167 protein-coding genes, 4 tRNA genes, 1 other RNA gene and 1 pseudogene are annotated in these 168367 nt (G+C 69.4%); 98 read left to right on the top strand and 75 right to left on the bottom strand.

Annotated features, from left to right (window positions below):
- Positions 1 to 455: 455 nt before the first annotated feature.
- The 3 genes from AWC03_RS14060 to mtf2 all read right to left on the bottom strand — a co-directional run bounded on the left by AWC03_RS14060 (position 456) and on the right by mtf2 (position 4421).
- Positions 456 to 1034 carry a hypothetical protein gene (locus AWC03_RS14060; protein ID WP_085241212.1) on the bottom strand — a complete coding sequence of 193 codons (579 nt, stop codon included), beginning with the start codon at positions 1032 to 1034 and terminating at the stop codon, positions 456 to 458.
- Complete coding sequence (locus AWC03_RS14065) at positions 1015 to 2952, bottom strand: putative alpha/beta hydrolase (protein WP_085241214.1); 1938 nt, start codon at positions 2950 to 2952, stop codon at positions 1015 to 1017. The genes AWC03_RS14060 and AWC03_RS14065 overlap by 20 nt, the downstream gene beginning before the upstream one ends.
- Positions 2953 to 3578: 626 nt before the next feature.
- Positions 3579 to 4421 carry a fatty-acid O-methyltransferase Mtf2 gene (gene mtf2 / locus AWC03_RS14070; protein WP_085241216.1) on the bottom strand — a complete coding sequence of 281 codons (843 nt, stop codon included), beginning with the start codon at positions 4419 to 4421 and terminating at the stop codon, positions 3579 to 3581.
- A 327-nt stretch (positions 4422 to 4748) separates the two neighbouring features.
- On the opposite strand from mtf2, the gene AWC03_RS14075 reads away from it, so the two are divergent.
- The gene (locus tag AWC03_RS14075) at positions 4749 to 5228 is read left to right on the top strand and encodes a CAP domain-containing protein (RefSeq protein WP_208859304.1); all 480 of its coding nucleotides are present in this window, start codon (positions 4749 to 4751) and stop codon (positions 5226 to 5228) included.
- A gap of 57 nt (positions 5229 to 5285) precedes the next feature.
- A complete protein-coding gene (locus tag AWC03_RS27890) occupies positions 5286 to 6683 on the top strand; it encodes a hypothetical protein (RefSeq protein ID WP_244275096.1) in 1398 nt (465 codons plus the stop codon).
- A gap of 23 nt (positions 6684 to 6706) precedes the next feature.
- On the opposite strand, the gene AWC03_RS28325 is transcribed toward AWC03_RS27890, so the two are convergent.
- The 3 genes from AWC03_RS28325 to AWC03_RS14095 form a co-directional block, all read right to left on the bottom strand.
- Entirely contained in the window at positions 6707 to 7192 is a 486-nt protein-coding gene (locus AWC03_RS28325; RefSeq protein ID WP_085241217.1) for a hypothetical protein, read from the bottom strand.
- Positions 7193 to 7266: 74 nt separating this feature from the next.
- Positions 7267 to 8907 carry a putative alpha/beta hydrolase gene (locus AWC03_RS14090; RefSeq protein ID WP_085241219.1) on the bottom strand — a complete coding sequence of 547 codons (1641 nt, stop codon included), beginning with the start codon at positions 8905 to 8907 and terminating at the stop codon, positions 7267 to 7269.
- A gap of 81 nt (positions 8908 to 8988) precedes the next feature.
- Positions 8989 to 10122, bottom strand: coding sequence for a glycoside hydrolase 5 family protein (locus AWC03_RS14095; RefSeq protein ID WP_085241221.1), 1134 nt, complete (start codon positions 10120 to 10122; stop codon positions 8989 to 8991).
- Between the two features lie 190 nt (positions 10123 to 10312).
- Here AWC03_RS14095 and AWC03_RS14100 point away from each other — a divergent pair, with 190 nt between their 5' ends.
- The 8 genes from AWC03_RS14100 (at position 10313) to AWC03_RS14140 (ending at position 17524) form a co-directional block, all read left to right on the top strand.
- Positions 10313 to 10645: a PE domain-containing protein gene (locus AWC03_RS14100; protein WP_085241223.1), complete on the top strand. Its 333-nt coding sequence runs from the start codon at positions 10313 to 10315 to the stop codon at positions 10643 to 10645.
- A gap of 89 nt (positions 10646 to 10734) precedes the next feature.
- The gene (locus tag AWC03_RS14105; protein WP_085241225.1) at positions 10735 to 11121 is read left to right on the top strand and encodes a DUF2237 family protein; all 387 of its coding nucleotides are present in this window, start codon (positions 10735 to 10737) and stop codon (positions 11119 to 11121) included.
- Positions 11122 to 11192: 71 nt separating this feature from the next.
- Complete coding sequence (locus tag AWC03_RS14110; RefSeq protein WP_085241227.1) at positions 11193 to 12455, top strand: sulfotransferase family protein; 1263 nt, start codon at positions 11193 to 11195, stop codon at positions 12453 to 12455.
- An 18-nt stretch (positions 12456 to 12473) separates the two neighbouring features.
- Complete coding sequence (locus tag AWC03_RS14115) at positions 12474 to 13715, top strand: MBL fold metallo-hydrolase (protein ID WP_085241228.1); 1242 nt, start codon at positions 12474 to 12476, stop codon at positions 13713 to 13715.
- Entirely contained in the window at positions 13712 to 14461 is a 750-nt protein-coding gene (locus AWC03_RS14120; RefSeq protein WP_085241229.1) for an SDR family NAD(P)-dependent oxidoreductase, read from the top strand. The genes AWC03_RS14115 and AWC03_RS14120 overlap by 4 nt, the downstream gene beginning before the upstream one ends.
- Positions 14462 to 14475: 14 nt before the next feature.
- Complete coding sequence (locus AWC03_RS14125; RefSeq protein ID WP_085241231.1) at positions 14476 to 14952, top strand: VOC family protein; 477 nt, start codon at positions 14476 to 14478, stop codon at positions 14950 to 14952.
- A 1-nt stretch (position 14953) separates the two neighbouring features.
- On the top strand, positions 14954 to 15919 hold the full coding sequence (locus AWC03_RS14130) for an LLM class flavin-dependent oxidoreductase (protein WP_085241233.1): 966 nt from the start codon (positions 14954 to 14956) through the stop codon (positions 15917 to 15919).
- A 606-nt stretch (positions 15920 to 16525) separates the two neighbouring features.
- Positions 16526 to 17524, top strand: coding sequence for a D-2-hydroxyacid dehydrogenase family protein (locus AWC03_RS14140; protein ID WP_085241234.1), 999 nt, complete (start codon positions 16526 to 16528; stop codon positions 17522 to 17524).
- Here AWC03_RS14140 and AWC03_RS14145 read toward each other — a convergent pair whose 3' ends face one another.
- The 4 genes from AWC03_RS14145 to AWC03_RS14160 are packed head-to-tail and all read right to left on the bottom strand — an operon-like array spanning position 17525 to position 20476.
- Positions 17525 to 18139, bottom strand: a complete 615-nt coding sequence (locus tag AWC03_RS14145; protein WP_085241236.1) for a TetR/AcrR family transcriptional regulator — start codon at positions 18137 to 18139, stop codon at positions 17525 to 17527. It abuts the gene before it with no gap.
- Positions 18136 to 18909, bottom strand: a complete 774-nt coding sequence (locus AWC03_RS14150) for an SDR family NAD(P)-dependent oxidoreductase (protein ID WP_085241238.1) — start codon at positions 18907 to 18909, stop codon at positions 18136 to 18138. The genes AWC03_RS14145 and AWC03_RS14150 overlap by 4 nt, the downstream gene beginning before the upstream one ends.
- Positions 18906 to 19400 (bottom strand): VOC family protein, encoded by a 495-nt coding sequence (locus tag AWC03_RS14155; RefSeq protein WP_085241240.1) that lies wholly within the window; start codon positions 19398 to 19400, stop codon positions 18906 to 18908. The genes AWC03_RS14150 and AWC03_RS14155 overlap by 4 nt, the downstream gene beginning before the upstream one ends.
- Positions 19397 to 20476 (bottom strand): NAD(P)H-dependent amine dehydrogenase family protein, encoded by a 1080-nt coding sequence (locus tag AWC03_RS14160; protein WP_085241241.1) that lies wholly within the window; start codon positions 20474 to 20476, stop codon positions 19397 to 19399. The genes AWC03_RS14155 and AWC03_RS14160 overlap by 4 nt, the downstream gene beginning before the upstream one ends.
- Before the next feature lie 103 nt (positions 20477 to 20579).
- Here AWC03_RS14160 and AWC03_RS14165 point away from each other — a divergent pair, with 103 nt between their 5' ends.
- The 5 genes from AWC03_RS14165 to AWC03_RS14185 are packed head-to-tail and all read left to right on the top strand — an operon-like array spanning position 20580 to position 24993.
- On the top strand, positions 20580 to 21437 hold the full coding sequence (locus tag AWC03_RS14165; protein WP_085241243.1) for an SDR family NAD(P)-dependent oxidoreductase: 858 nt from the start codon (positions 20580 to 20582) through the stop codon (positions 21435 to 21437).
- Between the two features lie 9 nt (positions 21438 to 21446).
- Entirely contained in the window at positions 21447 to 21833 is a 387-nt protein-coding gene (locus tag AWC03_RS14170) for a DUF1330 domain-containing protein (RefSeq protein WP_085241245.1), read from the top strand.
- 42 nt (positions 21834 to 21875) lie between these two features.
- The gene (locus AWC03_RS14175) at positions 21876 to 23231 is read left to right on the top strand and encodes a WS/DGAT/MGAT family O-acyltransferase (RefSeq protein ID WP_085241246.1); all 1356 of its coding nucleotides are present in this window, start codon (positions 21876 to 21878) and stop codon (positions 23229 to 23231) included.
- A 4-nt stretch (positions 23232 to 23235) separates the two neighbouring features.
- Positions 23236 to 23721, top strand: a complete 486-nt coding sequence (locus tag AWC03_RS14180) for an NUDIX hydrolase (protein ID WP_085241247.1) — start codon at positions 23236 to 23238, stop codon at positions 23719 to 23721.
- Positions 23722 to 23766: 45 nt separating this feature from the next.
- Positions 23767 to 24993, top strand: coding sequence for a cytochrome P450 (locus tag AWC03_RS14185; protein WP_085241249.1), 1227 nt, complete (start codon positions 23767 to 23769; stop codon positions 24991 to 24993).
- 1 nt (position 24994) lies between these two features.
- Here AWC03_RS14185 and AWC03_RS14190 read toward each other — a convergent pair whose 3' ends face one another.
- Positions 24995 to 25363 carry a hypothetical protein gene (locus AWC03_RS14190; protein ID WP_085241251.1) on the bottom strand — a complete coding sequence of 123 codons (369 nt, stop codon included), beginning with the start codon at positions 25361 to 25363 and terminating at the stop codon, positions 24995 to 24997.
- A gap of 131 nt (positions 25364 to 25494) precedes the next feature.
- On the opposite strand from AWC03_RS14190, the gene AWC03_RS14195 reads away from it, so the two are divergent.
- A complete protein-coding gene (locus tag AWC03_RS14195) occupies positions 25495 to 27030 on the top strand; it encodes an HNH endonuclease signature motif containing protein (protein ID WP_085241253.1) in 1536 nt (511 codons plus the stop codon).
- Here the strand turns inward: AWC03_RS14195 and AWC03_RS14200 are convergent.
- Positions 27027 to 28097, bottom strand: coding sequence for an ATP-dependent DNA ligase (locus AWC03_RS14200; RefSeq protein ID WP_085241255.1), 1071 nt, complete (start codon positions 28095 to 28097; stop codon positions 27027 to 27029). The genes AWC03_RS14195 and AWC03_RS14200 overlap by 4 nt on opposite strands.
- 26 nt (positions 28098 to 28123) lie before the next feature.
- Between AWC03_RS14200 and ligD the strand changes: the two genes are divergently transcribed.
- A complete protein-coding gene (ligD, locus tag AWC03_RS14205) occupies positions 28124 to 29167 on the top strand; it encodes a non-homologous end-joining DNA ligase (RefSeq protein WP_085241256.1) in 1044 nt (347 codons plus the stop codon).
- A 985-nt stretch (positions 29168 to 30152) separates the two neighbouring features.
- Here the strand turns inward: ligD and AWC03_RS28125 are convergent.
- Positions 30153 to 30284, bottom strand: coding sequence for a hypothetical protein (locus AWC03_RS28125; protein WP_276327146.1), 132 nt, complete (start codon positions 30282 to 30284; stop codon positions 30153 to 30155).
- A 627-nt stretch (positions 30285 to 30911) separates the two neighbouring features.
- Between AWC03_RS28125 and AWC03_RS14210 the strand changes: the two genes are divergently transcribed.
- On the top strand, positions 30912 to 32879 hold the full coding sequence (locus AWC03_RS14210) for a glycoside hydrolase family 172 protein (RefSeq protein WP_244275239.1): 1968 nt from the start codon (positions 30912 to 30914) through the stop codon (positions 32877 to 32879).
- On the opposite strand, the gene AWC03_RS14215 is transcribed toward AWC03_RS14210, so the two are convergent.
- A complete protein-coding gene (locus tag AWC03_RS14215) occupies positions 32876 to 33634 on the bottom strand; it encodes a rhomboid-like protein (RefSeq protein ID WP_085241260.1) in 759 nt (252 codons plus the stop codon). The two genes, AWC03_RS14210 and AWC03_RS14215, sit on opposite strands and share 4 nt — an antisense overlap.
- Positions 33631 to 34947, bottom strand: coding sequence for a diaminopimelate decarboxylase family protein (locus tag AWC03_RS14220; RefSeq protein ID WP_085241262.1), 1317 nt, complete (start codon positions 34945 to 34947; stop codon positions 33631 to 33633). Before AWC03_RS14220 ends, AWC03_RS14215 begins: the two co-directional genes overlap by 4 nt.
- 205 nt (positions 34948 to 35152) lie before the next feature.
- Here AWC03_RS14220 and AWC03_RS14225 point away from each other — a divergent pair, with 205 nt between their 5' ends.
- The gene (locus AWC03_RS14225; RefSeq protein ID WP_085241264.1) at positions 35153 to 36355 is read left to right on the top strand and encodes a cytochrome P450; all 1203 of its coding nucleotides are present in this window, start codon (positions 35153 to 35155) and stop codon (positions 36353 to 36355) included.
- Between the two features lies 1 nt (position 36356).
- Here AWC03_RS14225 and AWC03_RS14230 read toward each other — a convergent pair whose 3' ends face one another.
- Positions 36357 to 36920, bottom strand: coding sequence for a TetR/AcrR family transcriptional regulator (locus tag AWC03_RS14230; RefSeq protein WP_085241266.1), 564 nt, complete (start codon positions 36918 to 36920; stop codon positions 36357 to 36359).
- A 106-nt stretch (positions 36921 to 37026) separates the two neighbouring features.
- On the opposite strand from AWC03_RS14230, the gene AWC03_RS14235 reads away from it, so the two are divergent.
- Complete coding sequence (locus tag AWC03_RS14235; RefSeq protein ID WP_085241267.1) at positions 37027 to 37413, top strand: PPOX class F420-dependent oxidoreductase; 387 nt, start codon at positions 37027 to 37029, stop codon at positions 37411 to 37413.
- On the opposite strand, the gene AWC03_RS14240 is transcribed toward AWC03_RS14235, so the two are convergent.
- From AWC03_RS14240 to AWC03_RS14255, 4 genes are all read right to left on the bottom strand, one after another.
- Positions 37397 to 38560, bottom strand: a complete 1164-nt coding sequence (locus AWC03_RS14240; protein ID WP_085241269.1) for a zinc-binding dehydrogenase — start codon at positions 38558 to 38560, stop codon at positions 37397 to 37399. The two genes, AWC03_RS14235 and AWC03_RS14240, sit on opposite strands and share 17 nt — an antisense overlap.
- Before the next feature lie 64 nt (positions 38561 to 38624).
- Entirely contained in the window at positions 38625 to 39608 is a 984-nt protein-coding gene (locus AWC03_RS14245) for an SDR family NAD(P)-dependent oxidoreductase (protein ID WP_085241270.1), read from the bottom strand.
- Positions 39609 to 39635: 27 nt separating this feature from the next.
- Positions 39636 to 40316: a cutinase family protein gene (locus AWC03_RS14250; protein ID WP_085241444.1), complete on the bottom strand. Its 681-nt coding sequence runs from the start codon at positions 40314 to 40316 to the stop codon at positions 39636 to 39638.
- A 23-nt stretch (positions 40317 to 40339) separates the two neighbouring features.
- Positions 40340 to 40513, bottom strand: coding sequence for a CsbD family protein (locus tag AWC03_RS14255; protein WP_055403166.1), 174 nt, complete (start codon positions 40511 to 40513; stop codon positions 40340 to 40342).
- A 60-nt stretch (positions 40514 to 40573) separates the two neighbouring features.
- On the opposite strand from AWC03_RS14255, the gene AWC03_RS26955 reads away from it, so the two are divergent.
- Complete coding sequence (locus tag AWC03_RS26955; RefSeq protein ID WP_167542613.1) at positions 40574 to 40726, top strand: hypothetical protein; 153 nt, start codon at positions 40574 to 40576, stop codon at positions 40724 to 40726.
- 13 nt (positions 40727 to 40739) lie between these two features.
- Here the strand turns inward: AWC03_RS26955 and AWC03_RS27475 are convergent, their stop codons facing one another.
- Entirely contained in the window at positions 40740 to 41384 is a 645-nt protein-coding gene (locus AWC03_RS27475) for a cutinase family protein (protein WP_169716525.1), read from the bottom strand.
- Positions 41381 to 42448, bottom strand: a complete 1068-nt coding sequence (locus AWC03_RS27480) for an NAD(P)H-dependent amine dehydrogenase family protein (protein ID WP_167542638.1) — start codon at positions 42446 to 42448, stop codon at positions 41381 to 41383. Before AWC03_RS27480 ends, AWC03_RS27475 begins: the two co-directional genes overlap by 4 nt.
- 333 nt (positions 42449 to 42781) lie before the next feature.
- On the opposite strand from AWC03_RS27480, the gene AWC03_RS14265 reads away from it, so the two are divergent.
- Both AWC03_RS14265 and AWC03_RS14270 read left to right on the top strand, forming a co-directional pair.
- Positions 42782 to 43162, top strand: coding sequence for a hypothetical protein (locus AWC03_RS14265; protein ID WP_085241272.1), 381 nt, complete (start codon positions 42782 to 42784; stop codon positions 43160 to 43162).
- A gap of 15 nt (positions 43163 to 43177) precedes the next feature.
- Positions 43178 to 43921, top strand: coding sequence for an enoyl-CoA hydratase/isomerase family protein (locus tag AWC03_RS14270; protein WP_085241273.1), 744 nt, complete (start codon positions 43178 to 43180; stop codon positions 43919 to 43921).
- Here the strand turns inward: AWC03_RS14270 and lucA are convergent, their stop codons facing one another.
- Together lucA and AWC03_RS14280 are read right to left on the bottom strand one after the other, a co-directional pair.
- Positions 43922 to 44710 carry a lipid uptake coordinator LucA gene (gene lucA / locus AWC03_RS14275; protein ID WP_085241275.1) on the bottom strand — a complete coding sequence of 263 codons (789 nt, stop codon included), beginning with the start codon at positions 44708 to 44710 and terminating at the stop codon, positions 43922 to 43924.
- 92 nt (positions 44711 to 44802) lie between these two features.
- Positions 44803 to 44888, bottom strand: a tRNA-Ser gene (locus AWC03_RS14280).
- Between the two features lie 75 nt (positions 44889 to 44963).
- Between AWC03_RS14280 and ffs the strand changes: the two genes are divergently transcribed.
- The 3 genes from ffs to AWC03_RS14295 all read left to right on the top strand — a co-directional run bounded on the left by ffs (position 44964) and on the right by AWC03_RS14295 (position 48362).
- Positions 44964 to 45060: signal recognition particle sRNA small type (gene ffs / locus AWC03_RS14285), an RNA gene on the top strand.
- A 75-nt stretch (positions 45061 to 45135) separates the two neighbouring features.
- Entirely contained in the window at positions 45136 to 46428 is a 1293-nt protein-coding gene (locus AWC03_RS14290; RefSeq protein ID WP_142278391.1) for an aspartate aminotransferase type Ic, read from the top strand.
- Positions 46429 to 46535: 107 nt separating this feature from the next.
- A complete protein-coding gene (locus tag AWC03_RS14295; RefSeq protein ID WP_085241277.1) occupies positions 46536 to 48362 on the top strand; it encodes a DNA polymerase III subunits gamma/tau in 1827 nt (608 codons plus the stop codon).
- Between the two features lie 23 nt (positions 48363 to 48385).
- On the opposite strand, the gene AWC03_RS14300 is transcribed toward AWC03_RS14295, so the two are convergent.
- Positions 48386 to 49696 carry a class I SAM-dependent methyltransferase gene (locus AWC03_RS14300; RefSeq protein WP_208859303.1) on the bottom strand — a complete coding sequence of 437 codons (1311 nt, stop codon included), beginning with the start codon at positions 49694 to 49696 and terminating at the stop codon, positions 48386 to 48388.
- Positions 49693 to 51084: an FAD-binding oxidoreductase gene (locus AWC03_RS14305; protein ID WP_085241279.1), complete on the bottom strand. Its 1392-nt coding sequence runs from the start codon at positions 51082 to 51084 to the stop codon at positions 49693 to 49695. The genes AWC03_RS14300 and AWC03_RS14305 overlap by 4 nt, the downstream gene beginning before the upstream one ends.
- A gap of 67 nt (positions 51085 to 51151) precedes the next feature.
- On the opposite strand from AWC03_RS14305, the gene AWC03_RS14310 reads away from it, so the two are divergent.
- Positions 51152 to 51595, top strand: a complete 444-nt coding sequence (locus tag AWC03_RS14310; RefSeq protein ID WP_085241280.1) for an SRPBCC family protein — start codon at positions 51152 to 51154, stop codon at positions 51593 to 51595.
- Here the strand turns inward: AWC03_RS14310 and AWC03_RS14315 are convergent, their stop codons facing one another.
- A complete protein-coding gene (locus tag AWC03_RS14315; protein ID WP_085241282.1) occupies positions 51596 to 52357 on the bottom strand; it encodes an Rv3717 family N-acetylmuramoyl-L-alanine amidase in 762 nt (253 codons plus the stop codon).
- A gap of 98 nt (positions 52358 to 52455) precedes the next feature.
- Here AWC03_RS14315 and AWC03_RS14320 point away from each other — a divergent pair, with 98 nt between their 5' ends.
- Both AWC03_RS14320 and recR read left to right on the top strand, forming a co-directional pair.
- Positions 52456 to 52803: a YbaB/EbfC family nucleoid-associated protein gene (locus AWC03_RS14320; RefSeq protein WP_085241284.1), complete on the top strand. Its 348-nt coding sequence runs from the start codon at positions 52456 to 52458 to the stop codon at positions 52801 to 52803.
- A gap of 13 nt (positions 52804 to 52816) precedes the next feature.
- A complete protein-coding gene (gene recR, locus AWC03_RS14325; protein WP_085241286.1) occupies positions 52817 to 53428 on the top strand; it encodes a recombination mediator RecR in 612 nt (203 codons plus the stop codon).
- 6 nt (positions 53429 to 53434) lie between these two features.
- Here the strand turns inward: recR and AWC03_RS14330 are convergent, their stop codons facing one another.
- The 3 genes from AWC03_RS14330 to AWC03_RS14340 are packed head-to-tail and all read right to left on the bottom strand — an operon-like array spanning position 53435 to position 55866.
- Positions 53435 to 53872: a hypothetical protein gene (locus tag AWC03_RS14330; RefSeq protein WP_085241287.1), complete on the bottom strand. Its 438-nt coding sequence runs from the start codon at positions 53870 to 53872 to the stop codon at positions 53435 to 53437.
- Position 53873: 1 nt separating this feature from the next.
- A complete protein-coding gene (locus AWC03_RS14335) occupies positions 53874 to 54581 on the bottom strand; it encodes a type 1 glutamine amidotransferase (protein ID WP_085241288.1) in 708 nt (235 codons plus the stop codon).
- Entirely contained in the window at positions 54574 to 55866 is a 1293-nt protein-coding gene (locus AWC03_RS14340) for a Mur ligase family protein (RefSeq protein WP_085241289.1), read from the bottom strand. The genes AWC03_RS14335 and AWC03_RS14340 overlap by 8 nt, the downstream gene beginning before the upstream one ends.
- A gap of 71 nt (positions 55867 to 55937) precedes the next feature.
- On the opposite strand from AWC03_RS14340, the gene AWC03_RS14345 reads away from it, so the two are divergent.
- On the top strand, positions 55938 to 56930 hold the full coding sequence (locus tag AWC03_RS14345; protein WP_085241291.1) for a DEDDh family exonuclease: 993 nt from the start codon (positions 55938 to 55940) through the stop codon (positions 56928 to 56930).
- Positions 56931 to 56986: 56 nt separating this feature from the next.
- Here the strand turns inward: AWC03_RS14345 and leuA are convergent, their stop codons facing one another.
- Entirely contained in the window at positions 56987 to 58828 is a 1842-nt protein-coding gene (leuA, locus tag AWC03_RS14350) for a 2-isopropylmalate synthase (RefSeq protein WP_167542637.1), read from the bottom strand.
- 350 nt (positions 58829 to 59178) lie between these two features.
- Here leuA and AWC03_RS14355 point away from each other — a divergent pair, with 350 nt between their 5' ends.
- From AWC03_RS14355 to AWC03_RS14365, 3 genes are read left to right on the top strand one after another with little or no spacing between them, the layout of a single operon-like run.
- Positions 59179 to 60444, top strand: a complete 1266-nt coding sequence (locus AWC03_RS14355) for an aspartate kinase (RefSeq protein ID WP_085241294.1) — start codon at positions 59179 to 59181, stop codon at positions 60442 to 60444.
- Positions 60445 to 61479 (top strand): aspartate-semialdehyde dehydrogenase, encoded by a 1035-nt coding sequence (locus AWC03_RS14360; RefSeq protein ID WP_085241296.1) that lies wholly within the window; start codon positions 60445 to 60447, stop codon positions 61477 to 61479.
- A gap of 7 nt (positions 61480 to 61486) precedes the next feature.
- Entirely contained in the window at positions 61487 to 62626 is a 1140-nt protein-coding gene (locus tag AWC03_RS14365; protein WP_085241298.1) for a DUF4185 domain-containing protein, read from the top strand.
- A gap of 43 nt (positions 62627 to 62669) precedes the next feature.
- Here the strand turns inward: AWC03_RS14365 and AWC03_RS14370 are convergent, their stop codons facing one another.
- Positions 62670 to 64079 carry a PPE domain-containing protein gene (locus AWC03_RS14370; RefSeq protein WP_085241300.1) on the bottom strand — a complete coding sequence of 470 codons (1410 nt, stop codon included), beginning with the start codon at positions 64077 to 64079 and terminating at the stop codon, positions 62670 to 62672.
- Between the two features lie 373 nt (positions 64080 to 64452).
- Between AWC03_RS14370 and AWC03_RS14375 the strand changes: the two genes are divergently transcribed.
- The 9 genes from AWC03_RS14375 to egtE all read left to right on the top strand — a co-directional run bounded on the left by AWC03_RS14375 (position 64453) and on the right by egtE (position 73276).
- Positions 64453 to 64824, top strand: coding sequence for a hypothetical protein (locus AWC03_RS14375; RefSeq protein WP_085241301.1), 372 nt, complete (start codon positions 64453 to 64455; stop codon positions 64822 to 64824).
- A gap of 147 nt (positions 64825 to 64971) precedes the next feature.
- Positions 64972 to 65472, top strand: a complete 501-nt coding sequence (locus tag AWC03_RS14380; RefSeq protein ID WP_085241303.1) for a hypothetical protein — start codon at positions 64972 to 64974, stop codon at positions 65470 to 65472.
- A gap of 43 nt (positions 65473 to 65515) precedes the next feature.
- Complete coding sequence (locus tag AWC03_RS14385) at positions 65516 to 66964, top strand: catalase (RefSeq protein WP_085241305.1); 1449 nt, start codon at positions 65516 to 65518, stop codon at positions 66962 to 66964.
- 39 nt (positions 66965 to 67003) lie between these two features.
- A complete protein-coding gene (locus tag AWC03_RS14390) occupies positions 67004 to 67651 on the top strand; it encodes a sensor domain-containing protein (protein ID WP_090421349.1) in 648 nt (215 codons plus the stop codon).
- Positions 67652 to 67817: 166 nt separating this feature from the next.
- Positions 67818 to 69077 (top strand): ergothioneine biosynthesis glutamate--cysteine ligase EgtA, encoded by a 1260-nt coding sequence (gene egtA / locus AWC03_RS14395; protein ID WP_085241309.1) that lies wholly within the window; start codon positions 67818 to 67820, stop codon positions 69075 to 69077.
- 89 nt (positions 69078 to 69166) lie between these two features.
- On the top strand, positions 69167 to 70462 hold the full coding sequence (gene egtB, locus AWC03_RS14400; protein WP_085241311.1) for an ergothioneine biosynthesis protein EgtB: 1296 nt from the start codon (positions 69167 to 69169) through the stop codon (positions 70460 to 70462).
- Positions 70462 to 71169, top strand: coding sequence for an ergothioneine biosynthesis protein EgtC (gene egtC / locus AWC03_RS14405; RefSeq protein ID WP_085241313.1), 708 nt, complete (start codon positions 70462 to 70464; stop codon positions 71167 to 71169). The genes egtB and egtC overlap by 1 nt, the downstream gene beginning before the upstream one ends.
- On the top strand, positions 71166 to 72131 hold the full coding sequence (gene egtD, locus AWC03_RS14410) for an L-histidine N(alpha)-methyltransferase (protein ID WP_085241314.1): 966 nt from the start codon (positions 71166 to 71168) through the stop codon (positions 72129 to 72131). Before egtC ends, egtD begins: the two co-directional genes overlap by 4 nt.
- A gap of 47 nt (positions 72132 to 72178) precedes the next feature.
- Entirely contained in the window at positions 72179 to 73276 is a 1098-nt protein-coding gene (egtE, locus tag AWC03_RS14415) for an ergothioneine biosynthesis PLP-dependent enzyme EgtE (protein WP_249025887.1), read from the top strand.
- Between the two features lie 75 nt (positions 73277 to 73351).
- On the opposite strand, the gene AWC03_RS14420 is transcribed toward egtE, so the two are convergent.
- Positions 73352 to 74032 carry a class I SAM-dependent methyltransferase gene (locus AWC03_RS14420; protein ID WP_085241317.1) on the bottom strand — a complete coding sequence of 227 codons (681 nt, stop codon included), beginning with the start codon at positions 74030 to 74032 and terminating at the stop codon, positions 73352 to 73354.
- 21 nt (positions 74033 to 74053) lie between these two features.
- Complete coding sequence (locus AWC03_RS14425) at positions 74054 to 75526, bottom strand: glutamate-cysteine ligase family protein (RefSeq protein ID WP_085241319.1); 1473 nt, start codon at positions 75524 to 75526, stop codon at positions 74054 to 74056.
- A gap of 84 nt (positions 75527 to 75610) precedes the next feature.
- On the opposite strand from AWC03_RS14425, the gene glpK reads away from it, so the two are divergent.
- Entirely contained in the window at positions 75611 to 77131 is a 1521-nt protein-coding gene (gene glpK, locus AWC03_RS14430; RefSeq protein ID WP_085241321.1) for a glycerol kinase GlpK, read from the top strand.
- An 83-nt stretch (positions 77132 to 77214) separates the two neighbouring features.
- Here the strand turns inward: glpK and AWC03_RS14435 are convergent, their stop codons facing one another.
- Positions 77215 to 77931 carry a PadR family transcriptional regulator gene (locus tag AWC03_RS14435; RefSeq protein ID WP_085241323.1) on the bottom strand — a complete coding sequence of 239 codons (717 nt, stop codon included), beginning with the start codon at positions 77929 to 77931 and terminating at the stop codon, positions 77215 to 77217.
- 220 nt (positions 77932 to 78151) lie between these two features.
- Between AWC03_RS14435 and AWC03_RS14440 the strand changes: the two genes are divergently transcribed.
- The gene (locus tag AWC03_RS14440) at positions 78152 to 78544 is read left to right on the top strand and encodes a hypothetical protein (RefSeq protein ID WP_085241325.1); all 393 of its coding nucleotides are present in this window, start codon (positions 78152 to 78154) and stop codon (positions 78542 to 78544) included.
- Between the two features lie 9 nt (positions 78545 to 78553).
- Here the strand turns inward: AWC03_RS14440 and AWC03_RS14445 are convergent, their stop codons facing one another.
- Positions 78554 to 79423 carry an RDD family protein gene (locus AWC03_RS14445; RefSeq protein WP_085241327.1) on the bottom strand — a complete coding sequence of 290 codons (870 nt, stop codon included), beginning with the start codon at positions 79421 to 79423 and terminating at the stop codon, positions 78554 to 78556.
- Positions 79424 to 79459: 36 nt separating this feature from the next.
- Between AWC03_RS14445 and AWC03_RS14450 the strand changes: the two genes are divergently transcribed.
- Positions 79460 to 80452 carry a stage II sporulation protein M gene (locus AWC03_RS14450; RefSeq protein ID WP_085241328.1) on the top strand — a complete coding sequence of 331 codons (993 nt, stop codon included), beginning with the start codon at positions 79460 to 79462 and terminating at the stop codon, positions 80450 to 80452.
- 4 nt (positions 80453 to 80456) lie between these two features.
- Here AWC03_RS14450 and AWC03_RS14455 read toward each other — a convergent pair whose 3' ends face one another.
- The 5 genes from AWC03_RS14455 to AWC03_RS14475 are packed head-to-tail and all read right to left on the bottom strand — an operon-like array spanning position 80457 to position 85869.
- The gene (locus AWC03_RS14455; RefSeq protein ID WP_085241330.1) at positions 80457 to 81779 is read right to left on the bottom strand and encodes a DUF58 domain-containing protein; all 1323 of its coding nucleotides are present in this window, start codon (positions 81777 to 81779) and stop codon (positions 80457 to 80459) included.
- Positions 81779 to 82759, bottom strand: a complete 981-nt coding sequence (locus tag AWC03_RS14460; RefSeq protein WP_085241332.1) for an AAA family ATPase — start codon at positions 82757 to 82759, stop codon at positions 81779 to 81781. Before AWC03_RS14460 ends, AWC03_RS14455 begins: the two co-directional genes overlap by 1 nt.
- Positions 82756 to 83898 carry a DUF4350 domain-containing protein gene (locus tag AWC03_RS14465; RefSeq protein WP_085241449.1) on the bottom strand — a complete coding sequence of 381 codons (1143 nt, stop codon included), beginning with the start codon at positions 83896 to 83898 and terminating at the stop codon, positions 82756 to 82758. Before AWC03_RS14465 ends, AWC03_RS14460 begins: the two co-directional genes overlap by 4 nt.
- Positions 83898 to 84551 (bottom strand): DUF4129 domain-containing protein, encoded by a 654-nt coding sequence (locus AWC03_RS14470; protein ID WP_085241334.1) that lies wholly within the window; start codon positions 84549 to 84551, stop codon positions 83898 to 83900. Before AWC03_RS14470 ends, AWC03_RS14465 begins: the two co-directional genes overlap by 1 nt.
- Before the next feature lie 13 nt (positions 84552 to 84564).
- Positions 84565 to 85869, bottom strand: a complete 1305-nt coding sequence (locus AWC03_RS14475; RefSeq protein WP_338067421.1) for a DUF7847 domain-containing protein — start codon at positions 85867 to 85869, stop codon at positions 84565 to 84567.
- On the opposite strand from AWC03_RS14475, the gene AWC03_RS14480 reads away from it, so the two are divergent.
- The gene (locus tag AWC03_RS14480; RefSeq protein WP_085241337.1) at positions 85868 to 86332 is read left to right on the top strand and encodes a GatB/YqeY domain-containing protein; all 465 of its coding nucleotides are present in this window, start codon (positions 85868 to 85870) and stop codon (positions 86330 to 86332) included. The two genes, AWC03_RS14475 and AWC03_RS14480, sit on opposite strands and share 2 nt — an antisense overlap.
- Here the strand turns inward: AWC03_RS14480 and AWC03_RS14485 are convergent.
- From AWC03_RS14485 to AWC03_RS14495, 3 genes are all read right to left on the bottom strand, one after another.
- Complete coding sequence (locus tag AWC03_RS14485; RefSeq protein WP_085241338.1) at positions 86316 to 88028, bottom strand: selenocysteine-specific translation elongation factor; 1713 nt, start codon at positions 88026 to 88028, stop codon at positions 86316 to 86318. The two genes, AWC03_RS14480 and AWC03_RS14485, sit on opposite strands and share 17 nt — an antisense overlap.
- Positions 88016 to 89296 carry an L-seryl-tRNA(Sec) selenium transferase gene (selA, locus tag AWC03_RS14490; RefSeq protein WP_085241340.1) on the bottom strand — a complete coding sequence of 427 codons (1281 nt, stop codon included), beginning with the start codon at positions 89294 to 89296 and terminating at the stop codon, positions 88016 to 88018. Before selA ends, AWC03_RS14485 begins: the two co-directional genes overlap by 13 nt.
- Positions 89297 to 89314: 18 nt before the next feature.
- A tRNA-Sec gene (locus tag AWC03_RS14495) sits at positions 89315 to 89409 on the bottom strand.
- 19 nt (positions 89410 to 89428) lie between these two features.
- Between AWC03_RS14495 and selD the strand changes: the two genes are divergently transcribed.
- From selD to AWC03_RS26960, 9 genes are all read left to right on the top strand, one after another.
- A complete protein-coding gene (gene selD, locus AWC03_RS14500) occupies positions 89429 to 90439 on the top strand; it encodes a selenide, water dikinase SelD (protein ID WP_085241342.1) in 1011 nt (336 codons plus the stop codon).
- Between the two features lie 40 nt (positions 90440 to 90479).
- Positions 90480 to 93815 carry a formate dehydrogenase gene (gene fdh, locus AWC03_RS14510; protein WP_090418868.1) on the top strand — a complete coding sequence of 1112 codons (3336 nt, stop codon included), beginning with the start codon at positions 90480 to 90482 and terminating at the stop codon, positions 93813 to 93815.
- Positions 93778 to 94788, top strand: a complete 1011-nt coding sequence (locus AWC03_RS14515; protein ID WP_085241346.1) for a 4Fe-4S dicluster domain-containing protein — start codon at positions 93778 to 93780, stop codon at positions 94786 to 94788. Before fdh ends, AWC03_RS14515 begins: the two co-directional genes overlap by 38 nt.
- 7 nt (positions 94789 to 94795) lie before the next feature.
- A complete protein-coding gene (gene nrfD / locus AWC03_RS14520) occupies positions 94796 to 95878 on the top strand; it encodes an NrfD/PsrC family molybdoenzyme membrane anchor subunit (protein WP_085241348.1) in 1083 nt (360 codons plus the stop codon).
- A 122-nt stretch (positions 95879 to 96000) separates the two neighbouring features.
- Entirely contained in the window at positions 96001 to 96987 is a 987-nt protein-coding gene (locus tag AWC03_RS14525; protein ID WP_085241349.1) for an LLM class F420-dependent oxidoreductase, read from the top strand.
- Between the two features lie 180 nt (positions 96988 to 97167).
- Positions 97168 to 97734 carry an MDR/zinc-dependent alcohol dehydrogenase-like family protein gene (locus AWC03_RS27895; protein WP_249025883.1) on the top strand — a complete coding sequence of 189 codons (567 nt, stop codon included), beginning with the start codon at positions 97168 to 97170 and terminating at the stop codon, positions 97732 to 97734.
- Complete coding sequence (locus AWC03_RS14535) at positions 97724 to 98278, top strand: type 1 glutamine amidotransferase domain-containing protein (protein ID WP_085241351.1); 555 nt, start codon at positions 97724 to 97726, stop codon at positions 98276 to 98278. Before AWC03_RS27895 ends, AWC03_RS14535 begins: the two co-directional genes overlap by 11 nt.
- A 99-nt stretch (positions 98279 to 98377) precedes the next feature.
- Complete coding sequence (locus AWC03_RS14540) at positions 98378 to 99067, top strand: HemK2/MTQ2 family protein methyltransferase (RefSeq protein WP_085241352.1); 690 nt, start codon at positions 98378 to 98380, stop codon at positions 99065 to 99067.
- Positions 99064 to 99312: a CDGSH iron-sulfur domain-containing protein gene (locus AWC03_RS26960; protein ID WP_090418863.1), complete on the top strand. Its 249-nt coding sequence runs from the start codon at positions 99064 to 99066 to the stop codon at positions 99310 to 99312. The genes AWC03_RS14540 and AWC03_RS26960 overlap by 4 nt, the downstream gene beginning before the upstream one ends.
- Here the strand turns inward: AWC03_RS26960 and AWC03_RS14550 are convergent.
- The 6 genes from AWC03_RS14550 to AWC03_RS14575 are packed head-to-tail and all read right to left on the bottom strand — an operon-like array spanning position 99260 to position 104871.
- A complete protein-coding gene (locus AWC03_RS14550; RefSeq protein WP_085241450.1) occupies positions 99260 to 100279 on the bottom strand; it encodes an iron-containing redox enzyme family protein in 1020 nt (339 codons plus the stop codon). The genes AWC03_RS26960 and AWC03_RS14550 overlap by 53 nt on opposite strands.
- 49 nt (positions 100280 to 100328) lie before the next feature.
- Positions 100329 to 102542 (bottom strand): SpoIIE family protein phosphatase, encoded by a 2214-nt coding sequence (locus AWC03_RS14555; protein WP_085241353.1) that lies wholly within the window; start codon positions 102540 to 102542, stop codon positions 100329 to 100331.
- The gene (locus tag AWC03_RS14560) at positions 102539 to 103165 is read right to left on the bottom strand and encodes a SpoIIE family protein phosphatase (protein WP_085241355.1); all 627 of its coding nucleotides are present in this window, start codon (positions 103163 to 103165) and stop codon (positions 102539 to 102541) included. The genes AWC03_RS14555 and AWC03_RS14560 overlap by 4 nt, the downstream gene beginning before the upstream one ends.
- Positions 103158 to 103568: an anti-sigma regulatory factor gene (locus tag AWC03_RS14565; protein WP_090421343.1), complete on the bottom strand. Its 411-nt coding sequence runs from the start codon at positions 103566 to 103568 to the stop codon at positions 103158 to 103160. Before AWC03_RS14565 ends, AWC03_RS14560 begins: the two co-directional genes overlap by 8 nt.
- Positions 103558 to 103947, bottom strand: a complete 390-nt coding sequence (locus tag AWC03_RS14570) for an STAS domain-containing protein (RefSeq protein WP_085241358.1) — start codon at positions 103945 to 103947, stop codon at positions 103558 to 103560. Before AWC03_RS14570 ends, AWC03_RS14565 begins: the two co-directional genes overlap by 11 nt.
- Before the next feature lie 21 nt (positions 103948 to 103968).
- Positions 103969 to 104871 (bottom strand): STAS domain-containing protein, encoded by a 903-nt coding sequence (locus AWC03_RS14575; protein ID WP_085241359.1) that lies wholly within the window; start codon positions 104869 to 104871, stop codon positions 103969 to 103971.
- A gap of 162 nt (positions 104872 to 105033) precedes the next feature.
- On the opposite strand from AWC03_RS14575, the gene AWC03_RS14580 reads away from it, so the two are divergent.
- Both AWC03_RS14580 and AWC03_RS14585 read left to right on the top strand, forming a co-directional pair.
- The gene (locus AWC03_RS14580) at positions 105034 to 105402 is read left to right on the top strand and encodes an STAS domain-containing protein (RefSeq protein WP_244275090.1); all 369 of its coding nucleotides are present in this window, start codon (positions 105034 to 105036) and stop codon (positions 105400 to 105402) included.
- Positions 105403 to 105591: 189 nt separating this feature from the next.
- Complete coding sequence (locus AWC03_RS14585; RefSeq protein ID WP_085241363.1) at positions 105592 to 106092, top strand: DUF6328 family protein; 501 nt, start codon at positions 105592 to 105594, stop codon at positions 106090 to 106092.
- Here the strand turns inward: AWC03_RS14585 and AWC03_RS14590 are convergent.
- Complete coding sequence (locus AWC03_RS14590; protein WP_085241364.1) at positions 106057 to 106752, bottom strand: HAD family hydrolase; 696 nt, start codon at positions 106750 to 106752, stop codon at positions 106057 to 106059. The two genes, AWC03_RS14585 and AWC03_RS14590, sit on opposite strands and share 36 nt — an antisense overlap.
- 190 nt (positions 106753 to 106942) lie before the next feature.
- On the opposite strand from AWC03_RS14590, the gene AWC03_RS14595 reads away from it, so the two are divergent.
- The 3 genes from AWC03_RS14595 (at position 106943) to AWC03_RS14605 (ending at position 108013) form a co-directional block, all read left to right on the top strand.
- Positions 106943 to 107260: a hypothetical protein gene (locus AWC03_RS14595; RefSeq protein ID WP_085241366.1), complete on the top strand. Its 318-nt coding sequence runs from the start codon at positions 106943 to 106945 to the stop codon at positions 107258 to 107260.
- An 84-nt stretch (positions 107261 to 107344) separates the two neighbouring features.
- Entirely contained in the window at positions 107345 to 107635 is a 291-nt protein-coding gene (locus AWC03_RS14600) for a hypothetical protein (protein ID WP_085241367.1), read from the top strand.
- 75 nt (positions 107636 to 107710) lie between these two features.
- Positions 107711 to 108013: a DUF4193 domain-containing protein gene (locus tag AWC03_RS14605; RefSeq protein WP_085241369.1), complete on the top strand. Its 303-nt coding sequence runs from the start codon at positions 107711 to 107713 to the stop codon at positions 108011 to 108013.
- A 38-nt stretch (positions 108014 to 108051) separates the two neighbouring features.
- Here AWC03_RS14605 and AWC03_RS14610 read toward each other — a convergent pair whose 3' ends face one another.
- The 5 genes from AWC03_RS14610 to ponA2 form a co-directional block, all read right to left on the bottom strand.
- Entirely contained in the window at positions 108052 to 108627 is a 576-nt protein-coding gene (locus tag AWC03_RS14610; protein WP_142278395.1) for a hypothetical protein, read from the bottom strand.
- A gap of 81 nt (positions 108628 to 108708) precedes the next feature.
- Positions 108709 to 108782, bottom strand: a tRNA-Pro gene (locus AWC03_RS14615).
- A 61-nt stretch (positions 108783 to 108843) separates the two neighbouring features.
- On the bottom strand, positions 108844 to 109959 hold the full coding sequence (gene cds1 / locus AWC03_RS14620; protein WP_085241373.1) for an L-cysteine desulfhydrase Cds1: 1116 nt from the start codon (positions 109957 to 109959) through the stop codon (positions 108844 to 108846).
- Positions 109956 to 110987, bottom strand: coding sequence for a metallophosphoesterase (locus AWC03_RS14625; protein WP_244275236.1), 1032 nt, complete (start codon positions 110985 to 110987; stop codon positions 109956 to 109958). The genes cds1 and AWC03_RS14625 overlap by 4 nt, the downstream gene beginning before the upstream one ends.
- A 98-nt stretch (positions 110988 to 111085) precedes the next feature.
- Positions 111086 to 113509, bottom strand: a complete 2424-nt coding sequence (gene ponA2, locus AWC03_RS14630) for a transglycosylase/D,D-transpeptidase PonA2 (protein ID WP_085241375.1) — start codon at positions 113507 to 113509, stop codon at positions 111086 to 111088.
- Between the two features lie 357 nt (positions 113510 to 113866).
- Between ponA2 and AWC03_RS14635 the strand changes: the two genes are divergently transcribed.
- Positions 113867 to 114217 (top strand): WhiB family transcriptional regulator, encoded by a 351-nt coding sequence (locus AWC03_RS14635; RefSeq protein ID WP_065443482.1) that lies wholly within the window; start codon positions 113867 to 113869, stop codon positions 114215 to 114217.
- Positions 114218 to 114239: 22 nt separating this feature from the next.
- Here AWC03_RS14635 and bagB read toward each other — a convergent pair whose 3' ends face one another.
- Entirely contained in the window at positions 114240 to 115385 is a 1146-nt protein-coding gene (gene bagB, locus AWC03_RS14640) for an ATPase BagB (RefSeq protein WP_085241376.1), read from the bottom strand.
- Positions 115382 to 116401 (bottom strand): ATPase BagA, encoded by a 1020-nt coding sequence (bagA, locus tag AWC03_RS14645; protein ID WP_085241378.1) that lies wholly within the window; start codon positions 116399 to 116401, stop codon positions 115382 to 115384. The genes bagB and bagA overlap by 4 nt, the downstream gene beginning before the upstream one ends.
- Positions 116402 to 116478: 77 nt before the next feature.
- Here bagA and AWC03_RS26965 point away from each other — a divergent pair, with 77 nt between their 5' ends.
- Genes AWC03_RS26965 through AWC03_RS14655 form a run of 3 tightly spaced genes read left to right on the top strand, consistent with a single transcriptional unit; the run spans position 116479 to position 117893 of the window.
- Positions 116479 to 116640, top strand: coding sequence for a Sp36 family protein (locus AWC03_RS26965; RefSeq protein ID WP_007166633.1), 162 nt, complete (start codon positions 116479 to 116481; stop codon positions 116638 to 116640).
- Positions 116641 to 117105 carry a RidA family protein gene (locus AWC03_RS14650; RefSeq protein WP_085241379.1) on the top strand — a complete coding sequence of 155 codons (465 nt, stop codon included), beginning with the start codon at positions 116641 to 116643 and terminating at the stop codon, positions 117103 to 117105.
- Positions 117102 to 117893, top strand: coding sequence for an MBL fold metallo-hydrolase (locus AWC03_RS14655; protein WP_085241381.1), 792 nt, complete (start codon positions 117102 to 117104; stop codon positions 117891 to 117893). The genes AWC03_RS14650 and AWC03_RS14655 overlap by 4 nt, the downstream gene beginning before the upstream one ends.
- Positions 117894 to 117986: 93 nt before the next feature.
- Here AWC03_RS14655 and crp read toward each other — a convergent pair whose 3' ends face one another.
- Entirely contained in the window at positions 117987 to 118661 is a 675-nt protein-coding gene (gene crp / locus AWC03_RS14660; protein ID WP_044508824.1) for a cAMP-activated global transcriptional regulator CRP, read from the bottom strand.
- A 99-nt stretch (positions 118662 to 118760) separates the two neighbouring features.
- Positions 118761 to 119156, bottom strand: coding sequence for a hypothetical protein (locus tag AWC03_RS14665; protein WP_249025885.1), 396 nt, complete (start codon positions 119154 to 119156; stop codon positions 118761 to 118763).
- Positions 119157 to 119329: 173 nt separating this feature from the next.
- On the opposite strand from AWC03_RS14665, the gene nth reads away from it, so the two are divergent.
- From nth to marP, 4 genes are read left to right on the top strand one after another with little or no spacing between them, the layout of a single operon-like run.
- Positions 119330 to 120010 (top strand): endonuclease III, encoded by a 681-nt coding sequence (gene nth / locus AWC03_RS14670; protein WP_085241384.1) that lies wholly within the window; start codon positions 119330 to 119332, stop codon positions 120008 to 120010.
- A gap of 9 nt (positions 120011 to 120019) precedes the next feature.
- The gene (locus AWC03_RS14675; protein WP_085241386.1) at positions 120020 to 120667 is read left to right on the top strand and encodes a TlpA disulfide reductase family protein; all 648 of its coding nucleotides are present in this window, start codon (positions 120020 to 120022) and stop codon (positions 120665 to 120667) included.
- A 29-nt stretch (positions 120668 to 120696) separates the two neighbouring features.
- Entirely contained in the window at positions 120697 to 121512 is an 816-nt protein-coding gene (locus tag AWC03_RS14680) for an NUDIX hydrolase (protein ID WP_085241387.1), read from the top strand.
- Positions 121513 to 121523: 11 nt separating this feature from the next.
- Complete coding sequence (gene marP, locus AWC03_RS14685; protein WP_090421339.1) at positions 121524 to 122717, top strand: acid resistance serine protease MarP; 1194 nt, start codon at positions 121524 to 121526, stop codon at positions 122715 to 122717.
- Here the strand turns inward: marP and AWC03_RS14690 are convergent.
- Together AWC03_RS14690 and AWC03_RS14695 are read right to left on the bottom strand one after the other, a co-directional pair.
- Positions 122710 to 123663 carry an alpha/beta fold hydrolase gene (locus AWC03_RS14690; protein ID WP_085241389.1) on the bottom strand — a complete coding sequence of 318 codons (954 nt, stop codon included), beginning with the start codon at positions 123661 to 123663 and terminating at the stop codon, positions 122710 to 122712. The two genes, marP and AWC03_RS14690, sit on opposite strands and share 8 nt — an antisense overlap.
- Positions 123664 to 124191: a phage holin family protein gene (locus AWC03_RS14695; protein ID WP_085241391.1), complete on the bottom strand. Its 528-nt coding sequence runs from the start codon at positions 124189 to 124191 to the stop codon at positions 123664 to 123666. It abuts the gene before it with no gap.
- Between the two features lie 235 nt (positions 124192 to 124426).
- Here AWC03_RS14695 and AWC03_RS14700 point away from each other — a divergent pair, with 235 nt between their 5' ends.
- Positions 124427 to 125125: a chymotrypsin family serine protease gene (locus AWC03_RS14700; RefSeq protein ID WP_090418838.1), complete on the top strand. Its 699-nt coding sequence runs from the start codon at positions 124427 to 124429 to the stop codon at positions 125123 to 125125.
- A 5-nt stretch (positions 125126 to 125130) separates the two neighbouring features.
- On the opposite strand, the gene acs is transcribed toward AWC03_RS14700, so the two are convergent.
- Positions 125131 to 127089, bottom strand: a complete 1959-nt coding sequence (gene acs, locus AWC03_RS14705) for an acetate--CoA ligase (protein ID WP_085241392.1) — start codon at positions 127087 to 127089, stop codon at positions 125131 to 125133.
- A 115-nt stretch (positions 127090 to 127204) separates the two neighbouring features.
- Between acs and AWC03_RS14710 the strand changes: the two genes are divergently transcribed.
- A complete protein-coding gene (locus tag AWC03_RS14710) occupies positions 127205 to 127747 on the top strand; it encodes a DUF4232 domain-containing protein (protein WP_085241394.1) in 543 nt (180 codons plus the stop codon).
- A gap of 7 nt (positions 127748 to 127754) precedes the next feature.
- On the opposite strand, the gene AWC03_RS14715 is transcribed toward AWC03_RS14710, so the two are convergent.
- A complete protein-coding gene (locus tag AWC03_RS14715; protein WP_249025886.1) occupies positions 127755 to 128546 on the bottom strand; it encodes an LppU/SCO3897 family protein in 792 nt (263 codons plus the stop codon).
- Between the two features lie 86 nt (positions 128547 to 128632).
- Between AWC03_RS14715 and AWC03_RS14720 the strand changes: the two genes are divergently transcribed.
- Genes AWC03_RS14720 through AWC03_RS14740 form a run of 5 tightly spaced genes read left to right on the top strand, consistent with a single transcriptional unit; the run spans position 128633 to position 134427 of the window.
- Positions 128633 to 130252, top strand: coding sequence for a peptide ABC transporter substrate-binding protein (locus AWC03_RS14720; RefSeq protein ID WP_085241397.1), 1620 nt, complete (start codon positions 128633 to 128635; stop codon positions 130250 to 130252).
- A gap of 3 nt (positions 130253 to 130255) precedes the next feature.
- Positions 130256 to 131182: an ABC transporter permease gene (locus AWC03_RS14725; RefSeq protein ID WP_085241399.1), complete on the top strand. Its 927-nt coding sequence runs from the start codon at positions 130256 to 130258 to the stop codon at positions 131180 to 131182.
- Positions 131175 to 132050 carry an ABC transporter permease gene (locus AWC03_RS14730; protein WP_085241401.1) on the top strand — a complete coding sequence of 292 codons (876 nt, stop codon included), beginning with the start codon at positions 131175 to 131177 and terminating at the stop codon, positions 132048 to 132050. Before AWC03_RS14725 ends, AWC03_RS14730 begins: the two co-directional genes overlap by 8 nt.
- On the top strand, positions 132047 to 133657 hold the full coding sequence (locus tag AWC03_RS14735) for a dipeptide ABC transporter ATP-binding protein (RefSeq protein ID WP_085241459.1): 1611 nt from the start codon (positions 132047 to 132049) through the stop codon (positions 133655 to 133657). The genes AWC03_RS14730 and AWC03_RS14735 overlap by 4 nt, the downstream gene beginning before the upstream one ends.
- An 11-nt stretch (positions 133658 to 133668) precedes the next feature.
- Positions 133669 to 134427: an oxidoreductase gene (locus AWC03_RS14740; RefSeq protein ID WP_085241403.1), complete on the top strand. Its 759-nt coding sequence runs from the start codon at positions 133669 to 133671 to the stop codon at positions 134425 to 134427.
- Positions 134428 to 134871: 444 nt separating this feature from the next.
- On the opposite strand, the gene AWC03_RS14750 is transcribed toward AWC03_RS14740, so the two are convergent.
- Positions 134872 to 135705, bottom strand: a complete 834-nt coding sequence (locus tag AWC03_RS14750; RefSeq protein WP_068061442.1) for an HAD-IB family hydrolase — start codon at positions 135703 to 135705, stop codon at positions 134872 to 134874.
- A 479-nt stretch (positions 135706 to 136184) separates the two neighbouring features.
- Here AWC03_RS14750 and ssd point away from each other — a divergent pair, with 479 nt between their 5' ends.
- The 7 genes from ssd to AWC03_RS14785 are packed head-to-tail and all read left to right on the top strand — an operon-like array spanning position 136185 to position 140648.
- Positions 136185 to 137237 carry a septum site-determining protein Ssd gene (ssd, locus tag AWC03_RS14755; RefSeq protein ID WP_244275235.1) on the top strand — a complete coding sequence of 351 codons (1053 nt, stop codon included), beginning with the start codon at positions 136185 to 136187 and terminating at the stop codon, positions 137235 to 137237.
- Complete coding sequence (locus AWC03_RS14760) at positions 137234 to 138394, top strand: TadA family conjugal transfer-associated ATPase (protein WP_085241406.1); 1161 nt, start codon at positions 137234 to 137236, stop codon at positions 138392 to 138394. Before ssd ends, AWC03_RS14760 begins: the two co-directional genes overlap by 4 nt.
- Positions 138391 to 139191 carry a type II secretion system F family protein gene (locus AWC03_RS14765; protein ID WP_085241408.1) on the top strand — a complete coding sequence of 267 codons (801 nt, stop codon included), beginning with the start codon at positions 138391 to 138393 and terminating at the stop codon, positions 139189 to 139191. Before AWC03_RS14760 ends, AWC03_RS14765 begins: the two co-directional genes overlap by 4 nt.
- On the top strand, positions 139188 to 139784 hold the full coding sequence (locus tag AWC03_RS14770) for a type II secretion system F family protein (RefSeq protein ID WP_208859300.1): 597 nt from the start codon (positions 139188 to 139190) through the stop codon (positions 139782 to 139784). Before AWC03_RS14765 ends, AWC03_RS14770 begins: the two co-directional genes overlap by 4 nt.
- A 42-nt stretch (positions 139785 to 139826) precedes the next feature.
- Positions 139827 to 140003 (top strand): DUF4244 domain-containing protein, encoded by a 177-nt coding sequence (locus tag AWC03_RS14775; protein WP_090418817.1) that lies wholly within the window; start codon positions 139827 to 139829, stop codon positions 140001 to 140003.
- Between the two features lie 23 nt (positions 140004 to 140026).
- Positions 140027 to 140329: a TadE family type IV pilus minor pilin gene (locus AWC03_RS14780; RefSeq protein WP_085241410.1), complete on the top strand. Its 303-nt coding sequence runs from the start codon at positions 140027 to 140029 to the stop codon at positions 140327 to 140329.
- Between the two features lie 31 nt (positions 140330 to 140360).
- On the top strand, positions 140361 to 140648 hold the full coding sequence (locus AWC03_RS14785) for an Rv3654c family TadE-like protein (protein ID WP_322860753.1): 288 nt from the start codon (positions 140361 to 140363) through the stop codon (positions 140646 to 140648).
- Here the strand turns inward: AWC03_RS14785 and AWC03_RS14790 are convergent.
- Both AWC03_RS14790 and AWC03_RS14795 read right to left on the bottom strand, forming a co-directional pair.
- A complete protein-coding gene (locus AWC03_RS14790) occupies positions 140645 to 141682 on the bottom strand; it encodes a PAS domain-containing protein (RefSeq protein WP_085241412.1) in 1038 nt (345 codons plus the stop codon). The two genes, AWC03_RS14785 and AWC03_RS14790, sit on opposite strands and share 4 nt — an antisense overlap.
- Before the next feature lie 81 nt (positions 141683 to 141763).
- Positions 141764 to 144106, bottom strand: a complete 2343-nt coding sequence (locus AWC03_RS14795) for a DEAD/DEAH box helicase (RefSeq protein WP_085241465.1) — start codon at positions 144104 to 144106, stop codon at positions 141764 to 141766.
- Between the two features lie 261 nt (positions 144107 to 144367).
- Between AWC03_RS14795 and cspA the strand changes: the two genes are divergently transcribed.
- The 3 genes from cspA to topA all read left to right on the top strand — a co-directional run bounded on the left by cspA (position 144368) and on the right by topA (position 148302).
- Positions 144368 to 144571 (top strand): cold shock protein CspA, encoded by a 204-nt coding sequence (gene cspA / locus AWC03_RS14800; RefSeq protein WP_007166602.1) that lies wholly within the window; start codon positions 144368 to 144370, stop codon positions 144569 to 144571.
- Between the two features lie 138 nt (positions 144572 to 144709).
- Positions 144710 to 145300, top strand: a complete 591-nt coding sequence (locus AWC03_RS14805) for a hypothetical protein (RefSeq protein WP_085241414.1) — start codon at positions 144710 to 144712, stop codon at positions 145298 to 145300.
- Between the two features lie 194 nt (positions 145301 to 145494).
- On the top strand, positions 145495 to 148302 hold the full coding sequence (gene topA, locus AWC03_RS14810; protein WP_085241416.1) for a type I DNA topoisomerase: 2808 nt from the start codon (positions 145495 to 145497) through the stop codon (positions 148300 to 148302).
- A 6-nt stretch (positions 148303 to 148308) separates the two neighbouring features.
- On the opposite strand, the gene AWC03_RS14815 is transcribed toward topA, so the two are convergent.
- Positions 148309 to 149982, bottom strand: coding sequence for an adenylate/guanylate cyclase domain-containing protein (locus tag AWC03_RS14815; protein WP_244275085.1), 1674 nt, complete (start codon positions 149980 to 149982; stop codon positions 148309 to 148311).
- A gap of 106 nt (positions 149983 to 150088) precedes the next feature.
- On the opposite strand from AWC03_RS14815, the gene AWC03_RS14820 reads away from it, so the two are divergent.
- A complete protein-coding gene (locus tag AWC03_RS14820; RefSeq protein WP_085241419.1) occupies positions 150089 to 151297 on the top strand; it encodes a DNA polymerase III subunit delta' in 1209 nt (402 codons plus the stop codon).
- A gap of 54 nt (positions 151298 to 151351) precedes the next feature.
- Positions 151352 to 151427: transfer RNA gene (locus tag AWC03_RS14825), tRNA-Thr, on the top strand.
- 27 nt (positions 151428 to 151454) lie between these two features.
- Here the strand turns inward: AWC03_RS14825 and AWC03_RS14830 are convergent.
- Entirely contained in the window at positions 151455 to 153263 is a 1809-nt protein-coding gene (locus AWC03_RS14830; RefSeq protein ID WP_244275083.1) for a hypothetical protein, read from the bottom strand.
- Between AWC03_RS14830 and AWC03_RS14835 the strand changes: the two genes are divergently transcribed.
- Positions 153229 to 154173: an NAD-dependent epimerase/dehydratase family protein gene (locus AWC03_RS14835; protein ID WP_090421334.1), complete on the top strand. Its 945-nt coding sequence runs from the start codon at positions 153229 to 153231 to the stop codon at positions 154171 to 154173. The two genes, AWC03_RS14830 and AWC03_RS14835, sit on opposite strands and share 35 nt — an antisense overlap.
- Positions 154174 to 154217: 44 nt before the next feature.
- Here the strand turns inward: AWC03_RS14835 and AWC03_RS14840 are convergent, their stop codons facing one another.
- The 3 genes from AWC03_RS14840 to AWC03_RS14850 are packed head-to-tail and all read right to left on the bottom strand — an operon-like array spanning position 154218 to position 156566.
- Positions 154218 to 154568 (bottom strand): DUF2304 domain-containing protein, encoded by a 351-nt coding sequence (locus AWC03_RS14840; RefSeq protein WP_085241421.1) that lies wholly within the window; start codon positions 154566 to 154568, stop codon positions 154218 to 154220.
- On the bottom strand, positions 154565 to 155266 hold the full coding sequence (locus AWC03_RS14845; protein ID WP_085241423.1) for a glycosyltransferase family 2 protein: 702 nt from the start codon (positions 155264 to 155266) through the stop codon (positions 154565 to 154567). The genes AWC03_RS14840 and AWC03_RS14845 overlap by 4 nt, the downstream gene beginning before the upstream one ends.
- 22 nt (positions 155267 to 155288) lie before the next feature.
- Entirely contained in the window at positions 155289 to 156566 is a 1278-nt protein-coding gene (locus AWC03_RS14850) for a hypothetical protein (protein ID WP_085241470.1), read from the bottom strand.
- Between the two features lie 75 nt (positions 156567 to 156641).
- On the opposite strand from AWC03_RS14850, the gene AWC03_RS14855 reads away from it, so the two are divergent.
- On the top strand, positions 156642 to 157730 hold the full coding sequence (locus AWC03_RS14855; protein ID WP_420845672.1) for a DUF475 domain-containing protein: 1089 nt from the start codon (positions 156642 to 156644) through the stop codon (positions 157728 to 157730).
- Positions 157731 to 157743: 13 nt separating this feature from the next.
- On the opposite strand, the gene AWC03_RS14860 is transcribed toward AWC03_RS14855, so the two are convergent.
- A complete protein-coding gene (locus tag AWC03_RS14860) occupies positions 157744 to 158232 on the bottom strand; it encodes an inorganic diphosphatase (RefSeq protein WP_085241426.1) in 489 nt (162 codons plus the stop codon).
- A 107-nt stretch (positions 158233 to 158339) separates the two neighbouring features.
- Between AWC03_RS14860 and dacB the strand changes: the two genes are divergently transcribed.
- The 4 genes from dacB to hpt are packed head-to-tail and all read left to right on the top strand — an operon-like array spanning position 158340 to position 162383.
- Positions 158340 to 159725, top strand: a complete 1386-nt coding sequence (dacB, locus tag AWC03_RS14865; protein ID WP_085241428.1) for a D-alanyl-D-alanine carboxypeptidase/D-alanyl-D-alanine endopeptidase — start codon at positions 158340 to 158342, stop codon at positions 159723 to 159725.
- Positions 159722 to 160768 carry a zinc-dependent metalloprotease gene (locus AWC03_RS14870; RefSeq protein ID WP_085241430.1) on the top strand — a complete coding sequence of 349 codons (1047 nt, stop codon included), beginning with the start codon at positions 159722 to 159724 and terminating at the stop codon, positions 160766 to 160768. The genes dacB and AWC03_RS14870 overlap by 4 nt, the downstream gene beginning before the upstream one ends.
- Complete coding sequence (gene tilS / locus AWC03_RS14875) at positions 160747 to 161721, top strand: tRNA lysidine(34) synthetase TilS (RefSeq protein WP_085241431.1); 975 nt, start codon at positions 160747 to 160749, stop codon at positions 161719 to 161721. The genes AWC03_RS14870 and tilS overlap by 22 nt, the downstream gene beginning before the upstream one ends.
- Before the next feature lie 50 nt (positions 161722 to 161771).
- On the top strand, positions 161772 to 162383 hold the full coding sequence (gene hpt / locus AWC03_RS14880; RefSeq protein ID WP_085241433.1) for a hypoxanthine phosphoribosyltransferase: 612 nt from the start codon (positions 161772 to 161774) through the stop codon (positions 162381 to 162383).
- A 24-nt stretch (positions 162384 to 162407) separates the two neighbouring features.
- On the opposite strand, the gene AWC03_RS14885 is transcribed toward hpt, so the two are convergent.
- On the bottom strand, positions 162408 to 163151 hold the full coding sequence (locus AWC03_RS14885; RefSeq protein ID WP_085241435.1) for an SIMPL domain-containing protein: 744 nt from the start codon (positions 163149 to 163151) through the stop codon (positions 162408 to 162410).
- A gap of 654 nt (positions 163152 to 163805) precedes the next feature.
- Between AWC03_RS14885 and AWC03_RS14890 the strand changes: the two genes are divergently transcribed.
- Positions 163806 to 164105, top strand: coding sequence for a PE family protein (locus AWC03_RS14890; RefSeq protein WP_085241436.1), 300 nt, complete (start codon positions 163806 to 163808; stop codon positions 164103 to 164105).
- 11 nt (positions 164106 to 164116) lie between these two features.
- Positions 164117 to 165334: a PPE family protein gene (locus AWC03_RS14895; RefSeq protein WP_085241437.1), complete on the top strand. Its 1218-nt coding sequence runs from the start codon at positions 164117 to 164119 to the stop codon at positions 165332 to 165334.
- A 262-nt stretch (positions 165335 to 165596) separates the two neighbouring features.
- Here the strand turns inward: AWC03_RS14895 and AWC03_RS14900 are convergent, their stop codons facing one another.
- The gene (locus AWC03_RS14900; RefSeq protein WP_085241438.1) at positions 165597 to 165947 is read right to left on the bottom strand and encodes a hypothetical protein; all 351 of its coding nucleotides are present in this window, start codon (positions 165945 to 165947) and stop codon (positions 165597 to 165599) included.
- Positions 165948 to 166119: 172 nt separating this feature from the next.
- Between AWC03_RS14900 and AWC03_RS28235 the strand changes: the two are divergent.
- The 3 genes and pseudogenes from AWC03_RS28235 to AWC03_RS14925 form a co-directional block, all read left to right on the top strand.
- Positions 166120 to 166413, top strand: a pseudogene (locus tag AWC03_RS28235) (PE family protein); the annotation flags it as partial.
- A gap of 618 nt (positions 166414 to 167031) precedes the next feature.
- A complete protein-coding gene (locus AWC03_RS26975; protein ID WP_142278396.1) occupies positions 167032 to 168126 on the top strand; it encodes a PPE family protein in 1095 nt (364 codons plus the stop codon).
- Positions 168127 to 168200: 74 nt separating this feature from the next.
- On the top strand, positions 168201 to 168367 hold a 167-nt coding region (locus AWC03_RS14925), incomplete at its 3' end, for a WXG100 family type VII secretion target (RefSeq protein ID WP_211279238.1).

Consider the following 168367-nt stretch of genomic DNA (forward strand, 5'->3'; position numbering starts at 1 on the left):
CGCGACTCATCGGGCATCGACACAGGTGTAACCCATGACGCGACTCATGTGTCACCTATGTCGTGAACTCACACACCTCCGCCACCGCCAAAGCTGTCAGCGGGTTCGCTTAGCTAGACAGCCTGTTTTTCTGTTTGCTGGGCGCCACCGCGGCCGCCTCATGAGCACACTTTGACCGCATCCTTGCATGAATGTCTGGCACAGAGCGTCGCAGCGACGGTCGCTTCCCCGGAGCATTCGGTCAGCGCTGCCTAGCCGGGCCCAGCCTCGCCGTCCGGCGGCCAGTACCCCGTGTAGCCCCAGCTGCAGGCATTCTCGCCCACGCCGCCGACGAAGCCACCGGGCGGCGGTCCCGCATGGAGTCGAGCCACTGCGGACGCGCGGTCAGCTGACTCATTCGCGTGCTGCAAGACTTCGAGCGCCGATTCTGCCGTGGCGGAGCACGACCCGAAGCGTCATCGCCCGGTTAACTGGCTGGTGATATCAACGCCGGCCCCGGGGTCGTGGTGGTGGTCGTTCGGATCGCGACATTCCCCATACAGGAGAATCTGCCCTCGGCTGTGGTCCGAAGGTATGTACCCCAAGTTGGCGGTGACACCGTCTTTATTGAGGGTGGTGCCGTGGAGGTGCTGTCCTGGCGGGGCGCCATCGTGCCAGCCGTTTGCGCGCATTGCATCGCGGACGTGCTGGAAGTAGCTGTCGGGGTCTCCCTGCAGCAAAAACCCGATGGTGACCCTGCCTTGATAAGGGGGATCGCCCTGATCGTTGCACGAGGCGAAGGAGAATCCGCCGTCCACGCCTTGAAGATTGGCGATGGCCACGATTTGTTTGGCTGGTTCGATTACTTGTGCCATGGTCTGGTCATCGGTGAGCGGGTGGGCTGAATCATCGAATGGATTCGTCGATGGACCCGAAGAATGCGGTTTGTTCATCACCAGTGCACACCCTCCCAACAGCATGACGATGAGTGCGAGGGCAGCAAGCCCCGCTTTCTGCGGCCCCCTGCCTGGGGACTCAGTGGTGGTGTTCAGCATCGAAGTAATGATCGCTGGTAACGGATCCAGGTGAGCGGTCCCACTCCGGGTCGACAAATGCCGGCGTCTGGGGGCCTACATTGACCGGCCCGAGCCCGGGAATATTGATCTGCACGCCCGGCTGATGACGATGCCCCGCCGTCATCCCGTCGGCTTGCAGTGCATCGCCATGACCCGAGGCGATGTCGGCCATACTGTGTAGCGCCTCGCCTCCGAGGTTGTAGTACTGCGAATGGTCGTGCCGGGCGTTGATGCCGTCAGAACCGGGTACTTCCGCGCGGAACCGAACCGATCCGAAGCCGTCGGCGGCCGGATCGACCCCCAGGCCCGGGTCCGTGCCGAGCCACTGGCCACCGATGTCTCCTCCAAATATGGACTTGCTCAGACCATTTGATTCGCCGATCAGACTGATCGGGTCGGTGGACGCCGCTCCCACATAAACGTGGCCGCCATCGAGGTGGAAGTCGGCAGCGCTGTGGGCCATGTCGGTTCCGGGGCAGCCGATGAGCACCGCGTCGTTCGCGTGCATATTGTGCATGGCGAAGGCATCCGCGACCGTCGTCGAGCCGTAAGAGTGGCCCAGCACCGTGACGTGTTGGCCGCCGCCTAGGTGCGTAGCCCACAGGCCGTTCACATCTTGCGCCAGCGCCTCGCTGCCGGTGCGGGCGAGCATGGGTGTCGAGATGCGTTGGAGGTCTTTGAACTCGTTAGGAGCGTCATAGCCCATCCACGCAATCACCGCGGTGGGGTTGTTCGGGTCGGCGGCGTTAGCTTGTCCGTAGAGGTTCAGTGCGTCGTTGTGGCCCTCGTGCAGCCAGCCGCCTTTGACGCTGCTGCTGGTGCCGGGGACGATCACGGCGGTGTTCTTGGCCGTGTCGGGGTTGCCGATGCAGACCGCAGCGCGTCCCTTGCCTCCGAACGCCGTGGGATCGTATGCGAAGAGGTAGACAGGGTTATGGCCGTGATCAGAGTCGTGGTCGAGGCCCTGCTTGGTCTCGTCGGCGTTGTGGTAGCGGGTGATGTCGGTGTCGGACAGTCCGTATTTCCCGGGGTCACGGAGGACATCGTCGACTGAGACCCCGCTGCGGTTGGCGATGCCGCGCACGCGGCTGAGGTCTTGGTTCATCACTGAAATGTTGGCGTCACTGCGGGCGAGGACTGGGACGCCGTTGAGGTTGCCGATCTTGTCGGGGTGCTCAGCGATGAACCTCTGGCGTTGTTCGGGTGTCAGGGATGTCCACCACCGGTTCACGTCCTCTGGCTTCGTATTCGGCGGCGGGATTTGAGGATCTGCGTCCGCTTGCTCGAGATCCTCCGGGGCAAAGCCATCGGTGCGTAGATTCCCCAGTGCCGACTCCAGCGTTGCCGAGTATCCGTTGCGGATGGAATTCACCTGGTTGAGAGCATCTCGTGTTTCATCGACGGCATCGGCCTTGGCGTCGTTGATCAACGATTGCAGTTGAGACCGGCTGTGTGCGTCAAGTGTGGGATCGTCCAAATCCTTCTTCGCTGCGCCGATTAGTTTGTCGAGCAATTGCAGCTGACGCTCCAGCGCAGCGATGACCTGGCTTCCGGCTTTTTGCGCCTCGGCCAACGCAGCTGCGATGTTTTCCAGATCAGCCCCGATCTTGGGCAGCTGAAGGGACTGCGCGCCAAGCGATTTGACCACCCGCTGAACCTCGGCCGAGTCGTTGATCGGGTGGTCGCCATTCTGGTGGTTCCACGCGGCGTCGAATCGGCTGCGGGCGAACTGGAAAGCGTGTTCCGCCTCCTCCGTGCACCGGCCAGCGTCATGAAAGGCCCCAGCCAGACGAGAGATCTCATACGGGCTGCCAGCCTGCAGGCTGTCATTGACTGCCCACGGATCACCGCCGGCCCCCGCGATTAATTCTGCTTCGCTCAGGTTTGCAAGCTGCATCGCGTCGGCTGCGGCCGGCCAGCACTGACGAACACGGTCGCCCCCTTCTGGGTCGATGTAACCGTACTGCTGTGGTTCCAGCGGTCAAGTCACTGATGCCGTCCCGACCTGTTCGATTCCCGTTCCGCGAACCATCATCGCGAGGAGCATTAGATCACGGTTGGGGCTAATGTCACGCAGTCTGCGCTACGTTGACGATTTCGGATTTTGACTTTGATCGAATGATGTAGGTCGTCCTGCTCTCGCCCATCGGCACCCATTCGTCGTGCAGCCAAACTGCGGCAACGTAGACACGCGGCGCTCGACGAGGCTGACGAAGAGCTGCGCCAGCTCATCCGCGAGGGATTCGAGCACGGAATCTCGCGCGAGAAGACGGCCGAGGCGGCGGGCGTGTCATTGCCGCACGTCCCACCAACTCCGCGACGGCCGCTAGATCACCGGCCGATCAAGGCCAAGCCATGGTCTTTGAGTCCGAAGCGGATTGAAGCACCGGCTCGACAGTCGCCGGCCCATCGACGGGAGCAACCGTCAGAGTTGTGGGCCGCATTCGCTAGCGGGTCCCGTCCGTCGGGTTGATTACGTCGAAGCCGCCAGAGGAATGCACTGCCTCTGACCGGGAGGCGGCCTCACGCCTTGGCGAAGCAGTACATCCGGTATTCCATAGGTCCGCCGCTTTGCAGGCCCTGGTACGTATTCCATACAAATTGGTACCCACGGGTGACGGCGAAGCTGCGCGCGAAGGCCGGCACAAGTGCGTTGACCACCGCCATCCACCACTGTGAGTTCTTCTCCATCCCGCGCATGACCTCTGAATTGATCATCCGCTGCGAAAGAATCCGCATCGGCGCCTCGGCTAATTCTGCTTCCCAGGTGGCAGTGCCCGCGGTGAGGCGGAAATCGGCGTAGAGGAAATGCCCGCCGGGGCGCAGCACACGTACAACTTCGGAGAGGAATCGGGGAAACTGCGCGTAGAGGTGTGAGGATTCGATGTTGATCACCGCGTCGAACGATTCGTCCGGGAAAGGCAGGTTCTCGGCGTCACCTTCCACGAACTTCAGGCCGGCAAGATTGTGCCTTTCCCGGCAAAAGGCCACACCGGCCGGATTCAAATCCAGTCCCGTGTATGACGCTGGGTGCAGGGTGCGGGTGAGGTAGGAGGCTCCGCCGCCGTGACCGCAACCGACCTCCAGCACGTCCTTACCGCGGAGGTCGACCTGAGTTGCCGTGCGGTGATAAAGCTGGATGAAATACCGGTTCGGTTCGTCGGAGGGCGCCAGCGGAACGCCCATTGGTGGATCTTCTTCATAACCGTAATTGAGGAACACAACGTCATTGACGGACAGCTTGCGTGTTAAGTAGCGGTAGAAAAACTTCTGATAAAAGTACTCGTGAATATACTGCGCGTACTTCGCGCTGGCCTTATCCCACAGGAGGCGGCGAAAGCCGCGCTGTTGACCCTGCAGCGCCATGGCCGGAGCATAGCAAAAGCCAGCTTGATCCTGATCGGATTCAGCGCGATCGACTTAACCCGGCTTCCGCCAGACCGGCGGCCGTTCTTGAGTGCGGTGCCAACGTTTTCTGGATGGGTTCAAAAGTGCACCAAAGGTGTTCGGCCCTGAGTGGGCCGCCGCCCGTCACGAGCGAGTCCGACCCCGTACCAGAGGGGCCGGTGGATGCGCTCGGCCGCCCGATGGGGACCTTCCCTGCAGCGAATGGGTTGTGATTCCCGGCAGTCCCGGCCGAAGGTGGATAGCATGGCCTCACGGACAACTGCACGGCGCGCAGTAAGAGGCCACATGACGAACAAAGTCGCGATCGCCGCCATCTTCTCGTCTTGCTGTGTCCTCATGGTGGCTGTGGGCACGGCCGCTGAATTCGTGGCGCACGCAGACGATTCGGTCGCTGTCCTGTACAGCGGCGTCAACGGGCTTCGCCAACCTTGCGGGCCGCTCACAGACGACCCGCGTTTGAGGCTGGCGGCGCAGTGGCACGCCGACGATATGTTGCGCACCGGTTTAAGCGGCCATATCGGTTCCGACGGCTCTTCGCCGCGGACGCGCATCGCAGAAGCCGGCTACAGCAGGCCCCCCGCCACGGGTGAGATTGTCTTCTGGGGCACCGGATCAGCCGCGAATGCCACCCAGGCCCTCGACTCGTGGATGCAAAGCCCTCCGCACCGAGGGATCATCATGAATTGCGCTTTCACCGCGGCCGGCTTCGCCACCGCCTGGGATGGCAACAAGATGACCGTGGTGGGTGATTTCGCGGCTTCCTAAGTCATTGCTCTGCAAGACATTCGTTGCTCGACCAGACCAGTGACATAGAGTCGGCACGTGGCGTCGGTTGATCGGGGTCTCGTTCGCGCGGTCGCGAGGCTTGGCTTGGTTGCTGTGCTCGTGACGACCGCAGATGCCTGCACGTCTCACAAGCACGAATCGGCCTCGAGTCCGGCGACGCTCACGGCCGCGCCGATCGAAGGTGGGGATTGTGCGCCGGATCGGTTGGCGCGCTGCATACCCGGGCTGGCTGACGTACAAGACAATCTCTTCAACGGCGTGAGCGTCTACCAGCCCCGTCCGGGCTTCGGGGCAGAGCCGCCCTTCCAGGGTCGGGAGTCCACTCCTGAAGGCTGCCAGCGTCTACCGAGGTTCGGAGCGACGGATAAGCCGGAATTGGACGTGGAGTACAGCCCCGCCACAGACGCCACCGGCCGTTCCTTGAGCAATCGATTCGCCGCAAACGGCGGTGATTCCGTCCGGATCCGGTTCACTGTTGCCGACGATCGCGACGACGTTGCGGGTGAGATGGCCGCGTGGGCTCGTCGGTGTCCCATGTGGACCACTGCCCACTCCATGGACAGCGACGGCATCCAAGGCTGGCTGATCGGTGAATCCAGCGAACAGCTGACGCAGTATCAGTCGGGCGACACCGGCCTGCAATGGCCCTCCATCGTCAACATCGCGGCGGCCACCGTGCTTCCCAGCAGAGTGACCGTGCAGGCGTGGTATCGCACGCCCGATCCGTCGGCGGCCTCGCGTAATCAACTTCTGTCGCAATTGATCAGCGCGGCAGGGCGACCGCGACCACGTTCGGCGCTGCCGCCACCGCTCGCCGACTGGAGCCGGGCTCAGATTTCGACCTTGCTTCCGGCACTCCGGGTGGACACCGGCATTGAGACCGATTCTGGTGACAACGAGACCTCCACCGGCGAGCCGGGCAGTCGGTTCTGGTCACTCTGCGCCTCCGGTGGCCGGGCCCCCGCCCAGCGATACGAACCCCTGGCAGGCTGGCAGGACTTCGACGGGTCGAAGTGGGACCAGCCGGGGAAGCCGCCGAGGCCCAAAGTAAAGATCAGCCGGGCGCTCGCGGGCGACAACTTCCTGGCCGATCTCCGGGCTGAGATCGCCAGTTGCACCGCGCACTTGGCCGAGAAGCCGACAGTGTGCGGGGACCGCCAGAACCGCCAGTTCCTCCAAACCGACTCGGCTGTCGCCGAAGGCGAGGACACGGTTCGGTTAACGCATCGGTGGATGCGGGAGGTTGATGTCCGTGGCCACGGCGTCTGTGGTGAAGGCGTCGAGGCGCTGCGAGTTGCCCAAGTGCGGGGGCTGATCGTCATCAGCAGCTCAAGCGACGGTGGTTGGCTATTCAAGGGGGACACGCCGCCCCTGCCGCTGAGTAGCCTCGACGAGCTTCTCGCGGAGACCGTACGCAAGATCAAAGCCGCGTGAGAACTGCTTGGCCCAAGCAACGTTCACACGTGTGGGAGCCAACCGGAGCCGTGCGGTGATAGCACGAAGCCACGCCCTTGCGGGTCTTTACATGCGGTCGTGCCGGAATTATCAACTCCGCATACAAACCCATTCACCGTGAGAGAGTGTTCCGGAGGAAGGGTCTTGATCGGCTGTCCGAGGATTACATGCGACGGTTCGCCTCCACTCGTCTGTTTAAGCCCACTGGTGGTTCCTATCGAATTGACGCCGTTAATCCCAGCGTCAGGATTTGATGCCGCCGGAGGTATGGCCGGCAAGTTATTTCCACTGCACGATGCCTGATCGAGGGTGAATTTGCAGACGATGCCGTCCGGCGTGAGGAAGTACACTGTCTGTTCGGGCTGCCGTCCAGGGTTGGGCACTGAAATCTGATAATCCTTCGTATTGGCGGGAGCGTATGTGCTCAGGTCGGGGAAGCTGAGCGCGTCGGCGTGCGCCGTGGATACACCCATTAAACCGGCGCACATAAGTGCGTAACAGCAGGTGAGCGTCTTTGCGGTCATTTCGTTCCTATCGACTCCGGGCTCGACGTGTCAGGGTCTCAATGGAAAGGGTTGACTTGAAATTCTCGAGTTTGATAGGGCGTGCCGATAGCCAGACCATTCGCATCCTTCGCTGTATTCCATTGACTGACCAATATCTTCATGTCATCCAATGTTGAGCCAGGCATGATGTATCCACCGTACGGCTGGGGCAGAAACTTAGGCGCTCCTGGATCTCCATTCTGCGCGACAATTGTTGTCGGCACGTTGCCGAATATACCGGTCGGATCAGGTCCGACCCGTACTTCCATGCGTCCGCCTTGAGCGTCGACATTGAATCCGGACAAGACAGGCTTACCGCCGATCTCCCGAAAGCTGAGCTCCCCGTAGCGGTCGGTAGTCACCGGCGCGGCATGTTGCCCTGCCTGGCCCCAGGCGTTGCCGGTCCACGGTTGCCAACTGTTGCGATCGAACACTTTGTCCGGGTCTGCCCGGTACACGGTGACGCCTCGGCTGCGATCGAAGGAGTCGGCGGCGATGTAGACCTTGCCGTCCGAGCCCTTGTAGCCGCTGACCTGAGTGGGTGCGTCTGCCGCGGGGCGGAAGGAGCCAGGCACCATCGTCCAGCCTTTGCCGGGATCGCCATTGACTTCGACCAGCCACGAACCCACGGGCTGAAGATCTCCCTTGGTGCCCGTCACCATCATGTATGTCTTGTTCCCGAGCGTGATTGTTCCGGCGGGTAGCGTGTCGTCGATTCCCGCCTTGACCGCCTCGTCGGGCATGGTGAATAGCTCATGGCCACTGTCCTTGGCTCCGGTCAACGGCGCTCCGAAGTGCGGGCGTCCGTCGGCGTCGAAGGTCACCGGTACGGCCACGGATCGGTAATGCAGACCCTCGCCGACCTTGTTGCCAGCGAATGAATCCCCAAAGATGGCGAGAAATTTTCCTGGTTGTCCCGGCACCTCGACGATCTCGCCAAGATCTGCCGCGCCGATCCCCGGTATGCCGGGCACGCCGCCGGTACCGGCGATTGGCCCGAGGTCTCGCACCTCACCCCGCAACGGACGCTCCATGGTGTCGTCGACGGCGGCGGGTGGGTCGTAGCCCTCGCTGTGCAACGAGCCCAGCGCTTTGTGCAAGGTATCCGAGTAGCCGTTGCGGATGGAGTTCATCTGCTTCACCGCGTCGCGGACGTCGTCCACGGCGTCGGCGTGGGCGGCTTCCATGATCATGCGCAGCTTTGCTACCTCCTTCGGCGGAAGGCTGGGATCCCGCAGATCCGCTTGCGCGGCGCCATAAAGCTCGTCGAGCCAATGCAACTGATGCTCCAAGGTGGCGATCTCGGCGGCACCCTGCTTCTGCGCATCGGCCAAGGCGCCGGCGATGTTCTCCAAGTCTGCGCCGATCTTGGGCAGTTGCTCCGATTGGGCGCCAAGGGATTTCGTCAACCGCTGCACTTCCGCGGAGTCGTTGATCGGGTTGTCGCCGTTCTGGTGGTTCCACGACTCGCGGAAGCGCTGCTGGGCAATCTGGAAGGCATGGTCGGCTTCGGCGGTGTGTCGGCCCGCGGCATAGAACGTCTCAGCCAGGCGTGAGATTTGAAAAGGGCTACCCGCTTGCAGGCTCCGGTTGATCGCCCAGGGGTCGCCCCCGGCCGAGGCGATCAGCTCCGGCTCGCTCAGATGAGTCAGAGTCATCGCCGCCCCCTTCCCGCGGGTCAACCCTACTACCGCAAAAAGGGCGTTCAACGGCGAATTCGGCTAACCGAACGGCCCCGCTCAAGCCTGGGTGCCGGCCAGCTTTCGGGTCGTCAGCGCCTCGCTGTCCCTGAAGGGTCGGCCGTCGGGCGCGAGCAGGTCGTGGAACCAGACTTTCGGGATCGTGGTGTACGGGTGGTCCCACGATTCCCAGGGAAAGTAGGTCTGCGTCTTGCCGGCGACCAGGCCCCAGTTGATGGCTCCGACGTTGTGGCGCTTGGCCACCGGCAGAATGGCCTCGACGGTGCTGCCCCGTGGCCGCGCCATGTACTCCGTGCACAGGATCGGTCTGCCGAGCGGGGCGAGCTCGCCGATCCGGGACTCGAAGCCCGCGGGGTCGGCGTAGGAATGGAACGTGATCACGTCGGCGTTGGCCAGCTGAATATCGCTGATTGCGCTGCGGCCCTGGGGTTGTCCCCAGTCGCCGCGCCACACGCCGCTGGTGAGCGGTTGGCTGGGGTCCACCGCGCGCGCCCAGCGGAATACCTGCGGCAGCAGATTGCCGACGAGCTGTTCCTTGTCGCTGCGCTCGGTGTTGCGGTATTGGCGTGCCGGGTTGTCGGGCTCGTTCCACAGATCCCAGCCCAGGATGCGGTCGTCGTTGCGAAACTGCGTCAACACGGCCGTGACGTAGTCGCGGATGACGCCGGTGTAGCGGGGGTCGCCCAAGCGTTCGGCGCCCGGGCTCTGCACCCAGCCGGAGTTGTGCACCCCGGGCGTCGGCGGGCGCTGGCGGCCCGCCCGGGGCGCCGGGTCCCAGCATGAGTCGAAGAACACGAACAGCGGTTTGATGCGGTGGCGCGCGGCGATGTCGACGAACTGCGCGAGCCGGGTCTGAAAGCCGCGCTGGTCCTGGGCCCACAGCTGATCGTGCAGGAACACCCGGGCGGTGTTGTGTCCGTAGAACCTGGCCCAGCCGAGCTCGGTGTCGATGCGCCGCGGGTCGTAGGTGTCTGGCTGGAACATCTCGAGCTGGTTGATGGCGTTTGAGGTGATGTAGTTCGACCCGACGAGGAAGCCCTGCGCCTGGTACCAGCGGTTCGCCCGGTCGGCGGGCCACCGGCCGCGTTCCTCCGCGGAGGCGCGGGGGGCTCGCGCCAGCGCGGTGCCTGCTGCCAGCAAAAGTGGCAGCTTGAGGGCCGTTCTTCGGTGCACGATGTGACGATAAATTTTCCCGGCCATTTCCCCGGGATTTGCTCAGCGCGTCGCGCCGGCTTGACGTGGGAATTGTTATCGCTCCGTCATCCGCGCCGCTTAACTATTTCTCAGGAAAAGTTTTGCATACCCAAACAGTTGCCTAGTGCTATTATTCCTCCACGACATATCGACGTGGAGGAGTAGGCCCGTGCAGGCACTGTCATTCGATCCGGCCGCCGCCAACGTCGGGTCCGACGTCGTCCGGGGCGCCATGCAGGGGCTGCAGGCCGGTGTGACCGCATCGCCTCCCACCACGGCGCTGCTTCCTGCCGGTGCCGACGAGGTGTCAGCGCAGGCGGCCCTCGCGTTCGCCGCGGAGGCCACCGCCTTCCTGGCACTGCACGCGACGGCGCAAGGAGAGCTGGTCCGGACGGGCACGGCGATCGTCGACATCGCCCGCATCTACACGGAGGTCGACGCGGCCGCGGCGCGAAGCGTCCTCGGCGCCCGCCCGCTGGCCGGCTACCCGATGGCGGGATGACCCCGCTCTTTGCCGCCGGGAGAAATTCGCCGGGCAGCGGACGGCAAAGTCACTTCAAACTTCACCCCACCGAGCGCGATACTGAATACGTGCGCGAGCGAAATGTGTTAGGCGGTCCGCTGGAACCGTGCGGCACAGAGCCACTTACCGGGTACTACCGCGACGGCTGCTGCTCGACGGGGCCCGAGGACCTCGGCCGGCACACGATCTGTGCGGTCATGACGGCCGAATTCCTGGAGCACCAGCGGTCCATCGGCAACGACCTGCTGACGCCGGTTCCCGAATACCGGTTCCCCGGACTGCTGCCCGGTGATCGTTGGTGCGTCACCGCGCTGAATTGGCTTCGGGCGCATCACGATGGCTGCGCCGCGCCGGTGGTGCTGGCCTGCACGCACGAGCGCACCCTCGAGGTCGTGCCGCTGGAGGTGCTGCAGGAACACAAGGTCGACGTGCCCGACGACTTGGCGAACCTGTAGGGGCCACGCCGGCTCGACGTCTAGCGTCTGTGTCATATTTTCCGTCGGCGACACGTCGAAAAGAGGATCCGGTGGGCTCTGCCGTTGACGACATCGACTTCGACGACCTGACCGCGCCCAAGCTGACCGACGTCCAACGCCAGATCCTGGAATTCACCGAGGCCAGAGTCGTCGAGTTCGGCATCGACCGGATGCTCGCCGAGGCGGTCGAGCAGGCCGGGGTCGACGATATCGACGACGTCGACGGATTCGGCGATCGTCTCGCCGCCCACGTCGCCGCGATCGAAGGCGACGTGGGCCTGCGGCAGCTCACCCGCTCGTCGCTGCGGCAACGCGTCGTGCGGTTGCTGCGCAACCGGTTGTCGCTGACCGATCTCCTCCGTCGTTATCCCGAAATCGAAGCCATCCCGATCGAGAACCCGTTCATCGTCGTCGGAATGCCGCGGTCGGGTACCACCCATCTGGTGAATCTCGTTGCCGCCGACCCTCGTCGGCGGGCGCTGCCGTACTGGGAGAGCCAGGAACCGATTCCCGCGCGTGGCCAGGGCCCCGACATCTTCGGGATCGACCCGCGCTACGCGCGGGCCAGCTCCGAGCACGACGCGCTGATGGCCAGCGCGCCGGCGGTCGCCGCCATGCACGACCGGTTCCCCGAGGCGATCGAGGAGGAGGTCGAACTCCTCGACCTCGATATGGCCGCCTATGTCCTGGAATGGCATGCGCGCGTGCCGGACTGGCGCGACTACTACCTGAACCTGGACCAGACCCGGCATTACGCATACCTGAGGAAGGTTCTCCAGGCGCTGACCTTCCTGCGCGGCCCGCGGACCTGGATTCTGAAAAGCCCTCAGCACTGCGAGCAACTGGGCCCGCTCCTGGCGACGTTTCCCGACGCGACAGTGGCTTTCACACACCGCGATCCCGTTGCGGTGATCCAGTCGGCGGTCACGATGATGGCCTACTCCGATCGACTACGACGAACGAGCATCGATCCGGACTGGCTACTCGACTACTGGACCGACCGGGTGCACCGGCTGCTGAGCGCATGCGTGCGCGACCGCGATCTCGTGCCGGACGAACGCAGCATCGACATCGGCTTCCATCAGCTCAACGGCAACGAAATGCCGGTGCTCGAACGGCTTTACCAATGCGGCGGCGTCGAATTGACACCGAAGGTGCGCGCGCAGTTCGACAAATACCTGGCGGGCAATCCGCGCGGCAAACACGGTCGCATCCACTACGACCTGCAACGGCACTTCGGCGTCACCCCGGCCGAGCTCCGCGGTCGCTTCGACTTCTACTTCGACAGGTTCGACGTCCATGCCGAGAGCTAGTGAGAGGCGACGAGAGCGATGAGTTTCGAACCGGTCTACCGCACCAGGCCCGGGGCCGACGCCATGCGGCCCGCGGCCGCCGACCGGGCCGAGGAGATCGCGCCCGGGCTGTGGTGTTCACCGGGGCTCTCAAACGCCTACCTGCTCACCACAGATGAAGGCCGGGTGATCGTCAATACCGGTATGGGGTTCGAGGGCCCGGTGCATCGCGCCAACTTCGACGCCGTCGACGCCTCCCCGGTGCGCTACGTCATCTTCACCCAGGGGCACGTCGACCACGTCGGCGGCTTGGACAGCGTGCGCGACCCGGAGACCACCGTGGTGGCCCAGGCGAACTGGACGTTGTGGCGCGACGACAACGAGCGCCTCATGCCCTACCGTGCCGGCCGCAGCGCCTTCGCGTTCAAGGACACCCTGGCGGCCGGGATCCAAGCGATTCAGCGACGCCTCGATAGCACGCGGCTGGCCGGTCAGAGTGTTCCCGTCGTCGACCTCGACTTCGAAGACACCCTGACCCTGCAGCTCGGTGGTCGGCGGATGGAACTGATCTCCGTGCCGGGCGGCGAAACCACCGACTCGCTGGTGGTGTGGCTGCCGGACGAACAAATCTGCCTGTGCGGCAACGTCTTCGGCCCGCTGTTTGGGCACATCCCCAACCTGGTGACCATGCGCGGTGACCGCTACCGCGACGCCCTGGCGGCCGTCGCGTCGGTGGAGCGGGTGCGCGACCTGCGCCCCGAGCTCCTGGTGACCGGCCATTTCGAGCCGATCGCGGGCGCCGAACGCATCCATGCCGAACTGACCCGGCTGCGGGACGCGATCGCCTATGTCCACGATCGCACCGTGGAGGGGATGAACGCCGGCAAGGACGTGCGGACGCTGATGCGGGAGATCACGTTGCCCCCGGAATGCGAAGTGGGGCAGGGCTACGGGAAGGTGACCTGGGACGTGCGGGCCGTCTGGGAGAACTACTCCGGATGGTTTCACCACGAGTCGACCACCGAACTCTATCCGGTCGGGTTCGACACCGTCGCCGCCGACGTGGTCGAGCTTGCCGGGGCCGACGCTGTGGTGGGCAGGGCTCGGGAACACCTGGCGGCCGGCCGCCCGCTGCAGGCCATCCACCTCGCCGAGCTCCTGCCGTCGGACCACACCGGGGCGCGGGCCGTGTTGCGGGACGCCCACGAAAAGCTTCTGGCCGGCAGCTCCAACTTCTGGGAAAGCGCCTGGCTCAGACACCAGATCGCGAGGAACTCATGACGGCACGCGCCAGCTTCGACTTCAGCGGCACCACGGCCCTGATCACCGGCGGCACCAGCGGAATCGGGCACGCGACCGCGGTCTTGTTCCGCGACGCCGGGGCCCGCGTCGCCGTCACCGGAACCAAGCCGGGGCCGGCCGACTATCAGGCCGACCTGTCCGGCATGGATTACCATCAGCTGCAGATCAGCGATCCGGAGTCGGTCGACGCGCTGGCGCAGAAATTCACCGCCCTCGACGTGCTGGTCAACAACGCCGGCGCCAATTTCCCCGGCGGCCTTGATGAATCGAAGCCGGAAGGGTTCGAGGCGTCGGTCGCGCTCAACCTCACCGGACCCTATCGGCTGACGGTCGGGCTCTATCGCGCCCTGCGGACGTCGACGGCGGCCGGCGGCGCGAGCGTGGTGAACCTGGCGTCGATGTCCGCACTGCGTGCGGTCCCGTTGGTGCCCGGCTACGGCGCGGCGAAGGCCGGGATCGTCTGTATCACGAGGAATCTCGCCGTCAAGTGGGCGCCAAAGGGCATTCGGGTGAACGCGGTGGCGCCGGGTGCCGTCGATACCCCGATGACCGCGCCCATGCACGGCTCGGCCGAATTGGTGGAGGCCGAGCTGGCGCATATCCCGTTGCGCCGCTTCGGTTCCGTGGGGGAGATCGCCCCCACCATCGCCTTCTTGTGCACCGAGCAAAGCAGCTACACCAGCGGCGCGGTGTTCGTCGTCGACGCCGCGTCGGACTGCGTCTGAGACACGAGGAAAACATGGCACTTGCGCTGCGACCCGAGGACCTCTACCACACCGGCATCGTCGTGCCCGACCTCGAGGCGGCCATGGCCCGGCTGAGTGCACTGGCCGGCTACCGGTGGATCACGCCGATGAGCTACACCTTGCCGTTCCGCACCACGGCCGGCGTCCGCGAGCTGACATCGACGATCGTCTACTCGTTGCAGAGCCCGCACGTCGAACTCGTGCAGGAGGTGCCCGGTACGCCGTGGACCGCCCCGCCGGGCAACGCGGTCCACCACCTCGGCTACTTCAGCGACGACCTGGCCGCGAGCGCACGAGCGCTGCGGGACAACGGCTTCACCCTCGAGATGACCGCCGAGGTGCCCGGCTCCGACCTCGGGATGTTCGCCTACTTCACCGACGCGTTCGGCGCGCGGATCGAAATCGTCGATCGCGCGCTGTTTCCCGACTTCCCGGCGTTCCTGCAGTCGATGGCCCCGCGGGAGGCGTGACGTGTTGCTGACGGTGTTGCGCTTCAATTTTGCGTCGCCGCAGGGTGAACCGCGCACGCAGAGCGCGCTGTTGTCGGCCGCCCTCGAATTGGCGCAGTGGGGCGAGTCGCGCGACATCACCTCCGTCAGCGTCGACGAACACCACGCGACGGGACACGGCTGGAGCTGTAACCCCATCATGGCGGCGGCCATGTTCCTGGCGCGGACCTCGAGGCTGATCGCCAGCGTGGACTGTGCCCTGGGCCCGCTCTGGAATCCGGTGCGCCTCGCCGAGGACATCGCCCTGGTCGACAACATGAGCCGGGGCCGGCTGCACACCACGGTCGGCCTCGGCTACCGCACGGTCGAATACGACACGCTGGGAGCCGATTTCGCACGGCGCGGTGCGCTGATGGACAGCCTGCTGGAGCGGATGCTGTCGGTGTGGTCCGGTGCCGAGCCGGGACTCTGCACCGGCACCTGGACGCGGCCGCATCCACCGCTGTACGTCGGGGGCGGCGCGCGGGTCACGGCGCGACGGGCGGCACGGTTCCGGCTGCCGCTCAGTCTGGCCGACCACCTGCCCGAGGTGGCCGCCTACTACCGGGAGTTGTGTGTCGAGGCCGGCATGACGCCGTTCATCCTCATGCCGGGGCCGGTCAACCGCGGCATGATCTTCCTGCACGAGGACCCCGACCGGGCCTGGGCCGAGCTCGGTGACCACATCCTTTGGGAGGCCGTCACTTACGGCGGATGGTCGACCGACCAGCGGTCCCTGATGCATCTGCCCGGCGTGCAGACGCTGGACGAGGTCAGGGCGTCGGGCCGCTACCGGTTCCTGACCCCCGACGAGCTGATCGCCGAGGTCCGCGGCGCCGACAACTACGGACCGCTCGTGATGCACCCACTGGTCGGCGGCATGCCCGTCGACGAGGCGTGGAAGTCGGTCCAGCTCCTCACCGACAAGGTACTGCCCGCGCTCAGCTAACTACGCGAAAGTTCAGATTGCGCATGCGAATAAGGGGTATGCGGCCAACATGAAACCTGACACGAGAAAGACCCTGGCCGTCCTCGGCGGCGCCGCCACACTCGGACTGGCCGTTACCTTCGGCGGCGGGGCCGCCGCAAACACGCTGGCAAGTAACACGCCGGCGGCGCCGCCCGTGCCGACGTCGTCCAGCCCGGCGCCCCCGCCGCCCCCACCGCCCGTTTACGGCGGGACGTACGGTAACGGCGGTAGCGGTGAAAGCGGTGCCGGTGGTGGGGGCGCCGCCGGAGGTGCCGGCGGTGGCGGCGGCGGAGGTGGGGGCTGAGCCGCGCCCGGTCCGCGCGTGATGGAGCACCGATGAAGAGATCGCAGGCGAATAACGCAATTGCGGCCTTGGGTGGCGCCGCCGCGCTGACGGTCCTGGTCGGGTACGGTGTCGACACGCCGGTGGGGCTCGCGCCCGCGGCGCCGGCAACGCCCACGTCGTCCAGTCCGTCCACGCCGCAGACGAGCCCCGCTCGCGTCCCCGACAGCGGCTGCGTCTCCGGTGCTAATTGCTAGCCCGAAAGGCCGAGTGCGCGACCTGACCTAGGGTTCAATGGGGCGATGGCGAACCCCGCGCCCCAGGTGGCGATCCTCGACGACTACGCGGGCGTGGCACTGCGGCTCGCCGACTGGTCGCCGGTGCAAAGCCGTTCCCATGTGACGGTTTTCGACCGGCACCTGTCCGAGGAGGACGCGGCGGAGGCGCTGCGGCCGTTCGACGTGATCTGCACCCTGCGCGAGCGGATGGCGCTGCCGCGGACGCTGCTCGAGCGGCTGCCCAACCTCAAGCTCATCACCATCGTCGGCAAAAGCCTACCCAACCTGGACATGGCCGCGGCCACGGAGCGGGGGATCCTCGTCGCCCACACCGACTTCACCCATCCGCGATTCCGCTCCGTGCAGGACGCCACGCCGGAATTCGCGTGGGGACTGCTGATCGCCACGGTACGCAACCTGGCCGAGGAACACCGACGCATGCGGGACGGCGGCTGGCAGGTGACGACGGGTCTCACGCTGTCCGGTAAGACGCTCGGCCTGCTTGGCCTCGGACGGGTGGGCCAGCGGATGGCCGGATACGCCAAAGCCTTTGGCATGGAGGTCATCGCGTGGAGTCAGAACCTCACCGCGGACGCCGCCGCGGCGGTCGGCGCGCGCCGGGTCGACAAGGCGGCGCTGTTCGAGGAGTCCGACGTGGTCTCCGTCCATCTGGTGCTCTCGGAGCGCACGCGCGGGCTGGTCGGCGAATCCGAACTCGCCCTGATGAAGCCGCACGCATTCCTGATCAACACGTCGCGCGGGCCGATCGTCGACGAGGCCGCCATGATCGCCGCCCTAACCGCGGGGCGTATCGCCGGCGCTGGGCTTGATGTCTACGACGTCGAACCGCTGCCGCTCGACCACCCGCTTCGATTGCTCCCGAATGTCACCCTGGCACCCCACCTGGGGTATGTCACCCGTGAAATGCTCGGCGCCTTCTACTCCGACACCGTGGAGGCGGTGGTCGCCTGGCTGGACGGCGACCCGATCCGGATCGCCAACCCCGAGGCCTCGCGGGCTTGATCAGCCGCGCTTCCCTCTCCAGTGCGGACTCCTCACCGCTTCCAGCGCCTCGGTGACGTAGCGATGCAGCGGCCACGCCCGACCGGGCCGGCGGACCCATTGCTGGAAGCCGAAATCGGCCGCGGCGAAGGCGAGTTGCACCAGCAGGCCGGGACGCATGTCGGCGTCCGGGTTGACCCCCATGCGCGCGGCGATCAGCTTGGCCGCCCGCTCCTTGTCGGCGGGCGTGTGGACCGTCACCTTGCCGAGCAGATCGGGCGCCACCAGCAGCGCTTCTCGCCACTCGTCGGTGTCGGCCTCCTCGAACGCCCGGGTCCGCGTGACGATGGCGTTGATCAACGCGACATCCGGGGCCTCGTTCGCGGGCCGCTGCTCGAGCAGGTTGACGATCGCGGCCCCGCCATGGCGAACGGGCGCGAGCAGCAGGTCTTCTTTCGTCGGCACATGCCGGAAGAAAGTGCGCGCCGAAACGCCCGCGGCGGCGGCGATCTCCTCCGTGGTGACGGCGTCGTACCCCCGCTCGACGAACAGCCGGAACGCCGCGCGCCGGAGGTCGGCCCGGATCTGTGCGCGCTGCCGATCGCGCAGCGACTCCGGCCTGCCGGGCGCGCTCACCGGAAACAGCCGATCCCGCCGTCGACGTGAATGGTCTGCCCGGTGACGAACGTCGAGTCGGTGCCCAGCAGGAACGCCACCAGCGCGCCCACGTCCGTGCGGACATCGCCGATGCGCTTCATCGGCACGCGTCCCACGGCCTTTTCGTACTCCTTGGGGGCGAACGACTTCCAGAACTTGACGCCGTCTGATTCGGCGAACGGGCAGATGACGTTGACGCGAATGTTGTCGCGCCCCCACTCCAGGGCGGCGACCTTCGACAGGCCCCGGATGGCCTCCTTGGCGGCGGCGTAGCCGCCCCACTTCGGCTCGCCGCCGGTGCCCGTCCCCGAGCCCAGGTTGACGATCGACCCGCCGCCCGCGTCGACCATGACGGGGTATACGGCCTGCATAAGCAGGAAGGTCGCGCGCGGGCCGACCTCGTGGCCGAGCGCGAAGTCTTCGGTGGTGATGTCGACGAACGCCTTGGGTTCGTTGGTGGCGATCGCGTTGTTCACCAGGCCGTGGACCGTACCGAAGGCGTCGACAGCGGCCGTCACGATCCGTTGAGCGCTGTCCGGCTCACGCAGGTCGGCGGTGAGCTTCTCGACGCGACCGATCGCCGAGAGTTCCTCGGCGGTCTTGCCCAGCAACTCGTCCTGGATGTCGACCAGCAGCACCGATGCGCCGCGCTCCAGCAGTGCGGCGGCGGTGCCCTTGCCCACACCCTGGGCGGCGCCGGTGACGACCGCCACGTGGCCGCGCATCGAATCGGGATGCGAGTAGCTCATGTCGCGGGCCCCATCCGGACGGGTACGCCGCGGTGCATCTCGTACGTGCTGCGGGCGCCGCCGGGAAGTTCGATGAACTCGACGGCGGTCCCGTCCGGATCCTTGACGAAAAACATTCGGACGCCGCCGATTTCGAAGGGATCCTGGTCGGGGGCGTAACCGGCCGCGGTGACACGGCGGTGGGTTTCGTCGAGGTCGGTCACCGACAGGGCGACGTTGTGGATTCCGGTGATGCCACGACGTGCCGGCCGGTGATCCGATTTACCCAGCGACAGCAACTCGACCATCAACCCGCCGAGCAGTCCGCCCACCACCCGGCCCTCCTGCTTGCGGGTGGCGTGCAGCACAGCGTCGAAAGGTTCACCGGAGACCAGGGTTTCGAAGACGACCTCCATGCCCAGCAGGTCGCGGTAGAACTCCAGGGCGCGGTCCATGTCGGTCACCCCGACGACGAGGTGGCAGAACGAGACGTCGCCGAGGACGCCGGTCATGACGCGGCGAGGCCGGGAGCGGGGCGACCGGCGAACAGGGGCAGGTCGAGGTAGGTCTTGATGCCGGGTTCGGCGGCGCAGACGTCGGGGATCGCGTTGACGCAATGGTTGGCCGTGGCCACCACGCCGGGATTCTTCACCAGCCCTTCGGCGATCGTCTCGGGTTGCAGGCCCTTGAAGGTGAGGCACACCGTGGGATCGCCGGTGATCTCGACCTCGAACCGTTCGCCGCGCCCACCGAAATCCCAGGCCGGGTCCAGGTTTTCCTCGCCCATCAACCAGTTGACCGCCGCCGTGATCACGGGTTCGCCGTCCACCATGGCCTGCCAGCGGAACCGGCGCGCGGCCACGGCTCCCGTCGTGATCGGGAACGGGGCGTAGTCGATGTCGGCGGTCGCGACCGCGACGTCCTGGATGGTCCTGATGTTGGGGTCGATGCGAAATCCCATGTGGTCGGCGATCATTCGAACCGACTGTTTGAAGCCCCCGTCCAGCAGGCCGGCCATGGGGCCCTGCATGGCCTCCTCGGGGGTGCCGCCGAAGCCCATGATGTGGCGCACGACGTCCGGGGCGTTGTAGGTGCGGATGTCGGAGAACTCCTCGGCGCGGATATGGGTGACGCCCGACGAGAGCGAGGACAGCATCAGCGGGAACCGCTCCGTGATGCCGCCGGGGTGGATCCCCGAACCGTGCAGGGTCACCCCGCCCTGGAGCGCGGCGTCCGCGACGGCCCGGTGCCGCGAGTTGGCGGGGTCGGGGTAGACCCAGCCGACCGGGGTGACGACGTTCTTGCCGGATCGCAGGATCGCGATGACCTCGTCGTCGTTGGGCACCAACGGGCTGTACACGACGCAGTCGGCGTCCAGCGCCAGGATCTCCTCAGCGCTGGAGGTGGCGGTGACCCCGAGGTCCGCGGTTCCCAGGATCCGGCCGACGTCGAGGCCGTCCTTGTCCGCCGAGTGCACCCAGCAACCGGCCAGCTCCAGCTGCGGATGATTGAGCACACACGCGATGGCCGCCTTGCCGACGCCCCCGGTCGCCCATTGGATGACGCGGATCTTGGACGGACTGCTCATCTGGGTGACCTCCGAATCGCATGGCTTTACACGCCGATGACCGGAATGGCACAGTATGACCCGCTGACAGTGACTGTCAACATCGGCGTTAGGAAGGCCTGTCATGAGTGTCCTGGACGGCAAAGTCGCGATCGTGACGGGAACCAGCCGCGGTGTGGGCGTCGGCATCGCCCATGAACTGCTCCGCGCCGGCGCCACCGTCATCGGCTGTTCCCGTTCGCCCCTCGACGCCCTTCCCGGCGTCGAACCCGATTGGGCGCAGCGCGCCTCGCAGAAGGTCTGCGACCAAGGGGACTGCCGTGCGATCGACTCCTTCGTCGCCGATGTCGTCGCCGAGCACGGCCGCATCGACATCCTGGTGAACAATGCCGGCGGCACCGTTCCGGCCCCGCACGCGGAGAGCATTCCTCAACTGGTGCAACGCATTCAGGGGGCGCCGGCGAGCGACGACGAGTATGAGCGCACGGCGCTGTTTCACGCGTTCGCGGTACAGATGAACCTGATCAGCCCGCTGTGGTTCGCGATCCGCGCGTACCGGCAGATGCGCACCCAGGACGGCGTCGGTTGCATCATCAACATCTCCAGCGGGGCCGGGCATCCGGCGGGGTCACCGACGTTGGTCTCCTACGGCGCCGCCAAGAGCGGGCTCAACCATCTCACCCGGTCGCTGGCGCAGGAGTGGGGGCCCGAGGTCCGGGTCAACTGCATCGCACTGGGACCGACCATGACCGAGAACTTCCGGTCGTTCGTGCTGCCCAAAGACGACCCCACCGGCGCAAAGTATTTCGCGGCCGTCCCGCTGCGCCGGGCGGGCGAACCGGCGGAGGTGGGCAGGGTCTGCGTCTTCCTCGCCAGCGGCGAGGCCGACTTCGTCAACGGCACCACCATCGAGCACGACGGTGGCATGTTGCCCGGCGTCCTGTACGAAGCGGGCCTGAAGACCATCACCGATCTGCTGTAATCGTCTTTCATGAGCCATTCTCTGGAGCCCACTCCCGAACAGTTCGCGGCCCTGGCCACCCGGCCCGCCGGCGAGCCGGTGGTGATGGTCAACCTGCTGAAGTTCAAGAGCCCGGGCGGACGGGAGTCCTACCAGCGCTACGCCCTGGAGGTCGCGCCGCACCTGCGGCGCGTGGGTGCCACCGTCCGTTATGTGGGGACCGCGCCGACCTTCGTGATAGGGGATGGCGAAAAGCCTTGGTGGGACGCGATTCTGGTCGTCGAATACCCGACGCCGCAGGCATTCATGGACATGGTGAGCACGCCGGAGTACGCGAAAGTGCACGAACATCGCGCCGCCGGGCTCGACCGCGGCGACCTGATCGCGACATCGGTGTGGTCGCTGGCGCCCGAATAAAGGGTGCTAGCGGGTTCGCGCACCGTCGCGTGTAATTGGTGGATGGAACTGATGATGCCCACCGACGCGATATTTCTGCTCGGAGAGTCGCGCGAACATCCCATGCACGTCGGTGGCTTGCAGTTGTTCGAGATGCCGGACGGCGCCGGTAGCGGCTTCGTCCGGGATCTCTATGACCGGTTGATCGCGCAGGACGATTTCCAGCCCACCTTCCGCAAGCATCCGGCGACATTCGTAGGCGGAATCGCCAGCCTGGGCTGGTCCTACGACAAAGACGTCGACGTCGACTACCACGTCCGGCGATCGGCGGTGCCGTCGCCGGGGCGTATCCGTGAGTTGCTCGAGCTGACTTCCCGGTGGCACAGCAGCCTGTTGGATCGTCACCGTCCCCTGTGGGAGACGCACATCGTCGAGGGCTTCAAGGATGGCCGGTTCGCGATCTACACCAAGGTTCACCATGCACTGATCGACGGCGTCTCCGCGCAGAAGCTGATGCAGCGGGCGTTGTCGACTGACCCCGGCGACACCGAGATTCGCGCGCCGTGGAGCCTGCCCAAAGGCAAGCGCAAGAGCAGCCCGGTGAGCCCCTTGCGCTCGGTGCTGCATGCGGCGGGATCCGTTGCGGCACTCGCCCCGTCGACGATCTCGCTGGCCCGCGCGGCGCTGCTCGAGCAGCGGCTGACCCTGCCCTTCGGGGCCCCGCGCACCATGCTCAACGTCAAGATCGGCGGGGCGCGTCGGTGCGCCGCGCAGTCATGGTCGCTGGACCGCATCAAAGGCGTCAAGAAGGCCGCCGGGGTGACCGTCAACGATGTCGTGCTGGCGATGTGTTCGGGCGCCCTGCGCACCTACCTGCTCGAGCAGAACGCCCTGCCGGACACCCCGCTGATCGCGATGGTTCCGGTGAGCCTGCGCACCGAGGACGAGGCCGACGCCGGGGGCAACCTCGTCGGCGCCATCCTGTGCAATCTCGCCACCGACACCGACGACCCCGCGCAGCGACTGCAGACCATCAGCGATTCGATGCGCCGTAACAAGACGGTGTTCTCGCAGCTGCCCCGCTTCCAGGCGCTGGCGCTGTCCGCGGCCAACACGTCGGCGTTGGCCCTGGCCGCCGTACCGGGCTGGGTGGCGTCCACGTCGCCGCCGTTCAACATCATCATCTCGAACGTGCCGGGACCCACGCAGCCGATCTACTACGGCGGCGCCCGCCTCGACGGCAACTACCCGCTGTCCATCGCGCTGGACGGCCAGGCGCTGAACATCACCCTGGCCAACAACGCCGGCAACCTGGACTTCGGCCTGGTGGGCTGCCGGCGCAGCGTGCCGCACCTGCAGCGCCTGCTCGCGCACCTGGAGTCGTCGCTCAAGGACCTGGAACGTTCGGTCGGGTCCTGAGCGGATGCCGAAGCTCAGTGCGGGGGTGCTGCTGTACCGGACCCGCGACGGCGTCGTGGAGGTCCTGATCGCGCATCCGGGCGGCCCGTTCTGGGCGCGAAAAGACGACGGGGCCTGGTCGATTCCCAAAGGCGAGTACGCCGACGGAGAGGATCCGTGGGTCGCCGCGCAACGCGAGTTCTCCGAAGAGCTCGGGCTTTCGGTACCGGCGGGGCCCCGGCTGGACCTCGGACAGCTCAAACAGTCCGGCGGCAAGGTGGTCACCGCTTTCGCCGTGCGCGGCGACCTCGACGTGACCGACGCGCGCAGCAACACCTTCGAATTGGAATGGCCGAAGGGCTCGGGCACGGTGCGGGAGTTCCCGGAGGTCGATCGGGTGGGCTGGTTTACGGTGGCGCAGGCGCGCGCCAAGCTGCTGAAGGGCCAGTTGGGTTTTCTGGATCGATTGACGGCACATCCGGACGTGACGGCATCGCACGAAGGGACCTGACATGCGGACATCCCGGCCGGCCGCCGCCGCGGGCACAATGGCCGCATGACAACCGCGCCGACCGACTCCCAGGAGTTGCTGCTGCAGCTGCTGGACCCGGCCAACCGGCCCGACCCGTATCGGCTCTGTGCGCAGTTTCGCGACGGCGGGGCGTTGTCGCTGCCCGACGCCAACCTTGCGGTGTTCTTGCGTTACCGAGACTGCGACGAAGTGTTGCGGCACCCGTCGTCGAGCAGCGACAACGTCAACTCGACGGTCGCCAAGCGCCAGGCCGAGGCCGGAACGGCACCGCGCCGACAGGGACCGCCGGGCTTCCTCTTTCTCGATCCGCCGGACCACACCCGCCTGCGCAGGCTGGTCAGCAAGGCCTTCGCGCCCAAGGTGGTGAGCGCGCTCGAGCCCGACATTCGTTCGCTGGTCGACGGAATGCTCGATCGGGTCGCCGACGAGGGCCATTTCGAGGTCGTCGACGATTTCGCCTACCCACTGCCGGTGGCGGTGATCTGCCGGCTGCTCGGTGTGCCGCTCGACGACGAGCCACAGTTCGGCCGTGCGTCGGCGTTGTTGGCTCAGGCGCTGGACCCGTTTTCCACGATCACCGGCGTGCCGCCGGACATCGCGAAGGAACGACAACAGGCCGGGGCGTGGCTGCGCGAATACTTCCACGGGCTGATCGAGCGCCGCCGTTCACAACCCGGCGACGACCTGCTGTCGGGCCTGATCGCCGTGGAGGAGTCCGGCGATCAACTCACCGAGGAGGAGATCGTCTCCACCTGCAACCTGCTCCTGATCGCCGGACACGAGACCACGGTTAATCTCATCGGGAACGCGGTGCTGGCAATGCTGCGCAATCCCGGGCAGTGGGGCGCCCTGGGCGCCGACCCCGGCCGGGCGCCGGCGATCGTCGAAGAGACGTTGCGCTACGACCCGCCCGTGCAGCTGGTGGGCCGAATCGCGCTCGCGGACATGACGATTGGTGGCGTGGACGTGCCGGCGGGCGACGTCATGATGCTCCTGCTCGCCGCGGCTAATCGTGATCCCGCGGAATTCGATCGGCCCGATGTGTTCGACCCGGACCGGACGGGGTTGCGACACTTAGGCTTTGGCCGGGGCGCGCACTACTGCCTGGGCGCCCCGCTGGCCCGGCTGGAGACCGCCGTGGCGCTGTCGGCGGTAACGGCACGCTTCCCGGGCGCGCGACTGAGCGGAGAGCCGCAATATAAGGCCAACGTCACGCTGCGTGGGCTGTCGCACCTGCCCGTCGCGATTTAGCTCAGCCGCGTTCCCATGGCGGGTCTTCGCCCATTTTCTCGTAGTACTTGGCCAAGTGGCTCTTGACTCGATCGACGTCCGTCTTCGGCAGGTCGATGCCGCCGCGCGCGCCGTCCATGATGGCCCCCGCGGCCATCACCCCGCGGGGCACGGCCTTGAGGTCGCCGTCGACGACATCGGCGATCAACAGCTTGTACGCCGTGAAGTTGCCCTTCTTGCCGTTGTCGTACCAGACGTGCGCGTCGCGGTACTTCTCGTTGGGCTCGTCTTCGGCGTCCGCCCAATTGCGGACCCGCTTCTCGGCGGCTGCACCGTCCCACTTGCGGTCGCGATCCGCCAGGGGAAGGTCCTGAAACGCTGTCACTGACATGTCGTTCGCGTGCCCACGCCCCGCGGGTATTAAACGTGCCCGTGCCGCGGGTTATGCACAGTTCGAAGTTTGTCCACAGGCGAGTGGTTGGGCGGTGCCCGGCGTCCCGACTACCGCCTACTATCGAAAATATGTTCGATCTCAGGCTGCCGTCAGTCGAGGAGCTGGCGCGCGCCGAGGACGCCGAAGTGGCCGCCGCCATCTCCGCGTGCGCGCGGGCGGAGGCGGCGGCCGCGGCGTGCCGGCTGGCGGCCATCGCGGAACTAGTGGAGCGCCATGCCGACGGGCCAACCAGCTCCGCGCATTGGTCCTGTGACAACTGGGATGCCATGGCCGCGGAAGTCGCAGCGGCGCAAAACATCAGCCACGCGATGGCTTCGGGGCAGATGTATCTGGCTGCCGCGTTGCGCAACCGGCTGCCCCGGGTGGCGGCGCTCTTCGCCGAGGGCGCGATCAGTGCCCGGCTGGCGGCGACCATGGTCTGGCACACCGATCTCGTCAAAGACGCCGACACACTGCACTTGATCGACACCGCCCTGGCGGAAGACGCTGCGCGGTTCGGGCCGATGTCGACAAGCAAGACCGCGCAAGCCATCGACGTCGTGGTGGACCGCCACGATCCCGGGGCTTTGCGGCGCACTCGCGCCGCGGCCCGCAGCCGCGACGTCGTCATCGATCAATCCGATGGCGAGTCGGGCACCGCCGCCATGTGGGGGCGGCTCTATGCGCACGATGCGGCCATGTTGGACCGGCGCCTGCTGCAAATGGCCGGGGAAGTGTGCGGAGAGGATCCGCGCACCGTCGCTCAGCGCCGCGCCGACGCGTTGGGAGCCCTGGCCGTGGGCGCTCGCCGGCTCGCGTGTGGTTGTGGCAACACGGACTGCCCCGCCCGCGTCGAGAAGGACGAGCGGGCCGCCGGCGTGGTGATCCACGTCGTCGCCGACGCTTCGGCGCTGGAGGCCGACACGGATCCGCACATGTCGGGGGAGCGGCGGTCCCGTCCCATCACAGACCAGACGACCCTGGCGGAGGCGCTGGCCCCCGACCCCGAGCCCGACGTCCCCGATCCCCGGCCGCCCGCGCTGATCCCTGGCGGCGGCGTGATACTGCCGGCGCAGGTCGCCGAGCTGATCCGTGGCGGGGCCAAAGTGCAGCCGGTGCGCCATCCATCCGACGCAGCGGCCGAGCCGGGCTACCGGCCGTCGGCCGAGCTGGAGCGGTTCATCCGGTGCCGGGACATGACGTGCCGGTTCCCCGGTTGTGATCGACCCGCCGAATTCACCGACATCGATCACACGGTGCCCTACCCGCTGGGCCCCACCCACGCGTCCAACCTCAAGTGCCTGTGCAGGAAGCATCACCTTCTGAAGACTTTCTGGACGGGTTGGCGCGATGAGCAACGGCCGGACGGCACCGTGGTCTGGGTGTCTCCGACCGGGCAGACGTACACCACCCGTCCGGGCAGCCGGCTGTTGTTTCCTGTGCTGTGTTTGCCGACGGGCGAATTACCCAGTGCGCCAGCGAATTACCGCGGCCCCGGCGATCGCGGGGTCATGATGCCCGTGCGCCGGCGGACCCGACAACAAGACCGGGCCCGCCGCATCGATGCCGAACGCGCGCTCAACGCCGCCCGCATCGCCGAACGCAACCAGCCGCCGCCCTTCTAGCCCGGTCCCAGCCCGGGCACGATGTCACCGAGGCTGAAGGTGACCGGCTGCTCGAGTTGTTCGTACGTGCACGAACGCGGGTCACGGTCCGGCCGCCACCGGTTGAACTGCGCGGTGTGCCGAAACCGCCGGCCCTCCATATGGTCGTAGCGGACCTCGACCACGCGCTCGGGTCGCAACGGCACGAACGAAAGATCCTTGCCCGCGTTCCAGCGGGAGAATTCGTTCTTGCGCGGCGTGCGTTCGCCCGCCTCGTGGGCGGCCCAGTTCCACGGGTGATCCTCGAAATCGGTGACGAGCGGCTGCAGCTCGGCAAACAGGCGCCGCCGCTCGGCCATCGGAAAGGCGCCGATGACCCCGACGGACGCCAGCTGGCCGTCATCCTGGTACAGCCCGAGCAGCAGCGAGCCGATCGAGTCACCGCCCGACTTGTGTACGCGATAGCCGGCGACCACGCAGTCCGCGGTCCGCTCGTGCTTGATCTTGAACATGACCCGCTTGTCGGGCTGATAGGTGACGGTCAGCGGCTTGGCGATGACACCGTCGAGGCCGGCTCCCTCGAATTCGTCGAACCAGCGCCGCGCGACGTCGATGTCGGTGGTGGCCGGGGTGACGTGGATCGACGGGCCGGAGTTTCCCACCGCCTCGACGAGCGCGGCGCGTCGCTCGCTGAACGGTCGCCGCGTGTAGTCGTCGTCGCCCAGCGCGAGCAAGTCGAACGCGACGAAGGACGCTGGCGTGGTTTCGGCGAGCAGCCGCACCCGCGAATCCGCCGGGTGGATGCGTTGTTGTAAAGCCTCGAAATCCAGGCCGTGGGCGGTCGCGATGACGATCTCCCCGTCGATCACGCAACGCTCGGGCAACTCCGCCCGGGCGGCGGCCACCAGCTCGGGAAAATAGCGCGTCATGGGCCGCTCGTTGCGACTGCCGAGCTCCACCTCCTCCCGGTCACGGAAGCAGATCGACCTGAACCCGTCCCATTTGGGCTCGTACGACGCGTCTGGTGGGATCGACCGCACCGATTTGGCGAGCATCGGCGACACCGGGGGCATGACAGGGAGGTCCATAGGCCGATTGTGCTGGAATCGTCGGTATGGCTGCTGCAGAAGAGCTCGACGTCGACGGTATTGCGGTGCGCCTGACCAACCCGGACAAGGTCTATTTCCCCGAGTTGGGCTCCAAAGGCACCAAGCGGCGACTCGTGGAGTACTACCGAACCGTGGCCGTTGCAGCCGGAAGCCCGATGCTCGCCGCGCTCCGCGACCGGCCGACCCATCTGCAGCGGTTCCCGGATGGCATCGACGGCGAGGAGATCTACCAGAAACGCATCCCCCGGCACCATCCCGACTACCTGCAGACCTGCCGCGTGACGTTTCCCTCGGGACGCACTGCGGACGCGCTCAAGGTCACGCACCCCTCGGCGATCGTGTGGGCGGCGCAGATGGGCACCATCACCTTGCATCCCTGGCAGGTGCGTTGCCCGGACACCGACCATCCCGACGAGTTGCGCATCGACCTGGATCCTCAGCCCGGTGTCGCCTTCGCGCAGGCGCGTACGGTTGCCGTCGACGTGCTGCGGCCGTTACTCGACGAGCTCGGTCTGGTGGGCTACCCCAAAACCTCCGGCGGCCGGGGAATCCATGTCTTCCTGCGGATCGCCACCGAGTGGGACTTCACCGAGGTGCGGCGCGCCGGCATCGCGCTGGCCCGCGAAATCGAGCGCCGCGCGCCCGAGGAGGTCACCACGTCGTGGTGGAAAGAGCAGCGCGGCGAGCGCATCTTCATCGACTTCAATCAGAACGCGCGGGATCGCACCATGGCGTCGGCCTACTCGGTGCGGCCAACCCCGACGGCGACGGTGTCGACGCCGCTCAGCTGGGACGAGCTGGCGAGCGCCGAACCCGACGACTACACCATCGCGTCCGTTCCCGACCTGATGAAGGGGCGCGAAGACCCCTGGGCGGCAATGAACGACGCGACGCAGTCGATCGCGCCCCTGCTGGAAATGGCCGAGCACGACGAGGAGCGCGGACTGGGGGACATGCCGTATCCGCCGAACTACCCGAAAATGCCCGGCGAGCCGAAACGCGTTCAGCCGAGCCGGGATACGGACCTGAAGGGGGATGGCGGCCGCTGACCGGCCGGACCCTATGGTAGTTGTGCCCCAGAAACGACCCCTCGAAGTCATCTGGCGGACCCGACGCTTCTGGGGCAACAACTTTCAGCACAACTCTACTGCTGACTTTCTGCCCTGGCGAGACAACAGCGCAGATTTCAGGAGATTCCTGCTGCCGACCGGCCGTGGCGCCGGACCTGCTCCGCAAGGACGCGCCCGAGAGCGGCGCGCCGAACCATCGGGAAGGCTTGAGGCACAAGTCACTTCAACGTAGCGAGGCGCGTCGTACGGGGGACGGTTGGCCGCCGCCACCCGACGGCGCGACGGCGGCCAACCGTGAACTGGTGATGCCTTGGGGGCAGCTCTACGGCGTGCAGCTGATCCCAGTAGTGCTGCTGGTGCACGAGATGGTAGGCAGCGTGCATCCGGAGCTTGTCAATGCGGTGAAGCCCAGGACCAGGCCGAGAACGACTTTGTACTTCAAACGAGACATGAACACTCCGTTCGCCAATGAACAAATGTTTCGCCCGAGGGAAGCTATTTTACGTGAGCCCAATGCGGAATGGTGTGGGATTCAACGAATTTGGGCCGATTTCCCACTAGCCGATGAACGCACGACAACCTGTCCGCGATAGGTGGTGGGCTCGATTCCCTTGTGCCACAACATGGAAGAGATTCGTCACAGTGACCGATGCGCTTGGTTCGGCTCGGCGAACGCTGCAACGAATCAACGGATTCCGGCACCTTGCGCACCCCAAAGATCGAGTATGCGGGAACCGGCACGGCTTCACTTCGCCTTTCCCGCAGGCAAGCCAGCAAGAAGTGAGCCAGGTGCCTACTGCTGCCAAAACGCTTGATAGCCAAGCACCTTCATCAATCCAGATAGCAGCAAGGCGAGGTGCGCTGACTGGCACGCTTAGGCAACGACGTGCCTCTCGGTGGGTCTATGAGCGGACCACGCCGAGTAGGGCGTGCCAGTAGCGCCACCCCCTCGAAGGCTTCCGGCCTATCCCGTGCAGGTTATTCCGGTCGTGGCCGTGCTGCAGTCGATGGTCAGCGGTACCGTGCAACCGGAGCTGGCCAATGCGGTGGCGGCCAGGATCAGGCCGAGAGCAATCTTGTACTTCATGCGTGACATGAACCACTCCATCCGTTAGAGGGAAGATGTACGCCCGAGGTGAGCAATATTACGTGAGTGCAATGCGGAACACGATGGGATTCACCAAATTTCCGGCGATCCACACGTCGATAGTCTGGAAGCGGGCCATCGGCTTCGGCTGAACCGCCGCGCGCCGCGGGTCAAATCCGCTGCCGGCGGGCGGCTTTCAACCTATTTGGCATTCATTTCTTCCGGCGAAGTCCACACGGGGTAGACGGGCCACGACATGAAGCGCATACCATCCGGCCTGTATCTAAAGCGATTCAACCGAGGCCAAACGCATTCGTGCGAGCCGAGATACGTACCGTAGGTCTTGAAATCCGCGCTTGCAGCGTCTCGTGGTATGGGTAATGTCGAGGCATATCGTGCCGGTCAACTCGGTTGGGCGCGTCGGCACCGAACGCACGGACCGCACCGCCAGCTTCGCTCTTGCCACCCTCTTCGTAGGTTGAATGCATTTCAGGCGCGGCACGCCGCAGCGGATCCGGACTTAGATTTCAAATTCGGCCAACCCGACCGGGAAAAGTAAACTTTGCCGCTATGCCCGTGGCAATTCGTGCGTGGTGCGTGGTCTCGGCCCTCGCGCTGTCGGCGGCAGGTGTCACCATGGCGGCGCAAGCGCCGGCTGAGCCGAGCGGCACCGGCGACCGGCTGATCGGCTGGGACACTTACCGCCGACTGGATCGGTTGCCGTATCTACGCTCCGACACCCAGGCCTTGCAGCTTTCCAGCTTCGATCGCAGCGGTGGCGATTTCGACCTTTCCACCGGAAATCGCAACGGCACCGGGGGGTGTTTGGCCGACGGCGGTGCCGGCTGCGTCATCGCGGAGGATCGTGGCGCCGGCGAGGTGGATTCGATCTGGCTCACCCGCGACGGTGGCAAGGTGACCCGGATCGGAAACATCCGCGTCGAACTGGACGGACGGACGGTCTTGGACGCTCCGCTGCAGTCGGTCGTCAACGGTGCGCTGGGCGCGCCATTCGAATGGCCACTGGTGGCCAACGCGACTCAGTCGCCGGGCGGGGTGTACGTCAAGGTGCCCATGCCCTACCGCCAGTCGATGCGCGTCAGCGTCGCATCGAACCTTGAGTACTACCACGTCGATTACCGTCAATTCCCGACGGCCGACGGCGTGACCACCTTCTCGCCCGCCGACCCGGCCCGCGACGTGCTCGCCACGCTGCGCAAGGCGGGCACGGCCGATCCCAAACCGGCCGGACCCGCCGGCGCTCATGACAAGCGGACAGTGGAACTGCCGGCCGGGGCGGAGGTGACGATCGCGGAAGCGACCGGTCCGGCCGGCGTTTCGGCGATACGCCTGCAACTCCCCGAACCCACGGACCAACTCCTGGGTGGCCTACGGCTGCAGATGGACTTCGACGGCCGGACCACGGTCGACTCCCCACTCGGGGAATTCTTCGGCGCCGGACTCGGCGTCGCCACCGTGCGGTCGCTGATGTTCGCCGCGGTCCCCGACCCGGGCGGATCGTTGTCCTTGTCCGCGTGGTGGCCGATGCCCTTCGCCCACGACGCTCGCATCACCCTCGTGAACACCACCGACGAACCGGTAGACGCAATCGCGACCGACGTGACGATCACGCCCGACGCCCGCTGGGCGCCTGCGCTGGCCACCGGTCGCGCCGGCTATTTCACCGCCCGGTCCCACGCCGCGCCGACGATGCCGGGCCAGGATTGGCTGTTCGCCGACGAACGGGGCCACGGGAAGTTCGTGGGTGTCAGCCACACCATTCGCGGCTTCCGGATCAAGACCGCGTTCAGCGACGCCGCTCCGTACTTTCTGGAAGGAGCCGAGCGCGTGTACACCGACGGCGCCGCGTCGCCGCAGTGGTATGGCACCGGCACCGAGGACCTCTACGAGGGCGGCTGGTATTTCAAGGACGGCACCCGCTTCACCGACCCGCTCACCGGACAACCCGATCGGCGCACCGCCACCGCCGGCTGCCCGGACTACTGCGTCGCCGTCTACCGGCTCATGCTCGCCGACGCCATCGACTACCACTCCGCGCTCCGCTTCGGCATCGAGCACGGCAAACGCAACATGGTCCAACCCGATTACAGCTCAACCGCTTTCCTCTACACACAACCGAATGACACGCTGGCGCCCGGCGACGAGCTCCGCCCCGCCGACCCCGTCAGCCGGCTCCTGCACGGCTACGCCGACGCCGACGCCTCGGACCGGTTGTTGGTCAGCGAATACGAGGGCGCCGAAGACACCCGTCCGGTCGTCGGGTCGGTCCGCGCCACCAACGCCGCGATCACCTTTCACGTCGACACCGACCCGGGCAACCGCGGCATCCTGTTGCGCCGCACGTCGGACCAAGCGGACGGCTTCCAATCCGCGGACGTCGCCATCGACGGCGTTCCGGTCGGGAACTGGCTGCAGCCGCGGGCCAACACTTTTCACCGCTGGCTCGACGACACCTACCTGTTGCCGCCGTCGGCAACCGCAGGCAAGGCGCAGCTGACGGTCACCCTCACGCCCGCGCCCGATTCCCCGCCCTGGACGGCGAGCCGCTATCAGGTGGAAACACTCTCGGGGCCAACCGACTAGACGGGCGCCGACCGCATCACCCGGGTGGCGAGGAGGGCCGCCACCACGCCCGCCAACCCACCGAGGGCCGCCACCGGCGACGACCACCCGGAGAGCACGAAATAGCCGAAGGTGGCGCCGACGGCGAGCAAGGCCGCGTGCGCGGGCGTCCAGCGCGCGATCGACGGCAACCGGAACGACAAGCCCATGCCCAGCAGCAGTGCCAGCACGTGACCGAACGCGGTGAAGTCCGCGTCGGCCGTCGCCACCAGCGCGACACCCAGCCACCACCCGACCCAGGCCGCACGCCAGCGCAACGGTATCGATGCGGTCAGGGCACCCAGCACGCATGCCGCGCCGTAGCTGATCCCCACGTCGGTGGCCCGCGCGACCGAGAACGGCAGCCATCCCGTTTCCACCGCCGCGACCAGACCGACCGCGACGATCACGGTGGCGCCGATGTGGCCGACGGCAAAGGTGACCAACAGACCCCTGCCGCGCCAGATGAGTTCGCCCAGCGCCAGCAAGCACACCAGCCCGGGCAACCAGAGATAGACGTCGCCGCCGTCGCTGACGAACGCGCTACCTACCAGGCTGCCCAGGTGGCCGTGCGCCAGGTTGTGCAGGTTGGTGCTCATTTCGCGGACGACGGCGGCCCGGGTGCGCGCACCCAGCGCCGTCAGGGTGACCGAGACCGCGAGCAGCAACAAGGCGTACGCCGCCGTGACGCGCAACCGGTCGGCACGCAGCCGAGCCTGATTGCCGGGCGCCGTCATTGGCCGTTCCAGCCGCGATCTCGGGCCAGCAGGTCGGCCACGGTCTCCCGGCGCACCAGTTCCCGGGACCGGCCGCCGGAGACCGCGACCAGCGGCGGGCGGCCCACCAGGCTGCGGCTCGACTCCGTCGAGTGCTGATAGGCGCCGGTGCAGGCCACCGCCAGCAGGTCCCCGGGCCGGACGTCCGCGGGCAACGCGACGTTGCGGGCGATCTCGTCGCCGTCGCCATGCCGGCCCACGACCGTGACGGGTGCGGTCGCGGTTGGCCGGTGCCGATTGGCCAGAGCCACCGTGTGTTTCGCGCCGGGCCGCTCGGTGCCGAGGATGTCGCCCGTGCCGCCGTCCACCGCGACGAAGGTGTGCCCGCCGGGCTGCCGTTTGACGGCGATCACCCGGCACAGCATCATCCCGGCGCGCGCGGCGATGGCCCGACCCGGCTCGATCACGATTTTCGGGCGCGGGAATTCGTAGTCCGCACAGGCGGATTCGAGTGCGGCGTCGATGGTGGCCCGAAGCGACCGCAGGTTGAGTTCCGGGTCGCCGGAAAGGTAGGGGACACCGTGTCCGCCGCCGAGGTTGAGTTCGGTGAGCACGACCTGATGGCGGTCGCGGACCTCGGCCATCACGCCGATCATCTGGCGGATCGCCTCACCGTAACGCGCGGCGTCGCTCAGCTGCGATCCCAGCCGGCAGTGCAGACCCACCAGATTCAGCCACGGCTGGCCCAGGACGCGTCTGATGGCGCCGGCGGCCAGGCCACCCGACAAGGCGAAGCCGAACTTCTGGTCGACGGCCCCGACGTCGGGGATGACGCCGAGCAGGACACGCTGGGGGTGACGCACCCGGCAGGCGAGCAGCGAGACCTCGCTCGGCGTGTCGATGACGATCCGTCCGACCCCGGCGGCGACCGCGTCGTACAGCTCGGCCGCCGTGATGACGCCGTCCAAGATGATTTGTGCCGGCGGGACGTCGGCGGCCAGGGCGGTGGCCAGCTCGCCGGCCGAGCACACGTTGACGCCGGCCCCTTCGTCCGCGGCCCAGCGCGCGACGTCGACGCTCAACAGCGCCCTGCCCGCGTAGATCAGCTCGGCGTCGGGCAGCGTCGCGCGATAGCAGCGGATGCGGGCCCGGAAATCCTCCTCGTCCACCACGTAGGTGGGGGTGCCGAACTCGGCGGCGACATCGTCGGCGGCCACGTCGCCCACGCACAGCCGGCCCCGGTCGTCGACGTAGGCGCTCAGCGGCCAGACCGCGCGATCGAGGTGCGGGTTCAGCCCGTGCCTCACCGAGGGAAGCAGCTCGAAGAGCGTCATACCTCCACGGTGCCGGTCGGATCGCACGCGTGCCGCGCTCTTAACGAAGCCTTCACACCCGGGCGGTAGATCTTCACAGATCCGGAACACCGGGCGCGAACGGGGCGATCACCGCGTGGGCGTCTTGACTGCCCCGGTCCCCGCTGCTAGACATGGGTTCGCCAGGAATTTGGGCGATCGCCCAAAGTGGAGGTGAAAAGCAGCGATGACGGTCACCAGCGGCACGGACGTCTACTACGACCCCTATGACACCGGCATCATCGCCGACCCGTACCCGACCTACGCGCGGCTGCGCGAAGAGGCGCCGATCTACTACAACGAGCGCTACGACTTCTGGGCGTTGTCAAGGCATTCCGACGTCGAGCGGGCGCTGGCCAACTGGGAGACGTTCTCCAACAAGCGCAGTGACATCCTCGAGCTCATCCAGTCCAAGTTCGACATGCCAGGCGGGGTGATGATGTTCCAGGATCCGCCGGAGCACACCAGGCTGCGCGGCCTGATGTCGCGCGTGTTCACCCCGCGCCGGATGGCGGCACTCGAGGACCAGATCCGCCGATACTGCGTGCGGTGTCTGGACCCGCTGGTCGGTTCCGGGGGCTTCGACATCATCGCCGAGCTGGCCTCGATGATGCCGATGCGGGTGATCGGGATGCTGTTGGGAATCCCGGAGTCCGAACAGGTTTCGGTGCGCGACGCCAACGACGCCAACCTTCGCACCAAGCCGGGCGCACCGCTGAAGGTCGCGGACGCCGACGCGATCGCCGACGGCCGGATCTACGCCGACTACGTGGAATGGCGGTCCAAGAACCCCTCCGACGACCTGATGACGACGCTGCTCAACGTCGAGTTCGACGACGAGCACGGTGTGCACCGGAAACTGACGCGCAAGGAGGTGCTGCACTACACGCAGGTGGTCGCCGGGGCGGGCAACGAGACGACGGGCCGGCTGATCGGCTGGCTGGCCAAGGTGCTCGCCGAGCATCCCGACCAGCGGCGCGCGGTCTACCAGGATCGGTCGCTGCTGACCCGCACCGTCGACGAGACGCTGCGATTCGAACCGACGGGACCGCACGTCGCCCGCTGGATGGCGAGGGATTTCGAGTGCTACGGCACCACGGTTCCAGCCGGCAGCGCCATGCTGCTGCTGTTCGGCGCCGCCAACCGTGACCACCGCCGGTACACCGATCCCGACATCTACGACATCCGCCGTGACAACATCTCGCACATCACGTTCGGAAAGGGCGTGCACTACTGCCTCGGCGCCAACCTGGCCCGCCTCGAGGGCCGCGTCGCGCTGGACGAGATCCTCAACAGATGGCCCGAGTGGGAAATCGACTACGACACCGCGAGATTGGCGCCGACGTCGACGGTGCGGGGCTGGGAGCGGCTACAGGTGGTCCTGCCCTGAGTCAGGTGGGCGCCTCGTATCGGTCGATGAGTCGGTTGACCAGCGCGATGGCGTCGGCGTGGCCGCGCGTGGCACCGAGGGAATCCTCCAGGATGACGGCGCGGCCGATCGCGGCGATGACCACCGCGAGACCCGCCGGCGGGAATTCGACTGCGTCGAGGCCATTCTCGCGAACGATCTCGTCCAGCGCGGCGATCTGCATGTCGCGCCACCGCTGGAACCAAGCCGCGATCTCGGCCCGGATCTCCTTGCGGTGGTTGGCAAGTCCCATGAATTCCTGCAGCAACCGGGCATCCTTGGGCGCGACGAGGGTGTCCCACAGGGCATGCAGGGGGCGATCGGACGCCAGCGCCTCCTGCTGGCGATCGAGGTAAGCGGCCGCCCCGCGCCTGAATACGTCGAGGTAGAGCTCGTCCATCGTGGGGAAGTAGTAGTGCACCAGCGCCGCTTTGACCCCGGCTTGGGCGGCCACCCGGCGCGAGGTCGCCGCGGCGTACCCCTCCTCGACCATGACCTGAACCGTCGCGTCGATCAGCAGGTCCCGAGTCGTCGAGTCCCTGGCCATCACCGGACCCTAATTTGGGCGGTCGCCAAGAATCAACAAGGCTCTTGATTAGAAGATCGAGGACCGGGGAATGGTTCACGGCAACCGTTCAGAAAGTGAAGGAACAATGGCTCCCAGTTTCTCCGACGTCATCCAATCCAAGTACCTGCTGCTGACGACGTTCACCAAGGACGGCCGCCCCAAGCCGACCCCGATCTGGGGTGTGCCGGAGGGCGACAAGCTGCTGGTGATCACCGACGACGGGTCGTGGAAGACCAAGCGGATCAACAACACGCCCCGGGTGACGATCGCCAAGAGCGCCGCGTTGGGCAAGCCCAAGAGCGAAGAGGTCGAGGGCGTGGCCCGGGTGCTGCCGAAGTCCGAGACGCGCCGCGTCTACAACGCCGTGCTCAAGCGGTACTGGTACCACGCCTGGTGGTTCTACGCGCACTCGATCGTCCGGGGCGGCATCGACAAGGTGCACGTGGGGCTCGAGATCAAGCCGGCCGGCTAGCGTCGCTGCGGGGATCGATCAAGATCTTCGCGTGCGCCTCGGGATCACCGAGTGCATCAAACGCGGCTTCGACGCCGGACAACCCGACCGTCCCGGTGATCAGCGGCGCGACGTCGACCTTGCCGTCGGCGAGCATGTGCAGGGTGTCGCGGAACTCGAGAGGCGTGTAGCCGAGCACGAAGCGCAGGTCGATCTCTTTGTTGATCGCCATCGCCGGCCGAATGTGGTCGGATCCCATGCAGACCCCCACGACGACGACACGCGAGAACAGCGGTGCGCCGGCGATGATGCCGTCGATGATTCCTGGGACACCCACGCATTCGAAGATGACCGGGTGCTTGGGGGTTGCCGCGCCGGCGGCCTCGGCGGCGCGCCACACGTGCCACCACGGCAGCCGCAGTCGTTGCAGTTTCTCGATCGTGCCGACCGCGAGGTCGAACGCCTCCAGAATGCCCTGCAGATGCTTGCCGCCGGCCTCGGTCGCGTAGGGCGAGTCCTGCGCGGGGTCGACGACGATATCGGCGCCGCAGGCCGTCGCCAGCGCGCGCCGGCCCGCAGAGAAGTCGCTGGCGATCACCGTGCGCACGCCGTGCGCCTTGAGCATGCAGATCACGGCGAGACCGATTGGCCCGCAGCCGATCACGATCGCCACGTCACCCTTCTTCACCTCGCCGCGCCGGACGGCGTGCCACCCGACGGCCATCGGCTCGGTCAACGCGGCGATCTGCGGGGACAACCCGTTCGGCACGGCGAACGTCAGCGACCGCTCGACGAGGAGTTGCTCGGCGTAGGCCCCGGGTGCCATGGTCGACAGCCCGATCCCGTGCACCTCCTTGCCGCGCCGCAGCAGCGGCAGGGCCACGACCGGGGTGCCGGGTCGCGGGGCTTTGCGCGTGCCCGGCCCGTAATCGAGTACCTCGCCGCAGAATTCGTGGCCGAAGACGACGTGCTGGTCTGATCGCATGAACGCGTCGTAGCCGGATTCGGCCATCACGTCGGCGAGCTCGTCGCAATGGTGGCGGGCGTGCAGGTCGGATCCGCAGATGCCACACCTGAGGACCTCGATCAGCAGCTGGCCCTTGGCCGGCGTGGGTGTCGGCAGGTCAACGACATCCAGCTTCCCGTTGGTGCACGTCACGCTTTTCATTGCGCTATCCCCGTTCGGCTTGTGTCCGCGAGTGTGGCGTACCAGTCCCTGCAGGCGGGAAGCCTCAGGTGGCCGCGCGGTAGGCGGCCAGCGTGTCCGCCACGGTTTCCCGGGGATCCCGGTAGGTGATGCCGAGTTCGCGTTCACTGGGTGAGTCGTCGGACGCCGGCATCTGCGTGTAGTACTGCATGCCCGCCCAGGTGAACGGCGTCTCGAACGGGAGGAAGCGGCCGGCCGCGTCCAGCACCGCCCCCGCCACGCGCAGCGCGGTGTCGGGGATCGGGACGGACACCATGGGCGTCCCGGCAACCTCGCCGAGCATGGCCGCCAGCTCGGCCGCCGGCACCCGGTGGCCACCGGCGGTGTAGCGGCGCGGGCCGCGCCTGGGCTCCAGGAGCGCCGCGTGCAGCGCGGCCAGATCGCGGACGTCGACGATCAGCCACGCCGCACTGCGGCCCGGGATCGCGTGCATCTGCACGGCGGCCCGCACGCCCTCACCGGCCTCGCCGAACTGGTCGCCGGCCGGCGGGCCGAGCACCATGCCGGGATAGGTGATGTTCACCGGCGCACCCGCGTCCTGCAGTCCGCGGGCATAGATCTCGACCTGCGCCTTGGACGTGCCGTACCCGTCGGCCCCGCCGACCACCGGCAGGTCCGCGCTCAGCGTCTCGAGGCTCGGGTGGAACAGCGCGGTGAAGCTGGAGACGTGAATGATGGGATCCAGGCCCAGCTCGACCGACTGACCGAGGACGTTCTGCGCGCCCTGCATGTTGGTGGTGAGCATCTCCGTCGTCTGGCGCGGATCGGTGGCAACCAGGGCGGCGCTGTGCACGACGGCCTCGCATCCCTCCAACGCCTTGCGCACCGCCATCCGGTCGGTGATGTCGGCGACGGCGAATTCGGACACGTCCACGCCCAGCTTGGCCACCGACCTCTCCAGCTTGTCGGGGTTGCGCACCAGAAACCGGATGGAGTGTCCCGCGTCGGCGATGGCCTTGGCCGTCCATCCGCCGACGAATCCCGTACCGCCTGTGATCAGAACGCGCATGCTGCGATCTTTGCAGGACCGTCGGGCCTACAGATGACTGGAGGCGAAGTTGGCGGCCTGTCCGGTCATGCCGTTGACGCCGTAGGACACGTGGGCGGCAAAGTCGTTGCCACTGCCGGTGCTGCAGACCGGATCGCCCTGGGCGCACAGCTCCAGGGTCTTGGGCTGATACAGCGGGCCGATGGCGAGCGGCGGTGCGTGGTACTTCTGCAGGAAGTCACCCGACGGTGTCCCGAACAGGGTCACCGCGGCGACGTGATTCGCGACGTCGGGCGGCATCGGAGGCGGCACGGCCGACGCCGGCACCCCCGGCGGTACGGCCGCCGAGGTGACGTACCCGGCCAGGGCCGCGCCCTGCGAATACCCGCCGAGCACCTCGCGGGTGTTGGGGCAGTTCTTGGCGGTGGCCTCGACGTGCGCACTGGCGTCACGGATGCCGTCGATGACCGTTTGCGGGAAATTGGGGTTCGAAAAGTCGGTGCTGGCGGGGTAGTTGACCGGGTACACGCCCAGCGATCGCGAGCCGATCTGCGGGCGCAGCGCTTCCACGAACGACCCGCCGATGCCGCCGATGCCGGGCGGCTCGCCCGACCCGCGGGCGAACACGACCTCCACATCGGGACACGGGTCCGCGGATGCCGACGGGCTCGGCGCGCTGGAGACCAGCCCGCCGGCCACCAACGCCGCCAGTCCGACGAGCGCCGGCAGCCGGCGCAGCGTGGCGATTCTGCTCACTTCTTGAAGGCGTCTTTCACCTTTTCGCCGGCGTCCTTCAGGCTGGACTTCGCCTGGTCCGCCCTGCCCTCGTCGCGGGTTTCGTGGTCCCCGGTGGCCTTGCCGATGGCCTCCTTGGCCCGCCCGCCCAGGTCCTCGATCTTGTTTTTCAGCTTGTCCTCGTTACTCATGCCGGTGTGGCTACCCAGCAACGGGAGCTGTTGAAACCCGGCCCTGTCATGATGGAGCTTGTGAGCGCCGCGATCGTGGTGGCAGTGGTGGTGGGGCTGATGCTGCTCGGCATCGGCATGGTGGTCAACCAGCTGCTCCGGCTGCGCCGGTATCTGAAGGAGTCGCCGCCGGGGCCACCGCCCCCGCCCGAGTCCCCGGACCCGCCCCGCTAGGGGCCGGCCACCCCTACAACCGGGCGGCAACGAAGTCGGCGGCTTGCGTCGTCATCCCGGACTGCACATACGAGGCGTGAGCGAAGATGTTGATGTTGGAGCCATCGGAGCACGCCGGGTCGCCGGCGGCGCACATGTCGACGGTCTTCGCGGCGTATGGCGGGCCGATCGGCGGGAACACGGCGCCCGACAAGCGATTCGCGAGTGCGCTCGTCGGATTGCCGAAGACGGCGATCGCCGCGACGTGGTCGGCCGCCTGGGCTGGCATGGCCGGTGTGGCCAAATCGATCACTCCGGCGCCCTGCGAAAACCCGCCGAGCACCATTCGGGTGTGGGGGCAGCGACCGATCATGTCCTGCACGTGGGCAACCAGGTTGTCGGCACCGCTCTGGGCGCTCGCGGCGAAGGCCTCGGTCGCGGGGTAGTCGACCGGGTAGACACCCATCGACCGCCCGGAGAGCTGGGAGCCGAGGGCGTCGATGAACGCCTGGCCCACATTGCCGACACCCGGGGGCTGGCCGGTGCCCCGGGCGAACGCCACCTCGACGGCGGGGCACGGATCGGCATGAGCGGCGGGGATGTCGAGCGGCCCGCCCAACCCGGCCGACGTCAGCGCGAGCGCGGCGCCAAGCACGCGAAAGATGTGGTGTGCACTCACCGCTTCATGCTGACATAGGCGTTCCCACGCGGCAGTGTCAACGGAAGATCGGCGTAGGTGACGATGCCCGGCGCCGCGGCGACCACGGCCGGAATCGCGTTGATCGCCGGCATCGCCGTCATGATGTGCCCGAGGTCCATGAACTCCTCGATCGTCGTGGCCTCGAAGTAGGGCGGTGGCAGGAAGCCGACCTTGGTGGTGACCGTCGGCTGTCCGTCGATCTGGATGACCCAGCCGTCCTGTTCGATCTTCCAGTCGGGTTCGAGCGTCTGGCCCTTGCGCCACCGGACATTCAGGTCGATCAGCGTGGTGTCGCCGACGATGCCCTGCCAGCTGATGTACACCCCGGCCACGCATCCCGCGGGGATGGTCCACGACGCCATCTCCAGATCGGCCGTGGTCTGGGCGAACTCGGCCACGCACCTGACCTCGTCGAGCTCGACGCCCAGCGCGTCGCCCACCAGGCGGACGGCCTCGCCGAAGATGGCCGTCCCCTTCGCCGCCATCGCCTGCAGCTCCGGGTGGTCGATCGGCTGTCCGAAGCCCACCGGCCTCTCGGTCTCCGGCGAGTCGTAGAACGTGGTGTCGGCGGCCTCGTTGACCGTGACCTTGTCGATGCGGTTGCACACCATCGCCGACACGATGGCCAGCAACTCGGCGAAACCCGGGCTCACCCCCGAGCCGAAGATGGTGGCGCCGCCCTGCTCGCAGGCCTGGGCGAGCTTTTCGCGCCCGGCGCCGAGATTCCCCCCGGTGATGAACGACGCGGTCGTCACCACGTTCACGCCCGCGGACAGGATGCGGACCAGCTCGTCGACGTCGATCCACATCGGGTTGTAGACCACGCAGTCGGGTTTCAACGCGAGCAGCGCGTCGACGTCATTGGTGGCCGCCACGCCCAGCGGCGCGATCCCGACGAGTTCGCCGGCGTCGCGGCCGACCTTCTCCGCCGACCACGCGAAGCAGCCCACCAGTTCCAGGGTGGGGTTGGCGACGATCGACTTCAGCGAGCTCTTGCCGACGTTGCCGGTGTTCCACTGAACCACTCGATAGGTGTTTGGCACTCGCTCAGCATAGGGAATCGTGGCGGTCGTTAGTAGGCGGATTCGGCGCCAGAATTTCGGCGAGGTAGGCGTCGCCGGCCGGCCGGCCGGTCCGGCCGCGCCCGCGCCCGGCGCCGCACGCGTTCGGGGGGCTTCGGCCGATTCCGTCGTCTCGGCCCCGACGGGCACCGACATCGCCGGCCAATCGTGGTTTCCGGGGTTCCTCGGCGTTTCCGCTGCGGATGCGCTGCCTGCGGCCTGGTGTTCGAGGACCTCGAACGCTGCCGATCCCAAATTCCGCGGCGCCGAGCCGGTAGGCTGCGTCGGGGTCGGCGCCGAGGAAGGGAGACCGCGATGCTGAGCGTGAAGTGGCTGGAAAGGCCTGAGGCGCATGACTTTCCGGCGGCGACCGACTACCTCACCATGCTCGCGGACGCGAACACCGTCAAGAAGGTGCTCAAGAAGCTGAAGGCCGGAACGGTCACACATCGAAAGGCCAAAGACATCCTGCGCGCGGCGCAGCTGGCACTGCTGCCCCCCGACAATCCCCACGTCGCAGCCGACCTGACCAAAATCGAGAAGGGCCAACCGCTCTCGCCCATCCTGCTGGTGCGCGGGGACTTCGCGACCGGTGTCCCGCTACAGATCGCCGACGGCTACCACCGCGTGTGCGCGAGCTATCACACCGACGAGAACACCGACATTCCGGTCGTCATCGCGGCCGTGAGCCGCTGACCCGGGGAGGCGACCATGATCGACATCAAAACCGTGGGAAGCGTTCAGGTGCTGACCCTGTCATCGGGTCCCGTCAACGCCCAGGACGTGGAGCTGCTCGACGAGCTGACCTTGGCGGTGCGTGACCTGGAGCGTTCGGACGCCGGCGCGCTGGTCGTCACCGGAGCCGGCCGGGCGTTCAGCGCGGGCGTCGACCTCAACCGCGTGGTCGAGGGTGGCTCCGGCTACACCGATCGGCTCGTCCCGGCGCTGTCCGCGGCGTTCGAGGCGATGTTCGCCTACCCGGGCCCGACCGTCGCGGCGATCAACGGCGCCGCCATCGCGGGCGGATGCGTGCTGGCGTGCGCCTGCGACCGCCGCCTGATCCTCCCGGAGGCGCAGATCGGGGCGGCCGAGGTGCGGGTCGGGGTGCCCTTCCCGGTCGCCGCGCTGGAGGTCATGCGCTACGCCTGCGGCGATCAGGCCGAGGAAGTGCTGCTGGGCGGCCGCACCTATCGGGCGGCCGAGGCCGTGGCCCGCGGGCTCGCGCATCGGGTGGTCGCCGACGATCTCCTCGGGGAGGCCGTGGCGGAGGCGTCGGATCTCGGCGGCATCCCGGCCGGCGCATACCGCCAGACCAAAACCCAGCTGCGGGCGCCGACGATGGCGCGGATCCGCGAGGGCCGGGGCATCGACGACGAGGTGCGCCAGATGTGGGGCGCCGACGAGACGCTGCGGCGCATCGCCGCCTACGTGGAGCGGCTGCGGCGACGCGGCTGATCAGTCCTCGTCGACGGCTTCTTCGACGGCCACGCCGCCCCGGGTGCGCCGCCGCCGCATCCGATGCGAGCCCTTGCCCGTCGGGCGGCGGTTGCGCAACCTGGCCTGGTCCGCTTCCGCGTCCTCGGTCTCCCCGGTGGACTCGGCGGGCTCTTGCTCCGTAGCGTCCGCGCCCCCGGCCTTGACGGTCTCGGCCTCCTCCGGCGCGCCGGCCTCTTCGGCCTCTTCGGTCTCTTCAGCCTCTTCGGCCTCTTCGGTCTCCGGTTCCTCGGCGGCCTCGGCGTCGCTGTCTTCCTCGGCGTCGGCCTCTTTGCGGCGCCGACGCTCCTTGGGCTTCTTCGCCTTGATCGGTTTCGGCGGCGGCGGGGGCAACTCGGCGACGAACGACAGGTAGAACGCGAAGAACCCGAGCAGCGCGATCGCGGCGGCCGCGCCGTAGATCGCGAACAGATATTGGCCGGCCGCGTCCAGGCTCAGCCAGATCTCGCTGATCGCCGTGCCGATGATGAGCACGCCCGCCAGCACGTGGCACACGATCGAGGCGACCCGCAGGTTCAGGGCCAGCTGCGGCGTCCCCAGCTCCGGCTTGCGCACCCGCAACAGGTTGAACACCACCGGCAACGCGGCCAGCGCGATCAGCGCACCCGTCGTGATCCGCAGCGCCGTCCCCAACGTATGGGTGGTGTCACCCATCAGCTCCGGCCAGCGGGGTAACACGAAGAAGAAGTAGAGGGCGCCGCCGGCGAGGGAGAACAGCAGGTGCCACGGCACGGCGATCTTGCGCCCCATACCCCTCCTCATGCTGGTCAGTTCACGCCAGCCTAAAGGCGGCCAACCCGAATACATACCAATTCGTGCACGTCCGCATGGCGGACCAGTTGCGGAGGATGCGGGATTTGAACCCGCGAGGGCTGTTAACCCAACCCGCGTTCCAGGCGAGCGCCATAGGCCACTAGGCGAATCCTCCGTGGCCATGGTAACCGAGGCCGCCGTCGCCGCCGCCACGCGCTCGGCGGCTCCCTCGGTCCGGGTATTACACTCGCGGTGGACCCCGCGCGGCGTCTATCCTGTGAACTCCCCCAGGGCCGGAAGGCAGCAAGGGTCAATGGGCTCTGTCGGGTGCGCGGGGTCCCCTATGTTTGATGAGTGGCGACCCGCTGCGCCCGGCTTCGCCGCGCTTGCGATCGCCACTATGAGCAGCGAAAGGGCCCGTGGTGTCTTTCGATTCCCTCAGCCCCGAAGAGTTGGCGGCCCTGCACGCGCACAACCAGCAGGACTACGCGAACCTGCAGGCCAAGAAGCTGGCCCTCGACCTGACCCGCGGCAAACCCGCGCCCGAGCAGCTCGACTTGTCCAACCAGTTGCTGAGCCTGCCCGGTGACGACTATCGCGACAGCGAGGGCACCGACACGCGTAACTACGGCGGCCTGCACGGCCTGCCCGAGCTGCGGGCCATCTTCGGCGAGCTGCTCGGCATCGGAGTGCCCAACCTGATCGCCGGCAACAACTCCAGCCTGGAGCTGATGCACGACCTCGTCGCCTTCTCGATGCTGTACGGCGGCGTCGACTCGCAGCGGCCCTGGAAGGACGAACCGGCCGTCAAGTTCCTGTGCCCGGTTCCCGGCTATGACCGGCACTTCGCCATCACCGAGACGATGGGCATCGAGATGATCCCCGTCCCGATGCTGCCCGACGGCCCCGACGTCGACCTGATCGAGGAGTTGGTGGCCGTCGATCCCGCCATCAAGGGCATGTGGTCGGTGCCGGTGTTCGGCAACCCCACCGGGATCACCTACTCGTGGGAAACGGTGCGTCGGCTGGTGCAGATGCGGACGGCGGCGCCCGACTTCCGGCTGTTCTGGGACAACGCGTATGCGGTGCACACCCTGACGCACGAGTTCACCCACCAGGTCGACGTGCTGGGGCTGGCGGCCAAGGCCGGCAACCCCAACCGGCCCTATGTGTTCGCGTCCACCTCCAAGATCACCTTCGCCGGCGCGGGCGTGAGCTTCCTGGGCGGCTCCCTGGGCAACATCGCGTGGTACCTGCAGTACGCGGGGAAGAAGTCGATCGGCCCGGACAAGGTCAACCAGCTGCGACACCTGCGCTTCTTCCGCGACGCCGACGGGGTGCGCCTGCACATGCTGCGCCACCAGCAGATCCTGGCGCCCAAATTCGAGCTGGCGCTGGACATCCTGGACAAGCGGCTGAGCGACTCCAAGATCGCGTCGTGGACCGAACCGCAGGGCGGTTACTTCATCAGCCTCGACGTGTTGCCGGGGACGGCGCGCCGGACCGTGGCGCTGGCCAAGGACGCGGGCATCGCCGTGACCGAGGCGGGAGCGTCGTTCCCCTACCGAAAAGATCCGGAGGACAAGAACATCCGGATCGCGCCCACCTTCCCGTCGCTGCCCGACCTGCGCGACGCGGTCGACGGGCTGGCCACCTGCGCGCTGCTGGCGGCGTCGGAGTCGTTGCTGGTCTCCGCCGCACCCAGTGTGAGCTGAGGGCGACGACGCGCGGGCGAGCCCGCGCCGGATTCACACTGAAAGTCACTGATGCACACTCGATGCCAGCCGAGCTCTAGTCGGACTACGCCGGTAGCCTGCTGAGCGTGGCCCTCTACCGCAAGTACCGACCGGCAACCTTCGCCGAGGTGGTGGGCCAGGAGCACGTCACCGAACCGCTGTCGATCGCCCTGGAAGCCGGCCGCATCAACCACGCCTACCTGTTCTCCGGTCCCCGCGGCTGCGGGAAGACGTCGTCGGCGCGCATCCTGGCCCGGTCGCTGAACTGCGCCCAGGGGCCGACGGCCACCCCGTGCGGGGTCTGTGAATCCTGCACGGCGCTGGCGCCGAACGCCCCCGGCAGCATCGACGTGGTGGAGCTGGACGCGGCCAGCCACGGCGGCGTGGACGACACGCGGGAGCTGCGGGACCGCGCGTTCTACGCGCCGGCGCAGTCGCGCTACCGGGTGTTCATCATCGACGAGGCGCACATGGTGACCACCGCGGGGTTCAACGCGCTGCTCAAGATCGTGGAGGAGCCACCCGAGCACCTCATCTTCATCTTCGCCACCACCGAGCCGGAGAAGGTGCTGCCGACGATCCGTTCGCGCACCCACCACTACCCGTTCCGGCTGCTGCCGCCGAAGACCATGCGGGCGTTGATCGGGCGGATCTGCGAGCAGGAGGGCGTCGCGGTCGACGACGCGGTGTTCCCCCTGGTGATCCGGGCCGGTGGCGGCTCCCCGCGCGACACCCTGTCGGTGCTCGATCAGCTGCTGGCGGGCGCCGAGGGCGCGCACGTGACATACCCGCGGGCGCTCGGCCTGCTCGGTGCCACCGACGTCGCGCTGATCGACGACGCCGTGGACGCCCTCGCCGCAGGGGATGCCGCAGCACTGTTCGGTGCGGTGGAGTCGGTGATCGATGCCGGCCATGACCCGCGGCGCTTCGCCACCGACCTGCTGGAGCGGTTCCGCGATCTGCTCGTGCTGCAAGCGGTGCCGGACGCGGTCAGCCGCGGCGTGGTGGACGCGCCGGAGGACGTGCTGGACCGGATGCGGGACCAGGCGAGCCGCCTCGGGCCGGCCACCCTGACCCGCTACGCCGAGGTCGTGCAGGCGGGGCTCGGCGAGATGCGCGGCGCGACGGCCCCCCGCCTGCTGCTCGAAGTCGTCTGCGCGCGGCTGCTACTGCCCTCGGCCAGCGAGACCGAGTCGGCCCTGTTGCAGCGCGTCGAGCGGATCGAGACCCGGCTCGACATGTCCATTCCCGCCTCGGAGGCGGCCGCCGCGCACCCGCCGCACCCGGCGGTGGCCGCACCCGCGCGGCCCCGCAGGGAGCCGGCCCCGCCCAAGGAACACGTCCCGCCCCGGTCCGCTCCGCCCGTTCCCAAGCCGGAGTCTGTCCCGGAACCGGTCCCGGTGCCGCCGGCCCCCGAGCCGGCCCCCGCGCCTATCGCCGAGCCGGCCGCCGCGCCCGGCGAACTCAACGCCGCCGCCGTGCGATCCATGTGGCCCACGGTGCGCGACAAGGTGCGCCAGCGCAGCCGCACCACCGAGGTCATGCTGGCGGGTGCCACCGTCCGCGCGCTCGAGGAGAACACGCTGGTGTTGACGCATTCGTCGGCGCCGCTGGCCAAGCGGCTGTGCGAACAGCGCAACGCCGACGTCATCGCCGAGGCGCTCAAGGACGCGCTGGGCGTCAACTGGCGGGTGCGGTGCGAGGTGGGCGCGGCCGTGCCGGTCGAATCAGCCCCGCCGCCCACGAGGGTCGAAGAGCCGGCGCCCGAGGTGGCCCGACGCGACGACGAAGAGGAACACATGCTCGCCGAGGCCGGCCGCGCGGAGTCGTCGGGGCCGCGGCGCGACCCCGAGGAGGTCGCGCTCGAGCTGCTACAGAACGAGCTGGGTGCGCGCCGGATCGACAACGCCTGAGCCCGGGCCTCGGCGCCAGAGGGCTAGGGCGTCCACCACGGCCGCAGCGGCAGCCGGTCGACGCCCCGGGCGTCGACGTTGGCCGCCAGCACGTGGTGCAGCTGCAGGTTGTTCTGCTCGAACGCCACCCGAGAGGCCGCCATGTACAGGCCCCACACCTTGGCGGTGGCCAGCCCGACCTCGCCGACCGCGTCGTCCCAGTGCTCGACCAGGTTGCGGCACCAGTCCCGCAGCGTCATCGCGTAGTGCTGCCGGAAGTTCTCCTCGTGCAGCACCTCGAAGCCGACGTCCTGGACGTCGGTGATGATGCGGCCCGAGCCGGTGAGCTCCCCGTCGGGGAAGACGTACCGATCAGTGAAGCCACCCGCGAACGAGGTCGACTTGTTGTCGTGGCGGGTGATGCAGTGGTTCAGCAGGAGGCCGCCGGTGCGCAGCCTCGACTTCAGGAAACCGAAGTAGGCCGGGTAGTTCTTGACGCCGATGTGCTCGGTCAGCCCGATGGAGGACACGGCGTCGAACCCGCGCTCGCCGATGTCGCGGTAGTCCGAATGCCGGACCTCGGCAAGGTCCGTCAGCCCTTCGTCCTCGATCGCGCGCTGCGCCCACTTCGCCTGCTCGCTCGACAGGGTGGCGCCGATCACCCGGACCCCGCGGCGCGCGGCGAAGCGCACCATGCCACCCCAGCCACAGCCGACGTCGAGCAGCCGGTCGCCCGGCTGCAGCCTCAGCTTCTCGAAGACCAGCCGGTACTTGTTCTGCTGGGCCTCTTCCAGCGTCGCGTCGGCGTGGGGATAGGCGGCGCACGTGTAGGTCATCGACGGGCCGAGCACCCATTCGTAGAACGTGTTGGACACGTCGTAGTGGTGGTGGATGGCCTCGGCGTCGCGCGTCTTGGTGTGCATGAGCCCGTCGGCGATCCGCCGCCACCGCGGCGGGGTCTCCTGCGGCGGCGGGGCGATCGGCACCAGCCGCTCCAGGCCCATCGAACGCACCACGTGGGCGAGCACCCGCGCGGGCGGCCGCTTGAACTGGACGCGGTCGGTCAGCGTCTTGAGGAGTTCGTAGGGGTCACCGGGGTGGACGCCGTACAGGTCCAGGTCGCCCGCCACGTATGCGCGGGCGAGGCCGAGCTCCCCGGGAGCGGTGGCCAGGTAGGTGGCGCCGCGCGGGGTCCGAAGGTCCAGGCCCAGTTCGGCGTCCTTGCTGCCCGCGGTGCTGCCGTCGTAGGCGGTGAACTTCAACGGATGCCGCCCGGTCGCGGCGAAGACCTCCAGGATCTCCGCCATGCTCATTTTTCGGGCCGGGGCGCGGTGGGGTTCTTTGGTGGTCGTCATCGCCGCTGTACCGCCTTTGCGTAGAGGTCGAGGAGACGGGAATCGGGATCATAGGTTTTCTTGACGGTGTTGTAGGCCTCGCCGCCGTACAACTCGTCGAATTCCTCGCGGGTGTAGTAGGAGTCGGAATACAGCGACTTGTGACCGTCGAGTTCGCTCACCTTCGCTTCGATCGCGCGGTTGGTTCCCCCTTCGGTGGTGCCCGCCGGCACCGAGGACCAAAACCCGACATTGACATACGTGTGGTCGGGCCGCATCGGATACAGCGGCCAGCCTTCGTCGTCGCGCAGGCGCAGCGGACACAGCCAGATCGGGGTGATGGGCACGTTGCCCAGGAACCACTCCAGGAAGTCGCAGGTCCGCTCGACCGGCACCTCGACATCCTGGACCACCCGCTCACGCGGGGGCCGGCCGTTGCGCTTCTCGATCCGGTCCGCGATACCGAAGCGCTGGTCCATGGCGACGAGCTTGGAGTAGACGCTGCTGCGCCGGTAGCGCCGCGGCCACCACCGCCGTAGCCGGGGGTTCTGCACGCCGAAGGCGCGCGAGCACCAGAACCAGTCCGTGTCCCAGCGCCAGAGGTAGTCGTGGATGGTCAGCCGGTCGTCCTTGGTGGCTTCCACCCCCGCGGAGTCGTGCCGGATCGACTGGTAGTAGATGTCCTTGCCGGTGTAGTCGCTGACCGGGCCGGGGGTGGTGGTTCGCCGGCCCACGCAGAGGTAACTTTCGTCGGCGCTGAACACCACCCCGTCGAGATAGTCCACCGGGGTGCCGCCCTGCCCGCCGGTGTCGATGATGCGTTCCATCGCCGCGACCAGCGCCGGCAGCGAGCGGAACCGGACGTGCCGCAACGCCACGAACGGCGCGACGGGCTCCAGCTCGATCCGCAGCCGGGTTGAATAGCCAAGCGTCCCATAGGAATTCGGGAAGGCGCGGAAGAGGTCGGGGTGCTGGGTGCGCGACGCGGTGAGCAAATCGCCGGCGCCGGTGAGGATGTCCATCTCCAGCACCGATTCGTGGGGCAGGCCGTTGCGAAACGACGCCGACTCGATACCCAGGCCGCTGACGGCGCCGCCGAGGGTAATGGTCTTCAGTTGCGGGACGACGAGCGGCGAAAGGCCGTAAGGCAACGTCGCGTCGACCAGATCCTCGTAGGTGCACATGCCGGCCACGTCCGCGGTGCGAGATTCGGGATCGACGCTCAGCACGCCGGTCAGCCCGGACGTGTCCAGGCCCGGGGCGTCGCGTTTAGTGCGGGCGCGGAACAGGTTTGACGTCGGTTTGGCGAGCCGGACGGCGGACGTCGCGGGGATGGATCGATAACTCGCCATCAACCGGTCAACGCCCGACTTGTGCGCCGAGAGTGCAGATCCAGGGACAGGCACCACATATACCCTAGTCTTCGACCACAGCCCGTGCACCCGCGCGCGGGCGGCATAACTTCAGGAGTTTGTCTTGGGACAGGTGAGTGCTGCCAGCACAATTCTGGTCAACGCGGAGCCGGCCGCCACCCTGGCGGCCGTCGCGGACTATCAAAAGATGCGCCCGAAGATTCTGTCCCCTCAGTACAGCGACTACCAGGTGCTGCAGGGCGGCCAGGGCGCGGGCACGGTGGCGAAATGGAAGCTGCAGGCGACCAAATCCCGCGTCCGCGACGTGCAGGTCGACGTCGACGTCGCCGGCCACTCCGTCATCGAGAAGGACGCGAACTCGTCGATGATCATCAACTGGACGGTGGCCCCCGCCGGGCCCGGGTCCAGCGTCACCGTGAAGACCACCTGGACCGGCGCGGGCGGCGTCAAGGGGTTCTTCGAGAAGACGTTTGCGCCGTTGGGGCTGAAGAGGATTCAGGGCGAGGTGCTGGCCAACCTGAAGAACGAATTGGAGGGCTCGGCCTAGCTAGCGCGCCTGGCCCTGGGAGGCCAGGAAGCCCGCCACGCCGCGGACCATCGCGTCGGCGTACTTCTGCCGGCCCTCCGCCGACTCCATCAGCGCCGAATCCGCGGGGTTCTTCATGTTGCCGCACTCGACCAGGATGGACGGGTACTGCGCCAGGTTCAGGCCGGCCAGGTCCGAGCGCCCGTAGAGACCGTTCTGGCCGATGTAGTTGGCCGGCGGGATCCCGGAGGCCTGCATCTGGTCGCGCATGATCCGCGCGTACTGCACCGACGGCCCGGCCTGCACCTGGTTGAGGGGCGGGGCCGAGTAGTTGACGTGGAAGCCCCGGCCCGACGCCGGCCCGCCGTCGGCGTGGATGCTCAGGACCGCGTTCGGGTGCAGCGCGTTGGCCATGTTGGCGCGCTCGTCGACGCACGGGCCCAGCCCGGTGTCGTTCCCGCGCGCCAGGGCGGTCCGGACGCCCAGGGCGTTCAACTCCTGGCGGACCCGCAGCGCGGTGTCCCAGGTGAAGGTGTGTTCCTGGTAGCCGCTGTTGGTCGAGGTCCCGCTCGCCTGGCAGTCCTTGGTGCCGCCGCGGCCGGTGGGCACCTGACGGCTGATCGATGCGTCGTTGGAGCCGTTGTGGCCGGGATCGATGAAGACCACCATCCCGGCGATGTTGGAGGGGGCACCCCACGCGGCCGGGGTGATCGCCGTCGAAGCGGCGACCAGCACACCGATGATCAACCTGACGCCGACACGCCTGCTCACTCGTAGGTCCACGGCGCAAAGGTAGCCTCGCGCGGTCTACGCTGGGTGTTTCGAATCGCCGGACACCCGCAGGCGAAACCAAGTCGAGACCAAGATGCGAGGGGACTGTCATGCAACCCGGAGGCGACATGTCGGCGCTGCTGGCCCAGGCGCAGCAGATGCAGCAGAAGTTGATGGAAGCCCAACAACAGCTCGCCAACGCCGAGATCCACGGGCAGGCCGGCGGCGGGTTGGTCAACGTGACGGTGAAGGGCAGCGGCGAGGTGGTCGCGGTGCGGATCGATCCCCAGGTCGTCGACCCCGCCGACGTCGAGACGCTGCAGGACCTGATCGTCGGCGCCATGGCCGACGCCTCCAAGCAGGTCACCCGCATGGCGCAGGAACGGCTGGGCGCGCTGGCCGGCGGTTTGGGCGGGCCGCCCCCCGGCCAGCCTCCGGCCCCGGCGCCGGAGCTCTAGATCCTCCGCCGACATGTTTGAAGGACCCGTCCAGGATTTGATCGACGAGCTCGGCAAGCTGCCGGGCATCGGGCCCAAGAGCGCGCAACGCATCGCCTTCCACCTGCTGTCCGTCGAACCGCCGGACATCGACCGGCTGACCGCGGCGCTGGGGAAGGTCCGCGACGGTGTGCGGTTCTGCGCGGTGTGCGGCAACGTCTCCGACAACGAGCGTTGTCGGATCTGCTCGGACCCCCGCCGCGACGGCTCGCTGGTGTGCGTCGTCGAGGAGCCCAAGGACGTCCAGGCCGTCGAGCGCACCCGCGAGTTCCGCGGCCGCTACCACGTGCTGGGCGGTGCGCTGGATCCGCTCTCCGGGGTCGGGCCTGACCAGCTGCGGATCCGCGAGCTGCTGAGCCGGATCGGGGAGCGGGTGGACGATGTGGACATCGCCGAGGTGATCATTGCCACCGATCCCAACACCGAGGGCGAGGCGACCGCCACCTACCTGGTGCGGATGCTGCGCGATATCCCCGGCTTGACCGTGACACGGATCGCCTCCGGGCTACCGATGGGCGGCGACCTGGAGTTCGCCGACGAGCTGACGCTGGGCCGCGCCCTCGCCGGGCGCCGGGCGATGGTCTGAGGCCGCTCAGTACTTGATCAGTCGGAACGGCCGAGTGACGGTCGAGCCTGGACCTCCACACCCGTCCGACGTGGTCGTCCGGCCCTCACCGGCAAGTGACACGGCGTCGAAGCTGTAGTCGACGGTTGCCGGGACCGAGGCTCCGTTCGCGCACGGCGCCTGCGTCGCGCCGCTGTGGGTCCAGCGTCCGTTCGCGAGGTCGAACTCCCAGCTGATGACGAACGTCCCGCCGTCCTGCGAGGTCGCCAGGGTGCAGTCCGACCCGCACGGGGCGAACAGCCAATTGGTCGACTTGTCGCTGTCGGTATAGAGCACGGTGTACCGACCGCTCGGCACCTCCGGGGCGGCGTGCGCGGGCACCGGCGTAATCAATGCGGCTGCGACGAGCAGGGCGCCGCCGCCCGCCCACCCCGGCCGGCTGCTTCTCGCGATGTCTTTCCCCACGTCAGCGCACCGCCAATCGCTCCCGGCGCAACAACTCCACCTCTGGCAGGTTCAACGGCGCCAGCTCACCCACCACCTTGCTCAGCAGCAGGTCGGCCAGCTCGGGATTGCGGGCCAGGCACGGCCCGTGCATGTAGGTGGCGACCACGCTGCCCTGCACCGCGCCGTCGTAGCCGTCGCCCGCCCGGTTGCCCGCGCCCTTGGTCACTGCCCCCAGCGGCGACGCGGCGGGGCCGAGCACGGTGCCGCCCCGGTGGTTCTCGAAACCGGTGAGCCGCTGGGTCAGCCCGGGCAGCAGCGGCTTGCTGACCAGCTCGCCGATGGTGCGGGCCTGCTGCGGCGACGTGACGGCGTCGAGCAGGCCGACGCCGTCGACCCGTTCACCCGCCGACGTCTCGTACCACTGCCCCAGCACCTGCACGGCGGCGCAGATCGCCAGCACGGGCGCCCCCCGCTCCGCGGCGCGCTGCAGCCCCGGATGCTTGATCAGGTGCTTGGTGGCCAGCCGCTGCGCGTAGTCCTCCGCCCCGCCCAGGGTGTAGAGGTCCAGCGACTCCGGCACCGGGTCGGCCAGCGTGATCTCGACGATGTCGGCGGCGATGCCCCGCAGCCGCAGCCGCTGGCGCAGCACCAGCGCGTTGCCGCCGTCGCCGTAGGTGCCCATCACGTCGGGCAGCACCAGCCCGATGCGCACGGTCGAGTCAGCCATGGCGCGCCAATGCCCGTTGCAGCTGGAGGAACGCGGTGTAGTTGGCGACGACCTCGACCCGCCCCGGCGGGCAGGACGCGACGGCCGCCAGGGTGTCGTGCACCAGGGTGTGGTCCACGCCGGCGTATCCCAGGCGCACCGCGAGGTCGGTGCCCCGCTCGCCGGCGGCGACCACCCGGGTCTTCTCGCGCTGCCGTTCCTCGCCGGATTCGCCTCGTGACGCACGAGGCCCACCAGCGAGATGCTCGAAGCGCACGTCCCACAGCCAGGACAGGTCCTCGCCGTCGGGGACCTGGCCGTTCACCGCGATGACCACGCCGGCCGCCTGCTTGTCGACCATCGACAGCGCCTCCTGCCAGCCGGCGGGGTTCTTGGCCAGCAGGATGCGCACCTCGTGGTCACCGATGCGGACGGTCCGGTAGCGCCCGGCGACCTCGTCGACCCGGCTGACGGCCGCGACGGCCTTGGCGGGGTCCGCGCCCAGCGCCACGGCCGCGGCGACGGCCTGCGCGGCGTTGCCGCGGTTGACCGCGCCCGGCAGCGCCAGCCGCATCGGCAGGGCCCGCCCGTCGGGCCCGTACAGCTTCTCGTCGTCGAACCACCACTGGGGGCTGGGCCGCTTGAAGTCCGCTCCGGTGGAAAACCAGTGGCCTCCCTTTATTGAGGGGTCGCGGACGATGACCTCGCCGCTGCGCGGGCAGCTGACTGAATCGTTCGCCCACGAGCCGCCCGCGGCCACCCACACCACGTTCGGGCTGTCGTAGGCCGCCGACGTCATGAGCACGTCGTCGCAGTTGGCGACGACGACCGCCGTCGGGTGCCGCGCCAACCCGGCCCGCAGCGTGCGCTCGATGACATTGATCTCGCCGACGCGGTCCAACTGGTCGCGCGACAGGTTGAGCAGCACGACGACCGCGGGCTCGACGGCATCCGACACGTGCGGCACGTGCATCTCGTCGACTTCCAGGGCCGCCAGCGGTGCCTCGCGGTTGGCGGCCAGCGCCGCGACCAGGCCGGCGTCCATGTTGGCGCCCTCGGCGTTGGTGGCCACCGGCCCCAGCGTGCCCAGCGCCGCCGCGGTCATCCGGGTGGTCGTCGACTTGCCGTTGGTGCCGGTGACGACGACGGTGCGCCGTCCGGCCGCGAGCTGGCGCAGCACCGATCGGTCCAGGGTCATGGCGATCAGCCCGCCGATCATCGCCCCGGCCCCGCGTCCGGTCACCCGCGACGCCCAGCGCGCGCTCGCTCCCGCGGCGAGGGCGAGACGTGCGCGGGTGGTGATCACCCGGGCAGATTACCGGCCGACACGATGTGCAGCGACCAGGCGATGTCGGTCGGACGTGCCATCCTCAACTCATGAACGGCATGTCCTGGGGTCGGCCGGCCAGCGAGCCGGTCGGGGGCTGGGCCGTCATCGACGTCGAGACGTCGGGCTTCCGGCCGGGGCAGGCGCGGGTCATCAGCCTGGCGGTGCTCGGCCTCGACTCCGACGGTCGCGTCGAGCAGTCCGTCGTCAGCCTGCTCAACCCCGGCGTGGACCCGGGTCCCACCCACGTGCACGGCCTGACCGCCGCCATGCTGGAAGACCAGCCGCAGTTCGCCGACGTCGTCGACGACGTCATCAAGGTGCTGGACGGCCGCACGCTGGTGGCCCACAACGTCGCGTTCGACTACGCGTTCCTGGCCGCCGAAGCCGAGCTCGCCGAGGCCGAATTGCCCATCGACTCGGTGATGTGCACGGTCGAGCTCGCGCGGCGGTTGGACCTCGGCATCGACAACCTGCGGTTGGAGACGCTGGCGGCGCACTGGGGCGTGACCCAGGAACGGCCGCACGACGCCTTCGACGACGCGCTGGTGCTGACCGGTGTGCTGGCCTCGGCGCTCGAGCGGGCGCGTGAACGCGACATCTGGCTGCCCGTGCGTCCGGTGACCCGGCGCCGGTGGCCGAACGGCCGCGTCACCCACGACGAGCTGCGCCCGTTGAAGGTGCTGGCATCCCGGATGCCCTGCCCGTATCTCAACCCCGGCCATTACGTGTGCGGCAGGCCGCTGGTGCAGGGCATGCGGGTGGCGCTGGCGGCCGAGGTGGGGCGCACCCACGAGGAGCTCGTGGAGCGGATCCTGCATGCCGGGTTGGCCTACAGCGACGCGGTCGACGGGGAGACCTCGCTGGTGGTCTGCAACCACCCCGCCCCGGACCAGGGCAAGGGCTATCTGGCTCGGCAGTTGGGCATCCCGGTGCTCTCCGACGCCGAGTTCCTGGACTGCATCCGTGCCGTCGTCGGCGGTACCAGCATGGAGGAATTCACCGACACCACCGCGGTGGATCAGCAGCTCGCGCTGTTCTGACCGCCCAGGCCGGATGGTGCCGACGCCCGGCGCCGGCGCCGCGCTTGCGATCGGCGTTAGCGCGACGCGCGGTTGACCGCCGACACGACCGCCCGCAGTGATGCGGTGGTGATCGACGGCGCGATGCCGACGCCCCACACCGTGCGGCCGTTGACCGACGCCTCCACGTACGCGGCGGCCTGCGCGTCGTCGCCGGCGCTCATCGCGTGCTCGGAGTAGTCCAGGACCGCGACGTCGAACCCCACGTCGCCCAGCGCGTGGACGAACGCCGCCAGCGGGCCGTTGCCGGCGCCGCTGATCTCGGACTCCACGCCGTTGACCTTCACGGTCGCCGCGATCGTGGTGTTGCCGCTGTCCTCCTCCGACGCCTCGACCCGCTGCTTCATCCGCTCCAGCGGCCACACCGGCGCCAGGTACTCGTCGTAGAAGGCGTCCCACATCTCCTTCGGCGAGACCTCGCCGCCCTCGCCCTCGGTGATCTTCTGGACCACCTGGGAGAACTCGATCTGCAGCCGCCGGGGCAGCGCCAGGCCGTGGTCGGACTTCATGATGTAGGCCACCCCGCCCTTGCCGGACTGCGAGTTGACCCGGATCACCGCCTCGTAGGTGCGCCCGACGTCCTTGGGGTCGATCGGCAGGTAGGGCACCTGCCAGAGCATGTCGTCGACGTCGGTGTCCGCCGCGTCCGCGTCGATCTTCATCTGGTCCAGGCCCTTGTTGATGGCGTCCTGGTGGCTGCCGGAGAAGGCGGTGTAGACCAGGTCCCCGCCGTAGGGGTGACGCTCGTGCACCGGCAGCTGGTTGCAGTACTCCACGGTGCGGCGGATCTCGTCGATGTTGGAGAAGTCGATCTGCGGGTCCACGCCGCGGGAGAACAGGTTGAGCCCCAACGTCACCAGGCACACGTTGCCGGTGCGCTCGCCGTTGCCGAATAGGCAGCCCTCGATCCGGTCGGCGCCCGCCTGGTATCCCAATTCGGCTGCGGCGACAGCGGTTCCGCGGTCGTTGTGCGGATGCAGGCTCAAGATGACGGAGTCGCGACGCGCCAGGTTGCGGCTCATCCACTCGATCGAGTCGGCATAGACGTTGGGAGTGGCCATCTCGACCGTGGCGGGCAGGTTGAAGATGATCGGGTTTTCCGGGGTCGGCGCGATGATCTCGCCGACGGCGTCGCACACCTGCCTGGCGTACTCGAGCTCGGTGCCGGTGTAGGACTCCGGCGAATATTCGAAACGCCATTGTGTGCCAGGGTATTTGGCGGCCTCCTCGACGCACTTGCGGGCGCCTTCGGTGGCGATCGCCTGCACCGCGGCCCGGTCGGCGCGAAACACCACGCGGCGCTGCAGGATTGACGTCGAGTTGTAGAAGTGCACAATGGCCCGCGGAGCGCCGTCGCACGCCGCGAACGTGCGCTCGATGAGTTCGGGACGGCACTGGGTCAGCACCTGGATGGTGACGTCGTCGGGGATGGCGCCGTCGGTGATGATCTCGCGCACGAAATCGAAGTCGGTCTGGCTGGCCGAGGGGAATCCGACCTCGATCTCCTTGTAACCCATGCGCACCAGCAGGTCGAACATGCGGCGCTTGCGGGTCGGGCTCATCGGGTCGATCAGCGCCTGGTTGCCGTCGCGCAGGTCCACCGCGCACCACAGCGGCGCGCGGTCGATGACCCGGTCGGGCCAGGTGCGGTCGGGCAGCCGGATGGGCCCGACCTCTTCGGCGAAGGACCGGTACCGGTTGACCGGCATCGCCGAGCCCCGCTGAGGATTCCAGGCGGGCTGGCCCGGCCGCGGCGGTCCCGCGGGTTTGGTGATGTTTCGCGCCGAGGTGTAGGCGTCGGGGTTGGAAGTCACGGTGTTTGCTCCGGGGGTGTCAGAAGGAACCTCAGACCGGCGCATCGCGAACACCCGCGACGGGAGGCCGGTCTGGATCAGACCCCGTCGCGGCGTCCGAGGAGGAGCACCCGCTGCACGTCGGCAACTCTACCGCTTTTGGCGCTCGGGTAAAAATTGCGCGGAAGCTGGCTGGGAATCCCCGGCGCCGAATGTGCGACGACGGCTTTGCGGGTGCATCCGGGGCGGGCGAATCGCGAAAGCCCCGCCCCGAACTCACACACCGGGCCCCCAGCTCACACTCGATTCAAGCGGTACCCGCAGACAGCGCCAAAAACCCGGATGGGCAGGCACGTATTCTGTTGTGGACTTAACGCGCAATCAGCGCAGAGACTCAGAAGACAGGAAGACCAACAGTGGCGCTCGTCGTGCAAAAGTACGGCGGATCCTCGGTGGCCGACGCCGATCGGATCCGCCGCGTCGCCGAGCGCATCGTCGCGACCAAGAAGCAGGGCAACGACGTCGTCGTGGTGGTCTCCGCGATGGGCGACACCACCGACGACCTGATGGATCTGGCCCAGCAGGTGTGCCCGGCCCCGCCGCCGCGCGAACTCGACATGCTGCTGACCGCCGGCGAGCGCATCTCCAACGCTCTGGTGGCCATGGCGATCGAGTCGCTGGGCGCGCAGGCGCGCTCGTTCACCGGCTCGCAGGCCGGCGTGATCACCACCGGCACGCACGGCAACGCCAAGATCATCGAGGTCACTCCGGGCCGGCTGCAGGAGGCGCTCGAGGAGGGGCGCATCGTGCTGGTCGCCGGGTTCCAGGGCGTCAGCCAGGACACCCGCGACGTCACCACGCTGGGCCGCGGTGGCTCGGACACCACCGCCGTGGCGCTGGCCGCCGCACTGCACGCCGACGTCTGCGAGATCTACACCGACGTGGACGGCATCTTCACCGCGGACCCGCGGATCGTGCACAACGCGCGCCGACTGGACACCGTGACCTTCGAGGAGATGCTCGAAATGGCGGCGTGCGGCGCCAAGGTGCTGATGCTGCGCTGCGTGGAATACGCCCGCCGCTACAACATCCCGGTGCACGTCCGCTCGTCGTACTCGGACAAGCCGGGCACCGTCGTCGTCGGATCGATCAAGGACAAGCCAATGGAAGACCCCATCCTGACCGGAGTCGCGCACGACCGCAGCGAGGCGAAGGTGACCGTCGTCGGCATCCCCGACATCCCCGGCTACGCGGCGCGCGTCTTCCGGGCCGTCGCCGACGCCGAGGTCAACATCGACATGGTGCTGCAGAACGTCTCCAAGATCGAGGACGGCAAGACCGACATCACCTTCACCTGCTCGCGGGACAGCGGGCCCACGGCGGTGGCCAAGCTGGATGCGCTCAAGGACGAGATCGGGTTCAGCCAGCTGCTCTACGACGACCACATCGGCAAGGTGTCGCTGATCGGCGCGGGCATGCGCAGCCACCCCGGCGTCACCGCGACCTTCTGTGAAGCCCTGGCCGAGGTCGGCGTCAACATCGAGCTGATCTCCACCTCCGAGATCCGCATCTCGGTGCTGTGCCGCGACACCGAACTAGACAAGGCCGTCGTGGCGCTGCACGAGGCGTTCGGGCTCGGCGGCGACGAGTCGGCGACGGTGTACGCGGGGACGGGCAGGTAGATGGTTGCGATAGGCGTGGTGGGCGCCACCGGCCAGGTGGGCCAGGTGATGCGCAGATTGCTCGACGAGCGGGACTTCCCCGCCACGTCGGTGCGGTTCTTCGCGTCCTCCCGCTCCCGGGGGCGCAAGCTCGAGTTCCGCGGTCAGGAGATCGAGGTCGAGGACGCGGCGACGGCGGACCCGGCCGGGCTGGACATCGCGTTGTTCTCCGCCGGCAAGACCATGTCGCTGGTGCAGGCGCCGCGGTTCGCCGCGGCCGGGGTGACGGTGATCGACAATTCGTCGGCGTGGCGCAAGGACCCCGACGTGCCGTTGGTGGTGTCCGAGGTGAACTTCGAGCGGGACGCGCACCGCAGACCCAAGGGCATCATCGCCAACCCGAACTGCACCACGATGGCCGCCATGCCGGTGCTCAAGGTGCTGCACGACGAGGCCGGGCTGACTCGGCTGGTGGTTTCGAGCTATCAGGCGGTGTCGGGCAGCGGTCTGGCCGGGGTCGAGGAGCTGGCCACGCAGGCACGCGCGGTCATCGACGACGCCGAGCGGTTGGTGCACGACGGCTCCGCGGTCGCCTTCCCCGCGCCCACGACGTATGTGGCGCCGATCGCGTTCAACGTGGTGCCGCTGGCCGGCTCGCTGGTGGACGACGGCTCCGGCGAGACCGACGAGGACCAGAAGCTGCGGCACGAGAGCCGCAAGATCCTCGGCATCCCGGAGCTGGCGGTGAGCGGTACGTGTGTGCGGGTGCCGGTGTTCACCGGGCACTCGCTGTCGATCAACGCCGAATTCGCCCGGCCGCTGTCGCCCGAACGCGCCCGCGAACTGCTCGACGGCGCGCCCGGGGTCAAGGTGGTCGACGTGCCGACCCCGTTGGCGGCCGCCGGCGTCGACGAGTCGCTGGTCGGCCGCATCCGGCGCGACCCGGGCGTGCCCGACGGGCGCGGCCTGGCCCTGTTCGTGTCCGGGGACAATCTGCGCAAGGGGGCGGCGCTGAACACCATCCAGATCGCCGAGCTGCTGGCCGCCCAGCTGTGATCCGCGGGTGAGCACCGCGCCTGCCCGACTGGTCGCGCGGTGCTCGCTTGCACTGACTCTGCTTGCGCCGCAATGGTGTTGGCTTGCCCGCGCCGACCCGCCGGCGCCGGCCCCCGAGCCCATCGTGGGTCCGCTGGCCCCCGGTCAGGTGTTGCGGATCGGCCCCACGGCCGGCACCGGCACCCCCACCGGGGACTACGGCATCGGCGCCACGGACCTGTGTGAGTTCGTCGAGTTCCCCACCGAACTGTTGCAGGTGTGCGGCGACAGCTTCGCCGGCCAGGGGGTGGGGTTCGGCGGCTGGTACGCCCCGGTGGCGCTGCACGTGGACACCGCGTCCGTCGACGACCCGGCCGGCGTGCGCTACACCGGCGTCACCGGGATCAGCCATCCGCTGCTGGCCGACCCGGCCCCGCCGGGCGCCTCGCAGCTGCCCGCCGGGGTGGTGCAGATCAACCGGCGCAACTACGTGATGGTGACGACGACGAAGAACCTGGAGCCGCAAAGCTCACGGCTGGTGACGGCCGAGCCGGCGCGGGCCGGGTGGCAGACCATCGCCGGATCGCGGCGACCCGCCTCCTATCAGGGCGGTTCGCAGACCCAGATCAGCGGCTACTACGACCCGATCCCCACCCCGGACTCGCCCACCGGGTGGGTGTACATCGTGGCGGACAGCTTCACCCGCCGCGACCCCGTCCTGCTGTATCGGGCCACCCCGCAGGCGTTCACCGACCGGTCCCGATGGCAGGGCTGGGCGGCCGGCCCGCACGGCGGCTGGGGCAGGCCGCCCACCCCGCTGTGGCCGGACGCCGTCGGCGAGTTGTGCATCCGGCAGATCGACGGCAAGGCCGTGCTGTCGTATTTCAACTCGGTCACCGGCAACATGGAGGTCCGCGTCGCCGACGACCCGACCGGGCTGGGCGACGCGCCGGTGACCACGGTGGTGCAGCACGACGAGTGGCCGGATCCCGCGGAGAGCCTGCCGCCGCCCTACGACAACCGGCTCGCCCAACCGTACGGCGGGTACATCTCGCCCGGCTCCACCCTCGACGAGCTGCGAATCTTCGTGAGCCAGTGGGACACTCGGGCCCGGGTCGCGGCGCCCTACCGGGTCATCCAGTTCGCGGTGAACCCGTTCAAACCGTGATCCTGCCGACCCGACGAACCGGCGCCCGCTCGCCGCGGCCTTGTCAGAGCACCACTTCCGAAGGCGCCGCCCCCGCCTGGCCGCCGGCAGCCGGTGGCGCGGTGGGGGCGGCGCCGGAAGCCTGATCGCCCGCGGCGGCGCCGTCGACGAGTGTCGCCTGGTCCTGCGTTTCCTCGTCGTCCTTCTTGTCGTCGTCCTTCTTTTCCGCGTCCGCTTGCGGGTCGATCGCGGTGGTGTCCGAGGCCAGTGAAGCCGGCATCGAGCCGCCGCCCTGCGCGAAGCCCTGGATGCCCTGCATGATGCCCTGCACCCCCTGCGTAGCGCCCTGCATCCCTTCGGAAAAGCCCTGCATACCCTGCGAAATGTTGCCCGCAAGCTGACCGATCTGCGCGGGGGTGGGCGTCCCGCCGCCCGGGGTGGGCGTCCCGCCGCCCGGGGTGGGCTTCGGTTCCGGCTTGGGACTCGCGTCGGGATCATCCGGGTTGGGATTTTCCGCGTTGGGATCGCCCGGGTTGGGCTTTGGCGTTTTGTCGGGCGGCTTGATGACCGTCGCCTTGGGAGGCGTATCCGGGGTGAGCGCCTTCAACGGCAAGTTCGCATACTGAACGTAATACTTCAGCGCCGATTCCGAGGTTGCCTGCAGCTTCTCATACCATTGAATGGTGACGGTCACGTAGTACTGATTGTTGGATTCCATGTAGCGCCTGTACCAATAATCGCACTGCGATATTTCATAGGACGTGGGGTGCGCGCCATCAAGGGCGTGCTGGTTGTTGTACCCGGTGGTGGCGGTGGCCTTCTTGTGCACGTCGACGACCCTGTTGGCCTGCTGCGCGAGGTCACCGCACAATTTCGCCATCGAGTAGATCCACTCCTTTTGCCGCTGGAAATTCTGCTCGACCTGCGCCGTCGCCTCACCCTCCCAGCTATTGAAGAGCCGGAACCGATTGGTTTGCTCCCGAAGCGCCCGTTGGAACGACTCCCATTCCTGCGCAAACGCCCTGAATGCGGTTCCCTGGTCACCGGACTCGATGTCCGCCGCCGCCCGTCTGACTTCGTAATAGGGGTATTCGAACGGCGCCGCCGCGGCCGCGGGTGGGGGTGGTGACCACGGCTCCTCCTCCGCGACCACTTGCACCGGCGCCATGGCCGCGGCGGAAGAGCCGTCGGTCAGGATCTTGTCGATGTCCTCCGCGGCCCCGGTGTCGACCTCTTCATAGGCCTTTGCCGCGTTCCTCAGCGATTTCGCCAGACTCTTCCATTCCCGTTCGCACCCTTTGAGGTACATCCGAAACGTGTCGGCGGTGAATGCGAGTCGTGCAGCGGTATCGTGAATGAACGAAAGGTTGCAGGGGCCTTGCGGATTGGTGGACGGGACGGTTGGCAGCGGTTGCTCGAGTTCTTCAGCGCGCGCGATGAGTTCCTGATATTCGACGTTCAGCGTCTGCGTCATATCGGCTCAATCTCCTTGTGCTGCAGCGACCCTGGCCGGCTGGGTCATGTCCTGGGGAGCGCCTTCGGCAGCCGGTGACGCCGGGGTGCTTGCTCTCCGCCTTGCCTGACGGCGGCCAAATACATTGCACCCACCGACCGTTCCTCTCGTCGTGCCGGTCACGCGAGCGGTGCAGTGGCGCGCCGGCCGCTACCACGTGCCATCCTAAGTCACCGACGGGGGGCTGGTACGCGCCGATTTCTACGGATTGCGAATCGGCCCGGGTTTGATCCATTCGGCCCGGCGAAGCCGAGCGGTGGGCCCCTTGCGCTCATAGCTGCTACATAAGGAGCGCATAGCCGCAACTGGTGTTAACGGCTTCATCATTTGTCTCATGAGTGAAACATCCGAAACCCCCATCGCGCGGTCCTCCACCGCCACCGCACCGGCCGCCGCGGAAGCCGCGGCGGCATACCGGGCCCCGCGGGTCTTCCAACTCGCCGCGTGGGTCGCCATCGTCGCCGGGATCGTGTTCATCGTCGCGGTCGTGTTCTTCACCGGCTTCATCCTCGGCCACCGCGGCGGCCATCACGGCGGCCACCACCACAAGCACCACGCGGCGTTCATGCACCCGCACCGCATGGGCGGTCCGGGCGGCCCGGGTGCCGGCGGACCGGCCGGCATCCAGCAGGGCGGGCCCGCGTCGGCGACCCCCGGCGCCCCCGGGCCCAGCCAGATCCCGTCGTCGGTCGCCCCGGGCCGGTAGTCCAACCCTTCACCGAACAACCAGCAGCCCGGTGCTCGGCAGAGCACCGGGCTGCCCGTCGTTCAGTCAGCGCCGGCTCCGGATTCACAGCAAGTTTGTGGTCCCGAACCTGTTACGGCCGCCGCGCCCCTGGGCATGATTCAAGGCATGAGCGAGACACCCGAACCGCCGCCGCCCCCGCCGACCGCCGCACCCGTGCCACCCCCGCCGCCGCGCCCCGAGCGGGTGAAGCCCCCGCGGCTCTACACGGCCGCCGCATGGGTGGTCATCGTCGCCGGAATCGTCTTCATCATCTCCACCGTGTTCTTCGCCGGTGCCTTTTTGTTCGGTCACTACCACCACTGCCACTACCACCACGGCCAGATGTTCACGCCTGGTGGCGGCCCGGGCGGACCCGGCCCGGGCAACGGCCCGTGGGGGCCCGGTCCCGGTACCGGCCCGTGGGGCCCCGGTCCCGGCCCCGGGCCGTGGGGGTCCGGCGGTCCCGGCCCTGGCGGCCCGTGGAATTCCGGCGGCCCGGCGCTGATCGTCCCGATGCCGCCCGGTGGCCCGGGTGGACCCGGCGGCCCCGGGGGCGGTCCCGGCGTGAGCGGCCCCGGTGGGCCGTCGGCAAGCCCGACGCCGAGCACGCCCGCGCCGCGCCCGTAACACCCCATGAGCGCGTCAGCCCAGCAATCGAGGAGATAGCGACATGACGGAGCGTTTCACCACCACTGACGCCGGCATCGCTGCACCCAGCGACGACCAGTCGTTGACCGTCGGCCCCGACGGCCCCATCCTGCTGCAGGACCACTATCTGATCGAGCAGATGGCCCAGTTCAACCGGGAACGCATCCCGGAGCGGCAGCCGCACGCCAAGGGCGGCGGCGCCTTCGGCACCTTCGAGGTCACCAACGACGTCAGCCAATACACCAGGGCCGCGGTCTTCCAGCCCGGCACCAAGACGGACATGCTTGCCCGGTTCTCCACCGTCGCCGGCGAGCGCGGCAGCCCGGACACCTGGCGTGACCCCCGCGGCTTCGCGCTGAAGTTCTACACCAGCGAGGGCAACTTCGACCTGGTCGGCAACAACACGCCGGTCTTCTTCATGCGGGACCCGCTGAAGTTCCAGCACTTCATCCGGTCGCAAAAGCGCATGCAGGCCACGAACCTGCGCGACCACAACATGCAGTGGGACTTCTGGACGCTCTCACCGGAGTCGGCGCACCAGGTGACCTGGCTGATGGGTGACCGCGGTATTCCCAAGACGTGGCGGCACATGAACGGCTACAGCAGTCACACTTACAGCTGGATCAACGCCGCGGGCGAGATCTTCTGGGTGAAGTACCACTTCATCACCGAGCAGGGCATCGACTTCCTGACCCAGGAGGACGCCGACCGGCTGGCCGGCGAGGACGGCGACTACCACCAGCGCGACCTCTACGAGGCGATCGAGCGCGGCGACCACCCGAGCTGGACGCTGAAGATGCAGATCATGCCGTACGAGGAGGCCAAGAGCTACCGGTTCAACCCGTTCGACCTGACCAAGGTGTGGCCGCACGCCGACTACCCGTTGATCGACGTCGGCAAGATGACGCTGAACCGCAACGTCACCGACTATCACACCGAGATCGAGCAGGCGGCCTTCGAGCCGAACAACACCGTGCCCGGCACCGGGCTGAGCCCCGACAAGATGTTGCAGGCCCGCGGGTTCTCCTACTCTGACGCGCACCGCGCCCGGCTGGGGACCAACTACCGGCAGATCCCGGTCAACGAGCCAAAGGTCGAGGTGAACAGCTACTCCAAGGACGGGGCGATGCGGGTGAAGAACGCCTCCGACCCCGTCTATGCGCCGAACTCCTACGGTGGCCCGCACGCCGACCCGGCCCGCGCCGCCGAGGTGCGCTGGCACGCCGACGGCGACATGGTCCGCGCCGCGTACACGCTGCACCCCGAGGACGACGACTGGGGCCAGGCCGGCACCATGGTCCGCGAGGTTCTCGACGACGCGGCCCGGGACCGCTTGGCGCACAACATCATTGGACATGTCTCGAAGGGCGTGAAGGAGCCGGTGCTGTCGCGGGTGTTCGAGTACTGGCGCAACGTCGACCCCGACCTCGCCAAGTTGGTCGAGGAGGGCGTCCGGGCCAACGGGGGCTGACCGCCCGGCCGCGTGCCTGGCATGATCGTGTGAATGACCATGCGGGTTCGCGCGGCGGCGATCACCATCGGCCTGGCCATCGGGGGCGCGGTCGCGCTCCCGGTTGCGGCCGCGCACCCGTCGGACCCGGGGGTGGTGAACTACGCGGTCCTGGGTAAGGGCTCGGTAGGTAACATCGTCGGCGGACCCATGGGCTGGGAGTCGGTATTCACCGAACCGGTGCAGGGCGACTGGGTGGACGTCCCGGTGTGCAACAACTGGGCCGACATCGGATTGCCCGAGGTGTACAACGACCCCGACCTGGCGTCGTTCAACGGCGCCGTCACCCAGACGTCGGCCAACGACCAGACCCACTTCGTCAAGCAGGCCGTCGGGGTGTTTGCCACCAACGACGCCGCCGACCGTGCCTTCCATCGCCTGGTGGACCGAACGGTGGGCTGCTCGGGCCAGACCACCGCGATGCACCTGGACAACGGCGTCACCCAGGTGTGGACGTTCGACGGCGGCCCGCCGGGACCCGCCGACGCGAACTGGACCAAGCAAGAAGCCGGCACCGATCGGCGCTGCTTCAATCAAACCAGGCTGCGCGAAAATGTATTGCTGCAGGCCAAGGTCTGCCAGTCTGGCAACGCCGGGCCGGCGGTCAACGTGCTGGCCGGTGCGATGCAGAACGCGCTCGGTCAGTGAGCCGGCTTCCGCGGCCCGCATGGGCATGCTTGAGATCGCGCGCGAACGGGAATATGTCGGGGCCATCTGTTAGATGAAGTAGTGGCGGTTACCGTTGCCTTAGCTGTGCAGGGAAGTGGTCCGCAGGCGCGTGCTCAGGCTGGCCCAGGCCCGAAGGGATAGTGATATGACGTTTGCCGCCATCACTACCGCGGGCTCCGAGATGGCCGATTCCAAGGCCGCCGCGCACTACATCGCCGAGGGCTGCCTGGTGGACGGCCCGCTGGGCCGGGTGGGCCTGGAGTTGGAAGCTCATTGCCACGACCCGTCCGACCCGCATCGCCGGCCCGCCTGGCGCGAGATCGCCCGCGTGCTGGAGCGGCTACCGGCATTGCCCGGCGGCAGCCGCGTGACCGTGGAGCCCGGCGGTGCGGTGGAGCTGTCCGGCCCGCCGGCCGACGGGGTGGTGGCCGCCATCGACGCGATGCGCGGCGACCAGGGCGTGCTGCGGTCGGCGTTCGCCGACGCCGGCCTGGGGCTGGTCTTCCTCGGGGCGGACCCGCTGCGGCTGCCCAAGCGCATCAACCCGGGCGCGCGCTACCGCGCGATGGAGCAGTTCTTCGCGTCCAGCCGCTCCGGTGCGGCGGGCGCCGCGATGATGACGTCCACCGCCTCCATCCAGGTCAACCTGGACGCCGGTCCGCGGGCCGGCTGGGCGGACCGGGTACGGCTGGCGCACGCGCTGGGACCCACCATGATCGCGATGGCCGCGAACTCCCCGATGCTGCGCGGCGAGTTCACCGGCTGGGCCTCCACCCGGCAGTGGGTTTGGGGCCAGATGGACTCGGCGCGGTGCGGCCCCATCCTGGGGGTCAGCGGTGACGACCCGGGCACCGACTGGGCGCGCTACGCGCTGAAGGCCCCGGTGATGCTGGTCAACTCCCCGGACGCCGTCGCGGTCACGCATTGGGTGCCGTTCGCCGACTGGGTGGACGGCCGGGTGCTGCTGGGCGATCGCCGTCCCACCATCGCCGACCTCGAATACCACCTGACCACCCTGTTTCCGCCGGTGCGGCCGAGGCAGTGGCTGGAAATCCGCTATCTGGACAGCGCGCCGGACGTCTTCTGGCCGGCCCTGGTGTTCACCCTGGTGACCCTGCTCGACGACCCGGTCGCGGCCGCCGTCGCGGCCGAGGCGGTCGAACCGGTGGCCACCGCCTGGGACGCCGCGGCCCAGGCCGGTCTGCGGGACCGGCGGCTCTACGCCGCGGCCAACCGGTGCGTGGCCGTCGCCGCCGAGCTGGCACCGCCGGAACTCGGCGGCCCGATGCAGCGGCTGGTCGACGCCGTGGAGCGGGGCCGGTGCCCCGGCGACGAATTCTCCGACCAGGTGATCCGGCACGGCATCGCGCCCACGGTGGCGCGGCGGGCGCAAGGGGGGCTGTGACTTCCGCTGATGATTCCGACCCGCTGCGGCCGGTCCCCCGCAAGCGGGTGGGGTCCCCGCGGAGCTGGGGAGTGCCCCCCGCGCCGCGATTGCGATCGTCCTGCCGGGCAGGTCTTGCCGACGATCTGGCGCGGGCGCGGGCGCGGACGTTGCGGCTGTGCGACTTCGACGACGCCGAACTGTACCGGCAATACGACCCGCTGATGAGCCCCCTGGTGTGGGACCTGGCGCACATCGGTCAGCAAGAGGAGCTGTGGCTGCTGCGTGGCGGTGACCCCGGCCGGCCGGGCATGCTGCCCCCGGCCGTCGAGGGGCTCTACGACGCCTTCGTGCACTCGCGGGCCAGCCGGGTCGACTTGCCGCTGCTGCCCCCGGACCGGGCGCGGTCGTACTGCGAGACCGTGCGGTCGGCCGCGCTCGACGCCCTGGACGCCCTGCCCGACGACGCCGACAGCTTCGTCTACGCGATGGTGATCAGCCACGAAAATCAGCACGACGAGACCATGTTGCAGGCGCTGAACCTGCGCAGCGGCGCGCCACTGCTGCGCGACACCGCGGCGTTGCCGGCCGGTCGGCCCGGCCTGGCCGGTAGCTCGGTGCTGGTGCCCGCCGGCCCGTTCGTGCTGGGCGTGGACGCAATCAGCGAGCCCTACTCGCTGGACAACGAGCGTCCCGCACACGTCGTGGAACTGCCCGCGTTTCGCATCGGCCGGGTCCCGGTGACCAACGGGGAATGGCGGCACTTCATCGAGGACGGCGGCTACTCCGACCCGCGGTGGTGGTCCGAGCGCGGTTGGGAGCACCGCCGGCGCGCGGGCCTGACCGCGCCGCAGTTCTGGGGTCCGGACGGACGGACGCGCACCCGGTTCGGTCACGTCGAGGACATTCCCGCCGACGAACCGGTGCAGCATGTCACCTACTTCGAGGCGCAGGCCTACGCCGCATGGGCGGGCGCGCGGCTGCCCACCGAGGCGGAATGGGAGAAGGCCTGTGCGTGGGATCCGGCCACCGAGAGCCGGCGCCGCTACCCGTGGGGGGCGCAGCCGCCGACCGACGCCCTCGCCAACCTGGGCGGCGCCGGGCTGCGCCCGGCGCCCGTCGGGGCGTACCCGGCCGGCGCCTCGGCGTACGGGGCGGAGCAGATGCTCGGCGACGTGTGGGAGTGGACCTGCTCGCCGCTGCGGCCGTGGCCGGGGTTCGTTCCGATGATCTACGAGCGCTACTCGCAGCCCTTCTTCGACGGCGACTACCGGGTGCTGCGCGGCGGCTCGTGGGCCGTGGAGCCCGCGATCCTGCGGCCGAGCTTTCGCAACTGGGATCATCCGATCCGGCGCCAGATCTTCTCCGGTGTCCGGTTGGCTTGGGACGTCGAGGATTTCGCCTGATGTGCCGCCACCTCGGTTGGCTCGGGGCCGACGTCACAGTCTCCTCGCTGGTGCTGGATCCGCCGTGCGGGCTGCGGGTGCAGTCGTATGCCCCGCGCCGGCAGAAGCACGGGCTGCTCAACGCCGACGGCTGGGGCGTGGGGTTTTTCGACGGCGCTTCGGGAGGCCCCCGCCGCTGGCGTAGCCAGGCACCGCTGTGGGGTGACGTGTCGTTCGACTCCGTGGCCCCTGCCCTGCGCAGCCGCTGCGTGGTGGCCGCGGTGCGATCGGCGACGGTCGGGATGCCGATCGACGCCAGCGCGACGGCGCCCTTCACCGACGGCCGGTGGTTGCTGTCGCACAACGGGGTCGTCGACCGCGCCGTGTTGCCCGCGACCTCGCGCGCCGAATCGATCTGTGACAGCGCGCTCTTGGCGGCCGCCATCTTCGACCGCGGCCTCGACGCGCTCGGCGAGACGATCACCGAGATAGCGGCTGCCGACCCGGCCGCCCGGCTGAACATCCTGGCCGCCGACGGCGCTCGCCTGCTGGCCACCACCTGGGGAGACACCCTGTCGATCCTGCGCCGCCCGGACGGTGTCGTCCTGGCCAGCGAGCCGTATGACAACGACTCCGGTTGGGAGGACGTGCCGGACCGCCACCTCGTCGAGGTCACCGCGACGGGCGTCGCGCTGACCCCGCTGGATCGATCGGAAGGTTATCGATGACGCTGACCCTGGCCAACCACCTGGCCGCCGACTCCGCCGACCGGGCGTTACGCCGCGACGTGTCGGACGGCCTGCGCCGGACGCCGAAGTCGTTGCCCCCCAAGTGGTTCTATGATTCGCTGGGCAGCCACCTGTTCGATCAGATCACCCGGTTGCCCGAGTACTATCCGACCCGCGCCGAGGCGGAGATCCTGCGCGCGCGGTCGGCGGACATCGCGGGGGCCAGCCAGGCCGACACCCTGGTGGAGCTGGGCAGCGGAACGTCGGAGAAGACCCGGCTGCTGCTGGACGCGCTGCGCCAACGCGGAGCGCTGCGCAGGTTCGTCCCCTTCGACGTCGACGCCGGCATCCTGGAGACCGCGGCGGCGGCCATCCAGCGGGAATACGCGGGGATCGAAATCAACGCGGTCTGCGGCGATTTCGAGGAACACCTCGCCGAGATCCCCACCGGCGGCCGCCGCCTGTTCGCCTTCCTGGGGTCGACGATCGGCAACCTCACGCCCGGCCCGCGCGCGGAGTTCCTGTCGAGCCTGTCCGCCCAGATGCGGCCGGGGGACAGCCTGCTGCTGGGCACGGACCTGGTCAAGGACACCGGCCGGCTGGTGCGGGCCTACGACGACCCGGCGGGGGTGACGGCAGCGTTCAACCGCAACGTGCTGGCGGTGATCAACCGGCAACTCGACGCCGACTTCGATGTCGAGGCGTATGAACACGTGGCGCGCTGGAACGCCGAAGAGGAGCGCATCGAAATGTGGTTGCGGGCGGCCCGGCCCCAACGGGTCCGGGTGGACGCGCTCGACCTGACCGTCGATTTCGCGGCCGGTGAGGAGATGCTCACCGAGGTGTCGTGCAAATTCCGCCCGGACGGGGTGAGCGCCGAACTGGCCGCGGCGGGGCTGCGCCGCACCCGGTGGTGGACGGACGCAGCGGGCGATTTCGGGCTGTCGCTGGCCGTGAAGTGACCGTCGGGGACTCGCTGGCCGCCCGTTGGCGGGTGGCCCGCCCGCCGATGGCCGGGCTGCACCTGGACAGCGCGGCCTGCTCGCGACAGAGCCTGGCGGTGATCGAGGCCGCCGCCCTGCACGCCCGCAACGAATCCGAAGTCGGCGGCTACGTCGCGGCAGAGGCGGCCGCGCCCGCGCTGGACGCCGGGCGGGTCGCGTTCGCCGCGCTGGCCGGCATGCCCGACGCCGAGGTGGTGTTCACCACCGGCTCCCTGAACGCGCTCGACCTGCTGCTGGGCGCGTGGCCGGCCGACCGACGCGCGGTGGCGTGCCTGCCCGGCGAATACGGCCCCAACCTGGCGCTGCTGAACGCGCACGGATTCGACCGCCGGCTGCTGCCGACGCTTTCCGATGGCCGGGTCGCGCTCGATGACGCCGCGCTGGAGCTGGAGGCCGATCCGCCCGATTTCGTCCACCTGACCGCGGTGGGCAGCCACAGCGGGGTGGTGCAGCCGGTGTCGATGATCGCGCAGCTGTGCCGCGAGTTGGGGCTGCCGCTGGTGGTCGACGCCGCCCAGGCGCTGGGCCAGGTGGATTGCGCGGTCGGCGCCGACGTGACCTATGCGTCGTCGCGCAAGTGGCTCGCCGGGCCGCGCGGGGTCGGGGCGCTGGCTGCGCGCCGCGAGCTGCTGGAGGGCCTGCGCCCGAGGCTGGCGGCACCCGACTGGCTCGCCGGCTCGTTCACGGTGGCCCAGCAGCTGGAGTTCGGTGAAGCCAATGTGGCCGCGCGGGTGGGCTTTTCGCTGGCGCTGGGGGAGTACCTGGCGTGCGGCCCGCAGGCCGTGCGCGCACGGCTGGCCGCGCTGGGCGCCACCAGCCGCCGGGTGCTGGCCGACGTGGCCGGCTGGGCGGTGGTCGAAGAGGTCGACGAGCCCAGCGCCATCACCACCCTGGCCCCGGTCGAGGGCGCCGATCCGCAATCGGTGCGGTCCTGGCTGCTCGCCGAGCGGCGGATCCTGACCACCTACGTCGGCGTGCAGCGCGCGCCCCTGGAGCTGGCCGGCCCGCGACTGCGGATCTCGCCGCACGTCGACACCACGGCCGACGATGTGGAGACCTTCGCCGAGGCGCTGATCGCCGCGACCGCGGCGACGTCGGGTTAGAGATCGACGCCGGCGCGCAAAAGTGCGAGCAGGGCCCGCGGTGACGTCGATTTCGGCGCGACCGGCCCTGTCGTTCTAGCCCGCTTTGTGCGCCGTCAGCAGGTAGGCCGGCATCTTCATCCGGCCCTTCTCGTCGCGCTCATGCGGCGGGAATTCGAAAGGCGCGTCGGGGATCTCGATGACGTTGGAGAGGATGAAGGCCGGCCGGATCTCGTCGACCTCCCAGTACTTGCTCACCGCGGCCCGAAGCTCGTCCTCGTCGACCTCGTTCGGCTTGGGTTCCATCTCGGCGGGAAACGCGCCCTTGGCGAACACCAGCACGAACAAGCTGGCCCCCGGCGCGGCCGCGCGGTGGATGGAGCTCAGGTAGCCGTCGCGGCCCTCGACCGGCAGCGAATGGAACAGCGTGGAATCGACCACGGTGGAGAACCGGCCGTCGTGGCCGCCGAACGACGTGATGTCGGCCTGCTCGAAGCTGGCGGTGGTCAGGCCCCGCTCCCGGGCTGCCTTGGTGGCCGCCGCGACGGCGGTCGGCGTGAGCTCGACCCCGACCACCGTGTAGCCCTGGGCGGCCAGCGCCAACGACAGTTCGGCTACTCCGCACCCGGCGTCCAGCACGTCGCTGCGGAATTTCCCCGCGGCCACCAGCGCGGCCAGTTCGGGTTGCGGCTCACCGATGTTCCACGGCGGCGGCCCCTCGAAGTGCGCCTGCTCGCGGTATGCGCTGTCCCAGTCCATGATTTGATCGCCCGTCATGGATCTCAACGTACCCGGCGCTCAGCACTCCCAGGTGTGCACCGGCTCGTTGGCGTGCATGTGCGCGCAGTACCGGCGCAGCATCTCGGCCAGCGCGGCCGGCCTTGTCATCCCGCCGTCTTCCAGCGCGCGCACGGTGGACACCTGCCAGCTGGCGCCGTTGCGACCGGTCCTGGCGCGGCCCTCGATCACCCCGAGGAAGCGGTCCCGCACGTCGGCGTCCACCCCCCAGCGGCGCAGCCCCTCGTCGGCGATCGGCAGCAACGTGTCCAGCACCAGTGCGGTCGCCGTCACCTGGCCGCGGCCCGGCCAGCGCAGGCGGGCATCGATGCCGTCGCGCGCCGCCGCAAGGAAATTCTCTTGCGCGGCAGCGAAATCCATGCCGGCCCACAGCGGATCGTCGTCCTCGGACAGGCGGCGCAGCATCCCGTAGAAGAAGGCCGAATTGGCCAGCATGTCCACGACGGTCGGCCCCGCCGGCAGCACCCGGTTCTCCAGCCGCAGGTGCGGCCGCCCCTGCACCACGTCGTAGACCGGGCGGTTCCACCGGTACACGGTGCCGTTGTGCAGCCGCAGCTCGGGGAGGCGCGGCGCCCGGCCGGCCGCCAGCTCCGCGACCGGGTCCTCGTCGGACACCTCCGGCAGCAGGGCCGGGAAGTAGCGGATGTTCTCCCGGTACAGGTCGAGCACCGAGCCGATCCAGCCTTCGCCGAACCACACCCGCGGCCGCACGCCCCGGGATTTGAGCTCCTCGGGCCGGGTGTCGGTGGACTGGGTGAACAGCTCGATGCGGGTCTCGGCCCACAACTGGTGGCCGAAGAAGTACGGCGAGTTGGCGCCCAGCGCCAGCTGCGGGGCGGCCACCACCTGTGCGGCGTTCCAGTTCGCGGCGAATGCCTCGGGTGCCACCTGCAGATGCAATTGGGTACTGGTGCACGCGGATTCGGGCGCGATCGACACGGCCTGCCAGCTCAGCGGCTCGGGGCCGGAGATGTCGATCGGGATGTCGTCGCCGCGGGCGGTGAAGATCGACTCGTTGAGCGCCGCGTAGCGCCGGGAGTCGCTCATCCAGCCGGTGGCCAGGTGTTCGGGCATCAGCGTGGGCAGGATCCCGATCATCACGATGTGCGCACCGCCCGCGCCGGCCTTGATCTCGGCGGCGTTCAGGCTGGCCCGCACCTCGTCTTCGAGATCCAGCGCGGTGTGCCCGGGCAGGGCGTGGGGCGGCACGTTGAATTCGATGTTGTAGGCGCCCAATTCCGGCTGGAACGCCGGATCCCCGATCGCGTCCAGCACATCGCGGTTCGACATGGCCGGCTGATAGTCGGCGTCGACGAGGTTGCACTCGATCTCCATGCCGGTGAGCGGCTTCGCCGAGTCGAAGTGCGACCGGGCCAGCATCGTCTCCAAGACGTCCAGGCACAACTGGAGCTTCCGCCGGTATTCCCGCCGATGTGCGCTGTTGTACGTGGTGCGCTTGACCTCTTCGCCCACACCGCCGATGGAACAGGGTTACCGGCGGTAACGCAAGCTGCCCGGCCGCTTGTCGGGCGCGGCGGACCGTGATGGACTCCTGACGTGTCCGCCGAGTTCGTCGCCGCCATCGATCAGGGAACCACCAGCACCCGGTGCATGATCTTCGATCATGACGGCGCCGAGGTGGCCCGCCACCAGCTCGAGCACGAACAGATCCTGCCGCGCGCCGGCTGGGTCGAGCACGACCCGGTCGAGATCTGGGAGCGCACCTCCTCGGTGCTGATGTCGGTGCTCAACCGCGCCAACCTGTCCGCCGATCACCTTGCGGCGCTGGGCATCACGAACCAGCGGGAAACCACGCTGGTGTGGAATCGGCGCACCGGGCGGCCCTATTACAACGCGATCGTCTGGCAGGACACCCGCACCGATCGGATCGCGTCGGCGGCCGAACGCGACGGTCGCGGGGAGGTGATCCGGCGCAAGGCGGGCCTGCCCCCGGCGACGTATTTCTCCGGCGGCAAACTGCAGTGGATCCTGGACAACGTCGACGGGGTGCGCCAGGCCGCCGAGAGCGGCGACGCCCTGTTCGGCACCGCCGACACCTGGGTGTTGTGGAATCTGACCGGGGGCGCGCGCGGCGGTGTGCACGTCACCGACGTGACGAATGCCAGCCGGACCATGTTGATGGATCTGGAGACCCTGGACTGGGATGACGAGCTGTTGTCCTTCTTCTCCATCCCGCGCGCGATGCTGCCGGCGATCGCGCCGTCGTCGTCGCCGCAGCCCTACGGCGTCTCCGCGCAGACCGGGCCGGTCGGCGGCGAGGTGCCGGTCACCGGTATGCTGGGCGACCAGCACGCGGCGATGGTCGGCCAGGTGTGCCTGTCCGAGGGCGAGGCGAAGAACACCTATGGCACCGGGAACTTCTTGCTGCTCAACACCGGCGAGACCATCGTGCGGTCCAAGAACGGGCTGCTGACCACCGTCTGCTACCAGTTCGGCGGCGCCAAACCCGTGTACGCGCTCGAGGGTTCGATCGCGGTCACGGGCGCGGCCGTGCAGTGGCTGCGCGACCAGCTGGGCATCATCAGCGGTGCGGCGCAAAGCGAGTCGCTGGCGCGTCAGGTCCCCGACAACGGCGGAGTCTATTTCGTCCCGGCGTTTTCCGGGCTGTTCGCGCCGTACTGGCGATCGGACGCGCGCGGCGCGATCGTCGGGTTGTCGCGGTTCAACACCAACGCACACCTGGCCCGCGCGACGCTGGAGGCGATCTGTTACCAGAGCCGCGACGTGGTGGACGCGATGGCGGCGGATTCCGGTGTGCGCCTTGAGCTTTTGAAGGTCGACGGTGGGGTCACCGGCAACGACCTGTGCATGCAGATCCAGGCCGATGTGCTCGGCGTCGACGTGGTCCGCCCGGTGGTGGCCGAGACGACGGCGCTGGGCGCGGCGTACGCGGCCGGTTTGGCGGTGGGGTTCTGGGCCGACCCGGCCGACCTGCGGGCCAACTGGCACGAGGACAAGCGCTGGACGCCGGCCTGGACCGACGAGCAGCGCGCCGCCGGATACGCGGGTTGGCGCAAGGCGGTGCAGCGGACCCTGGATTGGGTGGACGTCACCTAGCGCCTCGATGCCGCGAGCGTGCGTGTCTGTACAACGACACGCCGGTGCGGTCGTACATTTGCGCACGCTCGCGGCAAGAGGGCTCAGTCTTCGCCGAGGATGCCGTAGACCTCGCGCCGCGCGTTGTTGAGAATTTCGACGATGCGCTGCTGCTGCTCGGCGGTGGCGGTGTGCGCGGACTGCGCGACCGCCCCGAACAGCTGGCCGACGGCCGCCCGCAGGTTCATCTGACCCGGGTCGGCGCCCTCGGCGATCTCGTCCCACGGCGGGGTCTCGACCTTTTCGGCCGCCGCGCGGCCCTCGTCGGTCAGCTCGAAGAGCTTCTTGCTGCCCTCGGTTTCGCTGGCGGTGATCAGGCCCTCGTCGGTCAGCAACTGCAGCGTGGGGTAGACCGAGCCGGGGCTCGGCTTCCAGAGCCCGTTGCTGCGTTCGGCGATCTGCTGGATCATCTCGTAGCCGTGCATCGGCCGCTCGGCCAGCAGCGCCAGGATGGCCGCGCGGACATCGCCGCGCTTGCCGCGGCCGGGGCCGCGCCGCCAGCCGCCGCGCCGCCCGCCCGGCCCGAAGCCGAATCCCGGACCGAAGCCCGGACCGAAGCCCGGACCGAACCCGGGCCCGAATCCGGGACCGAAGCCCGGGGGGCCGTCGTGGCCGGGGCCGTGCTCGCGGAGGTTTTCGAAGAACTCGTGGCGGGCCCGCCGCCGGGCGCCGTGCAGGGCGCGTCGATGAATGTCGGGACCGAAGCCGAAGCCCGGCCCGCCGGCGAACGGGCCACCAGGGGGGGTGAATGGGTGATTCATGTCTTTTCCTTACGTCTGAAGGGGAAGCGCACCGTGCGCTTCGAAGTATCACGATATATCGAAAACTATCGCGATGCAACGCTCTGGTGCCGAATTCCGCGCAGCTCCGACCGAGGAACCGTGTGGCCTGCGGTGATGGCGGGACCCTGCGCCCGCCGGGCCGGGGGCCGGATGGTCCAGGGCGGTTTGCACCCCACGGGCGGCGGGTAGGAACTCTGGGATGAACGCGGACAACTCCCACCTGACGGCGGGCAGCGGGACCTCCACCGCGACCGGCCCCGGTCAGGGCGGCAGCGGACGCGAACGCAACGTCTGGCCGTGGGTCAACTGGGGCCTGGCGCTGGCCACGGTGCCCGCCGCCGCCATCGTGATGCTTTTTGCGCTCGGTGCGGTGATGAGCACCGACGGCTGCGCCGACCGCAGCTGCCCCAACCTGGGACACGGCGGGATCAATTTCGGGGTCGCGTTCTACGGCGCGCCCGCGGTCGCCGTCGTCGTCATCGTCATCTCGCTCTTCACCGCGAAGCGCCGCGGCGGCATCGCCGTTCCCCTGTGCGGGTGGGCGCTCTTGATCGCCGACGTCGGCCTGATGGCGGCCAGCGTCTCCGGTTAGCCCGGCCGGTCAGCCCGGCGGCGAGAAACCGCCCGGTCCGGCGCTGGGCGGGGGCTGCCGCGGCGCCTCCGCGCCCGGCCAGAATCCGGCCGGCGGTGGCGGCCCGGGCGGCCACGGCGCGGCACCCCACGGCGGCGCGGCGGGGCGAAGCCGCGCCAGCTCGCGGCGGTGCCGTTCGGCGAGCACGGCGGCGAGGACCAATTCGGGCGGTGCGCCGGGCGGGGGCGGTGGGGCGATGCGGGACACCACGTCGCCGGCGATGCGGTAGGCCATCTGCTGGCGTAACTGGCGATCGAGTTGCGGTGCCCGCGAGAGGAATTGGCGCGCAACCTCGGCCTGGCCGGGGGACAGCCCGGACAGTTGCAGCGACGCCGCCCACCAGGCCAGCGACGGCGGCATCATCGGCGGGGGGCCCAGCCGGGGTCCGCGCTCGTTGATGACGACGGTGCCGGCGAAGATGTCGCCGATCCGTTTGGCCTTCGGCGACAGGATGCTGCAGATGACGGCCGGACTGCCGAACAGCATCCAGATCTCCACCACCGCCGCCAGGGCCCGAAACAGGGCTTGCCGGAAGCGTTCTGGGCCGCCGTCGTCGGACACCACGCGCAGGCCCATCGCGATCTTGCCGACCGAGCGGCCGCGGGTGGTCGTTTCCAGGATGACGGGATAGCCGACGATCACCACCACCGTGAAGATGAGCAGGACGGCGGTGCTCAGCGCGCTGTCGTACTGGGTCAGCGTGGCGGCCCACAACATCAGGCCGAGCAGGTAGCAGACGGCGATCACCGCGATATCGATCAGTGCGCTCACGGCGCGCACCGGCAACTGGGCGATCTGCACATCGAGCACGACGGCGTCGCCGGTCACCACCTCCGACATAACACCGAACGCTACAGGGCGATTAGGCTGCGCAGGATGGACGTCGACGCATTCGTGCTGGCGCATCGCGGTACCTGGGACCGCCTCGACCGGCTGGTGGGACGGCGTCGCTCGCTGACCGGCGCCGAGGTCGACGAGCTCGTCGAGCTGTACCAGCGGGTGTCCACCCACCTGTCGACGCTGCGTTCGGCCTCCTCGGATTCGGTGCTGATCGGTCGGCTCTCCAGCCTGGTCGCCCGGGCCCGTTCGGTGGTGACCGGCGCCCACGCGCCGTTGAGCAGTACGTTCGCCCGGTTCTGGACGGTGTCCTTCCCGGTGGTCGCCTACCGCTCGTGGCGGTGGTGGCTGGGCACGGCGGTGGCGTTCTTCGCCGTGGTGGTGGTCATCGCGCTGTGGGTGATCGGCAACCCCGAGGTGCAGTCGGCCGCCGGAACCCCAAGCGACATCGAGCAATTGGTCAACCACGACATCGCCTCCTACTACAGCGAACATCCCGCGGCCGCGTTCGCCCTGCAGATCTGGGTCAACAATTCCTGGGTCGCCGCACAGTGCATCGCGATGTCGGTCCTACTGGGGCTTCCGATTCCGGTCGTGCTGTTTCAGAACGCCGCCAACCTGGGGCTGATCTCCGCGCTGATGTTCCAGGCGGGCAAGGGCGGCGTGCTGCTCGGGCTGCTGGCCCCGCACGGGCTGCTGGAACTGACGGCGGTCTTCCTGGCCGGGGGAGCGGGGATGCGGCTGGGCTGGTCGGTGATCGCACCCGGCGACCGGCCCCGCGGACAAGTGCTCGCCGAACAGGGCCGCGCCGTCGTGTCGGTGGCGATCGGACTGGTGGCCGTGCTGTTGGTCTCGGGGTTGATCGAGGCGTTGGTGACGCCCTCGCCGCTGCCGACGTTCGTTCGGGTCGGCATCGGCATCATCGCCGAGGCGGCATTCCTTTCCTACATCGTGTATTTCGGCCGCCGCGCGGCGACGGCGGGTGAGACCGGCGACATCGAAGACGCGCCCGACGTGATCCCCACCGGATGAGCGGTCAGAGCCGGCCGGTGGCCTTCATCGCCAGATAGCGGTCGGCCAGTGCGGGCGCCAGTTCGGTGGGCGGGGCGTCGACGACCTCCACCCCGCCGCGGCGCAGCCGGGTGGCGATCGCGCGGCGGTCGTTGCGGGATCGTTCGGCCGCCGCCGCGTCGTAGACGGCGGCGGGATCCGAACGCCCGGCGGCCATGTGGTCCACCCGCGGGTCGGCGACGGCGGCCACCATCAGGTGATGTCTCGCCGACAACTGCGGCAGTACCGGCAGCAATCCCTCGTCGAGCGCCGTCGCGTTGAGGTCGGTCAGCAGCACCACCAGCGACCGTCGGCGGGCCCGCCGGGCGATCGTCGAAACCATTGCGGTCCAGTCGGGTTCGAGCAGCGCGGGCTGCAGGGGTGCCATCGCCTCGACCAGCTGGGCGAGCAGTTCGGTGCGCGACGCGCCGAACACGCCGGCCCGGCTGACCCGGTCGTGGGCGAGGAAGTCGACGTGGTCGCCGGCCCGCGACGCCAGCGCCGCTAGCAGCAGCGCGGCATCCATCGACCAGTCCAGCCGCGGCCAGCCCGCGGGATCGGACGCGGTCGGGTCGACGCCGACCCGGCCCGCCGAGGTGCGCCCCGTGTCGAGCACGATCACCACCCGCCGGTCGCGTTCGGGTCGCCAGGTGCGGACCACCACGTCGGCGCGGCGCGCGGTGGCGCGCCAGTCGATCGACCGCACGTCGTCGCCGACGACGTATTCCCGCAGCGAATCGAATTCGGTGCCCTGGCCGCGGATCAGCGTCGGCAACAGCCCGTCGATCTCGCGCAGTTTGGCCAGCCGGGCCGGCAGGTGCTTGCGGGACAGGAACGGCGGCAGTACCCGGATCAGGCCCGGCACCGCTTGCGACACCTGCCGGCCCGCCAGCCCCAGCGGACCGATGGACCGGGCGGTGACCAGCGCTGCGCGCTGCTCGCCGCGGCGGACCGGTCGCAGCTGGGACTGGACGTGCTGGTGCTGGCCGGCGGGGATGTTCACCGGATGGATGCGGGGCCGCGCGCCGGCGCTGGGCGGCCAGGCGTCGCGGACCTGGCCGCGGAACCTGCGCCGACCGTCGTTGTGGATCAGTAGCCCGACGTCGACCTGCTGGGCGAGCCGGGCGGAACGATCCGGGGAGCGGGTGTAGCGCAACTTGCGGGTGCTGGCCGCCAGCCCGGCGTCCGCGGCCACCACGACCAGGAGCGCGACCAGAAGAAACACGAAAGTCGCTGCGGGCAAGGGCGACAGCGCGATGGGCAGGACGCACAGCAGCGCGACCAGCCCGGTGCGCCCGGTCAGGACCACTATCGGGGCACCGGAACCGACGCCAGGATCCCGTCGAGCACACCGTCGGGTGTGGCCCCTTCGAGTTCGGCCTCGGGGCGCAGCATCACCCGGTGCCGCAGCGTGGGGCGGGCCATGGCCTTCACGTCGTCGGGGGTGACGTAGTTGCGCCCGGACAGCCAGGCCCAGGACCGGGCAGTGGCCAGCAGCGCGGTCGCGCCCCGGGGGGAGACGCCCAGCTGCAGCGCGGGCGAGGAGCGGGTGGCCCCGACGATGTCGACGATGTAGCCCAAGACCTCGTCGGCGACCAGCACCTGCCGCACGGCGTCGCGCCCGGCCGCCAGTTCGGCGGGTCCGGCCACCGGTTTGATCGCCGAGAGGTCGCGCGGATCGAAGCCCTGGACGTGCCGGCCGAGGATGGCGATCTCCGAATCTCGCGGCGGCAGAGGCACATTCAGTTTGAGCAGGAATCGGTCCAGCTGCGCTTCGGGCAGCTGGTAGGTGCCCTCGTACTCGATGGGGTTCTGGGTGGCGGCGACGATGAACGGGTCGGGCAGCGGCTGGGCCACCCCGTCCACGCTGACCTGACGCTCTTCCATCGCCTCGAGCAGCGCGGCCTGGGTTTTCGGCGGGGTCCGGTTGATCTCGTCGGCCAGCAGCAGATTGGTGAACACCGGGCCGGGCCGGAACGCGAAGGCGGCGGTGCGCGCGTCGTACACCAGCGAACCCGTGACGTCGCCGGGCATCAGGTCGGGGGTGAACTGCACCCGCTTGAACTCCAACCGCAGCGCGGCGGCCAGCGCGCGCACCAGCAGCGTCTTCGCCACTCCCGGAACGCCTTCCAACAGCACATGACCGCGGCACAGCAGCGCGATCACCAGCCCGCTGACCACTCCCTCCTGCCCGACGACGGCCTTGGCGAGCTCGGTGCGCAACGCCAGCAGCGCGTCTCGTGCCGATTCAGCGGTGGGGGTCTGGGCGGGGGCGGGGGACTGTGTCACGTCCGTGTGACCTGCCTTTCGATGTCGTCGAGCGCACGGGCAAGTTGTAGCAGGTCGTGGTCGGTCGCCGGGGGTGGGCCGAACAGCTGGTAGGAGACGAACGCCGGGTCGGCGCCGTAGCGACCGGCCACCGCGGCCGCCACCGCCGGCGCCGACGCGCCGGTGTTCAGACCGAGCCGGGGCAGCAGCCGCTGCAGGGTGGCGGTGCGCAGCGCCGCGGCGGCGCGGTCGCGCGCCCGGCGGGAGCGGTAAAGCCGCCCGCGGCCCTCGACGGTCTCCGATGCGCGCACCACGACGGGCAGCTCCTCGGCGACCAGCGGGCCGGGCCGCCGGCCCCGCCACAGCGCGACCAACAGCACGACCAGGCACAGCTGGCAGAGGATCCACGTCACGTTCTGTGGCATCAGGTCGGACATCGAACCGGGCGGCGACGATTCGCCCTCGACGCGGTGGGGTGCGTACCAGACGAGCCGGGGCCGGGCGCCCGCGAGATTCATCGCCAGGGCGGCGTTGCCCGCCTGCAGCAGGGCGCCGTTGGTCAAGAAGTCGGTGCTGCCGACCGCCGTGACGGTCCGCCCTCCCGCACGGAAGCGGATCAGTGCCCCGCCGTAACAGCGGGTCATCGCGCGGCCGTCGGCGGCGCGATAGGTGTCGCTGGGCCCGAACCGCACCGGCCCGGCCCGCGTCGCCGCGCGCAGAGTGCAATCCGGGTCGGTGTCGAAGGCGTGGGCCGCCGGTGAGACCCCCACGCCCGGCATCAGCGCCTCGCGCGTGCGCGCCGTCGGCTCCACCAGCAGCAGGTCGCCCGGCACCCCGGAAAGCCGGTCCAGCAGCGGCTCGGTCAGGTATTGGCTCTGCGCCACCAGGATCAGCGCGTCGGGGCGCGCCGCCCGCTCCACCCCGGCGATGCTGTCGGCGACCACGACGTCGACGCCGCCCCCGCGCAGCAGCGCCACCAGCGCATGGGCGCCGTCGGGGCCCGTCGACGCCGGATCCATGCGCGCGCCCGGCCGTGGCGCGGTCAGGTAGGCGTCCACGCCGGCGAACACGGCGAGCACGATCAGGGTGAGGACCACCCAGCGCCAGGATCGCGAGCGCCGCACCGGCGGCGCGGGTTGGGGGCGCCCGATGGTCGCCATCACCGCACCCGGGCCCATGCGTCGGCCGGGGCGGGTTGCCCCGGTCCCGCGGCGACGGCCGCCGAGCGGGACCGCAGGTGGTCGTCGAGGTCGGCGATCATCTGGTATGCGCCCTGCGTCCCGGGTTGTTCGCCGTAGGTGACGTCGTTGAAAGCCGTTGCGGCTTGCGAAAGTTCACCGGCGAGGTGGGGAAGGGCGGCGCCGGCGTCGGAGGCCAGCTCGTTGGCGGTGCGGCCGGGCGCCGGGTTCAGCACGCCGGTCTCCTCTAGCTGGCGGGCGACCGCACGCAGCCGGTGGCGAATCGCTGCGGCCCAATCACCTTGCGCCGCACAACTTTCAGCGGTCGTGCGGTGCTGGGCGGCGGTGAGCTGCGCGGCTTCGAACAGCTGGTAGTCGCCGCCGCGGTTGGTGCGCATGGTGCGCCGCGCGAGGTGGATGGCGGCCGCCAGCGCGATCCCGAGCATGATGAAAAGCACCGTCGCCGTGAGCCATCCGCCGGGCAGCGAGGCCGTCTTCTGCAGCAGCCGGAGGATGGTCTCGTTGAGCCATTCGGCGATCTGTTCGGTGACCGAGCCCTTGGAGTAGATCGGTTTGTTGAGCTCGTCCTGGGCGGCCTGGTGTGCGGCATCGCGGTCGATGTCGATGGAGGGCACGGTCAGCTCGTCCTCAGACCGGTCGCGTCAGCCAGAGGTTGTCGGTGGACTCGGCCGCGTACGGCCCGCCCGCGGCGCCGGTCTGCAGCACCAGATCGAATGCCTCGGCACGCATCCGGCGGTCGGTGTAGAGCAGCGCGATCACGCCCGCGTTGAACGGCGCGGTGATGATCTCGCCGATCGCGGCTCCCACCGACGAGACCGCGGTGCCGACCAGGACGGCCGCGGTGGACGAGGTGGCGAGGAAGAACTGGCTGGCGATGTTGAACGGCACGGCGACCGCGCCCGCGACGACGGAGGTCACCACCAGCGTCAGCAGCCGGATGCCCAGCACCCGCCAGAAGCCGTTGCGGACCAGCGCGAACGATCGGGTGATGGCGTCCAGGACGGGCAGCCGCTCGAGCACGATCAGCACGGGTGCAAACAACACGACCGTGTAGAGGTACACCAGCAACGCGATCACGGCCAGCGCCAGTGGCAGGCCCAAAACGACCACCGCCGCGGCCTTGCCGATCGCCGCCAGCACCGCGATGATCACGGCGACCAGGCCCGCGACCACCGCCAGGGCGGCGCCTTCCAGCAAGGCCAGCCCGAGCAACGGCACCAGGCGCCCGCGGATCTTGGCCCATGTCTCCCCGATGGTGATCGGCGAGCCGAACACCGCCCGCCCGACGATGACGGTGAGCATGCCGGACAGCAGCACGCCGCCCAGCCAGGCGACCAGGACGCCGGCGCCCATCGAGGTCAACCAGGCGCCGATGACCCCGTTGGTCAGCTCCTTGGCGTGGTCGGCGCTCAGCCTGCCGTAGGCGGCCAGCGGCCCGAAGACGGCGACCTTCGTCACGATCTGGATGGCCACCACCACGGTGGCGGTCAACCCCAGGGTCGCCTTCGGGTTGGCCCGGACGTAGCCCACCGCCCCGTTGAAGATGTCGCCCAGGGTGAGCGGCCGCAGGGGGATGATGCCGGGCTTGACCGCACCCGGAACCCGTTGCGGGAAGCCGGATTGCCAGCCGTGCGGGGGTCCGTACCCCGGCGGTGGTGGCCCGTAGCCCGGCGGCGGTCCGTAGCCGGGTGGTGGCCCGTAGCCCGGCGGCGGTCCGTAGCCGGGTGGGGGTCCGTAGCCGGGTGGGCGGCCGTATCCGGGTGGGGGGCCGTAGCCCGGTGGCGGGCCAGCCGGATAGCCAGGCGGCGGCGCGGTCAACGTGTTCCGCGGCGTTCGCGGCTGGGCCCGTCGTTCGTCATGGGGTACATCCTGTCGGTGGTCCGGGCATTTCTCAATCATGGCCAAGCCGTCGGCGCGTAGCGTTCCTGCCATGGCGGAACTCAAATCCCGGCTGCGGGCCGATCTGACCGATGCGATGAAGAGCAAGGACAAGCTGCGCACGGCGACCCTGCGCCTACTGCTCGCCGCGATCCAAAACGAGGAGGTCGCCGGCAAGGAGGCCAAAGACCTCTCCGACGACGAGGTGATCAAGGTGCTGGCCAGGGAGTCGCGCAAGCGGGCCGAGTCGGCGGAGATCTACACACAGAACGGCCGCGGGGAGCTGGCCGCCAACGAGCACGCCGAGGCGCGGATCATCGACGAGTATTTGCCGACGCCGCTCACCGAGGCCGAACTGGCCGACGTCGCCGACACCGCGATCGCCCAGGTCGCCGAGGAGATCGGTGAGCGCCCGAGCATGAAGCAGATGGGCATGGTGATGAAGGCGGCGACCGCGATCGCGGCGGGCAAGGCGGACGGGGCGCGGTTGTCGGCGGCGGTCAAGGAGCGCCTGTAGGCGACCCCACCACCCGGGTGCCGTCGGCGGCCCGCCTGGTGACGCGCCGGGCGTCGAGCTGCTCGAGCAACGGCACGGCGACGCGCCGGGTGGTGCCCAGCGCGCGGCGCGCGTCGCTGACCGTGAACGGCTGGGGCAGCGTCGCGAGGACGCCGGCCGCCCGGTCCAGCGCGCCGGACCCCAGGACGACGCCGTCGGCGATCCGGGTCAGCCGCCCGGCGCGCACCGCCGCCGCCAGCTCCCGGGGTCCCAGCTTGAGCTCGGCCAGCTCGTCGGCCTCGGGCGCCCGGAAGGGCTCGGCGGCCAGCCACTCCTCGATGGTGCGCACCGCCTTGTCGACGCGGGCCGGCAGGCCCGCGCCCGGCGCGCGCACCAGGCCGTCGCCCACCTGAAGGCCGGTGCCCTCCAGCAGCGGCGGCAGCAGTTCGGCGGCGGGCAGCCCGGCCCGCTGCCGCAGCGTCTCGAGCGGCATCCCCGCCGCGATGTCGTGGTCGTCGGCCCAGTGCCGCACCGCCGCGGTCGCGCACTCGCGCCGGGCGGCCCACCACCGCGGATCCACCACCCAATTCCCGACCCGCAGCCCGGCGAGCGGCAGGCCCATCGCCCGCAGCTCGGCGGCCCGGGCGCAGTCGGGCGGGGAGACCCGCCCGGTGGCGAGCTCCGCGGCGCGCTCCCGGGCCGCGCCGCGGCGGCGCAGCGCGGGCGGCCGGACGTCGAGCACCTCGACGCCTGCCGCGATCCGGTGCTCGCCGGGATCGCGCAGCAGTCCCACGTCGCCGACCCGCAGGGGCAGGGGCTCCGCCAGCCGCAGCCGGGCCGCCGCCTCGCCCAGCGGGCGCACCTGCACCGGCACGGCCGCGGACCCGACGTGCAGCACCAGCTGGCGGTGCAGCGCGCCCGCCGACCGCAGGGCGACGTCGATCTCCGCGGTGTCCAGCCACACGCCCGGCGTCCGAACGGTGTCGCCGCGACCGATGTGCCGGCGGTCCACGCCCCGCAGGTTGAGCGCGACGCGCGCCACCGGGCCGGCGGCCGGGCGATCGCGGCCCAGCGATTGCAGCCCGCGCACCGTGACGCGCCGGCCGGCGTGTTCCAGCTCGTCGCCCACCCGGATCGTCCCGGCCGCCAGGGTGCCGGTCACCACGGTGCCCGCGCCGCGGACCGTGAAGCTCCGGTCGACCCACAGCCGCACGTCGGCGTCCGGATCCGGGACCGGCAGCCGGCCGGTCAGCGCCAGCAGCTCCGCGCGGACCCGCTCCAGGTCGGTGCCGATCGCGACGGGCGCCCCGGCGAGCGAGGTGGCGGCGAACCGTTCGCGCGCCTGCTCGGCGGCGGGACCGGGATCGGCCAGGTCCGCCTTGGTGATCACCACCAGCCCGTGGCTGACCCCGAGCGCGTCCAGCGCCGCGAGGTGTTCGTCGGACTGCGGCATCCAGCCCTCGGTCGCGGCGACGACGAACAACACCGCCGGGACGGTCCCCACCCCGGCCAGCATGTTGGCCACGAACCGCTCGTGCCCCGGCACGTCGACGAACGCCAGCTGGCGGCCACCCAGCTCCGTCCACGCGAAGCCGAGGTCGATGGTCAGGCCCCGGCGCCGCTCCTCGGCGAGCCGCTCCGGCCACATGCCGGTGAGCCGGTGCAGCAGGGTGGACTTGCCGTGGTCGACGTGCCCGGCGGTGGCTATGACGAACATGCGAGCACCGCCGCGGCCAGCAGCGCGTCGTCCTCGGGCGCCACCGTGCGCAGGTCGAGCAGGCACCGGCCGGCCTCGAGGCGGCCGACGACCGGCGGGCTGGCGGCGCGCAGCGCGGCGGCGTAGGGCTCCGGCAGGCTCACGGCGGCGCTGGGCAGCCGGACGTCCGGCGCCCCGCCGCCACCGACGGCCGCGACGCAGTCCACCACCCGTGCGCCCGGCAGCGCGGCCGCGAGCGACTCCGCACGGGCCCGCAGCGCCGCCACGTCGGCGACCAGCGCCTCGGCCACCGGCGTCGGCGGCCCCGTCAGGGTCGCCTCCAGAGCAGCCAGCGTGAGCTTGTCCACCCGCAGGGCGCGCGCGGCCGGGTGGCGGCGCAGCCGTTCGATGACTTCGGCGTCGCCCAGCAGCAGGCCGGCCTGTGGGCCGCCGAGCAGCTTGTCGCCGCTGGCTGTGACCAGGTCGGCGCCGTCGCGCAGCGCCGTCGTGGCGTCGGGCTCGTCGGGCAGCAGTGGATGCGGGGCCAGCAATCCGGAGCCGATGTCGACCACCAGGGGCGCGTCGAGGCTCGACAACTCCGCGACGCTCACCGCCGAGGTGAACCCGGTGACGTGGAAGTTGGACGGGTGGACCTTCAGGACGAAACCGGTCTGCGGCCCGATCGCCTCGGCGTAATCGCGCAGGCTGGTGCGGTTGGTGGTGCCGACCTCGCGCAGCCGCGATCCCGTGGAGGCCAGCAGCTCGGGGATGCGGAACCCGTCGCCGATCTCGACCAGCTCGCCGCGGCTGAGCACGATCTCCTTGCCAGGGGCGAGCGTGAGCGCCGTCAGCAGCAGCGCGGCCGCGTTGTTGTTGACGACGTGCACGCCACCCGCGAGGGGCACCGCGCGGGCCAGCGCCGCCAGCGCGCCACGGCCGCGGCGGCCGCGGCGGCCGGTCGTCAGGTCCAGCTCGACATCGGTGGTCCCCGCGGCGGCGACCACCGCGTCCACCGCGGCCCGCGACAGCGGCGCGCGCCCCAGGTTGGTGTGCACCACCACGCCGGTGGCGTTGATGACGGGCCGCAGGCTCGACGCGGTGCTCGGCAGCGCGCCGAGGGCGTGCTCGGCGACCCGCTCGGGCTCGATCTCCCCGGCGCGCGCCCGCCGCTGCGCGTCGGCGATCACCGACTTCACCAGCGCGCGCCCCAGCACTCGCTGGGCTTCGACCAGGCGCGGATCGGCGAGCAGCGTGTCGGTCCGCGGCACCCGCCGGCGCGGGTCGCTCACGTGGGGCTCGGAAGGGTATGGCGGAGGCGGACGGGAATCGAACCCGCCAGCGGCAGCGTCTGCCGTTCGACGGTTTTGAAGACCGCGCCGATCACCAGACCGGACACGCCTCCTCGGACCATGCAGTCAATTATGTATTCCGTGACCTACCGGCTGACTCAGTACGCCCACGGCGGCGGCTGCGCGTGCAAGATCCCGCCCGGCGAGCTCGAGGAGGTGGTCCGCGGGCTGGGGGCGTCACCGGGCGTCGCGCCGCGCGACCCGGTCGGTGAGTTGCTGGTCGGGCTGGAGCACGGCGACGACGCGGCCGCGGTGCGGATCGCCGACGGCACGGCGCTGATCGCCACGACGGATTTCTTCACCCCGGTGGTCGACGACGCCTACGACTGGGGGCGCATCGCGGCCACCAACGCGCTGTCCGACGTCTACGCGATGGGCGGGCGTCCGGTGGTGGCGGTGAACCTGCTGGGCTGGCCGCGCGACGTGTTGCCGTTCGAGCTGGCCGCCGAGACGCTGCGCGGCGGCCTGGACGTCTGCGCCCTGGCCGGCTGCCACCTCGCCGGCGGGCACAGCGTCGACGACCCCGAGCCCAAATACGGGCTGGCCGTCACCGGGATCGCGGACCCGAACCGGTTGCTGCGCAACGACTCCGGCAAACCCGGCCTGCCGCTGTCGCTGACCAAACCGCTCGGCGTCGGCGTGCTCAACAGCCGGCACAAGGCCACCGGCGAGCGCTTCGAACAGGCGATCCGGGTGATGACCACGCTCAATGCCGACGCGGCCGCCGCCGCGCTGGCCGCCGGTGCCGAATGTGCCACGGACATCACCGGTTTCGGCCTGCTCGGGCACCTGCACAAGCTGGCGCGGGCCAGCGGCGTCACGGCGATCGTCGACGCGGCGGCGGTGCCCTACCTGGAGGGGGCGCGGGAGGCGCTGGCGGCCGGCTACGTCAGCGGGGGCACGCGGCGCAACCTGGACTGGGTGGCCCCGCACGCCGACCTGTCCGCGGTCGGGGAACAGGACGCCCTGTTGCTCGCCGACGCGCAGACCTCGGGCGGGCTGCTGGTCGCCGGTGAGGTACCGGGCGCCCCGGTGATCGGTGAGCTGGTGCCGCGCGGCGAGCACACGATCGTGGTGCGGTGAACCGAGCGGGGTTTCGCCGCCGCGCACTAGGGTAAAGGTCATGGCTATGCGCAAGCTTTTCCTGGAATGGCCCGTCGTGCGTCAGCTGCGTTCGGGCGACAAGCTCGGCCGCGGATCCGCCGTGACCTCGAAGCGCACCCGCGCCGTCACGCCGCGCACGACGACGGCCGACCGGGTGGTGCAGAGCATCTGCCCGTATTGCGCGGTGGGGTGCGGGCAGCGGGTGTACGTCAAGGACGAGCGGGTCGTCCAGATCGAGGGCGACCCGGACTCGCCGATCTCGCGAGGACGCTTGTGCCCCAAGGGCGCTGCCAGTGAACAGCTGGTGAACTCGCCGGGCCGGCAGCTGCAGGTGCTCTACCGCGCGCCGCGGGCGACCGAATGGCAGCCCCTCGAGCTGGACACCGCGATCGACATGATCGCCGACCGGTTCGTCGAGTCCCGCCGCCACACCTGGCAGGACATCGACAAGAAGGGCAGCCTGCTGCGCCGCACCATGGGCATCGCCGCGCTGGGCGGGGCGACGCTGGACAACGAAGAGAACTACCTCATCAAGAAGCTCTTCACCGCCGCGGGCGCCATTCAGATCGAGAACCAAGCCCGCATTTGACACTCCGCCACGGTTCCCGGTCTGGGAGCCTCCTTCGGGCGCGGCGGCGCCACTCAAACACTGCAGGACATGGCGAACGCCGATTGCATCGTCATCCAGGGCTCCAACATGGCCGAGTGCCACCCGGTGGGTTTCCAGTGGGTGGAGGAGGCCCGGGCCCGCGGCGCGCGGGTGATCCACGTGGACCCGCGCTTCACCCGCACCTCGGCGGTGTCGGACAAACACATCCCCATCCGGGCCGGTTCGGACGTGGTGCTGCTGGGCGCGTTGATCAACCACGTCCTCAGCAATGACCTGTGGTTCTCCGAGTACGTCATCGCGTACACGAACGCCGCCACGTTGATCAACGAGAAGTTCAGGGACACCGAGGATCTCAACGGGCTGTTCTCCGGCTTCGACCCCGAGACCGGGCAGTACGACACGTCGACGTGGGCGTACGAGCAGGAGAGCAACGGCCAGGTCGAGTCAGCTGGCGGTGGCCACACCCACGGCGGCACCGCATCGGCGAGCGCGGCGGGCGACGAGCACGGCAGCGGCGGCCCGCCGCTCGCGCACGCCAAGGTGAAGCGCGACGAAACCCTGCAGCACCCGCGCACCGTCTTCCAGATCCTCAAGCGCCACTACGCCCGCTACACCCCGGAGATGGTCACCGACGTGTGTGGCATCTCCCGCGCCGACTTCGACTACCTCGCGGGATCCATCGTCGAGAACTCCGGGCGCGAACGCACCACCTGCTTCGCCTACGCCGTCGGCTGGACGCAGCACACCCTCGGCGCCCAATTCATCCGCACCGCAACCATTTTGCAGCTCCTGCTGGGCAACGTGGGCCGTCCGGGCAGCGGCATCATGGCGCTGCGCGGCCACGCCACCATCCAGGGGTCCACCGACATCCCGACGCTGTTCAACCTGCTTCCGGGCTACCTGCCCATGCCCAAGGCGGGCATGCACGACACGCTGGCCGACTATCTCGACACGGTGGGATCGAAGAAACAGAAGGGCTTTTGGGCCAACGCCGACACCTACGCGATCAGCCTGCTCAAGGCGTGGTGGGGCGAGGCGGCCACGCGGGACAACGACTGGGCCTACGACTACCTGCCCCGGCTGTCCGGCCCGCACGGCACCTATCAGACCGTGATGGGCATGCTGGCCGACGAGGTCGAGGGCTACTTCCTGCTGGGCCAGAACCCGGCGGTCGGATCGGCGCACGGCCGCATGCAGCGCCTCGGCATGTCCCACCTCAAGTGGCTGGTGGTTCGCGACCTCAACCTCATCGAGTCGGCCACCTGGTGGAAGGACGGGCCCGAGATCGCCTCCGGCGAACTGAAAGCCGAGGACATCGAGACCGAGGTGTTTTTCCTGCCCGCGGCCACGCACGTGGAGAAGGCGGGATCGTTCACGCAGACGCAGCGGCTGGTGCAGTGGCGCCACAAGGCGGTCGAACCGCCGGGACAGTGTCAGAGCGAGCTGGCGTTCTTCTACGAGCTGGGCAAGCGCATCAGGCAGCGGCTCGCCGGCTCGACCGACGAGCGCGACCGGCCGCTGCTGGACCTGACGTGGGACTACCCGGAGGACGAAAACGGCGAGCCGGACGGTGAAGCCGTGCTCGCCGAAATCAACGGCTATCACGTCAGTAGCGGCGGCGCGCCGCGAAAACCCCTGTCGTCCTACACCGAGTTGCGCGCCGACGGCTCGACCGCCGCGGGGTGCTGGATCTACACGGGCGTCTACGCGAACGCCACCAACCAGGCCGCCCGCCGCGTCCCGCACGGCGGACCCTCACCGAGCCAGCATGAGTGGGGCTGGGCGTGGCCGGCCGACCGGCGAATTCTGTACAACCGCGCGTCGGCCGACCCGGACGGCAAGCCCTGGAGCGAACGCAAGAAATACGTCTGGTGGGACGCGGATCAGCACCGCTGGGTCGGCTACGACGTGCCCGACTTCGTGGCCGACCGGGCGCCGGGCAGCCGGCCCGATCCCGACGTGGGCGGTCCCGACGCGCTCGCCGGGGACGACCCGTTCATCATGCAGGCCGACGGCAAGGGCTGGCTGTTCGCGCCCAAGGGTTTGGTCGACGGGCCGTTGCCCACGCACTACGAACCGCAGGAATCCCCGGTCGCCAACGCGTTGTACCCCCAGCAGCGCAACCCGGGGCGAATCACCTTCCCGCGCAAGGACAATCTCAGCGCGCCCAGCGCCGGCGAGCCGGGCGCCGACGTGTACCCGTACGTGTTCACCACCTACCGGCTCACCGAGCACCACACCGCCGGCGGGATGAGCCGGTGGCTGCCCTACCTGTCGGAGCTGCAGCCGGAGATGTTCTGCGAGGTGTCCCCGGAGCTGGCCGCCGAACGCGGCCTCGAGCCCTATGGGTGGGCCACGATCGTGTCGCCGCGCGCGGCGATCGAGGCGCGGGTCCTGGTCACCAAACGCGTTGCGCCGCTGGTGATCAACGGTCACACCGTGCACCAGATCGGGCTGCCGTATCACTGGGGCGTCGGCGGCGACGCCGTCGTCAGCGGGGACGCGGCCAACGACCTGCTCGGCGTGACGCTGGACCCCAACGTGCAGATCCAGGAGTCGAAGGCCGGCTCGTGTGACATCCGGCCGGGGCGCCGGCCGCAGGGCGAGGACCTGCTGCGGCTGATCGCCGAGTATCAGTCCCGCTCGGGGGCCACCGCCGAGACCGGCAACGTGCGCATCGACGACGGCGTCTGGGAAGGGGGAGCCGATGGGTCAGCTGAGCGGACCGACCGACGCGACGAGTGACGCCGGCTGGGCAGAACCCAAGCCACGCAAGGGATTCTTCACCGACACCTCGATCTGCATCGGCTGCAAGGCCTGCGAGGTCGCGTGCAAGGAGTGGAACCGCAACCCTCGCGACGGCGACCTCGAGCTGCTGGGTTCCTCCTATGACAACACCGGCGCGCTGGGCGCCAGCACCTGGCGGCACGTCGCCTTCATCGAGCAGGGCCGCGACCGCATCGAGGAGGCGCGCGAATCCGGGCGCGCCCTGACCGATTTGGGCATGCCGGCTGTTCCCGGCAACGGCAACGGCAATGGCAATGGCAACGGCGGCGGCGCCGCCGCGCCGCGACCGGACCTCACGCCGCCCGACACCCCGGAGTTCCGCTGGCTGATGTCGTCGGACGTGTGCAAGCACTGCACGCACGCCGGCTGCCTGGACGTCTGCCCGACGGGGGCGTTGTTCCGCACTGAGTTCGGCACCGTCGTCGTGCAGGACGATGTCTGCAACGGGTGTGGCACCTGCGTGGCCGGGTGCCCGTTCGGCGTGGTCGAACGCCGCAGCGACGGCACCTATGCGACGCCCGCGCAGCGGCCGGGCCGCCCGACCGAGCCGTTCGTCACCGGCGTCGCCCAGAAGTGCACGCTGTGCTACGACCGCCTCGTCGAGGACCAGATCCCGGCGTGCGCGCAGACCTGCCCCACGACGTCGATCAAGTTCGGCGACCACGACGACCTGGTGGTCCAGGCGCGCGAACGGGTCGCCGCGCTGCGCGCCCAGGGGCTCACGGAGGCCCGCCTCTACGGGGCCAACGAGCACGACGGCGTGGGCGGCACCGGGTCGATCTTCCTGCTGCTCGACGAGCCGGAGGTCTACGGCTTGCCGCCCGACCCGCGCGTGTGCACGGCCGACCTGCCCCAGATGTTCAAACGAGCGGGCGTGGCCGCGGCGGGCATGTTCGCCGCCGCGGCGCTGGCCTTCTGGAAAGGCCGGTGAAAAGCCCATGAGCACTTCGGAATACGACAGCCTGCGCCCGCCGGAGCCCGCCGGCGGCCGACGCAAGCGGCAGCGCAAGGGCCGCCGCGGCGGCGGCGACGGTTCGCGCGAGATGCCGATGGTGCCCGAAGCCGAGTTCAGCTCCTATTACGGGCGTCCGGTGGTCAAGCCCCCGCCGTGGGAGTCCGAGGTGGCCGCGTACCTGTTCCTGGGCGGCGTCGCGGGCGGATCCGGCCTGCTGGCGGCCGGCGCGCAGCTCACCGGCCGCACCCAGCTGCGCCGCAACGCCCGCCTGACCGGCTTGGCGGCCGTCTTGCTCAGCCTCGTCGCGCTGGTGAAGGACCTGGGCCGGCCCGAGCGGTTCCTGCACATGCTGCGCACGTTCAAGCTCACCTCGCCGATGAACCTCGGCTCGTGGATCCTGAGCGCCTTCGGCGCCGGGATCGGGGTGGCCGCCGCGGCCGAGGTCGATCGGATGACGGGGGAGCGGCTACCGCTGGGCCCGCTGCGGCCGGTGCTGCGCGCCGTCGAGGGATCGGCCGGCCTGGAGGCGGCGCTCCTCGCCCCGCCGCTGGCCGTCTACACCGCGGTGCTGCTGTCCGACACAGCGACCCCGACGTGGAACGCCGCCCACGAGGACCTGCCGTTCGTGTTCGTCAGTTCGGCCGGCCTGGCCGCGTCGGGGTTGGCGATGGTCACCACCCCGGTCGCCGAGGCCGGCCCGGCCCGCGCGCTGGCCGTGTTCGGCGTGCTCGGCGACCTGGTGGCGACGAGGGTGATGGAGCGGCGGATGGACCCGGTCGCCGCCGAGCCGCTGCACCACGGCGCCCCGGGCCGGATGCTGCGGTGGAGCGAGCGGCTGGTGATCGCCGGCGGGTTGGGCACGCTGCTCGGTGGCCGCAACCGCGGCGTCGCGGCCGTGTCCGGCCTGGCGCTGGCGACGGCGTCCGCGCTGACCCGCTTCGGTGTGTTCGAGGCGGGCCTGGAATCGGCCCGCCACCCCCGCTACACGATCGAGCCGCAGAAGCGCCGGCTGGCGGCGCGCCGGGCGGCGGGCCTCGCGGACGACTCGATCACCACCGCGGGCTGAACTTGCCCGTGCCGCCGCCGTAACGCCGCGGCGATTTCCGGGCCGTGTTTTCGCCCCGCCGTTACGCCCGCGGAGGCGACTGAGGCGGTTTGAGCCCGCGGCACCGGGGTAATCCTGGCGCTATGACGCATTTTGGCTACACTCTGATGACCGAACAGAGTGGACCCAAAGACCTTGTCCGCCAAGCTGTTTCCGCTGAGGAACGCGGTTTCGACTTCGAGGTGTGCAGCGACCACTTCTCGCCGTGGCTGACGTCGCAGGGGCATGCGCCCAACGCCTGGACGGTGCTGGGCGCGGTGGCGCACGCCACCGAACGGGTGGACCTCTACACCTATGTGACATGCCCGACGATGCGCTATCACCCGGCCGTCGTCGCCCAGCAGGCCGCCACCGTGCAGATCCTGTCCGACGGCCGGTTCACGCTCGGCCTCGGGACCGGGGAGAACCTCAATGAGCACATCGTCGGCAGGGGCTGGCCCACCGTCGAGCGCCGTCAGGACATGCTGCGCGAAGCGATCAAGATCATCCGCGAGCTGTTCGGCGGCCAGCTGGTGAACTTCAGGGGCGACTACTTCCAGGTGGACTCCGCACGGTTGTGGGACGTGCCGGAGATCCCGGTCGGCATCGCGGTGGCGATGGGCGGCGCCAAGGCCATCGACAAATTCGGCCGGCTGGCCGACCACTTTGTTGCGGTCGAGCCGGACGGCGAGCTCGTCGACGCCTGGCACGCCGCGCGGCAGGCCGCCAACCTCGCCGGCGGCGGCCGTGTCGTCGGCCAGATCCCGGTGTGCTGGGACCCCGACCGCGACACCGCCATCGAACGCGCCCACGACCAGTTCCGCTGGTTCGCCGGTGGCTGGAAGGTCAACGCGGACCTGCCGACGCCGGCGGGCTTCGCCGGCGCCACCCAGTTCGTCCGCCCCGAGGACGTGGCCGAGTCCATCCCCTGCGGCCCCGACCTCGACGCGATCGTCGAGGCCGTCCGGCCCTACTGGGAAGCCGGGTTCACCGACGTGGCGCTCGTCCAGGTCGGCGGCGAATCCCAGGACCTCTTCCTCAAAGAAGCCGCCGAACCTTTGCTTGCCGCACTGCGCGGCGCAGCAAACTGATCCCAGGTTTGGGCGGTATCTGCCCGGGTATCCGGCTTTGGTCGTGCGCCCAGTGAGTACCGGTGAGTGCGGCGCGTGAAGGCCGGCAAGCAGAGCCGAGAACCTGTAGATCCGCAAAGCGGCTGTCGGTCAGCAACTTTGCCCGATATGTGGTCCACCGCAAGGCAAGGAGAGCTGACGATGGGCGATCGATCCGCCAACACCACCTCGGCTTTGGTGAAGGCACTCAGCGTCGCCAGTTTCGGACTGGGGCTGAGCGAGCTGGTGGCCCCCGGAAAAGTTGCTGCCGTGGCGGGTGTCGACGACACCGCCCGGTCGCGGCGGGTCATCCGCGCGCTGGGTGCGCGGGAATGCGCCTACGATCGCGTCAAGCAGGCCGCCCGGATGGAAACCGAACGGCCGCATGCCATTCGGGAAGCGGCGATGAGCTGCCGCAACGGCGGGACGATTTCCATCGTCGGTGTGTACGGCGGCCTGATGGACAAGTTTCCCATCGGGGCGGTGATGAACCGGTCGCTCACCATCAAGACCGGACAGTGTCACGTGCACCGCTTCATGCGCCCGCTGTTGGACCGGATTCGCAACGGCGCCATCGACCCCACCATCATCGTCAGCCATCATCTGACGCTTGACCAGGCGCCCCATGGATATGAGGTCTTTCAAGAACAAAGAGGACCGCTGCACCAAAGTCATCCTCAATCCGAGCTGACCGCAAGAATGGGAAAGGGGAATAGTCATGGCGAATGAATTGCAGGGCAAGAAAGTCGCGATTCTCGCCGCCGACGGCGTCGAGAAGGTGGAACTCGAGCAGCCCCGTTCGGCGCTCGAGGCGGCAGGCGCCCAGGTCGAGCTGCTCTCGCTGAAGACGGGTGAAATCCAGGCCCGCAACCACGATCTCGAGCCGGCCGGAACCTTCAAAGTCGACCGGGCGGTGTCTGACGCCTCGGTATCCGAATTCGACGGCCTGGTGCTTCCGGGCGGCACCGTCAATCCGGACAAGCTGCGGATGGACAGCTCCGCCGTCTCCTTCGTGCGCGACTTCGTCTCCTCCGGAAAGCTGGTCGCCGCGATTTGTCACGGGCCCTGGACGCTGCTGGAAGCCGGTGTGGCAAAGGGTCGGACGCTCACGTCGTATCCCTCCATCCGTACCGACCTGCGCAACGCGGGGGCGAACGTGGTGGACGAGGAGGTCGTGGTCGACGGCAATGTGATCACCAGTCGCTCACCGAAAGACCTCCCCGCGTTTTGCGCGACCATCGTGCAGCAATTCGCCCACGCCCCTGCGAGTTAGCGGGAAATGGCCTTTCCGCACGCCGTTTGAACCCATCGGTTTGCGGGCATTACACAGGCCAAGCAGTGATCGCCGCGGCGATCCGTCGAAAGGCCAGATTTGACCACAACATATCCCGGACCCGCTGTTTCTGCTGCGTCGAACGTTTATCAGCCACAAGAGGATTCCCGGTTGCTGGTGGATGTGATGAGCGAGAGCGGACTCGTTCCGGGGCGGCGCGTTCTCGACTTGTGCACGGGTAGCGGATTTGTCGCGATCGCCGCAGCAGAGATGGGTGGCGCCGACGTCACCGCCTTCGACATCTGCCCGCACGCGGTGGGCTGTTCGCGCGGCAACGCCGTCGCCGCCGGCGTGCATCTCGACGTCCGCAACGGCACGTGGAGCGACGCGCTCGACTGCGCGCCGTTCGACGTCGTGGTGTCCAACCCGCCGTACGTGCCGGCACCGCCGCACGACGACACGGCGGCGATCCCGCCCGGCGCGGGGCCGTCATGGGCATGGAACGCCGGCCCGGACGGGCGGATGGTGCTCGATCCGCTGTGCGAGGCGGCGCCCAAGTTGCTCTGCGACGGCGGAACACTGCTTCTGGTGCACTCCGCGCTCGCCGGTGTCCAGCAGTCGCTGGATTCCCTGAAGTGGGCCGGCATGGACGCGAAAGTCGTTGCGTCGAAATGGATACCGTTTGGTCCCGTGATGACCGCGCGAGCGGCCTGGCTGGAGAGCGTCGGGTTGATACCGCCCGGGCGCCGGGAAGAGGAGCTGATCGTGATCCGGGCGGACAAGCGGTGACCGGGACCCGGGTACAGGTGGTTGCGGGCGGGCCGGTGCTGGTGGCCGGCCCGGTGCGCATCGAGATGCCCAACGGGGAGGTCGTCGAATCCGACCGGTTCATGGTGGCGATCTGCACCTGCCGGCGCAGTGACACGTATCCGTTGTGCGACACCAGCCATCGGCGGTGCCGCGATCTGAACCGGCGGACGCCTAGTCCAGCGGCCTCCGCAACGACGTCCGACCCTGCTGCCACGACGCCATAACCGCGTCGGCCAAGCGGTTTTCGACCGCGGCGTGCGCGCGGATCCCGAACACGATGTCGCGATCGAGCTGTGGTTCCCGGGCGACGAGGTCGCCGACCACATCGATGCGCACCACGTGCTCGTGCACCGCGTCGGCCTCGACGTGCTCGGCGTAGAACTCCACACACGCCGACGGTGCCCCCATCCGCTGCAGGGCGTGCACCATCCGCCGGGACCCCGGCGGCGAGGTGATCTCGGTCGACGCGAAATGGCCTATGGCGGCCCCACGCAATTCGCGGTGCAGCCCGAAGAGCGACATCAGGTTCACCGCGGCCAGCGCCTCGGCGGTGACCACGTCCGCGTAGGCCAGGTACGTCGTGTCGAGGCCCGCGGCCGCCATCAGATCGGCGAAGAGCTGCTGATGCAACCGGGGACCGTGCCCGGCGCCGTATTCGTCGAATTCGATTGCCACGAAAGCCGCTTTCGCGACGCCCAGCAGTCGCGGGATCGCCCAGGCGTGCGGATCGCCCTCTTTGAGGTGGTACACCGACCGGTGTACGAAATATTCGCGCATCTGCTGCCAGGTCCCGGTGTCGCGCAGGTAGTACGACGGGCCGGTGCCGTCGGCCGGTTCGACCGAGATGGCGTCCATTTCGGCGGCAGCGGTCTGGTCGGCCGCGATGGGCCCGACATCGCGGCGCACGCCGGCCAAGAAAACGCGTTCCAGTTCGCCGCGGAGCGTGAGCAGCGCCGGGTTCCATTCCCAGCCCGGGTCCACCCCGGCGAAGCCCCGGTAGTGCAGCTCGTAGCACATGCACAGGGCCAGCTGCAGGTCCAGCCCGTAGGGATCCGAATCGCGGACCGACGCGCCGATGCGGGCCAGGTGGTCGTGTGACGGCGGCCCCGTCAGGGCGCGCCGAACGGTGGTCGACAGCGGCCCGTGTGCCGCCGGCAGGGCGGGTTCGGTCGTGATTGATGCGCGGGTCACGCCCACGACTACCCGCAATCCGGGGCCCACAAACGGTGGGGCGCCACCGTTATCCGGCCCCGGCCGGCAGGCGAAAGGTGAGGTCGACGGTCGTTCCGGTGTCGCCGCGGTCCAGCTGCAACGTGCTGCTGAGCGCCCTCATCAGCACCAGGCCCCGACCACCGTTGCCGGGGTTGACGGCGGGTTCCTTCCACGACCCGTGGTCGCTGATCCGGGCGCGGATTTCGCCTTCGGCGAGTTCGACGTGGAGCGACATCGTGCCGGGCGGGTGCCCGACGTATGCGTGCTCGACGCAGTTCGTGCAGGCCTCATTGACCACCAACACGATGTCGGCGGCCAGTTCGTCGGGCCGGCCCGCGGCGCGCAGCCAGTCGGACAATCGATGCCGGATGCCGGCCAATTCGGCTGCCCTGGCCTCACTTTCGATCCGGAGTGGGGACGGCTGGTACCGGTAGATCACCATGGCCACGTCGTCGTCATACCCCGAAACGGGAGCCAACTCACGCAACACCGCATCGGCGACCGAATCCAAGGGCAACGTCGTCGTCTTCGCCAGCACCGCCGCGGCGCGATCGATCCCGTCGTCGATCGACTCGTGCTTGCGTTCGACCAGCCCGTCGGTGAACAACATCAGGGTCGAGCCCGGTGGCAACACCCGGCTGGCCTGCGGGCGAGGCTCGGCGCGGCGGACCGCGAGGGGCACCGACGCGGCGTCGGTCAACATCACCGTCGTGCAGGGCTCCGACCCGACGAGCACGGCGGGCATGTGGCCGGCGTTGCTGTACTGCAGAACCCCGGATTCGGTGTCCAGGACCGCCAGGAAGACGGTGGTGCAGTATGCATTCGGGATGAGCGATGCCGCCGAGTCGAGTTGCTCGAGCAACAGCGCGGGCTCGGCCCCGTTGATCAACAGCGCCCGCGCCGAACTGCGCAGCTGGCCCATGACCGCGGCCGCCGGCAGGCCGCGACCCACGCAGTCACCCACGACGATGCCGATGCGGTGATCGCCGATGGGCAGCACGTCATACCAGTCGCCGCCGATCTCCAGCGGCGGGACGGCGGGCTCGTAACGCACGGCGAAGCCCGGCGGCGGCTCCATGGTCGGGAGCAGGGCGCGCTGCAAGGTCAGCGAGGTCTCGCGGGCGCTCTCGAACTGGCGGACGTGTTGCATGGCCAGGCTGAGATGACCGACGAGGACGGTGATCAGCAGCCGGTCTTCGGCGCTGACCCAGCGGGGCGAACGCAGCTCCAGCCACAGGGCCACATCACCCGCGCCGGAGAGCACCGCCACCAACCCCGCCGCCTTGCCGGGGCTGTCGGGCCGCTCGACCGTCTTGGCTGTCAGCGGCAGCTGGTGCCGCGCGTCCTCGAAGGTGTGCCGCAACCACGGATCCAGCCTGCGCCAAGAGGTTTGGGACGGTTCGCCGGCGACCTGGACGGTGGGTTCTCCCCCGACGGCCGGCCAGGAGATCGCGATCACCCGCTGCACGTCGATCGCCGCGGTGCACTCGGCGAGGGTGATGGACAGCAGCTCGTCGACGCTCTTGGCCACCGCGACCGCCGTCGCCAACCGCAGGACCGCGCTCTCCCGCGCGGCGAAGGCCCGTTCGGCGGTGATGTCCCGAATCGTTCCCACGAAGACGTCTTGGTCGCTGCCGCTGCCCTGCACCGCGTTGATGCTGACCGTCACCCAGACCAGGTGCCCGTCGTGATGGCGGATCGGCGTCTCGTAGGCGGTGCTGCCGATGCTGCGCACCAGCGCCTGCTGTTGGGTGGCGCCCTGCTGGTCGACCAACCACGGGTGCGGCCACCGGTACGGCAGCCCCTCGGCGGGATAGCCGAGGATCTCGATGAGGGCGTTGTTCATCTCGATCACGGAGCCCTCGTGGTCGGCGACGAAGAACCCCTCCTGCAACGAATTGACCAGCGCCGTGCGGAATTTGTCGCGGTCGGCCAGCCCCTCGGCGCGAGCCCGCTCGCGGGCGTAGCGCCTGGTGCCGTCCAGGAAGCCGCGGGTGGCGATGTCGAGCGGGACCAGCATCTGCAACAGGAATTCCAGCGCGATCGGTGCGTCGATCTGGATGTCCTTGGCCAGTTCCAGGATCAGCTCGACGTGGCGCTCGATGATGGCGAGCAGGCTGACCTCTTCTTGCAGGGCCCGGCGCCCGAGCTCGTACGCCACAGCCAGACTGTCCTCGTCACGCGCCTTCAGATAGGTGCGCAGCGCCGTGGCGTACTGGGCGTGGAAGTCGTCGTCGTTCATGTCGAAGCTCCCCGATGACGAGCGGTCAGCACCATGGCGTCGTCGGTTTCCTTCGCGTCCTTGCCGAGCAGTTCTTCGGCGATGGCGACGGCGGGGGCCGCAAAGTCGATGTGGTCCAGGTAGTCTTCGGCGATCCCGTCGGTCCTCATCACCAGCAGATCGCCGGGGCGCATCGGAACCACTTGCGCCGGCCGGATTTCCGGTATGCGGTAGCCGATGATCCCCGCGGTCAGCCGCGCGCTGGCCCGGATCTGGACACCGGTGGGGGACTTGGCCACCAGTTCGGCTGTCACGTTGCCGACGCCCGTCCACGTCAGCGTGTTGGTCGCGAAGTCGACCCGGGCCAGAGTCATCGCAACGCCTCGGCTGCCGGTCAGCACGCGGTGACAGAGCTGGACCAAGACCTCGATTCGCTCGGCGCTGGAGCGTTTGACCGCTTCGACGGCCCGCAGCGCCGCGGCCGCGGCGTCCGGACCGTGGCCGAGTCCGTCCACCACGGCGAACAGGGCGGCGTCACCGCCAACGTCGACGGCGATGCCCCGATCCCCGGAGATGAACTCACTGGGCAGGGGACGGCCCGCCCGTGCCCACTCGATCGGACCGAAGCGTCCGTTCTCACGCATGGGGCGGGACCCATTTCCACATCTCGACGACCGTTCCCCGGCCGAGCGTCGATTCCACGAGCAGCCGGTCCATCAGCCGCCGGGAGCCGGGCAGGCCCATGCCCAGCCCGCGGCCGGTCGAATAACCGTCCTCCATCGCCCGTTCGATGTCGGCGATGCCCGGTCCTTCGTCCTCGGCGCGCACCACCAGGGCCTTGCGGCCCTCCCGGTCGGCGACGAAGACCCGGACCACGCCGCGGCCGGCGTAGCTGGTGATGTTTCGCGCGATCTCGGAGATCGCCGTGGCGATCATCGTGACGTCGGTCAGGGAGAACCCCAGGTCGAGCGCGAGTTGATGGCCGGCTTTGCGGACTTCGACGATGTCGTCGGAATTGTTGATGTCGACGACGATGTCAGTCTCCACCATCGCGCCCGATCGCCGGTTTGCGCTGTGTCAGTTGGCGATTCAGCAGGGCGAGGCCCTCTTCGAGGTCCAGCGCGGTGTTCATGTCGTCGAACGCCAGGCCCAGCTGGACCATCGCGAAGGCCACCTCCGGCTGCAGGCCGACGATCACCGTGTCCGCGCCGCGCAGCCGGGTCATGTGCGCGATGGTCCGCAGCGATCGGGCCGCGAAGGAGTCCATCACGTCGATGGCGGTGACGTCGACGATGATGCCCTGCGCCCGGAACCGGCTGACTCGCTCCATGAGGTCGTAGCGGAGCCGCTCGGCGTCGGAGTCGCTGAGCGCGGCCTGCACCGAGGCGATCAGGATCGCACCCTGTTTCAGGATCGGTACCGGCATGGGGCGCTCGTGTTCCTCTTGCTATCCGGTCTGCTCGCCGGTGCGGGTGACCTCGTAGCCCAGTAGGCGCTCGGCTTCCTCGATGCCGCCCTGCAGGTCGCCGACGGCGTTCATCTTCGACAGGTCCAGGCCGATGGTCACCAGCGTCAGGGCGATCTCCGAGGACAGGCCGGTGATGATGACGCTGGCGCCCATCAATCCGGACGCGTCGACCGTCTGCACCAGGTGGTTGGCCACCGTGGAGTCGATCGTGGGCACACCGGTGATGTCGATGACCACCACCTTCGCGCGGTTGGCGCGGATGGCTCTCAGCAGCTGCTCGGTGACCTGGCGGGCGCGTTGGCTGTCGAGGACGCCGATGATCGGCAGAATCAGCAGCTGTTCACGCACCTGCAACACCGGCGTCGACAGCTCCCGAATCGCCTCCTGCTGCTGGCGGATGATGCGCTCGCGTTCCTGCACGAAGCTGACCGCCACGGTGTTGGCGATGCGGTTGGCCGCCGGTTCGTAGGCGTCCAGCACCCGGTTGAGCATCTCGAATTCGGCCTGGTACTTCTCGAACAGCGAGCGTGCGAGCACGTCGCGCAGCAGCAGCACGATGCCGACCACCTCGTCGGTTTCCACCCCCCGCGGGATGATGCGTTCCGACAGGTCGCGGGCGTAGGCCTGCAGCGCCTCGACGCTACCGGTCTCGAGCACCTCGACATAGTTGTCGTAGACCGCGGTCGCCTCGGAGAACAGCTCCTCCGGCGTCATCGCGGTGAGCAGTTCGGCCTCGGTGATCCGGCGCGCCCACTCCTCGCGCAAGACGGTGCGGTTCTGCCGCAGATGCTGGACGAGCTGCGGTAACAGGCCCTCGCTGGAAATGCCTACTGCCTGCACGGTGGCGCCCGCGCCGCTGAACTCCGCCGGCGATTCTGACATGTGACCTCCCGAGTGCCGGTCCGCGCCCCACCGTGTGCAGGCTGATTTTGCGAGACTAGCCTGGGTTGCCGCGGGGCAGGTGTTGAGGGCATATTCTTCTCGCAGTTCGCAACGCAGGCTAGGCTTGCACCACACCCTGCAGCCCAGGACAAAGGATTGCCATTGTCAGCTCCTGATTCGATTACCACCTTGGTTGAGGACCACGATGGGGTGTCCGTGGTCAGTGTCAGCGGCGAAATCGATTTGGTCACGGCTCCGGCTCTGGAACAGGCTATCGGTGCGGTCGTTGCGGAGAACCCGACGGCACTGGTGATCGATCTTTCCGCGGTGGAGTTTCTGGGTTCGGTGGGGCTGAAGATCCTGGCGGCGACGTACGAGCAGCTGGGCACGGCGACGGGGTTCGGGGTGGTCGCACGCGGTCCGGCGACCAGGAGGCCCATTCATTTGACCGGGCTGGACAAGACCTTTCCGCTGTACCCTACGCTGGACGACGCGCTGACCGCGGTGCGGGACGACAACATCAACCGATAGGCGCGTGGCGTTCGCGCCATAGTTTGCGCGACAAGCCATTTGGCGAAATTGCCGGCGGTTGCATTGCCGGATGCGGACGACGAGTCAACGATCGACCGAAAATCATTTGAAAGTGCAAACGCGATACCGACTCTCGCTACGCCTGTCGAATTGGCGCCGCCTCGTGCGGCAGGTGCGATGATCACGGCTATGGACGTCGACAATCCGCAAGGCGATCAGCGGTGGGACAGCCGTGCGCGGGGCGAATCCGAAATGCAACGGCTGGACCGCAATTGGAACAGCCTGCTGCAGGAGCTGCGCGTGGTGCAGACAGGTGTACAGCTGCTCACGGGTTTCCTGTTGACACTGCCATTCCAACAGCGGTTCGACGTCCTGAGCCCGCCGATGCGCAACCTCTATCTCGCGACGGTGGGGTGCTCGGTGGGGGCGACCGTGCTGTTGATCGCCCCAGTCGGCATGCATCGCCTGTTGTTCCGCCGTCATCGCCTGCAAGTGCTGGTGTCCGCCGCGCACCGTTGCGCGTACGCCGGGCTGGCGCTGCTGGGCCTGGCGCTGACCGGGATGACGGTCATCGTTTTCACCGCGGTGGCCGGCAGCAGCCCGGGGCTCATCGCCGGGGCGTGTGCGCTGACGCTGTTCACGCTGTTTTGGTGGCTACTGCCGTTGCTGCTCCGCACCCGCGGCGTCTGACGCGAGACCGGTGATGTGGGTCGAATCCAGATGCTCGAGCAGGTCTTGCGGATCGGCGAAGATCGGTGACGCGCCCGCCGCCTGCAGCTCCTCGCGGGCGATGCCGCCGCTGAGCAGCCCGATGCAGGGCAGTCCGGCGCCGGCCGCGGCGTGCGCGTCCCAGACGGCGTCCCCGATGAACACGGCATGGGCGGCGTCGACCCCCGCCCGGTCCAGCGCCACCTGCACGATGCCGGGTTCGGGTTTGGCGGTGTCGACGTCGCGCGACGACGTCGTTTCGGAGATCACGTCCTCACAGTCGAGAACCTTGCGCAGGATCTCCAGTTCGTCGTCGGGCGCCGAGGTGGCCAGCACGACCTGCAAGCCGAGCGCGGCGACCCGGCGCAGTAGCGCGCGGGCCCCCGGCAGCGGCGCGAGCAGCGGGGTGCACTCCCGGTAGTAGCGGCTGTGCCCGTCGCTGAGCCGCTCCTGAACCTTGTCCGGGGCGTCCCGGGACAGCGCGCGCACCAGCGTGGAACCGTCCATGCCGATGCAGCGGTGGATCTGCCAGGCGGCCACCGGTAGACCCTCGGCGTCGAAGGCACGTTGCCACGCGTAGACGTGCAGATAGTTGGAGTCGACCAGGCTTCCGTCGACGTCGAAGAGAACGGCGGGTTTCATCTGCGCGGCATACCCAGGCCGGCGTCGGCTGACACCGGCGCGGTGTCGTTTGGGTTCCGGGGCGGCGGGTAACCGGCGTGCGTGAGCGGTTGCGGCTCCTTTGCCGGGGGATGGCCGGCCCGGCTGCCGCCCGAGTGGTGGACCGCATTGCCGCACGAATCGCATTGGTAGACAAACTTTCTCACAAGGAGTGAAGGTGAATCACCGCAACGGCGACCCGGTCGACCACCATCGGACCGCCCGTCAGCACGCCGGAGAAACCTTTACCGACGGCGCGAACGCGCCCGGCCTGGCCGGCTCGGCCGTCGCGGTGGTCGCCCTGATCGTCGGTTTGTTCGCGTTGGCGACCCGGCACGTGGCGGCCGGCGTGGCGGCCGGGATCCTGGCCGCGGCGCTGGGAGCGGCGAGCGCGGTGTGGTTGCTGCGCACGCATCGCAGCGTGCGCGCCGCCGAACTGGCCTGGCACGCCGCGCATTCCGACGAGCCCGCCCCGCCGCCGAGTAGCTGACCGCTGTGAGCTAACGAACACCGGCGGGCGCGTCGCCCGCCGTTCGGGGGTTTATTGGGCGCCACGACCGGGTAAAAGCGGATTATGGTCGCGCCAGCTTCGTTGCGAGCAGCAAACTATCCGGTCGAGTATGGGCGGGATTTTCCGCTGCTCGGTCTGGCGGCGGTGGCGGTCTGGGCGGCCAGTTTGGCCCTCGGCCTGTTCGGGCTGCTGCTCGGGCACGAGGGGATCGCCATTGCGGCGCTGATCGTGTCCGTGGTCGCTCCGTGGCTGGGCCTGGCGCTGGCGCATTACCCCGCGGTGACCCGGCGCATACGGCGGCTCAATGTCCGACTGCGCAACTTTTTCCAGCCGGTCGGTGTAACGCGCGCCTGAATGGGGTACGTCCTGCGCCACGGGTGAGTACAGGAAAGTGCGTCAACCCGGCTTCACCAGCAGGAAGGAACTGCCATGCCGACCGCAAGCGACTATGACGCACGCCGCGCCTCGGACTCCGAAGCCCAGGACAAGTCCGCCATCCGCGAACTGGCGCCGACCTTGCACGGGTCGGCCACCGCGGTGGTCGACGAGGACCCCAACGATGTGCACTTCTTCGAGTTGCCCGGCGCCGACCTGTCCGGTGAAGAGCTGTCGGTGACCGTGATTCCCCAGCGGTCCGATGAATTCACTTGCTCCAGCTGCTTTTTGGTGCAACACCGCAGCCGGCTGCGCAGCTCGAGCGCCGGCGTGTCCATCTGCGCCGACTGCGCCTGACACCGGCGCCCCGGGCGATCCGTTGCCCCGCAACCGATTCAGGCCTGCGCCCATTCGCGGTCGCACACGGCGCACCGCCGGGTGACCATCGCCCAGCCCGGTTCGTCCGGGCCGGGCTGGCGGATCGGGTGGGCCGAAGTGTCGCCGCAGCCGGGGCAGGCACAGACGGCGCGGTAGGGCTCCATGGGCTGGCCCTGCATCAGCCGGAGGTTTTCCGCGCGGGAGAACGGCACGATCGCCAACGGCTCGGGGCGGGGGACCGGGCGCGGCTTTTCGAACCACAACAGGCCACAGGTCACCGTCGCGACCGCGGTGAAGATGGCCAGGATCATTGTCGGGATGTTCCACGGCCAGTTCGGCGGGATGGGAGTCACCACCAGAACCGCCAGCACCGTGGAGAGCAGGGCGCCGATGATGGTGCCCGGTTTGGCAAACCGGTAGTGGTCGCCGACGCTGAGCGCCTCCCACGCCCGGATCTCCCGCTGCCGCTGCGCGACCTCGGCCAGAGTGGGGTGCCGGCGACCGGCGCCGTCCGTGCAAACAGCAAACCCCGTCACCTGTCGCGTAGGCCCGCGCGGCTCGCCCCGCGCGGGCGACGAGCTTGCGGGCGTCATGCAGGCCGAGCTTAATGGCAAGGCCGCGACGCCGCAGCGTGAGACCGCGGCGCCGGCCGGCGTACAGCTAACACAACTGAGTCGGGGTGGCGGGATTTGAACCCACGGCCTCTTCGTCCCGAACGAAGCGCGCTACCAAGCTGCGCCACACCCCGCTTGAAGCTCCGACAGCCTATCGCACCGGCCCGTCGGCTGGCCAAATCGCGGTGTGGCGGGTCACTGCCACCGGCACGAACGCTCGAACTCCGCCAACGACTCGGCCGGGCCACTCGGGTCGATGCCCTGCGCGCTGACCCACGCGTCGTCGAAGTAGGTGTCGGTGTAGCGGTCGCCGCTGTCGGCGAGCAGCGTGACCACCGACCCGCTGCGCCGTTGGGCCACCATCTCGGCGAGCAGACCGAAGGCGCCCCAGACGTTGGTGCCCGTCGAGGGCCCCACCCGGCGTCCCAGGACCGCGCTGACGTGGCGGGCGGCGGCGACCGACGCCGCGTCGGGGACCAGCACCATGCGGTCGACCACGTCGGCGAGAAACGACGGTTCGACCCGCGGGCGGCCGATGCCCTCGATGCGCGAGGACCCGGACATCACGATGTCGCAGCGGCCTTCGGCGTAGGCGGGAAAGAACGCGGAGTTCTCCGGGTCGACGACGCACAGCCGGGTGGCGTGCCGCCGGTAGCGGATGTAGCGGCCGATCGTCGCGCTGGTGCCGCCGGTGCCCGCACCGACCACGATCCATTCCGGAATCGGATGCGTCTCCTCGCCCATCTGCTCGAAGATCGACTCGGCGATGTTGTTGTTGCCCCGCCAGTCGGTGGCGCGTTCGGCGTTGGTGAATTGGTCCAGGTAATGGCCGCCGGTGTCGCGGGCGACCCGCTCGGCCTCGGCGTACACCTCGCCGGAGTCGTGCACGAAATGGCAACGGCCGCCCTGGGCCTCGATCAGCGCCACCTTCGACGAGCTGGTGGAAGTCGGCATCACGGCCACGAACGGCAGGCCCAGCAGGGCCGCGAAGTAGGCCTCCGACACCGCGGTCGAGCCCGACGAGGCCTCGACCACGGTGGTGCCCTCGTTGATCCACCCGTTGCAGAGCGCATACAGGAACAACGACCGCGCCAGCCGGTGCTTGAGGCTGCCCGTGATATGCGTGGTCTCGTCTTTGAGGTAGAGCGCCACCTGAGCGCCCGGGCCGTCCGCGGCCCACGCCGACGGCAGGGGATACCGCAGCAGGTGGGTGTCGGCGCTGCGACGGGCGTCGGCGTGGATCAGCCGAATCGCGTCGTCCGTCCAGCACCGCGAGCGGCTGCGGACCGCGATCCGGGTCCGCTCGCTCAACGCACCGAAACTGTTGGCTGCGAACGGCTCAGGTCGCTGGCCGAATCGCGACCGCCCATCGGGGTGGCGATCAACGTCAGCAGCGTGGCCTCGGGCCGGCAGCAGAAGCGCACCGGGGCGAACGGCGAGGTGCCGATCCCGCCGGAGACATGCAGCTGCATGTGCGCGCCCCAGCGCGACGGGCCCTTCGCGCGCGACCGGTCCAGGCCGCAGTTGGTGACGAGGGCGCCGTAGAGCGGGAGGCAGACCTGGCCGCCGTGGGTGTGCCCGGCCATCACCAGCTGGTAGCCGTCGGCGGCGAAGCGGTCCAGCACCCGCGGCTCCGGGGAATGGGTCAGCCCGAGCCGCAGGTTCGCGGCCGGGCTGGCCGGCCCCGCGATCGTCTCGTAGCGGTCGCGGTCGATGTGCGGGTCGTCGACGCCGGCGGCCGCCACGTGCAGGCCGGCCACCTCGAACTCGCGCCGCGTGTGGGTCAGGTCCAGCCAGCCGCGCTCGGTGAAGGCCGCCCGCAGGTCCTGCCACGGCAGCGGTTCGCCGTGGACCCGATGCGACGGGTTGGTCACGTAGTTCAGCGGGTTCTTCAGGCGCGGCCCGAAGTAGTCATTGCTGCCGAACACGAAAACGCCCGGCCGCGAGAGCAAGTCCCCGAGGGCCTGCACCACCGCGGGCACCGCCTTGGGGTGCGCCAGGTTGTCTCCGGTGTTGACCACCAGGTCGGGTTCCCAGTTGCTCAGCTCGCGCAGCCAGGCCTGTTTGCGGCGCTGGTTGGGCAGCATGTGCAGATCGCTGATATGCAGCACCCGAAGCGGCGTGGAGCCCGGCGTCAGGACGGGCATGGTTATCTCGCGCAGGACGAAGGCGTTGCGCTCGACGACGGCGGCATAACCAATGCCGACGACGGCCGAGCCGAGCGCGACGGCACCGGTACGTAGCAGCGTGGGCAGCGCCCCGCGACGACGCGGTCCGCGCAGCGGACTGGTGTGGGGGCGCCCCCAGCCGCGCAGCGGACTGCCAAGGAGCGGGGCCATCGAGCTTGCATCAGCCATGCTGGCAGCCTACTGCCGGTTGCGCTTTGGCAACGGAGAGCTTGCGTCGCAATTATGAAATCGTGCGGTTGTGTGCCGGTCTACGGCGGCGGCTGTCCCGGCGGAGGCGGCGGTGCCAGCAGCGGAATGGTGATCGGCGGCAGGCCCGGGATCTCCACCACCTGCGAGCCGACCGGTGGCGCGCCCTCCGGCGGCGGTGGGGGAGCCGGCGGAATGCCGTTGCTGACCTGGATGGTGATGATCGACCCGGGAATCGTTGCGCCGCTTGGCGTCGTTCCGACCACCTCGCCCTGCTTGGCGCTGCTGTTGACGAAGTTGTTCTGGTCGGCGACCTGGAAGCCCGCCTCCTTGAGGCGCGACCGTGCCGCGTCGATGTCCAGGCCGGCGACGCTGGGCACCCGCGACCCGGGCGACCCGTCGACGTACCGCGGATCGGTGGGCGGCAACTGCACCGGCCCGAAGTTGGTGGCGATCGGCTTCATCGCCGTGAACCAGGTGCGGGCCGGCTCGTTACCGCCGTACAGGTCACCCTCGGCGCAATGGCGCAGCGGCGACGAGCACAGGTCGGTGGGCGTCGTGGAGTCGTCGTAGATGTAGTTGGCCGCCGCGTAGTGGCTGGTGAACCCCACGAACCCAGAGGAGCGGTGCGCCTCCGTGGTGCCGGTCTTGCCGGACACCGGCAGGTTCCACCCGGCGGCGGCGGCCGAACCGGCCGCCGTGCCACCGCCGAGCGCGTCCTTGCTCATCGCGTTGGCCAGGGTGTTCGCCAGGCCCTCGGGCACCACCTGATCGCAGGTCTCGGTGGTCACCGCGACCTCGTTGCCGTGCCGGTCGATCAGCTTGTCGATCGGATTCGCCGGGCACCACGTCCCCCCGGAGCCCAGCGTGGCCGCGACGTTGGACAGCTCCAGCGCGTTGACCTCGATGGGGCCCAGGGTGAACGATCCGATGTTCTGCCGCTTGACGAAGTCGGCCAGGCTTTCGTTGCTGTCGGGGTTGTAGTCGCGGGCCGTGCCGGGGTCGGCGTAGGACCGCAGCCCGAGCTTGATCGCCATGTCCACCGTGCGGGTCACGCCGACCTGCTGGATCAGCTTGGCGAACGCGGTGTTGGGCGAGGTGGCCAGCGCGTCGGTCACGTTCATCGACCCGCGGTAGTTGCCGGCGTTGACCACGCACCAGGTGTCCTTGGGGCAGCCTTTGGCGCCGCCGCTGCCCATGCCCTTGGCCTGGAACCGGCCCGGCACCTCGAGCGTGGCGTTGATGCCCATCCCCATGTCCAGGGCGGCGGCCGTGGTGAAGATCTTGAAGACCGACCCCGCGCCGTCGCCGACCAACGAGAAGGGCTGCGGGCGCATGGTTTCGCCGGCGTCGAGGTTCAGCCCGTAGGTCCGGTTACTGGCCATCGCCATCACCTTGTGCGACGTCTTTCCCGGCTGGATCACGCTCATCACGCTGGAGATCCCCGGCAGCGTCGGGCTGGCGAACTGGTCGATGGCCGACTTGACCGGGATCTGCACGTCGGGGTCCAGCGTGGTGCGGATCAGGTACCCGCCGCGGGCCACCTGTTCTTTGCTGATACCGGCGCGGGACAGGTACTCCTGGACGTAGTCACAGAAGAACGCGCGGTCGCCGGCCGCGATGCAGCCGCGCGGCAGTTCGTTGGGCTGCGGCAGTACGCCCAGCGGGGTGGCCTTGGCGGCGCGCAGCGCGTCGGCCTCCTGCGGGATGTTCTCGATCATAGTGTCCAGCACCAGGTTTCGCCGCGCCAGCGCGCCCTCGGGATTGGTGTAGGGGTTGAGCGCGCTCGTGGACTGCACCATGCCCGCCAACAGCGCCGCCTGCTGCCAGTTGAGGTCGGACGCGTTGATGCCGAAGTAGGTCTGGGCCGCGTCCTGCACGCCGAACGAGCCGTTGCCGAAGGACACCAGGTTCAGGTAGCGGGTCAGGATCTCGGGCTTGGTGAAGGTCTTGTCCAGGGTGAGCGCCATCCGGATCTCACGCAGCTTGCGCGCCGGGGTGGTCTCCACGGCTGCGCGCTTCTCGGCGTCGGTCTTGGCCGTCACCAGCAACTGATAGTTCTTGATGTACTGCTGCTCGATCGTCGAACCGCCCCGGGTGTCGACGTCGCCGCGCGCGTAGCCGGCCAACCCGGTCAGCGTGCCCTTCCAGTCCACCCCGTTGTGCTCGGCGAACCGCTTGTCCTCGATGGACACGATCGCCAGCTTCATCGTGTTGGCGATCTTGTCGCTGGGCACCTCGAACCGGCGCTGGGAGTACAGCCACGCGATGGTGTTGCCCTTCGCGTCGACCATCGTCGACACCGCGGGTATCTCGCCCTCGAGGAGTTGGGCCGAGCCGTTGGCGACGACTTCGGAGGCGCGGTTGGACATCAGGCCCATTCCGCCCGCGAACGGAAACATCAGTGCCGTGGCGACGACGCCGGCCAGCAAGCAGTACCCCGCAAGCTTGAGGATCGTGAAGAAGGCCGGGGGGCGGTCTGACATGGCTACTACAGTAGCGGCCCCCAGTCACGCCGCCACGCTGCGAGTTCGTCCGGATTTTGCGCGGTCATCGACCAGCGCTTTACGCGCCGGGCCGCGATAAAATTGTCGCGTGCGTCAGCGTCCCGCCCCGGGTGACGTGTGCAAGATCACTTCTTCGCCTGTGGTTCTAGGCCGAGACGGCACGCCCGTCCCAAAAAAAGCGTTATCGGACTGTTGCGCAATTGGCAGCTGACCACCTAACTTAGACACACGGTGAGATTCAGGTAACACCGATGTACACAGTGTGGCGTAGATCGCAGGTGAGATCTGCACCCGGAGGGCGGTCGCGAGAGCGGCCGGTAGGGAAGGGACCAGCTCGTGTCAGGAACACGACCTGCGGCACGTAGGACAAACATTGCGGCCGCGCAAGGGGTACTCCGCAGCGTTGACGCCGAAGAACGGATCGCCTGGGTTTCCAAAGCACTGTGCCGGACCACCGACCCGGACGAACTCTTCGTCCGGGGAGCCGCCCAACGTAAAGCCGCCGTCATCTGCCGGCACTGCCCGGTCATGCAGGAGTGCGGCGCGGACGCGCTGGACAACAAAGTCGAGTTCGGCGTCTGGGGCGGCATGACGGAACGTCAGCGTCGCGCCCTGCTCAAGCAGCACCCCGAGGTGGTGTCGTGGGCGGACTTCTTCGACAAGAGGAGAACCCGCAGCGTCGGCTGAGCCAAGGGTTCGCCCGGGTCCCTCAGCGGACCGCCGCGTCGCCGGTGGAAGTGATCTGGTCGGCCAGCGCGCGCAGCGCTTCCAGGTCCGACACGTCGAACGGCAGCGAAGGCACCCCGATGACCGGCACGTGCGGATTGGCCCCGGTGAAGCGGGACAGCAACCTGATCTCCCGCTTGGCGGTCTGCGCGCGGTCGGCGTGAATCCTCAGCACGGCCGCGGCCAACGACGCCGCCTCGGAATCCCGTTCGGCCTCCAAGGTCTCGAATCCGTCGATGGCCCGCTCGGCGGGTAACGAGCACAACGTCGGGTGGGTGCGATTCAAGACCAGCCCCGCGAGCGGCATCCCCTCCTGGGACAACCGGTCGACGAAGAAGGAGGCCTCGCGCAGTGCGTCGGGTTCGGCCGCCGACACCACGACGAACTGGGTGCCGCGCCGCTTCAGCAGCGCGTAGGTACGGTCGGCCTTCTCCCGGAAACCACCGAAGGTGGCGTCCAGTGACTGCACGAACGCCGCCGCATCGCTCAACATCTGCGAGCCGAGCACGGTGGACATCGCCTTCATCGCCAAACCCATTGCGCCCGTGACCAATCGGCCTATGCCCCGGCCCGGCGCGAGCAGCAGTCGCCACAACCGGCTGTCCATGAAGCTGCCCAGTCGTTTCGGCGCGTCCAGGAAGTCCAGAGCGTTGCGCGACGGCGGCGTGTCCACCACCACCAGGTCCCAGCGGTCCTGCGCCAACAGCTGACCCAGCTTCTCCATCGCCATGTACTCCTGCGTGCCGGCGAGCGAGCTGGCGACGGTCTGATAAAACTGGTTGTCCAAAATCGCTTGCGCCCGCCCGTTTCCGGAGTACTGGAGCACCATCTCGTCAAACGTGCGGCGCATGTCGAGCATCATCGCGTGCAACTCGCCGGGAACCTCGGGCGCCAGGGGCACCCGCTGGGGGGTGTTGCCAAGGTCGTTGACCCCCAGCGCTTGCGCCAGCCGCTTGGCCGGATCGATCGTCAACACGCAGACGTTGCGGCCGTATTCGGCCGCGCGCAACGCCATGGCGGCCGCGGTGGTGGTTTTCCCCACCCCGCCGGCGCCGCAGCACACCACCACTCGGTTGGACGTGTCGGCCAAGATGGCCGCCATATCAAGCCTGTTCGGTGCGGTGATCATCGAACCCCCTGCTGCGCAAGCGATTCCGAAAGCTCGTAGAGGCTTCCGAGGTCGACGCCGTCGGAGATCGCCGGCAGTTCCAGCCGCGGCACCTGCAACGCGTCCAGCTGCTGCGCGATCTCGGCCCGCGCGGCGATCACCGCCGCATGCTCGATGGTTTCGGTCAGCAGCCCGGCGAAGTCGGTGTCGTTCAGCTTGATCCCGGCCATCTCCAATCCCGCGCGCAGTGAGTCCGCGTCGACGTGTCCCTCGGCGGCCTTGGCCAGGTCGGCCGGCTGCAGGTGAGACGGGATGTTGCGGTTGACGATCACGCTGCCGATCGGCAGCTCCATCTCGGCGAGTTCCTCGATGGCCTCCAGCGTCTCCTGCACCGGCAGCGCCTCCAGCAGGGTCACCAGGTGAATGGCGGTCTGCTCGGAGTGCAGCAGCTTCACCACACCCTCGCTCTGCGAGTGCACGGGGCCGCCCTTGGCCAGATCCGACACGGCCTTGGTGACGTCCAGGAAGCGCGCGATCCGCCCCGTCGGCGGGGCGTCGACGACCACCGCGTCGTAGACCGGGAGCCGGTTTTTATCGACGCGCACCACCGACTCCTTGATCTTTCCGGTGAGCAGCACGTCGCGCAGGCCGGGCGCGATCGTCGTCGCGAACTCGATCGCGCCGATGCGCCGCATCGCCCGCCCGGCGATGCCGAGGTTGTAGAACATGTCCAGGTATTCCAGGAACGCGGCCTCGATGTCGATCGCCAGTGCGTTGACCTGACCGCCCCGTTCGGCCGTGGCGATCTTGACCTCCTGGTAGGGCAGCGGCGGAACGTCGAAGAGTTGCGCGATGCCTTGTCGCCCTTCGACTTCCACGAGGAGCACCTTGCGGCCTCCGGCTGCCAGGGTCAGTGCCAGTGCGGCCGCAATCGTCGACTTGCCCGTACCGCCTTTGCCGGTGACGAAATGCAGGCGGGCTTTAGACAGCCGCGCCGGCCAGCCGACGGCGCCGCCGCCGCTCGATGTGTTTGCCACCTTCGCATGCTAGCCCGACCGGCGCCCGGGCCACGGGCAGGCCAGAGCCGTTCACATCCGACCGATAAGCTCGCGCCATGAGCCAACCGACCGCATGGGAATACGTCACCGTCCCGCTGCTGACGCACGCCACCAAACAGATTCTCGACCAGTGGGGTGCCGACGGATGGGAACTGGTGTCCGTGCTGCCCGGTCCCACCGGCGAGCAACACGTCGCGTATCTGAAGCGCCCGAAGTAGATGACCGCGTCGGCCCGGCTCGCGCAACTCGGCGTCGCGCTTCCGGAGGTGGTGGCGCCGCTGGCCGCCTACGTGCCCGCGGTGCGAACGGGTGACTTGGTCTACACCGCCGGCCAGCTACCGATGCGGGCCGGGCAGTTGGCCGGGACCGGCAAGGTCGGGGCGCAGGTCAGTATGGAAGAGGGCAAGGCGATGGCGCGGATCTGCGCGCTCAACGCCCTGGCGGCCGTCGATTCGCTGGTGGGCATCGACGCGGTGACCCGGGTGGTCAAGGTCGTCGGCTTCGTCGCCTCCGCCCCGGGTTTCAACGGCCAGCCCGGCGTCATCAACGGGGCTTCCGAGCTGCTGGCCGAGGTGTTCGGCGATGACGGCGCGCACGCGCGGTCGGCGGTCGGCGTGTCCGAGCTGCCGCTGGATGCGCCGGTGGAAGTCGAGCTGATCGTGGAGGTCGGCTCACGACCGTGACCGCCGCACCCGAGTCGCTGAGCCATCCCGCCTACGGCAGGCTGCGGGCGGTGACCGACACCGCCTCGGTCCTGCTGGCCGACAACCCCGGATTGCTGACGCTCGAGGGCACCAACACCTGGGTGTTGCGCGGCAAGGGCAGCGACGAGATGGTCGTCGTCGATCCGGGGCCGGACGACGACGACCACATCGACCGGGTCGCCGCGCTGGGCCGCATCTCGCTGGTGCTGATCAGTCATCGGCACGGCGACCACACCGACGGCATCGACAAGCTGGTCGAGCGGACCGGGGCGACGGTGCGCTCGGCGGGCAGCGGGTTCTTGCGCGGCCTCGGCGGTCACCTCGCCGACGGGGAGGTGATCGACGCGGCCGGCCTGAAGATCAAGGTGATGGCCACCCCCGGCCACACCGCCGACTCCTTCTCATTCCTGCTCGACGACGCGGTGCTCACCGCGGACAGCGTGCTGGGCCGCGGCACCACCGTCATAGATTCCGAAGACGGCAGCCTGGCCGACTACCTCGAGTCGTTGCGCCGGCTGCGCGGCCTCGGGCACCGGACGGTGCTGCCCGGTCACGGGCCGGAGCTGGCCGACCTGGAGGCCGTCGCGTCTGGCTACCTGACGCACCGCCACGAAAGACTCGAGCAGGTCCGCGCCGCGCTGCGGGACATCGGCGACGACGCCACCGCACGCCAGGTCGTCGAACACGTCTATGTCGACGTCGACGAGAAACTCTGGGACGCGGCCGAATGGTCGGTTCAGGCGCAGCTGGACTATTTGCAGCGCTGAACTCTCGCCGAAATCGACGCCATCGCGGAAAACGTCGAGAGAACGGGTCGATAACGTCGATCTCGGCGCAATTCGCGCGCTTACCTGACTCGCTTACCTCGCTCGGCGGGCCAGCCTTTCGGAGTCCGAAATCAGCACGCTCTTGCCCTCCAGGCGGATCCAGCCGCGGTGGGCGAAATCGGCCAGCGCCTTGTTCACCGTCTCCCGGGACGCGCCCACCAGCTGGGCGATCTCCTCCTGGGTCAGGTCGTGGGTGACCCGCATCGCGCCGCCCTCCTGGGTGCCGAAACGCTGGGCGAGCTGCAGCAGCTGCTTGGCCACCCGGCCGGGCACGTCGGTGAAGATGAGGTCGGCGAGGTTGTTGTTGGTGCGGCGCAGCCGTCGGGCCAGCACCCGCAGCAGCTGCTCGGCGATCTCGGGTCGATCGGCGATCCAGGCACGCAACGCGTCGCGGTCCATCGACACCGCACGCACCTCGGTGATGGTGGTCGCGCTGGAAGTCCGCGGGCCCGGGTCGAAGATCGACAACTCCCCGAACATGTCCGAGGGGCCCATGATCGTCAGCAGGTTCTCCCTGCCGTCGGGAGACCGACGGCCGATCTTCACCTTCCCCGAGACGATGATGTACAGCCGATCGCCCGGCTCGCCCTCGGCGAAGACCGTGTGTCCACGGGGAAAGTCGACGGGTTGCAGTTGCTTCGTCAGCGCGGCGACGGCGCCGGGCTCAACCCCTTGGAAGATTCCTGCCCTTGCCAGGATCTCGTCCACATTGCCTCTTCAGATTTCCAATGATTGCGCTACGGGCAGGTAATCCCGTGCTCTCGCGTGCTGAGTCTAGCGGTAGGACATTTTGTCCAACGAGCAACGCTACACACGATTGACGTGTCGAGTGGCCTTAAACTGCGGATTGATCGGCGAATGCGCGTGTATTCGCGTCGGCAATGTCAGCTCGGCATGGTCGATGAAGCTGGCGGCAAACGACGGCGCCGCGTGCCGCGGCCGGGCCGTGATGCCGGCCAGCGCGGCCTCCGACAGTTCCCACGCCTCGCGCCGGTGCAGGTATTCGACCGCCTCGGGCATGCCCTCCCGGGCCAGGGTCCGCATGTCGACGAGCTCGACGCGCTCGAAGAGCTCGGTCACCGCCAGCACCGCGACGTCGTCGCGGGACAGGCCCCGTTCGAGCCGTCCCAAGCCGAGCGCCGCCAGCATCAGCAGCCCCGGAACGACGGCCACCAGCAACCATGACACAAGGAGAGTAAACATGGCCTCCAATCAACACGAGGTCTCGGCGAGATCACGAAATCAGTACTCTGTCGTAGGTGACAGCGGCTGAGTCGTCCGGGCGCACGAAGTCCACGTCGACACCTCCGGGCGGCGACGCTGCGCGGCGCTGGGCCGAGGAGACCCGGGTCGGCTTGGTGCGGCGCGCCCGCCGGATGAATCGGGCGCTGGCACAGGCCTTTCCGGACGCGCACTGCGAACTCGACTTCACCACGCCGCTCGAGCTGACGGTCGCCACCATTCTGTCCGCGCAGAGCACCGACAAACGGGTGAACCTGACGACGCCGGCGTTGTTCAAGCGGTACCCCTCGGCGCTGGACTACGCGCAAGCCGACCGCGACGAACTGGAGACCTTGATCCGTCCGACCGGGTTCTTCCGGAACAAGGCGACCTCGCTGATCGGCCTGGGGCAGGCGCTGGTCGAACGGTTCGACGGCGAGGTGCCCTCCACCATGGAGGAATTGGTGACACTGCCCGGGGTGGGCCGCAAGACCGCCAACGTGATCCTGGGCAACGCCTTTGGCGTCCCCGGCATCACGGTCGACACCCACTTCGCGCGGCTGATGCATCGGTGGCGCTGGACCGCCGACAAGGACCCGGTCAGGATCGAGCGCGCGGCCGGCGAGCTGATCGAACGCAGCGAGTGGACCATGCTGAGCCACCGCGTGATCTTCCACGGCCGCCGGGTGTGCCACGCGCGCAAGCCGGCGTGCGGGGTGTGCCTGGTGGCCAAGGACTGCCCGTCCTTCGGCCTCGGGCCCACCGAGCCCCTGCTGGCCGCGCCGCTGGTCCGGGGCCCGGAAACCGAGCACCTGCTCGCCCTGGCCGGCCTGTAGGGCACGGCCTTGACGCGCACGACGCGCTGGACGATCGCGATCCTTACGGTGGTGGCGGCGCTGACCGCGGCCCTGGTGGCCCAGCTGCACGACGAGTCCGCGACGCCGTCGAAACCCGGCACAGCCGCGGACACCGGTGACCGCGAACATCGCGACGCCGACACGGCGGCGGCGCTGGCGGGCCCGCGGCAGCGGGCCGACCTCCCGCCGTGCCCCGCCGCCGGCGCCGCCCCCGGCCCCCGGGCGCTGCGCGGTGTCACCGCCGAATGCGCCGCGGACGGTTCGGTCGTCGACGTCGCCCGCGCGCTCGCCGGGCGCCGGGTGGTCCTCAACCTGTGGGCGTACTGGTGCGCGCCGTGCGCGGCCGAACTGCCCGCGATGGCCGAGTATCAACGGCGCGCCGGACCGGACGTGACGGTGGTGACCGTGCACCAAGACGAGAACGAGACGGCGGCCTTGCTGCGCCTGGCCGAGCTGGGCGTTCGCCTGCCGACGCTGCAGGACGGTCGCCGTCGGATCGCGGCGGCGCTGGGGGTGGTAAACGTGATGCCTGCGACGGTGGTGCTGCGGCCGGACGGTAGCGTTGCCCAGATGCTGCCGCGGGCTTTCGGCAGTGCCGACGAGATCGCCGCAGCGGTCGGAAACGACAAGGGATAAGCCGTACATTGGACCGACTGGAGCGCCCGGTGACTGTTGGGGGCATGCCCCCGCCCGGGGAAGGCGGCACGCCGGCCGACGCGCGCGGGACGGTTCCGCTGACGCCGGACTCCTCGCCCGCGTGGCTGCGCCCCCTGGTCGACAACGTCGAGCGGATGCCCGACGCGTATCGGCGCCGGCTACCGGCCGACGTGCTGGCGATGATCACCGGCAAGACCGTGTCGGCGTTGAGCGGCAGCGGTCGCGAGGCCGCCGTCCTGGTGCTGTTCTCGGGTCCGGAGTCCGCGCCGGCCGACGGCGGCGTCCCCGACGACGCCGACCTGCTGGTCACCGTGCGGGCCTCGACGCTGCGCCACCATGCCGGGCAGGCGGCGTTTCCCGGCGGTGCCTCCGATCCCGTCGATGACGGTCCGGTGGCCACCGCCCTGCGCGAAGCCCGGGAGGAGACCGGGATCGACGTGTCCCGGCTGCGTCCCCTGGTCACCATGGAACGCACGTTCATCGCGCCGTCGCGGTTCCACGTCGTCCCGGTGCTGGCCTACTCGCCCGACCCCGGGCCGGTGAACGTCGTCAACGAGGCCGAAACCGCGATCGTGGCGCGGGTTCCGGTGCGCGCGTTCATCAATCCGGCCAACCGGCTGATGGTGTACCGGGGTGAGGCCGGCCGCCGGTGGGCCGGACCGGCGTTTCTGCTGAACGAGATGCTGGTCTGGGGATTCACCGGCCAGGTGATCTCCGCGATGCTCGACGTCGCCGGATGGGCCCGGCCGTGGGACACCACCGACTTCCGCGAGTTGGACGCGGCGATGGCGCTCGTGGGCGAGCAGGGCGGACCTCCGCGGTGAACATGAACTCGATGACCCCGTCGCAATGGCTTGACGTGGCCGTGCTCTCGGTCGCCTTCATCGCGGCCGTCTCGGGCTGGCGATCCGGCGCGCTGGGCTCGTTGCTGTCGTTCGTCGGCGTCCTGCTGGGCGCGATCGCCGGTGTGCTGCTGGCCCCCCACCTCGTCAGCCACATCGCCGCGCCCCGGGCCAAGCTGTTCGCCGCCCTGTTCCTGATCCTGGCGCTGGTCGTCATCGGCGAGGTCGCGGGGGTGGTGCTGGGACGCGCGGTCCGCGGCGCGATCCGCAGCCGCCTGATCCGGACGGTGGACTCGTTCATCGGGGTGGGCGTTCAGGTGGTGGTGGTGTTGACCGCGGCCTGGTTGCTCGCGACGCCGCTGACCCAGTCCAAGGATCAGCCGGAGCTGGCCGCCGCGGTCCGCGGCTCGCGGGTGCTGGCCCAGGTCAACGAGGTCGCCCCGCCGTGGCTGAAGACGGTGCCCAAGCGGCTGTCGGCCCTGCTGAACACCTCGGGCCTGCCCGCGGTGCTCGAGCCGTTCAGCCGTACGCCGGTGATTCCGGTCGCCTCGCCCGACCCGGCGCTGGCCAACAACCCGGTGGTGCAGGCCACCGCGCCCAGCGTCGTCAAGGTGCGCAGCCTGGCGCCGAGCTGCCAGAAAGTGTTGGAGGGCAGCGGATTCGTGATCGCCCCGGACCGGGTGATGACGAACGCGCACGTGGTGGCCGGCTCCAACAGCGTGCAGATCTACGCCAGCGGAACCCCGCTGGACGCCACCGTCGTGTCCTACGACCCGTCGGTCGACATCGCCATCCTCGCGGTGCCCAACCTGCCGCCACCGCCGTTGGTGTTCGCGCAGAACGAGGCGAAGACCGGTACCAGCGTCGTGGTGCTGGGCTATCCGGGCGGCGGCAACTTCACCGCGACGCCGGCCCGCATCCGCGAGGTGATCAAGCTCAGCGGCCCCGACATCTACCGCGATCCCGCACCGGTGACCCGTGACGTCTACACCATCAGAGCCAATGTGGAGCAAGGGAATTCGGGTGGACCGCTGATCGACCTGAACGGTCAGGTGCTCGGCGTGGTGTTCGGTGCGGCCGTCGACGACCCCGACACCGGTTTCGTGTTGACGGCCGACGAGGTGGCCGGCCAGCTCGCCAAGATCGGCGACACCCGGCAGGTGAACACCGGGTCGTGCGTCAGCTGACCACCTGGTCGAGGAATCTCATCAAGTGTCTGTTGACATCCTCGGGCGCCTCTTCGTGGCTGAAATGCCCTGCGCCCGCGATGGATACGTACCGCCCCTGCGGGGCGTAGCGCTGCGTCCGGTCGACCGCGTCGGCCAGCACGTAGGGATCGGCGTCGCCGCGCAGGTGTAGCAGCGGCACGCTGAGCCGCTGGCACATCGACTTCATGAAGCGGCGGCCTTCGTCGCGCAGCTGACTGCGCACCGCCCAGCGCTGGTATTCCAGCGCGCAGTGCGCCGCCGAGGGGATCTGGATGGCGATCCGCAGGTGACGAATGGATTCGGAAAAATCTTCGGAAGCAAGCCATTTGGCGCTGCTGCGACGCCGGACGAGGCGCTCGATCTCGGCCCCGTCGTCGCGGGTCAGCAGGCGCTCCGGCCAGATGGGCAGCTGGTAGCGCAGCAACGTCGGCAGCAGCGCGTAACCCTGGTCGCGCCGGGTCAGCGTGGACCGGCGCAGCGCCGCCGGGTGCGGTGAGCTGATCAGCGCGATGGCCGAGACCAGCCGCGCGTGCAGCAGCGCGGTCGCCCAGCAGGTCAGCCCGCCGTCGGCGTGACCGACCAGGGTCGCCGACGAGTGCCCCAGCGCGCGGATGAGGCCGGCGGTGTCGCCGGCGAGTGTCCAGCCGTCGTAGCCGCGGGGCGGCTTATCGCTGCCGCCATACCCGCGCAGGTCGACCGCGACCACCCGCGCCCCGGTCAGCCCACGCAGCTGATGACGCCACGACCACCAGAACGAACCGAAACCATGCAGCAACATCACCAGCGGGCGGGCCGTGGGCGGTGCGGCCGTGTCGGCGGCGGCGGGCAGGGCCTCGACGACGTGGAACCGGATGCCGTTGGCGTGCACGTCCAGGTGACGCCACGGCCCGTCGATGCGGGTGACCGACGGATCCGGCGGCGCCATCTACCAACCCGAGGGATCGGTTTCGGGCTTCTCGTGCTTGCCGTGCCCGGCGAGCTGCTTGGCCGCTCCCTGTGGTTTGTCGTGACCCGGGGTGAGGGCGGTGCGCGTCTCCTTGACCGATTCGATGGTCTCTCGCGGTCCCCGGATCCGGCGCACCTTGAGGAAGCCCAGCAGGGCCAGCAGGGCCCCGACCACCACCTGGATCCCGAACACGATCAGGAACGCCACCCACCGCCACAGCCAGGTGTCGAGCAGTTCGGCGACGAAGAAGAAGAAAAAGAAGGTGGAGTAGAACAGCACCACCAGCGCGGCGATGAAGAACACGCTGCCGGTCAGGCCCTTCTTGACGTCCCGGGTGATCTCCGCCCGGGCCAGTTCCACCTCGGCGCGCACCAGCGTGGAGACCTGCGTGGTCGCGTCCTTGATCAGGTCGCCGATCGACGGCTCGGCGGGCCGGGCGTGCGGGTCGGTCAGGGGGATCGTGGTCAGGGTGCTGGGCACACCGTTCTTGCCATCGCCTTTGCTCACAGACGGTCCCCTCTTTCGTCATCGGCCGGGCTCTGTCGTCGCGGTTCATGTTGCCATGCGGCGCTTTGCCAGACGAGGCCAGCCGAGGGCGGCGACCGGACCGACCTCGATCGGGGCGACGATCTGGGCCCGCGCGACCGGTTCCGGCAACCGCGCGCAGCACGGCGTGCGAGACGTCCGGCCGACTAGACTGGCAAAGCCGGTCCGGGTCCGGCCTGTCGATGGGAGTGGTGCTGTGCAGACGGCGCACCGGTGCTTCGTGGCGGCAATGGCGGCGATGTTCGTGGTTCTGGTGGGCTGCCCCCCACGCGCTGCGGCCGCCGACGTCAAGATCCCGATGGGCGGCGGCGCGGGGATCGTCATCAACGGCGACACGATGTGCACCCTGACGACCATCGGGGGCGATACCGCCGGTGATCTGATCGGTTTCACCTCCGCGCACTGCGGCGGTCCCGGCGCCAAGGTCGCCGCCGAGGGCGCCGAAAACGCCGGGATCCTGGGCACCATGGTGGCCGGCAACGACAACCTCGACTACGCGGTCATCAAATTCGATCCGGCCAAGGTGACCCCGACCGCCAACTACAACGGCTTCGTGATCAACGGCCTCGGCCCGGATCCGGCCTTCGGCGAGATCGCCTGCAAGCAGGGGCGCACCACCGGAAACTCGTGCGGCGTCACCTGGGGTCCGGGCCAGGACCCGGGCACCATCGTCATGCAGGTCTGCGGCCAGCCGGGTGACTCGGGGGCGCCGGTGACCGTCAACAGCATGCTGGTCGGCATGATCCACGGGGCGTTCAGCGACAACCTGCCGACCTGCGTCATCAAGTACATCCCGCTGCACACCCCGGCCGTGGTGCAGTCGTTCAACGCGATCCTGGCCGACATCAACACCAAGCATCGGCCCGGCGCGGGGTTCACGCCGCTACCGGCCTGAGGCGGCTACTTCGAGGCCTGGATCGCGTCGAACACGCTGGGGTCGAGCAGCGTCGAGGTGTCACCCAGGTCCCGGTTCTCGGCGATGTCGCGCAGTAGCCTGCGCATGATCTTGCCGCTGCGCGTCTTGGGCAGCTCCGGCACCACGTGGATCTCACGCGGTTTGGCGATGGGCGAGATCTCCCGGGCCACCTCGGCGCGCAGCTCGTCGACGACCCCGTCGTGCACCTCGTACTCGGCGCACAAGACGACGAACGCGCAGACGGCTTGGCCCGTGGTCTCGTCGGTCTTTGCGACCACCGCGGCCTCGGCCACTCCGTAGTGGCCGACCAGCGCCGACTCCAGTTCGGCGCTGGAGAGCCGATGCCCGGACACGTTCATCACGTCGTCGATGCGGCCGACCACCCAGATGGCGCCGTCGCGGTCGTAATAGGCGCTGTCCCCGGCGAAATACCAGCCTTGCTCGGCGAATCTGGACCAGTAGGTCTCGACGTATCGCTCGGGATCACCCCAGATGCCGCGCAGCATGGACGGCCACGGTTGGTCCAACACCAGGTAGCCCGTCACGTGCTCGCCGTGGTGGACGCCCGGCACCAGTTCGTCGCCGTGATCGTCGACGATCTTGGCCGAGATCCCCGGCAGCGCCCGCATCGCCGAACCGGGTTTGGCGGCGGCGACCCCGGGCAGGGGGGCGATCATCGCGGAGCCGGTCTCGGTCTGCCACCAGGTGTCCACGATGGGGAGGCGGTCCGCGCCGATCACCGTGCGGTACCAGCGCCAGGCCTCCGGGTTGATCGGTTCGCCGACCGATCCCAGCAGCCGCAGGCTGGACAGGTCGTGCGCGTCGGGGATCTCGCGACCCCACTTCATGAACGTCCGGATGAGCGTGGGCGCGGTGTAATAGATTGTCACACCGTATTTTTCGATGATCTCGAAGTGCCGGTGCTGGGTCGGTGTGTCGGGCGTGCCCTCGTAGAGAACCTGGGTGGCCCCGTTGGACAGCGGGCCGTAGACACCGTAGGTGTGCCCGGTGACCCAGCCGATGTCGGCGGTGCACCAGAAGACGTCCTTCTCAGGCTTGAGGTCGAAGACGTAGTAGTGCGTGTAGGACGCCTGGGTCAGGTACCCACCGCTGGTGTGCACGATGCCCTTGGGTTTTCCGGTGGTGCCCGAGGTGTACAGCAGGAACAGCGGCTGCTCGGCGTCGAAGGGCTCCGGGGTGTGCTCGGGCGACGCGGCGTCGACGACGTCGTGCCACCACAGGTCGCGGTCGTCGTCCCACGACACGTCGATTCCGGTGCGCCGCACCACCAGGACGTGCTCGACGGGGCTGTCGCCGTCCGGGCCGGGCGCAACCGCCTCGTCCGCGGCGTCCTTCAGCGGCGCCGGTTTCCCGCGGCGGAACTGCCCGTCGCTGGTGATCAGCAACTTGGTCTGCGCATCGGCGATGCGGGCCCGTACCGCCTTGGCGGTGAAGCCGGCGAACACGACGCTGTGCATGATCCCCAGCCGGGCGCAGGCCAGCATCGCGATGACCGCTTCGGGGATCAGCGGCATGTAGATGGCGACGCGGTCACCGGCGACCAGACCCAGGTCGGTCAGTGCGTTGGCCGCCTTGCACACCTGCGCCTGCAGCTCGGAATAGGTCAGGCTGCGGCTGTCGCCGGGTTCGCCCTCCCAGTGGATCGCGACGCGGCCGCCGTTGCCCGCCTCCACGTGGCGGTCCACGCAGTTGTAGGCGACGTTGAGCCTGCCGTCGGCGAACCACTTGGCGAACGGGGCGTTCGACCAGTCCAGCACCTCGGTGAACGGCGTCGCCCAGGAGAGCCGACGGGCCTGCTTGGCCCAGAAGGCCAGCCGGTCCTCGTCGGCCTCGCGGTACAGCTCCTCGCCCGCGTTGGCCTGCGCGACGAACTCCGCGGACGGGGGATACGACGACGGGCCTACGGCGTCGGTGGCGGTCACTGGCTTCCTCCTGGTGTCGAGGCTCGTCGATCGTCAGAGAGCCTAGCCCCACAACGTGAAATACGACGCTCGAAATGCAGGTCAAAGCGCGCCCCGATGGCGGATAATCACCGGTGTGCCGGGTCACGGGCGGCGCATCCGCCGACTAGTTCTCAGCTTTGCCTCGGCCGCAACGGGTTACGCGGCCACCGCCATGCTGGGGACTCCGGCGTGGGCCATGCCGACCGATACCGCCGACGAGCCGACCCCATGCTGGTCGGACCAGATCGCCGTCACCTCCTGGCCGGCTCAGGCCGCCGTCGGCCACCGCGCGACGACTCTGCTGTTCAGCCTCGCCGGCGGCGCGGAGCCCTGCACGTTGACCGGATACCCCGGGGTGGACTCGGGCGCCGGTGGGCCACTCATCCATGCGCAACCCACGCTGCGCGGCTACATGGGCGGCCTGCCGGGCGGCGCCGACTCACCGCCGACGGTCATCCTGTCGCTGTCCAGCCAGGCGCAGGCCGTCGTGGAGGGCATCGCCATCGACGCCAACGGCGCGCCGTGCCCCACCTACACCGAGCTGCTGGTCACCCCTCCGGACACGACGGTGGTGCTGACCGTGCCGGCCGCCATCGACGTGTGCACGCTGCAGGTGCACCCCGTCACGCCCGTCTGAAGCGACGTCACGAGTCGGCGCGCGCCAGGCAGTAGACGCGGGCGGGGACGGGGTAGCTGACTGCTTTGTCTCCGGGCGGGCATTGGGTTTTGTCCGTGCTGCCGTCGATACGCTGCACGACCTTCACCTGTAGGGCTCCGGAATGGGACTGGCAGTCGCCCAGTCGCATGGTCATGTCAGCGGCGCCCGGGCTCGGCATTTGGTAGCACTGTCCTTCTTTGAGATTGAAGGCGAAACACAGAATCGAATCATCGTCCGTGAAGCGGTCGTACAAGGAGTGATCGCGTTTGCCGTCGGGGCACGTCGCGGAGGGCCCGCCTTTGAAGGCGAGTTCGTAGACGGCGGACGGGTTGGCGCAGTTATTCTCCGGCCCGGAGGTGAAGTGCTCCGCCTTAAAAGTCGATTCATTCACGCACTCACCCACCCGCATCGATGTGTTGCGGGCTCGCTCAGCTTGGCTTGACACGGCGCGCGCCGCGTGGAAGAAGATGTTCAGCCCGCCCAGCCCCAGCAGGACGGCGCCGATGGTGATCAGTGTGGTGGCCGACTTGCTCGTCGGCCGCCGCGGCGGCACGGCGGGCGGATAGCCCGGGAAGGGCGGCGGAGCGGGGTACGGGCCCGGATAGCCCATCGGCGGTGGGGGCGGATGGCCGGTGTTGTACGGCGGCGGGAACGGTGGACGTCTGCGCGAGCGCTCCAGCAGGCCGGCGATCAGACAGATCAATCCGGTTGCGGGAAGGCCGAACGTAAAGATCAGTTCCCCCGCTAGCAGACCCGGTCGGTCCGAAGCCAGATACACGACAGTCACGCCGCGATTCTAAATTCGCGGACCCGCGCCGGGCACTTCACCGCGGGGCGCGGCGGCAGGCCCTAGGGTCGGGTGTCATGCGTCGGATGCGGGCCTATGCGACGAGTGTGATCGTTGCCGGCTTCCTGGCGCTCGCGTCCCTGACCGCGTGCGGCGGCGGGGCGTTGAGCCCTGAGTCGGTGGTGGTCAACGGCGGGGAACCGCCGAATCCGCTGGTCCCGACCGGCACGAACGACAGCCTCGGCGGGCGGATCCTGGATCGGCTGTTCGCCGGCTTGGTGTCCTATGACGCCGCCGGCAAGCCGTCGCCGGAGGTGGCGCAATCGGTCGAGACCACCGACAACGTCAACTACCGGATCGTCCTCAAGCCCGGCTGGAAGTTCACCGACGGCTCGCCGGTGACGGCGCATTCATTCGTCAACGCGTGGAATTACGGGGCGCTGAGCACCAACGCCCAACTGCAGCAGAGCTTTTTCAGCCCGATCGTCGGTTACGACGACGTCGCGGCCGCCAAGCCGAGCGCGACCACCATGTCCGGGCTGCACGTGGTCAACGATCTCGAATTCGATGTGCGGCTCAAGGCGCCGACCGTCGACTTCACGTTGCGGCTGGGACACAACGCGTTCTACCCGTTACCGGACAGGGCTTTTCGGGATATGGCGGCGTTCGGCCGCAACCCGGTCGGCAACGGCCCATACGAATTGGCGGACGGTCCCGACGGGCCGGCCTGGGAACACAACGTCAAGATGGACTTGAAGCCCAATCCCGACTACCAGGGCAACCGAAAGCCGCACAACAAGGGCTTGCGTTTCGAGTTCTACGCGAACCTCGACACCGCCTATGCCGACCTGCTGTCCGGCAATCTGGATGTGCTGGACACGATTCCGTCCAGCGCGCTGACGATCTACAAGCGCGACCTGGGGGGCAACGCGGCCAGTGGACCCGTCGCGGTCAGCCAATCGCTCGACACGCCGTTGCGGCTGCCGCATTTCGGGGGCGAAGAGGGTCGGTTGCGCCGCTTGGCGTTGTCGGCGGCCATCAACCGCCCGCAGATCTGTCAGCAGATCTTCAACGGCACCCGCAGCCCGGCCCGGGATTTCACCGCCAGCTCGTTGCCCGGATTCGATCCCCACATCCCGGGTAACGACGCATTGGACTTCAAACCCGAACGGGCGCGCCAACTCTGGGCGCAGGCCAACGCGATCTCGCCATGGAGCGGGCGGTATTCAATCGCATACAACGCCGACAGCGGGCATCAAGAGTGGGTGGACGCGGTGGCCAACAGCATAAAGAACGTGCTGGGCATCGATGCCGTCGGCGCGCCGCACCCCACGTTCGCGGGCTTTCGCACCCAAATCACCAACCGCACCATCGATACCGCTTTCCGCGCGGGCTGGATCGGCGACTACCCGTCGATGATCGAGTTCGTGGCCCCGCTGTACGCCACCGGAGCGGGATCCAATGACGTTGGATACTCGAGCCGGGAGTTCGACGCCGGGCTGGCCGCCGCGGAGGCCGCCCCCAACCTGCAGCGGGCCGATGTGCTGGTCAACGAGGCCCAACGAATCCTATTGCGCGACATGCCTGCTGTGCCGCTGTGGTACTACATCGCGGTGGTCGGGTGGTCGCCGCAGGTCAGCGGCGTCAAGCTCACCTGGAACGGTCTGCCCGACTACGAGAACATCGTCAAGGCCTGAGCCATGGGCTGGTACATCGCGCGCCGGATCGCCGTCATGGTGCCCGTTTTCCTCGGTGCCACGCTGCTGGTCTACGGCATGGTGTTCCTGTTGCCGGGCGATCCCCTCGCCGCGATCGCCGGGGACCGTCCGCTCACCCCCGAGGTCGCCGCGCAGCTGCGGGCCCGCTACCACCTCAACGACCCGTTCGTCGTGCAGTACCTGCGCTACCTCGGCGGCGTGCTGCGCGGCGACTTGGGTCGGTCCTACTCTGGCCTGCCGGTGAGCGACGTTCTGGCGCATGCCTTTCCGGTCACGCTGCGGCTCGCGCTGATCGCGCTGGCCGTGGAGACGGTGCTGGGCATCGGTTTCGGGGTGATCGCCGGCCTGCGCACCGGTGGCCTGTTCGACGCGGGCGTGCTGATCACCGGTCTGGTCATCATCGCGGTGCCCATCTTCGTCCTGGGGTTCCTGGCCCAGTTCGTCTTCGGGGTGAAGCTGGGCATCGCGCCGGTCACGGTGGGCGAGCGGTCGACGTTTGGGCGCCTGCTGCTGCCCGGGTTCGTGCTGGGTTCGGTGTCGTTCGCCTACGTGGTGCGGTTGACCCGGTCCGCGGTGGCCGCGAACGCGCACGCCGACTACGTCCGCACCGCCACCGCCAAGGGGCTGTCCCGGCCGCGCGTAGTGACGGTGCACATCCTGCGCAATTCGCTGATCCCGGTCGTCACCTTCCTGGGGGCCGACCTGGGGTCGCTGATGGGCGGGGCCATTGTGACGGAGGGCATTTTCAACATCCACGGCGTCGGCGGTGTGCTGTATCAGGCCGTCACGCGGCAGGAGGCGCCGACCGTCGTGTCGATCGTGACGGTGCTGGTGGGGATCTACCTGATCACCAACCTGGCCGTCGACCTGCTGTATGCCGCCCTGGACCCGAGGATCCGGTATGGCTGAGCCGTCGGCCGGGCGCAGCGGCTTCTGGCGGGACACATGGCGTGGGTTGCGCGGGCGCCCGAAGTTCGTCATCGCCGGCCTGCTGATCCTGTTCGTCGTGCTCGTCGCGATGTTTCCGGCGCTGTTCACCGGGGCCGATCCCGCCTACGCCGACGCCGGCCAGAGCCTGCTCCCGCCATCGCGTGCGCACTGGTTCGGCACCGACCTGCAGGGCCACGACGTCTACGCCCGCACCGTCTACGGCGCGCGGGCCTCGGTCACCGTCGGCGTGGGGGCGGCGCTGGTGGTGTTCGTCGTCGGCGGCGCGCTCGGCGCGCTGGCCGGGTTCTACGGCGGCTGGGTCGACGCGGTGGTCTCGCGGGTCAGCGACGTGTTCTTCGGGTTGCCGCTGCTGCTCGCAGCGATCGTGCTCATGCAGGTGATGCGCCATCGCACGGTGTGGACGGTGATCGCCATCCTGGCGTTGTTCGGCTGGCCGCAGGTGGCCCGCATCGCGCGCGGATCGGTGCTGGCGGTGCGCGCGAGCGACTACGTCCTGGCCGCGAAAGCGCTGGGGCTGAGCCGCTTTCAAATTCTGCTGCGCCATGCGCTGCCCAACGCCCTGGGCCCGGTCATCGCGATGGCCGCCCTCGCCCTGGGCGTTTTCATCGTCACCGAGGCGACGCTGTCCTACCTCGGTGTCGGGCTGCCGAGCACGGTGGTGTCCTGGGGCGGCGACATCAACCTCGCCCAGACCCGGCTGCGCGCCGGCTCGCCCATCCTGTTCTATCCGGCCGGCGCGCTGGCGATCACGGTGCTGGCCTTCATGATGATGGGCGACGCGTTGCGCGACGCCCTGGATCCGGCGTCCCGGGCGTGGCGCCCATGACCGGCGAACCGCTGCTGGCCGTCGAGGGCCTCGAGGTCCGCTTCGGCGACCAGGCCGCCGTGCGCGGCGTGGATCTGACGGTCCTGCCCGGCCACACCGTCGCGGTGGTGGGCGAATCGGGTTGCGGGAAATCCACCACGGCCGCGGCGATCCTCGGCCTGCTTGCGCCCGGTGGCCGAATCACCGCCGGGCGCATCCTCTTCGACGGATCCGACATCGCCGGGGCCGACCGCCGGACGCTGCGGGCGATCAGGGGCCGCGAGATCGGCTACATACCCCAGGACCCGATGACCAATCTGAACCCCGTCTGGAAGGTCGGCTTCCAGGTCTCAGAAGCGCTGCGGGCCAACACCTCCGATCGCCGGACGCGGGAACGCGCGGTGGAGCTGCTGGCCCGGGCGGGCATGCCGGACCCGGCGAAGCAAGCGGGTCGCTACCCGCACCACCTGTCCGGTGGCATGTGCCAGCGGGCGCTGATCGCGATCGGGTTGGCGGGCCGGCCGAGGCTGCTGATCGCCGACGAGCCGACCTCCGCGCTGGACGTCACCGTGCAGCGCCAGGTGCTCGACCACCTGCAGGGGCTCACCACCGAACTCGGCACCGCGTTGCTGCTGATCACCCACGACCTGGCGCTGGCCGCCGAACGCGCCGAGTCCGTGGTGGTGATGCGCGCGGGTGTGGTGGTGGAATCCGGTGCGGCGGAGTCGATCCTGCGCGACCCGCAACACGATTACACCCGGCGGCTGGTGGCCGCGGCGCCGTCGCTGTCGGTTACCAGGCCGGCCCGGACGACGGATCGCCGGCCGGCCGGCGACATCCTCGTCGCCTCGGGACTGACGAAGGTCTACCGTGAATCCAGCGGCGCTCCCTGGCGGCGAACGGAATTCCTTGCCGTCGACGGGGTTTCGTTTCGGTTGCGGCGGGCGAGCACGCTGGCCATCGCCGGTGAGTCGGGTTCTGGCAAGTCCACGCTGGCGCGAATGGTCCTCGGCCTGCTGCCGCCCACTTCGGGCACGGTCGTCTTCGACGGCGCCCGGGTCGACGCCGCACTGAACCGGGAGCAGCAGTTGGCCTTCCGGCGGCGGGTGCAGCCGGTGTTCCAGAACCCCTACAGCAGCCTGGATCCCATGTACACGGTGTCTCGGGCCGTCGAGGAGCCGCTGCGCATCCACCACGTCGGTGACCGACGGCAGCGCGAGCGCGCGGTGCGCGAACTGGTCGACCAGGTCGCGTTGCCGTCATCGGTGTTGGGGCGGCTGCCCCGCGAGCTGTCGGGTGGGCAACGCCAGCGGGTGGCAATCGCCCGGGCGCTGGCGTTGCGCCCGGAGGTGCTGGTGTGCGACGAGGCGGTCTCCGCGCTCGACGTGCTGGTGCGGGCGCAGATTCTGGAGTTGCTGGCCGGCCTGCAGGCCGAACTGGGCCTCGCCTACCTGTTCATCAGCCACGACCTGGCGGTCATCCGGCAGATCGCCGACGACGTCCTGGTGATGCGCGCCGGCCGCGTGGTCGAGCAAGTCCCGGCCGAGGAGCTGTTCACCCGGCCCCGGCACGAATACACCCGTCAGCTACTGGAGGCCATCCCGCGCGCGCCGGCGCCACCGGGATAGGTTGGCAACCTGTGACGGCTGATCCACTGGCTCCGCTGATGGAGTTGCCGGGCGTCGCCGAGGCCAGCGACCGGGCCCGCGACGCGTTGGGCCGCGCCCATCGTCACCGGGCCAACCTGCGTGGCTGGCCGGTGACCGCCGCCGAAGCGGCGTTGCGGGCGGCCCGCGCGTCGTCGGTGCTGGACGGCGGTCCCGTGCGGCTGGAAGACCTGGCGGACGCGGCGGTGGTCACCGATCCGGTGTTCGGCGGGGCGCTGCGGGTGGCCCAGGCGCTGGAAGGCGGCGAGGGTCCGCTGGTCGGGATCTGGCGGCGGGCGCCGCTTCAGGCGCTGGCCCGCCTGCACATGCTGGCGGCGGCCGACCAGGTCGACGAGGACCGGCTGGGCCGGCCGCGCGCCGATGCCGGCGTCGCGCAGCGGCTGGAGTTGCTGGCGGAGTTGGTGAGCGGCGGCACCGAGGCGCCCGCGCCAGTGGTCGCCGCGGTCGCGCACGGAGAACTGCTGACGCTGCGGCCGTTCGGCAGCGCGGACGGCGTGGTGGCCCGCGCGGTGTCCCGGTTGGTGACCATCGCCAGCGGGCTGGATCCCCACGGATTGGGTGTGCCCGAGGTCAGTTGGATGCGCCAGCCCGCCGACTACCGCGACGCGGCCCGGGGCTTCGCCGAGGGCTCCGCGGCCGGGGTGGGCGGCTGGGTGGTGCTGTGCTGCCGGGCGATGCGGGCCGGTGCGCAGGAGGCGTTGACGATCGCCGAGTCGCTGTCGGGTCGATAGCTGGACCGGTTGCCGCGAGTGCCCGAAAACGCGGCGGGACAATGCAAAGCGGGCGACGTCCCGAAGAATTCGGTCCGCCGCCCGCTAGCACGGAACTCGGTTACCATGCGTGCATTTCGGGGCTGCGTGGGTTGGCCTCGGCGATCTTGCGATGCTTCCGGTCGCAACCCCACCCAAAGGGCCGTCGACACCGTCCACATTTCGCAATTACGCAGGCCCGCAACACTTCTGCCATTATCGCGGCTATGACTCCGCGTGGGTGCCGAGCACCGTGCTGGGCGCCCGGGTCGGGAGATCGAACCTTCTCTTCCGGATCGACCTAGGCCTCACCGGGCTTCCGTGGTTCCTTTGTACTACTAGACCCTTAGCGCAGCAAGGCCTAATTTTGCAAACGTTGCGAAACGGTGCCGGAAATGTGTTTGCTGCGCATCGGCCAGGTTTGGGTCAGAACGCGAAGCGGCGCAACAGCGAATAGGTGACCGCACCGGCGGCCAGCGCGCTGACGCCCACGGCGGCGGTCGTCGCGATCGCCGCACCGGACGGCGCCGGGATGCGGTCGCGCAGCGACACCGGCCGCGAGAACGACAGCACGGGCCATCCACGCTCGACGGCTTCCCGGCGCAGTCCGCGGTCGGGATTCACCACGCTGGGATGCCCGACGGATTCCAGCATCGGCAGGTCGGTGATCGAGTCCGAGTACGCGTAGCAGTGCTCCAGCGGGTAACCCTCGCGGGCGGCGAGCTCGCGGATCGCCTGCACCTTGCCCTCGCCGTAGCAGTAGAACGCGATCTCGCCGGTGTACCGGCCGTCCTCGACGACCATCCGCGTCGCCATCGCGTGCGTGGCGCCGAGCGCCCGGGCGATCGGCGCCACGATCTCCTCCCCGGACGCCGAGACCACGACGACGTCGCGGCCGCACAGCTTGTGCGCGGCAATGAGGTCCGCGGCTTCGGCGAACACGAGCGGCGTGACGATGTCGTGCAGCGTTTCGTTGACGATCGACTTGACCTGTTCCACATCCCAGCCGGCGACCATGTTCGTCATGTGGATGCGCATCCGGTCCATCTGGTCATGATCGGCGCCGGAGAGCAGATAGATGAACTGGGCGTAGCTCGACTTGAGCACGGCGCGGCGGTTCAGCAGCCCCTGGTTGAAGAACGGTTTGCTGAAGGCCAGGGTGCTGGACTTGGCGATGATCGTCTTGTCCAAGTCGAAGAAGGCCGCGGTGCGGGCCCGGGGAGTCGTGTGCTGCTCATCGGCCGGGTCGAAGACGGTCACGGGCCCAGCATAGGTCGGTCGTCCGCCGGCGCTGGGACCTTGGGCGCGAAATGGCCGCTCAGCAAAGTGGGACCTACGGTAAGGGCAGTGTTCTTGCGGCTCAACGTGTTCTTTCATAGAAAGAGCTATTGCGTTACCGCGGCTTGGCATGTGTATAGTAAGCATTACTCGGCCTGAGCCGAGGGTGTATCAGCCCGACCCCCCGGGGCTGATGCACGACGACCCTCGCCTCCTCCCCCCCTGGCGGGGGTCGTCCCTTTTCTGGGGTCAGTTTCCCTGATACCGGCCGCGCCGCGCCGCCGTCCGAGTGGTTGCGGACATTTCCCCCTCTGCGCGCCTCCCGATGCGTTTGTGCACAGTCGCGTCTCTATCCCCAAATGCCGCGTTTGGGACTGGTGTCCAACATCACGCGCCCGCAGAGTGGGTGCGTGACAAGCACACCGCAGGCCGACGTGGCGACCTCTCCGGGCGTGCTGGCGGTGCTGGCGGACGCGGAACTGTGCCGGGAGTTGGATCGCGTGGCCGCGGCCGTCGGCGTCCGGGTGGTCCATGCCGGCGGCGCCGTGAGTCGCAAGACCTGGTCGGCGGCCGCGGCCGTGGTGCTGGACGAGGCGGCGGCCGAACGGTGTGGGCGAGCGGCGTTGCCGCGGCGCGCTCACGTGACCGTGCTGACGGCGGCCGACCCGGCGACCGCGACGTGGGCGGCGGCCGTCGCGGTCGGCGCCGGGCGGGTGTTGCGGCTGCCCCAGCAGGAGTGCGGGTTGGTGCGCGCGCTCGCCGAGGCGGCCGATTCGGTCCGCGACGACGGGCCGCGCGGCGATGTCGTCGCCGTCATCGGAGGGTGCGGAGGGTCGGGCGCGTCGTCCCTGGCGATCGCCGTGGCGCAGGCCGCCGCCGAGGCGCTGGTGGTCGATCTCGACCCGTGGGGCGGCGGGATCGATCTACTGCTGGGCGCGGAGGGCGTGGCCGGCCTGCGCTGGCCGGACCTGGCGGTGCAGAGCGGCCGGCTCGCCTGGTCGGCCGTGCGTGCGGCGTTGCCGCGACACCGGGGCGTGAGCGTGCTGTCGGGCACCCGGCGCGGGTACGAGATGGCGCCCGGGCCGGTGCACGCCATCGTCGACGCCGGCCGCCGGGGTGGGGTGACGGTGGTCTGCGATCTTCCGCGTCGTCTGACCGACGCGGCACAGGCCGCGCTGGACGCCGCCGACCTCGTCGTGGTGGTCAGCCGATGCGATGTGCGCGCGTGCGCGGCGACGGGTGCGCTGGCCCCGGTGCTGGCGGCCGTCAACCCCAACGTGGGATTGGTGGTGCGGGGCCCGTCGCCGGGCGGGTTGCGGGCGGCCGAGATCGCCGACATCACCGGGCTGCCGTTGCTGGCGTCCATGCGGGCCGAGCCGCGGGTGGCCGAGCAGCCCGAGCGCGGCGGCCTGCGGGCCGGGCGGCGGTCCGCGCTGGCGGCCGCGGCCCGCGGGGTGCTCGCCGTGCTGCCCCGGGCGTCGTCGGGGCCGGCGGGAAACGGTAGGGCCGCGTGAGCGGTTCGCTGATCGACCGGGTGCGCGAGCGGCTGGCAGCCGAATCCGCGCCGTTGGGTCCCAACGTCGTGGCCGCCGCGATCCGCGCCGAGTCCGGCGGGATGCTCGGTGACACCGAGGTGCTGGCCAACCTGCGGGTGCTGCAGACCGAGCTGACCGGCGCCGGCATCCTCGAGCCGCTGTTGTGCGCGGACGGCACCACCGACGTGTTGGTCACCGCACCGGACGCGGTCTGGGTCGACGACGGAAACGGCCTGCGGCGCACGCCCGTCCGGTTCGCCGACGAGGCGGAGGTGCGGCGCCTGGCGCAGCGGCTCGCGCTGGCCGCCGGTCGGCGCCTGGACGACGCGCAGCCGTGGGTGGATGGCCAGCTGACGGGCATCGGCGCCGGGTTCACCGTGCGATTGCACGCGGTCCTGCCTCCCGTGGCGGTCGCGGGCACGTGCTTGTCGCTGCGGGTGCTGCGGCCGGCCAGCCAGGACCTGGCGGCCCTGACCGCATCGGGTGCCCTGGCGTCCGACGCCGCGGCCCTGGTCGCCGACATCATCGCCGCGCGGCTGGCCTTTCTGGTGTGCGGCGGAACGGGAGCGGGTAAGACCACCCTGCTCGCGGCGATGCTCGGTGCCGTGGCGCCCACCGAACGCATCGTCTGCGTCGAGGATGCCGCCGAGCTGGCGCCCCGGCATCCGCACCTGGTGAAGCTGGTCGCGCGGTGCGCCAACGTCGAAGGCGTCGGCGAAGTGGGCGTGCGCCAACTCGTTCGGCAAGCCCTGCGGATGCGGCCCGACCGCATCGTGGTCGGCGAGGTGCGCGGTGCGGAGGTGGTGGATCTGCTGGCGGCCCTGAACACCGGCCACGACGGGGGAGCGGGGACCGTGCATGCGAACAACCCCGCCGAGGTTCCCGCCCGGCTGGAGGCGCTGGGTGCGCTCGGCGGTCTCGACCGCGCCGCGCTGCACAGTCAACTCGCCGCCGCAGTGCAGGTGCTCTTGCACGTCGCACGGGATCGCTCCGGGCGGCGCCGGCTCGGCGAAATCGCCATGCTGCGCCCGGCCACGGGGCGGGTGCGCGCGGTCACGGTGTGGCATGCCGACACCGGCATGACCGACGACGCCGAACTCCTGCGCCGGTTGCTGGACAGCCGGATGCCGGCGTGAACGGCCTGGTCGTCGGGGCGTTGTTGGCGCTGGCGCTCGTCGTCTACCCGTCGTCGCCGCGGTACCGCCTGGCGCCCCGGACGTCACACCGTCGGTGGCGTCCGCTGGCCGGGCCGCGCGCGGTGGCCTGTCTTGCCGCGGCGACGGTGGCGGCGGCCGCGCTGCTGCTGCCGCTGACGACGGTGCTCGCCGTGGCCGTCGTGGGTGCGACCGCGTACGTGCGCTACCGCCGCCGCCGTCGCATCCGGCGCGCCGTGGGCGAGGGGCGGGCGCTGGAAGGCGCACTCGACGTGCTCGTCGGTGAACTGCGGGTCGGCTCCCATCCGGTGCGCGCGTTCGGCGTGGCCGCGGCGGAAACCGCGGGCGCGGTTGCGGAGTCGCTGCGGGCGGTCGCGGCCCGCGCCAGATTGGGTGCCGACGTCGCGGCCGGCCTGCGGGCCGCGGCGCAGTCGTCGAGCCTGCCCGCGCATTGGCATCGTCTCGGGCTGTGCTGGCAACTGGCCAGCGACCACGGCCTGGCCATCGCCACCCTGATGCGCGCCGCGCAGCGCGATATCGCGGAGCGGCAACGGTTCTCGGCTCGGGTGACGTCGAACATGGCCGGCGCGCGGGCGACCGCAGCGATCTTGGCGGCCCTGCCGGTGCTCGGCGTGCTGCTGGGCCAGCTGATCGGGGCCCGGCCGCTGGGCTTCCTGCTCGACGGGCACGCCGGCGGATGGTGCTTGGTCGTCGGTTCGACCCTGGCGTGCGGGGGATTGTTGTGGGCCGACCGCATCACGGATCGGCTCGGGTCGTGACGGCTGCGGCGATGTTGCTCGCGGTGGCCGCGTGGATCGGCCCCGGCCCGGCGCTGGTGCGGGCGCGGGTGCGGGCGCCGGTCCGCGAGAATCGGGCGCCCACCGGGCTGGGGCAGGCGCACGACGACGATCCGCTGGCGGTCGCCTCCTGTTTCGACGTGCTGGCCGTGTGCCTGGGAGCGGGCATGGCGGTGGCCACCGCCGCGTCCGCCGCCGCGTCGTCCGCGCCGCCGGTGTTGGCCCGCGTGCTGCGGCGCGCGGCCGATCTGCTGGCGTTGGGCGCCGATCCCGCTGTCGCCTGGACGACTGCGCCGGATCCGCGGGCCGGCTCGGCCGAGACGCAGGTGGAGGCGCTGCTACGGCTGGCCCGGCGCTCGGCGGCGTCGGGCGCCGCGCTGGCCGAGGGTGTCGCCGAGTTGGCGGATCAGTCCCGCCACAACGCCGCGCACGCGGCCACCGCCACCGCCGAGCGCGCCGGGGTGTTGATCGCCGGACCGCTCGGATTGTGCTTCTTGCCGGCGTTCGTGTGCCTGGGCATCGTTCCCGTGGTGGCCGGGCTGGCCGGTGAGGTCTTGCAGTCGGGATTATGGTGAAAAGAAAGGAAAGCGTTGCTGCACAACATATTTCGGGTTCTGATGGCCCGAGTGACGGTTCTGGTGTCCGACGAGGCGGGCATGTCCACGGTCGAATACGCGATCGGTACGATCGCTGCCGCCGCGTTCGGAGCGATCCTCTACACCGTCGTGACCGGCGACTCCATCGTGTCGGCGCTGACCAACATCATCGGTCGGGCGCTCAGCACCAAGGTCTAGCGGGCAGTGCGGGTGCCGGCACCGTGGAGGCGGCCTTGGGCGTGGCCACGCTGGTCGTCGTGCTGGTGCTGTGTCTGGCCGGCGTCACCGCGCTGTCGATGCAGGTGCGCTGCGTGGACGCGGCCCGGGAGGCCGCGCGGCTGGCCGCCCGCGGCGACGAACGCTCGGCGCTGGGCGCGGCTCGGCGCATCGCCCCCGCCGGGGCGCGCGTCGAGCTGCGTCGCGACGGCGAGTTCCTGGTGGCCACCGTCGTCGCCCGGTCCAGGCTGTTGCCGGCGCTCGACATTGCGGCCAAGGCGGTCTCGGCGGCCGAGCCTTCGGGATGATCGCGGCTCGGCCACCCTGGTCGCGGCCTGGATGGTGGCGGTGCTGCTGTGCGTCACGGTCGCCGGGGCCTACCTCGGTGCGGTCGTCGTCGCGCGTCATCGCGCGCAGGCGGCGGCCGACCTGGCCGCATTGGCCGCCGCGGGCCGGTTGGCGGCCGGACCCGAAGCCGCCTGCGCCCGCGCGACGGCGGTCGCCCGCGCGATGCGGACCGACGCCGGCTGCGCCGTCGACGATCTCGACGTCGTCGTCACGGTTCGCGTCGCGGTCCTCGGCGGGTCGGCGAGCGCCGCCGCACGGGCGGGGCCGGCGCGCGGCTAGGAAGCCGGGTCGGGGCCGCCGGTCAGGCCCGCGGCGGCGAGCTCCTCGTCGGAGGGCAACCGCAGCGAGACCAGCCCGGCGTAGGCGCCCGGTTCGATCTCCACCCGGTTGACCGTGACGTGCACCGGCACCCACGCGGTGTCGTGGCCGGGCATGCGCAGCACCCGGCTGGTGGCGCCGTGGGCGAATTCCTCCGTCATCGAGGCGACCAGGTGCTGGTCGTCGGGGTGAACCCTGGGCTCGCCCGTCTCACTGCCCCGCCAGTCGTAGAAGGTGCACGGCTCGTCCAGCCATTTCAGCAGGGCCCAGTTCTTGAGGTGGATCAGCGCGCGGTGGACGCCGGCCTGGGCGAGTCCACTCAGGATCCGTTGCGCCAGATCGTCTGTCGACACCGCCGGGCCCTTGAGTTCGGCGCGCCAGTTGATCGCCCGGGCGACCAGATGGTCCCGGCCGTCGGGCCCGGGCTCCAAGCCGGTGCGCGCGACGAACCCGATCCGCACGGGGTTGCCCTCCCAATCGGTGAGATCCCATGTGCTGCAGAGTGTTTGGTCGGGCTCGGCCTTGACGGCCATGGCAAGCACCTTGGTTTCGTTCGGGTTGAGCTCGCGCGAGGGAAGGTCTTCCGCGAAGGCCCTGCCGAAGGTCACCTCCACTTCGGGATTCTTTCCGCTGTTCACCAGCGACTCCCGGGTGTCGGTGGCGACGCCCAGGGTCAGGTCCCACTTCAACGGCCCGGGGATCGGCCGCTCGGGGGGCTCGACGTCGGCGGGGCCGGTCCACACGTGCACGCCGTGGACATGGCCATCGGACATCACCACCGGTTCGGTGCGAATGACGCGGTCGCGCTTGGGGGTGATGCTGGTCAGGCTCTGCCCGGTCTGCACCGACTCGGCGATCGCCGTGCGAACCGCGGAGAGGTAGGGGCTACGGCGCATGAATGTGGTGATGGGGACCAGGTTTTTCAGCTGGCGGCCCTGCGCCACCACGGTGGGTTCACCCCCCAGCGTCTCCACGAGCAGCCAGTCGTGGCCCATGCGGCCGATTTTACGGCGACGCCCCGCCCACCTGGGACCTCGGGCTCGGCGGGATCATCAGGCGGAGCGCCGCGCCGGCCGTCATCCGGCGGACCGCTGGGCGTGGGGCAACTGCGCCAGCACCAGCCGCAGCACCCGCACCGCACCCGCCTTGTCGAGCGGGTCGTTGCCGTTGCCGCACTTGGGGGACTGCACGCAGGAGGGGCATCCGCGGGGGCACTCGCATGCCTCGATGGCGGCTGCGGTCGCACCCAGCCAGGCGCTCACCTGGCGAAACCCGCGTTCGGCGAACCCGGCGCCACCGGGATAGCCGTCGTAGACGAACACACTGGGCAGACCCTCCGGGTCGGGTCCGGCCGAGGTGGACAGGCCGCCGATGTCGCCGCGGTCGCAGCTGGCCACCAGCGGCAGCAAGCCGATCGCGGCGTGCTCGGCGGCGTGTAGCGACCCGGGGATCCGCGTAGCGTCAATACCGTTGCGCAGCAACGCCTCTTCGGTGATGGTGTACATCACCGCGGTGGTCGCCAGCGTCTGTTCCGGCATGTCGAGTTCGATGAAGTCGATGACCTCACCGGACGGCCGGCGGCGCAGGTATCCCACCACCCGGTGGGTGACGGTGACCGGCACCAGGCCGAGGGTGACCGGCCCGAACCGCGAGCGCTCGCCGGCGCCGGTGACGGCGATGTCGGTGACTTCGCGCGCGAACGTGGCGTAACCGGGGTCCTCGGCGTGCACGAAGGCGATCGCGTCCTCGAGGTCCAGCGAGTCGACGACGTAGCTCTCGCCCTGATGCAGGTAGACGGCGCCCGGATGGATCGCCGCGGGGGCCTGGCCGACGCCGGTGCTGCCCAGCAACCGCCCGGTGTCGGCCTCCACGATGACGATCTGGCCGCCCGCCGACCCCCGGATGTCCACCGCCCCATGCGGTTCCAGGCCCGGCGCGGGAAAATACTTGCCGTTGCGCCGTCGCAGCAGTCCGTCGTCTACCAGGTGATCGGCCACCTCGGTGGCGCCGAGGTCACGCACCTCCGTCTCGTCGAGCGGCATTTCGGTTGCCGCGCAAAGGAGCTGGGGCCCCACAATGTAGGGATTGCCGGGATCGATCACCACCCGCTCGACCGGCTTGCCCAGCAGCGCCGACGGGTTGTGGACCAGGTAGGTGTCCAGCGGATCGTCGCGGGCGATCAGCACGACCAGCGCGCCCTGTCCGCGCCGGCCCGACCGCCCGGCCTGCTGCCAGAACGAGGCAACCGTGCCGGGGAACCCGGCGAGCACCACCGCGTCCAGTCCCGCGATGTCCACACCCAACTCCAGGGCGTTCGTGGTGGCCAGGCCGCGCAGCCGGCCCTCCGCCAGGGCGCGCTCCAGCGCGGCGCGGTCCTCGGCGAGATAGCCGGCCCGATAGGACGCCACCTTGCCGGAGAGCTCCGGCGCGGTGTCGTCCAGCCGCGCCTGGGTGCCCAGCGCGGTCAACTCGGCGGCGCGGCGCGACCGGACGAACGTCAGCGTCTGCGCCCCCTCGGCGACCAGGTCGGCCATCACCCGGGCGGCCTCCGCGCCGGCCGAGCGGCGCACCGGCGCGCCGTTCTCGCCCAGCAGGTCGGTCCGCAGCGCCGGTTCCCACAACGCCACCGTCCGGGCGCCCTGCGGGGAACCGTCCTCGGTGACCTCCTCGACGGGAAGCCCGATGAGCTCGGCGGCCGTTTCGCCCGGCGCGTCCGTCGTCGCGCTGGCGAAGATGACCGTGGGGGCGGCCGAGTAGCGTGCGCACAGCCGCAGCAACCGGCGCAGCACCATCGCCACGTTGGAGCCGAAAACCCCGCGGTAGTAATGGCATTCGTCGACGATCACGAACCGAAGCCCCCGCAGCAGCACGGCCCAGCGGGCGTGGTTGCGCAAGATCGACACATGGATCATGTCAGGGTTGGAGAACAGCCAGCGGGAGCGTTCGCGCGCGAACTTGCGCACTTCCGGCGGGCTGTCACCGTCGTAGGCGGTGGGCGCGACCGCAAAACCAGGCTCGTGCAGCCGCGGGATGGCCGCGGTGAGCGCGTGCGCGGCGCGCAACTGATCGTGGCCCAGCGCCTTCGTCGGCGACAGGTACAGCGCCCGGGCGCGCGGATCGGTGGCCAGCGCATTGAGGACGGGGAGCTGATAGGCCAGGGACTTGCCCGACGCGGTCCCGGTGCTCACCACCACATGCCGGCCCGCGTGCGCCAGCTCCGCGGCCACCGACTGGTGTGACCAGGGGGAAGCGACGCCGCGGTCGGTGAACGCGCGCACCACGTCGGGCTCGGCCCACGCCGGCCAGCGGTGCGGGCTGCCACCCCGGGCCGGCAGCTCGGCGACGTGGCGCAGCGGGTGCTCGTCGGCGGCGGTTCCGGCAAGCGCGGCGGCGAGCAGCTCGCTACCGAAACTCGCCATCGGCACCCTCCTGGAACCCGGCTGAGACTGCGCCCACGGCGCAAGTCTGTCGCCGAAGCGATGAACATGGTTGACTATTTGCGGTCGCAGCTTCTGTGTTCGTTTGTCAAACTTTCGCAGGATCGACGTTGCGGCCGCGGTTCCTGCGAGGTTAATCGGTCGGGTGAAGTTCCGGCGACTGAGCGAGGTATGGCGGTCGTACCAGGCCCGGGGCATCGAAAGGCGATGCCCCGCACCCAGAAGAAAAGGAAAGATCGAGAGATGCCACAGGGAACTGTGAAGTGGTTCAACGCGGAGAAGGGCTTCGGGTTCATCGCCCCCGAAGACGGTTCCGCAGACGTGTTTGTCCACTACACGGAGATCCAGGGTTCGGGCTTCCGCACCCTCGAAGAAAACCAGAAGGTCGAGTTCGAGATCGGCCACAGCCCTAAGGGCCCCCAGGCCACCGGAGTCCGCTCCGTCTAAGACGAGCCGAATCTCCACGAACCCCCCGTGCAGTCCCGCCCAGCGGGTCCGGCGGGGGGTTTTCGTATCGCCGCCGGCTAGCGAAGCCGCCGCCGCGCCTCGAGACGCGGATGGTCGACCTGGCCTACTGTCGGTGGCGTGAGCCAGCTTTCCTTCTTCACAGCGGAGTCGGTGCCGCCCGCGGTCGCCGACCTCTCCGGGGTGCTGGCGGCTTCCGGTCAGATCGTCATGGTCGGCGGCCAGGGGGCGCCGGGCGCGCGGCTCTCCGTGGTGGTGGATCAGCCCTGGCGCGCCGGCGCGCTGGCCGAGATGATCCGCGCGGCCGGTCTGACGTTCGAGATCGGCCGCACCGACGAGGACACCCCGTTGGTGCGGACGGCGGTCAGCGCGTCCTTGGTGAATTTGGCCACGGAATGGACGCGCGGGGCGGTAAAGACCGTGCCGCCGCGCTGGCTGCCCGGGCCGCGCGAATTGCGGGCGTGGACGCTGGCGGCCGGTCACCCCGACGGCGACCATTATCTGCTTGGGCTCGATCCCCACGCGCCCGATACCCATTCCCCGCTGGCTTCGGCTTTGATGCGGGTCGGAATCGCGCCCACGCTGATCGGCACCCGCGGCGGCCGCCCGGCGCTGCGGATCAGCGGGCGTCGGCGGCTATCGCGCCTGGTAGAGAACGTGGGCGACGCGCCGGGCGAGGCCGACGCATCATCGGTGTGGCCGCGGGTATAACCGCGGAAAAACATTTGCCATTCCGCTCGCCGGTTTGCGCAGTCGCGCCCAAGGGTGCGAAATTGTCAGGTGCCCGAGGGCGAAGGAACGCTGGCCTATCTGAATTTCCGCGGAATTTTCGACGCCGGCCTGTCATTCTTCTGCGGGGTGGCCTCGCAGGGGGGCCGGGATCTAAGGATGGAGCGTAAGCGTAGTTGGCCGACCAGAATCTCAAGGACCGCGAAAGCGGCCGGGCTGGGAGCCGTAGGCGACTCGTCATCGTCGAGTCGCCGACCAAGGCGCGCAAATTGGCCGGCTACCTGGGCTCCAACTACATCGTCGAATCGTCGCGGGGGCACATCCGCGACCTGCCCCGCGCCGCCGCCGACGTGCCGGCGAAGTACAAGTCCGAGCCGTGGGCACGGCTCGGGGTCAACGTCGATCACGACTTCGAACCGCTCTACATCATCAGCCCGGAGAAGAAGAGCACCGTCAGCGAACTGAAGGGCTTGCTGAAGGGCGTCGACGAGCTCTACCTCGCCACGGATGGTGACCGCGAGGGCGAAGCCATCGCCTGGCACCTGCTGGAAACGCTGAAGCCGAACATCCCGGTCAAGCGGATGGTGTTCCACGAGATCACCGAGCCGGCCATCCTCGAGGCCGCCGAAAACCCCCGTGACCTGGACATCGACCTGGTCGACGCGCAGGAGACCCGCCGCATCCTGGACCGGCTGTACGGCTACGAGGTCAGCCCGGTGCTGTGGAAGAAGGTGGCGCCCAAGCTGTCGGCGGGCCGGGTGCAGTCGGTGGCCACGCGCATCATCGTCCAGCGGGAACGCGACCGCATGGCGTTCCGCAGCGCCTCCTACTGGGACATCGTGGCCCAGCTGGACGCCAGCGTGTCCGACCCGCAGGCCTCACCGCCCACCTTCACCGCCCGCCTGAGCTCCGTTGACGGGCTGCGGGTGGCCACCGGCCGCGACTTCGACTCGCTGGGTCAACTGCGCAAGGCCGACGAGGTCACCGTGTTGAACGAGGCCCAGGCGACGGAGCTGGCCGCCGGGCTGCGCGGCGCCCAGCTCTCCGTCGCCTCGGTCGAGGAGAAGCCCTACACCCGGCGGCCCTACGCGCCGTTCATGACGTCGACGCTGCAGCAGGAGGCAGGCCGCAAGCTGCGGTTCTCCTCCGAGCGGACCATGAGCATCGCGCAGCGGCTCTACGAGAACGGCTACATCACTTATATGCGTACCGACTCGACGACGCTGTCGCAGTCGGCCATCAACGCCGCACGCACCCAGGCGCGTCAGCTCTACGGCGAGGAGTACGTCTCGCCGTCGCCGCGTCAGTACACCCGCAAGGTGAAGAACGCCCAGGAGGCGCACGAGGCCATCCGGCCCGCCGGCGAGGCGTTCGCGACCCCGGACGCGGTGCGCCGCGAGCTCGACGGCGACGAATTCCGGCTCTACGAGCTGATCTGGCAGCGCACGGTGGCCTCGCAGATGGCCGACGCGCGCGGCACGACGCTGAGCCTGCGGATCAATGGGGCGGCGGGTGGGGCCGCCGGGCAAAGGCAAGTGGTGTTCGCCGCCAGCGGGCGCACCATCACGTTCGCCGGCTTCCTGAAGGCCTACGTCGAGACCGTCGACGAACTGGCCGGCGGGGAGGCGGACGACGCCGAGAGCCGGTTGCCGCAGCTGACGCAGGGCCAGCGCCTGGACGCCATCGAGCTGACTCCGGACGGCCACGCCACCAACCCCCCGGCGCGCTACACCGAGGCGTCGCTGGTGAAGGCGCTCGAGGAGCTGGGCATCGGCCGCCCGTCGACGTATTCGTCGATCATCAAGACCATCCAGGACCGCGGCTACGTGCACAAGAAGGGCAGCGCCCTGGTGCCGTCGTGGGTCGCGTTCGCCGTAACCGGTTTGCTGGAACAGCATTTCGGCCGGCTCGTCGACTACGGCTTCACCGCCGCGATGGAGGACGAACTCGACGCGATCGCCTCCGGGCAGGAGCGGCGCACCGACTGGCTGAACCGCTTCTACTTCGGCGGCGAGCACGGGGTTGCCGACTCGGTGGCCCGTTCCGGTGGGCTCAAGAAGCTCGTCGGCGTCAACCTCGAAGGCATCGACGCCCGAGAAGTCAACTCCATCAAGCTGTTTGACGACGAGCAGGGCCGGCCGGTGTACGTCCGGGTGGGCAAGAACGGGCCCTACCTGGAGCGCATGGTCGCCGGCGACGACGGCGCTCCGACGCCGCAGCGCGCCAACCTCAACGACTCGCTGACGCCCGACGAGCTGACGCTGGAGGTGGCCGAACAGCTGTTCGCCACGCCGCAGGAGGGGCGCTCGCTGGGCATCGACCCGCAGACCGGTCACGAGGTCGTCGCCAAGGACGGCCGGTACGGCCCCTACGTCACCGAGATCCTGCCGCCGCCCCCCGAAGCGGACGACGGTGGTGCCCCGGCGAAGAAGGGCAAGAAACCCACCGGCCCCAAGCCCCGCACCGGCTCGCTGCTGCGCAGCATGGACCTGCAGACCGTCACCCTCGAGGACGCGCTCAAGCTGCTGTCGCTGCCGCGCGTGGTGGGTGTGGACCCGCAGACCGGTGAGGAGATCACCGCCCAGAACGGCCGCTACGGCCCATACCTGAAGCGCGGCACCGACTCTCGCTCGCTGGCGACCGAAGACCAGATCTTCGAGATCACGCTCGACGAGGCGTTGAAGATCTACGCGGAGCCCAAGCGTCGCGGCCGGCAGGCCGCCGCCGCGCCGCCGTTGCGCGAGCTGGGCGCCGACCCCGCGACCGGCAAGCCGATGGTGATCAAGGACGGCCGGTTCGGCCCCTACGTCACCGACGGTGAGACGAACGCGAGCCTGCGCAAGGGCGACGACGTGCTGTCGATCACCGACGAGCGGGCCGCCGAATTGCTGGCCGACCGGCGGGCGCGCGGTCCGGTGAAGCGTCCGGCGAAGAAGGCGGTGCGGAAGAAGGCCCCGGCCAAGAGGGCCGGCAAGCGCGCCTAGCGCCGGCTAATAGCCGGGGCCGATGGCCTCGCTGTGCACCTCGTCGGACGTCCGCACGGGTTGGCTGTCCGGCGATCCGGCCAGGTTCACCGGCCGCGCCAGCTGGGTGGGGGCGGTGCGGCCACGCAGCTCGACCACCTCGCCCACATCCCAGCACAGGGCCTCGGCGTCCAGGGCGCCGCTGACCGCGATCGCCGACGCCAGCACGTGCCCGGGCTCCAGCTTGGCCAGCTCGGTCAGCCGGGCGGCCTCGTTGACCGGGTCCCCGATCACCGTGTACTCGAAGCGGGCCTGCGCGCCGATGTGCCCGGCGATCGCCCTGCCGGCCGACACCCCGATGCCGAACTCCGCCGACCCGATCACCGGGAGCAGCGCGTCGTGCAGCTCGCGGGCCGCGGCGAGCGCGCCGCCCGAAGCGTCGGGGTGTTCGATCGGCGCGCCGAAGATGGCCAGCGCGGCGTCGCCCTGGAATTTGTTGACGAAACCGCCGTGGCGGCCCACGGTTTCCACGACCACCCGGAAGAACTCGTTGAGCAGGTGGACCACCTCGGCGGGCGGGCGGGTCGCGGCGAGCTTGGTGGACCCGACCAGGTCGACGAAGAGGACCGCCACGTGGCGCTCCTGGCCGCCCAGCTCGGTGCCGCGCTCCAGCGCCCGCCGGGCCACGTCTTCGCCGACGTAGCGGCCGAACAGGTCGCGCAGCCGCTGCCGCTCGGACAGGTCCCGCACCATGTCGTTGAAGCCGGCCTGCAGCAGCCCCAGCTCGCTGGCGTCGTAGATCTGCATGTGCGCGTTGTAGTTCCCGCGCTGCACCTCCGACAGCGCCCAGCGCAGCTGGCGCAGCGGGTCGGCGATCGACATGGCCACCAGCAGGGTGCTGACGAAGCCGATGCCCAGCGCCGCCAGTGCCAGCAGCAGGATGGGGGTGAACAGCTTCTCCGGTGTCGCGTGCAGCAGCGACGCCTTGTCCGCCACCACCGCCAGCACGATCGCCAGCACCGGGACGGCGGTGGACAGCATCCACGTCAGGATCTGGCGCAGGATGACGCCGGGCGCCTGGACGTTCTCGGGCACGCCGCTGCGCAGGGCGGCCACGGCCACCGGCCGCAGCACGCGCTCGGACTGCAGGTAGCCGATGATCGCGGTGGCCGCGGCGCCCAGTCCGGTGGCGACGGCCACGACGGGCGCCGCGAACCGGGCCACCGACCAGCTGGCGATGATGAACACCACGCCGCCGATCAACCAGGCCGCCATGCTGATGAGCGTGCGGTAGAACGGCATCCGCAGGGCCCGGCTACGGGCCAGCTCCGTGGCGGCCGGGTCGGCCTCGGCCAGCAGGTTGTCCCGGCGCTGCCAGCGGAAGACCGGCATCAGCAGCTTCAGGTTCACCGTCCAGCCGGCCAGGAACAACACCACCAGCGCGGTACCGAAGACCGCCAGGTTCAGGACGGGCAGATCCTGCAGCTGAATGCGATCCTCGGGGGGCAGGGCGTAGCGCAGGAAGCCGAGCACGAAGAGGGCTCCGATGATGTCGGCCTGCAGCATGCTCAGCGAGAACAGCGGCCACGGGGTGCGCACCACCCACCGGACGAATCCGCTGATCCGCCCGGGCAGTGCTGCCGGTGATGCCACGATCCCACCGTATCGGTCAGCAGGGACTTGTCGGAAACTTACAACCATCTCAAGCGGGCCCCGTCCGCCGCGAAAACGGGCGAAACGTAACGGGACCGTCGCAATGCGGTGGCCGATCGGTATCCGTCGGCGGTGATGGCTACTGTTACCGGTGATGTCCGGGGTGTTTACGCGGCTGGTAGGCCAGGACGCGGTGACGGCCGAATTGCTCGCCGCCGCCAGGGCCGCCCGCGGTGATCTCGTTCACAGCGAGGCGGGCGCCGGGACTATGACACATGCGTGGCTGATCACGGGTCCCCCCGGGTCGGGGCGCTCGGTCGCGGCGCTGTGCTTCGCGGCCGCGCTGCAGTGCACCTCCGACGCGGAACCGGGGTGCGGGCAGTGCCGCGCCTGCACGACGACGATGGCCGGCACCCACGCCGACGTGCGCCGGGTGATCCCCGAAGGGCTGTCCATCGGGGTGGACGAGATGCGCGGCATCGTGCAGATCGCGTCCCGGCGGCCGGCCACCGGGCACCGGCAGATCGTGGTGATCGAGGACGCCGACCGGCTGACCGAGGGCGCCGCCAACGCGCTGCTCAAGGTCGTGGAGGAGCCGCCGCCGTCGACGGTGTTCCTGTTGTGCGCGCCGTCGGTGGACCCGGAGGACATCTCCATCACGCTGCGGTCCCGCTGCCGGCACGTCGCGCTGGTCACCCCGCCGACCGAGGCGATCGCGCGCGTGCTGATGGACAGCGACGGCCTGAGTCCCGACACCGCGAACTGGGCGGCCTCGGTCAGCGGCGGCCACGTGGGCCGGGCGCGGCGGCTGGCCACCGATTCCGAGGCGCGGGCGCGCCGCGAGCGGGCGCTGGGGCTGGTCCGCGACGCCGCGACGCCGTCACGCGCCTATGCCGCCGCCGAGGAGCTGGTGGCCGCGGCCGAAGCCGAGGCCGTGGTGCTCACCGCGGACCGCGCCGAGGCCGAGACCGAGGAGCTGCGGACGGCCCTGGGCGCCGGCGGCACCGGCAAGGGCACCGCCGGGGCGATGCGGGGCGCGGCCGGCGCGATGAAGGACCTCGAACGACGGCAGAAATCGCGTCAGACCCGCGCCTCCCGCGACGCGCTGGACCGGGCTCTGATCGACCTGGCGACGTATTTCCGCGACGCGCTCATGGTGTCGGCGGGGGCGGGGTCGGTGCGGCCCAACCATCCGGACATGGCCGACCGGGTCGCGGCCCTGGCCGCCCACGCCCCGCCGCCGCGGTTGCTGCGCTGCATCGAGGCGGTGCTGGAGTGCCGCGAGGCGCTGGCGATGAACGTCAAGCCCAAGTTCGCGGTCGACGCCATGGTGGCCACCTTCGGCCAGGAACTGCGCGACTAACTTGGGTCGGCCCGCCCGCCTGCCGTAGACTCGTGCCGCCCGGCATCAGGGTGTGCCGCCTTAGCTCAGTCGGTAGAGCGATTCACTCGTAATGAATAGGTCGGGGGTTCGATTCCCCCAGGCGGCTCCACAGGTTTCACCGCCAGGCGCGCGGCCTTCAGGCCGGCGCCAGGAAACCCACCGGACCCGATGCGAGGCACAGCGCCAGTGCGGTGGTCTTGGCGCGCACGGTGATCGCGTCCCCGGCGCCGGGCAGCCGGACGAAGACGCGGTTGAGACCCGGATGCACGGGGACCCGCGCCTCGGGCCCCTGCGTCATCGCCAGGGTCATCGTTCCCTCGCTGTTGGCCAGATAATTGAGTTCGACGCTCCAGTCGGCGGGCAGCAGCGGCCCGTCGAGGGCCAGGCGCGCCGGCTTGTCCGGCTGCGCGAAATACCCGCACTGCGGCAGGGGTCCCGGCACGATGGTCCGCACCCAGGTCACCCGCGCTCTGACCAGGTGACCCGATCTGTCCAGCATCCGCAATCGCGTTGTGGCCGAGGCGAATTCGGGCCTGTCTCGCAGCAGGGCGAACAGGTGGCTGGCCAGGTTCTCCGGCGCCGCCACCCGCTGCAGCACCAGCGGGTCGACCTCCTGATCCAGCAGCGGCGCCGTCGACGCCGCGTGCGCCGCGGCCAGATCGGCCTGAGCGTTCCGCAGGTAGGGCTGGGCCGGGTTGTCCCGCCAGCTGGTCAGGAACGTCGCCGTCGAGTACAGGCTGCTGGCGACGAACAACGCCGCCAAACCCAGCGTCACCGCGGTGCGTCCGGGGGAGGCGTCCAGCCAACGCGGCCCGCCCGCCCGGTTGGGCGCGCAGAACGCGACGGCGGCCAGCAGGGCCAGCACGAAGACGAGATCCGGGAAATACCGCAGGGTTTGGGCGAGCTCCAGCGCGGTCTGCTTCGACGAGCGCATCAGATAGATCGGCACCTGACAGGCGACGGCGTAGCCGGCCGCGGTCAGCCACACCGCCCCGATGTGCCGCTTGCGCACCAGCGACACCAGCAGCGTGCCGGCCAGCACCAGCCAGCCGAGCGCCATCACCAACGGCGGGGGCGTGGCCCACGGCGAGGCCGGCGCCCACCGGTCCCAGCGCCACGGCCCGCCGGCCAGCCCGGGGACGATGCCGTGCGTGACCGACCGCACCAGCAGCTCGGAGGTCATCGCCAGGTCGGAACTCCACCGCCGCTGATTGACCACGGCCAGGTAGAGCGCGATCCAGCCGGCGGTCAACGCCAGCGTCGGAACCCACAGCCGCAGCCCCGCGCGCCACACCGTCCGCAGCGCCGCCCGATCGCCCCGCACGTGGCGCAGCAGCGCGGCCACCGCGAAGGCGACGAACGGGATGACCGCGGCCTTCTCGAAGAACAGCAGCCCGCCGAGGTAGGCCAGCGTCCCCGTCACCGCGTAGCGCCGGTTGCCGGTGCGCACCAGCAGCACGGCGTCGGCGCACACCCAGGCCAGCGCCGCCAGCATCGGCAGCGAGTTCAGCGCCGCCGCCCACCACGCGAACCCCGGCACGGCGAGCGGGGTGAACAGCGCGAACGTCAGCGGGACCAGCAGCACCGGCCGCCAGCCGAGGAGGACGTACAGCGCGCGCAGCAGCGCCAGCGACGCCGACAGCTGCAGCACCAGCAGGCTGATCGCCGGCCCCGTCCAGTTCAGCGGCGCCAGCCGGATGATGGCGCCGCCCAGCAGAAAAGCCCCGGGCATGACGTGGCCGTCGTGGTCGTCGAACAGGTACGCGGGCGAAAGCAGGTTGTGGGTGCCGGCCTTGCCGATCAGGATCAGGTCGTCCCAGTAGAAGTAGCCCCCGAACGCCAGCGCCGCGCGTATGCCCAGCGCAATGGCGATCAGCGCCCCGGCGGCCACCCCTATGTATGGTGGGCCGGTGCGCGCACTGGTTACCGGGGCTGCCGGATTCATCGGGTCGACGCTAGTCGACCGCCTGCTGGCCGACGGCCACACCGTGGTGGGGCTGGACAACTTCGCGACCGGCCGCGCGACCAACATCGAGCACCTGGCCGACAACCCGGCGCACGTCTTCGTCGAGGCCGACATCGTCACCGCCGACCTGCGCGCCATCCTCGACGAGCACCGGCCGGAGGTGGTGTTTCACCTGGCGGCCCAGATCGACGTCCGGCATTCGGTGGCCGACCCGCAGTTCGACGCCTCGGTCAACGTCATCGGCACCATCCGCTTGGCCGAGGCGGCCCGCATGACCGGGGTGCGGAAAATCGTGCACACCTCGTCGGGGGGATCCATCTACGGGACGCCGCCGGTGTACCCGACCCCCGAGACGGTGCCCACCGACCCGGCTTCGCCGTACGCCGCGGGCAAGGTGGCCGGCGAGATCTACCTGAACACGTTCCGCCACCTGTACGGCCTGGAGTGTTCGCACATCGCGCCCGCCAACGTGTACGGCCCCCGTCAGGACCCGCACGGCGAAGCCGGCGTGGTGGCGATCTTCGCCCAGGCGCTGCTGTCGGGAAAACCCACCAAGGTGTTCGGCGACGGCGGCAAGACCCGCGACTACGTGTACGTCGACGACGTGGTCGACGCGTTCGTCAGGGCGTCCGGGGACGCCGGCGGAGGGCAGCGGTTCAACGTCGGCACCGGGATCGAAACCTCGGACCGCCAACTGCATTCGGCGGTGGCCGCGGCCGTCGGGGGACCCGACGACCCCGAATTTCATCCGGATCGGCTCGGCGACCTGAGGCGGTCCTGCCTCGAGATCGGTCTGGCCGGACGGGTTTTGGGCTGGCGTCCGCAGGTGCGGCTCGACGACGGCGTGCGCCGCACGGTCGAGTACTTCCGTCACGCGCAGACGGTCTAGCGGCCGTCGAGTGCCCTAACTGCAGACGGAAGGCCGGGCACTGCCTACACGTTCGACGGCTGCTCGGGCGCCTGTGCGCCCTCCAGCGCCAGGGTGCGGGCGAGGCGCGCGTAGCGCAGCTCCAGGTCCTTGAACCGCATGTAGGTGCTGAGCGTGGTGAAGCAGAACGCCATGATGAGCGCGTAGAGCATCAGGTCGGTGCCGCGGCGCACCCCGAACCACTGCGCCACCACCGTGGTGTCGTCGGGCCGCAGCACGGCATAGATGCCGCCCAGCACGAAGACGACGTAGCCGACTTTGACCCAGGCCCGCGACCGCGCATTCCGGCGGGACCGCAACAGGTAGACCAGCAGCGCGATGATCGAGCCGATCAGCAGCACCTGGATCCAGTTCATCTGGGAATCCTTCCTCGCAGGAAACCGTCGAAGATGATGTTGACGCCGTTGAGAAGCGGCTGCCCCTTCGATTTCGAGTAATCGGTGTACAGCACCTCGACCGGTTGTTCGACGACGCGCCAATGGTTTTCGGCGATCAGCATGATGAACTCGTTGGCGTGGCTCATGCCGCTCATGGTGATGTCCAGCCCGTCGGCGACCTTCTTGTTGAAGACCCGCAGCCCATTGTTGGTGTCGGTCAAGCCAAGTCGGCGACCGCGCCGGCTCAGGCGGGCGGCGGTCTGCAGCACGAGCCGTTTCAGAAACGGCGGCCGGGCGCCCATCGCCGCGCCGAACCTCGTCCCGATGACGACGTCGACGTCCTCGGAGCAGAGCCGGTCGACCATCGCCGCCAGGTCCTTGACCCGGTGCTGCCCGTCACCGTCGAACGTGGCGAACACCTGAGCGCCGGGCTGTTTGCGGGCGTACTCGACGCCGGTCTGGATGGCCGCACCCTGGCCGAGGTTGATCGGATGGCGCACCAGGTGGGCGCCGGCCCGCCTGGCGATCTCACCCGTGTCGTCGCTGCTGCCGTCGTCAACGCAGACGACATTGTCGAAGACGCAGCGCACATCGGCGACCACCTCGCCGATGACGGCGGCTTCGTTGAAGGCGGGGATGACGATCCAGGCGCCCGGGTATTGGGATGCTGTGTCCATTCAGCCCAAAAGGTACACGCGATCAGCCGGTAGGGCGCTCGGCGCGCGCCAGCGCCACCAGATGAACGCCGATTCCCACGAGTGGGCCGCACAGCAGGCCGACGACGGTGCGCGTCTGCAGCGGCAGCGGTAGCAGCAGCAGTAACACCGACGCCACCGTCGCCCCGACCCAGCCCAGCGCGTACGCCCGGTGCAGCGCCGCCGCTACCGCGCCGGCCCCGGTCAGCGTCAGCATCGCGATCGCCACGGCCGCCGCCGTCAGCCAGGCCAGCAGCGCACCGTCGGCCTGGTACTGCGGCCCGAAGGCGACCCGCAGCAGCCACGGGCCCACGGCCCAGGCCGCCAGCACCCCCACCGCGCCGATGCCCCCGACGACGGCGGCCGGGGCGATCAGGGCGCGCACCCGGTCGCTGCGCGCGTCCACGAAATGCGCGATCAGGTTGCCCTGCATGGCCGTCAGCGGCACCAGCAGCGGCGCCCGCGTCAACGTCACGGCGAGGATGATCACCCCGCCTTCGGCCCCCAGCTCGTTGCTGGTCAGCTTCAACAGCACCGGAAAACCCATCACCAGGACCGCGCTGGCGCCGGCGGCGGTGATCGAATGGGCGGCCCCCCGCAGGAAGGTCTGGGCGCCGCCCGGTGTCCGCAGGCGGGCGGCGGACCGTGCCGAAGGGGAAGCCAGCAGCATGATGAGCCACGCGACCGCGCCCGCCACCGTGGCCCACAGGAAGCCGACCAGGCTCCAGCCGAGGATGACGGTGGCCGCGGCGACCGTGACCCGCATGACCGCGTCGGTCACCATCAGCGCCCCGTAACCGGTCCACCGATCGGTGCCCGCCAGCATGCCCAGCAGCGTGGCGTGCACACAGAACCCGGCCAGCCCGACGCTGAGCAGCGCCACCGACAGCCAGCGTTGGTCGACGAACACCCGCGCGCTCCACAGCGGCGAGCTGCCGGCGATCACCACGGCCGCGCCGACACCGACCAGCATGGCCACCCGCAGCGGGTGGGTCCGCGGCTCGTCCGCGGCCGGCGGGGCCGCCGAGAGGTGGCGGCTCGACCGGACCTCCCGGGTGGTCTCCTGCAGCAGCCCGAAGGCGGCGCCGGCGGCCAGGCCGAACGCCCCCCAGAACACCCCGAACACCGAGAAGCCGCCGGGCGCCAGGTTCCGGGCGGCCAGATAGATCACCGCGTAACCGCACAGGGCGGTCAGCGCCGTCGCGGTGGCGACCCGTGCCACGCTGCCGCGCGTGATCGGACCGGTGCCGGTGGGGGCTTGGGTACCGCCGACTTCGGGCATCGCCACAATTTGAAAATAGTAAGTGGCCGTGGACGCAGGTCTGCGGCGGCGACCGGCGTTCGCTATCGTGAGCGGCTGTCGGAAAGGACGTCGGCCGCCTTGCGCATCTTCGGGATCTCGCTGCTGGTCACCGTGGCGGCCCTCGCGGTCGGATACGCCCACGGCGGCCTGCGGGACCTGTTCTTGCTACTGGTGCTGGCGACCCTCGAGGTGTCGCTGTCGTTCGACAACGCCATCATCAACGCCGCGATCCTCAAGCAGATGAGCCCGTTCTGGCGGCAGATGTTCTTGACCGTCGGGATTCTCATCGCCGTGTTCGGCATGCGGCTGCTCTTCCCGTTACTGATCGTGTGGGCCACCGCCGGCCTGGACCCGGTCCGCGCGATGGAGCTGGCGCTGCATCCCCCGCCGCACGGCGCGCTGGAATTCCCCGACGGCTCGCCCAGCTACGAGAAGCTGATCGGCGCCGCGCATCCGCAGATCGCGGCGTTCGGCGGGATGTTCCTGTTGATGCTGTTCTTGGATTTCATCGTTTACGACCGAGACATCAAGTGGCTCAAGTGGATCGAGATGCCGTTCGCCCGCATCGGGCGGCTTGGGCAGGTGTCGGTGGCGGTGGCCGTCGTTGCGCTGGTGCTCGTGGGAACCGGGCTGACGAATTCCGGCGACGAGAGTGAGACGGTGCTGACCGCCGGCTTGCTCGGCCTGGTGACGTACCTGATCGTCAACGGTCTGAGCCGGGCGTTTCGGCCGCCGGACCTCGAGGCGGTGTCGAACGGCAACGCGGTCGGCAAGGCCGGCTTCAGCCTCTTTCTGTATCTCGAGGTGCTTGATGCCGCCTTCTCGTTCGACGGGGTCACCGGCGCCTTCGCGATCACCTCGGACCCGATCGTCATCGCGCTGGGTCTCGGTGTGGTGGGCTCGATGTTCGTCCGGTCCATCACGATCTTCCTGGTGAAGCAGGAAGCGCTGGACCGCTACGTGTACCTCGAGCACGGTGCGCACTGGGCGATCGGGGTGCTCTCGGTGATCATGCTGCTCTCCATCAACCCGCGATACCAGGTGCCCGAGGCTTTCACCGCCTCGGTCGGGGTGGTGTTCATCAGCGCGGCGCTGGGCTGGAGCGTGCTGCGTAATCGACGCCAGGCCGCGGCCGCCGGTTAAGGCCGGTCGGGCGTCAGTGCCCGCCGGCCTTGAACCGCTCCACCGAGCGCTGAATCTCGGCTTCGGCTTCCGCCCGGCCGACCCAATCCGCGGCCTTGACGAACTTGCCCGGCTCCAGGTCCTTGTAGTGCACGAAGAAGTGCTTGATGACGTCCAGCTCGAACTCGGGGACGTCCGCGATGTCCTGGATGTGGTCCCAGCGGTGGTCACCGGCCGGCACGCACAGGACCTTGTCGTCGCCGCCCTTCTCGTCGGTCATCCGGAACATGCCCACCGGACGGGCCTCGACGATGACGCCGGGGAACACCGACTGCGGCAACAGGACCATCGCGTCCAGCGGGTCGCCGTCCTCGCCAAGGGTGTCCTCGATGAAGCCGTAGTCGGTCGGGTAGCCCATCGAGGTGTACAGGTAACGGTCCAGACGCACCCGTCCGGTCTCGTGGTCGATCTCGTACTTGTTCCGCTGGCCTTTCAGGATCTCGATGGTGACGTCGAATTCCACGGCGTCGGCTCCTTTTCTGGGTAGGCAGGTCAACTTTGCTCTGTTACACCCTAGTCGAGCCCGTTTCGGCGGATTCGGCAGAATGGCCTCAGACAGTCAGGAGAGCGATGGGTCCCACTCGCTGGCAAAAATCCACCCATGTCTTCGTCGGGTTGGCCGTGCTGGCGTTCGTCGCCGCCGTGGTGGCGGCGGCAACGTTTTTCACCTCGGCGGGGCATGGCGGCAACAGCTCGCACGCTCCCATACCGCCTCCGCACGCGCCGGCCGTCAAACCGGGAATGGTGCCCGTCAGTGACACCGCCGAGACGCCCAGCCCCGCCGGGGTGACGGCCGCGCTCGCGCCCATCGCGGCCGATCCCAACCTGGGCCGGCTGGGCGGTCGCATCACCGACGCCATCACCGGCAAAGAGCTTTGGCAGCTGGCAGACGACATGCCGCTGGTGCCGGCGTCCACCAACAAGGTGCTCACGGCGGCCGCGGCCCTGCTCACCCTGGACCGTCAGGCGCGGATCAGCACGCGGGTGGTGGCCGGCAGCCAGAACGCTCAGGGGCCCGTCGTGCTGGTCGGCGCCGGCGACCCGGTGCTGTCGGCGGCGCCGCCCGGCGTGGAAACCTGGTACCGCGGGTCGGCCCGGATCAGCGACCTCGTCGAGCAGATCCGCCGCAGCGGCGTGACGCCGACGGCGGTGCAAGTGGACACGTCGGCGTTCAGCGGGCCGACGATGGCGCAGGGCTGGGACGCCGCCGACGTCGACAACGGCGACATCGCGCCGATCGAGTCGGTGATGATCGACGCGGGGCGCATCCAGCCGACCACCGTCAATTCCCGGCGGTCCCGGACGCCGGCGCTCGACGCCGGGCGAGAGCTGGCCAAGGCGTTGGGCCTGGACCCCGCGGCGGTGACGATCGCGACGGCGCCCTCGGGAGCGCGGCAGCTGGCCGTCGTGCAGTCGGCGCCGCTGGTCGAGCGGCTGTCCGAGATGATGGACCACTCCGACAACGTGATGGCCGAATGCATCGCCCGCGAGGTGGCCGCCGCCATCAACCGGCCGCGCAGCTTCGCCGGGGCGGCCGACGCGGTGACCAATCGCTTGGGCACCGCCCACGTCGACACCGGCGGCGTCGCGCTGCTGGACTCCAGCGGGTTGTCCGTCGACGACCGGTTGACCGCCCGGACGCTCGACGGCGTGCTGCAGGCGGCCGCCGGACCCGACCAGCCCGCGCTGCGTGCGCTACTGGACCTGCTCCCGATCGCCGCCGGTAGCGGGACGCTGGGCGACCGCTTCACCGACGCGGCCTCCAATCAAGGGCCGGCCGGCTGGCTGCGGGCCAAGACCGGATCGCTGACCGCCGTCAACGCGCTGGCCGGGGTGCTCACCGACCGCAGCGGCCGGGTGCTCACGTTCGCCTTCATCTCCAACGCGGCCGGACCCAACGGTCGCAACGCGATGGACGCCCTGGCCACCAAGCTCTGGTCCTGTGGTTGCTCATGACGTCCGGCTCGGAGCTGACGCTCGGCACCGCCGTCGACTGGGGCTTCGCCGCCACCGTCGGTAAGCGGTTGGTGCGGCCGGGGCCGCCCTCGAGCGAGTACACCCGACGGCAGGTGATCGACGAGCTCACCAGGTCGGCCGCCAAGGCCGAACCACCGGTCCGTGAGGTCACCGGGCTGGTGACCCAGGGGGCCGTGCCCGCAGCCCGGATCGTCGACCGCCCGGAATGGATCGCCGCGGCGGCCGAGTCGATGCGGGTGATGATGAACGGGGCGGAGAAGCCGCGGGGCTTTCTCACGGGCCGCGTCACCGGCGCACAGACGGGGGCGGTGCTGGCGTTCGTGTCGTCGGGGATCCTCGGTCAGTACGACCCGTTCGCGGCCGGCAAAGAGGGCTGTCTGCTGCTGGTGTATCCGAACGTCATCGCCGTCGAGCGGCAACTGCGGGTGGAGCCCTCCGACTTCCGGCTGTGGGTCTGCCTGCACGAAGTGACCCACCGGGTGCAGTTCACCGCGAACCCGTGGCTGTCCGAGCACATGTCCCGCGCCCTGGCGCTGTTGACGCGGGACCCCGGGGAAGACGTCACGCAGGTGGCGAGCCGGCTCGCCGATTACGTCCGCAACCGCGGCAACGGGGCCGCGGACGACGGCCCGTCGGGGATCGTCGGCCTGGTGCGCGCGGTCCAGTCCGAGCCGCAGCGGCAGGCCCTCGATCAGCTGCTGGTGCTCGGCACGCTGCTGGAGGGCCACGCCGACCACGTGATGGATGCCGTCGGGCCCATGGTGGTGCCGTCGGTGACCACCATTCGCCGTCGATTCGACGAGCGCCGCAACCGCAGGCAACCGCCGCTGCAGCGGCTGCTGCGCGCGCTGCTGGGCCTGGACGCCAAGCTCAGCCAGTACACGCGGGGCAAGGCCTTCGTCGACCACGTGGTGGGGAGGGTCGGGATGGAGCGGTTCAACGCGATCTGGACCGGCCCCGAGACGCTGCCCGTACCCGCCGAGATCGAGGAACCCCAGCGATGGATCGACAGGGTGCTGTAGGGCAGCTGCGCGCGGCTGCCGAGGATTTCCTCAAGACCCACGTCGCCGCGGCCGAACAATGGTGCGTGGCGCTGTCCGGCGGCCCGGACTCCCTGGCGCTGACCGCGGTGGCGGCCCAGCTGCGGCCCACCACCGCCGTGATCGTCGACCACGGCCTGCAACCGGACTCCGCCGCCGTCGCGCAAACCGCTCGGGAGCAGGCCGAAGCGCTGGGATGCGTTGCGGCACAGGTGATTCGAGTGCATGTGGGCAACGAGGGCGGTCCCGAGGCCGCCGCGCGCGCCGCCCGCTACGCCGCCCTGAGCGCCTACCACGGCGGGCCGGTGCTGCTCGGTCATACCCTCGACGACCAGGCGGAGACGGTGCTGCTGGGGCTGGGCCGCGGCTCGGGCGTGCGGTCGATCGCCGGGATGCGCCCGTACGACTCACCGTGGGGCCGGCCGTTGTTGGGGGTGCGGCGCGCCGTGACCCACGCCGCGTGCCGGGAGCTGGGCCTAACCGCCTGGCAGGACCCACACAACACCGACCGCCGCTTCACCCGGACCCGGCTGCGCCTGGAGGTGCTGCCGCTGCTGGAGGACGTGCTGGGCGGCGGGGTGGCCGAGGCGCTGGCGCGGACGGCGACGGCGCTGCGCGAGGACACCGAGCTGCTCGACACGCTCGCCGCCCGGGCGCTGCCCGAGGCGAAGTCGGGCGCGGGCCTGCAGGCACAGGCTTTGGCCGCGCTGCCTGCCCCGGTGCGGCGCCGGGTGATCCGCGGCTGGCTGTTGGCGGGCGGTGCAACGGGTTTGACGGACAAGCAGATCCGCGCGGTCGACGCCCTTGTCACCGCCTGGCGCGGCCAGGGCGGGGTGGCGGTCGGGTCCGCGTTGCGCGACGAGCGGTTGATCGCGGGGCGGCGCGACGGCGTGCTGACCCTGTGGCGCGAACCGGTTGAAAAATCCGCCCGATAGGCGCAATACCGGGGTCGCCGTTGGTTATTCGGCCGTCGGCGTGGCACTCTGTGGGCGTGGCCCAGATCTCCTCGGCGATTACCCCCGCCCAGCCCGTGGAGCTGTACCCGGGGGACATCAAGTCGGTCCTGCTCACCGCCGAGCAGATCCAGGCGCGAATCGCCGAACTCGGTGAGGAGATCGGCGCGCAATACCGCGATGTCATGGCCGAGACCGGCCAGGACCTGTTGCTGATCACCGTGCTGAAGGGCGCTGTGATCTTTGTCACCGACCTGGCGCGGGCGATTCCGGTGCCCACTCAATTCGAGTTCATGGCCGTCAGCTCGTACGGGACTTCGACGTCGTCGTCGGGCGTGGTGCGGATCCTCAAGGACTTGGACCGCGACATCCAGGGCCGCGATGTGCTGATCGTCGAGGACGTCGTCGACTCGGGCCTGACCCTGTCGTGGTTGCTGCGAAACCTCACCAGCCGCCACCCGCGTTCGCTGCGCGTGTGCACGCTGCTGCGCAAGCCCGACGCCAAGGGCGCCAACGTGGACATCGCCTACGTGGGCTTCGACATCCCGAACGATTTCGTGGTGGGCTACGGGCTGGACTACGACGAGCGCTACCGCGACCTGTCCTACATCGGGACCCTGGACCCCAGGGTCTACCAGCAGTAGGCACGCGCCTCGCGGGCCGTCAGGCTAGTCCAGCTCCCACACCGCGGTCACCGAGAAGCTCACCGTCTGCTGACCGGGCTCCAGCGGGACCATGCTCGGCATGGCCTTCGGCGGCGCCGGTGCGCCGGCCGGCGCCGGTTCGGTGGCCTCCGAAATGGACAGCACCTTGCCCAGCCGGAGCCCGGACAGCTGGGCGTACTGTGCGGCGCGGTTCTTGGCGTCGCCGAACGCCCGTGCGCGCGCATCCTTCACCAACTGTGAGTCATCGGCGATGGAGTAGCTGACCGACTTGATCCGGGTGGCGTCGCCACCGGTTGCGACGATGAGGGCCAGCATTCGCGACGCGGCGTCGGGCGGGTGGATCTTGACCGTGATGGCGTTGGTGGCGCGGTAGCCGGTGATGGTGGCGGTGCCGTTGGGCCCGGGGTTGTTGAACTGCGGCTGCAACGTGACCCCGGTGGTGCTGATGTCCTTGTGGTCGACCCCGGCGCCGACCAGCGCGTTGATGACCGCTCGCTGACGGTCGTTGGTCTGGTTCATCGCGGCGGTGACGTCGGGTGCCGTGAACTCGATGCCGACGTCGGCGGTCAGGGTGTCCGGAACACCCTGGACCTGGCCCGACCCGAAGACGGTGACCTGGCGGGGGTTGACCCCCGGCGCGGGCGCCGAAGGCGGCGAATCGCAGGCCGACAACGTTGTCGTGACCATGCCGGCGACCGCCAAGGCGATCAACCTGCGGGCAAACGTCGGGGCGATCGGCTGCGGCATGCAGTGGACCCTAGCGCTTTCCGAGGCAGCCGAGTCGGACTGCGGCGGCGCGCCGGTCGGTCCAAGAAGGTGCGTGAGCTGACGCGGCGCGCGAGTCGACAGGTTCATGCCGAACTCAGATGAACTGGGTCCTGGGATCTGTGGCTGATATGTCCGCACGTTGATTCGCTTCTGGTCTGGGCCCAATCATGTGCAACATGCCTGAGTGTCGTGGTCGGCAATCCGGTGGATACGGAACCACAGTGTCCTCGCCGCACCTCGTCCCCTTCGCCGTTGTGCGATCGCAGTTCTGACATTCGCGGTGACATCGTGGCCAATTCACGGGCGCTGGAGCCTATTTCACGCATCAACCGCGACGCCCTGCGTCGGCCAAGGGTCCACTTAGCCGAGGGTCGGCGTTGGTGGAAGTGCTGTGACGATTGTCCTATGAAACCCTAATCGCAAGAATCCCAAGACTTTCCACGAAAATCTGGATCGTGCAGCAATGAGCCCCGAATTGAGTGAACGTCCACCAAATCGGTGGTTAACGGGCTGGCCGTGAACTCGCATCGACCCAGTGCGGGTGGTTTAACGTGGCCGCCGGAATCGCAGTCGGCGACGGTAATCAGTCATCGAAAGTCGCTGATGCAAAACGCTATTGAGGGAGGAACGGGGATGTCGATCGTGATCGCACAGCCGGACATGTTGAGTGGAGCCGCAGGGGAACTGCAGTCGATCAACGCGGCGCTGCAGGCAGGCAATGCGGCTGCCGCAGGCCCGACGACGGTGGTGGCTCCTGCCGCGGCCGATGCGGTGTCCATCCTGACCGCTGCCCAATTCTCCGCGCACGCCCAGCTGTATCAGGCGATCAGTGCTCAGGCCGCGTGGGCGCGAGAACAACTCGCAACGGTGCTGGGTCTCAGCGCAGGTTCTTATGCGGCTACCGAGGCCGCCAACAGCACGATGGTCGGTTAGGCGAGAGCGTCATGCTGGATTTCGCACTCTTGCCGCCGGAGATCAACTCCGCGCTCATGTATGCCGGCCCCGGCTCGGGGCCGATGCTGGCCGCCGCGGCGGGCTGGGAGGCGTTGGCCGCCGACCTGCTTACCACGGCGTCCGCCTACCAGTCGGTGGTCACCGGGCTGACCGACGGGCCATGGCTCGGTGCCGCCGCCGGGTCGATGGCGGGTGCGGCCACGCCGCAGATCGCATGGTTGAACGGCACGGCCGACCAGGCCGAACACGCCGCCGTCCAGGCCGCTGCAGCGGCGAGCGCCTACGAGGCGGCATTTGCCGCGACGGTGCCACCGCCGGTGATCGAGGCCAATCGGGTGTTGTTGATGGAACTGCTGGCGACGAATTTTCTCGGCCAGAACACACCGGCGATCGCGGCAACCGAGGCGGAATACCTGCAGATGTGGTCGCAGGACGCGGCGGCAATGTATGGCTACGCGGGCGCGTCGGCGGCAGCGTCGAGGGTGGCGCCGTTCGACCCGGCATCCCCCGCCACCAACCCGGCCGGGGTGGCCGCCCAGGAAGTTGCCGTCGCGCAAGCAGTAGGGACCGCCGCTGCCGCGGACACGCAGGAACTGTCCGCGCTGACCAACGCGATGCCGGGCACCCTGGCCGGGCTCGCCGGCCCCCAACCCGCCGTCAACCCGTTGGCGAATCTGATCAACGGCGGCACCATGGAGCTCGACGGAATGGGTGGCGCCCTCCTGGAGAGCCTGGCCGGCTCGTCGACCCTGCATGCAGGGACACCCATCGACATGTTCAAGGAGTGGGTGGGACCGACCCGGCTCTTTTTGACCATTTTCAAGGACCTCGAAGGGCTGAGCCACTCAATGGCGCCGAAGGCCGCCGTCAAAGCGATTGAGGGCGCCGCGAAGGCTGCCGGGAGCGCCCTTCCGGCTGCACTGTCCAGCACCGGGCTGGGCGGGGCCGCGGGAGCTGTGGGCAAGGCCGTGAAGGTCGGCGCCTTATCGGTACCACAGGCGTGGGCCAGCGCTGCTCCTACGGCAACTCCCGCGGTCGCGACGCTCAACGGCCTAGCGGCTTCGGCGGCCGTGGAACCCGCCACACACGCCGTAGGAGGGGTGCCGATGATGGGCAGTGGGCTCGGCCGGGGGCTGGCGGCCAACTTCGCGGCCCCGCGTTACGGCTTCAAGCCCACGATCGTCGCGCATCCGCCGGCCGGGGGCTAGCGACAACGCCATCAGAACTGGGGCTCCGCTGACCCGATGATCCAGCCTGACGACGGCGGATCGTCGGGTCAGCGGGCGGCCGCACCCGCGACCACGAGTGTGCGCCTGTGCGGTTCGTGGGATTCGTTGTCCATTCGCTTCGTCTATTCAGCACTGGCCCGTCAAGTGCTACAGGTCTTGCCCGTCGGTGAGAGCGGAGCACGTTGCGTCGCACCGCCTTTCGCGCAACCCAACCTGGGCCGATCCCATGCTTGACGGCGAGTTAGTCGCGCGAGGCCTCTGGCGCCGGATTGGGCATCACGACCCGCTGTCGCGTCGTGGCGCGGAAAGGATCGAGGGACTGCCCGTCGCCCAAGGCGCCGTGCACGTCTTCGGGGGTGATCAGGCCGAGTTCGACCTGTAGCCAGGTGGCGCTGAGCCCGAACGCGTGCGCGGCCCGCCTGGCCTCCTCGGCGTCGGGGAAGTCGTCGGCGTTGGCGCGGCCGGCGGGCCCGTACCAGCGCCCTTTGGTGACGCCGCAGGCGTCGCGCAACTGCTCGACGGTGATGTCGCGGTTCAGCGTCGCCTCGAGCAGGCGCCTCAGCCCCCAGCCCGCGGCATTCGTTCGTGGCATCCACCAAGCGTAACTCTGTGCCGAAAGGCGGGCAAAGTGTCTCCACCAGCGAGTTCTACGCTGGAAAAAAGAAGTTGCTACTCGATACTAGACAACTATTCCGAATTCATGACATAGTGTCCGCAAGTCCGACAACGGAAGCCGCATCCAGGCATTCATGAGGAGAAGACACATGGCGTTCCTGACCACCGTCCCGGAACTGCTGCTAGCGGCAGCCGGCCAGTTGCAGGCGATCGGCTCCGCGGTGACCGCGGCCAACTCGATGGCCGCGCTCTCGATCACGGGAGTGGTCCCGGCGGCGGCCGACGACGTCTCGGTGATGACGGCGGCCGCCTTCGCGGGCTACGGCCAGCAGTATCAGGCGCTCAGCGCCGAGGCGAGCATGATCCACGAGCACTTCGTCAAGGCCCTCGGGCTCAGCGCCGACTCGTATTCGGCCACCGAGGCCGCCAACGCGACGCAAGCCGCGGGCGGTCACCTGACGCCCGCGCACATGGCCCCCGTCGCACCGGCCCGCCTGGCGCCCGCCGTGCACACGCGGGTCGCACCGGCGGCGCCGAACCGCGTGACCCCAACCGTTCCCGGACGGCCGGTGCCCGGCGCGACCGTCGGCGCGGGTCCCGGGGCGCCCGGCCTGCCGGCGACGACGCCCCTCGGCCAGGGTTGGCATGGGCGCGGCAGCTACGGCGGCCACATGACGTCGCAGCACGGCGGTTATGCCGGTGCCGACTATGGCCGCCACCAGGCACCGTACGGGCGCGGCGGCTATGGTCCGCACCCGGCAACCCGCGTCGAGCACCTTGCGCCCGCACGGATGACGCCCGCCCAGCGTGTCGAGCACGTGGCACCGGCCCATCCTGCGCCGCCCGAACGCGTCGAGCGCCCGAACGTGGGGGCCGGCCAGCACGTCTCGCCTGCGCAGCTGACGCCGACGGCGCCCCTTCACCGCGTGCCGCTGGCGGCGGGCTTGCACTCGCCCGGCGAACACGTCGTGCACGCGAACCCGGCATTCAGTGCCGTTGCCGGCCCGAAGCCCGCGCCGGCACTGGCATAGCGAACCCACGCGATAGAGAGAGGAACACTCATGGATTTCGGTGCGATGCCCCCGGAGATCAATTCCGGCCTCATGTACGCGGGGCCGGGGCCAGCGTCGATGCTGGCGGCGGCGATGGCCTGGGAAGGGCTGGCCGCGGAACTGCGTTCAGCCGCGACCAGTTACGGGACGGTGATCCTCGACCTCACCGAGACCGGCTGGCAGGGCCCGTCTTCGGTGGCGATGGCCGCCGCCGCGGCTCCCTACGTGGCCTGGATGCACGCCACCGCCGCACAGGCCGAGCAGGCCGGCATGCAGGCGACAGCGGCCGCCGTCGCACACGAGGCGGCGTTCGCTGCCACCGTGCCGCCGCCGCTCATCGCCGCCAACCGCTCCACGCTGATGATGCTGGTGGCGACCAACGTCCTCGGCCTGCACTCCGCGGCGATCGCGGCCACCGAGGCGCAGTACGGCGAGATGTGGGCCCAGGATGCGATGGCCATGTACGCCTACGCCGGTTCGTCGGCGGCGGCCGCCATGCTGGCGCCGATGGCGGTCGCACCGCCCACCACCACCGCGGGCGACATGCAGGGGGCCACCCGGGGATTGGCCACTCAAGCGGCCATGGGGCTGCCGTCGAGGCTCAATTCGTCGGCGTCATCGCTGGCGAGCAGCTTCCCCTCTGCCATCGGCAGTTTCGCCGACCTGCTCGGGATGCCCTTCGGTCAGGGGTCCGGCGCCGCCATGTCCGGCGTGGCCGGGACGACGCCGTCCGGCGCGGGCTTCGCGACCGCCATGCGCGCATCCGGGGCGTTCTCCCCGGCGGTGACGCCCGGCATGCAACGTTTCATCCCCGCTCAGCCGCTGATGCCCGTGCCCGAGCGGCTGGCACCGGCGCGGCTGATGCCGTCGGCGGTAATGGGCCGGGCGACTCCGGTCGGTGGCCTGTCGGTTCCGCCCGGGTGGACCGCGGCGACCCCCGAGGCTGCCGCGCCGGCCGGTGCACCGCTGGCCGGCGCCGGCGCCGCGGCTCGAATGCTGAGTCCCCGGAATGCCTCCGCGGCCCCGCTGGCCGGGATGGAGATGCGCGGATTCGGCGGCACCATGCCGGCCCCCGCAAGCGTATTGCCGCGTGTAGTCGGATGACGGAAGGAGAAGCACTTCGAACGACCAAATGACCAAAGCTCAAACACAACAACCACTTTCGAAGGAGATATCTGATGGCAACACGTTTCATGACCGACCCGCACGAAATGCGGGCGATGGCGGGCCGCTTCGAGGTCCACGCTCAGACCGTTGAGGACGAGGCCCGCAAGATGTGGGCGTCCTCGATGAACATCGCCGGCTCGGGCTGGAGCGGTCAGGCCCAGGCCACCTCGTACGACAC

This window comes from Mycobacterium europaeum (assembly GCF_002102155.1).
Classification (GTDB): Bacteria; Actinomycetota; Actinomycetes; order Mycobacteriales; family Mycobacteriaceae; genus Mycobacterium; species Mycobacterium europaeum.

Coding starts and splice junctions, on each gene's coding strand:
- AWC03_RS14820 (WP_085241419.1), top strand. CDS start 150,089: ATGTCCGGGGTGTTTACGCGGCTGGTAGGCCAGGACGCGGTGACGGCC.
- AWC03_RS14560 (WP_085241355.1), bottom strand. CDS start 103,165: ATGCGTGAGAACGGACGCTTCGGTCCGATCGAGTGGGCACGGGCGGGC.
- AWC03_RS14255 (WP_055403166.1), bottom strand. CDS start 40,513: ATGAGTAACGAGGACAAGCTGAAAAACAAGATCGAGGACCTGGGCGGG.
- AWC03_RS14270 (WP_085241273.1), top strand. CDS start 43,178: ATGATCGACATCAAAACCGTGGGAAGCGTTCAGGTGCTGACCCTGTCA.
- AWC03_RS14065 (WP_085241214.1), bottom strand. CDS start 2,952: ATGCAGCTTGCAAACCTGAGCGAAGCAGAATTAATCGCGGGGGCCGGC.
- AWC03_RS14465 (WP_085241449.1), bottom strand. CDS start 83,898: ATGGCGACCATCGGGCGCCCCCAACCCGCGCCGCCGGTGCGGCGCTCG.
- nth (WP_085241384.1), top strand. CDS start 119,330: ATGAATCGGGCGCTGGCACAGGCCTTTCCGGACGCGCACTGCGAACTC.
- AWC03_RS14485 (WP_085241338.1), bottom strand. CDS start 88,028: ATGTTCGTCATAGCCACCGCCGGGCACGTCGACCACGGCAAGTCCACC.
- AWC03_RS14795 (WP_085241465.1), bottom strand. CDS start 144,106: ATGGCGAGTTTCGGTAGCGAGCTGCTCGCCGCCGCGCTTGCCGGAACC.
- AWC03_RS14445 (WP_085241327.1), bottom strand. CDS start 79,423: ATGTCGGAGGTGGTGACCGGCGACGCCGTCGTGCTCGATGTGCAGATC.
- AWC03_RS14475 (WP_338067421.1), bottom strand. CDS start 85,869: ATGGCAGGAACGCTACGCGCCGACGGCTTGGCCATGATTGAGAAATGC.
- AWC03_RS14625 (WP_244275236.1), bottom strand. CDS start 110,987: ATGGCCCCGCTCCTTGGCAGTCCGCTGCGCGGCTGGGGGCGCCCCCAC.
- AWC03_RS28325 (WP_085241217.1), bottom strand. CDS start 7,192: ATGTGCGCCGGTTTAATGGGTGTATCCACGGCGCACGCCGACGCGCTC.
- AWC03_RS14830 (WP_244275083.1), bottom strand. CDS start 153,263: ATGAATCCGGCAGCCCCGGTAACCAGTGCGCGCACCGGCCCACCATAC.
- cspA (WP_007166602.1), top strand. CDS start 144,368: ATGCCACAGGGAACTGTGAAGTGGTTCAACGCGGAGAAGGGCTTCGGG.
- AWC03_RS14785 (WP_322860753.1), top strand. CDS start 140,361: ATGGTGGCGGTGCTGCTGTGCGTCACGGTCGCCGGGGCCTACCTCGGT.
- AWC03_RS14575 (WP_085241359.1), bottom strand. CDS start 104,871: ATGTCAGAATCGCCGGCGGAGTTCAGCGGCGCGGGCGCCACCGTGCAG.
- AWC03_RS14775 (WP_090418817.1), top strand. CDS start 139,827: ATGGCCCGAGTGACGGTTCTGGTGTCCGACGAGGCGGGCATGTCCACG.
- AWC03_RS14345 (WP_085241291.1), top strand. CDS start 55,938: ATGAACGGCATGTCCTGGGGTCGGCCGGCCAGCGAGCCGGTCGGGGGC.
- AWC03_RS14210 (WP_244275239.1), top strand. CDS start 30,912: ATGGCGGCGCAAGCGCCGGCTGAGCCGAGCGGCACCGGCGACCGGCTG.
- AWC03_RS14605 (WP_085241369.1), top strand. CDS start 107,711: ATGCCGACCGCAAGCGACTATGACGCACGCCGCGCCTCGGACTCCGAA.
- ponA2 (WP_085241375.1), bottom strand. CDS start 113,509: ATGTCAGACCGCCCCCCGGCCTTCTTCACGATCCTCAAGCTTGCGGGG.
- AWC03_RS14060 (WP_085241212.1), bottom strand. CDS start 1,034: ATGCTGAACACCACCACTGAGTCCCCAGGCAGGGGGCCGCAGAAAGCG.
- AWC03_RS14450 (WP_085241328.1), top strand. CDS start 79,460: ATGGACGTCGACGCATTCGTGCTGGCGCATCGCGGTACCTGGGACCGC.
- AWC03_RS14735 (WP_085241459.1), top strand. CDS start 132,047: ATGACCGGCGAACCGCTGCTGGCCGTCGAGGGCCTCGAGGTCCGCTTC.
- AWC03_RS14090 (WP_085241219.1), bottom strand. CDS start 8,907: ATGACTCTGACTCATCTGAGCGAGCCGGAGCTGATCGCCTCGGCCGGG.
- AWC03_RS14150 (WP_085241238.1), bottom strand. CDS start 18,909: ATGAGCTACTCGCATCCCGATTCGATGCGCGGCCACGTGGCGGTCGTC.
- dacB (WP_085241428.1), top strand. CDS start 158,340: ATGGGTCCCACTCGCTGGCAAAAATCCACCCATGTCTTCGTCGGGTTG.
- AWC03_RS14185 (WP_085241249.1), top strand. CDS start 23,767: ATGACAACCGCGCCGACCGACTCCCAGGAGTTGCTGCTGCAGCTGCTG.
- AWC03_RS14230 (WP_085241266.1), bottom strand. CDS start 36,920: ATGGCCAGGGACTCGACGACTCGGGACCTGCTGATCGACGCGACGGTT.
- marP (WP_090421339.1), top strand. CDS start 121,524: ATGACCCCGTCGCAATGGCTTGACGTGGCCGTGCTCTCGGTCGCCTTC.
- mtf2 (WP_085241216.1), bottom strand. CDS start 4,421: ATGGCGCTGCAGGGTCAACAGCGCGGCTTTCGCCGCCTCCTGTGGGAT.
- AWC03_RS14240 (WP_085241269.1), bottom strand. CDS start 38,560: ATGAAAAGCGTGACGTGCACCAACGGGAAGCTGGATGTCGTTGACCTG.
- tilS (WP_085241431.1), top strand. CDS start 160,747: ATGGATCGACAGGGTGCTGTAGGGCAGCTGCGCGCGGCTGCCGAGGAT.
- AWC03_RS14200 (WP_085241255.1), bottom strand. CDS start 28,097: ATGGACCTCCCTGTCATGCCCCCGGTGTCGCCGATGCTCGCCAAATCG.
- AWC03_RS26965 (WP_007166633.1), top strand. CDS start 116,479: ATGAGCCAACCGACCGCATGGGAATACGTCACCGTCCCGCTGCTGACG.
- AWC03_RS14195 (WP_085241253.1), top strand. CDS start 25,495: ATGTTCGATCTCAGGCTGCCGTCAGTCGAGGAGCTGGCGCGCGCCGAG.
- AWC03_RS14380 (WP_085241303.1), top strand. CDS start 64,972: ATGAGCGAGACACCCGAACCGCCGCCGCCCCCGCCGACCGCCGCACCC.
- egtD (WP_085241314.1), top strand. CDS start 71,166: ATGACGCTGACCCTGGCCAACCACCTGGCCGCCGACTCCGCCGACCGG.
- AWC03_RS14610 (WP_142278395.1), bottom strand. CDS start 108,627: ATGACGCCCGCAAGCTCGTCGCCCGCGCGGGGCGAGCCGCGCGGGCCT.
- AWC03_RS14390 (WP_090421349.1), top strand. CDS start 67,004: ATGCGGGTTCGCGCGGCGGCGATCACCATCGGCCTGGCCATCGGGGGC.
- AWC03_RS14585 (WP_085241363.1), top strand. CDS start 105,592: ATGGACGTCGACAATCCGCAAGGCGATCAGCGGTGGGACAGCCGTGCG.
- AWC03_RS14900 (WP_085241438.1), bottom strand. CDS start 165,947: ATGCCACGAACGAATGCCGCGGGCTGGGGGCTGAGGCGCCTGCTCGAG.
- AWC03_RS27895 (WP_249025883.1), top strand. CDS start 97,168: ATGGGCGATCGATCCGCCAACACCACCTCGGCTTTGGTGAAGGCACTC.
- AWC03_RS14885 (WP_085241435.1), bottom strand. CDS start 163,151: ATGCCGCAGCCGATCGCCCCGACGTTTGCCCGCAGGTTGATCGCCTTG.
- AWC03_RS14435 (WP_085241323.1), bottom strand. CDS start 77,931: ATGAATCACCCATTCACCCCCCCTGGTGGCCCGTTCGCCGGCGGGCCG.
- egtE (WP_249025887.1), top strand. CDS start 72,179: ATGGCCGGGCTGCACCTGGACAGCGCGGCCTGCTCGCGACAGAGCCTG.
- AWC03_RS14535 (WP_085241351.1), top strand. CDS start 97,724: ATGGCGAATGAATTGCAGGGCAAGAAAGTCGCGATTCTCGCCGCCGAC.
- AWC03_RS14320 (WP_085241284.1), top strand. CDS start 52,456: ATGCAACCCGGAGGCGACATGTCGGCGCTGCTGGCCCAGGCGCAGCAG.
- AWC03_RS14420 (WP_085241317.1), bottom strand. CDS start 74,032: ATGACGGGCGATCAAATCATGGACTGGGACAGCGCATACCGCGAGCAG.
- AWC03_RS14525 (WP_085241349.1), top strand. CDS start 96,001: ATGACGCATTTTGGCTACACTCTGATGACCGAACAGAGTGGACCCAAA.
- AWC03_RS14790 (WP_085241412.1), bottom strand. CDS start 141,682: ATGGGCCACGACTGGCTGCTCGTGGAGACGCTGGGGGGTGAACCCACC.
- AWC03_RS14890 (WP_085241436.1), top strand. CDS start 163,806: ATGTCGATCGTGATCGCACAGCCGGACATGTTGAGTGGAGCCGCAGGG.
- bagB (WP_085241376.1), bottom strand. CDS start 115,385: ATGATCACCGCACCGAACAGGCTTGATATGGCGGCCATCTTGGCCGAC.
- AWC03_RS14690 (WP_085241389.1), bottom strand. CDS start 123,663: ATGGCGCCGCCGGATCCGTCGGTCACCCGCATCGACGGGCCGTGGCGT.
- AWC03_RS14730 (WP_085241401.1), top strand. CDS start 131,175: ATGGCTGAGCCGTCGGCCGGGCGCAGCGGCTTCTGGCGGGACACATGG.
- ligD (WP_085241256.1), top strand. CDS start 28,124: ATGGCTGCTGCAGAAGAGCTCGACGTCGACGGTATTGCGGTGCGCCTG.
- AWC03_RS14215 (WP_085241260.1), bottom strand. CDS start 33,634: ATGACGGCGCCCGGCAATCAGGCTCGGCTGCGTGCCGACCGGTTGCGC.
- AWC03_RS14225 (WP_085241264.1), top strand. CDS start 35,153: ATGACGGTCACCAGCGGCACGGACGTCTACTACGACCCCTATGACACC.
- AWC03_RS14440 (WP_085241325.1), top strand. CDS start 78,152: ATGAACGCGGACAACTCCCACCTGACGGCGGGCAGCGGGACCTCCACC.
- AWC03_RS14220 (WP_085241262.1), bottom strand. CDS start 34,947: ATGACGCTCTTCGAGCTGCTTCCCTCGGTGAGGCACGGGCTGAACCCG.
- AWC03_RS14165 (WP_085241243.1), top strand. CDS start 20,580: ATGAGTGTCCTGGACGGCAAAGTCGCGATCGTGACGGGAACCAGCCGC.
- AWC03_RS14190 (WP_085241251.1), bottom strand. CDS start 25,363: ATGTCAGTGACAGCGTTTCAGGACCTTCCCCTGGCGGATCGCGACCGC.
- AWC03_RS14265 (WP_085241272.1), top strand. CDS start 42,782: ATGCTGAGCGTGAAGTGGCTGGAAAGGCCTGAGGCGCATGACTTTCCG.
- AWC03_RS14360 (WP_085241296.1), top strand. CDS start 60,445: ATGGTTGCGATAGGCGTGGTGGGCGCCACCGGCCAGGTGGGCCAGGTG.
- leuA (WP_167542637.1), bottom strand. CDS start 58,828: ATGCGCCGGTCTGAGGTTCCTTCTGACACCCCCGGAGCAAACACCGTG.
- recR (WP_085241286.1), top strand. CDS start 52,817: ATGTTTGAAGGACCCGTCCAGGATTTGATCGACGAGCTCGGCAAGCTG.
- AWC03_RS14370 (WP_085241300.1), bottom strand. CDS start 64,079: ATGACGCAGACGCTGAACGTCGAATATCAGGAACTCATCGCGCGCGCT.
- AWC03_RS14895 (WP_085241437.1), top strand. CDS start 164,117: ATGCTGGATTTCGCACTCTTGCCGCCGGAGATCAACTCCGCGCTCATG.
- nrfD (WP_085241348.1), top strand. CDS start 94,796: ATGAGCACTTCGGAATACGACAGCCTGCGCCCGCCGGAGCCCGCCGGC.
- egtC (WP_085241313.1), top strand. CDS start 70,462: ATGTGCCGCCACCTCGGTTGGCTCGGGGCCGACGTCACAGTCTCCTCG.
- AWC03_RS28125 (WP_276327146.1), bottom strand. CDS start 30,284: ATGTCACGCATGAAGTACAAGATTGCTCTCGGCCTGATCCTGGCCGCC.
- selD (WP_085241342.1), top strand. CDS start 89,429: ATGTATTCCGTGACCTACCGGCTGACTCAGTACGCCCACGGCGGCGGC.
- AWC03_RS26975 (WP_142278396.1), top strand. CDS start 167,032: ATGGATTTCGGTGCGATGCCCCCGGAGATCAATTCCGGCCTCATGTAC.
- AWC03_RS14815 (WP_244275085.1), bottom strand. CDS start 149,982: ATGGTTGTAAGTTTCCGACAAGTCCCTGCTGACCGATACGGTGGGATC.
- AWC03_RS14140 (WP_085241234.1), top strand. CDS start 16,526: ATGGCGAACCCCGCGCCCCAGGTGGCGATCCTCGACGACTACGCGGGC.
- AWC03_RS14665 (WP_249025885.1), bottom strand. CDS start 119,156: ATGTTTACTCTCCTTGTGTCATGGTTGCTGGTGGCCGTCGTTCCGGGG.
- AWC03_RS14180 (WP_085241247.1), top strand. CDS start 23,236: ATGCCGAAGCTCAGTGCGGGGGTGCTGCTGTACCGGACCCGCGACGGC.
- AWC03_RS14175 (WP_085241246.1), top strand. CDS start 21,876: ATGGAACTGATGATGCCCACCGACGCGATATTTCTGCTCGGAGAGTCG.
- AWC03_RS14300 (WP_208859303.1), bottom strand. CDS start 49,696: ATGACGACCACCAAAGAACCCCACCGCGCCCCGGCCCGAAAAATGAGC.
- AWC03_RS14570 (WP_085241358.1), bottom strand. CDS start 103,947: ATGCCGGTACCGATCCTGAAACAGGGTGCGATCCTGATCGCCTCGGTG.
- AWC03_RS14075 (WP_208859304.1), top strand. CDS start 4,749: ATGACGAACAAAGTCGCGATCGCCGCCATCTTCTCGTCTTGCTGTGTC.
- AWC03_RS14170 (WP_085241245.1), top strand. CDS start 21,447: ATGAGCCATTCTCTGGAGCCCACTCCCGAACAGTTCGCGGCCCTGGCC.
- AWC03_RS14480 (WP_085241337.1), top strand. CDS start 85,868: ATGGCGGAACTCAAATCCCGGCTGCGGGCCGATCTGACCGATGCGATG.
- AWC03_RS14235 (WP_085241267.1), top strand. CDS start 37,027: ATGGCTCCCAGTTTCTCCGACGTCATCCAATCCAAGTACCTGCTGCTG.
- egtA (WP_085241309.1), top strand. CDS start 67,818: ATGACGTTTGCCGCCATCACTACCGCGGGCTCCGAGATGGCCGATTCC.
- AWC03_RS14555 (WP_085241353.1), bottom strand. CDS start 102,542: ATGAACGACGACGACTTCCACGCCCAGTACGCCACGGCGCTGCGCACC.
- AWC03_RS14725 (WP_085241399.1), top strand. CDS start 130,256: ATGGGCTGGTACATCGCGCGCCGGATCGCCGTCATGGTGCCCGTTTTC.
- AWC03_RS14245 (WP_085241270.1), bottom strand. CDS start 39,608: ATGCGCGTTCTGATCACAGGCGGTACGGGATTCGTCGGCGGATGGACG.
- AWC03_RS14125 (WP_085241231.1), top strand. CDS start 14,476: ATGGCACTTGCGCTGCGACCCGAGGACCTCTACCACACCGGCATCGTC.
- lucA (WP_085241275.1), bottom strand. CDS start 44,710: ATGGGGCGCAAGATCGCCGTGCCGTGGCACCTGCTGTTCTCCCTCGCC.
- AWC03_RS14840 (WP_085241421.1), bottom strand. CDS start 154,568: ATGAACTGGATCCAGGTGCTGCTGATCGGCTCGATCATCGCGCTGCTG.
- AWC03_RS14845 (WP_085241423.1), bottom strand. CDS start 155,266: ATGGACACAGCATCCCAATACCCGGGCGCCTGGATCGTCATCCCCGCC.
- AWC03_RS14120 (WP_085241229.1), top strand. CDS start 13,712: ATGACGGCACGCGCCAGCTTCGACTTCAGCGGCACCACGGCCCTGATC.
- AWC03_RS14870 (WP_085241430.1), top strand. CDS start 159,722: ATGACGTCCGGCTCGGAGCTGACGCTCGGCACCGCCGTCGACTGGGGC.
- AWC03_RS14155 (WP_085241240.1), bottom strand. CDS start 19,400: ATGACCGGCGTCCTCGGCGACGTCTCGTTCTGCCACCTCGTCGTCGGG.
- AWC03_RS14850 (WP_085241470.1), bottom strand. CDS start 156,566: ATGCCCGAAGTCGGCGGTACCCAAGCCCCCACCGGCACCGGTCCGATC.
- AWC03_RS14385 (WP_085241305.1), top strand. CDS start 65,516: ATGACGGAGCGTTTCACCACCACTGACGCCGGCATCGCTGCACCCAGC.
- AWC03_RS14515 (WP_085241346.1), top strand. CDS start 93,778: ATGGGTCAGCTGAGCGGACCGACCGACGCGACGAGTGACGCCGGCTGG.
- AWC03_RS14650 (WP_085241379.1), top strand. CDS start 116,641: ATGACCGCGTCGGCCCGGCTCGCGCAACTCGGCGTCGCGCTTCCGGAG.
- AWC03_RS14115 (WP_085241228.1), top strand. CDS start 12,474: ATGAGTTTCGAACCGGTCTACCGCACCAGGCCCGGGGCCGACGCCATG.
- AWC03_RS14375 (WP_085241301.1), top strand. CDS start 64,453: ATGAGTGAAACATCCGAAACCCCCATCGCGCGGTCCTCCACCGCCACC.
- AWC03_RS14720 (WP_085241397.1), top strand. CDS start 128,633: ATGCGTCGGATGCGGGCCTATGCGACGAGTGTGATCGTTGCCGGCTTC.
- AWC03_RS14590 (WP_085241364.1), bottom strand. CDS start 106,752: ATGAAACCCGCCGTTCTCTTCGACGTCGACGGAAGCCTGGTCGACTCC.
- AWC03_RS14160 (WP_085241241.1), bottom strand. CDS start 20,476: ATGAGCAGTCCGTCCAAGATCCGCGTCATCCAATGGGCGACCGGGGGC.
- AWC03_RS14600 (WP_085241367.1), top strand. CDS start 107,345: ATGGTCGCGCCAGCTTCGTTGCGAGCAGCAAACTATCCGGTCGAGTAT.
- AWC03_RS14335 (WP_085241288.1), bottom strand. CDS start 54,581: ATGGCTGACTCGACCGTGCGCATCGGGCTGGTGCTGCCCGACGTGATG.